This is a genomic window from Embleya sp. NPDC020630, assembly GCF_044334985.1.
Lineage (GTDB): Bacteria > Actinomycetota > Actinomycetes > Streptomycetales > Streptomycetaceae > Embleya.
In genome coordinates, this window is the sequence record NZ_JBIRUB010000004.1 from 56,229 (window position 1) to 273,002 (window position 216,774).

250 protein-coding genes and 2 pseudogenes (2 of these 252 running past the window's edge) are annotated in these 216,774 nt (G+C 72.1%); 89 read left to right on the top strand and 163 right to left on the bottom strand.

Features of this window, described 5'->3' with window-relative positions; translation table 11 throughout:
• On the bottom strand, positions 1-478 hold the 5' portion of the coding sequence (locus tag ACH4XV_RS15895) for a PaaX family transcriptional regulator C-terminal domain-containing protein (protein ID WP_395790101.1). Its footprint begins 437 nt before the window's first position; only the first 478 of its 915 coding nucleotides appear in the window; it begins with the start codon at positions 476-478; its stop codon lies off the left edge, out of view.
• Positions 479-543: 65 nt separating this feature from the next.
• Between ACH4XV_RS15895 and ACH4XV_RS15900 the strand changes: the two genes are divergently transcribed.
• The 4 genes from ACH4XV_RS15900 to ACH4XV_RS15915 all read left to right on the top strand — a co-directional run bounded on the left by ACH4XV_RS15900 (position 544) and on the right by ACH4XV_RS15915 (position 4,645).
• Positions 544-1,710: an LLM class flavin-dependent oxidoreductase gene (locus ACH4XV_RS15900; protein ID WP_395790103.1), complete on the top strand. Its 1,167-nt coding sequence runs from the start codon at positions 544-546 to the stop codon at positions 1,708-1,710.
• 49 nt (positions 1,711-1,759) lie between these two features.
• Entirely contained in the window at positions 1,760-2,824 is a 1,065-nt protein-coding gene (locus ACH4XV_RS15905) for a zinc-binding dehydrogenase (RefSeq protein ID WP_395790105.1), read from the top strand.
• A 396-nt stretch (positions 2,825-3,220) separates the two neighbouring features.
• Positions 3,221-3,649 carry an ATP-binding protein gene (locus tag ACH4XV_RS15910; protein WP_395790107.1) on the top strand — a complete coding sequence of 143 codons (429 nt, stop codon included), beginning with the start codon at positions 3,221-3,223 and terminating at the stop codon, positions 3,647-3,649.
• 120 nt (positions 3,650-3,769) lie between these two features.
• Positions 3,770-4,645 carry a sigma-70 family RNA polymerase sigma factor gene (locus tag ACH4XV_RS15915; protein ID WP_395790109.1) on the top strand — a complete coding sequence of 292 codons (876 nt, stop codon included), beginning with the start codon at positions 3,770-3,772 and terminating at the stop codon, positions 4,643-4,645.
• A 15-nt stretch (positions 4,646-4,660) separates the two neighbouring features.
• On the opposite strand, the gene ACH4XV_RS15920 is transcribed toward ACH4XV_RS15915, so the two are convergent.
• The 6 genes and pseudogenes from ACH4XV_RS15920 to ACH4XV_RS15945 all read right to left on the bottom strand — a co-directional run bounded on the left by ACH4XV_RS15920 (position 4,661) and on the right by ACH4XV_RS15945 (position 8,384).
• Positions 4,661-5,011: a GNAT family N-acetyltransferase gene (locus ACH4XV_RS15920; RefSeq protein ID WP_395791087.1), complete on the bottom strand. Its 351-nt coding sequence runs from the start codon at positions 5,009-5,011 to the stop codon at positions 4,661-4,663.
• A 48-nt stretch (positions 5,012-5,059) separates the two neighbouring features.
• Positions 5,060-5,310: pseudogene (locus tag ACH4XV_RS15925) on the bottom strand (NUDIX domain-containing protein); the annotation flags it as partial.
• 148 nt (positions 5,311-5,458) lie between these two features.
• Entirely contained in the window at positions 5,459-5,752 is a 294-nt protein-coding gene (locus tag ACH4XV_RS15930) for a hypothetical protein (RefSeq protein WP_395791125.1), read from the bottom strand.
• A 175-nt stretch (positions 5,753-5,927) separates the two neighbouring features.
• Positions 5,928-6,911 carry an NAD-dependent epimerase/dehydratase family protein gene (locus ACH4XV_RS15935; protein WP_395790111.1) on the bottom strand — a complete coding sequence of 328 codons (984 nt, stop codon included), beginning with the start codon at positions 6,909-6,911 and terminating at the stop codon, positions 5,928-5,930.
• 57 nt (positions 6,912-6,968) lie between these two features.
• Positions 6,969-7,472 (bottom strand): MarR family winged helix-turn-helix transcriptional regulator, encoded by a 504-nt coding sequence (locus tag ACH4XV_RS15940; protein ID WP_395790113.1) that lies wholly within the window; start codon positions 7,470-7,472, stop codon positions 6,969-6,971.
• Positions 7,473-7,580: 108 nt separating this feature from the next.
• On the bottom strand, positions 7,581-8,384 hold the full coding sequence (locus ACH4XV_RS15945; protein ID WP_395790115.1) for an ATP-grasp domain-containing protein: 804 nt from the start codon (positions 8,382-8,384) through the stop codon (positions 7,581-7,583).
• Between the two features lie 74 nt (positions 8,385-8,458).
• Here ACH4XV_RS15945 and ACH4XV_RS15950 point away from each other — a divergent pair, with 74 nt between their 5' ends.
• The 3 genes from ACH4XV_RS15950 to ACH4XV_RS15960 all read left to right on the top strand — a co-directional run bounded on the left by ACH4XV_RS15950 (position 8,459) and on the right by ACH4XV_RS15960 (position 10,016).
• Positions 8,459-9,292 (top strand): HipA family kinase, encoded by an 834-nt coding sequence (locus ACH4XV_RS15950; protein ID WP_395790117.1) that lies wholly within the window; start codon positions 8,459-8,461, stop codon positions 9,290-9,292.
• The gene (locus tag ACH4XV_RS15955; RefSeq protein ID WP_078974045.1) at positions 9,292-9,684 is read left to right on the top strand and encodes a DUF3037 domain-containing protein; all 393 of its coding nucleotides are present in this window, start codon (positions 9,292-9,294) and stop codon (positions 9,682-9,684) included. The genes ACH4XV_RS15950 and ACH4XV_RS15955 overlap by 1 nt, the downstream gene beginning before the upstream one ends.
• A 158-nt stretch (positions 9,685-9,842) precedes the next feature.
• Positions 9,843-10,016: a hypothetical protein gene (locus ACH4XV_RS15960; protein ID WP_160161587.1), complete on the top strand. Its 174-nt coding sequence runs from the start codon at positions 9,843-9,845 to the stop codon at positions 10,014-10,016.
• 78 nt (positions 10,017-10,094) lie between these two features.
• Here the strand turns inward: ACH4XV_RS15960 and ACH4XV_RS15965 are convergent, their stop codons facing one another.
• Positions 10,095-10,934 carry an N-acetylmuramoyl-L-alanine amidase gene (locus ACH4XV_RS15965; protein ID WP_395790119.1) on the bottom strand — a complete coding sequence of 280 codons (840 nt, stop codon included), beginning with the start codon at positions 10,932-10,934 and terminating at the stop codon, positions 10,095-10,097.
• A gap of 419 nt (positions 10,935-11,353) precedes the next feature.
• On the opposite strand from ACH4XV_RS15965, the gene ACH4XV_RS15970 reads away from it, so the two are divergent.
• Positions 11,354-12,577 (top strand): beta-ketoacyl-[acyl-carrier-protein] synthase family protein, encoded by a 1,224-nt coding sequence (locus ACH4XV_RS15970; protein WP_395790121.1) that lies wholly within the window; start codon positions 11,354-11,356, stop codon positions 12,575-12,577.
• A gap of 239 nt (positions 12,578-12,816) precedes the next feature.
• On the top strand, positions 12,817-13,329 hold the full coding sequence (locus ACH4XV_RS15975) for a GtrA family protein (protein WP_395790123.1): 513 nt from the start codon (positions 12,817-12,819) through the stop codon (positions 13,327-13,329).
• Between the two features lie 58 nt (positions 13,330-13,387).
• Here ACH4XV_RS15975 and ACH4XV_RS15980 read toward each other — a convergent pair whose 3' ends face one another.
• Entirely contained in the window at positions 13,388-13,837 is a 450-nt protein-coding gene (locus ACH4XV_RS15980) for an RICIN domain-containing protein (RefSeq protein ID WP_395790125.1), read from the bottom strand.
• Positions 13,838-14,082: 245 nt separating this feature from the next.
• Between ACH4XV_RS15980 and ACH4XV_RS15985 the strand changes: the two genes are divergently transcribed.
• The 4 genes and pseudogenes from ACH4XV_RS15985 to ACH4XV_RS16000 all read left to right on the top strand — a co-directional run bounded on the left by ACH4XV_RS15985 (position 14,083) and on the right by ACH4XV_RS16000 (position 15,881).
• Complete coding sequence (locus tag ACH4XV_RS15985) at positions 14,083-14,361, top strand: hypothetical protein (RefSeq protein WP_395790127.1); 279 nt, start codon at positions 14,083-14,085, stop codon at positions 14,359-14,361.
• Positions 14,358-14,600: a hypothetical protein gene (locus tag ACH4XV_RS15990; RefSeq protein WP_395790129.1), complete on the top strand. Its 243-nt coding sequence runs from the start codon at positions 14,358-14,360 to the stop codon at positions 14,598-14,600. The genes ACH4XV_RS15985 and ACH4XV_RS15990 overlap by 4 nt, the downstream gene beginning before the upstream one ends.
• Positions 14,601-15,266: 666 nt before the next feature.
• Positions 15,267-15,449 (top strand): annotated as a pseudogene (locus ACH4XV_RS15995) (GntR family transcriptional regulator); the annotation flags it as partial.
• A gap of 36 nt (positions 15,450-15,485) precedes the next feature.
• The gene (locus ACH4XV_RS16000) at positions 15,486-15,881 is read left to right on the top strand and encodes a UTRA domain-containing protein (RefSeq protein ID WP_395791089.1); all 396 of its coding nucleotides are present in this window, start codon (positions 15,486-15,488) and stop codon (positions 15,879-15,881) included.
• A 105-nt stretch (positions 15,882-15,986) separates the two neighbouring features.
• Here ACH4XV_RS16000 and ACH4XV_RS16005 read toward each other — a convergent pair whose 3' ends face one another.
• The 3 genes from ACH4XV_RS16005 to ACH4XV_RS16015 form a co-directional block, all read right to left on the bottom strand.
• Positions 15,987-16,202: a hypothetical protein gene (locus tag ACH4XV_RS16005; protein WP_395790131.1), complete on the bottom strand. Its 216-nt coding sequence runs from the start codon at positions 16,200-16,202 to the stop codon at positions 15,987-15,989.
• Between the two features lie 703 nt (positions 16,203-16,905).
• Positions 16,906-18,081, bottom strand: coding sequence for a helix-turn-helix domain-containing protein (locus ACH4XV_RS16010; protein WP_395790133.1), 1,176 nt, complete (start codon positions 18,079-18,081; stop codon positions 16,906-16,908).
• A 48-nt stretch (positions 18,082-18,129) separates the two neighbouring features.
• Positions 18,130-18,768: an HAD family hydrolase gene (locus ACH4XV_RS16015; protein ID WP_395790135.1), complete on the bottom strand. Its 639-nt coding sequence runs from the start codon at positions 18,766-18,768 to the stop codon at positions 18,130-18,132.
• A gap of 126 nt (positions 18,769-18,894) precedes the next feature.
• On the opposite strand from ACH4XV_RS16015, the gene ACH4XV_RS16020 reads away from it, so the two are divergent.
• From ACH4XV_RS16020 to ACH4XV_RS16045, 6 genes are all read left to right on the top strand, one after another.
• Positions 18,895-19,170: a hypothetical protein gene (locus ACH4XV_RS16020; RefSeq protein WP_395790137.1), complete on the top strand. Its 276-nt coding sequence runs from the start codon at positions 18,895-18,897 to the stop codon at positions 19,168-19,170.
• Complete coding sequence (locus ACH4XV_RS16025) at positions 19,167-19,415, top strand: hypothetical protein (RefSeq protein ID WP_395790139.1); 249 nt, start codon at positions 19,167-19,169, stop codon at positions 19,413-19,415. The genes ACH4XV_RS16020 and ACH4XV_RS16025 overlap by 4 nt, the downstream gene beginning before the upstream one ends.
• A gap of 66 nt (positions 19,416-19,481) precedes the next feature.
• Positions 19,482-19,724, top strand: a complete 243-nt coding sequence (locus ACH4XV_RS16030; RefSeq protein ID WP_395790141.1) for a hypothetical protein — start codon at positions 19,482-19,484, stop codon at positions 19,722-19,724.
• A 572-nt stretch (positions 19,725-20,296) separates the two neighbouring features.
• Entirely contained in the window at positions 20,297-20,860 is a 564-nt protein-coding gene (locus ACH4XV_RS16035) for a hypothetical protein (RefSeq protein WP_395790143.1), read from the top strand.
• A 75-nt stretch (positions 20,861-20,935) separates the two neighbouring features.
• On the top strand, positions 20,936-21,181 hold the full coding sequence (locus tag ACH4XV_RS16040; protein WP_395790145.1) for a hypothetical protein: 246 nt from the start codon (positions 20,936-20,938) through the stop codon (positions 21,179-21,181).
• Entirely contained in the window at positions 21,178-21,672 is a 495-nt protein-coding gene (locus ACH4XV_RS16045) for a hypothetical protein (protein ID WP_395790147.1), read from the top strand. Before ACH4XV_RS16040 ends, ACH4XV_RS16045 begins: the two co-directional genes overlap by 4 nt.
• A 62-nt stretch (positions 21,673-21,734) precedes the next feature.
• Here ACH4XV_RS16045 and ACH4XV_RS16050 read toward each other — a convergent pair whose 3' ends face one another.
• From ACH4XV_RS16050 to ACH4XV_RS16255, 42 genes are all read right to left on the bottom strand, one after another.
• Positions 21,735-22,094, bottom strand: coding sequence for a hypothetical protein (locus tag ACH4XV_RS16050; RefSeq protein WP_395790149.1), 360 nt, complete (start codon positions 22,092-22,094; stop codon positions 21,735-21,737).
• Positions 22,081-22,515 (bottom strand): hypothetical protein, encoded by a 435-nt coding sequence (locus tag ACH4XV_RS16055; RefSeq protein ID WP_395790151.1) that lies wholly within the window; start codon positions 22,513-22,515, stop codon positions 22,081-22,083. Before ACH4XV_RS16055 ends, ACH4XV_RS16050 begins: the two co-directional genes overlap by 14 nt.
• Entirely contained in the window at positions 22,512-22,754 is a 243-nt protein-coding gene (locus ACH4XV_RS16060; protein ID WP_395790153.1) for a holin, read from the bottom strand. The genes ACH4XV_RS16055 and ACH4XV_RS16060 overlap by 4 nt, the downstream gene beginning before the upstream one ends.
• Positions 22,754-24,235: a DUF1906 domain-containing protein gene (locus ACH4XV_RS16065; RefSeq protein ID WP_395790155.1), complete on the bottom strand. Its 1,482-nt coding sequence runs from the start codon at positions 24,233-24,235 to the stop codon at positions 22,754-22,756. The genes ACH4XV_RS16060 and ACH4XV_RS16065 overlap by 1 nt, the downstream gene beginning before the upstream one ends.
• Positions 24,232-24,918 carry a hypothetical protein gene (locus ACH4XV_RS16070; RefSeq protein WP_395790157.1) on the bottom strand — a complete coding sequence of 229 codons (687 nt, stop codon included), beginning with the start codon at positions 24,916-24,918 and terminating at the stop codon, positions 24,232-24,234. Before ACH4XV_RS16070 ends, ACH4XV_RS16065 begins: the two co-directional genes overlap by 4 nt.
• A 9-nt stretch (positions 24,919-24,927) precedes the next feature.
• Entirely contained in the window at positions 24,928-25,158 is a 231-nt protein-coding gene (locus ACH4XV_RS16075) for a hypothetical protein (protein ID WP_395790159.1), read from the bottom strand.
• Positions 25,155-26,258, bottom strand: coding sequence for a DUF5047 domain-containing protein (locus tag ACH4XV_RS16080; RefSeq protein ID WP_395790161.1), 1,104 nt, complete (start codon positions 26,256-26,258; stop codon positions 25,155-25,157). The genes ACH4XV_RS16075 and ACH4XV_RS16080 overlap by 4 nt, the downstream gene beginning before the upstream one ends.
• A complete protein-coding gene (locus tag ACH4XV_RS16085) occupies positions 26,258-28,471 on the bottom strand; it encodes a hypothetical protein (RefSeq protein ID WP_395790163.1) in 2,214 nt (737 codons plus the stop codon). Before ACH4XV_RS16085 ends, ACH4XV_RS16080 begins: the two co-directional genes overlap by 1 nt.
• Position 28,472: 1 nt before the next feature.
• Positions 28,473-33,374: a transglycosylase SLT domain-containing protein gene (locus tag ACH4XV_RS16090; RefSeq protein ID WP_395790165.1), complete on the bottom strand. Its 4,902-nt coding sequence runs from the start codon at positions 33,372-33,374 to the stop codon at positions 28,473-28,475.
• A gap of 22 nt (positions 33,375-33,396) precedes the next feature.
• A complete protein-coding gene (locus ACH4XV_RS16095; RefSeq protein ID WP_395790167.1) occupies positions 33,397-33,870 on the bottom strand; it encodes a hypothetical protein in 474 nt (157 codons plus the stop codon).
• Positions 33,813-34,145, bottom strand: a complete 333-nt coding sequence (locus tag ACH4XV_RS16100; RefSeq protein ID WP_395790169.1) for a hypothetical protein — start codon at positions 34,143-34,145, stop codon at positions 33,813-33,815. Before ACH4XV_RS16100 ends, ACH4XV_RS16095 begins: the two co-directional genes overlap by 58 nt.
• A gap of 76 nt (positions 34,146-34,221) precedes the next feature.
• Entirely contained in the window at positions 34,222-34,773 is a 552-nt protein-coding gene (locus tag ACH4XV_RS16105; RefSeq protein ID WP_395790171.1) for a hypothetical protein, read from the bottom strand.
• A gap of 63 nt (positions 34,774-34,836) precedes the next feature.
• Complete coding sequence (locus tag ACH4XV_RS16110) at positions 34,837-35,232, bottom strand: hypothetical protein (protein WP_395790173.1); 396 nt, start codon at positions 35,230-35,232, stop codon at positions 34,837-34,839.
• Positions 35,229-35,471, bottom strand: coding sequence for a hypothetical protein (locus ACH4XV_RS16115; RefSeq protein ID WP_395790175.1), 243 nt, complete (start codon positions 35,469-35,471; stop codon positions 35,229-35,231). Before ACH4XV_RS16115 ends, ACH4XV_RS16110 begins: the two co-directional genes overlap by 4 nt.
• Complete coding sequence (locus ACH4XV_RS16120) at positions 35,468-36,016, bottom strand: hypothetical protein (protein ID WP_395790177.1); 549 nt, start codon at positions 36,014-36,016, stop codon at positions 35,468-35,470. Before ACH4XV_RS16120 ends, ACH4XV_RS16115 begins: the two co-directional genes overlap by 4 nt.
• Positions 36,016-36,366: a hypothetical protein gene (locus ACH4XV_RS16125; protein WP_395790179.1), complete on the bottom strand. Its 351-nt coding sequence runs from the start codon at positions 36,364-36,366 to the stop codon at positions 36,016-36,018. The genes ACH4XV_RS16120 and ACH4XV_RS16125 overlap by 1 nt, the downstream gene beginning before the upstream one ends.
• Positions 36,363-36,986: a hypothetical protein gene (locus tag ACH4XV_RS16130; RefSeq protein ID WP_395790181.1), complete on the bottom strand. Its 624-nt coding sequence runs from the start codon at positions 36,984-36,986 to the stop codon at positions 36,363-36,365. Before ACH4XV_RS16130 ends, ACH4XV_RS16125 begins: the two co-directional genes overlap by 4 nt.
• A 13-nt stretch (positions 36,987-36,999) precedes the next feature.
• Positions 37,000-37,383 carry a hypothetical protein gene (locus ACH4XV_RS16135; protein WP_395790183.1) on the bottom strand — a complete coding sequence of 128 codons (384 nt, stop codon included), beginning with the start codon at positions 37,381-37,383 and terminating at the stop codon, positions 37,000-37,002.
• An 11-nt stretch (positions 37,384-37,394) separates the two neighbouring features.
• On the bottom strand, positions 37,395-38,366 hold the full coding sequence (locus ACH4XV_RS16140) for a DUF4082 domain-containing protein (RefSeq protein ID WP_395790185.1): 972 nt from the start codon (positions 38,364-38,366) through the stop codon (positions 37,395-37,397).
• A gap of 3 nt (positions 38,367-38,369) precedes the next feature.
• Complete coding sequence (locus ACH4XV_RS16145) at positions 38,370-38,735, bottom strand: hypothetical protein (protein WP_395790187.1); 366 nt, start codon at positions 38,733-38,735, stop codon at positions 38,370-38,372.
• A 57-nt stretch (positions 38,736-38,792) separates the two neighbouring features.
• The gene (locus tag ACH4XV_RS16150; protein WP_395790189.1) at positions 38,793-40,088 is read right to left on the bottom strand and encodes a hypothetical protein; all 1,296 of its coding nucleotides are present in this window, start codon (positions 40,086-40,088) and stop codon (positions 38,793-38,795) included.
• 3 nt (positions 40,089-40,091) lie between these two features.
• On the bottom strand, positions 40,092-40,280 hold the full coding sequence (locus ACH4XV_RS16155; RefSeq protein ID WP_395790191.1) for a ribosomal-processing cysteine protease Prp: 189 nt from the start codon (positions 40,278-40,280) through the stop codon (positions 40,092-40,094).
• A complete protein-coding gene (locus ACH4XV_RS16160; RefSeq protein WP_395790193.1) occupies positions 40,277-40,936 on the bottom strand; it encodes a hypothetical protein in 660 nt (219 codons plus the stop codon). The genes ACH4XV_RS16155 and ACH4XV_RS16160 overlap by 4 nt, the downstream gene beginning before the upstream one ends.
• 61 nt (positions 40,937-40,997) lie before the next feature.
• Complete coding sequence (locus ACH4XV_RS16165) at positions 40,998-41,984, bottom strand: hypothetical protein (protein ID WP_395790195.1); 987 nt, start codon at positions 41,982-41,984, stop codon at positions 40,998-41,000.
• Positions 41,968-43,365, bottom strand: a complete 1,398-nt coding sequence (locus tag ACH4XV_RS16170) for a phage portal protein (protein ID WP_395790197.1) — start codon at positions 43,363-43,365, stop codon at positions 41,968-41,970. Before ACH4XV_RS16170 ends, ACH4XV_RS16165 begins: the two co-directional genes overlap by 17 nt.
• Positions 43,366-43,383: 18 nt before the next feature.
• Complete coding sequence (locus ACH4XV_RS16175) at positions 43,384-45,012, bottom strand: terminase (RefSeq protein ID WP_395790199.1); 1,629 nt, start codon at positions 45,010-45,012, stop codon at positions 43,384-43,386.
• A gap of 3 nt (positions 45,013-45,015) precedes the next feature.
• On the bottom strand, positions 45,016-45,459 hold the full coding sequence (locus ACH4XV_RS16180; RefSeq protein ID WP_395790201.1) for a hypothetical protein: 444 nt from the start codon (positions 45,457-45,459) through the stop codon (positions 45,016-45,018).
• Between the two features lie 951 nt (positions 45,460-46,410).
• On the bottom strand, positions 46,411-46,737 hold the full coding sequence (locus ACH4XV_RS16185) for a hypothetical protein (protein ID WP_395790203.1): 327 nt from the start codon (positions 46,735-46,737) through the stop codon (positions 46,411-46,413).
• 317 nt (positions 46,738-47,054) lie between these two features.
• Complete coding sequence (locus tag ACH4XV_RS16190; protein ID WP_395790205.1) at positions 47,055-47,645, bottom strand: DUF4352 domain-containing protein; 591 nt, start codon at positions 47,643-47,645, stop codon at positions 47,055-47,057.
• Positions 47,646-47,716: 71 nt separating this feature from the next.
• Positions 47,717-47,932, bottom strand: coding sequence for a hypothetical protein (locus tag ACH4XV_RS16195; RefSeq protein WP_395790207.1), 216 nt, complete (start codon positions 47,930-47,932; stop codon positions 47,717-47,719).
• The gene (locus ACH4XV_RS16200) at positions 47,929-48,219 is read right to left on the bottom strand and encodes a hypothetical protein (RefSeq protein ID WP_395790209.1); all 291 of its coding nucleotides are present in this window, start codon (positions 48,217-48,219) and stop codon (positions 47,929-47,931) included. The genes ACH4XV_RS16195 and ACH4XV_RS16200 overlap by 4 nt, the downstream gene beginning before the upstream one ends.
• Positions 48,220-48,349: 130 nt before the next feature.
• The gene (locus ACH4XV_RS16205; protein WP_395790211.1) at positions 48,350-48,757 is read right to left on the bottom strand and encodes a DUF6221 family protein; all 408 of its coding nucleotides are present in this window, start codon (positions 48,755-48,757) and stop codon (positions 48,350-48,352) included.
• Positions 48,754-49,002 (bottom strand): hypothetical protein, encoded by a 249-nt coding sequence (locus ACH4XV_RS16210; RefSeq protein ID WP_395790213.1) that lies wholly within the window; start codon positions 49,000-49,002, stop codon positions 48,754-48,756. The genes ACH4XV_RS16205 and ACH4XV_RS16210 overlap by 4 nt, the downstream gene beginning before the upstream one ends.
• A complete protein-coding gene (locus ACH4XV_RS16215; RefSeq protein WP_395790215.1) occupies positions 48,999-49,301 on the bottom strand; it encodes a hypothetical protein in 303 nt (100 codons plus the stop codon). Before ACH4XV_RS16215 ends, ACH4XV_RS16210 begins: the two co-directional genes overlap by 4 nt.
• Before the next feature lie 66 nt (positions 49,302-49,367).
• The gene (locus tag ACH4XV_RS16220) at positions 49,368-49,574 is read right to left on the bottom strand and encodes a hypothetical protein (RefSeq protein WP_395790217.1); all 207 of its coding nucleotides are present in this window, start codon (positions 49,572-49,574) and stop codon (positions 49,368-49,370) included.
• A gap of 17 nt (positions 49,575-49,591) precedes the next feature.
• The gene (locus tag ACH4XV_RS16225; RefSeq protein WP_395790219.1) at positions 49,592-50,284 is read right to left on the bottom strand and encodes a hypothetical protein; all 693 of its coding nucleotides are present in this window, start codon (positions 50,282-50,284) and stop codon (positions 49,592-49,594) included.
• Complete coding sequence (locus tag ACH4XV_RS16230) at positions 50,284-50,580, bottom strand: hypothetical protein (protein ID WP_395790221.1); 297 nt, start codon at positions 50,578-50,580, stop codon at positions 50,284-50,286. The genes ACH4XV_RS16225 and ACH4XV_RS16230 overlap by 1 nt, the downstream gene beginning before the upstream one ends.
• A 9-nt stretch (positions 50,581-50,589) precedes the next feature.
• Positions 50,590-50,745, bottom strand: a complete 156-nt coding sequence (locus ACH4XV_RS16235) for a hypothetical protein (RefSeq protein ID WP_395790223.1) — start codon at positions 50,743-50,745, stop codon at positions 50,590-50,592.
• A gap of 31 nt (positions 50,746-50,776) precedes the next feature.
• A complete protein-coding gene (locus ACH4XV_RS16240; protein ID WP_395790225.1) occupies positions 50,777-51,649 on the bottom strand; it encodes a DUF2637 domain-containing protein in 873 nt (290 codons plus the stop codon).
• A 122-nt stretch (positions 51,650-51,771) separates the two neighbouring features.
• Complete coding sequence (locus tag ACH4XV_RS16245; protein ID WP_395790227.1) at positions 51,772-52,080, bottom strand: hypothetical protein; 309 nt, start codon at positions 52,078-52,080, stop codon at positions 51,772-51,774.
• A gap of 41 nt (positions 52,081-52,121) precedes the next feature.
• A complete protein-coding gene (locus ACH4XV_RS16250) occupies positions 52,122-52,514 on the bottom strand; it encodes a hypothetical protein (protein ID WP_395790229.1) in 393 nt (130 codons plus the stop codon).
• Positions 52,515-52,645: 131 nt separating this feature from the next.
• Positions 52,646-52,843 (bottom strand): hypothetical protein, encoded by a 198-nt coding sequence (locus ACH4XV_RS16255; RefSeq protein ID WP_395790231.1) that lies wholly within the window; start codon positions 52,841-52,843, stop codon positions 52,646-52,648.
• Between the two features lie 91 nt (positions 52,844-52,934).
• On the opposite strand from ACH4XV_RS16255, the gene ACH4XV_RS16260 reads away from it, so the two are divergent.
• Positions 52,935-53,213, top strand: coding sequence for a hypothetical protein (locus tag ACH4XV_RS16260; protein WP_395790233.1), 279 nt, complete (start codon positions 52,935-52,937; stop codon positions 53,211-53,213).
• Between the two features lie 3 nt (positions 53,214-53,216).
• On the opposite strand, the gene ACH4XV_RS16265 is transcribed toward ACH4XV_RS16260, so the two are convergent.
• From ACH4XV_RS16265 to ACH4XV_RS16345, 17 genes are all read right to left on the bottom strand, one after another.
• Complete coding sequence (locus ACH4XV_RS16265; protein WP_395790235.1) at positions 53,217-53,837, bottom strand: hypothetical protein; 621 nt, start codon at positions 53,835-53,837, stop codon at positions 53,217-53,219.
• Positions 53,838-53,922: 85 nt separating this feature from the next.
• Entirely contained in the window at positions 53,923-54,237 is a 315-nt protein-coding gene (locus tag ACH4XV_RS16270) for a hypothetical protein (protein WP_395790237.1), read from the bottom strand.
• Between the two features lie 158 nt (positions 54,238-54,395).
• Entirely contained in the window at positions 54,396-54,617 is a 222-nt protein-coding gene (locus tag ACH4XV_RS16275; RefSeq protein WP_395790239.1) for a hypothetical protein, read from the bottom strand.
• Complete coding sequence (locus tag ACH4XV_RS16280) at positions 54,614-55,276, bottom strand: hypothetical protein (protein WP_395790241.1); 663 nt, start codon at positions 55,274-55,276, stop codon at positions 54,614-54,616. The genes ACH4XV_RS16275 and ACH4XV_RS16280 overlap by 4 nt, the downstream gene beginning before the upstream one ends.
• Positions 55,273-55,545, bottom strand: coding sequence for a hypothetical protein (locus ACH4XV_RS16285; protein WP_395790243.1), 273 nt, complete (start codon positions 55,543-55,545; stop codon positions 55,273-55,275). Before ACH4XV_RS16285 ends, ACH4XV_RS16280 begins: the two co-directional genes overlap by 4 nt.
• The gene (locus ACH4XV_RS16290) at positions 55,542-55,820 is read right to left on the bottom strand and encodes a hypothetical protein (protein ID WP_395790245.1); all 279 of its coding nucleotides are present in this window, start codon (positions 55,818-55,820) and stop codon (positions 55,542-55,544) included. Before ACH4XV_RS16290 ends, ACH4XV_RS16285 begins: the two co-directional genes overlap by 4 nt.
• Positions 55,817-56,143 (bottom strand): helix-turn-helix domain-containing protein, encoded by a 327-nt coding sequence (locus ACH4XV_RS16295; protein WP_395790247.1) that lies wholly within the window; start codon positions 56,141-56,143, stop codon positions 55,817-55,819. Before ACH4XV_RS16295 ends, ACH4XV_RS16290 begins: the two co-directional genes overlap by 4 nt.
• A complete protein-coding gene (locus ACH4XV_RS16300; RefSeq protein WP_395790249.1) occupies positions 56,140-56,343 on the bottom strand; it encodes a hypothetical protein in 204 nt (67 codons plus the stop codon). The genes ACH4XV_RS16295 and ACH4XV_RS16300 overlap by 4 nt, the downstream gene beginning before the upstream one ends.
• Before the next feature lie 51 nt (positions 56,344-56,394).
• Positions 56,395-57,144, bottom strand: a complete 750-nt coding sequence (locus ACH4XV_RS16305; protein ID WP_395790251.1) for a DNA-methyltransferase — start codon at positions 57,142-57,144, stop codon at positions 56,395-56,397.
• A 79-nt stretch (positions 57,145-57,223) separates the two neighbouring features.
• Positions 57,224-57,439: a hypothetical protein gene (locus tag ACH4XV_RS16310; protein ID WP_395790253.1), complete on the bottom strand. Its 216-nt coding sequence runs from the start codon at positions 57,437-57,439 to the stop codon at positions 57,224-57,226.
• A gap of 112 nt (positions 57,440-57,551) precedes the next feature.
• Positions 57,552-57,929: a DUF4031 domain-containing protein gene (locus tag ACH4XV_RS16315; RefSeq protein WP_395790255.1), complete on the bottom strand. Its 378-nt coding sequence runs from the start codon at positions 57,927-57,929 to the stop codon at positions 57,552-57,554.
• A 71-nt stretch (positions 57,930-58,000) separates the two neighbouring features.
• Positions 58,001-58,798: a hypothetical protein gene (locus ACH4XV_RS16320; protein ID WP_395790257.1), complete on the bottom strand. Its 798-nt coding sequence runs from the start codon at positions 58,796-58,798 to the stop codon at positions 58,001-58,003.
• The gene (locus tag ACH4XV_RS16325) at positions 58,795-59,139 is read right to left on the bottom strand and encodes a hypothetical protein (protein WP_395790259.1); all 345 of its coding nucleotides are present in this window, start codon (positions 59,137-59,139) and stop codon (positions 58,795-58,797) included. The genes ACH4XV_RS16320 and ACH4XV_RS16325 overlap by 4 nt, the downstream gene beginning before the upstream one ends.
• Positions 59,136-59,468, bottom strand: coding sequence for a hypothetical protein (locus ACH4XV_RS16330; protein ID WP_395790261.1), 333 nt, complete (start codon positions 59,466-59,468; stop codon positions 59,136-59,138). Before ACH4XV_RS16330 ends, ACH4XV_RS16325 begins: the two co-directional genes overlap by 4 nt.
• The gene (locus tag ACH4XV_RS16335; RefSeq protein WP_395790263.1) at positions 59,465-59,773 is read right to left on the bottom strand and encodes a hypothetical protein; all 309 of its coding nucleotides are present in this window, start codon (positions 59,771-59,773) and stop codon (positions 59,465-59,467) included. Before ACH4XV_RS16335 ends, ACH4XV_RS16330 begins: the two co-directional genes overlap by 4 nt.
• Entirely contained in the window at positions 59,770-61,140 is a 1,371-nt protein-coding gene (locus ACH4XV_RS16340) for a replicative DNA helicase (RefSeq protein WP_395790265.1), read from the bottom strand. Before ACH4XV_RS16340 ends, ACH4XV_RS16335 begins: the two co-directional genes overlap by 4 nt.
• Positions 61,137-62,036 carry a helix-turn-helix domain-containing protein gene (locus ACH4XV_RS16345; RefSeq protein WP_395790267.1) on the bottom strand — a complete coding sequence of 300 codons (900 nt, stop codon included), beginning with the start codon at positions 62,034-62,036 and terminating at the stop codon, positions 61,137-61,139. The genes ACH4XV_RS16340 and ACH4XV_RS16345 overlap by 4 nt, the downstream gene beginning before the upstream one ends.
• 180 nt (positions 62,037-62,216) lie before the next feature.
• Here ACH4XV_RS16345 and ACH4XV_RS16350 point away from each other — a divergent pair, with 180 nt between their 5' ends.
• Positions 62,217-62,411, top strand: a complete 195-nt coding sequence (locus ACH4XV_RS16350; RefSeq protein ID WP_395790269.1) for a hypothetical protein — start codon at positions 62,217-62,219, stop codon at positions 62,409-62,411.
• Between the two features lie 100 nt (positions 62,412-62,511).
• On the opposite strand, the gene ACH4XV_RS16355 is transcribed toward ACH4XV_RS16350, so the two are convergent.
• From ACH4XV_RS16355 to ACH4XV_RS16460, 22 genes are all read right to left on the bottom strand, one after another.
• Complete coding sequence (locus ACH4XV_RS16355; protein ID WP_395790271.1) at positions 62,512-63,012, bottom strand: hypothetical protein; 501 nt, start codon at positions 63,010-63,012, stop codon at positions 62,512-62,514.
• 64 nt (positions 63,013-63,076) lie between these two features.
• The gene (locus ACH4XV_RS16360; RefSeq protein WP_395790273.1) at positions 63,077-63,556 is read right to left on the bottom strand and encodes a WhiB family transcriptional regulator; all 480 of its coding nucleotides are present in this window, start codon (positions 63,554-63,556) and stop codon (positions 63,077-63,079) included.
• Positions 63,553-63,867 carry a hypothetical protein gene (locus tag ACH4XV_RS16365; protein WP_395790275.1) on the bottom strand — a complete coding sequence of 105 codons (315 nt, stop codon included), beginning with the start codon at positions 63,865-63,867 and terminating at the stop codon, positions 63,553-63,555. The genes ACH4XV_RS16360 and ACH4XV_RS16365 overlap by 4 nt, the downstream gene beginning before the upstream one ends.
• Positions 63,864-64,778 (bottom strand): hypothetical protein, encoded by a 915-nt coding sequence (locus ACH4XV_RS16370; protein ID WP_395790277.1) that lies wholly within the window; start codon positions 64,776-64,778, stop codon positions 63,864-63,866. Before ACH4XV_RS16370 ends, ACH4XV_RS16365 begins: the two co-directional genes overlap by 4 nt.
• Positions 64,775-65,059 carry a hypothetical protein gene (locus ACH4XV_RS16375; RefSeq protein ID WP_395790279.1) on the bottom strand — a complete coding sequence of 95 codons (285 nt, stop codon included), beginning with the start codon at positions 65,057-65,059 and terminating at the stop codon, positions 64,775-64,777. Before ACH4XV_RS16375 ends, ACH4XV_RS16370 begins: the two co-directional genes overlap by 4 nt.
• Positions 65,056-65,607, bottom strand: coding sequence for a hypothetical protein (locus tag ACH4XV_RS16380; RefSeq protein ID WP_395790281.1), 552 nt, complete (start codon positions 65,605-65,607; stop codon positions 65,056-65,058). The genes ACH4XV_RS16375 and ACH4XV_RS16380 overlap by 4 nt, the downstream gene beginning before the upstream one ends.
• Positions 65,604-65,918 (bottom strand): hypothetical protein, encoded by a 315-nt coding sequence (locus ACH4XV_RS16385; RefSeq protein ID WP_395790283.1) that lies wholly within the window; start codon positions 65,916-65,918, stop codon positions 65,604-65,606. The genes ACH4XV_RS16380 and ACH4XV_RS16385 overlap by 4 nt, the downstream gene beginning before the upstream one ends.
• Complete coding sequence (locus tag ACH4XV_RS16390) at positions 65,915-66,058, bottom strand: hypothetical protein (protein WP_395790285.1); 144 nt, start codon at positions 66,056-66,058, stop codon at positions 65,915-65,917. The genes ACH4XV_RS16385 and ACH4XV_RS16390 overlap by 4 nt, the downstream gene beginning before the upstream one ends.
• Positions 66,055-66,282 (bottom strand): hypothetical protein, encoded by a 228-nt coding sequence (locus tag ACH4XV_RS16395; RefSeq protein ID WP_395790287.1) that lies wholly within the window; start codon positions 66,280-66,282, stop codon positions 66,055-66,057. The genes ACH4XV_RS16390 and ACH4XV_RS16395 overlap by 4 nt, the downstream gene beginning before the upstream one ends.
• Positions 66,279-67,034, bottom strand: coding sequence for an ERF family protein (locus ACH4XV_RS16400; protein WP_395790289.1), 756 nt, complete (start codon positions 67,032-67,034; stop codon positions 66,279-66,281). The genes ACH4XV_RS16395 and ACH4XV_RS16400 overlap by 4 nt, the downstream gene beginning before the upstream one ends.
• Positions 67,031-68,050, bottom strand: coding sequence for a YqaJ viral recombinase family protein (locus tag ACH4XV_RS16405; RefSeq protein ID WP_395790291.1), 1,020 nt, complete (start codon positions 68,048-68,050; stop codon positions 67,031-67,033). The genes ACH4XV_RS16400 and ACH4XV_RS16405 overlap by 4 nt, the downstream gene beginning before the upstream one ends.
• Complete coding sequence (locus ACH4XV_RS16410) at positions 68,047-68,214, bottom strand: hypothetical protein (protein WP_395790293.1); 168 nt, start codon at positions 68,212-68,214, stop codon at positions 68,047-68,049. The genes ACH4XV_RS16405 and ACH4XV_RS16410 overlap by 4 nt, the downstream gene beginning before the upstream one ends.
• Positions 68,211-68,579: a hypothetical protein gene (locus ACH4XV_RS16415; RefSeq protein ID WP_395790295.1), complete on the bottom strand. Its 369-nt coding sequence runs from the start codon at positions 68,577-68,579 to the stop codon at positions 68,211-68,213. The genes ACH4XV_RS16410 and ACH4XV_RS16415 overlap by 4 nt, the downstream gene beginning before the upstream one ends.
• Entirely contained in the window at positions 68,576-69,169 is a 594-nt protein-coding gene (locus ACH4XV_RS16420) for a hypothetical protein (RefSeq protein WP_395790297.1), read from the bottom strand. Before ACH4XV_RS16420 ends, ACH4XV_RS16415 begins: the two co-directional genes overlap by 4 nt.
• Complete coding sequence (locus tag ACH4XV_RS16425) at positions 69,166-69,936, bottom strand: hypothetical protein (RefSeq protein ID WP_395790299.1); 771 nt, start codon at positions 69,934-69,936, stop codon at positions 69,166-69,168. The genes ACH4XV_RS16420 and ACH4XV_RS16425 overlap by 4 nt, the downstream gene beginning before the upstream one ends.
• On the bottom strand, positions 69,933-70,175 hold the full coding sequence (locus ACH4XV_RS16430) for a hypothetical protein (protein ID WP_395790301.1): 243 nt from the start codon (positions 70,173-70,175) through the stop codon (positions 69,933-69,935). The genes ACH4XV_RS16425 and ACH4XV_RS16430 overlap by 4 nt, the downstream gene beginning before the upstream one ends.
• Positions 70,172-70,741 carry a hypothetical protein gene (locus tag ACH4XV_RS16435; RefSeq protein WP_395790303.1) on the bottom strand — a complete coding sequence of 190 codons (570 nt, stop codon included), beginning with the start codon at positions 70,739-70,741 and terminating at the stop codon, positions 70,172-70,174. The genes ACH4XV_RS16430 and ACH4XV_RS16435 overlap by 4 nt, the downstream gene beginning before the upstream one ends.
• Positions 70,738-71,283 (bottom strand): hypothetical protein, encoded by a 546-nt coding sequence (locus ACH4XV_RS16440; protein ID WP_395790305.1) that lies wholly within the window; start codon positions 71,281-71,283, stop codon positions 70,738-70,740. Before ACH4XV_RS16440 ends, ACH4XV_RS16435 begins: the two co-directional genes overlap by 4 nt.
• A gap of 87 nt (positions 71,284-71,370) precedes the next feature.
• The gene (locus tag ACH4XV_RS16445) at positions 71,371-71,625 is read right to left on the bottom strand and encodes a hypothetical protein (protein WP_395790307.1); all 255 of its coding nucleotides are present in this window, start codon (positions 71,623-71,625) and stop codon (positions 71,371-71,373) included.
• Between the two features lie 20 nt (positions 71,626-71,645).
• Entirely contained in the window at positions 71,646-72,506 is an 861-nt protein-coding gene (locus ACH4XV_RS16450) for a DNA replication protein DnaD (protein ID WP_395790309.1), read from the bottom strand.
• Positions 72,507-72,565: 59 nt separating this feature from the next.
• Positions 72,566-72,874 carry a hypothetical protein gene (locus ACH4XV_RS16455; protein ID WP_395790311.1) on the bottom strand — a complete coding sequence of 103 codons (309 nt, stop codon included), beginning with the start codon at positions 72,872-72,874 and terminating at the stop codon, positions 72,566-72,568.
• On the bottom strand, positions 72,825-73,142 hold the full coding sequence (locus ACH4XV_RS16460) for a helix-turn-helix domain-containing protein (RefSeq protein WP_395791091.1): 318 nt from the start codon (positions 73,140-73,142) through the stop codon (positions 72,825-72,827). The genes ACH4XV_RS16455 and ACH4XV_RS16460 overlap by 50 nt, the downstream gene beginning before the upstream one ends.
• A gap of 175 nt (positions 73,143-73,317) precedes the next feature.
• Between ACH4XV_RS16460 and ACH4XV_RS16465 the strand changes: the two genes are divergently transcribed.
• Together ACH4XV_RS16465 and ACH4XV_RS16470 are read left to right on the top strand one after the other, a co-directional pair.
• A complete protein-coding gene (locus ACH4XV_RS16465; RefSeq protein ID WP_395790313.1) occupies positions 73,318-73,794 on the top strand; it encodes a hypothetical protein in 477 nt (158 codons plus the stop codon).
• A gap of 555 nt (positions 73,795-74,349) precedes the next feature.
• On the top strand, positions 74,350-75,543 hold the full coding sequence (locus ACH4XV_RS16470) for a tyrosine-type recombinase/integrase (RefSeq protein ID WP_395790315.1): 1,194 nt from the start codon (positions 74,350-74,352) through the stop codon (positions 75,541-75,543).
• A 143-nt stretch (positions 75,544-75,686) separates the two neighbouring features.
• On the opposite strand, the gene ACH4XV_RS16475 is transcribed toward ACH4XV_RS16470, so the two are convergent.
• Positions 75,687-76,925: a cytochrome P450 gene (locus ACH4XV_RS16475; RefSeq protein WP_395790317.1), complete on the bottom strand. Its 1,239-nt coding sequence runs from the start codon at positions 76,923-76,925 to the stop codon at positions 75,687-75,689.
• Positions 76,926-77,063: 138 nt separating this feature from the next.
• A complete protein-coding gene (locus ACH4XV_RS16480) occupies positions 77,064-77,642 on the bottom strand; it encodes a TetR/AcrR family transcriptional regulator (RefSeq protein WP_380028738.1) in 579 nt (192 codons plus the stop codon).
• A gap of 265 nt (positions 77,643-77,907) precedes the next feature.
• Between ACH4XV_RS16480 and ACH4XV_RS16485 the strand changes: the two genes are divergently transcribed.
• The gene (locus tag ACH4XV_RS16485) at positions 77,908-78,513 is read left to right on the top strand and encodes a hypothetical protein (RefSeq protein ID WP_395790319.1); all 606 of its coding nucleotides are present in this window, start codon (positions 77,908-77,910) and stop codon (positions 78,511-78,513) included.
• 16 nt (positions 78,514-78,529) lie between these two features.
• Here the strand turns inward: ACH4XV_RS16485 and ACH4XV_RS16490 are convergent, their stop codons facing one another.
• Together ACH4XV_RS16490 and ACH4XV_RS16495 are read right to left on the bottom strand one after the other, a co-directional pair.
• Positions 78,530-79,012: an NUDIX domain-containing protein gene (locus ACH4XV_RS16490; protein WP_395790321.1), complete on the bottom strand. Its 483-nt coding sequence runs from the start codon at positions 79,010-79,012 to the stop codon at positions 78,530-78,532.
• 94 nt (positions 79,013-79,106) lie between these two features.
• Entirely contained in the window at positions 79,107-79,673 is a 567-nt protein-coding gene (locus ACH4XV_RS16495; RefSeq protein ID WP_395790323.1) for a TetR/AcrR family transcriptional regulator, read from the bottom strand.
• Between the two features lie 226 nt (positions 79,674-79,899).
• Here ACH4XV_RS16495 and ACH4XV_RS16500 point away from each other — a divergent pair, with 226 nt between their 5' ends.
• Entirely contained in the window at positions 79,900-80,814 is a 915-nt protein-coding gene (locus ACH4XV_RS16500; protein WP_395790325.1) for a TIGR03620 family F420-dependent LLM class oxidoreductase, read from the top strand.
• A 25-nt stretch (positions 80,815-80,839) separates the two neighbouring features.
• Here the strand turns inward: ACH4XV_RS16500 and ACH4XV_RS16505 are convergent, their stop codons facing one another.
• Genes ACH4XV_RS16505 through ACH4XV_RS16515 form a run of 3 tightly spaced genes read right to left on the bottom strand, consistent with a single transcriptional unit; the run spans position 80,840 to position 83,231 of the window.
• Positions 80,840-82,015, bottom strand: a complete 1,176-nt coding sequence (locus tag ACH4XV_RS16505) for an Ada metal-binding domain-containing protein (RefSeq protein ID WP_395790327.1) — start codon at positions 82,013-82,015, stop codon at positions 80,840-80,842.
• Positions 82,012-82,728 (bottom strand): 2OG-Fe(II) oxygenase, encoded by a 717-nt coding sequence (locus ACH4XV_RS16510; RefSeq protein WP_395790329.1) that lies wholly within the window; start codon positions 82,726-82,728, stop codon positions 82,012-82,014. Before ACH4XV_RS16510 ends, ACH4XV_RS16505 begins: the two co-directional genes overlap by 4 nt.
• Complete coding sequence (locus ACH4XV_RS16515; protein ID WP_395790331.1) at positions 82,725-83,231, bottom strand: methylated-DNA--[protein]-cysteine S-methyltransferase; 507 nt, start codon at positions 83,229-83,231, stop codon at positions 82,725-82,727. The genes ACH4XV_RS16510 and ACH4XV_RS16515 overlap by 4 nt, the downstream gene beginning before the upstream one ends.
• A 249-nt stretch (positions 83,232-83,480) precedes the next feature.
• Here ACH4XV_RS16515 and ACH4XV_RS16520 point away from each other — a divergent pair, with 249 nt between their 5' ends.
• Both ACH4XV_RS16520 and ACH4XV_RS16525 read left to right on the top strand, forming a co-directional pair.
• Positions 83,481-84,032 (top strand): GNAT family N-acetyltransferase, encoded by a 552-nt coding sequence (locus ACH4XV_RS16520; protein WP_395790333.1) that lies wholly within the window; start codon positions 83,481-83,483, stop codon positions 84,030-84,032.
• Positions 84,033-84,161: 129 nt separating this feature from the next.
• Positions 84,162-85,373, top strand: a complete 1,212-nt coding sequence (locus ACH4XV_RS16525; protein WP_395790335.1) for a serine hydrolase domain-containing protein — start codon at positions 84,162-84,164, stop codon at positions 85,371-85,373.
• Positions 85,374-85,401: 28 nt separating this feature from the next.
• On the opposite strand, the gene ACH4XV_RS16530 is transcribed toward ACH4XV_RS16525, so the two are convergent.
• Entirely contained in the window at positions 85,402-85,737 is a 336-nt protein-coding gene (locus ACH4XV_RS16530) for a VOC family protein (RefSeq protein ID WP_380001652.1), read from the bottom strand.
• A gap of 75 nt (positions 85,738-85,812) precedes the next feature.
• Entirely contained in the window at positions 85,813-86,499 is a 687-nt protein-coding gene (locus tag ACH4XV_RS16535; RefSeq protein WP_395790337.1) for a TetR/AcrR family transcriptional regulator, read from the bottom strand.
• Positions 86,500-86,611: 112 nt separating this feature from the next.
• Here ACH4XV_RS16535 and ACH4XV_RS16540 point away from each other — a divergent pair, with 112 nt between their 5' ends.
• Both ACH4XV_RS16540 and ACH4XV_RS16545 read left to right on the top strand, forming a co-directional pair.
• Complete coding sequence (locus ACH4XV_RS16540) at positions 86,612-87,247, top strand: NAD(P)-dependent oxidoreductase (protein WP_395790339.1); 636 nt, start codon at positions 86,612-86,614, stop codon at positions 87,245-87,247.
• Positions 87,248-87,358: 111 nt separating this feature from the next.
• Positions 87,359-87,742 carry a DUF488 domain-containing protein gene (locus tag ACH4XV_RS16545; protein WP_395790341.1) on the top strand — a complete coding sequence of 128 codons (384 nt, stop codon included), beginning with the start codon at positions 87,359-87,361 and terminating at the stop codon, positions 87,740-87,742.
• Positions 87,743-87,774: 32 nt separating this feature from the next.
• Here the strand turns inward: ACH4XV_RS16545 and ACH4XV_RS16550 are convergent, their stop codons facing one another.
• Together ACH4XV_RS16550 and ACH4XV_RS16555 are read right to left on the bottom strand one after the other, a co-directional pair.
• Complete coding sequence (locus ACH4XV_RS16550) at positions 87,775-88,965, bottom strand: amidohydrolase family protein (RefSeq protein ID WP_395791093.1); 1,191 nt, start codon at positions 88,963-88,965, stop codon at positions 87,775-87,777.
• A 108-nt stretch (positions 88,966-89,073) separates the two neighbouring features.
• Positions 89,074-89,703: an NADPH-dependent F420 reductase gene (locus ACH4XV_RS16555; protein WP_395790343.1), complete on the bottom strand. Its 630-nt coding sequence runs from the start codon at positions 89,701-89,703 to the stop codon at positions 89,074-89,076.
• 107 nt (positions 89,704-89,810) lie between these two features.
• Here ACH4XV_RS16555 and ACH4XV_RS16560 point away from each other — a divergent pair, with 107 nt between their 5' ends.
• A complete protein-coding gene (locus tag ACH4XV_RS16560; protein ID WP_395790345.1) occupies positions 89,811-90,182 on the top strand; it encodes a winged helix-turn-helix transcriptional regulator in 372 nt (123 codons plus the stop codon).
• Between the two features lie 63 nt (positions 90,183-90,245).
• Here ACH4XV_RS16560 and ACH4XV_RS16565 read toward each other — a convergent pair whose 3' ends face one another.
• The gene (locus ACH4XV_RS16565; protein ID WP_395790347.1) at positions 90,246-91,622 is read right to left on the bottom strand and encodes an MFS transporter; all 1,377 of its coding nucleotides are present in this window, start codon (positions 91,620-91,622) and stop codon (positions 90,246-90,248) included.
• Between the two features lie 101 nt (positions 91,623-91,723).
• On the opposite strand from ACH4XV_RS16565, the gene ACH4XV_RS16570 reads away from it, so the two are divergent.
• Entirely contained in the window at positions 91,724-92,677 is a 954-nt protein-coding gene (locus ACH4XV_RS16570) for a helix-turn-helix transcriptional regulator (RefSeq protein WP_395790349.1), read from the top strand.
• Between the two features lie 36 nt (positions 92,678-92,713).
• On the opposite strand, the gene ACH4XV_RS16575 is transcribed toward ACH4XV_RS16570, so the two are convergent.
• Both ACH4XV_RS16575 and ACH4XV_RS16580 read right to left on the bottom strand, forming a co-directional pair.
• Positions 92,714-93,511, bottom strand: a complete 798-nt coding sequence (locus tag ACH4XV_RS16575) for an exodeoxyribonuclease III (protein WP_380028773.1) — start codon at positions 93,509-93,511, stop codon at positions 92,714-92,716.
• Between the two features lie 79 nt (positions 93,512-93,590).
• Entirely contained in the window at positions 93,591-94,106 is a 516-nt protein-coding gene (locus ACH4XV_RS16580; RefSeq protein ID WP_395790351.1) for an NUDIX hydrolase, read from the bottom strand.
• A gap of 114 nt (positions 94,107-94,220) precedes the next feature.
• Here ACH4XV_RS16580 and ACH4XV_RS16585 point away from each other — a divergent pair, with 114 nt between their 5' ends.
• The 3 genes from ACH4XV_RS16585 to ACH4XV_RS16595 all read left to right on the top strand — a co-directional run bounded on the left by ACH4XV_RS16585 (position 94,221) and on the right by ACH4XV_RS16595 (position 97,249).
• Positions 94,221-95,615, top strand: a complete 1,395-nt coding sequence (locus ACH4XV_RS16585) for a VWA domain-containing protein (RefSeq protein WP_395790353.1) — start codon at positions 94,221-94,223, stop codon at positions 95,613-95,615.
• 175 nt (positions 95,616-95,790) lie between these two features.
• Entirely contained in the window at positions 95,791-95,997 is a 207-nt protein-coding gene (locus ACH4XV_RS16590; protein ID WP_395790355.1) for a hypothetical protein, read from the top strand.
• 259 nt (positions 95,998-96,256) lie between these two features.
• Entirely contained in the window at positions 96,257-97,249 is a 993-nt protein-coding gene (locus ACH4XV_RS16595; protein WP_395790357.1) for an asparaginase, read from the top strand.
• A 50-nt stretch (positions 97,250-97,299) separates the two neighbouring features.
• Here ACH4XV_RS16595 and ACH4XV_RS16600 read toward each other — a convergent pair whose 3' ends face one another.
• The 3 genes from ACH4XV_RS16600 to ACH4XV_RS16610 all read right to left on the bottom strand — a co-directional run bounded on the left by ACH4XV_RS16600 (position 97,300) and on the right by ACH4XV_RS16610 (position 100,337).
• Positions 97,300-97,815, bottom strand: coding sequence for a DUF6228 family protein (locus ACH4XV_RS16600; RefSeq protein ID WP_395790359.1), 516 nt, complete (start codon positions 97,813-97,815; stop codon positions 97,300-97,302).
• A gap of 132 nt (positions 97,816-97,947) precedes the next feature.
• Positions 97,948-98,526 carry a S1 RNA-binding domain-containing protein gene (locus tag ACH4XV_RS16605; RefSeq protein WP_395790361.1) on the bottom strand — a complete coding sequence of 193 codons (579 nt, stop codon included), beginning with the start codon at positions 98,524-98,526 and terminating at the stop codon, positions 97,948-97,950.
• A gap of 125 nt (positions 98,527-98,651) precedes the next feature.
• Entirely contained in the window at positions 98,652-100,337 is a 1,686-nt protein-coding gene (locus ACH4XV_RS16610) for an ABC-F family ATP-binding cassette domain-containing protein (protein ID WP_395790363.1), read from the bottom strand.
• A 319-nt stretch (positions 100,338-100,656) separates the two neighbouring features.
• On the opposite strand from ACH4XV_RS16610, the gene ACH4XV_RS16615 reads away from it, so the two are divergent.
• Positions 100,657-101,868, top strand: coding sequence for an LLM class flavin-dependent oxidoreductase (locus tag ACH4XV_RS16615; protein WP_395790365.1), 1,212 nt, complete (start codon positions 100,657-100,659; stop codon positions 101,866-101,868).
• A complete protein-coding gene (locus ACH4XV_RS16620) occupies positions 101,865-102,698 on the top strand; it encodes an SDR family NAD(P)-dependent oxidoreductase (RefSeq protein WP_395790367.1) in 834 nt (277 codons plus the stop codon). Before ACH4XV_RS16615 ends, ACH4XV_RS16620 begins: the two co-directional genes overlap by 4 nt.
• Positions 102,699-103,193: 495 nt before the next feature.
• Here ACH4XV_RS16620 and ACH4XV_RS16625 read toward each other — a convergent pair whose 3' ends face one another.
• Both ACH4XV_RS16625 and ACH4XV_RS16630 read right to left on the bottom strand, forming a co-directional pair.
• Complete coding sequence (locus tag ACH4XV_RS16625; protein WP_395790369.1) at positions 103,194-104,699, bottom strand: MFS transporter; 1,506 nt, start codon at positions 104,697-104,699, stop codon at positions 103,194-103,196.
• 213 nt (positions 104,700-104,912) lie between these two features.
• Positions 104,913-105,728 (bottom strand): histidine phosphatase family protein, encoded by an 816-nt coding sequence (locus ACH4XV_RS16630; protein ID WP_395790371.1) that lies wholly within the window; start codon positions 105,726-105,728, stop codon positions 104,913-104,915.
• A gap of 211 nt (positions 105,729-105,939) precedes the next feature.
• Here ACH4XV_RS16630 and ACH4XV_RS16635 point away from each other — a divergent pair, with 211 nt between their 5' ends.
• The 3 genes from ACH4XV_RS16635 to ACH4XV_RS16645 all read left to right on the top strand — a co-directional run bounded on the left by ACH4XV_RS16635 (position 105,940) and on the right by ACH4XV_RS16645 (position 108,309).
• Positions 105,940-106,818: a RimK family alpha-L-glutamate ligase gene (locus ACH4XV_RS16635; protein WP_395790373.1), complete on the top strand. Its 879-nt coding sequence runs from the start codon at positions 105,940-105,942 to the stop codon at positions 106,816-106,818.
• Positions 106,819-106,986: 168 nt separating this feature from the next.
• Positions 106,987-107,370: a hypothetical protein gene (locus ACH4XV_RS16640; protein ID WP_395790375.1), complete on the top strand. Its 384-nt coding sequence runs from the start codon at positions 106,987-106,989 to the stop codon at positions 107,368-107,370.
• A gap of 84 nt (positions 107,371-107,454) precedes the next feature.
• Positions 107,455-108,309, top strand: a complete 855-nt coding sequence (locus tag ACH4XV_RS16645; RefSeq protein ID WP_395790377.1) for a hypothetical protein — start codon at positions 107,455-107,457, stop codon at positions 108,307-108,309.
• Positions 108,310-108,351: 42 nt separating this feature from the next.
• Here ACH4XV_RS16645 and ACH4XV_RS16650 read toward each other — a convergent pair whose 3' ends face one another.
• The 3 genes from ACH4XV_RS16650 to ACH4XV_RS16660 form a co-directional block, all read right to left on the bottom strand.
• Positions 108,352-108,930 (bottom strand): dihydrofolate reductase family protein, encoded by a 579-nt coding sequence (locus ACH4XV_RS16650; RefSeq protein ID WP_395790379.1) that lies wholly within the window; start codon positions 108,928-108,930, stop codon positions 108,352-108,354.
• A gap of 108 nt (positions 108,931-109,038) precedes the next feature.
• Positions 109,039-110,082: a phosphotransferase gene (locus ACH4XV_RS16655; protein WP_395790381.1), complete on the bottom strand. Its 1,044-nt coding sequence runs from the start codon at positions 110,080-110,082 to the stop codon at positions 109,039-109,041.
• A 64-nt stretch (positions 110,083-110,146) separates the two neighbouring features.
• On the bottom strand, positions 110,147-110,641 hold the full coding sequence (locus ACH4XV_RS16660; protein WP_395790383.1) for a hypothetical protein: 495 nt from the start codon (positions 110,639-110,641) through the stop codon (positions 110,147-110,149).
• Positions 110,642-110,903: 262 nt separating this feature from the next.
• Between ACH4XV_RS16660 and ACH4XV_RS16665 the strand changes: the two genes are divergently transcribed.
• Positions 110,904-112,214 (top strand): MFS transporter, encoded by a 1,311-nt coding sequence (locus ACH4XV_RS16665; RefSeq protein ID WP_395790385.1) that lies wholly within the window; start codon positions 110,904-110,906, stop codon positions 112,212-112,214.
• Between the two features lie 172 nt (positions 112,215-112,386).
• Positions 112,387-113,742, top strand: a complete 1,356-nt coding sequence (locus tag ACH4XV_RS16670; protein ID WP_395790387.1) for an NAD(P)/FAD-dependent oxidoreductase — start codon at positions 112,387-112,389, stop codon at positions 113,740-113,742.
• 31 nt (positions 113,743-113,773) lie between these two features.
• Here ACH4XV_RS16670 and ACH4XV_RS16675 read toward each other — a convergent pair whose 3' ends face one another.
• Positions 113,774-114,193: an SRPBCC family protein gene (locus tag ACH4XV_RS16675; protein ID WP_395790389.1), complete on the bottom strand. Its 420-nt coding sequence runs from the start codon at positions 114,191-114,193 to the stop codon at positions 113,774-113,776.
• Positions 114,194-114,353: 160 nt separating this feature from the next.
• Between ACH4XV_RS16675 and ACH4XV_RS16680 the strand changes: the two genes are divergently transcribed.
• Positions 114,354-115,490 carry a methyltransferase domain-containing protein gene (locus tag ACH4XV_RS16680; RefSeq protein WP_395790391.1) on the top strand — a complete coding sequence of 379 codons (1,137 nt, stop codon included), beginning with the start codon at positions 114,354-114,356 and terminating at the stop codon, positions 115,488-115,490.
• Positions 115,491-115,524: 34 nt separating this feature from the next.
• On the opposite strand, the gene ACH4XV_RS16685 is transcribed toward ACH4XV_RS16680, so the two are convergent.
• Together ACH4XV_RS16685 and ACH4XV_RS16690 are read right to left on the bottom strand one after the other, a co-directional pair.
• Positions 115,525-116,223, bottom strand: a complete 699-nt coding sequence (locus ACH4XV_RS16685) for a hypothetical protein (RefSeq protein ID WP_395790393.1) — start codon at positions 116,221-116,223, stop codon at positions 115,525-115,527.
• A gap of 362 nt (positions 116,224-116,585) precedes the next feature.
• Positions 116,586-117,362 (bottom strand): SDR family oxidoreductase, encoded by a 777-nt coding sequence (locus ACH4XV_RS16690; protein ID WP_395790395.1) that lies wholly within the window; start codon positions 117,360-117,362, stop codon positions 116,586-116,588.
• A gap of 161 nt (positions 117,363-117,523) precedes the next feature.
• Between ACH4XV_RS16690 and ACH4XV_RS16695 the strand changes: the two genes are divergently transcribed.
• Complete coding sequence (locus tag ACH4XV_RS16695) at positions 117,524-118,381, top strand: helix-turn-helix transcriptional regulator (protein WP_395790396.1); 858 nt, start codon at positions 117,524-117,526, stop codon at positions 118,379-118,381.
• Between the two features lie 39 nt (positions 118,382-118,420).
• Here ACH4XV_RS16695 and ACH4XV_RS16700 read toward each other — a convergent pair whose 3' ends face one another.
• Complete coding sequence (locus ACH4XV_RS16700; RefSeq protein ID WP_395790398.1) at positions 118,421-119,590, bottom strand: winged helix DNA-binding domain-containing protein; 1,170 nt, start codon at positions 119,588-119,590, stop codon at positions 118,421-118,423.
• Positions 119,591-119,845: 255 nt separating this feature from the next.
• Between ACH4XV_RS16700 and ACH4XV_RS16705 the strand changes: the two genes are divergently transcribed.
• Complete coding sequence (locus tag ACH4XV_RS16705) at positions 119,846-120,283, top strand: hypothetical protein (protein WP_395790400.1); 438 nt, start codon at positions 119,846-119,848, stop codon at positions 120,281-120,283.
• On the opposite strand, the gene ACH4XV_RS16710 is transcribed toward ACH4XV_RS16705, so the two are convergent.
• From ACH4XV_RS16710 to ACH4XV_RS16725, 4 genes are all read right to left on the bottom strand, one after another.
• Positions 120,220-121,599, bottom strand: coding sequence for an acyltransferase (locus ACH4XV_RS16710; RefSeq protein WP_395790402.1), 1,380 nt, complete (start codon positions 121,597-121,599; stop codon positions 120,220-120,222). The two genes, ACH4XV_RS16705 and ACH4XV_RS16710, sit on opposite strands and share 64 nt — an antisense overlap.
• A 322-nt stretch (positions 121,600-121,921) precedes the next feature.
• Positions 121,922-122,971, bottom strand: a complete 1,050-nt coding sequence (locus tag ACH4XV_RS16715) for a hypothetical protein (protein ID WP_395790404.1) — start codon at positions 122,969-122,971, stop codon at positions 121,922-121,924.
• Positions 122,968-124,620: a prenyltransferase/squalene oxidase repeat-containing protein gene (locus tag ACH4XV_RS16720; protein WP_395790406.1), complete on the bottom strand. Its 1,653-nt coding sequence runs from the start codon at positions 124,618-124,620 to the stop codon at positions 122,968-122,970. The genes ACH4XV_RS16715 and ACH4XV_RS16720 overlap by 4 nt, the downstream gene beginning before the upstream one ends.
• Before the next feature lie 307 nt (positions 124,621-124,927).
• Entirely contained in the window at positions 124,928-125,221 is a 294-nt protein-coding gene (locus ACH4XV_RS16725) for a YciI family protein (protein WP_395790408.1), read from the bottom strand.
• A gap of 464 nt (positions 125,222-125,685) precedes the next feature.
• On the opposite strand from ACH4XV_RS16725, the gene ACH4XV_RS16730 reads away from it, so the two are divergent.
• Positions 125,686-125,958, top strand: a complete 273-nt coding sequence (locus ACH4XV_RS16730) for a hypothetical protein (protein ID WP_395790410.1) — start codon at positions 125,686-125,688, stop codon at positions 125,956-125,958.
• 130 nt (positions 125,959-126,088) lie between these two features.
• Positions 126,089-126,622: a DinB family protein gene (locus ACH4XV_RS16735; protein WP_395790412.1), complete on the top strand. Its 534-nt coding sequence runs from the start codon at positions 126,089-126,091 to the stop codon at positions 126,620-126,622.
• Here the strand turns inward: ACH4XV_RS16735 and lipB are convergent.
• Together lipB and ACH4XV_RS16745 are read right to left on the bottom strand one after the other, a co-directional pair.
• Positions 126,600-127,382, bottom strand: a complete 783-nt coding sequence (gene lipB, locus ACH4XV_RS16740) for a lipoyl(octanoyl) transferase LipB (RefSeq protein WP_395790414.1) — start codon at positions 127,380-127,382, stop codon at positions 126,600-126,602. The two genes, ACH4XV_RS16735 and lipB, sit on opposite strands and share 23 nt — an antisense overlap.
• Complete coding sequence (locus ACH4XV_RS16745; RefSeq protein WP_395790416.1) at positions 127,363-128,112, bottom strand: class I SAM-dependent methyltransferase; 750 nt, start codon at positions 128,110-128,112, stop codon at positions 127,363-127,365. The genes lipB and ACH4XV_RS16745 overlap by 20 nt, the downstream gene beginning before the upstream one ends.
• 282 nt (positions 128,113-128,394) lie before the next feature.
• Here ACH4XV_RS16745 and ACH4XV_RS16750 point away from each other — a divergent pair, with 282 nt between their 5' ends.
• From ACH4XV_RS16750 to ACH4XV_RS16770, 5 genes are all read left to right on the top strand, one after another.
• Positions 128,395-129,198 carry an enoyl-CoA hydratase gene (locus tag ACH4XV_RS16750; RefSeq protein WP_395790418.1) on the top strand — a complete coding sequence of 268 codons (804 nt, stop codon included), beginning with the start codon at positions 128,395-128,397 and terminating at the stop codon, positions 129,196-129,198.
• A 280-nt stretch (positions 129,199-129,478) separates the two neighbouring features.
• Complete coding sequence (locus ACH4XV_RS16755) at positions 129,479-132,493, top strand: AAA family ATPase (RefSeq protein ID WP_395790420.1); 3,015 nt, start codon at positions 129,479-129,481, stop codon at positions 132,491-132,493.
• Positions 132,494-132,999: 506 nt separating this feature from the next.
• Complete coding sequence (locus ACH4XV_RS16760; protein WP_395790422.1) at positions 133,000-133,884, top strand: hypothetical protein; 885 nt, start codon at positions 133,000-133,002, stop codon at positions 133,882-133,884.
• 263 nt (positions 133,885-134,147) lie between these two features.
• Positions 134,148-134,897 carry a response regulator transcription factor gene (locus ACH4XV_RS16765; RefSeq protein WP_395790424.1) on the top strand — a complete coding sequence of 250 codons (750 nt, stop codon included), beginning with the start codon at positions 134,148-134,150 and terminating at the stop codon, positions 134,895-134,897.
• On the top strand, positions 134,894-136,501 hold the full coding sequence (locus tag ACH4XV_RS16770) for a sensor histidine kinase (RefSeq protein WP_395790426.1): 1,608 nt from the start codon (positions 134,894-134,896) through the stop codon (positions 136,499-136,501). Before ACH4XV_RS16765 ends, ACH4XV_RS16770 begins: the two co-directional genes overlap by 4 nt.
• Before the next feature lie 621 nt (positions 136,502-137,122).
• Here ACH4XV_RS16770 and ACH4XV_RS16775 read toward each other — a convergent pair.
• The 3 genes from ACH4XV_RS16775 to ACH4XV_RS16785 form a co-directional block, all read right to left on the bottom strand.
• Positions 137,123-137,767, bottom strand: a complete 645-nt coding sequence (locus ACH4XV_RS16775; protein WP_380001553.1) for a response regulator transcription factor — start codon at positions 137,765-137,767, stop codon at positions 137,123-137,125.
• 56 nt (positions 137,768-137,823) lie between these two features.
• Positions 137,824-139,116, bottom strand: a complete 1,293-nt coding sequence (locus tag ACH4XV_RS16780) for a sensor histidine kinase (RefSeq protein ID WP_395790428.1) — start codon at positions 139,114-139,116, stop codon at positions 137,824-137,826.
• A gap of 223 nt (positions 139,117-139,339) precedes the next feature.
• Positions 139,340-140,647 (bottom strand): aminotransferase class I/II-fold pyridoxal phosphate-dependent enzyme, encoded by a 1,308-nt coding sequence (locus ACH4XV_RS16785; protein ID WP_395790430.1) that lies wholly within the window; start codon positions 140,645-140,647, stop codon positions 139,340-139,342.
• A 119-nt stretch (positions 140,648-140,766) separates the two neighbouring features.
• Here ACH4XV_RS16785 and ACH4XV_RS16790 point away from each other — a divergent pair, with 119 nt between their 5' ends.
• Entirely contained in the window at positions 140,767-141,426 is a 660-nt protein-coding gene (locus ACH4XV_RS16790) for a pyridoxamine 5'-phosphate oxidase family protein (protein ID WP_395790432.1), read from the top strand.
• Positions 141,427-141,465: 39 nt separating this feature from the next.
• On the opposite strand, the gene ACH4XV_RS16795 is transcribed toward ACH4XV_RS16790, so the two are convergent.
• The 5 genes from ACH4XV_RS16795 to ACH4XV_RS16815 all read right to left on the bottom strand — a co-directional run bounded on the left by ACH4XV_RS16795 (position 141,466) and on the right by ACH4XV_RS16815 (position 147,016).
• Positions 141,466-142,143 (bottom strand): ABC transporter, encoded by a 678-nt coding sequence (locus tag ACH4XV_RS16795; RefSeq protein WP_395790434.1) that lies wholly within the window; start codon positions 142,141-142,143, stop codon positions 141,466-141,468.
• Positions 142,140-142,967, bottom strand: coding sequence for an ATP-binding cassette domain-containing protein (locus tag ACH4XV_RS16800; RefSeq protein WP_395790436.1), 828 nt, complete (start codon positions 142,965-142,967; stop codon positions 142,140-142,142). Before ACH4XV_RS16800 ends, ACH4XV_RS16795 begins: the two co-directional genes overlap by 4 nt.
• A gap of 175 nt (positions 142,968-143,142) precedes the next feature.
• Positions 143,143-144,537: an alpha/beta hydrolase gene (locus tag ACH4XV_RS16805; protein WP_395791095.1), complete on the bottom strand. Its 1,395-nt coding sequence runs from the start codon at positions 144,535-144,537 to the stop codon at positions 143,143-143,145.
• 522 nt (positions 144,538-145,059) lie between these two features.
• The gene (locus tag ACH4XV_RS16810; protein WP_395790438.1) at positions 145,060-145,821 is read right to left on the bottom strand and encodes a group II truncated hemoglobin; all 762 of its coding nucleotides are present in this window, start codon (positions 145,819-145,821) and stop codon (positions 145,060-145,062) included.
• A gap of 424 nt (positions 145,822-146,245) precedes the next feature.
• Positions 146,246-147,016 carry a dienelactone hydrolase family protein gene (locus tag ACH4XV_RS16815; protein WP_395790440.1) on the bottom strand — a complete coding sequence of 257 codons (771 nt, stop codon included), beginning with the start codon at positions 147,014-147,016 and terminating at the stop codon, positions 146,246-146,248.
• Between the two features lie 207 nt (positions 147,017-147,223).
• Between ACH4XV_RS16815 and ACH4XV_RS16820 the strand changes: the two genes are divergently transcribed.
• Positions 147,224-148,096, top strand: a complete 873-nt coding sequence (locus ACH4XV_RS16820) for a helix-turn-helix transcriptional regulator (protein ID WP_395790442.1) — start codon at positions 147,224-147,226, stop codon at positions 148,094-148,096.
• A 24-nt stretch (positions 148,097-148,120) separates the two neighbouring features.
• On the opposite strand, the gene ACH4XV_RS16825 is transcribed toward ACH4XV_RS16820, so the two are convergent.
• Positions 148,121-149,791, bottom strand: a complete 1,671-nt coding sequence (locus tag ACH4XV_RS16825; protein WP_395790444.1) for an amidohydrolase — start codon at positions 149,789-149,791, stop codon at positions 148,121-148,123.
• Positions 149,788-151,329, bottom strand: a complete 1,542-nt coding sequence (locus tag ACH4XV_RS16830; protein WP_395790446.1) for an APC family permease — start codon at positions 151,327-151,329, stop codon at positions 149,788-149,790. The genes ACH4XV_RS16825 and ACH4XV_RS16830 overlap by 4 nt, the downstream gene beginning before the upstream one ends.
• 253 nt (positions 151,330-151,582) lie before the next feature.
• On the opposite strand from ACH4XV_RS16830, the gene ACH4XV_RS16835 reads away from it, so the two are divergent.
• Both ACH4XV_RS16835 and ACH4XV_RS16840 read left to right on the top strand, forming a co-directional pair.
• A complete protein-coding gene (locus ACH4XV_RS16835; protein WP_380001533.1) occupies positions 151,583-152,215 on the top strand; it encodes a TetR/AcrR family transcriptional regulator in 633 nt (210 codons plus the stop codon).
• A gap of 209 nt (positions 152,216-152,424) precedes the next feature.
• The gene (locus ACH4XV_RS16840; protein WP_380033985.1) at positions 152,425-153,099 is read left to right on the top strand and encodes a lysophospholipid acyltransferase family protein; all 675 of its coding nucleotides are present in this window, start codon (positions 152,425-152,427) and stop codon (positions 153,097-153,099) included.
• A 264-nt stretch (positions 153,100-153,363) separates the two neighbouring features.
• On the opposite strand, the gene ACH4XV_RS16845 is transcribed toward ACH4XV_RS16840, so the two are convergent.
• Positions 153,364-154,236 (bottom strand): spermidine synthase, encoded by an 873-nt coding sequence (locus ACH4XV_RS16845; protein ID WP_395790448.1) that lies wholly within the window; start codon positions 154,234-154,236, stop codon positions 153,364-153,366.
• A 155-nt stretch (positions 154,237-154,391) separates the two neighbouring features.
• On the opposite strand from ACH4XV_RS16845, the gene ACH4XV_RS16850 reads away from it, so the two are divergent.
• From ACH4XV_RS16850 to ACH4XV_RS16860, 3 genes are all read left to right on the top strand, one after another.
• Positions 154,392-155,048: an MBL fold metallo-hydrolase gene (locus tag ACH4XV_RS16850; protein ID WP_395790450.1), complete on the top strand. Its 657-nt coding sequence runs from the start codon at positions 154,392-154,394 to the stop codon at positions 155,046-155,048.
• Positions 155,049-155,131: 83 nt separating this feature from the next.
• Positions 155,132-155,521, top strand: a complete 390-nt coding sequence (locus tag ACH4XV_RS16855; RefSeq protein ID WP_395790452.1) for a hypothetical protein — start codon at positions 155,132-155,134, stop codon at positions 155,519-155,521.
• Between the two features lie 74 nt (positions 155,522-155,595).
• Entirely contained in the window at positions 155,596-156,585 is a 990-nt protein-coding gene (locus ACH4XV_RS16860; protein ID WP_395790454.1) for a hypothetical protein, read from the top strand.
• Here ACH4XV_RS16860 and ACH4XV_RS16865 read toward each other — a convergent pair.
• Positions 156,551-157,693 (bottom strand): winged helix DNA-binding domain-containing protein, encoded by a 1,143-nt coding sequence (locus ACH4XV_RS16865; protein ID WP_395790456.1) that lies wholly within the window; start codon positions 157,691-157,693, stop codon positions 156,551-156,553. The two genes, ACH4XV_RS16860 and ACH4XV_RS16865, sit on opposite strands and share 35 nt — an antisense overlap.
• Positions 157,694-157,808: 115 nt before the next feature.
• Here ACH4XV_RS16865 and ACH4XV_RS16870 point away from each other — a divergent pair, with 115 nt between their 5' ends.
• The 3 genes from ACH4XV_RS16870 (at position 157,809) to ACH4XV_RS16880 (ending at position 160,903) form a co-directional block, all read left to right on the top strand.
• Entirely contained in the window at positions 157,809-158,393 is a 585-nt protein-coding gene (locus ACH4XV_RS16870; RefSeq protein WP_395790458.1) for a TetR/AcrR family transcriptional regulator, read from the top strand.
• A 165-nt stretch (positions 158,394-158,558) separates the two neighbouring features.
• Positions 158,559-160,064, top strand: a complete 1,506-nt coding sequence (locus ACH4XV_RS16875) for an MFS transporter (RefSeq protein WP_395790460.1) — start codon at positions 158,559-158,561, stop codon at positions 160,062-160,064.
• A gap of 77 nt (positions 160,065-160,141) precedes the next feature.
• Positions 160,142-160,903: an SDR family NAD(P)-dependent oxidoreductase gene (locus ACH4XV_RS16880; RefSeq protein WP_395790462.1), complete on the top strand. Its 762-nt coding sequence runs from the start codon at positions 160,142-160,144 to the stop codon at positions 160,901-160,903.
• Between the two features lie 94 nt (positions 160,904-160,997).
• Here ACH4XV_RS16880 and ACH4XV_RS16885 read toward each other — a convergent pair whose 3' ends face one another.
• Entirely contained in the window at positions 160,998-161,618 is a 621-nt protein-coding gene (locus tag ACH4XV_RS16885; RefSeq protein WP_395790464.1) for a TetR family transcriptional regulator, read from the bottom strand.
• Positions 161,619-161,752: 134 nt separating this feature from the next.
• Between ACH4XV_RS16885 and ACH4XV_RS16890 the strand changes: the two genes are divergently transcribed.
• A complete protein-coding gene (locus ACH4XV_RS16890) occupies positions 161,753-162,703 on the top strand; it encodes a zinc-binding dehydrogenase (protein ID WP_395790466.1) in 951 nt (316 codons plus the stop codon).
• Between the two features lie 20 nt (positions 162,704-162,723).
• On the opposite strand, the gene ACH4XV_RS16895 is transcribed toward ACH4XV_RS16890, so the two are convergent.
• Entirely contained in the window at positions 162,724-163,587 is an 864-nt protein-coding gene (locus ACH4XV_RS16895; RefSeq protein WP_395790468.1) for a helix-turn-helix transcriptional regulator, read from the bottom strand.
• Positions 163,588-163,732: 145 nt separating this feature from the next.
• Here ACH4XV_RS16895 and ACH4XV_RS16900 point away from each other — a divergent pair, with 145 nt between their 5' ends.
• Positions 163,733-164,209: a VOC family protein gene (locus ACH4XV_RS16900; RefSeq protein WP_395790470.1), complete on the top strand. Its 477-nt coding sequence runs from the start codon at positions 163,733-163,735 to the stop codon at positions 164,207-164,209.
• Between the two features lie 8 nt (positions 164,210-164,217).
• On the opposite strand, the gene ACH4XV_RS16905 is transcribed toward ACH4XV_RS16900, so the two are convergent.
• Positions 164,218-164,751 carry a DUF6817 domain-containing protein gene (locus ACH4XV_RS16905; protein WP_395790472.1) on the bottom strand — a complete coding sequence of 178 codons (534 nt, stop codon included), beginning with the start codon at positions 164,749-164,751 and terminating at the stop codon, positions 164,218-164,220.
• Positions 164,752-164,999: 248 nt separating this feature from the next.
• Between ACH4XV_RS16905 and ACH4XV_RS16910 the strand changes: the two genes are divergently transcribed.
• A complete protein-coding gene (locus tag ACH4XV_RS16910; RefSeq protein WP_395790474.1) occupies positions 165,000-165,545 on the top strand; it encodes a hypothetical protein in 546 nt (181 codons plus the stop codon).
• A gap of 48 nt (positions 165,546-165,593) precedes the next feature.
• On the opposite strand, the gene ACH4XV_RS16915 is transcribed toward ACH4XV_RS16910, so the two are convergent.
• The 3 genes from ACH4XV_RS16915 to ACH4XV_RS16925 form a co-directional block, all read right to left on the bottom strand.
• Positions 165,594-166,016 (bottom strand): hypothetical protein, encoded by a 423-nt coding sequence (locus tag ACH4XV_RS16915; RefSeq protein ID WP_395790476.1) that lies wholly within the window; start codon positions 166,014-166,016, stop codon positions 165,594-165,596.
• Positions 166,017-166,187: 171 nt separating this feature from the next.
• Entirely contained in the window at positions 166,188-166,859 is a 672-nt protein-coding gene (locus tag ACH4XV_RS16920) for a response regulator (RefSeq protein ID WP_380001489.1), read from the bottom strand.
• Positions 166,856-168,121 carry a sensor histidine kinase gene (locus tag ACH4XV_RS16925; RefSeq protein WP_395790478.1) on the bottom strand — a complete coding sequence of 422 codons (1,266 nt, stop codon included), beginning with the start codon at positions 168,119-168,121 and terminating at the stop codon, positions 166,856-166,858. Before ACH4XV_RS16925 ends, ACH4XV_RS16920 begins: the two co-directional genes overlap by 4 nt.
• 345 nt (positions 168,122-168,466) lie before the next feature.
• Here ACH4XV_RS16925 and ACH4XV_RS16930 point away from each other — a divergent pair, with 345 nt between their 5' ends.
• Positions 168,467-168,760: a type II toxin-antitoxin system PemK/MazF family toxin gene (locus ACH4XV_RS16930; RefSeq protein ID WP_126640024.1), complete on the top strand. Its 294-nt coding sequence runs from the start codon at positions 168,467-168,469 to the stop codon at positions 168,758-168,760.
• 37 nt (positions 168,761-168,797) lie between these two features.
• On the opposite strand, the gene ACH4XV_RS16935 is transcribed toward ACH4XV_RS16930, so the two are convergent.
• Entirely contained in the window at positions 168,798-169,685 is an 888-nt protein-coding gene (locus ACH4XV_RS16935; protein ID WP_395790480.1) for a TIGR03854 family LLM class F420-dependent oxidoreductase, read from the bottom strand.
• Positions 169,686-169,716: 31 nt separating this feature from the next.
• Positions 169,717-170,580 (bottom strand): helix-turn-helix domain-containing protein, encoded by an 864-nt coding sequence (locus ACH4XV_RS16940; protein ID WP_395790482.1) that lies wholly within the window; start codon positions 170,578-170,580, stop codon positions 169,717-169,719.
• Between the two features lie 131 nt (positions 170,581-170,711).
• On the opposite strand from ACH4XV_RS16940, the gene ACH4XV_RS16945 reads away from it, so the two are divergent.
• The gene (locus ACH4XV_RS16945) at positions 170,712-171,923 is read left to right on the top strand and encodes a cytochrome P450 (protein WP_395790484.1); all 1,212 of its coding nucleotides are present in this window, start codon (positions 170,712-170,714) and stop codon (positions 171,921-171,923) included.
• Between the two features lie 60 nt (positions 171,924-171,983).
• Here ACH4XV_RS16945 and ACH4XV_RS16950 read toward each other — a convergent pair whose 3' ends face one another.
• Entirely contained in the window at positions 171,984-173,402 is a 1,419-nt protein-coding gene (locus ACH4XV_RS16950) for an ATP-binding protein (protein WP_395790486.1), read from the bottom strand.
• Positions 173,399-175,147: an FAD-dependent oxidoreductase gene (locus ACH4XV_RS16955; protein ID WP_395790487.1), complete on the bottom strand. Its 1,749-nt coding sequence runs from the start codon at positions 175,145-175,147 to the stop codon at positions 173,399-173,401. The genes ACH4XV_RS16950 and ACH4XV_RS16955 overlap by 4 nt, the downstream gene beginning before the upstream one ends.
• A gap of 209 nt (positions 175,148-175,356) precedes the next feature.
• On the opposite strand from ACH4XV_RS16955, the gene ACH4XV_RS16960 reads away from it, so the two are divergent.
• The 3 genes from ACH4XV_RS16960 to ACH4XV_RS16970 are packed head-to-tail and all read left to right on the top strand — an operon-like array spanning position 175,357 to position 177,608.
• Positions 175,357-175,674: a hypothetical protein gene (locus ACH4XV_RS16960; RefSeq protein WP_395790489.1), complete on the top strand. Its 318-nt coding sequence runs from the start codon at positions 175,357-175,359 to the stop codon at positions 175,672-175,674.
• Between the two features lie 12 nt (positions 175,675-175,686).
• Positions 175,687-176,337 (top strand): ArsR/SmtB family transcription factor, encoded by a 651-nt coding sequence (locus tag ACH4XV_RS16965; protein ID WP_395790491.1) that lies wholly within the window; start codon positions 175,687-175,689, stop codon positions 176,335-176,337.
• Positions 176,334-177,608, top strand: a complete 1,275-nt coding sequence (locus ACH4XV_RS16970; RefSeq protein ID WP_395790493.1) for an MFS transporter — start codon at positions 176,334-176,336, stop codon at positions 177,606-177,608. Before ACH4XV_RS16965 ends, ACH4XV_RS16970 begins: the two co-directional genes overlap by 4 nt.
• A 464-nt stretch (positions 177,609-178,072) precedes the next feature.
• Here the strand turns inward: ACH4XV_RS16970 and ACH4XV_RS16975 are convergent, their stop codons facing one another.
• The gene (locus ACH4XV_RS16975; RefSeq protein ID WP_395790495.1) at positions 178,073-178,774 is read right to left on the bottom strand and encodes an FAD-dependent oxidoreductase; all 702 of its coding nucleotides are present in this window, start codon (positions 178,772-178,774) and stop codon (positions 178,073-178,075) included.
• Between the two features lie 236 nt (positions 178,775-179,010).
• On the opposite strand from ACH4XV_RS16975, the gene ACH4XV_RS16980 reads away from it, so the two are divergent.
• Positions 179,011-180,138: a uroporphyrinogen-III synthase gene (locus tag ACH4XV_RS16980; protein ID WP_395790497.1), complete on the top strand. Its 1,128-nt coding sequence runs from the start codon at positions 179,011-179,013 to the stop codon at positions 180,136-180,138.
• A 277-nt stretch (positions 180,139-180,415) separates the two neighbouring features.
• Positions 180,416-182,584 carry a helix-turn-helix domain-containing protein gene (locus tag ACH4XV_RS16985; RefSeq protein ID WP_395790499.1) on the top strand — a complete coding sequence of 723 codons (2,169 nt, stop codon included), beginning with the start codon at positions 180,416-180,418 and terminating at the stop codon, positions 182,582-182,584.
• 32 nt (positions 182,585-182,616) lie between these two features.
• Here ACH4XV_RS16985 and ACH4XV_RS16990 read toward each other — a convergent pair whose 3' ends face one another.
• The 3 genes from ACH4XV_RS16990 to ACH4XV_RS17000 form a co-directional block, all read right to left on the bottom strand.
• The gene (locus ACH4XV_RS16990; protein ID WP_078974137.1) at positions 182,617-182,841 is read right to left on the bottom strand and encodes a hypothetical protein; all 225 of its coding nucleotides are present in this window, start codon (positions 182,839-182,841) and stop codon (positions 182,617-182,619) included.
• Positions 182,842-183,253: 412 nt separating this feature from the next.
• Entirely contained in the window at positions 183,254-184,099 is an 846-nt protein-coding gene (locus ACH4XV_RS16995) for a DUF4097 family beta strand repeat-containing protein (RefSeq protein WP_395790501.1), read from the bottom strand.
• Positions 184,100-184,274: 175 nt separating this feature from the next.
• Positions 184,275-184,817 carry a hypothetical protein gene (locus ACH4XV_RS17000; RefSeq protein WP_395790503.1) on the bottom strand — a complete coding sequence of 181 codons (543 nt, stop codon included), beginning with the start codon at positions 184,815-184,817 and terminating at the stop codon, positions 184,275-184,277.
• Positions 184,818-186,043: 1,226 nt separating this feature from the next.
• Here ACH4XV_RS17000 and ACH4XV_RS17005 point away from each other — a divergent pair.
• On the top strand, positions 186,044-186,892 hold the full coding sequence (locus tag ACH4XV_RS17005) for a helix-turn-helix domain-containing protein (RefSeq protein WP_395790505.1): 849 nt from the start codon (positions 186,044-186,046) through the stop codon (positions 186,890-186,892).
• A 52-nt stretch (positions 186,893-186,944) separates the two neighbouring features.
• Here ACH4XV_RS17005 and ACH4XV_RS17010 read toward each other — a convergent pair whose 3' ends face one another.
• From ACH4XV_RS17010 to ACH4XV_RS17020, 3 genes are all read right to left on the bottom strand, one after another.
• The gene (locus tag ACH4XV_RS17010; RefSeq protein ID WP_395790507.1) at positions 186,945-187,628 is read right to left on the bottom strand and encodes a L,D-transpeptidase family protein; all 684 of its coding nucleotides are present in this window, start codon (positions 187,626-187,628) and stop codon (positions 186,945-186,947) included.
• A gap of 203 nt (positions 187,629-187,831) precedes the next feature.
• Positions 187,832-189,295, bottom strand: coding sequence for an MFS transporter (locus ACH4XV_RS17015; protein WP_395790509.1), 1,464 nt, complete (start codon positions 189,293-189,295; stop codon positions 187,832-187,834).
• Positions 189,292-189,693 (bottom strand): cupin domain-containing protein, encoded by a 402-nt coding sequence (locus tag ACH4XV_RS17020; RefSeq protein WP_395790511.1) that lies wholly within the window; start codon positions 189,691-189,693, stop codon positions 189,292-189,294. The genes ACH4XV_RS17015 and ACH4XV_RS17020 overlap by 4 nt, the downstream gene beginning before the upstream one ends.
• Positions 189,694-189,814: 121 nt before the next feature.
• On the opposite strand from ACH4XV_RS17020, the gene ACH4XV_RS17025 reads away from it, so the two are divergent.
• The 3 genes from ACH4XV_RS17025 to ACH4XV_RS17035 all read left to right on the top strand — a co-directional run bounded on the left by ACH4XV_RS17025 (position 189,815) and on the right by ACH4XV_RS17035 (position 193,686).
• Positions 189,815-190,501, top strand: a complete 687-nt coding sequence (locus tag ACH4XV_RS17025) for a TetR/AcrR family transcriptional regulator (protein WP_395790513.1) — start codon at positions 189,815-189,817, stop codon at positions 190,499-190,501.
• 526 nt (positions 190,502-191,027) lie between these two features.
• Entirely contained in the window at positions 191,028-192,737 is a 1,710-nt protein-coding gene (locus ACH4XV_RS17030; protein ID WP_395790514.1) for an LCP family protein, read from the top strand.
• A gap of 505 nt (positions 192,738-193,242) precedes the next feature.
• The gene (locus ACH4XV_RS17035; protein ID WP_395790516.1) at positions 193,243-193,686 is read left to right on the top strand and encodes a CBS domain-containing protein; all 444 of its coding nucleotides are present in this window, start codon (positions 193,243-193,245) and stop codon (positions 193,684-193,686) included.
• A gap of 149 nt (positions 193,687-193,835) precedes the next feature.
• Here the strand turns inward: ACH4XV_RS17035 and ACH4XV_RS17040 are convergent, their stop codons facing one another.
• Both ACH4XV_RS17040 and ACH4XV_RS17045 read right to left on the bottom strand, forming a co-directional pair.
• Positions 193,836-194,951, bottom strand: coding sequence for an alkene reductase (locus ACH4XV_RS17040; protein WP_395790518.1), 1,116 nt, complete (start codon positions 194,949-194,951; stop codon positions 193,836-193,838).
• A 49-nt stretch (positions 194,952-195,000) separates the two neighbouring features.
• Entirely contained in the window at positions 195,001-195,465 is a 465-nt protein-coding gene (locus ACH4XV_RS17045; RefSeq protein ID WP_395790520.1) for a RidA family protein, read from the bottom strand.
• Positions 195,466-195,595: 130 nt separating this feature from the next.
• Between ACH4XV_RS17045 and ACH4XV_RS17050 the strand changes: the two genes are divergently transcribed.
• Positions 195,596-196,021, top strand: coding sequence for a MarR family winged helix-turn-helix transcriptional regulator (locus ACH4XV_RS17050; protein ID WP_395790522.1), 426 nt, complete (start codon positions 195,596-195,598; stop codon positions 196,019-196,021).
• 70 nt (positions 196,022-196,091) lie between these two features.
• On the opposite strand, the gene ACH4XV_RS17055 is transcribed toward ACH4XV_RS17050, so the two are convergent.
• Positions 196,092-197,144, bottom strand: coding sequence for an alpha/beta hydrolase family protein (locus ACH4XV_RS17055; protein ID WP_395790524.1), 1,053 nt, complete (start codon positions 197,142-197,144; stop codon positions 196,092-196,094).
• Positions 197,145-197,305: 161 nt separating this feature from the next.
• Here ACH4XV_RS17055 and ACH4XV_RS17060 point away from each other — a divergent pair, with 161 nt between their 5' ends.
• The 8 genes from ACH4XV_RS17060 (at position 197,306) to ACH4XV_RS17095 (ending at position 206,533) form a co-directional block, all read left to right on the top strand.
• Positions 197,306-197,959: a GNAT family N-acetyltransferase gene (locus ACH4XV_RS17060; protein WP_395790526.1), complete on the top strand. Its 654-nt coding sequence runs from the start codon at positions 197,306-197,308 to the stop codon at positions 197,957-197,959.
• 38 nt (positions 197,960-197,997) lie between these two features.
• Entirely contained in the window at positions 197,998-198,867 is an 870-nt protein-coding gene (locus ACH4XV_RS17065; protein WP_395790528.1) for a PaaX family transcriptional regulator C-terminal domain-containing protein, read from the top strand.
• A 100-nt stretch (positions 198,868-198,967) separates the two neighbouring features.
• Positions 198,968-199,540, top strand: a complete 573-nt coding sequence (locus ACH4XV_RS17070; RefSeq protein ID WP_395790530.1) for a GNAT family N-acetyltransferase — start codon at positions 198,968-198,970, stop codon at positions 199,538-199,540.
• A 27-nt stretch (positions 199,541-199,567) separates the two neighbouring features.
• On the top strand, positions 199,568-200,950 hold the full coding sequence (locus ACH4XV_RS17075; protein WP_395790532.1) for a PLP-dependent aminotransferase family protein: 1,383 nt from the start codon (positions 199,568-199,570) through the stop codon (positions 200,948-200,950).
• 214 nt (positions 200,951-201,164) lie between these two features.
• The gene (locus ACH4XV_RS17080; RefSeq protein ID WP_395790534.1) at positions 201,165-202,082 is read left to right on the top strand and encodes a branched-chain amino acid transaminase; all 918 of its coding nucleotides are present in this window, start codon (positions 201,165-201,167) and stop codon (positions 202,080-202,082) included.
• A gap of 123 nt (positions 202,083-202,205) precedes the next feature.
• Complete coding sequence (locus tag ACH4XV_RS17085) at positions 202,206-202,406, top strand: hypothetical protein (protein WP_395790536.1); 201 nt, start codon at positions 202,206-202,208, stop codon at positions 202,404-202,406.
• Between the two features lie 477 nt (positions 202,407-202,883).
• Positions 202,884-204,617 (top strand): ABC transporter ATP-binding protein, encoded by a 1,734-nt coding sequence (locus tag ACH4XV_RS17090; RefSeq protein WP_395790538.1) that lies wholly within the window; start codon positions 202,884-202,886, stop codon positions 204,615-204,617.
• Positions 204,614-206,533, top strand: a complete 1,920-nt coding sequence (locus ACH4XV_RS17095; RefSeq protein ID WP_395790540.1) for an ABC transporter ATP-binding protein — start codon at positions 204,614-204,616, stop codon at positions 206,531-206,533. Before ACH4XV_RS17090 ends, ACH4XV_RS17095 begins: the two co-directional genes overlap by 4 nt.
• Positions 206,534-206,568: 35 nt before the next feature.
• Here ACH4XV_RS17095 and ACH4XV_RS17100 read toward each other — a convergent pair whose 3' ends face one another.
• Positions 206,569-207,828 carry an MFS transporter gene (locus ACH4XV_RS17100; RefSeq protein ID WP_395790542.1) on the bottom strand — a complete coding sequence of 420 codons (1,260 nt, stop codon included), beginning with the start codon at positions 207,826-207,828 and terminating at the stop codon, positions 206,569-206,571.
• A 177-nt stretch (positions 207,829-208,005) separates the two neighbouring features.
• On the opposite strand from ACH4XV_RS17100, the gene ACH4XV_RS17105 reads away from it, so the two are divergent.
• Both ACH4XV_RS17105 and ACH4XV_RS17110 read left to right on the top strand, forming a co-directional pair.
• The gene (locus ACH4XV_RS17105; RefSeq protein ID WP_395790544.1) at positions 208,006-208,746 is read left to right on the top strand and encodes a FadR/GntR family transcriptional regulator; all 741 of its coding nucleotides are present in this window, start codon (positions 208,006-208,008) and stop codon (positions 208,744-208,746) included.
• An 11-nt stretch (positions 208,747-208,757) separates the two neighbouring features.
• On the top strand, positions 208,758-209,999 hold the full coding sequence (locus ACH4XV_RS17110) for a pyridoxal-phosphate dependent enzyme (protein ID WP_395790546.1): 1,242 nt from the start codon (positions 208,758-208,760) through the stop codon (positions 209,997-209,999).
• A 22-nt stretch (positions 210,000-210,021) separates the two neighbouring features.
• On the opposite strand, the gene ACH4XV_RS17115 is transcribed toward ACH4XV_RS17110, so the two are convergent.
• The 3 genes from ACH4XV_RS17115 to ACH4XV_RS17125 form a co-directional block, all read right to left on the bottom strand.
• On the bottom strand, positions 210,022-210,636 hold the full coding sequence (locus ACH4XV_RS17115) for a DJ-1/PfpI family protein (RefSeq protein WP_395790548.1): 615 nt from the start codon (positions 210,634-210,636) through the stop codon (positions 210,022-210,024).
• 100 nt (positions 210,637-210,736) lie between these two features.
• Positions 210,737-211,147 carry a pyridoxamine 5'-phosphate oxidase family protein gene (locus ACH4XV_RS17120; protein ID WP_395790550.1) on the bottom strand — a complete coding sequence of 137 codons (411 nt, stop codon included), beginning with the start codon at positions 211,145-211,147 and terminating at the stop codon, positions 210,737-210,739.
• A gap of 134 nt (positions 211,148-211,281) precedes the next feature.
• Positions 211,282-212,109: an isocitrate lyase/phosphoenolpyruvate mutase family protein gene (locus ACH4XV_RS17125; protein WP_395790552.1), complete on the bottom strand. Its 828-nt coding sequence runs from the start codon at positions 212,107-212,109 to the stop codon at positions 211,282-211,284.
• Positions 212,110-212,265: 156 nt separating this feature from the next.
• On the opposite strand from ACH4XV_RS17125, the gene ACH4XV_RS17130 reads away from it, so the two are divergent.
• On the top strand, positions 212,266-213,858 hold the full coding sequence (locus ACH4XV_RS17130; protein WP_395790554.1) for a class I adenylate-forming enzyme family protein: 1,593 nt from the start codon (positions 212,266-212,268) through the stop codon (positions 213,856-213,858).
• Position 213,859: 1 nt separating this feature from the next.
• Here ACH4XV_RS17130 and ACH4XV_RS17135 read toward each other — a convergent pair whose 3' ends face one another.
• Both ACH4XV_RS17135 and ACH4XV_RS17140 read right to left on the bottom strand, forming a co-directional pair.
• A complete protein-coding gene (locus ACH4XV_RS17135) occupies positions 213,860-214,561 on the bottom strand; it encodes a helix-turn-helix transcriptional regulator (protein WP_395790556.1) in 702 nt (233 codons plus the stop codon).
• Between the two features lie 106 nt (positions 214,562-214,667).
• Positions 214,668-215,276, bottom strand: coding sequence for a superoxide dismutase (locus ACH4XV_RS17140; RefSeq protein WP_078974164.1), 609 nt, complete (start codon positions 215,274-215,276; stop codon positions 214,668-214,670).
• A 138-nt stretch (positions 215,277-215,414) separates the two neighbouring features.
• Here ACH4XV_RS17140 and ACH4XV_RS17145 point away from each other — a divergent pair, with 138 nt between their 5' ends.
• Complete coding sequence (locus tag ACH4XV_RS17145; RefSeq protein ID WP_395790558.1) at positions 215,415-216,464, top strand: questin oxidase family protein; 1,050 nt, start codon at positions 215,415-215,417, stop codon at positions 216,462-216,464.
• Positions 216,465-216,595: 131 nt separating this feature from the next.
• A protein-coding gene (locus ACH4XV_RS17150) for a hypothetical protein (protein WP_395790560.1) crosses the window boundary here: on the top strand, positions 216,596-216,774 show its 5' portion. Its footprint extends 100 nt past the window's final position; only the first 179 of its 279 coding nucleotides appear in the window; the start codon lies at positions 216,596-216,598; the stop codon falls past the right edge of the window.

Below are 216,774 nucleotides of genomic sequence, written 5' to 3' on the forward strand. Positions count from 1 at the left end.
AGCCCTCGAAGGCGAGTTGCTCCTCGACCACCGCCCGCGCCTCGCGCAGCGCCGCCGGTGGGCGCAACAGGAGTTGTTGCCACTGCCCCGACCAGGGCGTCTCCCGGGTCGCCCGGGCCAGCCGCTCGGTCCAGCCGGTCAGCAGGCGGTACAACGACGGCGCGAGGGTCAGCCGGGTGTAGCGCCCCTCGGATCGGCCAAGCAGCCACCCCTCCCCGCTCAGCCGGGTGATCGCCCGCCGGGTCGCCGCCTCCGGCACCCCGAGCGTGTCGAGCGCGGCCACCACCGTGGGCGACCACACCCCGTCGTGCCCCGGCCAGCGCACGTACTCCCCCAGCACGGTCAGCAGCAGCGTGCGCGCACTCGGCCCGCCGTCGGCGGTGCGCCGGGTGCGTGGGCCGGTCGAGGTGCCCGCAGTCGACCCGGCCGACGTCCCGCTCGCGCCCCTTGTTTCCTCGCCATCCTCCATGTAGGACATAACTCATCCAAGCACGTTCTTGTGTCCTATGAAAGTGCGCCACGCGTCCGACGAAAGGCCCGCCCGTGTCAGAGGCCGCCCCACCGACCCGCTTCGGCGCGTTCATCGCGCCCTACCACGGCATCGACGGCAACCCCGCGCTGCAACTGCGCCGAGATCTCGACCTGGTCGGGCACCTGGACGCCCTCGGCTTCGAGGAGGCGTGGATCGGCGAGCACCACTCGGCCGGCTACGAAACCATCGCCTCCCCCGAGGTGTTCATCGCCGCCGCCGCCGAACGCACCACCCGGATCCGGCTCGGCACCGGCGTCAACTCGCTGCCGTACCACCACCCGCTGATCCTGGCCGACCGCATCGTGCAACTCGACCAACAGTCGCGCGGGCGGGTGATGTTCGGCTCCGGGCCCGGCCAACTGGCCTCGGACGCCTTCATGATCGGCATCGACCCGATGCGCCAGCGGAGCATGATGGCCGAGGCGCTGGCCGCGATCGTCCCGCTCCTGCGCGGCGAGACGGTGACCATGAGGACCGACTGGTTCACCCTGGACCAGGCCCGACTGCACCTGGGCCCGTACACCCGCGCGGGCATCGAGACCGTGTGCGCTTCCACCGTCTCCCCGTCCGGATCGGTCCAGGCCGGCACCCACGGCATGGGCCTGCTCTCGCTCGCCGCCGCCGACCCGTCCGGCTTCGCCGCACTGGCGACCAACTGGGACGTCTACGCCAAGACCTGCGCCGAGCACGGCCATGTCGCCGACCGCGAACGCTGGCGCCTGGTCGTGCCGATGCATCTGGCCGAGACCGTCGAGGCGGCGCGCGAGCAGGCCGAGTACGGGGTGCACCACCTCGTCGACTACATCCAGGGCCTGTCCGGGATGACCATGCCGTGGGGGGCGACGCCCGAGGCGGCGATCGCGCAGTGGACCGGCGAGGGTTTCCCCACTTTCGGCGTCGCGATGATCGGCACTCCCGCGCAGGCGATCGAGCGGATCACCGCGATGGCGGAGCGCTCCGGCGGCTTCGGCAGGCTGCTGCTGCTCGACCTGCCGATCGCCCGGCCCGCCGACAAGTGGCGCAGCTACGAGTTGTTCGCCGAGTACGTGGTGCCGCACTTCACCGGTGCCAACCGCCCCCGGCAGGCCTCGATGGCCTGGGCGAACGAGAACAGCGAACGTTTCATCGGCGCGCTGCGCCAGGCGGTCGTGGCGGCGATGACCCCGCCGGCGTCCTGACCGAACCCGCCCGAACCCCATCCACCCGAAGTCCAGGGAGACGCCCATCATGCGAGCAGCGGTACTGCGCGGCGGCACGTTCACCGTCGAGGACGTCGCGGCCCCCGAACCCGGCGAGGGTCAGGTCCTCGTGGAGACGGTGGCCTGCGGGATCTGCGGCTCGGACCTGTCCGCGTACAAGCACACCGCGCAATTCCTCCGGGCCTCGATCGACTCGGACACCCCCTCGTTCGTGTTCGACCCGGACGCCGACCTGGTCATGGGCCACGAACTGGCCGCGCGGGTGGTGCGCCCGGGCCCGGGGGTGACCGGGTTCGAGCCGGGCGAGGTGGTGGTCGGGCTGCCGTGGGCGCTCGACGGCGGCGGTGTACTGCGCACCATCGGCTTCTCCAACACCTTCCCGGGCGGCTTCGGCGAACGCATGGTGATGCAGGCCGCGGCGCTGGTCAAGGTGCCCGGACACGTGCCGCCGCACGTCGCGGCGCTGACCGAGCCGCTGGCCGTCGGCTTCGGCAACGTGGCCCGCTCCGGCGCCGAACGCGGCGGCGCGGCGATCGTGATCGGCGCCGGCCCGATCGGCCTGGGCGCGATCGCCGGGCTGATCGAACGCGGCGTCGCGCCCGTCGTGGTCTCCGAACCCTCGCCGCGCCGGCGCGCCCTCGCCCGCGCGTTCGGCGCGCACGTGGTGGTCGACCCGGCCGAGCGCGATCCGTTCGACGCGTGGCGCGAGGGCGCCGAGCCGGGGCAACCGCTGACCATCTTCGAGTGCTCCGGCAAGGCCGGCATGTTCGACCGGATCACCTACGCCGCGCCCCGCGGCGCCACGGTGCTGCTGATCGGGGTGTGCATGACCGAGGACTCCTTCCGGCCGGTGGTGGGGATCTACAAGGACCTCACGGTGAAGATGTGCCTGACCTATCCGCCCGAGGAGTATCCGAAGACCCTCGCCCGGATCGCCGCCGGCAGCGTGGACGCGGCATCGCTGATCACCGGTCAGGTCGGTTTCGAGGGGGTGGCCGCGGCGATCGAGACCCTCGGCCGGCCCGACGAACACGTCAAGGTCCTGGTGCGCCCGCACCTGGCCGGCACGGGGGTACATCCGCCCGAGGCGTGACGAACGCCGGCCGGCGGGCGCCGGGCTCGTCGGCGCCCGTCCGTGCTCGTCCGCGAAGCGGTGAGTACCCCCTCCCGCTCGCCCGCGGAGCGGTGGGCGCGCGGAACACGCATCACGCGTAAGGGTGGACCCGGGACGGCCGCCCCTGGCGCGCGCTGTGCGTGGGCGGCTCGCTCGCCAGGGCGTTTCGCCGACGCGCGCCCCCGAACGCCCCGCCGACGCAGATGTGGAAGTGTCGCAAACTGGACGCGGCGGGCGTCGGAATCGGTACGCTCCGAGGGAATTCCCTCGGAAGTTCCGTACACCCGCCATCGGGGACATCATGAGCCACAGCAGGCGCCGCAACGGCGCCGTGTCCGTCCGTCACGTGACCGCCACCGGCTGGGGAGGCGCGGCATGACCGTGCTCAACGATGCCCACCCGGTGTGTCGATTCGACCTGCCGCCGCACGAGGCGGAGGTGTCCGCGGCCCGTCGCAAGGTGGTCGCGATCGCCGTCGAGTGGGGCATGCCCGCCCACGGCGATCTGGTGGACACCCTGCGTCTGGTGGTCTCCGAACTGGTGACCAACGCGATCCGACACGCGGGCGTACTGACCCCCGCCATCGCGGTGACCGTGCGCGGCACGGCCGAGGGGGCGCTCCAGGTCGGCGTGCACGACCGGCATCCGTTCTGCCCCAAGGCCCTGGTGGAGACGGTCGACGACGACAGCGGCCGCGGCCTGCTGATCGTGAAGACCCTGGTCGCGGAGGCCGGCGGATACGCGGGGATCCAGCCGGACGCGGCCGGCGGCAAGACCGTGTGGGTGTGCCTGCCACTGCGCTGAGCCCCCGCGCGGGGCCGGCCGGGTCGGGGCCTCGCCGACCGACTCGGTCGTCGGCTCCGTCACATCGCCTCGCTCCCATCGGTCATGTCGGTGACATGACACCACGGAAATGTGAGACCGATGGACGAGAACGACTTCCTTGCCGGCCGCTTCGAGGAACACCGGGCCCACCTGCGCGCGGTGGCATACCGCATGCTCGGTTCGTTCAGCGAGGCCGACGACGCGGTCCAGGACACGTGGATCCGGCTCAGCGGTACGGACGTGCGCGAGATCGACAACCTGGGCGGCTGGCTGACCACGGTGGTCGCCCGGGTGTCGCTGAACATGCTGCGTTCGCGCCGGACCCGCCGCGAGGATCCGCTGGAGGCGTTCGTCGCGGACCCGACGGTCTGCACGGCCGAGGGAAACGACCCCGAGCACCAGGCGATGCTGGCCGACTCGGTCGGCATGGCGCTGCTGGTCGTCCTGGAGACGCTCGCCCCGGCCGAACGGCTCGCCTTCGTGCTGCACGACATGTTCGCGCTGCCGTTCGACGAGATCGCGCCCATCGTGGACCGCACACCCACCGCGACCCGACAGTTGGCCAGTCGGGCCCGCCGCCGGGTCCAGGGCTCGCCCGGCGACCTCGAGGTGGACCCCACCCGGCAGCGCGAGGTGGTCGGCGCCTTCCTGGCCGCGTCGCGCGGCGGCGACTTCCAGGCCCTGCTCGCCCTGCTCGACCCCGACGTGGTGCTGCGCGCGGACTCGGCGGCGATCGCGGTCGGCGCCATGGCCGAGGTACGCGGCGCGGCGGCGGTGGCGGAGACCTTCTCCGGCCGGGCCCAGGCCGCACGGCCCGCCCTGCTCGACGGCATCGCCGGCCTGGCGTGGGCGCCGGGCGGCGAACCCAGGGTCGTCTTCGGATTCATGATCGCGAGCGGCCGCATCGTCGGCATCGACCTGCTGTCCGACCCGGCCTACCTGCGCGACACGGATGTGCGGCTGCTGGACGGGTGAAGCCGCCCTCTGTGTTCACCACTTCAGATCGAACCGCTGTTCCACGACGTCGATCCCCCACGTGCGCGCGGGACGCTCCTCGGTCCGGGTGAAGCCCGCCTGCTCGTACAGGTGCCGGGACGCGCCCAGGCCCGCGATGGTCCACAGGTACACCCCGGCCGCGTCGCGCCGGCGGCCCTCGGCCAGCGCGACGTCGAGCAGCGCGCGGCCCACGCCGTGCCCCCTGGCGACCGGGTCCAGGATCACCCAGCGCAGCCGCATCAGGCCGTGCTCTTCGCGGGTCAACCCCACCGCGCCCAGGACCCGTTCGCCGTCGTCGGCCACCCACATCCGCCCGGGCCCGTCGTCCCGGGGCCGGCGGGACACCGGGTCACCGATTCCGCCGGTCGATCGAACACGAATCCGTTCTCGACCCGCGCGCATTCGAGCGGAACGAATCTCCCCGCGCGCAATCAGGTCCGGCACTTCTTTCGGTGGCACCCACTCGACCCGATCCGACTCGAACGCGTCCTCGGGTTCACCGACATGCTCGCCGCTGTCCGACCAGTAGACGTGGTGAACGGCATCCGAGAGGCCGTTCGAAGGTTCGACGCTGAGCAGGTGGCGAAGGGGGCCCGGCCGCCAACGGTTTCCGCCGGCTTCTCCCGGGCGGCGGCTTCGCTGAGGGCGGCACACGACGGCTCGACTCGACCGAAATGCCGTGTGGCCGGCGGGCCATGCCGGCTGCCGCGCGATCGAAGTCGCGGCGGGTCGAGGCGGAGAGGGCGGCGTATTCGCTGCGGGCCCGGTCGGAGTACTGCACGTAGTGGCTGCTCATGGCTCCACCGGGTTCCCGTCGATGTCGACGACGCCGGTGAGGTCGCCGGAGCGAATGCGCTCGGCGTCGGCGTCGATGCGGGCGTGCTCCTCCGGGGGGATGGCCCAGTGGACGGCGATGGCGGCCAAGTCCTTGAGGGGGGCGTCGCCGATCTCCTTGTCGAAGGCGTCGCGCCGGTCTTCGGGAAGGGCGGCACGGATGTCGACGAGGGTGCCGGGGAGTTCGGTGGGGACGCCATCGATGGTGGTGGTGATGGTCGGCCGGTCGGGGTCGCGGAGGTCGTGGTCCATGCCTTCAGGGTGACATCGCGATCCGGGCAACCGGTAGCCGGCGCACAAGGGCTGCGGGCATACCGCACAGTGCGCCGGGGCGTGTGCCAACCGCTTCGGCTCGGGGTGCGGGGCGGGGTTGCGTACCCCCGGCGGGCGCCGTCGGGGGCCGGGTTGCCGACGGCGCCTTGGCCTGTCAGGGCTTGAGGAGTTCGGCTTCCTTTTCCGGGGGCAGGCCGACCACCGGGCGGTCGGGGCGTTGGGGGGCCACTCCGCCCAGGGCGCGGAGCCAGGTCCAGGTGTCGGCCACGGTTTCCGCCGTCGGGCGGATGCGGAGGCCGGCGGCCAGGGCCTTGCTCACGTCGCGGCGGTGGATGCTGTTGTAGTCCTCGCCCGCCGGGACCCACACCGGCAGTTCGATCCACGGCTGGACGCCGGCGGCCAGGATCGTCTCCGGGTCGATCCAGCGCAGCTCGGCGGTGGAGCCGGTGACCCGCACGCACAGGTCGAGCAGTTCGCCCATCGTGGTGTGGCCCGTCGGCGAGATCAGGTTGTAGGGGCCGCTCAGGCCCGCCTGGGCGGCGTGCACCGACCACTCGGCCAGGTCGCGCGCGTCGATGAACTGCAGCGGGGACTCGCGCGGGCCGGGCGCGACCACCGGGCCGCCCCGGGCGATCCGGTTGAGCCACCACGGGAGGCGGCCGATGTTCTCGCGCGGGCCCAGGATCAGGCCGGCGCGCGCATGCACGTACCGGTCGCCGAAGGCCCGCTCGATGGCGATCTCGGCGCCGCGCTTGGCGATCGGATACGCTACGTCGCCGTCGTCGGGCGAACCCTCGACCAACGGCGCCTCCTCGCCCACCCCGGGGGCCGTCGGCTCCGCGTACACCGAGCACGTGGAGATGTACACATAGCGCCCGACCCGGTCGGCCAGCAGGTCGGCCGTGTCCCGCACCGCCCTGGGCGCGGCACTCCAGGTGTCCAGGACCACGTCCCACTCACCGTCGGCCAGCGCCGCCAGACCGCCCTCGACGGTGCGATCGCCAACCAACGGGCGTACCTGGGGCGGGAGTTCGTACCGACCGCGGTTGAACACGGTGACGTCCCAGCCCCTGGCGAGCGCGGCGTCGGTCAGGGCCCGGCCCACGAATTCGGAACCACCCAGGATCAAAGTTCTCATGATCAGACTCTGCCCGCGTACGGCCGCCGCGGGAAGGACCCTCTGCTCTCGGCGGAATCACCCGAGCCCCCGCGCCGACCCGCGCGCGCACGGATGCCCCGCCCCGTCCCGGTCCGCCGACTCCTGCTCGGCCAGTTCCCGATCCAGCAGGCGCAACAGCCGCAGCAGCTCGGCCCGGTCCGCCTCGCCGAGCCGGTCGAACACGGCCGCCCCCGCGCCCTGACGGATCGCCCGGATCCGACGCACCTCGGCGCGCCCCCGCTCCGTCGGCTCCACCAACGTCGCCCGCCGATCCACCGCCGAGGCGCTGCGCCGGACCAATCCGCGCGCCGCCAGGTCGTCCACCACCGTCGTCGCCGAGCGCGGCACGATCTCCAGGCGGGCGGCGAGGTCCGCCATCCGCAGCGGCTCACCGGCGTGCACGAGCACCTTCATCGCGTGCGCCTGGGCGGGGGTCAGGCCCAAGGGGGCGAGTTCGCGGCCGGCGCGGATCCGGATGCGCTTGGCCAGGCGCATGAACAGGTCGCCGATCGGCGCCGAGCTGGATTCCGGCGAACTCACGCGTGTCACGTCCCGAGGAGCGGGGATCCTGATGGACCCGGGTACACCCATTGTCTCCGGACCCGTCGCCCGGCCCTCATCCCCGTGTCGCCCGCCGGCCCCGAACCGTCACCCCCGGTCCCGAACGACGGGGGCGTGCCGAACAAACGCCGCGTCCCGTGCCGCGAGTTCCCGGCGCGGCCCACCGGCGCGCAGCACCACGTCCAGCACCCGGTCGATCTCGCACGCGTAGCCCCCCGAGGCCCAGGCCGCGTTGGCCTCGACGACCGCCCAGCCCGCGTCGGTGTTGCCCACGTCCACCACGATCGCCGAGGGCAGGTCCGCCCCGGCCGCCGCCAGCACGTCGGCGCCGAACGCGAGCGCGTCCGGACCGCGCCGGCACGCCGCGATCGGCGCGATGTCCAGGTCGCCGTCGACGGCGTACCGCGACGCCGCGTGCACCGCCCCGTCCAGGCAGAACAGCCGGTATTCCGCCCGGAACACGACGGTCTCGCTGAGCAGCACGGCGGTGTCCGGATCCGCCGCGTCGCTGCCCGGCAGTTGGGTACCGTCCCGGTACACCCTGGCGGGGAACGACTTGTCGTTCGGCGGCTTGGCGAACATCGGCCGACGCAGCGTCCACGCATACGCCAACGTGGTCGCGGTGACCTCCCGCCGGGTCAACTCGACCGGCAGCCGCGCCAACCAGTCCTCCGGCGCCTCCAGCAGGCCCAGGTCCAGATCACGCGCGGTCGCGTCGGCGAACAGCGGCCCCGCGTACAGGTGCGCCCGCGTGCCCATCAGGTCGGCCGGCGCCTGCCAGGTGTGCAGGCGGCGTACCGGCAGGTCGCGGCGGTGGGCGGCGCTCGCCAGGGCTCGGTCGGTGTCGGTGCTGCGCGGGGACAGGACCAGGACGCGGTCGGTGTGGGTCATCGGCCCAGGGTGTCGGGGACGGGCGCGGCGGGGCGAGTGTTTTTCGGCGTCGAGGGCGTGGCATTGTTTCGGGCATGCTTCCCCTGGTCCATGCCATTCGTTACGTCACGCCCATGCGTGAGGGCGGCTCGTTGCCCGGGCTCGTCGAGGCCGACGACCTCGGTACGTACGTCGTCAAGTTCCGCAGTGCCGGGCAGGGGCCCAAGGTGCTGGTCGCCGAGGTCGTGGTGGGCGAACTGGCGCGTCGGCTCGGGCTGGCGGTGCCGGCGCTGGTCCGGGTCGAGGTGGATCCGGTGATCGCGCGCGGCGAACCGGACCAGGAGGTACAGGAACTGGTGCAGGCCAGCGCCGGGCTGAACCTCGGGATGGACTTCCTGCCGGGCTCGGCCGACTTCACCCCCGCCACCTGGGAGCCGGATCCCGAACTGGCCGCGCGCGTGTTGTGGCTGGACGCGTTCACCTCGAACGTGGACCGTTCCTGGCGCAACCCGAACCTGCTGGTCTGGCACGGCCGGTTGTGGCTGATCGACCACGGTGCCTCGTTGTGGTTCCACCACGCGTGGCAGGCCGCCGCGTCCGCCGCCACACGCCCGTTCGACGCGAGCGACCACGTGTTGGCCGCGCTCGGCGGACCGGGCCTGCTCAAGGCCGACGCCGAGCTGGCCCCCAGGATCACCCGCGAGCTGCTGACCGAGGTGCTGGCGCTGGTCCCGGACGAGTGGCTGGAACCGGGCGACGCGGAGCGGGCGCTCGGCCTGGACCGTCCCGGCGCGCTGCGCGAGGCGTACATCGCACACCTTCTGGCCCGCGCCGCCGCCCCGCGCGCGTGGTTGCCGGAGGTCGCGCCCGAGGTGTCCGCGCGCCAGGGCGCCGCGCAGCCGTCGAACCGTCCGGATTGGCTCAAGTGATGACGATGGCCGTGCAGCGGGAGTTCTTCGAGTACTCGATCATCCGGCTGGTGCCGCGCGTGGAGCGCGGGGAGTGTCTGAATGTCGGGGTGGCCCTGTACAGCCAGGCCTTCGACTTCCTGGGCGCGCGTACGCACGTCGAGCAGTCCCGGCTGTGCGCGCTCGACCCGGAGGCCGACCCGACCCAGGCCAGGGCGGTACTGGCCGCGTGGGAGCTGGTGTGCGCGGGCAGCGAGTCGGCCGGCGCGCCGGGCGCGGAGCCGCTCGGCCGGCGCTTTCGCTGGCTGACCGCGCCGCGCAGCACGATCGTGCAACCGGGCCCGGTACACGGCGGGTTGACCGCGAATCCGGCGGCGGACCTGGATCGGCTGTTCGACCTCCTGGTGTTGTGACGGGCGCGGCCATTCGGGTTGTGACGGGTGCGGCCACCCCCGGGTGCCGACCCGCACGCTGCGCGTTTGTGACCGGTCGTGATCTGTCGGTGGTCGAACGCGCTGCGCTACCGTGGCTCGCACGGGTGCGTTCCCGGACTCCGACGGAGGAGGCGACGATGATCCGTACCTACGGTCCGCAGAGTCGCGGCATGGTGGTCTGCACGCTCGTACTGCTGACCATTCTCGGCCTGTACAGCGCGGTCTACGAAGCGGTCGCGTGGACGTGGCTGGTGTGGTCGCTCCTGGCGATAGTCACCGGCCTGCTCGTGGCCACCGATCGGGGCGTATAGCGACGCCGATCGGGGCGTACGGCGCCGCGCTCCGAGCCCGGCGGACTCCTGGAGCGCGGCTCGCGGATCGCGGATCGCTCACGCCACCGTGAACCCGTGCCGATCGCCCAGCCGGGACAGCGAGCGGCGGCCCGGGATGCCGTCGGCGTCGGCGCCGCTGTAGCCGAGCCTGCGCTGCCACTCCGCGTACGCCCGCACGGTCGCGGTGCCGTAGTGCCCGTCGGCCAGGCCCTCGGCCAGCAACCCCTCCGCGACCAGCGCGTTCTCGACCATGCGTGTCCCCATGTAGGTGACGGGCGTCCCGGCCCGCTCCGGGTCCGAACGCGCCGCCGCGACCAGTTCGGCCAGGTCCACGGCGGGCCGCTGGGCCGGGATGTCGACGGCCGGGCCGCCCGTGGCGGCGGCCACGATCCCGGGGAAGACCAGCTCGGTGAACTGTCGCACCCGCGCATCGCCGGGGCAGGCGGTGCCGCCCAGCGACCACTGGGCGAACATGCGGTGGTAGCCGTAGCCCGGGTCGTCCCAGGTGCGGCACACCCGCAGCGGCAGGCCGTGCCGTTCGTGCAGCCAGACGCCCAGCCGGATCAGGCTCGCGATCTGGGCGTCGGTCCACGGATCGGTGTGCTCCAGGTTGCTCGCGCTCTCGCAGCTGACCGCTCCGGTGCCGTCGGCCCGCCGGTTCGCCGACGCGTTGGCGTCGGCGCGGGTCTCGGTGCCGATGAACTGGAACAGACCCCCGTCGTAGGCGCAGCCGAAGTGCGACTCCAGGTTGGTCGAGTCGCGCCAGTACTCGTACATCCGTTCCCCGGACCACGGCGCGGCGATCGAGTGAAGGATCAGCTGGGTGGGGCGGATGCCGGGTTGGGAGTCGGATTCGGGTTGTAGTTCACGTTTGGTGGCTCCGGAGTACCAGGCCATGGCGGTCCCCCTGGGATCGACTGCGGGAAAGTCGCGAATGACCATGGTCGCGACGCTTCGCCCGGTTTTAGTCGATCTTCCGGAAATTCGGGTCAACCGTCCCTGATTCGTTGATAATGCCCCCGGCGGGAGCCGCTCCGGGGCCGGCTCGATTCGAGTCCCGCGCCGGCCGAAGATGCCGATCGCGGCCGTTTGACTTCGGCTGATATCAGGGTGTTTCGCAGGATTTGCGGCGCGGGGTCGGTTACCGGTCGGTTGTCGAGTCTCCACAAGTATTAGGACGTCCTCTTTATCGGTGTCGATACCCCGGCGCCGACGTATCCCTGACAGCGTTGCGAGACAAGTGACCGGGTCGCGATCGTGCGCCGGTCGTCTGTGTCGCGTTTTGACAAGGCTTCGACTGAGCTGGGGTGCGTTGTATGTCGCTCGGCAGGACCGATGTGGTGGTGACGGGGATGGGTGCGACCACGCCGTTGGGCGGGGATGTGCCCTCGACGTGGGCGGCCCTGCTGGCGGGCGAGTCGGGAATCGGCGCGCTGACGGATTCCTGGGCAGCCGACCTGCCGGTGCGGATCGCCGGGCGGATGAAGGTCTGCCCCGAGACGGTGCTCGACCGGGTCAAGGCCCGGCGGCTCGACCGCTGTCAGCAGGCCGCGCTGGTGGCGGCGCGTGAGGCGTGGCAGGACGCGGGCGCGCCGGCGGTCGAGCCGGAACGGTTCGCCGTCGTGGTCGGCACCGGCATGGGCGGCGCCATGACGATGCTCGCGCAGCACGACCTGCTGGCCGAGTCCGGGGTGCGCCGGGTGTCCCCGCACACCGTGCCGATGCTGATGCCCAATGGGCCGGCCGCGCAGGTGAGCATGGAACTGGGCGCCCGGGCCGGCGCGTACACGCCCGTGAGCGCGTGCGCGTCGGGCTCCGAGGCGATCGCCTACGGCCTGGACCTGATCCGCCTCGGCCGCGCCGACGTGGTGGTCGCGGGCGGTGCGGAGGCGACGATAGGCGCGCTGCCCATCGCCGGCTTCGCGCAGGCCCGGGCGTTGTCCACGCACGGCGGCGACCCCGCGACCGCGTCGCGTCCGTTCGATGTCACGCGCAACGGCTTCGTGATGAGCGAGGGGGCCGCGCTCGTGGTCCTGGAGCGGGCCGAATTCGCGGCGGCGCGCGGTGCGTTCGTACACGCGTACCTGGCCGGCGCCGGGGTCACCTCGGACGCGAACCACATCACCGCCGGGTACGGCCCCGGCCAGGTCCGGGCGCTGCGGCTGGCGATGGCCGAGGCGGGCGTCACCGGCGCCGACGTGGACCACATCCAGGCGCACGCGACCTCGACCCCGGCCGGCGACGTGCTGGAGGCCGCGTCGATCACCGAGGCGATCGGTACGCACGCGGCGGTCACCGCGATCAAGTCGATGCTCGGCCACCTGTGCGGCGGCGCCGGCGCGATCGCCGCGGTCGCGGCGGTGTCGGCACTGCGCGACGGGGTCGTCCCGGCCACGATCAACCTGGACTCGCAGGACCCGGACATCGACCTGGACGTGGTCGCCAAGGAACCCAGGGTCGGCCCGCTCAACGTCGCGGTGGCCAACGCGTTCGGCTTCGGCGGACACAACGCGACGCTGGTCTTCACCTCGGCCAACTAGCACTGGGCGACGCCCGGGGAGCGAGCGCTCCGATCGGCTTCGGTCGGGGCGCACTCGGGTGGCGGGGCGCCGGCGGTGGGCGTGGCGCCCTCCGGTGGGCGTGGCGTCGGCGGTGGAAAACCCGGTGCGTCGGGGCTGTGTCTTCCGCCAGGCTTGGCTCTGTGTTTTTATCGAGAATCCCGCGTGCATCGAGCGAATCAGGAAGCTCGTTTGCCTCATTCGTTTCTAGGCTGAAGCCTATGAAGACCACGGGGAAGAGCAGCGCGGAGACCAGCGGCGAGGCGGCGGGCGGCGAGAGCGGGAAGTCCGGTCCGATCGCCGCGTTCGCGCGCTTCGTGGTCTTCGGCGGCGGTACCGGGATCGCCTCCTCCGGCGCGCTGGTCGTCCTCTCCGGCACGATGCCGATCGCGGTCGCCAACGCGTTCGTGACCGTGGTCTCCACGGTGGCCGCCACCGAGCTGCACAGCCGGTTCACCTTCGGCGGCGGCCGGGCGGGGCTGCGCGCGCACGGGCAGTCCGCGCTCAGCGCGCTGGCCGCGTACCTGGTCACCACGGCCGCGATGCTGGGCCTGCACGCGGCGGCCCCGGGCACGGGTGTCCTGGTCGAACAGGGCGTCTACCTGGGCGCGTCCGGCCTGGCCGGGATCGGCCGCTTCGTGGTGCTGCGACTGTTCGTCTTCACCCGCCCCGACGCCCGGCCCCGCCCGGCCGCGCCCGCGCTGGCACGCACCCAGGTGGTGGCGGCGGCGTAGGGGCAGGCGCCTCGGGCGCGGCCGGTGCGGTTCGGAACGCTGCGGCGGCGGGCGCGGCTCAGCGTGGTTCGAGCGTCCACCACTGCGACGGGTGGTCGGTGTCCTCCCACTGCCGTACGGCCCCGCCGACCTCCGTACTGCCGTCGGCGACCTCCAGGAGCAGCCCGCTGACGTAGTTGATCAACGTGACCCGCCCCGCCTGCTCCGCGTGCTCCTCCAGGATCCACTCCTGCGCGCCGAAGTTGTTGGCCCGCCAGAGCTGTACGTAGGCCCCGTTCTCCACGGAGGCCCCGATCACGTCCAGCCGCTTCCCGGCGACCACGTGCTCCAGGTGGTACACGGCCCCACCGGGATGGACCGCCGAGACCCGCCAATGGTGCGCGGTCGTACCGTCGTCGGCCCCCTGTACCACCCGGGCCCCGCCCCCGGTCCGGCCCCCTTCGACCTCGAGCACGAGCCCACTGTGCACATTGCGCACCACGTACACACCCTCGCCGATTCCACCCACGCCGCGCTCCCGGACACCGTACAAACGATCTTGAACCAACCACCCTCCCACGCCCCACCGACACCCGCCCCGCCGACCCGAGTCCCGGACCACCCGCGAGTCGCCATGCGCAACGGATCACGAACACGACTGGTCCACGGTGATCAGCCGCCTGCCCGCCCCCGACCCGGGCGCATAACCGGCGCGCGCTCCACCCGGGCGCGCCGGCTACCGGGCGCAATCGCGGCGATGCCACTCTGGAGCGCATGAGCGACCGACCCGTCATCCACGCCCATCACAACGGCCGGACCATCGAGCTGCCCGGAACCCTTCACGACATTCGCAGCGCCCTCCCCGAACACGAACGCGCCCAGTTCGACCACGACATCGCCCACGCCCACATCGACAACCTCCCCGCTGTCGCCTCCGCCTGGGCCAAAACACCCGAGATGCGCGCCCACGACGACGCCATCGCGGCCCGAGTCGCCGCAGGCGACAACACCGGCCTGTTCAACGCCGACGGCACGCCGGCAGGTGAGACGTGACCAAATACCGGGTCCAGTACACCGACGCCGCGCTGACCGGCTACAAGGCCCTGTCCGCCGGAACCCGGCAAGCATTCGACCGGGCCGTCGACGCCATGTCCTACTCCCCGCGCACGCACGGCGACGCCATACGCAACAACCCGGACCGGCGCACCGCCGTACTGGCCGGGGTGATCACCGAGTACGAGGTCAGCTCCGGCGTCCTCGTCGTCACCATGCTCCACGTCCGCGGATACTGACCCGCACCGCCGGACACCGACCGCGCCCACCGGTTCGGTGGTTCGGGCCCGGCGGGCGGCTTTGCGCGGATGACGACGGGGCGCGTGGGCGCGGGAAGGCGCCGCCCGCTGCTCCCGGGAGCGGGCGGCGCCTGCATTGGGGTGAGTCGGGTGCCGGCCCGGCTACTTGCCCGTGTAGTGGACCTGGAGTTCCTTGATGCCGTTGATCTACGGACCGCCGTGGGGACACCCGTATGACCTGCATGTATGGTGCATGGTGGCCATAAAGCCATAAAGATCATGGACTCTGATGGACTTTAGTGGAATATCGCCGCAGATGGCAGACCCTGCTCCGGTACTTCGTGCCCCACTCGTGCCCCACCGGTACCGGAGCGAGCCGACGCCGAGCCCCCTGCACCTGGGGGAGCAGAGACTCGGCGTCGGTGATCAACATGCAATCCGGTCATCGCAGCAATTGGAAGGCATCGCTTCCGTTTTCCCTCACATGGGGGAATGATGCGGCGGCCGGCAAGGCGAGGCCGGTGGTGCTCAACTGACAGGGATCCCGGCCCTGTCCTCCACCGACCTCGCCGCTCAAGAGCGACTGCAACCAGGCAGTCGAATGATCTTGTCTACAGCAAACATCTTGAAGCTTCCAGCTTGGGCTCCGCCGTTTAGCTTCAGGCCGTGCCGGAAGCTGCGTACCTTCGTGTAGCGGCTGACCTGCGGCGCCGCATCACGTCAGGTGAATTCCGACCCGGTGATCAAATCCCCTCACGCAGACTGCTCGCCCGCGACTACGGCGTCGGACCCGGGGTTGCACAAGCGGCGATTGGCGTCCTCCAAGCCGGTGGACTTGTCGAGGGAACCCAACGGCACCGCTTGACCGTGGCGCATCCTCTGCCCGTGAGAGTGCTGACGGATGCTGCCGCACCCTGGCCGCACGGCATTGGCGACCGCAGCCTGGAACGCGTCGCCGTGCAGGGGGACATCGCGCTGCTGCTCGGCGTCGCGGACGGCTCCCGAGTGCAGTGCGAACGCACTGAATGCCTCGACCCGGATGACCGCACCAGCCACGTGATCGTCCGGTATTCCCGCCGCTCGCAACCGACGGTGGATCGAAGTGTGGCCGGGGACACCTCCGCTCGGCCTGCCGCCCCCGGTGAGGCGGGGATGCTCGGTGTGGCCATCGGGTCCATCCTCCTGGTCGTGCGGGTGGTCAGGTATGCGCGGGACGGACGCCCGGCGGCGGTCGACGAATTACTACTGCCGGCGGACCGGTGGCGGGTGCGGCTCGGGTAGGTTCGCTCCATCCGGAATGTCGCACTCCACATTCCTAGCCTGTGGACACGTGGGTGCGGAAGATGGATCGGCCAACCAACCACGTACCGTCACTGCGGGGGTGATCTACCAGTTCGGTACATGCGGCGGGCGGTGGACGACCCGCAGGTCCTTCGCGTACCCCCGCCACCTCCCCAACTCGCGGTCGTGAGGCTGGACCCACACCACACCGCCCCGGCCGAATCCGGCGACTTCGCCGGGCGGGGTCGCCTCGTGCGGCGGGACATGCTCGACGTGGTCGCCCATCTGGGGCGGGCCCTCGTAGGCCATCGCGATCTCCATCGTGACTGAGTGGTGGGTGCGGGGCCGCGGCGGCCCCTTGCTCGCCGCGGCCCCGCGTGGTGTCCCGCCCAGCCGCCGTCGGGGGAACGTTCACGGCAAGGCGGGGAAGGTGGGGCCCGGCGGCGTGGATGCACCGCCGGGCGCGGGCGCGTCCGGTGAAACGGCGGACGGCCCGCAGGTGCCCGGCCGCCGATGCCAGCGACGACCGGGCGTGGACCCGGCGGCGCATGCGAAACACTCGCCGGGCCAGGGGCCGCCCGTCGAACGGTGCGGTCGGCCCGCTGGGGCCGGCCCGGCGGCGCGGTGGGGGTCGCGGGCCGGGCCGGAGGCCGCGAGCGATGCCCGTACACCGCGGCGGCGGAAGGGCGGCTCGTCAGCCGCCCGAGTTCGAGAACCGGTCGCGCGACGAGGCGACCCGGTACAGCAGGTGATTCCTGACCTCGCTCTGGAGAACTACGAGTTCGTCAGCCGTCACGTCGATCGACCTCTTGTCTGAGAGCGAGACGCGAATCGGACGATGCGGGTCGCCGGACGGGCCGACGTGAACTGCCACGGGTTCGGGCTCGGACATGGTGCCCCCAGCGCATGATCAGCAATGGATGACGACACCCGCCGAACCGACCGGCCCAGCAGGTCTGCACACCATCAATGCTGACCTGCGAAAACCCCCGTAAGTGACACAGGATGTGTCACCGTGTGGCACTCAGATCGCGTGCGCCCACTCCGCATACCCCAGCAGCGTCTCCGTGGAAGACCGCTGGAGACGCACAAGAGTCGCCAGAGTGTCCCGGACCTGGGGATGCTCGCGCACGTGCTGAGGCGCGATCCTGCGAGCCAACTGCAACGACTCGAAGCATGCCTCGCGTTGCCCCCGCCACAGTTGCGCCTGGGCCAGGTCGATATAGAAGTGCGAGCGCCGCTCGGCCGGGAGATCATCGCCCGGCTGCCACTCACTCGCCAGTTCCAGCACCGACGCGCTGTCGCCGAGTTCGATCGCCGCCGACGTCTGGTGCACCCGCAGCGACGACGGACCCACAGACGTACCGCAGTAGATCCCCTCCGGCACGGACGCCACCAACTCCTTCGCCTCGCGCATGTGGGCGCGCGCCGCGTCCGCGTCCCTCATACGGGCGGCGACCACCGACGCGCGCATATGCAGCGCCACCCTGGCAGCACGCACCGGCAGACTCAGCGGCGCGGGCGCCGCGTCGATCGCCCGCTCCAGCGCCCGCAAACCCAAGGCCAGGTTGCCGGACACGAAGAACAACTCGGTCCGAACGTAGGCCGCCGCCGCCGTCTGCACCTCGTCGTCCGCCCGCGCGGAGGCCCACCTCACCAACTCGACCAAGCGGCCGGACAGGTCGAAGTGGCCGTGCTTGTACGCCACCGCGTCCGCCGCCCGATACGCCGACGCGAGCAGGCCCGCTGCCTCGCTTCGCCCTGGCTCCGGCAGGATGCACACCGCCCGCGCCAGTTCCGTCAGCAAGTCGGGCAGGGTCTGCGCAAGCACGAGATATTGCGAGGCCAGGCGCCGATCCACGGCCGTGCCCACCGCCTGCCGCAGCTCGGGCAGCGTGCGGACCGGGCCGTCGGCCGGTATGTCGTAGGCGTCGATCGCCGCGCGCATCGCCGGGAGTTCCGCCGTGATGCGGCTGTCCGTCATGCCGCCGATGCCGAGCAGGCGGTTGATGTCGATCCCGAGGGCGTCAGCGATCGAGGCCAGGGCGCTATCCGACGGATTGCGCGCGCCCTGCTCGATCTTGCGAAGCATGCTCAGCGACACGCCCGCAGCGTTGGCGAGTTCGAGCTGCGTCATACGGCTCGCGCCACGAGCGGATGCGACCCGGGCGCCCAGGCCCGTGCGCAATGGGGAGGCCATGAGCGCACGGTACCCGGGGACACAGCGGCGTGGAGCCGGTTCGCTCGGCTACCCCTCGATCAGACGCACGAGGTCACTCAGACTGTCGACCGTCCACTCGGCGCGGTTCACCTCGGCATTGTTCGCCCACAGGTAGCCCCAGGGGCCACGGCGCACGAGCGCAGTCCTCAGGCCGGCCGCACGGGCGGGGGCATGGTCGTTCGCGGGATGGTCGCCCACGTACAGGATCTCGTCGGGCTCGCCCTGCGCCCACTCGATCACGCGCTCGAAGAAGGCCGGGTTGGGCTTGGCGACCCTCCACTCCTCCGAGACCACCAAGTCGTCTACCGGAAGCGCCAGGCCGCGCAGCAGCTCGCCGGCGCGCCGAGTCTGGTTGCCGGCCACGCCCACCCACACCCCGGCGGCGCGCAGAGCGGACAGAGCGGGTCGGACGTCCGAGTAAAGGTCCGACTCGTCGAGCATCTCGCCGACGCCGGCCGCCTCACTCGCGGCGCGCTCCGCCTCCAGGTCCAGCCCCGGGCGAATGAGGCGAAGCGCCTCCGCGTTGTCCATGCCCAGCGCAGTGACCGCGCCGACGAGGGCGGACATGGTGTGCGGCGGGACGTCGAGCCACCGCGCCCACCGGCCCCAGAACCGGACGTCGCTGGTCAGGGTCTCGCCGACGTCGAAGACGACACTCTTGATCATGGCGGCCAGGGTAGGAGACGCCTGGGTCGGCCGATAGCCCGGCCGCGCAGGGCGCACCGCCCGGCGCGTGCTCCACCCGAGTGCGCCGGCTACCGATCACGCGGGCAGCGGTGCCACCCTGGGCGCATGCCCATCACACACGTCCGCGGCAAGGCCGTCGTCCTCCCCGACACCCTCGACGAGATCCGCGCCGGCCTCCCCGAAGAACGCCGCGCCGAATTCGACCGCGTCATCGGATCCACACCCCTCCGGCAAATCGCCCAGGTCGCCCTGATCGAGTTCGCGCTGCCCGAAGAAGCCCACGAAGAAAGCATGGAGCAGATCGCCAAGCTCAGGGCAGGCGACTTCTCCGGCCTCCACAACGCCGACGGCACCCCCTTCGAGCCACCGGAGCCACAGTGAGCCGGTACTACGTCGCCTACACCGACCGCGCCGAACAAGACCTCTCCGGCCTGTCCAGCCAGAGCCGCAGTGTCGTCAAGGCGGCGATCGAGCGGAGCATCGGCAACGACCCCTACGGATGCGGCTCCTCCGCGATCCGCGGCGACAAGGACAGGCGGTCGGCGGCGGTCTCCACGGTGATCATCGAGTACGAGGTGTCCGCGAGCGTGCTTACCGTCACGGTGATCCACGCCCAGAGCTGGTAACCGACCACCCGGACGCCGGCCGCGCCCACCACCCCCGTGTCGGACCCGGCGGGTAGCGTCGCACGGATGCACGACAGCACACCCAGCCTCGCCGACGCCCAGGCCCGATGGGACGCCGCGCACGCCGCGGTCGTCGCCCACGCCGCGAAGGGGCGCCGCAACGACGCCGTACCGCCCGAGGACCCGGACGCCCTTGCCGCCTGGGACGCCGAGCATGCCGCCTGGGTCGAGGCGTGGGACCGTGTCCAGGCCGAGTCCCGGGCCGCCGCCGTCGCGCTCGCACAGGTACGGCACGCCCAGGCCGAGTAGCCACCCAGGCCGCTGCCACCGAGCCCGCCGCGCCGACCAGCGCGGACAGCACATCCCACATCACGCCTCCCTCGTGGGCCGGGCGACCCATGGGGAGAGCGTGGCGGGAGGCAGGGGCCGGGCGGGTCGACGGCGGCCGGCCTGTGGACAACCGGGCCGGGTGTGGACAGCACGAAAGCCCCGCCGCCCGAAGGCAGCGGGGCTTCGCGTCCCCCGCCGGAGCGGGGCCGAGGCCGGTGCCAGACAAGGACACGAGCCATCCCCGTAGATACGGGGCCGAGATCGTAAGCAGACCCCTTCACGGGCCATCCCCGCATGCGCGGGGAGCAGTGTTGCGCGCCCCTGTAATCAGGGCCATCCCCGCAGAGGCGGGGAGCAGTTCACCGAGTCCGCCGAGGCGGTGCCGGTACGTAGACCGTAGCGGGCCGCGCCGACACCTGTGCAGCGAACGTCCGGACTCACTCGATCGGGTGAATCGGAGAGAACCCCTTGAACCTTGTCCCATGATGGGACATAGTTAGGGATGTGAGGCCGACGGACCACCCGAAGCCCACACGGAGAAGGAGCCTCCAATGACCACCGAAATCGCCAGCCACATCCCCGGCCGCGCCGTCCCCACCTACGACCTCCTCAACGACATGCGCCACTACGTCGGCAGCGACCGCGAAGCCCACGACGCCATCCACGCCTACCTCGGACAGATCGTCGACATCGACGGCGAAGACACCACCATCCTCTCCCGCCGCGCCATGCGCCCCGAACTGCTGGAGATGAACGCGAACGACGTCGACGTGTACTGGTGGCTCACCATCAGCGACGACGCCGAGCAGACCATCCGCGACGCCTTCGCCGCCGCCTACCCCCAGGACGACAACACCACCGTCGAGGTGTACTACGAGGTCGAGGTCTCCGACGACGGCCAGACCTGGGCGCCCGAAAAGGACGAGGCTCGCGGCACCGAAGCCGTCGAGGACGCGACCCCCGACGAGATCGCCCGGGACATCCTCGTCAACCGGATCAACGAACTCACCGCCGAGGACACCGAGACCGGCCACCTCCGCGTCCGCGTGTGGCGCACCGAGGACGAGGCCGCCGGCGCCACCGCGCCCCTCGCGGTCGCCACCCACACCCCCTGACCCGCGCAACGCGGACGGCCCGCCCCCGGGTGCATCCGGAAGGCGGGCCGTCCCGGCGCGGAAGGAGCCCGCACCATGATCGACAGTACCGACCCCGCCGAACAGTGGACCATCACCGAGGCCGCCGAACACCTTCGCGCCAGGTCGACCAACACCGCCCGCCGCTTCCTCGCCCGCGCAGGGGTCCATGCCATCGCCCGACAGCCCGGACGCGGCGGCCAGAACCTCTACGACGCCCAAGCCGTCCGCGACGCACACGCCAACCGGCCCGGACAAGGCGCACGCACCGACCTCGACACATCCGAAGGGGACCAGCAATGACCAGGCTCTACAACCTCGCAACCCAGGCCATCACCGCAAACAGCACCGGCTACTCCGCCCACGCGGCCACCGGCGGACGCGTCGACGTCCTCACCGTCGACGGCGGCACCGCCGAGGTCAGCGCCACCGTGATCATCGCCCTCGCCGGGCACCTCGCCCTCTCCGACTACCACGCCAACCCCAGCGTCATGATCGAGCCCGACGGCGAAACGTTCACCACCGGCGGCGCCGGACGGTACATCGTCGAGGGCACCATCGTCGCTGAACTGTGCTGGGTCCCCCGATGCGACCACGAAGCCGAACCCGGCATCCGCGTCTGCCGCAACCACCTCGACGCCGAAGTGCACCCGCTTGAACCCAACGACGACCCCGCCCGCCTCCGCCGGCAGCGCATCGATGCGTGGCGCGAGCGAGTCGACAACGACCTCCGGAGGGCCGAGGCCACCGCCCACGACGTCGAACGCTTTGCTCCGCGCGAGCAGAGCGTCTGACCCCGGACAGCACGAACCGCCCCGCCGCAGCCCGAAGGCGCGGCGGGGGCGGTCGTTCGTTGCTATGGCAGGCCATGCCCGGCCAGTTCGCGCTCATCCGTCGGATCGGGCGGCGGAGGCGTCAACCCCTGCTCCCGCACGAACCCCAACAGCTTGCGGATATACCGGACCAGAGCGTGAATCGTTCGTGAATCCTGGCGACGCCCCTCACGCTGGACCGCCGCCTCGTTCTTTTGCTCGACCAACTCGGCCTTCACCTCGGTGAGCTGGGCCTGCAAGCTGGCCGTGATCGCCGTGAAATCGTCCCGGCGCTCCTGCCCCGGCGTCCGGCGCCCCGCCCGGGCCACCGCCACCGTCCCGCTGATCCCACCCAGACCCACAACCAGACCCGATATCGCGGTCACCATCTCAGCGCTCGGCATGGCCGCCGCCTCTCTCACCTCGCGGAGGCTCCGGCCATCCGACCACCACCCAAATCGCGCCCCCCAGCGCACCCCAAATCGCCGCCCCGATCCAACCGCGCGGGTTGTCGTCGAGCGGCCACCACGACATCAGCGACGACAGACCCCACGGAATCGCCGTCGCATACAGAGCGGCGAACCCCGGCCAATCCCACGGCGGCCGGGTCCACGCACACAGCAGAGCCGCCGACCCGGCCACGACCCACGCCACCGCCCACGCGTCCATCGGCATCACATGCAGCAGCAGCCGGTAGCTGGCCGTGGACGCGATCGGCTCCACCAGGAGGCCGTAGCCGTACAGCAGCCACAGAGTGCCCATCCCGCCCAGGAACGCGCCGCGGCGGCCCAGACGCTGCCGCAACCGGGCCGCCGCCACCCTCACCGCGTCGGCTCCGACCCCGTCGGCAACACCGACGCCGTACCAGGCGTACCCACCATCGACGCCAAGCCAGCCTTCACCACCGCCAGCCCGGCCGGAATCGCCGCCACCGCCGCGACCTTCGCCGTCGTCAGGTCCAGCACGTCCGTGCCGGTCGCGATCAACAGGCCGAGCAGCGTCTCCAGGTAGGTGAACGTTGCGCGCTCGAACAGGTCGAGGAAGAACTTGCCCTTGGTGGTCATCACGCCTCCATCCGCTTGCCGAGCTTCGCCACGACCATGTCCGCGAGCTTGTCGAGCTTCGCGTCGAGCGCGGCCTCCAGCTCCGGCCCGCTGACCGTGACCTCGACCGGCGCCGGAGTCTCGACCTTCGCCGCGAGCTCGGCCACCTCCGCCTTCAGGTCGGCCACCGCCGGCTCCAGGAACGCCGAGCCCGAGCGCAGCAACTCCCACACCCGCGGCACGTATCCGTTGGGCAGGGCCGCACGCGGCACCTCGGTCATCAGTAGTTCGTCGGGCGTCACGTCGTCCTCCTGGGGTGAAGCGGAACCCGCCGGGAAGCGGGCGAAGATGTCCGGGAACGGGCCCGGATCCACGTGGTCGTTGTCCGGGATCTGGTTGTGGCCGAAGTGACCGGAGCGAGCCCACTGCGCGGCCGAAGCCGTCTGCCGGGCGAACGCCGCCGGGCGGCCCACCGGCCATACGTCCGGGATGCCGAGCTGCCGCAGCCACGCCAGCAGGACCCCGAAGTTCTTCCAGGTCAGACGTGGATCGAGCAGCGACCGGTAGTCGGTCTTCTCGGTCGTGAACACGATCTCGACCTGGATGACGTAGGTGCCCTCCCGGTTGTGGGCCACCACCGACTTCGACCGCGAGTCAGCCGGATACATCTGGGCCGTCTCGCCCGTGATCGGCGAGTACAGCACGTGCGGCGCCGCCCCCGACCCGCCGCTCGTGAACCAGCCCAACTCGTTCGCGAGCTTGAGGTTGCCGCCCGGGTTGCTGGTGATGTGCCAGACAACCTTCTTCCCGCCGCCGTTCATCGGCGCCGTGTCGCCGAGGGGCCTGCGGGTCGCGCCCGGTATCCACATGTCCGGCATGACCGTGCCTCCTTGGAACCAGCCGCCGTAGTCGGCCTGCATGGCGTCGTCGATGTCGATCTCGTAGCCACCGAGTCGGGCACTCGGGATGCGCTGGTAGAGGTGGATGCCAGGCACTCGGTAGTCGTCCGACCAGGCGCCCGTCTGCCAGAACCACCTGGCGGCGCCGGCCCGTTGGGCCCACTCGATCGTCGCCCGGCCGCCATACACGCCGATATTGGGTGGGTCGAAGACGCTCGCGATGCCCCGGAAGTACTCGCCCAGGACGGCGAAGTCCTCGGACCGCCGAACGTCGTAGTCGACCGCGAAGTACACCGGACGCCCGCCGCTGCCCTCCGGCCGGCCCAGCGCGCCCGCCTGCTGAGCGGCCAGGCGGGCATCCCGGCGGCCTCGGTCGTACCCGCCGCGCCACGCGGTCGTGCGGTCCGAACCGCCGCCCTGCCACACCGCCACCACACCCAGACCCGCAGCGCGGTAGGCGGCCACCTCCGAGGCGGTCCACGCCTTGGCTCGGTGGCTCGTGTCCAGGTCGGTGAGGTAGCTCGCCGCGAAGGAGTAGCCGGCGGCCTTGGCGGACGACGCCGCCACGCGCGAGAAGCTGAAGTCGATCCCGACGCCGGTCATATGGCCGCGCCGATGTCGTGCAGCGACAAGGTTGCCGGCGCCGCGTAGACGTAGACGTTGTTCGCGCCGGCGCGCTGGATGTACAGCCCGAACGTGACCGATCCGGTGGCCGGCCCGTTGAACTCGTGCTGCATGGCGATGGTCTGCGCGGCCGAGCCGACCGCCGACGCGCCCAGGGCCCAGGTCAGTTCGGTGGTCCCGCTGCCGTCGGAGTTGATCGAGCCGCCGACTGCGTACCGAATCGAGGACCTGTTGGCGGAGTCATTGAACTCTCCGGCCCACACATAGCGCCCGTCGATCCGGTATCGCCTGGTGGCCGATACGGCCACGGTGAACTTCGCCGGGTCGACTAGGCCGAGCCCGCTGTGCGCGGTCGACCCGCCGTCGTAGCGGACCCAGCCGACCACCCCCCGCGGCAGGCCCGGCAGAGCGCGGTCGAGACCGACCCACGCGCTGCCGTTCCAGTAGTCGAACCTGTCCTCGGCAACGAGGTAGGTGATCATCCCGGCGGTAGGCGCCGAACCGCCTGTCATCACCGCGCCCCGGTTGCTCGCCGAGAGGAACACCTTCGCGCCGAGCCGGCCGATCGCGTCCGCCAGGGGCTTGCCCAGGACCTGCACGTCCGGGCTTTCGGAGAGCAGCGAGTAGGGGACGCCCTGCCCGTAGATGTCTGTGCCGGCCATGGTGCCTCCTCAGGGACGTTTGCCGGGGATGTAGCGGTCGCCGCCGGCCATGCGCACCATGACGACCATGTGTCCGATCGCCGGACTGGCGTACAGGCAGGTCACCGACGGGATCGTGCCGCCCGGCGCGGTGACGTCGACCGTGCCGTCGCCATTGACGGCCGAAACGGTCACCCACTCGGAGCGGTCGCCGACCGGGCCTGACGCCACCGCCCTGGCCACCGCCTTCGCGAACCTCACGACGTGTCCTTCCGCGAGTACGTGGTCAGGGTGAAATCGCCGCTCGCCGTGAGCGGCATCGTGATCGACTGCACAATGTGCAGCTCCGCGTAGCCGTCGGCGTACCGGACCCGGATGCAATCCCCCGGCTCCAGGGCGGCGTTCGGTACGGATTTGAGCGAGATGGCCGACGTCACGCCCAGGCTGTCGCGCAGTCGCGACTCGGCGAGCACTGCGCACTGGGCGATCGTCGTCAGCAGCGACGACTGCACCCGTCCCTGTGCGTGCCCCATTGGGCCGCCCCACCGCGTCGGGCTCAGCGGGTCGTCGTCCACCACCAGGCTGGAGACCGGCGGTGCGTTGTCGGCCCCGTTCCCGCCCGTGACCAGCCACCCGTTCTTGAACTTCGTGCGGTCCATGCCGGTGGTCGACGACACCAGGGCGCCGCCGTCCCCGGCGAGGACCTCCCACACGGGGGTTGCCGTCGCCAGGTCCGGCAGGTCCCGGATGTAGAAGGTGCCGTCCGGACCGCACGCGCACTCCGCGCCCATGGCGGCGGCGAGCGACTCGACGGCATCCCACCGGTCGTCCTGGTCGTCCCACGTCACCGTGGCAGGCGGCGGGTCCGCCGTCGCCTCGTTCGTGACGATCGCGTCGGGCAGGGCTCCGACGATCAGGGCCTCGATCGCAAGCGAGCACGACCCGTACAGGGACGTGGTGAACGGCGTGAGGAACGGCTCGTCGGACACCGCGCATTCGAGGCTCTTGCCCGTGAGGGTGATCGGCCCGAGATCGCGGTCCCCCTGCGGGTCCTCGATCCGATACACGCCGACCGGGACGACCTCCTCCGTGCCGTCGGTGAACCTGACACCGCGGTAGGCCCGGATGGTGTTGCCGTACACCGCCAGGGCGTCGCCCGAAGCCCGCGGCATCAGCGCGATGTCGGAGATCGTGAGGCTGAGCGACCGCGAGATCTTGTTCCCTCGGTCCGCAGTCACGCTCCCCGCCGAGTAGGGCAAGTTGCCCAGCAGGAGCGTGGCGCCGAGATGGGCGTCGACCCGCGCCGCCAGCCGGTAGTTGCTCACCAGGGAGGCGAGGAAGTTCGGCGAGACCAACTGCATCAGGTGCCCTCCACTCCGGTGAGGACACCCAGCCAGGTGTCGTAGTGGTCCAGCACCGACTGCCACGTGGCGTATCCGCTGAGCACCGTCTGCCAACTGCGGCCCGCCGTGCCGGCCATGCCGCCGACCGGGCGGTCCACCTCGGTGATAGGCAGCGTCCACAACCGCCACGGGTCCGAACCGTCCGCGTCCACCGGGGCGTTGTCGGTATCGCCGATGCTCACGTACACGCTGCCGAGGTTCAGGCCTTGGAGCAGGAGGACCACGCCCGTGTCGAACAGCCAGTCTGCCGCGGCCTCTTCGGATGCGCTCCGCGTGTACACCTGCACGGATCCCTCGCGGGAGGTCCGCACATCCGAGACGACCACCGGCATCCGCGCGCCCCGCACCGGATACGTGCCGCGGTCGACCTTGCGGGACCAGGCGCTCGTCGACCGCGCCATCAGGCAGAGGTTGCGCGCCGGCTGCCCCGGGTCCTTGAGCCACAGCATGTACGGCTCGTCGGGCGGCGGCACGGTCACGTCGTAGGTGCCGGTCGTCGACGACCCGGACGCGTACACGTAGTGGATCGTCACGCCGAGCGGGGCCTCGTAGTCCTCGAAGATCATCGTCGTGCCCGTAGTCGCCAGGCTGACTGCGTCGCCGCCGATCGCCCGCACCGGGTGACGAGACCCGTCCGGATGGACCCGGGTGAGCGTCACCGTCCCGGGGAACGCCAGGTTGTTGAGCTGGATCGTCACGCTCGCCGTGTCCTGATGCGGTGTCAGGATGTACGGGGCCGTGGACTGCACCAGGCTGAGCTGGTCGAGGAAGAAGACCTGGCCCGGCGTGGCGGCCTGCGGCAGCGACACCACCCGGGCGAAGGCGGCCCCCGGCGGCGCCAGGCGGCCGATCGCGTTGAACCGCCACTGCCCGGCCGTGCTGGCCGCGTCCTGGTCGGGGAACCCGTGGCCGAGGTAGGTCGTGCCGTCGCTGGCGTACCAGTCGATGTCCGTCCACACCTGGTGGGCGGCGGCGCCGTAATGCCACTGCTTCGCCACGTAGTACAGCCCGGCCGTCACGGGCACCAGGGCGGCGGCCTGCACACGGGCCTGGCCCGCAGCGGTGCCGGTGACCTTGAGGGATCGCCCGCCGTCGAGAACCGGATCGGCCGGAACCGACTGAGCCAGCGTGCAGTTCGTCACCGCCGACCAGCCGGTCACGTCCACCTCGGCCGACTGCACCGAGTACGGCAGCAGGTTCCCGGCGACCAGCGCCGCCGACGTCGGCCTGACCACCATCTGGTCGAAGTACCAGTTTTCGGACGCCCCGGTCGCGGTCGGCCGCAGCCGCATCTCGACATGCGTGGCCGTCGCCGGAGCGGTCGCGATCGTCGTCCACCGCTCCCACGACGCCGGGTCCTGCGTCGTCACTGTCCGGCTCGTCGTCGACAGCAACGTCCCGCCGGTGATCGCCGTGTACCAGCGCGCCTCGATTACCAGCGTCCGCCCGGCCGCCGGACACACCACCCTGGTCGCGATCTCGTACTCGACGCCCGCCGTCACCGGCCACCGGGCGGCGGTCGTCGCCGTGGTCGAGCCCGACGCCGTGGACGTCAGCCCCAGGCAGTAGGCACCCTCGGCGGCGCCGCCCGCACGGGCAACCGTGCAGTTCGTAGTTGCCGACCAGCCGGACGAATCCATCTCGACCGACTCGGTGAGGTACGGCAGGACGTTGCCGGGCATTGCCGAAGGCAAGCCCAAGCCCATCGCGTCGAACACGACCTGCTGACCGCCGGCCGTAATGCCCGCTGTGACCATGACGGTCAGTGCCGCCTTCGCGGCGGTACCTGGCGAAGTAGCAATCGACAGAACCGTGTTCGACCAACTGGTGTTATTGCCCAGCGTCCATGTGCTCGTCGTCGTGCTGGACGAGATGAACACGTCGCCGCTGGTGTACCAGTCGATGCGCACCGACAGGATCCGGCCGCTCGCCGACGCCACGTTCGCGCCGTAGCAGAACCCCATGTAGGTGGTGTTCGGTGCGACCGCGACCTTGCCGGTCGACGCCGACATGGCCCCGGCGGCCGTCGACGTCAGCCGCAGCGAGGCCGTGCCGACCAGCGCCTGGGTGGTGACACGGGCAACGGTGGTGTTGCTGCCTGCCGTCCACGACCCGATCGACCCCTCCAGGCCCGCGTCATCCGCGGGGAGGAGGTTGCTGATGATGCCCATGTCACCAGCCCTTCGGTCCGAGGTCGAGGTGACGCGCCTCGCGGGCGACGCCCGCGTCGACCCGGCTGTCCACGTAGGCGCGGACGGTCACGCCGTCCTCGATCACCAGGGACAGCGCGTCACCCGGCTGGAGACCGCCCGTCGTACCGGCGGCTGCGGCGCGCTGCATCGTGGCCCACTGACCCGACGTCAGCACCGGCTCCGGGGCGCCCGTCCGGTTCATCGCCAAGGTGTCGCCGGGCTGGAGCCAACCGCCGCTGTCGTAGCCCGTGGGAGGCAGATTCGGGTTGGCCTGCTGGACGCCGCTGATGTTCCCGTACTGCGACTTGATGTAGTTGATGCTCGCGGCGATGTTCGCCACCGGGTCGAGGATGTTGTTCGCCAGCGATGCCACGCGGTAGGCAGCGAACGTAGGCGGGATGACCTGCGCCAACCCTTGCGACGGGATGCCCGCCCTGGCGTTGGAGTCGGTCGTGTTGATCGCCCTGGGGTTGCCGCCGGACTCACGCCCGATGAGCGTGGCCATGCCCGACCGCCACTGGTCGAGCGTCCCCGGCGGCGGCGTACCTGTCGCCGACAGCGCGGCGTCGATCCACGCCAGGAGTTGCCCGGTCGGGACCGGGCCGCCCGCGCTCTGGATCGACGGCATGAAGCCGTAGTGGGCCTGGAATAGCGAGTCGTTCCAGCCGCGCGCCCGGGTACCGACGATGATGCCGTCGCCGCCCCGGCTCTCGACGTTGACGCCCGCCAGGGTGCCGGCCGTGTGGCCGACGCCGTTGTTGGTGATGCCGATCTTGAACGGGGCGTCCAGATCCTTCTTCCAGCCGGCCGGCGCCTGCGAACCCTGGAAGTCGAACGTCGTCCACTTTCGGTGCGGCGCCTGCCCCAGGATCACCGACTCGATTGCCGCCATGAAGCCCGAGCAGTCCCAACTCGGATCGCCGCTACCGCCCCACTGGTAGGGCTTGCCGTCCTGGGTCCGGGCCCAGTCGAGCGCCTTCGCGACCTGCGCGCCGCCCATGTCGGCGGCGTCCTGGCCCTTGAGCTTGTCGATCAGGGCGTCGATCCCGGCGAGCGGGAGTTTCTTGATCGCGTTCGCCCAATCGCTGCTGCCCGGCATGGAGTTGATCAGCGCGCGGATCGGTGCCATTCCGATCTCGGCCGCCTTCGCCAGGCCGCCGCGGACGACTTCGCCGATCTTGTCGATGACGCTGCCCACGCCAGGGATGCTCTTGATCCCGCCCTTGACCTTGTCGACGACCGACCCGACGATGCCGCCGAACCCGAACGCTGGCAGGTTGCCGGTCCGGGCCCGGTAGTTGATCTCGTCCACGCCGTCGCGACCCAGCCACCGGGCCGCCTCAGGTCGCAGCCACGCCTCACCCGGCGACACCGCCGCGAGCATCGTGTCCCGGCCCGGCGCGTATCCGGGCAGGACGCCGTAGGCGCCCGCCGGTACGACACCGCCGCGGGCGAAACCGAGCTGGACTGCGTCGAGCGTCGGGAGGCCGACCTTGCCAGCGACGAAGTTCCACACGCTGCGGATGCCGCTGTTGTAGACCTTGTCGACCACGAACCGCACCGGCGCGGCGGCCACTTCCTGGAGGCCGACCCAGATTCGACCGACCGCGTCGACGGTGGACTGGAACCCGGACTCGATCCCGTGCAGCGTGTCGGCGACCTTGTTGCCGATCCAGCTGAAGACGGGCCAGATCTTCTCGTCCCACAGGGCCCGCACTCCGTTGCCGAACGACGCGAGCCCGCCCATGATCGAGCTGATCGCGGGCTGGATCCGGTCGGACCACAGGGACGACGCAGCCGCGCCGATCCACTGGAACACCTGCGAGATCGTCCACCACAGGTCGCTGGCCGTGGTGCCTAGGGTCGCGAACCAGTTGATCGTCTCCGCGACCGCCGAGATGGCCACGCCGAGCGACCACGCCAGCCCCTCGACCAGCCACCCGGCCAGGGTGACCAGCGGCGGCAGGAGCGTCGCCAGCGTGGTGACCGCGAGCGTCACGGCCAAGCCGATGATCGTCGCCAGCGGCGGGATCAACGGCAGCAACGCGACGACCAGGGTCACCGCCGCGTCGATCAGCTGCACCAGCGACGGCATCAACTGGCCGAGGACGTCGCCGCCGAGCTGCACCAGCATCCCGGCGAGTTGGCCCACCACCGGCAGGATCGGGATCGCCGCCGTGACCAGCTGGACGAATGCCTGCGCCAGGGTCGGCAGGATCTTCCCCAGCCCTGACGCGATCACGCGCGCGACCTCGGTCAGTGTCGGTGTCAGGTCCTTGATGATTGGCACCAGGTCGCCGGCGAGCCGACCGACGATGTCGACCACCGGCGGCAGCAGCGCGATCAATGCCTGCGCGAGGATGCCCACGGTCTTGGCGATCGTCGGGAGGATCGGCACCAGGGCGCCGAGCACCGACGTCACCAGCTGCACGCCGACCGGGATCAGCGGCACGATCGCCGTGACGATTCCGGCCGCCGCCTGTGCGACCGCCACGAGCAGCGGGGCGATCGCGGGCAGCAGGGTGAGGAACGCCTGCAGGACCGTGACTTCCAGCTGGATGAGCTGAGGGATCAGCGGCAGCACTGCCTGCAGCACCGACATGAACGCGTCGGCGACGATCTGAATGAGCGGGAACAGCGTCGGGAGCAGGTTGACGAGGGCGCCGACCACCGTGGTGGCCAGCGTCACGAGCACCGGGATCAGCGGCGTGACCGCTGCCATGACCTGCTGGAGCGCGCCGACGAGGAAGACGCCGATGATGCTGGCGATCTGGCCGAACGCCAGGATCAGCGGCTGGAGCGTGGGGATCAGCGCGCCGAGGACCTGCGAGAACGCTGAGCCCAGCAGGCTGATCACCGGCACGAGGGCCTGGATCATGGTGGTCAGCGGCCCGGCCAGTTGCTGGACGAGCTGCACCACAACGCCGAGCACCGGGCCCAGGACGCTCGTGCCGATCGAGACCAGCAGCCCCAATACCTGGCCGATCGGGCCGAACAGCGGCGTCACTGCGGTGAGCGCCTGGACGAGTGCGCCGGCGATCACCTGGAGCAACGGGCCGGCTGCCTGGACGATCGGCATCAGGGCTTGGCCCAGAGCGGCCGCCATCTGCGAGAGCGCCGGTCCCACGACGGTGGCGATCTGGCCGATCACCGGGGCGATTGCGGCGAACAGCGGTAGGACGGCCTGGATGATCGAGCCGACGACCTGGACCGTTGCCGTGGCGACCTGACCCATGGCGGTGAAGATCTTGCTCAGTGCCGCCTGGACCTGCGGCAGTTCCGTGATCCGCACGAGCTCGGCGATGCCCTTGCCGAGCAGGCCCAGGACCTGCGTGCCCGAGGCGTTGGCGGCCGAGAAGACGTTGGCGATGATTCGGCCGATGCCGCCGAGCACTTCCCCGAAGGAGTGCAGGACCTTGATGCCGGACTCGATGCCGCGCTCCATCGCGCCGTTCGCGAACGCCTCATCCATCCGCTTCGACAGGCGCGTGCTCGCTGCCCCGGCGGCGGCTGTCATCCGCTCGAACGCGGGCGTGGCCGCGACGCTGAGCTGGATGAACCCGCGCGTCGCCTCGGCCGGCCACTTGGCCAGGTTCGCCAGCGCCACGTTGGTGCCGTCGAACATGGCCCGCAGAGTGCCGAGGCGGGACATCTCGGTGATGGCGGCCATCCACCCACGCGCCATGGCGCCGAGCTGTGTCGCCGCTCCTGCGAGGCCGTCGCGGACGTCCGGGATGATCTGCGTGGACATCTCACGCCACGACGCGGCCAGGCCGGTGAACAAGTTCTCCTGGGTTGCCTTGCGAACCTCGCCCCAGGCGGGGCCCAGTTCCTTGACGGCCAGGACGAACTCGCGCGCCGACGGCGTGAGTTTGGCCATGGCCGTAGCGACCGCGCTCGTCTGGGACGCTGCGGCAGTCTGGGCGTCGGCGAGCGCGCGAGCAGCGTCCGCGACCGCCTCTTGGGCGTCGCGGATCTGCTTGTTGCCGTCGATCTGGGCGTCTGTCAGGCCCTGCTGGGCAGAGGCGACACGGCGGTCGGCGGCGGCCACCTTGTCCTTGGCCGCGAGAACGCCCTCGTTGCCCTCGATGCCGGCCTTGTTGGCTGCTGCGGCGTCGGCTTGGAGCCGCTTGTACGCGGTGCTCTGCTCGGCGGCCGACTGCTTGGCCTTGTCGGCGGCGAGCTGGGCCTTCTCGATGGCGAGTTGATCACCCGAGGCCCGGGCGGCGTTGAGTTCGTCCTGGGTCTCGCGTACCCGGATCGCCGCTTCGCGCTGGTCCAGCGCCCCATCGGCGAGACGGGCGTTCATGTCTTCGAGTTGCCGGGACGCATCCCGGCGTGCGGTCGTGAGGTCTTTCTGTGCTTCGAGTTCGTCTCGCTGGGCGTCCCGCAGGGACTGCTCGGCGTCCCGTACGCGGCGGGCGGCGCTCGCGCGCGCATCGGCGACGCCGGCCTGGGCCTTGGCGAGCGCGCGCTGGGCGGACTCGACCGCGCGTGTCGCCGCGGCTGCTTTGGCCGCGTCCTGGGCGCCGCTGTCGAATGCCTTGAACGCCGCGCCTACGCCCTTGAGGCCGACGCCGAGCGCCGCCCCGGCGGTGCCGATCGTGGCCAGGGCCGGGGCGGCGACGGCGGACGCCGTGGCGAGGGCAACGGTGAGTTGCTGCAGGCCCGTGCCCGCCGCCGCGATGCCCGCGCCGGCCAGGGAGGTCTTGACGATCGTGCCGAGACCGCTGAGCCCCTTGCCGAACGCCTTGCTGAACGAGTTGCTCGCGTTGGTGCCGGATCGGGCGGTCTGGTTGTTGAGACGGCGGTCCCAGTCGCCCACGAACTCCGGGCGGATCTCGATGTATCCGCGCCCCACGAGCACGCCTGCACCCGGCACGAGGAGTCACCCCCGCCCTGGTTCAGCTTGCTTGAGGCCGACCGAATACCCCGGCCAGCTGCTTGGCTCCGGAGCCGTGCCGGCCGCCGAATCGGATGACGCCCTTGCCCGGCTTGTCGTCCTCGACGTCGGGTCCGATCGGTTTCGGCGGCTTGAGTTTCTTGACCTTCCGCGGATCGCCGTTCATGACGATCGTGGCGAAGGTCGTCTCGCGCGCCGCGTTGATCAACCAGGCGCCCATGCGCCGGTCCATCGGCGCCGACCAGAACTCGTCCGCGGCGTCGCGCGGTTGCAGCACCCGGGCGGTCGCGGATTCGGGCGGCAGGTAGCGGATCAGCACCCGCAGCCGGCGCCAGGACATCTCGCCCCGGTACAGGTCGAGAAGGTCCACCCGGTAGTAGCGCAGGAGATCGGCCTCGATGGCCTCGCCGTGCTCCCTCAGGAGGTAGGCGAGGCCTGCGATTCCCCCGGCTCCAGGCCGTTGCGCTTTTGCCACTCCTCGCCGATGAGTTCGGCCTCGGAGACGGTGAAGCCGGCGGCGATCATCTCCTTGAGCTTCTCCTCGCCGACGGTCAGGCGCATGATGCCCATGATGTCCTCGGGGCCGGCCACGCGCTCCTGCACGTCGAACGGCAAGGACTTGAACGGCGGCAGCGTGAAGGTGACGCCGAACAGCTCGAACGTCACCGGGTCCGGCAGGGCGTCGCGCTTCTGCTTGGCGAGCGCGTCGAGCGAGACGACTTCGACTGTCGGGGTCGACTTGGTGGCCATGGTGATCTCCCAGCGGGTAGCGGGTTGTGGTCCACCCGGCCCGGACCCGCGGCCGGACCGGGCGGACATCAGGGGGTCACGCCCAGGACGGGTCGTTGCTCAGCCAGGTGGCGATCTCCGGCGCGGAGGTGGCGTAGGCCGAGGCGGTCATGTTGAGCGAGGATGCGCCGGACTTGCTGAAGGTGATCGAGCCGCGCTCGGTGACCTCGGAGCGTGCCACGACCAAGCGATTCGTGATGGCCCCGTCGACCCACTCGAAGCCGATCGCCCGCTCGTCCGGAGCCGGTGCCGAAGGGATCGCCAGGGTGGACACGCCGCCCGTGGTGTTGATCGACGAGGACGGGAAGTACAGCGTCACGGCGGCCTTCTTCAGCTCCATGGCCGTGAACGCGAGCGTCAGGTCCACGCCCGTGAGGATCTTGCGGACCGGCGACAGGCTCTGCCACACGGGGATGTCGGTCGTCTCGGTGGAGTAGTTCATCTCGACGCCGTCCTCGGACAGGTACCCGAGGTCCACCCACCCCGGACCCCAGGCGCTGACGAGGTCGACCGGGGCGACCGTGCCCTTGGGGGCGATGTAGATGTTGCCGTTGATCGCGGCCCGGACGTTTTCTTCCTCGAACGCCATTGCTGCCTCCTGGGGCATGCCGAAATGCCCGCTCGACAACCGCCGGCGGGAGTGACTGGGGGGTTATGCGGGGCGGACGCGCAAGGTCATCGTGAGGACGTAGCGCGGGAGTTCGGTCACCGGGTCCGGGCCCCAGACGAGGGCGTCGTCGGTAACGCTGTAAATGCGGGCGCCCGGCGGCGGATGAGACGGTGCGGTCATCAGCAGCGCGCGCACCGACTGGGCGAGATCCTGGGCACTGGCCTTGGTCGCCGCCAGGACGTCGAAGTCCAGGACGACATCCTCGAAGACGAACCTCAACTCGGTGGAGCCGCCGACCCGGGACACCGCCACCACCGGGAGATGCTCGGCCAGGTCCTCCGGCCACTCCGACACGACCGTCACACCGGGCAGTCGCGGCGTGAGGAACGCGACCGCCAGGGCCTCACCGTCGGGAAACATGACGACGGGATCGGTCACTCGCTGGACTCCGCCTTCCGGCCGCGCTTGGACGCGGTGATCACGGGCTCCGGTTCGCGACTCTCGTTGACGGCTTCGACCGGCGTGGGCGGCGGTTGCCCTCCCTCGTCGTGGGGCGTCGCCAGCACCTCGGCCACCCGGCCGTCCCGCCGAAGCGCGCGGGCCCGTTCGGGGTCGACGTCGATCTCGTCGCCCGGTGCATGGCCGTCGTACCAGTGCGCCAGCCGAATACGGGTCATCGGACTCTCACCTTCAAACTCAGCAGGGACCGATACATGACCCTGGTGCGGAGGTTGTAGCCGCCCTGCGGACGTGTCCGCCGCGACGTCGTGATGTACGTGGTGATCGTGCGAGTACCGCCTCGGCCACCACCGCCGCCGCCGGAACCCCTGCGGCGGCCCTTGGTCAGGCTCACGCCCTTCGTCAGATCCACCGGGGAGCCGAGCCGCTTGGTCAGGTCGACCACCGGTACCCGCTTGGTTACCTTGCGCCTGGTGCGTTTGCGCTTGCCGGTGCCCAGTTCGACCTGCATGGTCCAGGGGGCGTCGGACCCGTACCGGGCCCGCCATCCGGTCGTCGCCATCACCGAGTGGGAGAACGACATCGCCGCGTACTCGCCGGACCGGGTGCGCGAGGGCGACCACGTGGGCCCGGAGTACGACGGTGCGGTGGCGAGCAGCCTCGCGTGGCCCGCGTCGGCGCGGGCCTTGAGGACGTCGCGCACACCGTCGGAGCGGGCCAACTCGGAGAACAGCGCCGGGTTCCGGATGAACTGGGATGGCATCAGTCCACCTCCATCAGCTCGGCCTCGACGTGATGCACCCCGCCGCCCGGCCTGGGCCAACGGCCCACCTTGCCGTCGACCTCCAGCGTCATCCCGGCGTATTCGACCCGATCCGTCTCCTGGAGGTCCAGATCCATCCCGCGCGGCGTGTACAGCCGGTAGCCGGTGGCGGTCGTCTGCCGGTCGGTGATGTACTCCGTCGACTGCGCGGGGGCGGACGCCGGCTGGACGTTCACCCCGGACACCTCGGTGCGTGTCGCCGCATCCCAGTCGCGCTGCTCGGATCCGTACCTGTCCGCTACCAGCGGGGCCCTGACGATGACGACGGTCTGCGCATACATGCCGCTCACGACTGCCTGGCCGATCCGACCTGGCGCCGGAGGAACGACAGCGTCTCCCGGTGCGACGCGGTGAGCGAACCCGTGCCGAACGTCTCCACGGTGTAGGTGACCGACTCGCCGCCGACCGTCTCCGACCGCAGGCGATCCGGGTTGTTGAGCGTCGCCGCGGCCAAGTCGAGGACCACCCCGATCACGTCGTCCGGGACGTCCACGTAGCCGTGCGAGTACGTAACCCGCACCCGCGGCGTCCACACACCTAGGGTTCGCCGGTACGGCCAGCCTGCAATCCGGGTGTTCAGGTAGTTCGGCTGGCCCCGGGTGAGCTCGTTGCCGACCCGGGTGAAGTCACGATCCTCGACGGCGGGCTGTTCGGTGGTGCCATCGAGGAGTTCGACGACCCTCAGCGGGTGGTCGTCGTCCACCACGAGTGGCCGCTGTGGCATTGCCAGGATCTTGTCCCCGCCGACGAGCGTGATGGTGTCGTCGGAGACGAAGGTGATCGTCTGCTTGGTCCAGCGGCGGACCGTCGCGGACGCCGACCGGAGCGCCAGCTCGGCGGCGGCCAGGTCGATGTCGCGCTGCATGTACGTCGCCAGGTCCACGCCGGCAGCGAGGGGAGGCAGGCTCATGCGGGACCGCCTCTCAGTCGAGCGAGACGGTAACCGCGCCGGCGGCGAGGCTGAAGGTATCGCCGGCCTGCAAGGTCTTCGACGACGACAGCGGCAGGTACCACAGCCGCTTGGGCGTGCCGCTGCTGTCCCAGATCTCGACGCCCACCACCGTGCAGGCGGGCATCGACGTGTACGACAGGGCACCGGAGTTGCTGGTCGCCCCGCTCGACGCCGCGCTGAACGCGATTGTCTGCGCGGCATAGGACCCGCCCGCCACCTCGGTACCAGCCACACTGTCGCTTCCCGCCGCCGTCATGAGCCGGCACTTCAGCGGCCCCGCAATCGTCAGCGTCGCCACACCGTGCAGGTGGTCGAGTAGCCCGGCCTCGATCGTGTCGGGCAGATTCCCAGCCATGTGAACTCCCTTCAGGGCCGATGGATGACGCCCCGTCGGGGCCTCCTGATCAGCGGGTGAATGGTGGCCAGGCCAGCCGCAATGCCGCTGCCGACTGCGGTACGCCCATCGCCGTCGACCAGCCCCGCCCCGGCCGCCCCGCCAGTAGCCGTGCTGACGGCCGTCCTAGAGCCCACTGCCGCGGCGGAGGATTCTGCGGTACCGACGGCCAGGGCTACGGCAACGCGGCCCCCGTCGGCCGATCCCTCCGACGAGCCGGATCCGCTTGCGGCGGCGATGGCGGCGCGGAGCCCGTCCGCCGATCCGCCGCTGGACGCCGCACCGACCGCCGCGGCAACCGCCGTTCGAGCGCCTGCCACCGAACCGCTGCCCACAGCCGTCGCGGAGCCGGCGGCGACCACAGCGCGCACCCCGCTCGCCAACCCGCCGAACGTGGCCGACCCGACGGCCGTGGAACCCGCCGGATCCTCGTCCGTGGTGATCGGCGTGATCCAGTAACACGCGCCCTGATAGGTCTCGGTCGGCTCGGCGATCGAACTGCCCAGCACGTACCGACCCTGGCCGATCGGCGACGCAACAACCTCGGCGTCCGACGGGGCGCGCAGGTTCCCGACGGTGAACCCCGAGCCACCGGGCTGGCCACTGAGCCAGTAACCGCCTGTGCCTGAGTAGCGCAAGGGGTGGTGGGCGGTGGCGATGTGGCGAACGCCGGGCGTCAGCGGGAGAGCCGACCCGAGTGTGACCGTCTGCCACCCCGTCCCGCCGTCCGGCACGCTGACCGAACTGCCCGGCATCGGCGACCCGGCGCCCACCGCGAAGGCAGCGCACGTGATACCCGAATCGCCGGTGACGGCCCGCCAAACCCGGAAGCCGGTCAGCCATGCCGGACTGGTGACGGAGAACTCGGTGCCCAGGCTGATCGGAACCGAGTCTTCGACGGTGGCCGGACCATCGGTCGCGGCCCACAGCATGTTGACCGCCATGGATCACTCCTGGGGGTCGGTCTCCTGCTCGGCGAGGATCTCGTCGAGGCGCTGCGTCAGCGTGGTCCGGGGCCTGTCTCGCGATGCCTTTTCGGCGGCCAGGGCCTGCTCTGCGCGGGCGCGGTCGTCGCCGACCCACGCCAGGATCTCGGGCACCGAAGCGGTGATGTCGAGATCGTCCGGCGCCGGCGCTCCGGGTTCCTCGGCGGCGGCGAGCACGTCTCGCGCGGCGTCGTCCAGCGGTTCGACAGGCGACCCGGTCTGGAGCAGGTACAGGGCGAGGCCGCCGCTGACCTCCTCACCCTCCGCAAGGTCGACCAGGGCGTAGTTGTAGTAGGGCCTGAGCGGCTCGGTCGTCTTCACGCGCATGGGTCCTCCTCTGTTCGGCCCGGGGCACGGTGCGCGGCCGTGCCCCGATCGGCCGGATCAGGCGTGTTCGAGGACCACGGCGCGCTTGTACAGCGCCGCGTCGCCGGTCGTGGAGTCGGACGGGACGCCGTAGTCCCCGACCCAGGACCACGAGGTCGACAGGACCTGCTGCAGGCGGTCGGACGGCGGGCGCACGATCCGCGCGACCGAGACGCCGGGGGCGACCTCGATCATGGAGATGTCCGGGACATCCTCGACGCCGGTGCCCGCAAGCAGGTTCCCGGTGTCGTCGAACGGCGCCGCGACCATCGCGCCCGCGCCCAGAACGATCGGCCGGTGCACGGTGACCGTGCCGGTCGACCCGCCGAGCAGAGTCGGCGCCTCCAGGTTGCGGACCCAGTCGATCCCGCCGAAGCGGCCGATCGACAGGTCCGTGTAGATCGGGGAGTCCACCCGGCCCTGCAGGGCCTGCTTGAAGTCGGAGTCGGAGAAAAGTTGGGCCTCGGTGTCGGGGTCGATGTGTGCGACGTAGTAGCCGCCGATCGTCGGCACGTTCATCTTCCGCAGCCGCGTGACCGCCGCCCGGAACATGGCGAACGTGGCGACGTTCGAGGTGCCCAGGTCGTAGGCGGTGTCGCCGGTGGGACGCACCGTGGTCGGAGCGTTCGCCGCCACCACGTAGTCGCCCACGACGTCCACCCGCGTGGTGCCCAGCGTCAGTGTCTTGGTGCCGACGTTGACGCCCGTCACGGTGTTCGCAACGCCCTCGATCGACACCGTCAGCGGATTCGACGCGGACACCGGCGTCAGGACGCCGTTGACCATGACGTGCGTGAACCCTGCCACCGACTCGACGACGAGGGAGGTGTCCGTGGTCGCCGCGGCGGTTGCCCAGGTCCGGCCGCCGGCGTAGGCCGCGTACAGCTTGTTCCGGCAGATCTGGTTGATCGACTGCCCGGCGTTCACGCCCAGGGTCTGCACGTCCGCCAGGTACTTGCTGGCCAGGGCCATGGCGGACGTGAGCATGTTCGTGTCGACGCTGTTGCCGTACTGGTCCATCGTGACGGACCACTGCTCCAGCGCGTAGGTCGCCGCCGACGGGTCCGACCCGGTGATCGCGGACGTTGCAGGCGCCAGCAGGCCCTTGCGGGTGAACGTCTTCGTGTCGCCCAGGCCGCCCTGCCACGGCTCGGCGTCCGCGATCGCCGGGAAGATGAACTCGGGCCGCAGGGCCTCCATGAACACCCGGTCGAGCATGCCGTTCTGCATCATCGCGCGGATCGCGGCGGGAACGGTGGAGCGGACGTCGTGCCGGTCGAGCCGGAACCACGGCCGCATGGCGGTCAGGGTCATCGATTACTCCTGTGTGATCTCGACGGACACGAGGTCCGGGTGCTGCGCGGCCACGGCCTCCAGGCCGAGCAGCGCGGTTTGGGTGATGGCCGACACCGCGGCACACACGCGTCCGTCCTCGACGTGACCCTCGTGGCCGGACACCTCGATGCGGGTGCTGCCGTCGCCCAGCCGGGCGCGGATCCGGATCAACGCAGTCGGAAGCCGGGCGCGACCTTCGCCAACTCGGCGGCCAGGTCGTCGCGGGTGGCGGTGCGGTAGTCGGCCGGCGGCACAGGCTCGCGCGAGCCCTGTCCGGGGTCCGGCCGCGGGGTCTTCTTCTCGGGTTCGATAGCCGCCGTTGCCTTGCGCAGGTGCGGCTTGCGCTGCAGGAGCGCGTCGAGGTCGGTGCGGATCGCCTCGGTGTCGATGTCGCCGGCATCGTCGGTGTACCGGGTCAGATCCAGGAAGGCCGCGGCATCCTCGGCGTCGGCGAAGTCGGCGGCGGCCGCCTTCACTTCGGCGAGGACTGCCCGCTGGGTGGCCTTGTCCGCGCGGGCCGCCGAGGCTTCCGCCTTCGCGGTCGCCTTCTCCAACTCGCTCTTGTCCCGATCCTCGAAGTCGGCGACCTTGCGCGCCAAGGCCGCGGCCTCGCGCTTGGCGTCCGCCGCCTCCTTCTTCGCGGCGGCGCGCTCGGCCTTCATGCGATCGAGTGCCTGCTTGCCCTTGTCGCCGAGTTGATCGGCGCCTTCGGGCTCGTCGTCCTCGGTGGTCTCGGTCGCCGCGGCGCCGGGGTCGGGCTCGACCTCGGGCGCGGGATCGTCGTCGTGTCGGCCCAGGTCGAACCAGTGCCGTCGGATGCTGGTCATGGTGATGTCTCCCGTTGCGGGATCGGATGCCGGCCCCTTGCGGGCACGGCCTGGTGATGCGTCAGGTCGGCTGCTGGAGGATGTAGCCGTACCGGTGGAGCAGTCGCAGGGCCTCCTCGCGGTCGTCCGCGATCCGGTAGATCTCCTCGGGCATCAACCGTGGAGTCGTCGACACCGTGTACCGGCGCCCCTGCTCGACGGCGAAGTTCCCAAGCCGCTGGCCCGCAAAGCCGCGGGGCGTGATGCCCTCGTCGGTAACCTGCAGGCGGCGGCCGTGGACCGTCGCCGTCGAGATGCCGCGGCGGGCGTTGACCACCGCGTTCATGTTCGCGCCGTCGAGGATCGCCTGCCTGCCCGCGATGCCGAAGGCCCGCACCTGGGCGGCCTTGTCCATCGAATCGAACAGGGCGCGGGGGCCGTCCATCTGCGCCCACTGCTCGTCGGTGACCGGCATGATGGTGCAGTCGCAGCCCGGATGGCGTTCGAAGCCCTCGGTCGTCGAGTACGACTGCCCGGCCAGGATGATGCACCGGGCGCACGCGGGCAGGTGCACCACCCGGGCGTAGTGCAGGCCCTGCCGTTCGACGCCCATGGCTACCTGGGTCGAGGATCGGTCGACGTCCGCGATCTGCGTCTCCACGATCCGGGCCATCTGGATCAACCCGGCCGCCATGGCCTCCTCGTCGGACGCCCCGGCCGCGCGCCGCTGGGCCACGGTGATCGCCGGGATGAACAGCAGCGACCCCAGGGGGCGGCCGTCGCTGGCGATCCCGGCGAAACCCGCAGGATTCAACGTTGCGACCGGCACGGACGGCACCCCGCCCCCGGCCATGCACGCGGCGACGTACTGCTGGGCGGTCCTGGCCATGGCCACCTGGGCCGCGATGACGGCCCCGAGGATCTGCCGCCCGGATTCGCCGGCCATGTCGGTCAGGATCCGTGCGGGCAGCATCTGCGCGTAGGCGTCGCGTGCCTGCTGCATTGCCGAGGTGGTCACCGCCGCCGCCTCCCGGTAGCGGGCCTCGGCCGGTTCAGGCGGCGACGTCATCGGGCACCGGCGGTGGGGGCTTCGGGCCGGTCATCGCGGTGATGTCGCCGCCCAGGATCCGCCCGAGTGCCGATTCGGCCTCGCGCTCGTCCTCCTCCTCCATGCGTGCGATCTGTACCTGCGTGTACCCCAGGTCCTCGCGGGACTGCCGCTTGGGAACGATGCCGACCTGGAACTTCTTGACCACGGCGTCGGCAACCTCGGCCACCGTCGGCGTCGATGCGTCGCGCCAGATCGTCTCCAGGGACTGCATCTCCTCGGACCACACGCCGTCGCGAAAGCGCGCCGCGAGCCGCATGACCCGCTCCCACGATCCACCGGCAGAGCGCTGGCGGCGTTCGGCGCGCTTGACGAGCCTGGTCTCCGACGAGTCGATCGCGGCGGCGGAGGCCGGGTTGGCGGTCGCCTTGCCCAGGAAGTGGGGAGGCAGGCCGGCCAGGGACGCGACCAACTCGGCGAGCTGGTTGAGCGTCGCGTGAAAGTTGCGCAGGTCGGCCTCGGGGAACTGGCCGAGTTCCACGCCCTCCGACTTGGATCGGGCGATCGCCCAGATACGGCCCGCGATGCGCTTCAGCGCGGACACGGGCCGGCCGTTCTCGTCCTCGAAGTCCTCCGGGCCGACGCCGATTGCGTAGCGCCGGGGGATCGCGTGGAACTCGCCGGAGATCATCATGTCCGTGGCGATCTTGCAGGCGGCGTCCGAGAGCGAGATGACGTCCTTCAGCTCGGACACCCCGCAGGACCGGTGCGTGCGGCGGCGGTTCACCAGGGGCACGATGGCGCACTCGCCCAACTCGTGGTCGTCACGCTTGTGCTCGACGTCCTCGACCCACGTGCCCTTGACCTTGACCCACCACACCGTTGCCATCGGCAGGTACAGCGTGGCGTGCTCGACGTCGCCCTCCCCGTCGTCCTGCGTCCACCGCTTGATCCCTGCGGCGACCCTCCGCGTCCGCGGGTCGTCGACCGTGAACGCCTGCAGCGGCGACTCGACCGTGATCAGCGGCGTCCGCGGGTCGGCTTCGTTCGCACCGACGATCACGTAGGACCGCTTCATCACCAGCGAGTCCAGGTGCGCCATCTGCGACTGCTCGTCCAGGTTGTTCGCCTGCCAGATCCGCCACAGATCCGCGTCCGCCTCCGCCTGCTGCGACGCCCGGAACCCCTCGACGTCGAGCCGCTCCTCCAGGCTGTCCACCACCAGCCGCGGCCAGTTGATGACGACCTGGCGGACGCGCTCGTCCAACTCCTGGATCAGCTCCGGCGCCATGTACGACAGCGGCTGCTCGCCCTCGTAGTAGGCGTCCAGGGCCTCAAGTTCCTTGATCTCCTTGTCGTGGCGGCGGATCAGGTGGGTCAGCCACTCCAACTCGTTGCGCACGGCATCACCACCTTCACGTCAACGCATCACGATCACCCGCGACTTGGGCTTGGGCTTCGCGCCGGCGGCAATCGCGTCGCAGCGCGCCTCCCAGGACAGGCAACCCGCCATGGCGCCGTCGATCTTCAGCGGCGAGTCGTGCCGCTCCTTCTCGATCGACCACATCGGTTGGGCGTCCTCGTCCAACAGCCGCAGCCGTCGGCGGCGCGCGTTGCCGATGTGCCGGGCGAAGTCCTCGTCGCCGCTGTGCGTGACGTCCCCGGCCTGCATGGCCCTGGCGTAGGCGCGCACCGAGTAGGCCATCGCCTTGTTCCGGTTGGTCCACCACTCCTGCACCCGGTCCGGCCAACGGCCGACCCAGCGGGTGATCATGCCGTCCCAGTACGGCGGGTCCGCATACACCCGCCACACCTGCCAGCGGTCGAACGCACCCACCAGGGCCTCGTCGACCTCGGCCTCGGGGCACTCCCAGTCGTCGGCGTTCGGCGGGCACTCCCAGATGCCGATGGGCCACTGGAACCCGGAGGCAACACCCGTTGCCACCAGGGCTGTGGCGTCCCGGAACTGTGCACCGTCGAAGCCGATCACGATCAACTCGCCGTCCGGAACCACGTGCCCCGGTCGCGCCAGGTCCTTCCACCGTTGACGGTCAAACGCCTGGCGACCGGCCTGCACGCGCCGGTTCAGCCACACGCGCTCGAAGTAGCTCTTGTCCGTGTCCGGCTGGTTGTACAGCGACGCCACATAGTCGACCTGGCCCTCGAAGTCCGGCCAGGCGGCGATGCTCGGCCCGGACGCCTCGCGGATCGCGGCGCGCAATTGCGCGTCGTCGGCCAGGTCTTCGTCCGCCCGGGGCGATGCCTCGCGGTGGAAGAAGAACAGCGCCTTGTCCTTCGTCTTGCCCGCCGCGACCAACTCGGCGTACTCGTGCGTGCCCTCCGCCACCGAGCCCTCGCCCGGCGTGTAGGTTGTTGTCGACTCCAGCGACCAGGGATCGGCGAGCATCCGCTTTGGAATGTTCGCCAGCATCGTCTGATGCGACTCGCGCAGCCGCGGCAGCGTGAACCGGTGCGTCTCGTCGAAGTGCTGGAATGTCGTTCGCGCACCGTCACGCGAGTCCGGCGAGGACGCGAGCGCCTGGGCCTTGCCGTCGCCGCCGATGCGCATGATGCGCTCCTGCCCCGGGTCGAACAGGTCGGCGTCCTCGCCCTCGGTCACCATCACGTACAGGGCGCCGTAGGCCAGGTCCGAGGTCTGCTCCTCGGTGTACGCCACCATTGGAATGTAGGGGTCCCGGACCGGCACCCCCACCGGCAGGCCCCGGGCGTCGAACCCGTCGCACCGCACCGGGCCCTCCGGGTGCAGCTCGGCAAATGCAACGGCCGCGGCCAACTCGGTTTTCGCCGTGCCTTTGCGAACCGACAGACCCACCCGCTTGAACCGGCGGCGACCCGCCCTCGGGTGACCCTGGGGATACACCTCGTACCACCGGTAGATCAGCGCCCGCTTCTCGTCGTCCAAACGGTACGCGTCGCCCCGCAGGTCCCCGGGCCCGTGCACGCACCGCTCCTCCAGGAGCGCACACACCTGGGGGCCCAGCGTCGGCCACGGCTCCGCGTCCGGCGCCGGGACCATCAGGATGCCCACGGCTCAGACCGCGTGCAGCGCGGACCGCGGGTCGGTCGGGGCGGCGGCAGGCGCAGGCTGGGCACGGCGGCGGCGGGTCCGCTCCTGGGCGTCCTCTCCGCGCTCGATCTCCCACTGCAACCGGCGGCGGTCGATCGGCGTCAACCCGAAGCACTGCCGCTGCAGCCGGATCTCCGCGGCCAGGCCGGTCGAGGGGTCCTGCCAGAACTCGTCCACCAGGACCGCCAACACGTACAGGCCGTGAATGTCGGCGCGGCCGTCGACAAACTCGCCGGCCATAGGCGACGCCCATACGTCCGCCCACCAGGCTCGGGTCTGCTCGGTCCACTCGCGCATCGGCGGCAGCTCGGGCACGACCGTCCCGTCGGGCAGGCCCGCCAGGGTGCGGGCGGTCGACGCGCGGTTGCGGCGCTGCCTGGTGGCAGCGGGCTTGGGCAGCGGGGGCATGGTGTCTCCTCGGCGCCGTTGCGGCGCGGTGCGACCGGCCCGTTGCGGGTCCGGCCTGGGTCGCTCGGGGTGTCCGGGCCCGGCCCGGGGGCCTGGGACCCGTACAGCGACGAATCCCCCTCCCCGGCGGTCAACGTGCCCGCGGGCGCGGGGGCGGGCCCCCGGGTGGGCGCGTGGGCGCGAGCTGGCCGGGGTCGCCGGGCCTGGTCAGTCGGCCGCCCAGCCGCCGGGTTGGTGGGCTGCGGTGGCTCGGCTGTGGCATGGTCCGCAGAGCCCGCGGCCTCTGACCGGGTCGTTGGGGTCGAGGCCTTGGGCGACCAGGTCGCGCCGGTCGACCGGGTGATGGTCGGCGTGCCGACTGGGCTGTTGGTGGCAGAGGACGCAGACGGGGTCGCGGGCCAGGACTGCGGCGCGGAACCTGGTGCGATGGTCTCGGTCGTAGCCGCGGTCGGTCGGGCTGCCTCGGTCTCGCTCGGCCTGGGCGCGGCAGTTGCTGCATCGTCCGGCCTGGGTGAGGTTGGGGCAGCCGGGCCTGGAGCAGACCCTGGTCGCCCGGCGACTCGGCATCCGATCCCCCATCCGGTTGGTTCACGCTGTCCCGGCTGTGCGTGGGTTGTCTCGGCCTGGTTGCGGGTTGATCACGTGCCCGCGGTGCCCGCCGATCGGCCGGCACGCTGGCCTCCCGCCGCCAGGGTGGCCGCGGGGCTGGGGGTGCGTGGTGGCCGGGTGTCGTGACTGCAAGACGTGTACGAAGTCGTTGGTTGGCAAGCTGGTGATCAAGTCCGTGTACTTGATCTCATTCGCCTGGGTGGTGAAGCCGACCTTCATGCGGAACTGTCCGCAGTGCCACCACCTGATGGGCCGTCATCAGCGCCGGGCGGACGGCTCGTTCAGGGACTGACCTGCGGCCCGGCCCGCGCGACTCGGGTGGTCTGGCTGCCGCGGGCCGGGTCAGAGGCGGATGGCCTGGATGGTGATCTCGGCGTGGTTGACGTCGACCCGCAGGGTGGTGCCGTAGTCCGCGGTGTCGAAGCCCGAGAACAGCTGGGTCTCGCCTGCCGCCAGGGTCTCGACGCGGCCCGCGGTGGACTGCCCGTCTACCAACCGGCTGGGCAGGAAGGTGATGGTGTGCGACGTCGCCCCGGTGTTCTTGGCGAGGATGCCGACCCGGGAGTCGTAGGCGACCTGGTGGCCGTTGGTGGCGTCGCCGGTAGTGGCGGCGATCATCGTGGTGCCTGCTCGGCTGCCCTGGGTGGGGGTGATGGTGCCGCGCGCCATGGCGTCTCCCTGCTGGTTGGTCGGGTCTGTGTGGTGCCGCGGGCCGGATTCGAACCGGCGTCCTCCGACTGATGGTGTGCGTCGGCGAGCTGTCCTGGCTGCTCTACCGCGGGTTGCTGGTGGGGCCGGAGCGTGGCTCGACGGCCCCACCTGCGGCCCGACGCCGCCCGAGCGTCGGGGTATGACCGAGGCCCCGAACTGGGGGTGCCGGGGCCTCGGGGTTTCAGGGCGCGCCGCGGTTCCGGAGTCGCACCGGTGCCGGCCCGCGTCGGGCGACAGCTCTCGCCTGCCCGCGGCGTCCCCGTCTGTGGGGTGTGTCAGGTGGTCCAGGTGCCGGTGTCGGCGGCGAGGCCGAGGCCCGGCGAGTACTGGATCTTGGTGATCTTGGCCGCGGCGGGCACGGCGTAGACGACCCACCCGGTGCGGCTGTCGCCCGCGGCGATGCTGACGCTGAGCGGCATGGCCGGGCCGGCGGTGATGTCCCGGGTGAGGACCGGGTATTGCTGGCCTTGGTCGTCGATGACGGTGGAGCCCATGGCGGGTGAGCTGCTGATGGCCTGGGTGCCGGATGCCTGGATGCGCCATTGGACGGCGTAGAGCCGGCTGCCTGCCGGGGCGGCGCCGGAGGGTTCTGTGCCGGTGGCGACGTCCAGGGTCTGGGTGGCGGTCATGGTGATGCCGCTGCCGCCGTCGCGGAGGAGGGTGACGGGTTGGCCGATGGGGACGGGTGCGGGCGGGCCTGCGGGGGTGGCGGTTGCGCCTCCCTTGGTGGCCTGGGGTGCGCTCGCCGCGGGGGCGGTGGCGCCGGGCGGCTGGGCGGCGGGCTTGCTGCTGTTGCTGTCGTTGCAGCTGGCGAGTGCGAGCAGCGTGGCGCCGACGGCCAGGGCTGCGGTGGTGCGGTGTTTCATGGTCCCCCCACGGGTCGAATGCGGAGGACGCTACGCCCGACCGGGCGCCCGGCGTGGGTGAGTTCACAGATTCAGCCCGGATCGTGTCCGGGTTCGTCGGTGCTGTCGCAGGTGGTGCAGCCTCGCGCCGTGCCGATGGTGCAGCCGCCGACGCCGTCGGGTGAGGCGAGGACGTGGAGGGTTGCCGACCAGGCGGTGTCGCCGCCGCAGGTGGTGCAGCGCTCGCGGGTGAAGGCGCCGGGGACGATCGGGTGGCCGAGGAAGGTGGCGGGCTGGTCGCCGCTCATGCCGCCCGCCGCGCGGCCCGCTTCATTCGCTGCCAGCCGGCGATGGCGGGGTTGCCGCGCTCGGGCGCGTTCAGCCTGGTGGCAACCTCCGCCATGTCGAGGTCGTCAGCCCGGTAGATCTTGCGGTTGTCAGGGAACGGGTATCGGCCGACCGCCTTGATGCCTCGGCGTTCGATCCACTTGCGTACCGCCGCCTCGGTGACGCCGACTTGGTCGGCGATGTCGCGGACGGTGGTGTAGTCGTCGGCCCGGAAGGTGACCGGGTCGTAGTCCATGTCGTAGTCCATGGCGACCTCCTCGGGCATGCAGAGAGCCCCGCGCCAGGTGTCTGGTTGCGGGGCTCTCGGGTGTATGTGGGCGCACTGCGCTCAAGAGGAGTGTGACGCCGGTGTGATCACCACGCAAGTCGGCGCGCGGTTAGGGCTTCCACGCCTCCTGGTAGTCGGGGTGGTCGGCGTACACGGTGGCGAGGATCTTGATGGTCGTCGCGAGCGCCCCTTCGGCGAGGACGTACGCCTCGTCCCGTGGGGTGTAGCCGCCGCGGCCGTAGCCGCAGACCTTGGTGTAGTTCTCGACGATCCGCCGCCGGGCTGCCACGTCGCGGAGGACGCGCGCGGGGTCGTGGCGGGCGATGTGTGCACCACGCTCCGGCCCCAACTGATCCTGCGCGCCCGTGGCAACCATGTCGTGCTCGCGGCGCGACGCCACGGAGCCGGACTCGGCGTCGTAGTACCAGTCGGGGCCGATCTCGCTGGCTGCCGCGTTGGCGTCGTGCGCGGCCTCGTCGAGCCGGGCGCGGAGGAACGCCACCAGATCATCGGTCACGTCGCTTCCTCACATGCCGCCGCGTCCGGTACGTGCCGGTAGGCGCACCAGCCGTCGCTGTGCTGCCCGTCCTCCAGGCGGTAGGTGCAGGTCGGCCGCGCGGGCATGGTGTGAGTGCCGGGTGCGACTGCCTCGATGGGCGCCGTCGGATCGACGCACGTAAGGACGTGGACGACGGGGCCTCGGTAGTCCCGGCCGTGGAGCGGGCCGCCGACGAACCGCGCATGGATCTGCGGGGGGTTCATGGCCGCCAGCTCTCCTGCTCGGCCACCGCAAGCGCCCGACGCAACCGCCGCACTTCGGTGACCCACTCCATGGCCGTGTGCGTCTCGGCATGCGCCTCGACGATGGCTTCTCGCCGCTGGGCTCGTTCGGCCACGTCCCGGTTGATCGCCCCGCCGATGTCGAGCGTGCCGTCCGGTCGGCGGTCGACCGCGAACCGACGCGGGCCGCCACCCGTGGGTTCGTCGTGATGCCAGGGGCACACGTCGATCGGGCAGTGGTGGCGGAACACGTCGAGACCCCGGACGTACTCGACGGTCACGGCGCCTCCCGGGTGGTGGTGTCCATGGACGGATCCTCTCGTATCGGACCGACTAGCTGGAGTGGGTCAGCGAATCCCGGCTCGCCAGGTATAGGGCCCAGGCGGGAATTCGTGGCCGCGTTCGGTCGTGATCACCCGGAGCGCCTCGTCGACGAGCTGCTCGCGGGTGACGTCCACGGCGTGGGTCAAGTTGAGGCCGTAGTCGCCGGTTTCACCGGTCGCCCATTCGAACCAGACGGTGACGCGGTGGCTGCCTGCGGGGTACGTGGTCATGTCGTTGTCTCCTGGCGTCAGGTGGCTGCGGATCCAGGCCATTCGGGCTCTTCGTCCAGGGTGTAGCACTGCTGTCGGGTCGGGTGTAGCTCGGCGTGTAGCGGCGGGTGTAGCGCGTCGTGACCTGCGGCTACACCGGCCGGAGAGGGGTCGGGGTCGGGTTGGGGAGCGGGGTTGAGGGCGGCCTCCAGGTCGTCGACGTGGACCCCGGCGTTGACTCGGCCGGCCTTGCCGCCGACCCGGAGTTTAGGGCGGATGGGGACGCCGTGGCCGGTGATCCAGGCGCGGACGTCGGCCGTGTCCCAGGGGACGCCGGCGGCCTGGAGGCGGGTGGTGATCTCGGCGAGGTGGATGCCGCGCCGGTCGCCGATGGCTCGGCGGATGGCAGTGAGGTCGCGGTGGCGGGCGGCGGCCGGGTCGAGCGGCGGCGCCTCCGGCTTGGGTTCGTCGGTCGCTTCGGTCGCTGCCGGGCCGTGCCACCAGGCGGCGGCGAGCCAGGCCGGGGTGGCGACGGCGAGCCCGCCGGGGCCGAGCTGCCAGCCGAGGAGTGCGCCGCCGGCGAGGATGCCGCTGCGGGTGGCGATGGCCCGCCGCCGCTCGACCGCGCCCGCCGCCTCGGCGGCGACCCAGGTGGTGATGCGGTCGACCAGGGTGTGGTGGCCGTCGACCGCCCGGTGGACGTGTGCCGCGGCGCGGTCGACGGGGTGCATCAGACGGAGCCGACGACGTTGGTGAGGGCGGTGACGCCGGAGTTGATGATCTGCCGGCAGGAGTTGCCGATGGCGGTGCCGGAGCCGAGGGCGACGCCGAGGAGGATGGCGACGATGAGGTGGGCCCAACTGGCCTTCTTGTGCTTGGCGTTGTACCAGGTGAGGGCGGAGAGGGCGAGGACGGCGACGACGTTGGCGGTGAGGATGGCGCCGCCGCTGGCGGTGGGTGTGGTCGGGGCGGTGGGTACCTGGGCGGCGAGCATGTCGCCGGCGAGTGCGTACAGGTTCTGCTGCATGGCGGGTCCTCAGTGGGTGTAGAGCGCGGCGGCGGCAGCAACGGCCGCCCAGATGCACGCGAGTTCGAAGGCGAGGCGGTGGACGGTGCGCGGGGGCAGGCTCGGCGCCACGGCCAGGAGGCCGATGAGGGCGAGGCTGGGCAGCAGCACCAGGGCGAGCGGCATGACGCTCCCGTCGGGGTTAGTGACGGTGGGGTCAGACGGCGGTGAGCTGCTGCTGGCGCTGCGGGTACCGGGCGAGGCTCGGGTCGCCTTCGCGGGCGCGGAGCCTGGCGGTGCGGGCGGTGCCGTCCCCGTGCTTGAGCCCGTGGGAGGCAAGGGCGGCGATCATCTCGCTGGTGACGGGTTCACGCCGGAGGGCCCGGTAGAGCGTGGCGATGACGCGCGCCGACGGGTCGAGGCCGTCGGGGATGGGCTCCTGCCAGGGCTCGGCCGACGGGGCGCTGACGGGCGGCGTCGGAGCGGCTGTCGGGTGTCCGATGGTCCGCATGCGGGGCCCGGTGGGGGCGGGCGCCGGGGGGAGCGTCGGCCTGGGCGGCGCGACCTCTGCGGGCCGGGTGACGGCGATGCTCGTCGGGCCTGTCGGCGGGGTGACGGCGGGGGCGGTGGCGCCCGTCATGCGGGAGCCGATCCAGCCGTGGAGCTGCCACATGAGCGCGCCGAACGCGAGGAGGGAGGCGATGGGCGGGACGGCGGCGACGGTGTAGTCCATGGGTGAGGCGTGGCCGCCGACGCCTGCAACGTTGAGGGCGATGGACCCGAGGGCGCCGCCGACGGTGAGGGCGACGGCCAGGGGTGTGCCGCGTCGGGCGAGTGACGCTCTGAGGATCAGCACTTCGCCGAGCACGATGAACAGGTCGACGGTCGCGGGCCAGGCCCAGGAGCGGGCGACGGAGTGGCCGAGGCCGTGGGCGGCGGCGACGTCGTGGAGGTGTTCGTAGCTGAGCCACATGGTGGTGGCGGTGAGGACGACGGTGACCAGGGCTGCGGCGACGGCGAGCGTCACGAGTGGGTCGCGGGTGTCGGTGATCGTGACGGCGGGCGTCACGGTACGGTTCGGTCGGGCCATGGGAGGTAGTGACTCCTGTGGTCAAGGGCCCGGGCTGGGGCTGGTATCCCTTCGCCTGGGCCCGTCTTGAGTTGTGGGGTGTCGGCCGCTGGTATCGGCCTGACGGGTGTCAGCGTAGCGCGTCAGTGACGGCCTGGATGCTGCGTCGGCCTGACGGTGCCGCTTCGTGGGACGCGCTTGACGTTGCGGTAGTCCTGGCCGGGGATGGGGCGGTAGTCGCCGGGCGGGACCGGCATGTGTTCCTCCCAGGGGGCGATTCTGCTGCCGCCTGTGTCGCCGGGGCGGGTGAGGTCGACGTACCTGGGGAGGCCGACGACGGCGGCCCAGCGGCCGTCGGCGCGTTGCTCGAGTTGGACGAGCGGGACGGTGAGGGTTCCGGCGTCGTCGGGCATGCGGACCTCGACACGGGGGCGGTCGTCGGCGGGCGGCATGGGGCCAGTGTCCTGGATGGGCGGCGGGTCGTGGAACGACGTCAGAGCTGCGCGAGGGCGCCCCTCAGCGGCGCGACGTCGCCGTATGCGATCTCGAAGCAGTCGCGGACGAGGGTGTCGGCGTCACCCCGCAACTCGTTCGGGGCCCAGGCCCCGCCGAACCCGGCGAACAGCACGTCGTCGCCGTCCCTCAGTGCCGCAGGGGGTGCCAGGGCGAAAGGCTCCGGCTCCCAGTCGCCGCCGGTGTACATCGGGTGCGTCAGGACCTGGTCGAGGGCCGCGACGAGCGAGGGCGCCAGGTCGGCGGCGATGCGGAGGTGGTCGCCGTCGAGCGTCATGGCGGTGGGGGCGGCGGTGGTGATGTAGCAGGAGGCGGTGCGGAGTTCCGTGTGCCAGTCCTGCATGGCGGGGGTCGGTGCCTGGATGGCGCCCATGAGGGTCTCCCGTGGTGTGTAGTCGTGCCCAGTGTCTCGGATCGGTGGTCGCGCAGCGCGGTGATCACTAAAGCCGATCCGGCGGGCTCCCCGGTCCCGGCTCGTGTCCGGGGCCGGGGAGCCCGCCGGCGTCAGGCCGGGATGATCCAGGCTTCGGTGACGAGGGCGGCGGCGCGGTAGGCGCGGTTCTCGATGCGGGCCTTCTTCTCGGCCCAGCCCTTGACCCAGGCGGCGGTCTTGGCGGCGGGGACGGTGACGGCGACGGTCTGGATGGTGACCGGCTGGCCGTCGATCTCGGTGGTGACGATGGTCTGGTAGGTGGTGGCCATGGTGTGCTCCCCGGTGTTGGTGTTTCCTGCTGACGTCTACGACTGTACATGGCACATGTACGAGACGCAACCCCCCATGTACAGTGGATCCATGACCATCCCCGCCGACGCCGTAGCCGCCGCCCTCGCCCAGGTAGAGCAGGTCGCCGACCCGACCGCCCGAGCCATCGCCGCCGGCGAGCTCTTGACCGCCCTCGCCGACGGCCAGGCCCGAGCCCGGGCCCTCCGCCAGGCCGCCGTCCTCGACCTCCGAGCCCGGGGCTACAGCCACGGCGACGTCGCCGCCGCCATCGGCACCAGCCGCTCCCGGGCCCAGCAGATCGCCGAGGGCAAGACCCGCACGCCCGCCGCCAGGCCCGCCGCCGACTGACCCTCACGCCGCCCGGCGCTGCCCGATCAGCCAGACCAGCCAGCCCTGGTACTCGGTCCACGTCATGGTCCGCGGGCAGCCCCGGCAGGTGACCCGGTCGGTGCCGTCCTCGCGCCGGAGGCGGCCGCCGCAGCTACCGCATGGGGTGCCGAGCGGGATGTGCTCGACGTCGCCGCTGCCTCCGAGGAGCCGACGTGCTCGGCCGGCGAGGATGCGGACGGCCCGCCCGAGGTCGGCCGCCTCGTGCCAGGCCCAGGCGTCGCGCCCGCCGCGGGTGTCGCCGAGGACTCGGGCGGCCCACCCGGTGGTGCGGCCTCGGACCTCGGTGCTGCCGAGGTGGTCGAGCCAGGCCGCCGCCCACTCGGCGAGGGTGGTGTCCATCTCGTCGGCCTGGTCGAACTCGGGGCTGGGGCTGGCCGGGTCGATGCGGGTGCCGCCGCGGGTGAGGGTGGTTCGGGTGGCCTGTCCGTCGGCCGCCGCGAGGAGGCGGTCGTGGAGTGCGGGCAGCCGCCAGAGGGTGTCGGCGAGGTCGTTGCGGCAGTCGTTGCACCAGATCGGCTCGCCGGGCCGGGTCGGGTGGCTGGGGCAGGTGTTGGCCGGGGTGGTGGTGGTGTCGTGCTGCATGTCGGGCTCCCTGGGCGGTACGGTCCGGGGTGAGTGGTGGACCGTGCGGCCTCCGGGTGACCGGGGGCCGCCGCCGCGTCGGGGTTCAGCCAGCCGAGCGGCCGAAGGGGAAGCCCCGCTCGTACTCGGCTCGTGCCTCCGCCCACTCGGCCTGTGTCATCGGTTGCGCCTGGGGCGTGGGAGTGCGCCCGCTGTTGAGCCGTGCGCGGATCCATTCGGCGTCCGATTCGGTGACGTGCGCGCCGGCGGATCGAGCGACGTGGATGGTTGTGGGTTGTCCGTCGCCGTCGCGTTCGGGGCCGACCCAGGCGCCCCAGGGTTGGCCGTGGTCGGGCGGGGTGTGTCCGTCGGGGCAGTGGGTGCAGCCCGGGAGGGGGGTGTAGCGGGGGTCGTGGGTCATGTCGCTCCCTGGTGTCGCTCTGGTCTCGAATGGATCAAGGTGTGGCGGTTTGTGCAGGTCGGGCGTAGCGTCCCTGGTCCGGCGCGTCCCCCCTCGCCGGTGTGGGGCCCGTGCTCCCCGGCTCCCGAGGTCGGGTCGAGCGCGGGCCCTCGGCCGTGTCAGGCGGGGTCGAGCGTGCGGCGGAGCCACGCGGTGATGGGGTCGAGCACGTCGGCCAGGCTCGCTCTCGGGCCGGTCTGGTCCGGCCTCAGGTCGGCCGGGGGTCCGGGTGGTGTGGTCCCGGCCCACTCGTGCCGGCCGGGGATGGCGGCGTATCGGGTGCCGTGGCCGGTGCGGGGGTGGCCGCAGTGGACGCACGGGTCGATCGGGGTCTCGGTCATGTCGCCTCTCGCAGCTGCGTGATGTAGGTGGGCAGGTCGTCCGGCCGGAACTGCATGGGCACCGCGTCGAGTCCGCGCATGTCGAGCACGATCAGCAGGGCCTGCCACTCGGGCTCGCGGAGGAGCACCTGCCGGACGCCGTGGCGGGCTGCTTCGGCCTCGGGAACGACGTGGGGGTGGGCGGGCTCATCGGGCTCGTGGTGGATCCGGGCGTTGACCGGTCCGTCGGGCGAGAGGATCGCCTGCTCGACGAACGCCTGTTTTGCGTCTCGGGCTGCCTTGGCGTCTGGGGAGAGCGCCGGGTCCCCGCCAGCCAGGTCCGCGACGGACAGACGCCCGCCGGTGGTCTCGGTGTCCGCCGCCGGCTTGGGCTGGGCGTCGAGTGCGGCGAGGATGCGGTCGGCGCATCCGGCTGCGGTCAGGCCGTGGTCGATGCTCCAGTCCTTGAGGCCGGTGGCGTAGTCCCGCACGCGCTGGTCGGCTTCCTCGGCTCGCTCGGCGCGCTGGTAGTGGTGGTCGTATCCGCGCCGCCAGCGGTCCCGTTCGGCGGCCAGGCTGGCGATCCCCTTGCGGATGCGGTCGACTTCGGCCGGTCCGAGGCGGCGTTTGTGGGCGTGGTCGAGGAGGTTGTCGAGCTGCTCGACGGTGGGCTCGGTCATGCCTGCACGCCTCCTTCGGCGCGGTGGTAGAAAACCTGGAGAGCGTGCGTTCGGACGTCGTCTGGGACGGCGTTGAGGGGGTCTTGCAGGCAGCCCCAGCCGTCCTCGGGCATGCCGTGCTCGTGTTCGTAGCGAATGACGCCGATGAGGAGTTCGAGGGCCCAGGGCGGGGCGGGCTGCTCGGTCGCGACGCGGGCTTTGTCGAGAAGCTGGTCGAGGTGGGCGCGGATCTCGGCGAGGGTGAGCGCGGGCGCGGTGGGCTCGGTCATGTCGGGTCGATCTCCTCGTGCTGTTCGCGCATGTCGGGTTCGCGGACGATGCGGTGGGTGTGTCCCCAGGCGGCGGGTTCGCGGACGATCCAGTCGCCGACATGGGCGGCGCCTTCGTCGAGCAGCACCTTCGGTTGCCGGTAGGTGCCGGAGAGGGAGCCGCGGCACCAGGCGGCGATGGCGCGGGCGAGGTCGCCGGTGTCGTCGCCCTGGACCTGGACGGCCTGGACCTCGATGGGGCGGCGGCGGAAGCGGCGGACGGTGGGCTCGGTCATCGCTGCGGCTCCGGTGTGCGGCTGCCGCAGGTGTTGCACGTCATTCCGGCAGGCGGCGCGCCGGTGCACGTGGGGCATTCGGGGGCGGCGAGGAGGCTGTCGGCGGTGACGCCGAAGACCTTCGCGAGGACGGCGAGTTGGTCGGCGCTGACATGGACGGGGGCACCGTCGCTGATGCCGCGTTCGATCTTGCTGACGGTGGCGCGGTGGAGTGCGAAGCCGTGTTCGGTGCAGCGGTCGGCAAGTTCCTGCATGGTCCAGCCGACTTGCTTGCGGAGGGCGCGGGTGTTGAGGCCGACGGCGCGGGAGGCGGTCGCGGTCATCGCTGCGGCTCCTCGACGCGGTAGCCGATGACGAGGAGTTCGTCGGCGGCGGTGACGGTGATGTCGGTGGCGCGGGGGTGTTCGCGCTGGCGTGTGGTCTCGGCGACGTCGAGGGTCATGGCGACGTCGGAAATGTGGGCGGGGTGCGGGAGCGTCCACTCGTGGTGGACGACGGTGCGGGTGCGGCGGTCGGCGAGCATGTGGTCTCCGGTGGTGGGGCCGGGGCGTGTGGCCCCGGCCGGGCGGGTGGGTCAGGCGGGCAGGGTGAGCGCGGACAGCCGGCGGGCGGCGGCCTCGCAGTAGCGTTCGTCGGCCTCGATGCCGATGGCGCGCCGGCCGGCCTGCCGGGACGCGTCGAGGGTGGAGCCGGACCCGGCGAACGGATCGAGGACCAGACCGCCGGTCGGGCATCCGTAGCGGATGAGCGGGTCGAGGATGCCGACAGGCTTCTCGGTGGGGTGGATGCCGCCGTTGCGGTGCATGGACCGGGCGCGGATGACGGACGCGGCGAGGCGGGTGCCGTTGTCGGTCCAGCCGTTGGAGCTGTAGGTACCGCGTTGTCCGATGGCCTTGGCGCCGTTGTTGATGATCCGGCCGCGTTCGATGACCCCGGTGGTGATGCGTTGCGGGTCGTGGTGGGTGTCGCGCCAGGGTCCGCGGTACCAGTGGAGGGCGTGTTCGTGGATGCGCCGGAAGCGGTCGGCGTCGGGGCCCGAGGCGTTGTGCTTTTCCCAGATGACGTCCTGGCTGAGCTTCCAGGCGCCGAACTCCCGGGCGCGGTCGAGGTACATGCGCATCGATCCGAAGCACCACATCGACGAGGTGGCCTGCGCGGCGATGGTGGGCCAATGGTCGGGCCACCGGTCCCAGGTGTGGCTGGTGTCGCCGTAGGGCGGGTCGGTGACGATGAGGTCGGCCTGTAGGGCGAGTTCCGGCAGGATCTCGCGCATGTCGCCGTGGTAGAGGCTGACTTGCTCGTCGGCGTAGTACGGGTCGGGCACGGCCGGCTCCTGGTGGTGGTTACGGTCGGGGTGGCCCGCCCGGCTGAGTCCCGGGCGGGCCGCTCGCGTTCAGGCCGGGTCAGAAGCAGTAGTCGCAGGTGCAGTGCACGCGGAACAGCCGCTCGACGCCGTTGTCGTCGCGGCGGTAGCTGCTGGTGCAGGCGACCGGCGAGGGCCAGTGGTCCACGGGGGTGCCGCCAGCGCACTGCCCGCACTCCGTCGGGCGCCGCTGCTGGTCTCGGGCGGCGGGGACTTCGTCTCGGGTGAGGGCCGGGATCTTGTAGCTGGTGCTCATCGGTGTCTCCTGTCGGTGGGTCTGGTGTGGCCCGTGGGGGCCTCTGTGCGCCCGCCTGCGCGCCTATCGGGCGTCGGGCGTCTCCATGGACGCGGCGGGGGCTGCGGGGCTCTCAGGGCCGGTCGTCGAGCGCGAGCTGCTCGTCCGGCCGCCTATTCGCCGGGTGGCGTGCGGCGATCCACGCGTCGTAGGTGCCGCCACTCGGGCCGTACAGCTCGACCCGGCGGGCGTTGACGACGGCGGCGAGGCCGTAGCGGTCGATCTCGACGGCGCCGAGGCGGAGGGCGGCGGACCGGACGTTGGGGGTGACGTCGTAGTGCCAGCGGTACTCGTGGGCCTGGTACCAGGCCCGCTTGAGGCCCAACCGGGCGGCGAACTCGTGGAGTTCTTCCTGCGTGTCGGCGGTGAGGTGGCTCCAGTGGGTGTGTCGCAGGCCTTTGATGCGGGCGGCGTTGGGGTAGTGGGTGATCTCGTCGACGTAGACGGCCATTTCGCCGGGTCTCCTGTTGCTGGTGTCTGGTCGGTGGCCCGCCGTGGCGTCACGGCGGGCCGTGGCGGGGGCTAGGAGCGATCGGGGGCGAGCGCCGGTCCATGACTGAGGCCCCGGGTGTCCTGCGGGCCCTCAGGGGCACGTGAGGCGTCGTCGCCCTCCATGGCGGCGACGGTGCGCGTCTCCCGCTCCCGAACCACCCGCATTGGCGGCATCTCCGGGTAGCGCATCCGCCGGGCCTGCATCCGCTCCACGGCCTCGGCGAGCGACGGCCGCAGCGAGGTGACCGGCGACCAGCCCCCGTCAGGCACGTCGACGTCGAGCGCCTCGTGGACCTCGACGCGGAACCGGTCGCGGGCTGGGTACGCCTCGGGCTCGCCGGCCGCCCGCAGCCGCTCGATCTCGGCCCGCGCTTCGTTCCGCTCGACGAAGAGCCGCTCGGCCTCGGCGTCCAGCCGGTCTGAGCCTCGACGGAGCGCGTCGACCGTCTCGACCAAGCCGGCGGCGTGCTCCAGTGCCCGCGCCAGGTGCGGCCGGACGATCTCGACAACCCGGTCGACCAGCCACTGCGGCGGCCGGTCGTCGCCGTCCCAGTCGGCCGCCCCGCACAGGCCGTCGCCGACCAGGCCCTCCAGGTCGATGTCGAGGTCGTGGTCGTCGCGGCGGGCAAGGCGCTGGGCGAGGGCGACGCGGCGCTCGGCGTCGGCGAGTTTGGCCTCCAGCCGCTCGGTCAGGTCCAGCAGCGCGGGCGCGTGGACGTCGGTGAGGCGTCGCTCGACCGGCAGGAGGCTGCGGCGTTCGGCATGGCATGCGAGCAACTTGGCCTGGTCGGCCCGGATCGCGTCGAGGTCGAGCGGCTGGCCGGTCACGGCGCCTCGCCCAGGATGCGGTGGGCGAGGCCGACCACCAGCACGTCGCCGGCGTCGGCCTGCGCATCGAGCAGGTCCGCGAGAGCGAGCCCGACGGCCGGGTCCAGGGCGGTGACGTACCGGGCGTCCGCGCCGATCAGGAACGGCGGCCTGCCGCGGGTGCCGGTGTTGCCGTGGACGAGGGGGCCACCGTCGCCGGAGGTCACTGTGGCCGATCCGTCGGGGTCGTCGGCCCAGCGCGGTCGCACGGTCCAGGGCGGTGTGGAGGCGGCGGCGGCGAGGGCGCGCAGGTGTGCGGCGGCGCGGCGAATGGTGTCGGCGGGCTGCTCGGTGGTGGTCATCGCGGGGTCTCCGTCTGGTGTCGGCCCTGGTCGGGGCGGCGTGTGGTGGGGTCGGCGGGTCGTCCGGTCGTGGCGGGTCGTCCGCCGCCGTTGCAGGGCCGGCGCATCGCATTGCGGTGTCGGCGGAGGCGGCCGGCGATGGTGACGGCCCAGTCGCGTCCGCATTCGGGGCAGGTGGCGCGGGGGCCGGGGCCGGGTCGGGCGGCGGGTTTGATGTCGTAGTCGGCGAGTGCGGCGGCGATTGCGGCGGACAGGGGGCCTTCGTCGGGGTGGGCGAGCCAGGTGTCGCCTGCGGTGTCGATGGCGGAGAGGGCCGCGGGCGGGATCATGCGGCGCCCTGCTCGCGGAGTCGGGTCTCCAGGGCGACGACGCCTTCGATGCGGCGGCGGATTTGGCCGACGACGAGGTGGATGTGTCGGGCGGGGGCCTGGATGTTGATGCTGGCGGCGTCCCACAGGACGGCGCCGATGCGGTCGATGAGGCCGGTGTCGCAGCAGGCGCGGTCGTCGAGGACGACGATGACGTGAGCGCCGACGGGGATGCGGTTGTCGAGGGTGTCGAGGTGGGCGCCGTGGGTGAGGTCGAGGACGTAGGTGGTGGTGATGACGGGCATGGGCACGGTCATTGCGGTCACTTCCCGAGGTTGGCGAGGCGGGCGTAGTGGCCCTGCCACGACAGGGGCACGGTGATCTGGTTGGGGCCCTGGCGGTTCTTCGCGACGATCAGGTCGACCTCGCCGAGCCAGTCGCGGTCGCCGGGCTCCTTCGGCTGGTCGGGGTGCGGGACTTCGCGGTGGAGGAGCATCACGATGTCGGCGTCGTTCTCGATCGAGCCGGACTCGCGCAGGTCGGATAGCTGCGGGATCTTGACGGTGCGCAGTTCCGAGGCCCGGTTGAGCTGGGTCAGGGCAACGACGGGGATGCCGAACTCGATCGCGAGGAGCTTCAATCCGCGGGAGAGCGCGCCGAGTTGCTGGACGCGGCTTTCGCCGGCGCGGCTGTCGACCTTCATGAGCTGGAGGTAGTCGATGACGACGACTTCGGCGGGGTGGCCCTGGCCGTGCATCCACCGCAGGCGGGTGCGGATGTGCGGTAGGGACAGGTTCGCGGTGTCGTCGATCAGGAGCGGGGCGTTGCGCAGCGCGGGGCTGTGCTTGGCGAGTTTGGGCCAGTCCCAGTCGCCGAACTCGCGGGCCTCGAACGCGTTGAGGCTGACTCCGGCCAGGCCGGCGAGGGCGCGGTCCATGACCTGGCGGCGGGGCATCTCCATGGAGAACAGGGCGGCGGGCCGGCCGCGTTTGACGGCGGTGTGGACGGCGAGGTTGAGGCCGACGATGGACTTCCCGCCGCCGGGGCGGGCTCCGACGATGACGAGCTGGCCGCCGCGGAGTTTGACGACGCGGTCGACGTCGGGCCACGGGGTGGGGATGACGGGGTTGAGGTCGGGCTGTTCGAGGGTGTCGAGGTAGGCGTCGAAGTCGTCGGCGACCATCAGGGCCTGGCCGGCGGTGTTGCCGGTGGCGACGGCCTGGACGTCGGCGATGACCTTCTCGATGTCGGTGTCGGGGTCGAACCCGGGGGAGCCGGCGGTCTGTACGCCGCGGGCGCATGCCTGGTGGAGGCGGCGGCGTCGGGCGTCGTCGGCGACGGTCTGGGCGTGGTAGCGGACGCTGGCGGGGCTGAGGGCGCCCATCTGGCCGAGTTCGAAGAGTTTGGTGACGTCGCCGCGGAAGGCGGCCATGTCGCCGGTCTGTTCGAGGCGGCGGGCGACGGAGGTGATGTCGACCCAGGCTCCGGCGCCGGCGAGGTGGACGGCGGCGGCGAAGGCGAGGCCGCGGGAGGGCTGGTGGAAGTCGGCTTCGGTGAGGGTTTCGGCGGCGGCTTCGGCGAGGTGGCGGCCGTGGATGGCGGCGCCGGCGACGGCGTCTTCGGCGACGAGGACCGAGTCGTCGGGGGTGTAGCCGGGGGCGCCGAGGATGGGTGTGTCGAGGGTGTCGGTCATGTGGGGGCTCCGGGGTTGCAGTCGGGGCAGCGGTACCAGCGGCCGTCGGTCTCGACGAAGCGGTAGCCGGGGTTGTCGCAGGCGCCGCACCAGTCGGGTTCGGGGTCCGACCGGTGGGTGGGTGCGGTGGCCGCGGGGGCGCTGGGGAGTCCGGACCATCCGCGCATGAGGGCGGTGATGTAGGTCGGGGGGTTGTCCTTGCGCCAGGAGCGGCGGGCGTGTTCGACGAGGGCGGGGACGCCGACGCGGTTGATCAGGTCGACGAGTTCGCCGACTTGTTCGGCGCGCATGGTCCAGGAGGCGGTCATGCCTTCGGCGGTCATGCGGTCCTGGAGGGGGCCGAGGGCGGCGAAGGCGTCGCGGCTCGGCCGCTCGGCCGCTTGCTTGCTTGCATTACCTGCTTGTTTGTTAGGGCGGGACGAGATTCCCGCCTTTGGCCCGGCATTTGTGGTCGATTCGGACTCAAAGGTGGGACTGTCGTCCCGGCTTTGGGCCTCAAAGGTGGGAACCTCGTCCCGCCTTTGAGCGCTAAGGCGGGAATCTGGTCCCGCCTTTGGGCCTTCAAAGGTGGGAATCTCGTCCCGCCTTTGTTCCGGGGCGAACCGGGGCAATCGATACAGCGTCTTGCGGCCCTTGTGAGCGAACACCGGGCGGCCGTTGCGGTCTTTGTCGATCACGACCCGGACCTCGAGGTTGCGCGCGGCCAGCCGCTGGAACGTCTTGCGCAGGCTGTCCGCCTTGAGGCCGGACTGCCGGGCGATCAGGTCCGGTGGCGGCCAGCACTCGCGGGTCTTGAGGTCGGCGTACCGGGCGAGGACGACCAACACCATCCGCTCGGCCGGGGTGAGGTCGGCCGGAGCGTGGTCGAGAACTTCCTCAACCAGGCGCTTATCCACAGGTGCGGGCCTTTCGATGGTGCGGTCGGAGGGATGAGGCGCGGCGAATCCGCAGGTCTAGGGCGGTAGTTCGACCTCGCCTCTGGCCTCACGAGTGAGAATACACTTCGCATAGTGACTTCGCGAGGATGATTCACTTCGCGTAGACGGTTCGCGAATCGACATGGCACTATGTGACCCATGGACGACCTGACCGCCCGCCTCCAGAAGGCCGCCCGCGACCACGACCGGGCGAAGACGGCCTACGAGAAGGCCCGCGTCGAGCTGCGCGACCTGCTGCGGGAAGCCCGCGCCGAGGGCAAGGGCCCGTCCGAGCTGGCGCGCATCACGGGGTACACCCGCGAATGGGTCGCGCTTCTCGCTCCCAAGTCCTGACACTTCGCACCTCCTCTCGCCCGGCTTCGGTCGGGCCTTCGTCATGTCCGCGGTGCTCCCGGGGCGGGGTGTGGACGCCCCGCCCCGGGGGTGTGATGGGTCAGTCGGATTCGGCGAGCGCGGTCCCGTCGAGGTGGATGCGCGGCGGGATGTCGCAGAACGTCAGGACTCCGGCGTCGATCTCCGGCCGCGGCCCGGCGGTGCCGAGCAGCCAGGTGCAGACCTCGCGGCGAAGCAGGTTCAGGACGTGGAAGAAGCGGTTGGCTTCCCGCTGGAGGATGTGCCGGGCGGCCTCGCTGTGCGTCTGGCCGGGGCCGGTTGCCAGGTCCGTGTACAGGGAGTCGAGTTCCTGGTACCAGGCGTCGAGCGTGGCGAAGTGGCCTCGGGCGTGCTCCCGGGCGATCTCGGTGCCGTGCTCGGCCTCGACCTCGCGGAAGTAGCCGGCCTCGATGACGTCGAAGACGCTGGCGTAGTCGTCGACCGCGGCGGTGTAGATCGCCAGGACGGTGCGCTCGTGGGGTTCGAGGAGGGTGACGCCGTCGGCTTCGATGTTGTCGATCAGGTGGGTGAGCTGCATGTGGGTTCCGTCCCAGGTGCGCATGTCGGCCTCGTGTCGGTGGTTGGTGCGGGGTCCGGCGGGCTGGTGCCGCCGCCGGACCCCGCGGTCAGGCGGCGGTGCTCTTCGCGGCGTCCCGCTCGGCCTTCGCTGCGGCCTTGCGCTTGCGGATGATCCGGCCGCGCTCCACGGCCGTGGTCCCACCGCGGTAGCCGATCTGCTCGCTGGAGCAGGTCGGATTGAGCCGCAGCTCTTCCTCGAGGCACATCTCGCGGATGGGACACCGCGCACAGGCAGCGACGACCCGGGGGTCCGGGAGGCCGGTGGCGCAGAACAGGTCGGGGTCCATGTCTCGGCAGGCCGCGGCGAGGACCCACTCGTGGGTGGGGGCGATCTCGAACCGCACCTCGCGCCCGCCCGCACCCTTCTTGGGCGGCTTCGGCGCGGGCTTGGGCTTTGCCGGGCCGAGGCCGTCGGTGGGCTGGCAGACCCGGCAGGAGCTGCGAAGGCCATCACGCCGGCTGGAGTTGCGGTTGAAGTGGTCGGGGGGCAGGGCCCGCTTGCACTTGGTGCAGGTCTTGGTGGTCACCCTTCATCACCGCTCGTTGTCAGATCGGTCTGGCCGGGGATTTGGTCGATGTCGGTGCGGACGTGCCAGGTGTGGGGCGCGAACCGTCGGAGCCGTCGGCGGTGCGGATCGTGGTCCCAGTCGGGCTCGACCCGGTCGGGGTCGACTCCGGCGTGGGCGGCGATGTCGCGGCGGAGCGGCCAGGTGTCGTGGAGGGCGCGAGCGCTGCCCGAGACGACCGTCGTGAGCGCGATCCTGTGGCCGCGGCGCACGGCGTAGGTGACCGTGCCGGCGGTGAGATCGCTGACCTCGGTGATGCTGTAGCGGATCACGAGGCCACCGCCGTTCCGCTGCGGCAGCCCCAGGGGGAGCAGCCGTCGGGGTCGCCGTCTTCGACGAGCTGGTCGGCGACGGCGTCGAACACGTCGACCTGGCGGCCGGACCACTCGTGCCTGGTGACCCGGTCGATGGGTGCCTCGTCGAGCGGGACGCACGAGCGGTGCAGGTACTCGCGGATCCCGGACGGCCGCGGTGTCGCCCGTAGCGCGTGGTCGAACGCGACGGCGTCGGCCCATTCGTCGGGGCGTTCGTCCCGCATCTGCCGCCAGGTCCGGTTGCCGTGCAGGGGGCAACCGATGCAGGCCGACCGCGGGGTGGATGCCCAGCCGTGGGCGCGGAGGTAGCGGGAGCAGTCGGAACGGGTCCAGCCGGTGCGTCCGTCGGCCGAGCCGGGCAGGTCGAGGAGGGGGAACTTGCTGACGAGGTAGCGGAGTCCGCTGTCTTTGGCGCGGCCGATTTCGTCGCGGCTGATCCCGATGTCCTGGGTGGCGTGGACGTCGGCGGGGATGGCCGCGCGGCCCGGGTAGCCGAGGAGCCCGCGGGCGGTGCGCTTGATGATCCGCAACTTGTACTGGTTGGTGCACTGGCGCTGGCCCATGCCGCGGGTGCCGTCGGGGTAGAGGATGTAGACGGGCATGGCGGCGAAGCGACGGCCGGGGTCCGGGTCGAGGGCGTCGGCGCGCAGGTTGCCGGAGGTGACGCGCAGGATCGGGATGCGGGCGGGTTCGGCGACGTACCGCTCCAGGGCGTCGAGGTGGTCGTAGACGGCGCGGGGCTCCCAGCCGGTGTCGGCGAAAATCGCGTAGTCGTAGGTGGGGATGGCTCCGTCGGCGGCGAGGAGCAGCAGCGTGGTGGACTGCACGCCGGCGCCGAGGGAGAGCAGCCGCAGGGTCGGTGTGGTCACGCCGCGGCCCTCCGTCCCGCGTCGCGCTGTTCGGCGGCGTGCCGCCACTCGCCCGCGATGATCGCGGCGTCGATGTAGGCGCGTGCGATGTCCAGGTCGGCGAGGGTCGATCGGCCGTGCTTGCGTGCTTTGCGGCGCCTGGCCGCGGCCTTGACCACGTCGAGGGCTTCGGCTGTGTCCTGGTCGGCGGCCTGGGTTTCGTACTGGAGTGCGGCCCGGGACATGCCTGCGGCGCGGATGGCGATGTCGGACCGGATCTGGCCGACGGTTCGGGTGGTCACAGTGCCTCCGGTCGTGCTGCCCAGTCGGCCATCGCCTCACCGGCGCGGCATGCGGCTTCGGGGTCGGACTCGGCGAGGGCGCGCAGGTCCGCCGCGACCTTCTTCCGCGCGGCGATGTCGGCGAGCACCGCGCGGACGGCGGCCCGGCAGTCGTCGGGGTCGAGGCCGGCCACGACCGGGATGTCGGCCGCTTCGGCGGCGGCCTGCATGGTGTCGGCGAGGGCGGCCATGCGGTCGCGCTGGTCCCGGACCTCCCGAATCATGGCGGCCATGTAGTCCTCGCCGGCGAGGCTGGCTTGCGCTTCGGCGAGCTCCTGCTCCAGGTCGACGGCGATCGCCCGGGCCTGGTCGCGCTCGGCGATGGTCTGCTCGTACAGTCCGGCCCACTTGGCGGCGTCGCATCCGCGCTGCCGGCTCTCGGCCGCGTGGGCGTCGCGCTCCTTGGTGACCTCCTCCAAGTCCGCGAGGAGGTCGTTGTTGAGGGTGGCTTCGCGGTCGAGGTCGCCGGTCAGGTCGGCGAGGCGGCCGGTGGTGATCAGGCGGATCATCGGGTCGCCTCCGTGATCCACTGCTGCGGGTCGTGGCCCAGCCCGGTGGCGCGGTTTGCGGCGTACACGGGCAGGGCGCCTGCGTCCAGCTCGGCGGCGATGTCGGTGCACACGGCGGCGGCGACGTCCGGGGCGGCGATCATGAGCGCGTCCAGCAGGCGGGCGGCCATGTAGGCGTTGCACAGTGCGGCGGTCCGGCCGAAGTACTCGGGGCCGGTGGGCATGTCGGCGGTCAGCGCGCCGGTCGCGACGACTTGGCGGAGGAGCTGCTCGCGCATGCCCTCGGGGGTGTTGATGTCGGGCTGGGTCATCGGGTCCTCCGTCGGGCGATGTGGGCCCGGTAGTCGGCGAGGGATTCGCGGCGGGCGTACCAGAGGGCGTAGGCGATGCCCGCGTACAGGAGCAGGACCAGGGCGCCGACGCCGGCGGCGATCCACCAGGGCCAGGTCACGGCGTCCTCCGGTGGCGTCCGGTCGGCACGGGCTCCCACAGGGACCCAGGCGCGACGTACCAGTCCTCGTCGTCGAGGGCATGGCCCGGCGCGCGGTGGGGTCGGGGCGGGATGCGGGTGACGACGTGGGCGCCGTGCTCGACGCGGGCCGGGGTGCGGGGGCCCCGCCCGGCCGGGATGACCCGGCCGAGCAGGGAACGCAGGGAGGCGGCGGAGGTGATCACTTGCCACCGCGCTCGTAGTAGAGGCGGTTGCCGATGTCGACCAGGAGTTCCTTGTCGCCGGTCTCGTTCACGACCAGCACCCGCAGAATCCTGAGCCGCTCCATCTCCCCGTACATCGTCTGTAGCCGGGCGGGAGTGGTCTTCGGGTCGAGCATCTCGTCGCGGTAGGACTCGGCGGTGCGTGCCGGTGCTTCGCCGCGCTCGAAGTCGTCGGCGTCCGCGTCCCGGTCCTCGGTGGGGACCATCCCGCCGTTGAGCATCAGCGTCCGCAGCGCGACGGACTGGGCCTTAGGAGTGGACCGGCTGCCGCTGTCGGTCGCCTCGCCCATGGTCTGGGCATCGAAGTGGTCGCCGGCCGGCCCGTAAATGCGGAAGGTCACCGTCGCGGTGCACTCGCGCATCTTGCCGCCACTGCTGGTCGGGATGTCCCGGTACTCGGCGGTGGTGCAGATCGGCATGATCACGACACCGTGGGCCCGGCAGATCGGGCCATAGGCGTTCAGCACCGCGTCGACGCCGCGGAACATGAACTTCGTGTTGCCGCCCTTGAACTGCTGGTTCTTCTTGATGACCCGGACGTCGCCCATCAGCCGCAGCCAGGCGGTGATCACGTCGATCTTCTCGGGATCGGCGGCCAGGTCCAGGTGGTCGAGGTCGGGTTCGGTGTAGTCGTGCGTGTGGTCGACGTCCTCGACCGGGTCGGGTGCGCGGCCCGCGAGGGCGGCGGCGTTCTCGGCGAGACCCACGGTCACGCCCCCTTCCTGGGCTTGAGGCGGTATGCCTCGTCGATGTCGATGCGCTCGCCGGGCTTGTCGGTGACGCACGCCGCGTAGGCGTCGGGCCACTCCTCGGCGAGGCGGGCGAGGTCGGTGTTCGCGCGCTTGGTCGGCTCCATCGACCAGGCCCGATCGCCGCCGAGGGCGGCGGTGCGGTGCGGCCCGAGGAGCCGCAGCAGTTCGGCCTGCGCGGCGGCCTTGCGCTTGGCGGCGGCCTTCTCCTCCAGCCGCGCGGTCTCGTAGTCGTGCAGCGCGCCCAACGCGTCCGGGTCGCGGTCGAGGTTGATCACCCCGGAGCGGCTCGGGTGCAGGCGGCGGTACAGGTCGACGGTGCGGTCCGGGTCGCCCGAGTGCGGCGGCGGGACTCGGGCCTCGACGTGCCGCGTCCAGAACAGGTCGACCGCGGTGACGATGTCGGCGGTCACCTGCCGGTGGTCGTCCGCGCGGATCACGCCCTGCCGGTAGTCGTTGCCGCCGATCAGGACCGCGTAGTGCATGTGGTCGTAGCCGGTGACGTGCATCTGCCACAGCACCTGCGCGAGAACGTCGTCCGGGGCGCCGTCGTGCCAGCGCGCCGCCTTGAACGCGCTGCGGGTCTTGACCTCCAGGGCGCATACCTGGCGGCGGGTCTCCGGCAGGGGGCACTCGGTGATGCGTCGGTCGAGCGTGGCCCGGTGGTGCGGGTGTTCGTGGTGCTCGACGATGCCGATCGGTTCGACGACGGACCGGCTCCGGCGGGCCCACTCGCGGGCGATCGGGTCCTCCAGCACGGTGCCCCAGAACGCCGGGTCGCCCGCGTCGTCGGCGAGCTGGTCGACCTTGTCCAGGTAGACCCGCAAGGGGCTGCCGAAGTCGCCGACGCCGAGGACGTCCGGCACGTCGGACGACCCGATGCCGAGCCGGCGCTCGGCGAGCCAGGTGTCGCGGTCGGAGTCGGGAGGCAGGATCAGGCGCCCGGTCGGGGTGACCAAGCGGTCGGCTACGAGGCTCACTCGTCGTCTCCCTCGTCGTCGGGGTAGCGGGGTCCGGGGCATGCCGGGCAGTCCCAGGCCGGGTCGGCGAGGTACACGCCGGTGCCGCGGCACGTGCGGCAGGTGGGCTCGGGGGCCGCCGCCGCCCTGGGGGGCAGGGCAGCGGCGGCAGTCGAGGCGGTCACGCGGTGGCCCCGGTGTGCTCGGGCAGTACGGTCAGCACCCGGTGGCCCGTGTACGGCTCACGCGGCAGCAGCACGCCCTGGCCGGGCGGGTCCGGGACCGGCCGCGGCGTCGGGTCCGGGCCGTCGTCCTCCGTCCGGCGCTCGACACACACCCAGCGGTCAGCCGGGGTGCGGTCGGGGCCGGCGAGGAACTCCAGCGGGGTGAACGCCGCGTAGACCAGGACCAGCAGGCCGCAGCCGTTGGTGTAGTCACCCCGCCGGGCGGGCTCGTCGTGGACGCACGCCCGGCAGTTCGCGTTGATCCACCAGGCGAGTTCCTCGCCGTTGGAGAACGCGGGCTCGTCGAGGGGTTCGAGGTCGCTCACGCGCCCACCTCGTTCGGCGTCGGGCACGGCCCGGCGAGCCCGGTCGTGTTGCCCACGCACAGGCGGATACCGGCCGCGTCGCGGACCTCGCCGACCCGGCCGCAGCAATCGCACGCGAGATAGGTGTGCGTCCGGATCACGGCGTCGGCACCCACCGTCGGAACCGCGTCGGAGGCCACGAGGAACCGGCCTTCGGCGTACGACCCGGGCCCGTACAGGTACCAGCCGGCCCCGGGGTCGTCCGGGCCGATCTCGGTGTCGTCGAGGTCGTCGAGCGCCCACGTCACGCCGTCGACGACGCGCTCGTACCGCTCGGCGTGGACCCGCCGCCACCCGCACAGGCCGACGGTGCAGTAGCCACCGTGGGAGGCCCGCTGCTCGGTGGCGACCCGGGCGATCTCGTCCCACACGAGCGGCAGGACGATCGCGAACGCGCCGGTGTCCCACTCGCCGGGCCGGTAGCGCCCGAGCTTCGAGAGGCATGCCGCGGGCCACGCGTCACATGCGCACTGGTCGTCGTGGTAGTGGTTGTTCAGCGCCGCGTTCATTGCGTCGGCGAGTGCGTCGAACTGCTCGGGCGTCGGCGTCACGCGGCGCCGCCCGACTCGGCCGCGACCGCAGCAGGCGCCGGGATCGCGCGGTGCAGGTCGTACATCTGGATGCCGCGCACGATCGCGTGGCACGCCCAGATGAACGACGGGTCGTAGTCGCGGAACGACCACTCCCACACATCCGAGAACCGGAAGCCCTCCACGCGCTCGACCGACGAAACGTGTGTACGCGTCGCGTTGCCCGCGCGAATGTGCCGGTGACGCCACAGATGCGCGTCCGATCCCTTGGCGAACTCGGACGACTCACCGCACAGACACGTGGCCTTGAACATCGCCCCGAACTCGAACTCCTCCAACAGCGCGCGGGCTTCGTCCTCGTTGCTCAAGTCCTGGTCCAAGACCTCGGCGCGAAGCGCTTTGCCCAACCCCCGCGGGGCGTCGCCGTAGCGAACCGCGTCGACGAAGTGCTCGGTCACGACCTGCCGGAACACGGCCTCGTCGTACACCTCGCACGCCGAGCGGCCGAGTTCGGTCTTCTGCGACCAGTACCAGGGGTTGATCTCGCCGCCGTCGGAGCGGAAGAAGCGGAACATGTCCGGCAGTCGGGTGAAGATCCACTCCCCGCCCATGTCGCCCCGCACTGCGAGGCAACCCGGCCAGGTCACCAACTCCCACCAGAACATGGAGCCCTCGGGCGCCGGCTTCGCGAACCGCAAGTGGCGGTACAGGCCCTCGTCGTGCAGGACGGTCATCTCGTGCTCGGCCGTCTCGCGCTTGAAGCGCTCGGCGATGTCCTCGGTCGTCATCGGGTCCCCCCGGTCGTGTCGGTGGCCGCGCGGTACGCGGCGATGTGCTCGTCGGCCTTGAGGCGCGCGCACAGCGGCCACTCCTCCAGCCACTCGCCCGCCGGGCAGTCCGGCCCGGCCAGGTACCAGCCCGGCCGGCCGTCGTCCACGCGGTGCGTCAGCGACCACAGGCCGTCGCGCGAGGTCAGGTGCTCGGAGTCCGGCTGCGTCCACGCCGACAGGTCGTAGAGATCGGTCACGACGCACCACCCGCAGGCGGGCACGCCGGAGCGCACGCGAACACCTGGCCGAACCCGGACACCCGCCCAGCCGGCATCGACACCACAGGCGCCCCGCCGCAGCGGACACACGCCGTGCCGCCGAGCTGAGCCGCCGACAGATCCCCCGCCGGCCACACCGTCTCCGGGACGTCCGCCGGTGCCTTGGCCGCGATCTCCGCGACCGCCCGTTCGCCGCCCTCGCGGATCATCCGCGCGACCTCCGGCGGCATCGGCGTGGCGGGCGACACCAGCAGCCGATCCATCGCCGCCGACATCCACCGCACCGCCAGCCGCATCCCGGCCTGCTGCCGGCCGTCGGTCGTCTCGTCCGCGACCTTGCCGAGCGCCACCAGCTCCTGCCGCAGCAGCTCCACGGTGGCGATCCGCTCCATGTCCGCCAGCGACGCCGCCCGCTCCGGCGAGATCAGCATCTGCCGGTCCGCCAAGAGCACCGCGGCCTCGCGGTACGGGTCCTGGCCAGCGTTCGAAAGGAAGGCGCCGGCGATGACGTTCGCGGCGGTGTCGATCATCGAGGTGAACGTCATCGCGTCACCTGCGATCCGACGCCCAGCGCCAGCAGCTCGGCCGCGGCCTCGTCCACGTAGGCGGACACGTCCGAGTAGTCCTCGTCCCGAACCGCTACTGCCTGCTCGACGACGTGCGCCACGACCGCCCGGACCCGCTCCTCCAAGGTGGGCGCCAGCCGCGGCGCCCGCAGCTCGCGCTCGAACCGCTCCGCCAGCAGCAGCGCGCGCCACCGGCAGTCCGTCGTGTCGTACCGGAACAGGCGCACATCCCGAGGCGGAACCTCGTCGGCCGCGCCGAACCCGAACAGCGCCGCCTCGGCGACGACATACCGCTCGTCCGCGGGCATCTCCAGGCACTCGATCACGACGACCTGCCGGATCTCGTCGACCGGGCGCCGGCTCACGACCGACACGAACCGGCCCACGCGGGGCTGCTGCGCGCGCAACGCCGCCACGATCGCGGCCCGCGCCCGGGAATCCCGCAGCGCGACCGCCCGCTCGATGTCCGCGCACGTGGCGCGCTTGGCCAGGGACACGGCCCCGGCGATAACCTTGCTCACGTCCTGCCACCTCTCTCTGTGCTTCAGGGATCTCGGTGTGGTGGGGCAGCGGGTCACGTCGTGAAGGGGCGTGGCCCGCACCCGCGCTCAGGGGGTTTCGGGGAGGTTTCGAATCTCGTCCAGCGCGGCGAGGATCGCCAGCGCCTCGCTCAGAACGGTGGTGCCGGTCGAGATCAGGCGCGCGCGTCCGCTCGCCACCCATGCAGGCGGCACCACGAATTCGAAGCTCACGCCGTCCTCGATCTCGCCGTGCTGGCGGGCGTACTCGGCCTGGAAGTCGTCGGCGGACACGCCGAACAGCACGCACATCTGCCGCGTCGACAACATCCCGATCGCGTTCATCTCCGACTCGCCGCGGGGCCTCACGCAGCACCCGCCTCGTCGAGGCTCAGCGCAGTCTGCGTGGGACCCTCGATCGCCAGCGGCCCGCACTCGTTGTTGTTCGCGGGCAGGCCCTGCGCAATCAGCAGCGCCTTCAGCTCCAGCTCGACCTGGCCCGGCCGCACGCGCGCCGTCTCCCGGCGCTTCCCGCCGAAGACCTTGCCGCCGTGCAGGTAGAAGAAGTGCTTCCCCTTGTACGAGGGGTGCCGGTGCTGCGAGCCGTCACGGCACGTGCCGTCCTCGCGCTCGGAGCCCTTGCCGCGCTGGTCCAGCAGCAGGTGATGCGAGTACAGGTGCCCGAAGAAGACACGCTCGGACACGTCGGAGAAGTACTTCTTGTGGAACGAGCGGATCGTCAAACCGTCGCCGCCCTCCAGGGCCGACACGGTCTGCTCGGCGCGGTCCGCGCGGGCCTCGGCCGCACGCTTCTCCCGGATGAGTTGCACCTGGCGCTCGGCCAGCTCCAACTCGTCCATCGGGCGAATGTCGGCGAGTTCGGCGGCGCGGGTCTGGATGGCGAAGTACGTCTGGGCGGCGGCAACCTCGGCCTTCTTCGGGTCGCCGTTCATTGCGATGAGGTACGCCGCCATGCGGCACAGCCGGTAGTCCGTGCCGGGCCGGCCACCCGAGGACTTCTTGAGGCTGGCCTCAAAAAGTGCGCTGACACCGGTGTTCGCCGCGGCGGCCATCGCTCGCTCGATCACGGCCTCGAACTGGCGCCAGTTCGTGTACGCCATGAGCGGCTGGAGCCGGCGCGCGGCCCAGTGCTCACCGCGCTCGTCCTCCTGGCGGATGGCGTCGAACGGCGAAGTGCCGGTCGACTGGGGGATGATGGTGCTCAAGACCGCTCCTAGGTAGAGGGGTTGGTCTCGGCCGGTCCTTCGGGGCCGGCCGTTGTGCGTCAGGCGGCGGCCGGTCGGCGAGTGCGGCGCGGGGTGGACCGGCGGGCACGCGGCGCGGGGGCGGCCGGCTCTGCCGCCGGGCGGCTCTGCATCTGCCGGATCATGCGGACCTGGTCGCGGTCAAAGCGGAACTCGCGGCCGTACTTCGTGTAGGGCCAGCCGCTGTGCTTCAGGTGCTTGTAGACGAGCTTCGGGCTGATGCGTTCGAGGCGAGCCAACTCGACCACGGTGAGCGTCGGACCGAGTTCGTCGAACCAATCAGTGCGGGCCAGTTCGAGATCCGGGTCGATCGTGAGCTTGGCGGGCATGTGCGTCTCCCTTCGTTGCGCCCTCCCTGCCGTCGGCGGCGAGGAGGAGGTCGGCCGGGTTGTCGGGCTTCAGGACCCCGCACAGCGCAAGGAACGTGCGCGCCGTCATGCGAAGCGAGTGGCACTCCACGCGGCTGAGGTAGGCCCGGTCGATGCCGACTCGGGCGGCGACATCGACCATTTCCAGCCCTCTGGCCATGCGGAGTTGCCGTACTGCGGGCCCGTCCACCGTGAAGCGGGGGTGCATGGAATGACCATAGCCACTCATGGCCACTTATGGAAGCTACTGATGGACTCTCATGGACTTTAATGGCCTCTAGCCACCTAAGGGCCATGGTCAGTGGAGGAATCGTTGCGTCACTCGTGGTAAAGATTCGGCCGACTTGCAGCAGAAATGACCCCGGACCTAGGTGGACCTACTCGGACCTGAGACACTGCGAGTCATGGCTGCCACGGCTGACGAAACCGCGCGCGCGCGCCTGGGTGAATTGATGACCCAGCGCCGCTTGGACCTGCGCCTATCCGCCAATGAGGCCGCGCGTCTATCGAGCGTGGGGATCAAGACGTGGAATCGTGCGGCCGCAGGACGTCCGGTCCGGGACGTGAGCTACGTCGGCATCGATGCGGGCCTTCGGTGGGAGCCCGGCTCATGCAGGACGGTGCTCGCTGGCGGCGAACCCAAGCCCTTGCCCGACGATGCGCCCTCCCCGCCGGCCGGCGAGGAGCCGGAGCTTGTCTACGCCGACGACAGTGCCGAGGATTGGCTCCCCGTTATCGGCGATGACCTACGCGAGTCCGTGCGTGAGGCGACCATGACGACCGCTCCGGGGTTGACGGGTGCAGAGGTCCAGGAGATCGAAAGGCGTGTCGAGGAAGGGCTGAGGAGGCGTCTCGCGGAGCGCCATCGCCACGTTTCGTAACCGCCCCTACCTGCACGTACGGTTGCCCAGAGCGCACAGTTGATCACCGATTGCTTGCTGTGCGGAATCGTTACAAAGCGGCTCGCGTGGATCATTCGAACAGCGCTCGGTCATCCCATGATCACGTGGCACCATCAACGAACCTGGGGATTCAACCCTGTGTGGGGAGGGTTCCATATGGCCGCACGTGCCGTGCACGACCTAGTGGATTACGGACCAAACTTCAGCAGTTGGTTCGGCGTCGTAAAGGGGGAGCCCACCTGTGTCATGACGGTGCTCGTGCTCACCGAGCCCACCGTCCTTGACGTCGTCACCGCCTCGGCAGAGCGACAAGGCATCAAGTGCGACAGTTGCATCGACTCGGACTGCCCGCTGTCTCGCCTTCGCCCCGTCGACTGAGCGCACCACAGTGGTAACGCGGGGCACCTCGCTGGCATCCCGGGCCGCGAGCGTTCCCCGCCCGACCGTGACGGCCCACGCGGGTCTCGACGAGCGCCGGCACCCCCCGGCCGCCGTCACCCGCGGCCCAGGTGAGCGAGTGAAGGGCGAATCCCCATGCCCAGTACGGAGAAGCGCGGCGACGGCCCCAGGCCGTGGCGCGTGCGATTCATCAACAACGACGGCGAGCGCGACTCGGCAAGCGGCTTCGAGACCGAAGACGAAGCCTACGACTACGGCCTCGACCAAGAGACCGACATCCGCCGCGGTGTGTACCACAACCCTCGCCGCGGTGAGATCCCGTTCCGCGACTACGCGAAGGAATGGATCGACGCGCACGACGTCGCAAGCACGTCGGAGGTCTCCTATCGGAGCCGGCTAAACGCCGTCATCCTCCCTCGCTGGGGCGGCGTCGCCATCGGCACCATCACGACCCTCGAGGTGCGCTCTTGGGTGAAGTCCCTGCGCCGAAAGGGCTATTCGACGAACTACATCGCGAACGTGGTCATGCAGTTGCGCATGATGCTGGACGACGCGGTGGTCGACAAGTACATCACCTACAACCCGGTCGAGAAGAAGTCCCGCCGCGGCAAGGTCAAGCCGAAAGAGAAGGCCAAGACGATCTTCGCGACGCCGAACCAGGTCGCCGAACTCGCACAACGGGGGCAGGTGCTGCGGGGAGAGATGGGCGAGATGATCATCCTCACCCTCGCCTACACCGGCATGCGCCTCGGCGAGCTGTACGGACTCCTGCGAACGGACTGCAACCTCCTGGGCAAGGAGTACGAGCGCTCTCTCACCGTGGCGCGTCAATTTCAGTATCAAGGCGGCGAGCGGGCGCTCCCGATCCCCAAGTACGACTCGGGCCGGCGCATCGTGCTGCCGCCATTCCTCGCTGATCGCCTCTCCGCGCTGCTGGCCACGCACAAGTCCCGGTTCGTCTTCACCGCACCCGAGGGCGGGCAACTCTTGACCGGCGGCAGCTTCTACGACAGCTTCTGGCATCCCGCCACGCGGGGGCGTCCGGCACGGCCGGCATCACGCGGGCACCGTGCGCTGCCCGCCCTGCCTGGCGTCACGGGCCTGGAGGGCATGGTCCCCCACGGCCTGCGTCACGGCCATGCGGTCTGGCTGGACGAAGCTGGGCATCCGGATGTCGCGATCGAGGAGCGTCTGGGGCACGAGACGCGGACGGTCAAAGGGACGTACCGACACGCGACCCCGTCGATGGAGCGGGCGATCGCCGAAGCCCTCCAAGGCTGGTACGAGGGGGCGACCTCGGCGCGCGAGGCATCACGCAGCGTGGGCTGACCGGGCCGTGCCCCAACCGTGCCCCAGCCGCCTGCACCGGACATGCAAAGGCGCCGCCCGCTGCTCCCGGGAGCGGGCGGCGCCTGTCACGTTCGGCCAGGTCAGAGGGTGTATCCCACGGACCTGAGCCGAGACCTCCCCGGCTACTTGGTCGTGTAGTGGACCTGGAGTTCCTTGATGCCGTTGATCCAGGCGTGGCGGAGGCGCCGCGCGTCGGCGGCCTTGGTGATGTCGGGCATCGCGTCGGCGATGGCGTTGAACATCAGGTTGATCTCCATGCGCGCGAGCGAGGCGCCGAGGCAGAAGTGCGGGCCGCCGCCGCCGAAGCCCAGGTGCGGGTTGGGGCTGCGGGTGATGTCGAACTTCGTCGGGTTCTCGAACACGTCCGCGTCGAAGTTGGCCGAGCTGTAGAAGATGCCGACCCGCTGGCCCGCCTTGATCTCCTGGCCGCCGAGCACGGTGTCCTGGGTGGCGGTGCGCTGGAAGGACATCACCGGCGAGGAGTAGCGCACGATCTCGTCCGCCGTGGTCTCCGGGCGCTCCGCCTTGTACAGCTCCCACTGGTCGGGGTTGTCGAAGAACGCCAGCATCCCGTGCGTGATCGCGTTGCGCGTGGTCTCGTTGCCGGCCACGGCCAACAGCAGGACGAAGAAGCCGAATTCGTCGGAGGACAGGCTGCCGTCGGACTCGGCGGTGATGAGCCGGGTGACAATGTCCTGCGCCGGGCACGCCTTGCGCTCCTCGGCCATGCCCATCGAGTACAGCATCAGCTCGGCGGCGGCCTGCGCGCCCGCCTCCTGCGACTCCGCGTACTCGGGGTCGTCGTAGCCGAGCATCTTGTTCGACCACTCGAAGATCTTCCGGCGGTCCTCCTGCGGTACGCCGATCAGTTCCGCGATCGCCTGTAGGGGCAGTTCGCAGGCGACCTCGGTGACGAAGTCGCCCGAGCCCTTGGCCTTGGCGTCCGCCACGATCTGCGCGGCGCGTTCGGTCAGTGCGGCCTGGAGGGCGTTGATCGCCCGGGGCGTGAAGCCGCGCTGGACGATGCTGCGCAGCCGGGTGTGCTCCGGCGGGTCTATGTTGATCATGATGAGCTTCTGCGCGTCGATGTTGGACATGTCCATGCCCTCGGCGAAGCGGATGATCGCGGTGTTCTTGTTCGTCGAGTAGATCTCCGGCTTGGTGGAGACCTCCTTGACGTCCGCGTGCCGGGTGACCAGCCAGTAGCCGTCGTCGCCGAAGTTGGACACCTCGGGCGTCTGCGGGACCCACACCACCGGGGACGTCTTGCGCAGCATCGCGAACTCGTCGAGCGGGATGCGCGTGGTGTACAGGTCGGGGTCGGTGGGGTCGAAGCCGTGGTCGAGGACCGGACACGTCATGGTGGAACTCCCGTTGCCGGAGGGTGTGCGAGGTCGCCGCGGGATCCGGCCGGGGACGGGTGCCGAACGTCGCGGTGGAGCGGTGGAGCGGTGATGCCGTGCAGCGGTGGCGCGGTCGTGCGGTGAGCGCGTGCTCGGTCAGACCCCGGCGACCGGGCCCGGCGCCCTGCGGCGCGGGCCCAGGAGCTTGCGGACCACACCGCGCAGGATGCGGCCCAGCTCGTCGTCGGGCAGTTCGGGGAAGGCGGCGACGGCGGAGTAGATGCCACCCATCGCCACCGCCGTCGACACGCGGTATTCGATCGAATCGTCGACGTCGTCGAGGACTTCGCGCACCCGCGCGGTGATCGAGGCGAGCCGGGGCTGAATGGCGGGATGGCGGCCTATCGCGACGTCCCGGTCGAGGATGACGGCGAGAGTGCGATACCGGATGAGGAAGTCGACGTAGCCCTCGAACAGCAGGCGTTGGCGAGCGGTGGTGCCGCGCCTGCTCTCGGCGACCTCCAACACCCGGTCCAGATCGTTCAGGGCCGGGCGCAGCAGGGCGTCGAGCAGTTCGTCCTTGGTCCGGAAGTGGTAGTACAGGGCCGCCTTGGTCACCCCGACACGGTCGGCGATGGCCTGCAACGAGGTACCGGCGAAGCCGTGTTCGCCGAACAGCTCCTCTGCCGCCAGGAGCACCCGGTCGTAGGTGTCCTCCGGTGCCGGAATCGCCACGGGTCCCCCTTCCTGTTGGCCATGAACATACGTCGACCTTTGCCAATCGACAAGGCTGATGGACCGTCAATTTTGATTTCGGAGCGGTTGTTCGCAAGGAAACCGGCTTGCCGCTCGGCCAGGAGGGAAACCCGGAAGGGCTGACGATCGGGCCGGTGTGGTGATCACGCGTCGACCGCGTCCCGAGCACCCGCCGATCACGCCTCGACCGCACTCGCCCACCCGAACCGCCCCGCCGCACACGACGCGCCGGTAGGTTGCCGCCATGAACGACTTCGAGGCCCGCATCGGGGCCGAGCGGCGGCGGTCGGCAGGTCCGGTATCCGGCGCCGGCCCGACCTCGGCCGCACGTCGACCCGCCGACTGGGCCGCGATCGCCGAGCGCGTCGAGGCGCTGCTGGCCGCGACGGCCGCCGAGTTCGACCGCCGCGGCATCGCGGCACTACCCGTACTCGGCTACCCGCCGCCCGGAATACGCTCGCGACTCACCGGCCGCCGACCGACCGTCGTGGCGCACCGCCGACCGGTCCGGGACCTGTTCTCGCTCGACCACGCGGGTCGCCCGTTCCTGGAGCGCGACCCGTTCCCGGCCCGGCAGATCTGGCTGCGCACGTCGCATCCGGGCCGGGCCAGGACTCTGGAGGCGGCCGTACTGCGCGCCGGCCTGACCCCGGACACCCTCATCCTCGACGAGGGCCCACCCATCCCCCTCGACCCGGAGGAGGCCGCCCGCGAGGGCCGGTTGGGCGGCCGCTTCGCCATCGCGGCCGACGGCACCCTGCTGGTGTACCCGACGGCGGCGGACGCCCCACCGATCCCGCTCGTCGAAGCGCTGACGGCGGCCGTGACCGGCGGTGACACGCACCGCTAGGTCCTGTCCGCCCGATTCACTCCACGCCCTCGACGTACATCCCCCCACCACTCGCCCGCGCCCGCAGCGCCGCCCGCAGTCGCGCGGCCCGCCCGGCCGGCATCGCCGCCGCGCCCTGATCCGGCGTCAGCAGGTGCCACGCCCGCAACTCGTCGGCCTGGAGCCGGATTTCCCCGATCCGCTCGGCCGTCAACACACCCCCGTCGAACAGCCAGCGCATACCGCCGCGATGCCCGCCCGCCGGCGCCACCCATTGCGCCACGAGCAGGTTCGGCGCACCGTCGAGCACGAGCCCCAACTCCTCGCGCACCTCCCGGACGCAGCCCTCCCACGGCGACTCCCCCGGTTCCAGGATCCCGCCGGGAAACTCCAACCCCGGCTTGTAGTCCGGCTCGACGAGCAGCACCCGCCCCTCGGCGTCGAAGAACAACGCCCCCGCGGCGCCGGTGATCCGCACGTCCGCCGCGTCTTTCGCACGCCCATTCGCCTGACTGTCCATGCCCCGCAGTCTGGCCGAGCCGACCACGCGCGCTCCGAGCGGGTCGCCGCGCATCCCATCCGCGTGTTCACCCCGCCACCGGGGCGGCGCGTACTCAGCCGCGCGTCGCCAGCCCGAAGACCACCACGTCGAGCAGCCGTGGCAACCGCTCCGGATCGTCCACCTCACGCTGCTCGTGCGCCCACGCGATCCCGTGCGCGAGGGTGAACAACCCGTCCGTGTCGATGTCGGCGCGCACCTCCCCCGCCGCCTGCGCGCGGGCGAGCAGAGCGGCGCCGGCCTCGCGCATCGCATGGCAGGAGGCGTACAACTCCGACGTCTCGTCCGCGAGTGTGGCCATCAGCGTCGCGCTCATCCCCCGGAACGTACCGGCCCCCTCGATCAGCAGCCGCAACCACGTGGCCAGCGCGTCCCGCGCGCCGTCGGCGTCGCGCAACGCCTCGGCCCGCGCGGTGAGGCCGTCGTACCGGTCCCGCACCACCGCCTCGACGAGCGCGTCGCGCGTCGGGAAGTGCCGGTACAGCGTCCCGATCCCGACCCCGGCCCGCCGGGCCAACTCCTCCAGCGACGCGTCGACGCCCTGCTCACGGAACACCACCCGGGCCTCGGCGAGCAGCCGCTCGTAGTTGCGCCGCGCATCGGCGCGCATCGGCCGGCTCATCGGCACTCCCTCTCGAACGACACCACGATTGTCAAACGGAGCCTGCCTCCATATGGTGGAAGAGGCAAACCGGAGGGACCCTCCGGAATACCGGGCGGAGCCGTGCCCCCAGGCGGAGCCCTGCCTGAAGGCGGAGCCCTGTCCACCGGGCGGAGCCACGCCACGAGGCACCGTCGGCGCCGCCCGCACCCCACCCGCACACCCCGACGAACCGAAACGGAACCCGATGACGCACGACAAGACCGCCCTCGGCCGACTCGGCCTGTGGACCTTCGCGTTCGACGGGCGGCCCGCCGGCGCGGTACGCGACGCCGCCGCCGAGATCGAGGCCCTCGGCTACGGCGGCCTGTGGGTCGGCGAGGGCATCGGTCGCGAGGCCATGACGCATGCCCAACTCCTGCTGTCGGCCACGCGTACGCTCCCGGTCGCCACCGGCATCGCGATCATGTCCGAGCGCACCCCGCGCCTGATGGCCGCCGCCGAGGCCACGCTCAACGAGGCGTATCCGGGCCGCTTCGTGCTGGGCCTGGGCGGCCACCGCGCCGCCGGGCAGGCGGACATCCCCGGCATGCCCAAGGCGAACACCGCCCCCGCCGTCGCGGGCGTCGGCGCGTACCTCGACGAGATGGACGCCGCCGTACTCGTCGGCGACCCGCCCGAGCGCCCCGCCCGTCGCGTGCTCGCCGCCCTCGGCCCCGGGATGCTCGCCCTCGCCGGCCGCCGGACCTGGGGCGCGCACACCTACCTGGTCACGGTGGACCACACCGCGCTCGCCCGGGAGACGATGGGCCCGGACCCGTACCTGTCCGTGGCGCTGACCGTGGTCCCCTCCCCGACCGCCGACCACACCCGGGCCATGGAGGCGGCGCGCGGCTTCGTTGCCGGCTACCAGGCCGCCCGGCACCAGGTGAACAACCTCCGCCGACTCGGCTTCAGCCAGGCCGAACTCGACGGCGAGGGCACACGCCTGGTCGACTCCCTGTTCGCGATCGGCGACACCGAGACCATCGCCAAGCGCATCCGCGAACACCTCGACGCGGGCGCCGACCACGTCTGCCTCCAGGTCCTCACCCCGGACCAGGGCCGCATCCCGCTCGATGAATGGCGCCAACTTGCGCCTTTGATACCGGAGTTCGCCTGAGCAAGCCGGGCGCGTGCCGGTGTCCCTACCGAGGGGCGTAGACCACGTGCTCGAAGGGCCACCGGTCGGCGAGCCACGCGGAGACCTCGTGGTGGAGCGGCGCATCGAGGTCGGCCCGGTCGGCCCGCACCCACGAGCGCACGTTGGTGATCGACGGATCGTCCCGGTCGGGATAGATGTACACACACCCGATGACGTCCTCGACGCCCTCCGCGCTCCCGGCGCCGTCCGCGCCCTCGACGGCGAGCACCGTATAGGTGAATCCCACCCGCCGCGCGAAGTCGTCCGCGTGCTTGACCAGGTCGCGCAGGTTGTCCGCCGGGGCCATGCCCTCCGGCGGCGGCCAGTGGCGGCCGGCGAAACCCGGCGTGGCGCGGATGTGGTCGATGCTCGAGGTCCACGCGGCGAGGTCGGCCTCGTTGTGCCGGGCCGCCAAGGGCTCCAGCCGGAAGGACGGCGCGCTCGGCGGCGGGGGGATCACGAAGTCGTCGGGGACGAAAGTGCGTTCGGCCATGATCGGAGCGTACGACAGGAAGCCGGGGGGCACGCTCCATGCCTCTCCCGGGTCCCTGATCGCATCCGCCAACGACGCGAACCCATAGGTGCGTTCCGGGTCCCAATCGGTACTCCGCAACAACCGCTCCCGCATCCCCGCCCACCCCCGCGCCGCGCCCGTCACCACCCAGGCGTCCGGCGCCTGGGCGGTCAACCGCAGTGCCGGGCGCAGCCACGAGGCGGCCTGCTCGGGCCAGGAGACGACGCTCACCACCTCGCCCGGCCAGGCCGCCGCGAGCGCGTGTGCGGCGGCGGTGGACGCGCGGTCCCGGCCGTGTCCGATCGCCAGCGTGCGTCGACCGGCCAACTTCCGGAGCAGGTCGGCCAGTTCCGCCTCGGTGTGCGGAGCGGGCGGGCAGCCCTTCCAGCGGGCGTACTCGGCCGGCAGGCACACCGCGCAGGGCCGGAATCCCGCCGCCACCGCGTCCGCCTCGGTCGCGAAGAAGACCCGGTTCGCCACATAGCCGCCGCGCGCGATCGCCCGCAACGCGCTGCGGCAGTCCAGCCGCCCGTACAGCCGGCCGTTCGTGGTTCCGCCCAGGGTGCCTGGGGTCGCCCTGCGGTAGGGCCGCCCGTCCGGCCCGATCAGCGTGTACCCGCCACCCGCGCCGGCGGCACCGCCGTTCACGGCACGCACGTCGCTCACGCCGCGTCGTGGAAGACGAGGCCGAGGGTGCGGCGCCGGCCGGAGTGGACCGTGCTGACCCCGTGCCGGATCGGGGCGGCCGACCAGCCCCGGGCCGAGCGGATCGGCCGGTCCCGGGTGGTGAAGACCAGCCCGTGCCCCTGCGGCAGGCTGATCGCGGTCCCGCGCGACTGCGCCCGGAAACGCTGTTCGGCCAACAGGAATTCGCCGCCCGTGTAGTCGACGCCGGGCTCGTCGAGGCCGATCACCACTTGCAGCGGGAAGACCAGATCGCCGTACAGGTCGCGGTGCAACGCGTTCCAGTCCCCCGGCCCGTAGCGCAGCAGGATCGGCGTCGGCCGGGTCTGGCCCGCCGCATGACACATCGTCAGCCACTCGTCCAGGGTGTCCGGCCAGGGTGCCGGCCGGCCCAGCCGTTCCGCCCACGCGCGCGCGATCGGCAGCAGGTGCGGGTAACAGGACACGCGCAGCGCCGCGATCGGCTCCGGGACGGGTGCGGCGAAGTAGCGGTACTGCCCGGCGCCGAACCGGTGTCTGGCCATGTCGATCGTGGCCCGGAACAGTTCGGGTCGGTCGTACAGATCCGCGATCTCCCGGCAGGTGTCCGGGTCCAGGATCCGGTGGGTCAGCGCGTGGCCGTGCTCGTCGAGGCGCGCGGCGAGGTCGGTGCCGGTCGTCGGTTCGGCGGCGAAGAGGGTGTCCACGGCGCTCACCCCAGCCGCGCCGGCAGCGCGCCCTCGTGGTCGAGCAGGTACTCCTTGCGGTCGAGCCCGCCGGCGTAGCCGCGCAGCGCGCCGTCCGCGCCGATCACCCGGTGGCACGGGCGGATCAGGAGCAGCGGGTTGGCGCCGATCGCGGTGCCCACCGCGCGAACGCCCGCCCGCGAGGTGCCCACACGTTCGGCGATCGCGCCGTACGTGGTCGTGGTGCCGTACGGGATCTCGTCGACCGCGGCCCAGATCCGCTCCTGGAAGGCAGAGCCGCGCGGGGCCAACGGCAGGTCGAAGTCGCGCAGTTCGCCCGCGAAGTAGGCGCCGAGTTGACGCACCGGCTCGGCGAACACGCTCGCGTCGACCCGCGAGTGGGCGGGCACCCGGGCACCGCCCTTCTGGCCGGGTACGGACAGCGAGGTCAGCACGACCGTGCCGTCGGCTCGCTCCTCGCCGATCAGCAGCAGCTCGCCGAGCGGGCTGTCGAGGGTGGTGTGGACGGTCATCATGGCACCTTTCGCCAAGACCGCGGCCGCGGGCCGCGAGTACCGATCCCGGTGCGACACCGGGGCTTCCACCACCCACTGTGCGCGATCCGCGGCGCACCGTCCGGCGGGAATCGGACATGGCGTTGAGGCCCGAAGGCACGTCGCGTCGAGGGCCGCAGGAACGTCGCGTCGCGGTTCGATCCGGCGGCCTGCGGAAGCCCGAAAATGCGTTCCCCGAACCGCCGTCGGATCATGCACGATGGTTCCATGATCGAAACCGACCGCCTCCTGCTCCGCCGCTGGCACGACGACGACCTGCCCGCGCTCACCGCGATGCACGCAGACCCCGAGGTGATGCGCTATGTCGGCAGCGGGCTGCCGCTTACCCCCGAAGAGAGCGCAGCGGCCCTGGCCCGCTACGAACGCGACTGGGAGGCACGCGGGTTCGGCCTGTTCGCGATCGAGCTGCGTACGCCCGACCCGGGTCCGGTCGGCGCGGTCGTCGGCTGGGCGGGCCTGGCCGTACCGGAGTTCCTGCCGGAGATCCTGCCCGCCGTGGAGATCGGCTGGCGACTGGCCCGGCCGTACTGGGGTCACGGCATCGCCACCGAGGCCGCCGTCGAGGTGCTGCGCTTCGCGTTCGAGTACGCCCGCGTCCCGCGCCTGGTGAGCGTGTGCCACGTCGACAACGCCGCCTCGGCCAACGTGATGACGAAGCTCGGCATGACCGAAGAGCGCCGCACCGTCGTCCCTGGCCGCGAAAATCCGGTCCTGGTCACCGAACTCTCCCGGGGTCGCTACCTGCGCGGCCGGGTCTGACCGCCCGCCGCGTGCCGCTCGCGTCGTCCCGTGCGTCGATGCTCTACTGATGCGCGGCCGGCTCCGGCCACCGCCCGGTGCGATCCGGTGCGATCCGATCCGAGTGCGCACAACAGGGAGAGTGGCGTCGTGGGTTCTGCTTCGGGTATGCCGCGCTGGGGTCGGACCGTGCCGGCCCTGGCCGGGGCCGCGGCCGGGGCGGTGTGGCTCTGGCGGCATCAGGGCGATCTGATGATGCGGCGTCCGGTGAACGAGTGGACCTTCACCCACATGCACGCGCTGATGCCCAAGACCGTCGTCCCGCGCGCCGCGACGCCGTCCCCGTGGCCGGAGCGGCCCGAGTCGATCGAGGCGACCTACGTCCTCGACCGGGTCGAGCGCACGCTCGCGGACCTGCACGCGCGCACCTTCACCACGTCGTTCCTGGTGCTGCATCGCGGGGCGATCGTGCACGAGAGCTACCCGGGCCGCTGCGCCGGGCCGGGTGTGCGCTTCCAGGCGTTCTCCCTGACCAAGTCGGTGACCTCGATCCTGGTCGGCATCGCGCTGGCCGAGGGCGCGATCACGAGTCTGCGCGACCCGGTCGTGACGTACTGCCCGGACCTGGCCGGGACCGCGTTCGAGGGGCCCACCGTCGAGCAGGTGTCGGACATGTGCAGCGGCGTGGGCGCGGTCGAGGACTGGACCGTCCCGGACAGCGCGATCAACCGCTTCGAACGCGCGGTCACCGGCGGCGGATCGATCCTGGACGTGATCCGCTCGCTGCCCCGGATGAGCCCGCCGGGCACCGCGTTCAACTACTCGACGATCGACACGCAGGTGCTGGGGTGGGTCCTGGAGGGCGCGACGGGGATGCCGATCGCGGACTACGCCGCAAGCCGGCTGTGGTCCCGGATCGGCACCGAGGACGACGCGTACTACTTCCTCACCCGGGCCCGCCCGCGCACCGCGCTCGGCGGCGGCTCGCTCAACGCGAGCACCCGCGACCTGGCCCGGATCGGCCTGCTGATGGCCCGCGACGGCGAGTGGGCGGGCGAGCGGATCGTGCCGAAGGAGTGGGTGGCGCGCAGCCGCGGCCGCGACGTCCCCCACATCGCGGTCGGCGCGCTCGGCCCGAGCGGCCGACCGCACTACGGCTATTCGAGCCAGTGGTGGACCCTCGGCGGCGCGCGGCGCGCCTTCACCGGCATCGGCGTCTTCGGCCAATACCTCTACGTGGACCCCGAAGCCGACGTCGTCATCGTCAAGACCAGCGCCTGGCCCACCGCCGACGACGAGTCCCTGGACCGGGAAACCATCACCGGGTTGCGGGCGGTGGCGGACCACCTGCACCGGGGCTGAGTCCGGGCGCCGCCGGCGGCGCGTCGGGCTATCCCGAGACGCAGAACTCGTTGCCGTCCGGGTCCTGCATGGTGGTCCAGTTCAGCCCGGGCGCGCTGCGATCCCCCACCACCGTGGCACCGAGCCCGACCAGCCGGTCGACCGCCGCGACGCGGTCGGGGGCGGAGAAGTCGATGTGCAGCCGGTTCTTGCCGACCCGCGGCTCCGGCACCTGCTGGAAGCCGAGGACCAGCGGCTCGGCCGCGACCATGACGAACTCGCCGAAGTCCTGGGCGATCTCCACGCCCAGCGCGTCCGCCCACCAGGCGGCGAGCCGGCCGGCGTCGGCGCAGTCGATCGTGATCATGTGAGGTGTCAGTTCCATGCGCGCACGATATGAGCCCGGGCCGACATCGCGGGCGCACCTCCGCTGCCCGGAGTGTCGCAGCCCGCGCCGACATCAGGTGCGGGCGATGCCGCGCATCAGCGTGCGGGCGGTGCTCGCGGCGAATTCGGCCACGGGCGGGCCGTCCTCGACGCCCATGAAGTGCCGCAGGAACGCCCGCTGGTAGCACGCGCCCAGGAGCAGCGCGGCGGCCGCGTCGGGGTCGGCATCGGGCGCGATCCGGCCCCGATCGCGCTCCACCGCGAGGTAGTCGGCGAGCATGCGCAGCGGTACCTGCGGACCGGCGCCGATGCCGCGCAGTGCCTCGCGGTGCCGGTGCAGCAGCGCGGGTTCGGCGAACAGGGACGAGGCGATCGGCATGCTCTCCTCGTAGAACTCCACGGCGCGGCGCACGATCGCCGCCAACCGCCGCTCCACATCGCCGCCGGCCACGTCCGCGCCCGCCCCGGACTCGCCCGTACCGCCCGCCTCGCCCGACTCGACCGCCTCGCCGGAGAGTTGCGCGAGCAGCGGCCCCAGTGGCGGCAGCCGCTCTTGGAGGACTGCGACGAACAGCTCCTCCTTGCCGGTGAAGTGCTTGTACAGCGCGGCCTCCGAGCACCCGGCGGCGCGCGCGATCTCCTTCGTGGTGGTCCGTGCCAAGCCGAGCGTACGCATCAGATGCTCGGCGGCGTCGACGATGCGTTGTCGGGTGGGCGCCGGCGCCTGCCGGTCCGCGCCCGAGTGGGGCGAGTGGTGCATCGGGGCGGTCGTCCGTTCGTCGTGGGCGGTCCGGGCCGGGCTTGACGTAGTGGTGAGCAAGTATTCACCATGGAGGGGTGAGTGAACACTCACCCACCTCGGGAGGCAACACATGAGGCTCACCGTTCTCGGCGCGACGGGCGCCACCGGCGGACACGTCCTGCGACAGGCCGCAGCGGCCGGACACAAGATCACGGCCGTGGTGCGGGCGCCGTCCCGGCCCGACTTCGAACACCCGAACATCGACGTCGTCCGGGCCGACGTGACGAATCCGGCCGAGCTGCGCGAGGCGATCGACGGGCACGACGCGGTGCTCTCCGGCATCGGCCCGCGCAACCGCAAGGCCACCGGGATCGCCGCCGCCGCGACCGCCGCGATCATCACCGCGATGGCCGACACGGGCGTGCGACGCCTGGTGACGATCAGCGCCGCGCCGGTGGGCCCGACACCGTCCGAGGACTCGATCCTCGTCCGCAAGGGCCTGATCCCGATCCTGCGCTCGATGCTCAAGGACGTATACGCGGACCTGGCGGCGATGGAGGCCGAACTCGCCCGCAGCGACACCGACTGGACCGCGATGCGACCGCCGAAGCTGACCAAGGCGGCCGTCACCGGCGTGTACCGCACGCAGATCGGCGGCAGCGTGCCGCGCGGCGCCACGATCGCCCGAGCCGACGTGGCACACGCGATGCTCGCGGTCGTCGACGACCCGGCGACCTACCGCCAACCGGTCGGCATCGCGTACTGAACCCGCGCCGAACACGCACACGCGAGCGCACGCGCACGCCGATGGTGGGACCACCCGACGGCGGGGTACACGCGGGCATCCGGCACCGACCCCCACCCGGAGGCAGCCACCATGGCCCAGCCCACCCCGGCCGGCGGACCCACCATCAGCGTCCGCCGCGTCTACGACCCCGTCGACCCGGACGACGGCCTGCGGGTCCTGGTCGACCGCCTGTGGCCGCGCGGAATCACCAAGGCCGACGCCCAGCTCGACGACTGGGCCAAGGAGTTGACCCCGTCCACCGAGCTGCGCCGCGCGCTGCACGGCGGCAGTCTCACCGAGGCCGAGTTCGGCGCCCGCTACCGCGCCGAACTCGACTCCCCGGCAGCCGAATCCGCCCGCACCGCGCTACTGACCCGAGCCGGCACCGGGCGGGTAACCCTGCTCACCGCCGTCCGCGATCCATCCCACAGCCACGTCCCGGTCCTGATCGCATACCTGACCGAAAAGACCTGAAAGATCTGAAAAATCTGAAAGGTCTGCAAGTCCTAGGCCAGGTCCGCCCAGGTCCCGCCCACCATGACCGCCGTGACGGCGGTGAGCGCCCCGATGTGGCTGACGGGGTCGCCCTCGCACAGCAGCAGGTCGGCGTCGTGGCCCGCGCAAAGGCGGCCCTTGCGGGTGCCGAGACCCACCGCGTCGGCGGCGAGGGAGGTGGCGGACGCGAGGGCGTCGGTCGCCGTGACGCCGCCGGAGACCAGGTCGGCGACGGCCACCGGCAGGCTTCCGTGCGGCTTGGCGGCGCTGATTCCCGAGTCCGCTCCGGAGACGATGCGGACCCCGGCGCGGTGTGTGCGGGCCACGTGGGCGAGCCGGACCTCCCGGGTCGCTCCGATGCGCTCCAGCAACTCCCGTGCCGCCGGTGGCGGGAGCGCGTCGGGGTCGGTTCCGAGCGTGGGGCACACGGGGATGCCCCGGGCCGCGAGTCGGTCCAGCAGGTCGTCGGAGATCCGCACGCCCCGCTCGGTCAGGCAGGTCAGGTGCTCGATCCCGTCGGCGTGCGCGGCGAGGGCCTGTTCGACGGCGGGCAGGTTGTGGGCGTGCACCGTCACCGGCAAGCCGGCGGCGTGTGCCTCCTCCACGATCAGGCGCAGCTCCGCTTCGGTGAACTGGCAGTGCATCAGATCGGTGCCCGGCGTCATCGTGCCGCCGCTGCCCATCACCTTGACCACGTCCGCCCCGCGCTCGGCTCGCTCGCGCACCGCCGCACGCAGTTGCTCCGGCCCGCCGGCCTGGGTACCGAATCGCCAACAGTGGCCCCCGGCACTGGTAATCGGCGGCCCCGCGGCCAGGATCGTCGGCGCGGCCCGCCCGTCCGGCGCCCGATCGCGCCGGCGCAGCGCCGACCAGTCGCGGTCGCCGAGATCACGCACCACGGTCACCCCGACGGCCAGTTCACGCCGGAGCGAGTCCTCGATCACGGCGTCGAGTTCGGTGGCGGAGTACTCGGGCAACCGGTCGAGCGCGCCGTCACGACCGTCGCCGCCGAGGTGGCTGTGCAGGTCGAACAGGCCGGGAAGGATGGTCGCCGTGGGGTGGTCGACCACCTCCCAGCCGTCCGGCACGTGGGCCTCGCCCGGCTCCAGACCGACGATCCGGCCGTCCGCTACGAAGACCGATACCGGCCCGGGCATTGCGTGTTCGCCGTCGAAGGCGCGTGCGGCTCGGATCACCAGCATGTCGTTCACGTCCCTTCGGGCCGATCCCTGACACGGCAAACCCTAGCCGGGACACGGCCGAAGAGACCGGAACACCGACCGAGAGGCACGGGACCGGCCTAGCACGCCCTACCCGTGGGCGTTCTCCAACAGCGGCAACATCGTCCTCGGGTCCTGGTCCGCAAACCACATGCCGATCACGATCGCCGCGGTCGCCTCCAGGTAGCCCGCCCGGTCCAGGCCGCCCACCGGCAGCGGTACCGATCCGATGTCGGCTACCAGGGTGTGTGCCACGGCCAGTGCCGTCGGGTCGTCGCCGCACAGCGGTACACCGAGGCCGGTGGCGTGCGGGCCCGCCCACACCTCGGCCGCGCCCAGGTGGAACGCCTTGACCACGTGCGCCCGGGGGGCCGCCGCCGCGAGAGCCTCGGCCGCCGCCGGGCCGCGGTCCGTGGTCAACATCAGGCCGCCCGGTCCGGGCACGATCGGGTTGGAGCAGTCGAGGAGGGCCTTGCCGGCCAGGCTCGGCGCCAGCGGCGGGACCACCTCCCCGACCGCCGTGTGCCCGACCGCCACCAGCACCGCCTCCCCGTGCCCGGCGGCCTCGGCGAACGTGCCCGCCCGCGCCCCGATCCGCTCGGCGAGCGCCACGGCCCGCTCCGCCGACCGGGCCCCGATCAGTACGTCGTGTCCGGCCCCGACCCACTTGGCCCCCAGCGCCGCCGCCATGTTGCCCGCGCCCAATATTCCGATTCGCATCGCGCTTCTCCCCCTACGACCTACGACGTGTGTCTTTCCGACTCCACGACGCTAGGCGCGCCGATGCACACCGTTCGGTAAGTGACGGCCGGGTGAGAATGGGTGCCATGACCGAGCATGAAGGCGAGTACGTCGCCGACTGCCGCGCCCGCGTCGCCTTCGACCTGCTCACCAACCGCTGGAACAGCGTGGTCGTCTACGCGCTGGCAGACGGTCCGATGCGGCCGGGCGCGCTGGCCGCGCGGATCGGCGGAATCAGCGCGAAGGTGCTCACCGAGACGTTGCGCAGGCTCGAATACCACGGCCTGGTCGAGCGCCGCACCTACGCCGAGGCGCCACCGCGCGTCGAGTACGCGCTGACCGACCTCGGCGAATCCCTCCTGGTCCCGTTCCGGGCGCTGGGCGCGTGGTCCCTCGAATACGGCCACCGCGTCCTGGCCGCCCAGGACGCGGCGGAGGCCGCGGCGAACACCGGATAGCACCCGCCGCGGCCCCGACCTCGTCGACGAACACCGGGGGGCACCCCCGCGGCCCCCCGAACCTCACCGACGCAGGCGCGCCGCCGGCACGGTGGTGAGCAACACCGTCGCCGCGATCCACAGCGCCGTCACCTCGCCCGCGTGGTGGAAGTCGCCGCCGACCGACAGGTACAGCGTGCCGAACACGGCCACCCCGAGCACCTGGCCGAGCTGGATCATCGTCACCATCAGGCCGGACGCGTCCGACGCCTGCGGCAGCGGCACCCGACGCAGCGCCAGCGTCATCACCGGGGCGTACGCCACGCCAAGACCGAAGCTGCCCGCCGCCATCGTGGCCAGCAGCACCGGCAGCGGTTGCCCGGTGCGAAACGTCCACGCGTTGGCCGCGAAGCCGAGCGCGCCGATCGGCATCCCGATCATCGGCAACCGCGGATGCCACGCGGCGGGCAACACCTGCCAGCGCAGCGACACCGTCGCGAACACCAGCGAGGCCGGGATGAAGGTCAACCCCGCCTCCAGCGCCGAGTACCCCAGGCCGCCCTGGACGTACAGCGCGGTGGAGAACATCAGCCCGCCGAACGCCGTCATCGCGAGCAGCAGCGTCACCGCCCCCGGCAGCACCCCGGGCACCCGCAACAACGACGCCGGGATCAGCGGATGCGACGCGCGCCGTTCGACGAACCCGAACAGCACGAACAACACGACGCAGCCGACCAGGCTCACCCACCCCCAGGTCGGCCAGTCCAACTCGTGCCCCATCACCAGCGGGACGACCAGGGCCAGCAGGGCGGGGGCGAGCAGGGCCAGTCCGGGCAGGTCCAGTCCGCGCGCCGACGGGATCCCGCCGTCGGGCAGCACCCGCCGCGCGAGCACGTACAGCACGATCCCGACCGGGATGTTGATCAGGAACACCGGCCGCCAGGACAGCCCGAACAGGTCGGCGCTGACCAGGAGTCCGCCGAGCACCTGCCCGGCGACCATGCCGCCGGCGATGGTCGCGGCATAGCGCCCCATCGCCCGGGCCCGGTCGGCCCCGGCGTAGGTCGCCTGGATCAGATTGAGCACCTGGGGCACCATCAGCGCGGCGCCGCCGCCCTGGACGGCGCGGGCCGCGATCAGCGACGTGTCGTCCCAGGCGAGTCCGCACGCCAGCGACGCGGCGGTGAAGACGACCAGGCCGACGCCGAAGACCCGGCGGAAACCGAGTCGTCCGCCGAGCCGGGAGCCGGTGACGATGAGCATCGCGTAGACGATGGTGTAGCCGGAGACGACCAGTTGCAGACCCGCGCCGCTGGTGTCCAGATCGGTACGGATGGTGGGGCCGGCGACGTTGACGACCGACGTGTCGAGCAGGGCCATGAACTGTGCGGTGAGCAACGCCGTCAGCAGGAGCGGATGGGCGCGCCGTGCCGTGGCCGGCGCGGCTGTTGTCGTGGTCATGCAAGGAGCGTGCGGGGGCGGCGATCCTGTTGCCGAGAGCCTGTCGATCCTGGTACCGAGAGCACCTGGCAGCCCGGCGGGAGAGCGGCGAGGATGGCCGCATGAGCTCCAACACCGCCAGCCGGCGAACCGAGTTGGGCGCGTTCCTGCGCAGTCGGCGCGAGCGCCGCACCCCGGAGGAGGTCGGCCTGCCCCCGGGCCTGCGCCGGCGCACGCCGGGGCTGCGCCGCGAGGAGGTGGCGCTGCTCGCCGGGGTGGGGGTGACCTGGTACACCTGGCTCGAACAGGGTCGGCCGATCAACGCGAGCATCCAGGTGCTGGACGCGGTCGCGCGCACCCTGGGTCTGGACCCGGCCGAGCGCACCCACCTGTACCGCCTCGCGCAGGTGCCCTGGGAGGTCGCGCCGCCGCCGGGGGCGACGCTGCCGGCGGAGATCCAGGAGATTCTGGACACGCTGATCCCGCATCCGGCGGCGGTGTACAACGCCCGCTACGACGTGTTGGCCTGGAACGGCGCGTACTCCAGGCTGTTTCCGAGCCTGGCCGACATGCCGATCGGGGAGCGCAACGCGATCTGGGCCACGTTCACGTCGCGGGAGACGTGCAATCCGTTCATCGACCGGGCCTTCGAGGAACCGCGCATGGTCGCCGAGTTGCAGACCGCGTTCGCCCGGCACGTCGGTGAGCCGGAGTGGGAGTCGTTCGTCAGCCGACTGACCGACGCCAGCCCGGAGTTCGCCCGACTGTGGGCTCGCCGCGAGGTCAATTCGGGCAGTCGGCACATCAAGCGGCTCCTGCATGTCGCGGTGGGCCGGCTGGATCTCTCGGCCACCCGGTTGCAGCTGAACGTCCCGGAGACCCGGATGATGGTCTACACCCCGGCCGACGACACGACCCGCGCCCGGCTGGCCGAGTTGATGGCGATGCCGGTCACTCCGTGGTGCTGCGACGAATGCCATACGAAGGCCGTGCGGCGCCGCGAAACGCGCCACGGCACGCCGAACGCACCCGGCACGGGTCCCGACCCGATCCCGGAGCCGGCGCGGATGTCGTAGGGGCAGGCCCGCGCGGGTGCCGTGGGGCCCGCCCGCTCAGATGTCGTACGCCACCGTCACCGGCGCGTGATCGGACCAGCGCGCGTCGTAGCTGTCCGCCCGCTCGGTCACCGCCGTGAGCGCCACGTCGGCCAGTTCCGGGGTCGCGACGTGGTAGTCGATCCGCCAGCCGGCGTCGGTGTCGAACGCCTTGCCCCGGTAGGACCACCACGAGTACGGCCCCGGGCCCTCGGGGTGGATCCGGCGGACCACGTCGTGCCAGTCGGCCGCGCCGAACAGGTCGGTGAGCCAGGCCCGCTCCTCCGGCAGGAACCCGGACTTCTTGACGTTGCCCTTCCAGTTCTTGATGTCGTGCTCGGTGTGCGCGATGTTCCAGTCCCCGCACACCAGCGACTCGCGCCCGCCGATCGCGGCCGTCGCGCGCATCACCTTCAGGTGCGCGAGCAGGTCGGCCATGAACCGGTTCTTCTCCTCCTGCTTGGGCGTCTCCGCCTCGCCGGTGGGCAGGTACAGGCTGGCCACGGTCACCTTGGGCAGGTCGACCTCGATCCATCGCCCGGACGCGTCGAACTCGGCCGACCCGAAGCCGATCCGGACCGCGCTCGGCCGGATCCGGCTGTACACCGCGACGCCGGCCCGGCCCTTGGCGGTGGCGGGCGCGTAGTAGGCGTACCAGCCCTCGGGGTCGCGGACCTCGTCGCTGAGCTGGTCGGGCGTGGCCCGTACCTCCTGGAGGCACACCACATCGGCCTCGGTGGCGCCCAGCCACTCGGTGAAGCCCTTGCCGGCCGCGGCCCGCAGCCCGTTCACGTTGGCGGTGGAGACGGTGATCATCGGTGCAGATTAGCCCGTTTCGGCCCGGGGGTGCGGCGGGGGGTGGGCCGGGCCGGCCGTCGGGCGCGGCGGCCCCCGGTCAGCCGAACAACGTCGCGTGCAGCGGCAGCCAGGCGGCGCCCGGACAGCGGGCGGCGACCTCGACCCGCCCGACCCACTCGGCCGCCCCGCACTCCGAGCCCGGCTCCGGGCGGGTGGGCGCGCCCGGGTCCGGCAGCCGCACCGCGTGGAATGCCTGGAACGCCTGTGCCGGATACCGGTAGCCGGCCGGCGGCGGGTCCGACAGGGTGATCCGCTGGCCGCCGAGCAACGTCAAACGGTCCGCGTCCAGGCGCAGCCCCGTCTCCTCGGCCAGCTCCCGCGCCGCTGCCAGGGCCGGCGTCTCGCCCGGATCCAGGTGCCCACCCGGCACCTCCCAGCCGCGCCCCGGCCGGTCGACGCGGGTGAGCAACGTACGTCCCAGCGCGTCCACGGCGAACACGAAGCCGGTGGTCACGGTGTAGCCGGCGGGCACCTCGTCGCAGCGCAGCAGTTCCATGCGATGCGCGACGGGGATCCAGCCCACGGTGAGCGATGCCAACACGATCGACGCCATGGGCCCATCCTGGCGGACCGCTTCCCGGCGAGTGCCGGCGGCGTCGTCCAGGTCCGCCTGTACCGAACTCGCCCGAGCCGCACCGCAGCTCGGGCGCTGTGGCACGGTGAGGGCATGACGAAGCTCGCCAAGGGCGCGAACGCCCCTCTGTCGACCGGGAATCTGCACGCCACCCTCAGCTGGCGACCGGGTCCGGGCGTGCCGGACGTCGACGTGTCGGCGCTGCTCCTGAACGGCGAACGCCGGGTGGGCGGCGACGCGGACATGGTCTTCTACAACCAGCCGGGGCACCCCTCGGGCGCGGTCGGCCATCGGGGCAAACGGCCCGGCTCCGACACCGTGGCCCTCGACCTGGACCGGGCGCCCGACGACCTGGCGGCGGTGATCCTGGCGGCCTCGGCGGACGGCGGCGCGTTCGGCCGGGTGCCGGGCTTGCGACTGGAGCTGACCGACGCGGCCACCGGCGCCTCGGTGGTCTCGTTCGACCTCGACGACGCCACGACGGAGACGGCGTTCGTGTTCGGCGAGGTGTACCGGCGGGCCGGCGGGTGGCGGTTTCGCGCGGTCGGGCAGGGCTACGACTCCGGACTGGCGGGCCTGGCCACGGACTTCGGGATCAGCGTGACCGCGGAGGAACCTTCGGCGCCCGTGGTCTACCTCAAGAAGCAGCGCCTGATCTCGATGGAGAAGCGGCTCGCCCGCGACGGCCACGACACGCTGCTCTCGCTGACCAAGAAGGCCGCGATCGGTCTGGAGAAGCACGGCCTGGCCGAGCACACCGCGCGTGTCGCGCTGGTTTTGGACATGTCCATCTCGATGGACGAGATGTACGAGAGCGGCCGGGTACAGGCGCTGGCCGAGCGGGTGTTGTCGCTGGCGCTGCGCTTCGACGACGACGGCGAGGTGGACGTGTTCCCGTTCGCGGCCTTCGCCCGGCGGTTCGGCGGCATGGACCTCGACAACTATCGGGGGCGGGTGGCGACCGTGTACGCCGAGGCCGACGTGGGCCCGTGGACCGACTACGGCGAGGCGATGCGCGCGGTGCGGGAGTACTACTTCGGCTCCGGGGAACCACGGTCGACGCCGCTGCCCGCGGCCGCGCCGCCCGAGCCGCCGGTGTTCGTGATGTTCGTGACGGACGGCGCGACGAGCGAAGAAGACGCGGCCCGCGAGCACATCCGCTCCTCCGGTTACGAGCCGGTGTTCTGGCAGTTCATGGCGATCGGCGAGCCGGACGAGTTCGAGTTCCTGGCCGAATTGGACGACCTGTCCGGCCGCTTCCTCGACAACACGGCCTATTTCACGGTCGCCGACCTGAACAGCCTGAGCGACGACGAACTCTTCGAGCGACTGGTGGGCCAGTACCCGCAATGGCTCGCCGCGGCCCGGAGCCGGGGCCTTATCCGCCGACCGCGGCCGAGGGTGTTGTCCGCATCGCGTTTGCCCAGGTCAGGGCATTGTCGTGAGCGTCCCGGCGGACCTCCCTCAGGAGACCTGAGGAAACCTTAGGAGACCTTAGGCCGTCTTACGTCGGCTTAGGCCGGCTCGGATCGGCTTAGGCATCCGGGGGGCGACGGATCCCCGGATAGATGCGGCATCCGCCTCATGCCCCGACCCCCACTGGGGCGCGAAGCTGTTACCACGAGCCGGGGAGACCGGGTCGAAACAGCAGAAGGTGGACACAGTGATCGAGTACGAGCTTTACAAGAACCGTCAGCAGGAGCTTCTCACCATCGCCGGTCGGGACCGGATGGTCGTGGCGGCCCTGCGCAGCCGGCGCGCCGCCGCCAAGGCCCGTCGGGCCGAGCGGGTGCAGCAGGAGACGGTACAGAGCGCCGCGGCGATCGAATCGCTGCGCATGCGTCGGAACCTGCAGCTGCTCACCCGGTGACGGCGGCGATGACCCCCGACCCGCAGGCCGGCCCGACCGCACGATGTCGAATCCGGCCCGAGGAGCGACACCGTCACACGACGGCACCGAGAAGCACCTGGCGACCCCGAGTGGACATACGTCCCTCGGGGTCGTTTCACGTGTGCCCCCGATCGCCGAGACCTTCGCCGACGGGCGATCCGGCGAGTCGGGCCGCGCCTCGGAGCAGGCGGATACCGTGTCCGGGTCCATCGCAGTGATCCACGGGAAGGTCCGACCGATGCACGTCGCGCTGTTCACACTCGGGGGCACGATCGCCATGGCGGGCACCGACGGGTCCGCCGCCGGCCCGGTGGTGAACCGGCTCACCGGCGCCGACCTGACCGCCGCCGTCCCCGGCCTGACCGAGACGGGCGTGAGGTTGCGCGTAGAGGACGTGCGGGCCATACCCAGCGCCGACCTGACCTTCGCCCGGATCCTCGACGTGGTCGCCGCCGGATCGCGCGCGGTCGCCGAGGGCGCGGCGGGTGTCGTGGTCACCCAGGGCACCGACACCCTGGAGGAGACCGCCTACCTGGTCGACCTCGTGTGGCCTCACCCGGAGCCGTTCGTCCTCACCGGGGCGATGCGCAACCCGACCCTGGCGGGCCCCGACGGGCCGGCCAACCTGCTCGCCGCCGTGCGGGTCGCGGCGGCCGAACCGGCGCGCGGGCTCGGCGCGTTGGTGGTCCTGGGCGACGAGATCCACGCCGCGCGCCGGGTCCGCAAGACGCACAGCAGCAGCACGAGCGCGTTCGCCTCGCCCGACACCGGGCCGCTGGGCCGGGTGGTCGAGGAGCGGGTCCGGATCCTGACCGCTCCCCCGCGACACAGCCCGCTGCCGACACCCTCGGCCGATGCGCTGGCCGAGGCCCGCGTGGCGCTGTACCCGGCCACGTTCGACGACGACGGCGCGCTTCTCGCGGGCCTCCCGGGCGGCCATCGGGGGCTGGTGGTGGCCGGATTCGGCGTCGGCCACGTCTCGTCGGCGCTCGCCCCGACGCTGGGTGCGCTCGCCGAACACATCCCGGTCGTGCTGACCTCGCGCACGGGGGCCGGCCCCGTGCTGCGCCACACCTACGGCGCGATCGGTTCGGAGACCGACCTGCAACGCCGCGGCCTGCTCAACGGCGGCCTGCTCGACCCGTACAAGGCCCGCGTACTGCTGCGCCTGCTCCTCGCGTCGGGCGCGGACCACGCGAGGATCACGGCGGCCTTCGCCGAGCACGGCTGAGCGGGCGGGCACGAGGGACGGACGGCCCGTATCGGCCGAGTGTGGCGCCGTCACCCTCCCGCGCCGGCAAGGAAGTGCCTGACGTCGGCCGCCAGCACCGACAACTGCTCCCCCGCCGCCAACACCGTCGTCGCCGAGGCCGTCCACCGGCCGTCGGCGCTACGCCACGGCCGCAGTTCCCAGGTGAGTTCCACCCGGCCCCCCGACCGGAACACCGCCTTGACGGTCAGATCCCGATCGTCCGTACGCCAGGTCCGCTCACCGTCCCACCCCCCGAAGTCCCGGGCGAGGTCGGTCAGAAAGCCGTCGATCTCGGTCGCCTCACCACTCCAACCCACCACCCGCTCCAGGCGGGCGGCCAGCCCCGGCCCACACAACTCGACGGTGTAGTTCACCAGTCGCGACGCCGGGGAGTGCGCGACGGCGACCTCGTCGTCCGGACTGAACGCGTCCCGAAGACATATCCGGGTATCCCGGTCGTCGGCACACCGAACAACCACGTCGCGCGCGGCGCTCGACTCGTCCGGCTCGTTCGTTTCATTCGCCGCGTCGAAGTGGGGATGCATCCGCCGAACCGTAGGGCAGAGCACCCACCCCCGTCATTCCGGTTACCCCGAAGCCCGACCCGGACGGGGACCTTGCCCCCGCGCCGCGTGGGCGCGGCGGTCCCGACCTGCGGACCGCCGCGCCCACGGGGGTCACCGGGGTTGTGCGTCACCTGCCGACGGTGGGCCGGAGGCCGCGGGCAGCGTCAGCGCGACGCGGCGGCGGACCAGGTCCATGTCCAGGATTTCCACCCGCAACACGTCGCCTTCGCGGCGGATGGACTCCGGCGAATCGGCCGCGTTTTTCGGGAGTTCCGCGTTGTGCAGCAGACCCTCGATGCCGTCGGCGATACGTACGAACGCGCCGAACGGGACCACCTTGGTGACCGTCCCCGACAGGGTCCGGCCTCTGGTGTGGGTTGCCGCGAACTCTTGCCACGGGTCGGGCAGGAGTGCCTTCAGCGACAGGGAGACGCGTTGTCGGTCGAGGTCGACGTCCAGGACTTCGACGCTGAGTTCGTCGCCGACCGAGGCGATCTCCGAGGGATGGGAAATGTGTTTCCAGGTGAGTTCGGCGACGCTGATCAAGCCGTCCACTCCGCCGATGTCGACGAAGACGCCGAAGTTCACGATCGCGGAAACGATGCCGGTCCTGATCTCGCCCCGACGCAGACCGCGCAGGACGTGGAGCCGGGCTGCTTCACTGATTTCTTCTCGGTTGTGGCCCGTCATCTACCGGGCTCGCAGGGAATCATCACGTCCGGGACCGTACCCCCAGCAGGCACGATTCGTCCACCGTCGACCGGGGCGGGCCGTGAACTCCCTTGCCCGCCCCGGGACTTGGTTTACTATTCGGCTCAGGTCCGGGCCCGTTCCACGCGGCCCTCGTCCCATACCGGGCCGTCGGTTTCGCGGACTCGGCCGTCTTGGCCGAAGACCATGAAGCGGTCGAACGACGAGGCGAACCAGCGGTCGTGGGTGACGGCCAGGACCGTACCGTCGAAGGCCTCCAGGGCGTCCTGAAGGGCCTCGGCCGAGACCAGGTCCAGGTTGTCCGTCGGCTCGTCGAGCAGCAGCAGGTTGGCGCCGGAGAGTTCGAGCAACAGCACCTGGAATCGGGCCTGTTGGCCGCCGGACAGGGTGTCGAACGGCTGCTCCGCGCCATAGGCCAGCTCGTACCGGTCGAGCACCCTGGCCGCGCCCTCCCGGCCCAGGCCGCCGCGGTGTTCGTCGCCCCGGCCGAGGATGTCGACCAGGGTCTTGCCCGCGAACTCCGGATGGTCGTGCGTCTGCGCGAACCACCCGGGTCGCACCCGCGCCCCGAGCCGGGCCCGACCCTTGTGCGCGACCGGCGCGATCACCGTGTCGCCGACCGGTTCGTGCTCGGCCTCCGGGTCCGTGCCGCCGGCCGCGAGGAGTCGCAGGAAGTGCGACTTGCCCGAGCCGTTCGAGCCGAGCACCGCCACCCGGTCGCCGTACCAGATCTCCGTGTCGAACGGCTTCATCAGGCCGGTCAGTTCCAGCGCTTCCGCGACCACCGCACGCTTGCCGGTGCGCGATCCGCGCAACCGCATCTTCACGTCCTGCTCGCGCGGGATGTTCTGCGGCGGCCCGATCTCCTCGAACTTGCGCAGTCGGGTCCGGGCCGCCTGCAACCGCGAGGCCAGGCCGTCGTTGTACGCCGCCTTGGTCTTGTACATCAAAACCAACGCCTTGAGCTTGGCGTGCTCTTCGTCCCACCGGCGGCCCAACTCCTCGAAGCGCTCGAACCGCGCGCGCCGGGCCTCGTGGTAGGTGGCGAACGAACCCCCGTGGATCCAGACCGTGTTGCCCGCCGCACCGAGTTCGATCGTGACGATGCGGTCGGCCGCGCGGGCGAGCAGTTCACGGTCGTGCGAGACCAGCAGGACCGACTTCTGGCTCTCCCGCAGCGACTGCTCCAGCCAGCGCTTGCCGGGTACGTCGAGGTAGTTGTCCGGCTCGTCGAGGATCAGCACCTGGTCCGGCCCGCGCAGCAGCGCCTCCAGGGCCAGCCGCTTCTGCTCGCCGCCGGACAGCGTGCGCACCTCGCGCCACTTGGCGATGTCGTAGGTCGTGCCGAGCGCCGCCTGGCAACACTGGTCCCACGCCGGCTCGATGTCGTAGCCGCCGGCGTCCCCGAACTCGGCCAGCGCGCCGGCGTAGCGCATCTGGTGCTTCTCGTCGTCGTGCTCCATCAGCGCGAGTTCGGCGTCGTCGACGGCGCGCATCGCGTCGCGGATCCGCGGCGGGGCCAGCGAGACCAGCAGGTCGCGCACGGTGGACGCGTCCCGGATCCGCCCGACGAACTGCGGCATGATGCCGAGCCCGCCCGTGCGGGCCACCGCGCCGCCGTCCGGTTTCAGCTCGCCCGTGATGATCCGCAGCAGCGTGGTCTTGCCCGCGCCGTTCGCGCCGATCAGCGCCACGGTGCTGCCGTCGCCGACCCGGAAGCTCACGTCATCGAGCAGCACACGTCCATCCGGCAAGGTGAATGAGATGGCGTTGACATCGATGTAGCCCATGGCGTGCGCGCGTCCTTCGTCCTGCGGTCGGGGTGAGCGGTCGGGGTGAGCGGTCGGAGTGGATCCGGGGTGACATCCCTTACTACCGGCTCGGCGCCGGACGGGCCAATACATTTCGGGCTCCGTCACCACCGTGGCGCCTCGGGGCCGCGCACCGTACCCGATCGAGCGACCGACCCACCCGCCGACCGGCGCCCGACTCGGGACACCCTTTTCGCATAGTGCGTCTCTTGCTTCGCGCATCGCGTCATGGAACGTTGACGGCCGATCGGTTTCCGGCCGGTCGTCCGCTCCCACCCCGTCCAGTCAAGGAGTCGCAGTGGCGCACACAAAAGCGCAGCAGATCGCCCGGCAGGTGGCCCTCGGCGAGCGCGGTCCGCTGAAGTTCGGGGTGTTCCTGGCCCCGTTCCATCAGGCGGGACGCAATCCGACCCTGCTGCTCGAACAGGATCTGGCCCTGGTCGAACATCTGGACCGGCTCGGCTACGCCGAGGCGTGGATCGGCGAGCACCACTCGGGCGGCTGGGAGATCGTCGCCTCCCCCGAACTGTTCATCGCGAGCGCCGCGGCCCGAACCCGACACATCCGCCTCGGCACCGGCGTGGTCTCGCTGCCGTACCACCACCCGCTGCACGTCGCGGACCGCATGGTCCTGCTCGACCACCTCACCCGCGGCCGGGTCATGCTCGGCGTCGGTCCAGGCCAACTCGCCTCCGACGCGCACATGCTCGGCATCGACACCGCGCGCCAGCGGGCCATGATGGAGGAATCCCTCGAAGCGATCGTTGCCCTGCTCGCGGGCCGCGAGCCGGTGACCCGGGAGAGCGACTGGTTCACCCTGCGCGACGCCCGGCTGCAACTGCGGCCGTACACCCACCCGTCGTTCGAGATCGCCGTCGCCGCGACCTTCTCGCCCGCCGGACCGCGCACCGCCGGCCGGTTCGGCGCGGGCATGCTGTCGATCGCCGCGAGCCAGGAGGGCGGGTTCGACGCGCTCGGCTCGCACTGGGGCATCGCGAACGAGGTGGCCGCACGCCACGGACGGACCATGGACCGGTCCGCGTGGCGGCTGATGGGCATGATGCACATCGCCGAGACCGAGGAGCAGGCGCGCCGCGAGGTCGCGTACGGCCTCGAAGGCATCCAGAACTACCAGGCCAAGGTGCTGCCGGTCCCGCTCGACGCGGACACCCCGCTCGCGCAGCGCATCGATCGGGGCAACGCGACCGGTTCGTTCATCTGCGGCACGCCGGAGATGGCGATTCGGCAGATCGAGCGGTTGTGGCAGAAGTCCGGCGGTTTCGGCACCTACCTGTTCATGGGCGCCGACTTCGCCGACCCGGCGGCGACCAGGCGGTCGTACGAGTTGATCGCGCGCGAGGTGATCCCGTACTTCACCGGCGCGGCACACGGCCCGATCGCGTCGCAGGACTGGCAGGTGGGCCTGTCCGAGACCTGGCGGGACCAGACGGCACAGGCGGTCGGCGGGGCCGTGAAGGACTACGAGAGCTCGAAGGGGGCCTCGACGTGAGCGGGCGGACGAACGGGGTGGGGCCGGCCGGCGGGGGTCGGATCGAGGGCAGGGTCGCGCTGGTGACCGGCGCCGCGGCGGGTATCGGGCGGGCCGTCGCGCGCCGGTTCGTCGCCGAGGGGGCCGTGGTGGTGGCCGGCGACGTGGACGCGGGCGGACTGGCCGCGCTCGCCGAGGAGTTGGGCCCGGAGCGCTGCCGCACCCGGTTGTGCGACGTGACGGTCGAGGACGACGTGGCCGCGCTGGTACGGGCCGCCGTGGACGACTTCGGCGGCCTGGACATCGCGGTGGCCAACGCGGGCGGCGGCACCGCGGCCGAACTGGTCGACCACGACTACGCGGCTTGGCGCCGGGTCGTCGACCTGTGCCTGAACGGCGCGTTCCTGACCGTCAAACACGCCGGCCGCGCGATGCGGGCCCGGCCCGGCGGGGGCGGCTCGATCGTCACCATGGCCTCGCTCAACGCGGTCCAGCCGGGCCGGGGCATGGCCGCGTACTGCGCGGCCAAGGCCGGCGTGGTCGCGCTGACCGAGGTCGCGGCGCTGGAGTTGGGGTCGGCGGGCATCCGGGTGAACGCGGTGGCGCCGGGCCTGATCCGCACGCAGGCCACCGCCGGCATGTGGCATGTCCCGGGCGTGGTCGAGGAGTACGTGGCCAACGCCCCGCTGGGCCGCTTCGCCGAACCGGAGGAGGTGGCCGCCGTGGTGCTGTTCCTGGCCTCCGACGAGGCGGGCTTCGTCTCGGGCAGCACGTACGGGGTGGACGGCGGCGCCCGGACCCGCCGCTACCCGGACCTGATCGCGGCACTGGAGCGACTGCCGGGGACGTGAGCCGGGGTGGGGGCGAACCGGGGCCGGCGAAGGCCGAGCGAGCGCCGACCGGGAGCCGATCGGGCGCCGATCGAGGACGGGCCGCGAGCCGATCGAGGACCGGCCGGGGCTGCTCCGACCGGCGCGCACCCTCCCCACCACATCCGTGATCAAGCGGCTGATCAGGGATGAAACGGATCCCGGGGGTTCCCGTTCCGGTTGCTGACGCAGCGTCAAGTTTCTGTTCGGTAATGGCGCTATCGCCTCCGAACGGTCGTCCGCGCGATCGGTTGGCAGCCTGGTCCGGCCGGGTTCGACCTCTTCGATCCGAGGCGGTTTTCCGGCCTCGAACCCGGGCAACCAAAGGGCACCGAACGGGAGTGGGAGGGGACCTGACACCCCCGATGCGCGACGGCGCACCCCCCACCCGTGGGTATGAAGGGCGCCGGCGGCCGGGTCCACTCCCCCGTGCCCGGCCGTCGGCCGCCGGCTCTCTACGAAACGCCCCACGCGGCGTCAGGGCCCCGGCGATTCGGCCCGCGTGGCGGTCGGCACGCGGCCGGTCACCGGCACCGTCCGAGAGCACGCCGCACCGCGCCGACGATGCACGGCGGCGAGCGCGGCGACCGCCAAGGCGAACAGCACCAGGACCCCCACACTCCCGTGGAAGGCGACCTCCCAGTGGGGGTCCACCCGTTCGTCGCCGAGCAGGGCGAAGAACACCGAGGTCGCGAGCACACCGCCGAGCACGCCGCCCATCTCCTGCGCCGTACCGATCACCCCGGACGCGGTGGCCACCCGCCCCGGACCGACCCCCGCGAGCACCGCCGAGGTCAACGGCGCCGGCACCAGGCCCATCCCGGCGCCGGCGACCAGCAGGCCCATCGGCAACACCGCGACCGTCCCCGTCGCCGACGCGCACCCGGCAACCCCGATCCCCGCCGCGAGCAACAGCGCCCCGGCGGTCGGCAGTCGATCACCGAACCGGCCGTACCACCGCCCGGTTCCGGCCGCCGCGCCCAGAAAGCCGAGGTTGATCGACGCGGCCACCGCACCGGACGCCAACGGCCCGTATCCACACCCGAGTTGCAGGTAAAGCGGCAGGATCGTGGACAACCCCGCCGAGGTCCCGAACAACAACCCGAGCGCGGCCACCCCCACCGGAAAACCCCGCTCCCGAAACACCGTCGGGTCCACCAACGGCCGCCGCCCGACCCGCACCCGCCCACGCTGCTGCCGCACCAAAACCGCCGTCGCCCCGATCGCCGCCACGATCCACGGCAGTTGCCGCGACACCGACCCCCCGTCGGCGCCGCCCCGCAACAACGCCCAGGCCGCGCAGCCCAGTCCCACCGCGATCAGCAACGCCCCCACGGGATCGAGCGCCCCTCGACTCCGGACGGTCGGTGCCGGCGCCGGCACCGAACGCGGCGTCAGCACCAGCGCCGCCACTCCGAGTGGCAGATTGACCAGGAAGCAGGCCCGCCACCCGAGTCCGACCGGATCGGCGGCGATCAGCAGCCCGCCCACCACCTGACCGCTCACCCCCGCCAGCCCGACCGTCGCCCCATATCGCCCGAAGGCCCGCGCCCGTTCGGCGCCCGTCGGATACAACGCCCCGATCAGCACCAGCACCTGAGGCGCCATCAGCGCCGCCGCCCCGCCCTGCGCGATCCGGCAGCCGACCAGGCCCGCCGCGTCCGCGGCCAGCCCGCAACCCGCAGAGGCGGCCGTGAACAGGGCCACGCCGACCAGGAACACCGGCCGCTGACCGTAGAGTTCGCCCAGTCGCGCGGCGGTGATCAGCCCGGCGGCATAGGCCAGCCCGTACCCGGCGACGATCATCCGCAGTGCGCCGGCCCCCGCGTCGAGGTCACGTTCGATCGCGGGCAGCGCCGCGTTGACGACGAAGAAGTCGAGCGTGGTGACGAATACCGCGCTCAGCAGCACCGGCAGCGCCCACCGCGAACGCCCCGGCGCAGGCGGATGAGGGTTCCCCGGGGCGGGGACAACGGTCGACACGAGAGAGCTCCACTTTCGACGTGCACACACGGCACGGGTGATACCGGCTGCACGGGCGGTAGGACGACGGCGGTTCCCCGACGGAACCGCGCACCTCGATGCAACCGCTCGGCGCAACCCCGCGCCGGCGCATATCGGCCATCACGTTGCCCGCCCGAGCCGGCCCGACCACCCGGCCGGTCCTCCCGGCCCGACCTCGCCGCCCGACCGCTCTCAGTGCACGTCGATCCCCCGGAGATGCCGCATGTCGTTGTAGCGGATCCCCCGCAGCCGACCGTCCCGGGCCCGCCAGCGGGAAATGGACGCGTTGCCCACCGGGTCGGTGCGTACCAACCGGTCGACGTCGGTCTCGGTCAGCCCCTCCAGGACATAACGCAGCATCAGGACGGTCGAGTCGTGCCCCACGATCAGCACATGCGCGCCCGGCGCCTCGTGCCGGAGGTCGGTCAGCAGCGTACGCAGCCGCAGCGCGACATCGGCCAACGATTCGCCGCCGGGCGGACGGTAGTACAGGTCGCCGACCCGCCGCCGCCGCTCGGCCTCGTCCGGGTAGAGCCGTTCGATGGCGGCGGCCGTACGCAGCTCCAGCACGCCCATCTCCCGGTCGCGCAACCGCTCGTCGCGTCGGGGCGGGGGCAACAGCAGGCCCACTCGGGCGGCTTCGCGAGCGATGATCCGCATCGTCGAACGTGCCCGGCGATACGGCGAGACCAGGACCACGTCCGGGGTCTCCCCCCTGAGCGCGAGCCGCCGCCCGACCGCGCCGGCCTGGTCCTCGCCGCGCGCGCTGAGCGCGATGTCGGCGTCGCGCCCGACCACCGACGGGTCGCACTCGCCGTCCCCGTCCGGCTCCTCCGCCTCCCACCCGCCCGCCGTCGGATCCGCCGCGACGCCGGCGGACCGGGCGGCGGACCGGGCGGCGGAGCGGGCCGCCGCCGCGGCGAAGGCGGCGTTCGCCGTGCTTTCGCCGTGACGTACGGCGACGATCTCGGCCGGCCCGAAGGGTGCGGTGTCCGATGAGCCGACCACGGTGCCCCCAAAGCCTTGTCCCTCTCATCGTTCTCACCCCCGGAGCGGCCCCGAAACGCGCCGACCCGTCAAACGACCACACCACCGCGCCGATCACCGCCCACGACTCCCACGCCCCGTCCGGCCCGAGCAGACACCCGGCCGAGTCATCCCACGAGACACCGCCCGACTTATGTGATCATCAATCCGGGTGTCCGGATAACCTGACGCCATGATCGAACCCCGTGTCGCCCTCGTCACCTGCGCCGAGCTGCCCGATCTCGACCCGGACGACCGTCTGCTCATCGCCCCGCTGGCCGCGCACGGCATCCGCGCGGAGGGCGCCGTGTGGAGCGACCCGACGGTGGACTGGGACGCGTACGACCTCGTGGTGCTGCGCTCGGTGTGGGACTACCCGCCGCACCACAAGGCGTTCGTCGAGTGGGCCGCGAGCGTGCCGCGCCTGGCCAACCCGGCGGCGGTCGTGACCTGGAACACCGACAAGACCTACCTGCGCGACCTCACCCGGGCCGGCCTGCCGGTGGTGGAGACGATGTGGCTGGAGCCCGACTCGACCGTCACGCTGCCCACCGCCGGGGTGCACGTGGTCAAGCCGGCGATAAGCGCCGGGTCGCGCGACACCGAGCGGTACGACCTGGCCTCCCCCGAAGAGCGCGCGCTCGCCGCCGGGCACGCCACCGCCCTGCTCGCCGACGGCCGCACCGTCATGGTCCAGCCGTATCTGGCGGCCGTCGACACCGTCGGTGAGACCGCCCTCGTCTACTTCGACGGCGTCTTCAGCCACGCCGTCCGCAAGGGCCCCATCCTCGACGGCACCGGCGGCGAGTTGGTCGACGGCCTGTACAAGGCCGAGACGATCGAGCCGCGCGAGCCCTCCGCCGCCGAACTCGCGGTCGGGGCCCGGGTCCTGACCGAGATCCCGATCTCCCCGCTGCTCTACGCGCGCGTCGACCTGATCCCGGCCGCCGACGGCACGCCGACCCTGCTCGAACTGGAGCTGACCGAGCCGTCCCTGTTCCTGTCCCACGCCGAAGGCGCCCCCGACCGCCTGGCCGCCGCGATCGTGGCCGCCCTGCACACATACGCATAACCGCGCACCGGCCGCACGTACCGCGGTCGGCGCGTGCCGCGGGCCCGGCCACGCCGGTCGGGCCCGCCGAAAATCCGTCGCCGCCCGCCCCCGACCCGCGTAGCGTCGGGACCGGCGGTCGAGGTCACCGCCCGACATCGACGCACGCGGCGACGGAAAGGCGACGTGATGGATCGGCGGACGCCGCAGGAGCGCAAACGCCTGAGCTACCTGAAGGATCGGCGCAACAGTTACGGCGAGAACGACAAGAGCAGTCGGCGCAACATCCGCCGCAACAAGGCGGCGGTCCGCAGTGCCAACCGCCGCCACGAACACCTGGTGCTCGCCGCCCTGGCCGGCGCGCGCGACGCCGGCGGAGCCGAGGCCGTCGCGGATCGCCTGTACGTCAAGCGCGCCAAGCGGTGGCGCAAGTGGCCGGACCAACCGCTCGCCGAGGCCGTCGAGTACGTCCTCGAACGCCGCGTCCGGCTCGGCATCGACGACGACGGCCGGGCCCGTCGCCGGATCCACCGCGTCCACCGCCGCCTCCACCGCCTCCACCGCCCGAGCTGACCGGCCCCGACCGCAAACCCGCGCCGGCCGTCCCCCGGCCTGTCGCAACCGGTACGCCCGCGTCGATCGAGGGACGATGGGGCCATGAAGCGCGACATTTCCCTCGAATGGGACAGTGACCCGGGTGCCGACCTCCGGGCCGCGACCGAGGTGTACGCCGCCGCCGGGCTCCCGGCGCCGACAGCACCCGCCGACGCCACCGCCCCCGCCGATGCCGGCGATCCCGGCGACCGCATCGGCACGGTCCGCGCGCGCCGTGGCGGGCGGCTGCTCGGCTGGGTGAGCCTGTACGGGAACGGCGAGGCGGGTGTCACCGCCCAGGGTGAGCGCGCCGACCGGCTCGCCCGGCGGCTGGTCCACGGCTCCTACCGCGCGGATCCCGGCGCCACCGCCGAGGAGCGAGCCGCATTCGTGTCGATGTACCGCCGCGCCGCCCGGCGGGCCCGGGCCGGCGGCGCGTCGATGCTGCACTGGAGCGGTACCGACACCGGCCCGGAAGGCGACGCCGCCCGCGCCCTCGGCGCCCGTGCCACCGGTGAGATCGCCCGGATCTGGACCGTGGACCCGCGCGGCTGGTGGGCCCCGGGCGGCCTGCCCGCGATCCGCGCCCGTACCCTCCCGCCGCCGCTCGTGGGGCTGATCGGCGAGGGCGCGGAACTCACCGTCGACGTCGCCGACGACCTGGCGTACCTCAACGCCGGCGAGGCGATCACCGCCCCCGGCGTCGCCCCCGACATCCTCGGCGCGCTGGTGGCCGCGCTCGTGGACCTGCTGCGCCGGGAGCGGCCCGACGTCCGCGAGTTGGCCGTGTTCGAATTCGACGGCGACACCGAGGGCGCCGTCCGCCTGGCCCTACCCCTCGCCGGCCTGCGCATCGCACACCGCGTGGTGGACTTCGAACTCCCGCTCACCCAGCCGCCCGACGACCCGACGTCCTGACCACCCGGCGATCGCACCGCGCCCCCGCCGACGCCTTCGCCGTCACGTGCGACTGTACGTCGCCACCGACGTCCCCCCGGCAAGCACCGTCCCACCCGTGTGGGTGAACGCGTGTGCCCCGAACACGCCCGACATCATGGGTATCCCGCTGCCGATCAGAACCGGATAGGTCTTGATCACCAGCTCGTCGATCTCGTCGATCAGACTGCCCGCGAGACGCCCCCCACCGGCCAGCCAGATGCCCTTGCCGGTCGGTTCGGCCTTCAACTCGCGCACCTTGGCGGCCGGGTCGCCGGCAATCAGGGTCACCGCGGGGTCGAGGGTCTCGGTGATCGTCTCGGTGACGACATAGGTCCGGAGATGGGCGTACGGGTTGGAAAGGCCCTCCCGAATACCGGGCTCGTAGGTGCCCCGACCCATCACGACCGTGTCGAAGTGCCGGAACTCCGTGTCCGGAGCGACCCCCACGTGCGGGGCGAGGTGCGTCGGCAACGTCTCCGGATACTCGGCGACCAGGTGTGCCACCACATCCTCGCCGACCGGGAAGAAGTCGTAGCCGCCGTCCTTGTCGGCGATGAAGCCGTCGATGGTGGTGGCGATGAAGTAGGTGAGCTTTCGCATGCGGTCTCTTTCCGTGGTGCGTTCCGAGCCGGACGACGGCGCGGCAAGATGACTACAGTTATAGTACTTCAGCTGTAGTGGTGCAAGCGTCGATCCGGGAAGGTTTCCTCACCAGGGGCGCGAGTCCGGACCCGGCAGCGGGCGCAGTCCCGGCCAGGAGGCCAGCAGACGACCGCGCAACTCCCGTGCCAGCAGCCCCAGTTCGTGCAACGGCTCGGTCGCGGTGTCGGCCACCACGCCGAGCCGGTGCACCAGTCGCTCGCGGGCCGAGATGTAGCCCCATTCGAAGTCCTGCACCGGCACCCGGTCCAGGTGGTCCACGCTGTCCCGGTGCGCCCGCTCGACCAGCGCGTCGCCCCGGATCAGCCAGCCCGCGCAGGCGTCGGCGACGGACGCCTCCGGGTCGAGGTCGCGGCCGGTGTGCGCCCGCCAGGTCGCCGCGTAGACCGCCTCCACCTCGGCCGCCTGCGGTCCGGGCAGCGACATCGCGCACCAGCACGTGGGGAACCCGATGCGCAGATAGGCCAATTCGACCAGCCCGTCGCCCAGCGCGGCCTGCTCGAAGTCGACGAACCGCACGCCGTCGACGGTCCGCAGGTCGTTGCCCGGGCACGGATCGCCGTGCAACAGCGCATACCGCCCGGTCGGGTCGAGCCGGGTCAGCAGGGCGGCCAACTCGGCGGCCACGCCCGCCGGGATCGGTACCTCCAGCGTCGCGGCCAACCGCAGGAACGACTCGGCGTCGGCGGCGGTCGGCGCCCGCCAGGCCGGCAGCGCGTCCGCGTCCGCCGGCCCGGTGAGCGCATGCAGCCGGGCCAACGCCTCGGCGTAGCCGGGCAGCCAGTCGTCGGTCCGCCCGAGGTCGTCCAGATACTCCAGCACCATGACGCACGCGTCGGGATCGGTGGCCAGCACCCGAGGCCCGACCGGCCCCCGCGCGGCCAGCCGCAACCCGGCCACCTCGCGGGCGAAGCGCGCCGACGCGCCGTCCCGGTTGTCGCCTCCGTCGGTGATCCGCTTGACGATCGCCCGCTCGCCGCCGAACTCCACCCGCCACACCCGCGAACGCGGGCTGCTGTCCAGCAACTTCACCCGCTTCGGCGCACCCAGGCTCGTCCGCAATTCGTCACCGATCGGCACCCTGAATCTCATGGGTCACACACCTACCCAGGCAACACCCCTCACGCAACCCGACCCGACGACCGCCGGGCCGGCCTCAGGGATAGTCGAAGAACCGGATCCACCAGGTCGGCGCGTCCTCGACCGTGTAGTGGTCGGCGAGCCGGCTCGCCCCGTCGTACGGGGTCCGCAACAGGTCCTCCGGCACGACGGTGTAGCCGAGGTCGTCGAGCGCGGCGGCGACCCGTTCCGTCTCCTCCGGCGCCACGTACGCCGGTGCCGCGCCGACGGGGTGGTCGTTGGGCGCGTCGACCCCGATCACCGCCAGGTCGCCGAAGTTGCTCACCACCACGGTGATCCGCCCGATCCCGGACAGCGCGCTCGCGGGCACCACGATCGCCCCGTGCCGACTCGCCGCCCCCGCCTCGCCCTCGACCGGGCACCGACAGTCGAAGTCCGCGTCCAGGCGCGCCACGAGCCGGTCGAACCGCTCGCGCGCGGCGTCGGGATCGTAGTCCGCCGGGGCGGTCAGGTGGTCCGGGTCGTCCAGGGCACGCAACAGCGCCCAGGCGTGCTCGTCGTCCAGTGTCATCCTCAGCCGATCCGTATCCGATGCACGGCGCCTGCCCGTACCCGACTCCCGGGCCACGCACACCCGCGCCCCCGGGCCCACCCGACCGCTCGGCCGCCGCCCATACCCACCCGGAGCCGCCGGTGCGATGATCTTCCTTCGCAGCGGTATACACCCCGCCCGAACCGGTTCGCGAGCGCCCCGCCCAGGGCGGGGCGGGCTCGTGCGGCACGCTGTGGATCCGTGCACCTCGTCCGATCCCCGATCTGGTGGTGAATCCGGCATGACCGCCCTGGACCCGGCCATACCCGAGTCGGCCCGCCCCGAGTCGGCCGATCCCGTGTCCGCCGACCCCGAGCGGGTCGACCGCTCGGACCTGCAGCGGCGGACCGTCCGTACCCTGATCGCCGCGCAGGTCGTCGGCGGCGTGGGCATGGGTTCGGCGCTGACCGTCGGCGGACTGCTGGCCGAGGACCTGTCCGGGTCCAAGAGCTGGTCCGGCGTGGCCACCACCGCGATCACTTTGGGCGCGGCGTTGTTCGCGCTGCCGATGTCACGCGCCGCGACCCGGTATGGACGTCGCGTCGCGCTCACCGCCGGCTGGGCGGTCGCGGCGGTCGCGGCCGGCGGGGTGATCCTGGCGGCGGTGCTCGGGTGGTTCCCGCTGCTGATCGTCGCGCTGCTCGTGTTCGGCGCGGGGACCGCCGCCAACCTCCAGTCGCGCTACGCGGCGACCGACCTCGCCGACGACGCCGGCCGGGCCCGGGCGTTGTCGGTCGTGGTCTGGTCGACCACCGTCGGCGCGGTCCTGGGTCCCAACCTGAACGAGCCGGGCGCGGTGGTCGGCCGGGCCTTGGACCTGCCGGAGCTGGCCGGTCCGTTCCTGTTCTCGATCGTCTCGTTCGCCGGCGCCGGGATCATCCTGTGGGTGGCGCTGCGCCCGGACCCGCTGCTCGTCGCGCGCGCCGACCTGGGCGACCGGGTGCCGCCCCGGGCCGGTCTGCGCGGGGCGTTCGCGGTGATCCGCCGGGCGCCACGCGCGCTGCTCGGCCTGGCGACGGTGGCGTTCGGGCACGTGGTGATGGTGTCGGTGATGGCGATGACACCCGTACACATGAAGGACCACGGCACCGCGTTGACCCTGGTCGGGCTGACGATCAGCCTGCATATCGCCGGAATGTACGCATTGTCCCCCGCGGTCGGCTGGGCGGCGGACCGGTTCGGCCGGATCCCGGTGATCCTGGGCGGCCAGTTCGTGCTGCTGCTCGCGGTGTTCACGGCCGGTACCTCGGGCCATTCCACGTGGCGCACCATGGTCGGCCTGGTCCTGCTCGGCCTCGGCTGGTCGTGCTGCCTGGTGGCGGGCTCGGCACTGCTGGCCGAGTCGGTGCCGGCGGGTGAGCGGCCGGGCGTACAGGGCGTGTCGGACCTGCTGATGAACCTGGCCGGCGCGGCGGGCGGCGCGGTCTCCGGATCGGTCCTGGGCATGGCAGGCTACGGCGGCCTCAACCTGGTCGCGGGCCTGCTCACCGCGCCGGTGCTGTGCGTGGCGGCCGGCTTCGCGCTCGGTCGCGGTCGCCGCCGAACCGCCTGAGGCCGCCCCGCCGCCGCCCACCGGCGCTCTTCCCAGCCGATCGCCGCCCGCCGTCGTTCCGCCCCCGGATGGCCCGTCCCGCTCGTGGCCTCGCCCGCTCGGCCATATGTTTGGACAAAATGTGCCAAATGGTCGCGGGTTTCCTGCCCGGGCCTTCCCGGAAGGGGCAGCCATGGTGCAGCGGGTGGTGGTCGTCGGAGCAGGGTTCGCGGGGTTCGAGGCGGTGCGCAGGTTGGAGCGGTCCCTCGGTCCCCGCGAGGCCGAGATCGTGCTGATCAGTCCGATGGACTACATGGTGTACCGCCCGCTGCTGCCGCAGGTCGCGGCCGGGGTGTTGTCCTCGCGTACCACGGCGGTGCCGCTGCACCGGATGTTCGACCGCACGCACGTGCTCCCCGGCGGCGTGATCGGCGTGGACCTGGCCGCGAAGGTCTGCGTGGTGCGCAAGATCTCCGGCGACGTCGGCAACGAGCACTACGACAAGCTGGTCCTGGCCCCGGGCAGCGTCACCCGTACCTTCGACATCCCCGGCCTGACCACCTACGGCCACGGCATGAAGAACCTGGCCGAGGCGGTGTATCTGCGCGACCACGTGATCGCCCAGCTGGAGATCGCCAACTCCAGCACCGATCCGGCCGAGCGCGCCTCGCGCTGCCAGTTCATCGTGGTCGGCGGCGGCTACGCGGGTGTGGAGACCGCCGCGTGCCTGGAGATGTTGACCACCAAGGCGCTGCGGCACTTCCCGCGCCTGGACCCCGCGCAGGTGCGCTGGATGATCGTCGACATCGCGCCGCGCCTGCTGCCCGAACTCGGCGAGAACCTGGGCAAGGCCACCCTGCAGATGCTGGCCAAGCGCGGCGTGGACGTGCGGCTCGGGGTCAGCGTGCAGGAGATCACCGAGGACTCGGTCACCCTGACGACGGGTGAGAAGTTGCCGTGCCGCACGCTGGTCTGGACGGCGGGCGTCACCGCGAGCCCGCTGGTCGGCACGCTGGGCACCGAGTTGGTGCGCGGCCGGCTGGCGGTCGCCGCCGATCTGGCCGTACCCGGGTATCCGGACGTGTTCGCGCTCGGCGACGCCGCGGCCGTTCCGGACCTGGCCAAGGGGGACGGCGCGATCTGCCCGCCCACCGCGCAGTACGCGCACCGCCAGGCCAAGATCGCCGCGGCCAATGTGGTCGCCGCGCTGCGCGGCCAACCGCTGAGCGCGTTCCGGCACAAGGACCTGGGTCTGGTCGTCGACCTCGGCGGCACCCAGGCGGTGGCCCGGCCGCTCGGCTACGAGATGCGCGGCCTGCCCGCGCAGGCGATCACGCGCGGCTACCACCTGCTGACGGTGCCGTCGATCCGGGCCCGCACCCGGGTGTTGTCCAACTGGATCCAGCACGCCTTCGCCGGCGACGACCTGGTCCGGCTCGGCTTCATGTCCGACCAGGACGGCCGGATGGGCAACCTGGAGAAGACCGACGCGTACCTGTCCGGCGACGAGATCACCGCGCGCACCGGTTCGCGCGCCGCGCACCCGTAGGCGGGGCCGGGGCGCCCGCCGTGCGCCCCGATCAGGCGTCGCGTTCGGCGCGCTCCTTCAGGCCCTCCGCCTCCATCCGCAGATAGCGCCGGGTCAGCTTGCCCGCGACCAGGCCGATCAGCGGGGTGAGCAGGCCGCTCTGGCGCAGGATCAGCTCCACCGTGACACCCTCGTCGACCCCGATGCGGTGGTCGGCGAGGGTGGTCACCCCGCCGCTGCGCGACGTCCAGGCGAACGATCGCCCCGGTTCACGTTCGGTGACCACCCATTGCGTGGCGGGCAGTCGGGGCTGCTTGACCCGGACCCGGCTGCCGACGCCGAACGGCTCCCGGTCCAAACGGCGCACCTCGCTCATGGACGCGGTCCAGGTGGGCCAACGCTCGACGTCCATCAGGATCTCCCAGACCCGCTCGGCCGTCGCCTCGATGCGAATGCTCTCGTGGTAGGTCACCGTGTCCCCATTCCGCCGGCGCGCCGGTCATCGTCGGCCCATGGTCCACACGAGGGGGTGGTGGGACAAGAGGGATGCGTGGGGATCCGGGGGGCGCGCGTGGAGCGGGCCGGGCGCCGTGCGGGGTGCCGACGGGCGCCGAGGTGGGTACACGGGGGCCATGAACGACGAGCGCACGGCGGCCCGGCTGCGGAACGCGCTGGTGGAGCGATTGCGGCTGGGCGGGAGTATCCGCACCGAGGCGGTCGCGAGCGCGATGGCCGAGGTGCCGCGCGAGGTGTTCATGCCCGGCGGCACCTCGCCGGCGCGTGCGTACGAGGACCGCGTGGTGGTGTTGTCGATCGACGCGCGCGGGTTGCCGGACAGTACGGTCAGCCGGCCGGCGATGATCGCGCTGATGCTCGAACAGCTGGCCGTGCGGCCCGGGACGCGGGTGCTGGAGATCGGCACGGGCAGCGGCTACAACGCGGCGCTGCTGGCGCATCTGGTGGGGGCGACGGGCGAGGTGGTCAGCGTCGAGGTGTCCGCCGAGTTGGCGGGCGCGGCGGCGCGGCGGTTGGCCGGGCTCGGGATACATGTGGACGTGCGGGCCGGGGACGGCTGGGCCGGCGTCGCGGACCGGGCGCCGTTCGACCGGATCGAGGCCACGGTGGGTGTGCCGGATCTGCCGCCGGCGTGGGTGGAGCAGTTGGCCCCGGACGGGGTGCTGGTCGCGCCGATGTGGTTGCGGCCCGGGTTGGAGTTGGCGATCGCCTGGGAGCGGACCCAGGGCGCGGCGCTGACCAGCGTGTCGGTCGAGCGCTGCGGATTCCTCCAGTTGCGCGGGCCGCACGCCGGACCGGGGCGCACCCACGCGCTGACCGGCGATCTCGCGGTGATCGGCGAGGATCTGCCGCCGGCCGCGTTGGACGTGCTGCGCGACCTGATCGATCACGGCGCGGTGGACGCGGGTCCGGTGCTCGGCCCGGTGGACGCGCGACTGACCGGGTTCGCGCTGGCCGAGCCGCGTTCGGTGTTGTTCCTGGGGCATCCGGGCGACGGCACGACGTGGGGGTTGTTCGACCCGGAGCGGCCCGCGCTGGCGGTGTTGATGCGGGATCGCATCCTGGTCTACGGCGATCGGGACGCGGCGGTCGATTTGTACTACGGGGTGGCGGGCGCGCCGGTGGTGGATGCCGAGCGGCTGCGGGTCGAGGCGATTCCGGCGGGTACCGCCTTCCCGCCCGCACCGCGCCCGGACGGGCGGTCGTGGACGGTGGAGCGGGAGCGGTACCACTATCGGCTGACCGAGATGTAGGCCCCGCGCGCCGGTGGGCGAGGTGTTGTCGCGGCTACTGCTGCGGGAGCGCGCGAACGACCTGGCCGAAGCGGGCGGATCCGGTCAGGCTCGCGTGTTCGGGACCCTTCCACTCGACCTCCAGCTCTTCCAGGATGCCCTCGTGCCACCAGAACATCCCGGTGGACAGGGGCTGTTGGTCCCGGGTCAGGCCCTGTGCGGTCTTCAGTACGAATCCGGCCATGCCCACCGTGCGCTGCGAGTTGAGCGGCAGCGCGAGCAGACCGTTGTCCACCGGCGCGCACACCAGGGCGCCGGCGCGCAGCGGGTCGCCGATCGCCTCGCCGAGGCGGAACAGTTGCGCCGAGCCGGGCCAGCTCTGGCCGAGCAGCGAGTGCAGCGTGGCGCCGGGGGAGATCTCCATCGGCGTGCCGCCGTAGCCCTCCATGCGCAGGTTGGTCGCGCCTTGGAGCCACACGTCCTCGACGGCCATCCCCCAGTGCTGCACCATCGGCGTCTCGATCGTGACCGCGGTGCCGTCCGGTCCCTTCACACACGCCACGGCGACGATCTCGCCGCGCACGCCCAGCGGCCACACCATGCCCTGCGCACCGAGGTGCGGGCCGGGGCGGCTGATCATCAGCCGCAGATCCTGCCTGATCCGCTCCGGCGGCGCGCTCATCAGGACACCGCGCACGTCCTGTCCCCAGGCGGTGTTCTGCTGATTGCGCGACTGGCGACGAAACAACGCCACGAAAAACTCCTAGCAAGGGGGTGCCGACCGGCCCTGACAAGTCATAGTCAACACCGCCCCTCAACGCAACATCCCCCGCACACCCCCACCTGCGGCTGAATCGGTGACCGGCCGCGCGGCGAACCGTGGCCGGTGGCGCGGCGACGGGCGGCGGGCGAGCCGTGGGGAGCGGGCGCACCGGGCGGTCGGGGCCGCGGTCCCCACCCGCCGCCCGTGGGCCACGGCGGGCGGAAAGCGAGCCGCAGGCGGTGTGGGCGGCGCGGCGGCAGCCGTCGGCGCGGTGGGCAACCCCGGTGAACGCCTGGCGGTGGGTCCCGCCGCTCGTCCGCCGTGGGCGGGGGGCGGTCGGCGGTGGGGTGGGGTCAGGCCTGGTGGGTGGGCAGGATGATCAGGTGGCGGAGGTTGATGTGGCGGGGGCGGGTTGTGGTGTACACGATCAGGTCGGCCACGTCGGCCGGGGACAGGGCGCCGATCGTGTCGAACATGGCGCCGAGCTGGCCGGCCTCGCCGAGCGCGGCGTTGTCGATGTGCGAGCCGAGTTCGGTGTCGGTCAGGCCGGGCTCGATGTTGGTGACCCGGACGTCGCGCGGGCCCAGTTCGCTGCGCAGGGATGCCGACAGGTGGGTGAGCGCGGCCTTGGTCGCGCCGTAGACGGCGTAGTTCGGGAAGGTCACGTGCGCGCCGATCGAGGAGACGTCGACCAGGTCCGCGGTACCGCCGTCGGCCGCCGCGGCGACCAGGTCGGCGGTGAACGCCCGGATGATCCGCAGCGCGCCGGTGACGTTGGTGTCGATCATCCGGGTCCACTCGTCGATCCGGCCGTCGTCGAGCGGGTTGGGCAACATCACCCCGGCCGCGTTGACGACCAGGTCGACGCGGCCCAGTTCGGCCCGGATCCGGGCCGCGCCCGCGTCCACCGAGTCCTGGTCGGTGACGTCGACCGCGACGGCGAGCGCCGTACCGCCGCCGGCCTCGATCTCGGCGGCGAGGTCCTTGAGTCGGTCCTCCCGGCGGGCCAGCAGGGCAACCCGCGCGCCGCTCGCGGCGAGCTGCCGTGCGGTCTCGGCGCCGATGCCGCTGGCGGCCCCGGTGACGACGGCGGTGCGACCGGTGAGCGCGGTGGGTGCGGTGTGGTTCATGGGGGTCTCCCGGGTTGATCCGTACTGCGTGATCTGCTGACTCGGATCACTGTGCCGCCGGGCCGCGCGGACACCCAGAGCACACGTTTACCTGGGTCCGGCGGTACCACCTTCGCGCCCGGTCGCCGCGTCGGGCGCGGGGCCGGCAGTAGAGTCCGATCATGACCACCTCGTCCGCCGACACGTCCTTCGAGCAACTGGGCGGGTTTTTGCGCGCCTGCCGCGCCCGGGTCGGGCCCGAGGAGGTCGGCCTGCCCGTTTTCGGCCGCAAGCGGCGGGTGGCGGGGTTGCGGCGCGAGGAGGTGGCGCAGCTCGCCGGCGTGAGCGTCGACTACTACGTACGCCTGGAGCAGGGCCGCGGACAGCACGTCTCGGACGCCGTGCTGGACGCGATCGGGCGGGCGCTGCGGCTGGATCCGACCGAGTACGCGCACATGTGGGATCTGGCCCGGCCGACCCGGGTGAGTGTGCGTCGGCCGGCGCCCTCGACCGCGCGGCCGGGTGTACAGGTGCTCTTGGACCGGATCGACGCGCCGGCGTTCGTGCTGGGCCGCTGCATGGACGTGGTGGCGTGGAACACCCTTGCCGACGCGCTGATGGGGTTGAGCGCGATGGCGCCGCACGCGCGCAACATGGCGCGGCACGCGTTCCTGGCCCCCGACGCGCACACCTTCTATCCCGAGTGGGAGCAGGTCGCCGCCGACACGGTCGGGTATCTGCGCCTGGACGCCGCGCGGCACCCCGGGGACACCCGAATGGCCGCCCTCGTCGAGGAGTTGTCCGCCGGCAACCCGCGCTTCCGCCCGCTGTGGGACGCCCACCAGGTGGCCGAGAAGACGCACGGCACCAAACGCCTGCGCCCCGCCGGCGGCGACCCCGTGGACATCACCTACGAGACGTTGTCCCTGCCCGGGGATCCGGATCTGCTGCTCGTCGTCTACACCACCGGCCCGCGTGCCGAGCCGGTCCACGCCGAACCGGTCCGCGCGGAGGCGGGCGCGGCGCTCGGCCGGCCCTGAGCACCGGCCCCGGCCCGGTCCCGTCCGCCCCTGCGCGACCTACGCGCTCAGTTCGCGGTCCAGGGGGACGCGGAATCGCGGGGTGATGTGGGTGCCCTCCAACCACGAGGTGTGCCGGGCCACTTCCGCCTCGATCGCCTTGGTCGCCTCGGGGTCGAGGTCGACCAGGGCGCGCCAGACGAGGCCGCCGTCGGGGCGGGTGGACCAGCCGCCGACCACGCGGCCGTTCCACCAGACGGTCGGGCCGATATTGCCCATACGGTCGAACAGGTGCTCGCGCAGCGCGGGCGTGATGTACCAGTCGCGGGCCTTCCAGCCCATCGGGGTGGCGTCGAGTGCGGGCAGCAGGGCCGCCCACGGCTCGGGGGCCGGCTCGGGCTCCTCGTCGCCGGGCAGCACCCAACCGGTCGTGCCGTCGTCCAGCCCCACCTCGACGGCCCGGACCGCGGCCAGGGCGTGCCGCACGTCGGCCGTCGTCCAGCCCGTCCACCACTTGACGTCGTCGGCCGTGCCGGGCCCGAACGCGGCCAGCCAGCCGCGCACCAACTCGGCCTTCGCCTCGGTTTTTCCGATCTCGGGCAGCGGCGGCATGATCGTGTAGCGGAAGCGGCTGGAAAGCCACGACCCCTGCGGCTCGGCCCGGACGATCCGGCCCTCGCAGGAGAGGGTGAACAACAACCGCGTGGACACCCCCTGATTCGCCTCGTACGGCTTGCCCACCGCAACCCGGATCTGGGTACGCAACAGCGGTACCCGCGCGCCCAGTTCGATCGCGGTGGCCTCGCCCATCCCGGCCAGCGCGGCCACCGTGTCCGCCTCGACCCGCTCCAGCCACGCCTCGTCGTAGCCGCCGGACGCGAGGAACTGCAGCAGCACCCGGCGCTGCGTGACCGCGACCGCGTCGGTGCTGGAACGCTGGACCACGTGAACGAGTTCGCGCGGGACCACGTAGACGGTGCGCCGCATGCCGGGCATGCGCACCAGGCTGCGGTCGGCGTACAACGCCCGCCGGACCTCGGCGACGGACGGTTCGGCCAGGCGCGCGCAGGTGGACACGTACACCGTCGCCGGGTCGGTGGCGTGCAGCAGGAGCACAGACCGGACCGCGTCCTCCGCGTGCGCGGCGCGCGCGCCGGCCGCCAGTCGATGCCGAGTGCCCAAACGCGCTCGTCGCTGGTCGTCGGTGATCCGTGGCAACGCAGAGGTCATGCGCCGACCATAGGGGTCCGATGTGACATGTGGCCGGGAATCGTACGGCGCGGCGATTCCGGATCGCCTTACCGTGACGGGGTCGGGACACGAAAGAATCAAGCGTCGAGTTTTTCCGGTATCACCGCACGTCCGTGTGAAGGAGTCACCATGCCGTCTGCGGGGTCGTCCCGATTCGATTGGCGTCGCCTGACGCCCGCCCGTCGGGCGCCGAGCGCGGGAGGTCCGCCCCCACCGAAATCCGGGAACAGTCTGGTGATCGGGGCGGTGATCGTCGGGGTGATCGTGATCCTGGTGTGGTGGGTGCTCTCCGGCGACGACGACAAGAACGACAAGAAGAAGAACGCGTCGAGCACCGTGTCGCCCGGCGCGTCCGGGTCGGCGAACCCGTCGGCGAGCGGGACGGCCGTGCCCTCGCCCACCTCGACGGTGAAGATGGCGGTGATCGCGCGCCAGGCGATCGGCCTGGAAATACGCGAGAAGCCGGGCAAGGGCAAGACCATCACCGAGGTGACCGCGGGCACCCAACTGACCGCGACCTGCCGGGCCAAGGGCGCTGCCGCCGTCTACGGCTGGCGCGGTGGCAAGAGCGACCAGTGGGTGCTGGTGACCACGAGTGCGGGCGCGGGTTACGCGCCCGAGGCGTGGTTGGAGACCACGGGGTCGGTGAAGGACCTGCTGCCCCTGTGCTGACCGTGCGCACGCCGGGGTGGGCCGGCCGGTGTCGAGCGCCGTACGGTCACCGACGCCGGTCGACCGCCGCGCATTCGCTCGCGGCCGATCACCCAGGGGGCGACCGGGGTTCGCGCGACCAGCCAGGCGAACCCGGCCGACCCGGTGGCGACCACGGCCACGAGCACGATGGTGTCCACCGCCGGCGACCACGGCAACGCGGCGGCGAATCCGCTCAGTTCCAGCAGCCGCAGGATCATCGGGTGCACGAGGTAGACACCGAAGGCCAGTTGCGCCCCCAGCGCGGCGGCCCGCCGACCGGGCACGGGTCGGCGGGCCCGTTCCCAGCGGCAGGCCAGGGCGTACAGCGCGATCACCGCGACCGGGCCCCAAAGCAGGCTCACCGGCTGGGTGGCCATCGACGCGGTCGCGGTGTCCCGGCCGCCGGCGACGGTGTGCCGGTACCACAGCCAGGTCAGCGCGAGCATACCGAGCGTGCCGGCGCACACGGTCCGCGTGTGCCCGACGATCCAGGCGTGGAAGGCGTCCAGGTGCACCGCGGCCAGCGCGCCGGACAGGACGAAGAACCCGTAGGTCGGCAACAGCATCCCGCCGTGCGTGCGGTACCACTCCAGCGGGCCGCTCAGTGGGGTGGGGTGGAACAGCACCACCAGCGCGGCGAGTTGCACCGCGGCGGTGACCGCGAGCAGCGGCAGATGCCGGCCGGTGGTGACCCGGACCAGCTTGAGCAGGAGCGGGAACAGCACCGCGATCTGGAGCGAGACGAGCAGGAAGTACAGGTGGTACCAGGACCCGCCCCAGACGATGCCGCCGCGCAGGTCGCCCAGCGCGCCGGGCAGGTCGTCGCGGATCCGGGCGTGGTCGCCCAGTGTCCAGTAGGCGGTGGACCACAGCAGATACGGCGCGCCGAGCAGCTTGAACCGCCTGCCGAGGAAGGAGCCCACGCGCAGCGGCCGGTGGTACGCGCTGTGGAAGAGCACGAAGGTGCTGACGAAGAAGAACACCGCGCGGGTCGCGTGCAGGACCAGTTGGGTGAAGGCGGGGCCCTCGCCGGGGAACGGGTAGGTCACGCCGATGACATGCACCACGATCACGCACAGGAACGCGATGTCGCGGATCAGGTCGACCCGGTGCAGGTGGGGTCGGCGGCCGGTCGCGGGCGGATCGGTCCGGGCCGTCGGGCCGGCCGGCTCGGCGGGCGGGCGTGGGCCGGCAGAGTCGGCCGGCGGGCGCGCGGCGGCGGCCGTACGGTCCGAGGCGCTCGCCGGGCGGGCGGGTCGGGTGCGCTTGTCGAAGGTGCCGAAGGAGACTGACATCACCGGACGCCTGCCCCGACCACGCCGATCCGCTCACCGCCCGCCCGATGTTTTCCCCGGGGCGCGATCGGCGGTCGCGCCCTCCCCACCGGGTGCGAGCCGGATCGAACCGCAGGACGCGGGGTGCCACAACGCGGAAAGTCCATGTAGACAGCATGGACGTGCTTCATGAGTGAATGATTAAAGCCGTCCGAGGACGGCCTTGACGTTGCGTCAGGTTCGGGCAAAGCCCGCCGGCGCGCCGCGAGGACCGGGCGCGCCGGGGGTGACCATCGGTGGGCTGCGGGTGGAGCGGTCGGCGCCGTGTTCGGGCCGTCGCCGGTCAGCCGCCCGGGGTCGGATCCGGGACGAACACGGCCCGGTCCCGGTGGAAGGTCATGGTGCCGGCGGTGGAGCCGTCCCAGCCCAGGCCGCCGGGTTCGTAGCGCTTGCTGACGGTGGCCCACCACAGATTGGACGTCATCACGTGGCCGACCTCGTCGAGGTAGGCGCGCATCCCCGGCTCCCCGCCGTGCGGGCCGGCCATGATCCGGTCGCGCAGGTCGAGGAACTTGCGCTCGGTGGCGTCGATCAGGCCGCAGATCTTGTTCATCGCCCCTTCGAGGTCGAGCCCTTCGGCCTCGCCGAGGTAGTAGACCAGGTTCACCCGGTCGTCCATGACCAGTTCCTTGCGATAGGAGACCAGGTCGTTGATCAGCGTGTAGCCGTCGATCGCGGTGTCGTGGATGGCCACCATGTCGGCGGCGCGGAACGCCTCCTGGGACAGCGCCACGCCGGGCACGCCCTCCTCGGCGAACCCGAACAACCAGCGCACCCCCAGGCTGTGCCGGCGGTCGTCCATGTACGTGTCGTAGTCGGATATCCCGGCGTCGCGCCAGCTCTCCAGCTCCGTGGTGAACCCGTGTGCGAAGTCCTCCATGTAGGAGACGAATCGGATCCAGCGCGCCGGCGGCATGCGCTCGCGCAACCAGGAGAAGTCCTCGCGCAGGGGGGTCGAGCCGTCCCCCCAGCCGAGCAGGTCGGCCATGAAGCGACCGAAGACGTTGCGGGTGGCGAACGAACTGCCGCCCAGACCGGCCTTGTCCACGAGACTGTTCTCGATGCCGATCAGATAGTTCATCACCTTTGCCGTGGTCAGCGCGAGTTCGTAGTCGGCGTGCGGAACGGACAACGACACCAGCAGCGTTCCGTCCACGTTCTTGTCTATCCGGGCGGCGTCGCCCGCGTACGCGAAGCCGAGGTGGCGGTGGGCCCACCAGCGGGACTCGCGCATCAGCCGGTCCGTTTCCGGATGGAACGTCATCGGCAACAGGTTCGCGAGCTTCGGCAGGTGGAAGCTGATCGGGAGGTCGACGACGGTCGGTGTGCTCACGCCGGGCTCCTTTCGCCGGTCTGCGTCGGGGTATTCCTGCCCCCACCGCGCGATCCGGCGGAACCGGGCGCGGGGGCACGCAGGGCTGAGGGGTACGCCGACTGCGCGTCGGGGCCCCGCGGGGCGCTCGGGCGGCGCGTCCGGGCGGCCAACCGACTGCCCAGGTGGCCGAGGGCCAGCAGGGTGAAGTGGTCGGCCAGACTGGGGATCACGTACAGGAACGGCCGGGTGCCCAGCATGTCCGGCACCGAGTCGATCCCGCCGTCGGCGCGTTGTGCGCTCAACAGGTACTCGACGCCGCGCGCCGCGGGGCGGGCGTCGGCCTGGCGGCACAGCGCGATCAGCGCGTACGCGGTGCTGATCGCGTCACTGGGGTCGCCGGGTTGCTGGCCCCAGCCGCCGTCGCGGTTCTGCCCCTCGCGCACCGCGGTCAGCGCCCGCTTGACGGTGGCCCGGTAGGCGTCGGGTCCGCACGCGTCGGTGGCGAGCAGGGCGCGGAAGATCGCGTGATAGCGGCTGCGGCTCCAGTCCGGGTCGAAGGTGCCGTCGGCGTGCTGCGCAAAGGCCAGGAACCGGCGTGCGGCGGTGATGCGTTGCACGTGCCGGGGCGCGCGTACGCTCAGCGCGTTGACCGCGGCCGCGGTCATGCACGCCTCCGAGGGCGCGCCCGCGATGTACGTGGGGAAACCGCCGTCGGGACCCTGGTAGGACCACAGGGCGCGTAAGCCGCGGTCGATCGTGCGCCGGTAGCGCAGCGGGTCGGTGGCGTGCAGGAACTCGATCGCCACCGAGGTGTCGTCGACGTCGGCGAGCGCCGCGGCGTCGGTGTACGACCAGCCGCCGTCCACCCGTTGGCGCGCCGCGAGGTGGTCGCCGATCCGGCGGCGGACCTCCATCGGGGCACCCGACGCGTCCAGCGCGACACCCGCGGTGACCGCGCACCAGGTGTCCGTGTCGGTCACGAACGGCACCCCGCCGTCCGCCCGTTGGTGGACCAGCGCCTTGGCCACGCCGTTGACCAGCACACCGTCCAGGTGCGGCCGCCCGACCAGCGCGTGCAGCACCAGGAGGTGCACGAGCAGATTGCCCTCCCAGACCCCCGACGCCTGCTGGGTGTCCACGAGCAGGCGCACCTCGGACTCGGCGACCTCGTCGGCATGACCGGTCAGATCGGCCGACGCGACCTTGAGCGCGATGGTCTGCACGTGCGCCCACGGGTGCAGGTTCCCGGTGTCGAACGCGCTCGGGTCGAACGCACGCCGGAGCGCGCTCCGGGGTGGGCCGAGCAGGGCCAGCACCGTTTCGAGCAGGACCCGCTTGCGCGCGTTCAGAAACGCCGGCGCCCGCTGTAGGAAGCGGTCGAGCAAGGCGTCCGTGCCGTGTTCGGCAAGGTCATCGGGGTGGCGTAAAGCGATCGTCGCGAGCAGCCGATCCAGCGGTTCGGCGTCGTCGGGGAGATCGGCGAGGAACCGGGCGACCCGACGGTGGTGGTCGGATTCGATCCCGGTGCGCTCCAGCAGGCGCAGCAGCAGCGCCGATTCGAGCACGCGGCTGCGGCACGGGCTGCGCACCGCCCCGTCGGGTTGCACCGAATCCGCGACCCGGCGACGCAGCCGCGCGGTGGCCACGGGGAGCTCCGGCACGAACATGTCCGCAGGCCACCCCGGCATCCGGGTTTCTCGCACGCGCATCGGTCAGCGCCTCCCCCATACGTCCTGTCGCAAGCTGTGCCGTTGTGTCGGTAGGGCGCCGAGCGGGGGTTGGGGTGACGCGATCGGGGTACTCGGCGCGGAATGCACGCCCCGGCGGATGAGCGTCCCCGTCGCCCGGTCCGGGTGTGTTCCCAACACGAAATCACCCGAAGGTGTGAATGCGGAAGCCTGTACTCGTTTGTTGTCTGAATTGGTGAGTAATCGCCATCAAATGTGCTGGAAATGAACGCCTATTGACTGCACTTCAGGTGGCCGCGAGCAGTCCTTCGAGCCCGGGGGCGGTCCTGGAGGGCGCGAATTCGACAACGTCGTAGGTGGCCGCACCCGCCTTCCGGAAAGGGTCCTCCGCGAGCACGGCGTCGAGCGCGGCCCGGTCGTCGGCGCGGGCCAGGATCACCCCGCCGGTGCGCGGGATACGACGCCCGGAGGCGAGCAGGGTGCCGTCCGCGTAGTACCGGTCGAGCCATTCGAGGTGGCCGGGCATGAGCGCGTCGATGTCCTCGACGGGGACGACGTAGGTCAGCGTGATCACGAACATGACTCGATCGTAGGGCGTGGCGGGAGGCCGGGTGCGGGCTACCGCGTAAGAGAGCGGGGCGGGATTCGGGCGGACCGCGGGAGGGGAGTCGAGGTGGGACGGGGTATATTGCGTACCATTTCGGGGCGTTTCGACACGGTGGCGGCGATTCCGGAACGCGAGGTGGAAGTTCCGCGTGGGGACGGGAATGTCGGGCGGGGAGTGCGGGTTGTAGGGGGCGGTCGGTGAGATCGGTGCCCCCGGGCCCACTCACAGCCACTGCGGACCACCGTTCGGCTGGAGCCGCAGTGGGCCTTTCGCCGCAAGGCGGCCCGTCTCACCGACCGTCCACGCGAGCGACCCCCGTCGGGTCCGGTCGGCGCGACGAAGGTCGCGGTACCGGGCGCGCGGGGCTCGACTCCGGTCCATCGGGATTGGCCGCTCGGCCGTTTCGAAGATCAAGAGGCGTCGATAACGTGACGCTCATGCGCAAGTTCCTGGACATTTTCGGGTTGTTCCTGGTCCTCCAGGGTGTCGGTGGGATCGTTCACCACTTCGTCGGTTGGTTCCGGGCCTGGGGACTGCTCGCCCGACAAGCCTTTGTGCACGGCTATCAGCTGCCGGCGGGCTTCGCCCTGATCGTGCTCGGGTTCGTGGTGTGGGTGCTCGGTGAAACGCTTTTGCCCACCGAGAAGGAGAAGCAGAAAAAGGCGTCCTCGAAATCCGCCGTCGAGGATGTACGGCGGAAGGAGCGCTGATAAAGGGGCCGACTCGCGTGGCGGGTGTGATCCGGTGGGCCGGGGGTGGCGGCGCACCGCCGGCGCGGGCGCTGGGGCTTCGCGGGGAAACGTCTTGTTGGAGCGGGGGTGCGTGGGCCATCCTCGGCGCATGATCATTCCCGAGACCAAGAGTTGGACGTGGGTTCTCGACACGCCCTGTCCCGACTGCGGCCTGGATACCCCGGCCGTTCCGCTCGCCCGGATCCCCGCCCTGACCCGCGCGAACGCCGCCGCGTGGCACGAATTGCTCGTCTCCGGCGGCGACGAGCTGCGGAACCGGCCGAATCCGGACACATGGTCCCCGCTCGAATACGCGTGTCATGTCCGCGACGTCTTCGTACTGTTCGACGAGCGGCTACGGCTGATGTTGACCCGCGACGCCCCGGATTTCGCGAACTGGGACCAGGACGCGACGGCGATCGAGTCGCGCTACACCGAGCAGGACCCCGCACGCGTCGCGGCCGACCTCGCGGCGGCGGGCGGCGCCTTGGCCGACGCGTTCGCGGCGGTGGCCGACGACCAGTGGTCGCGTACCGGCAACCGCAGCGACGGCACGGTCTTCACGGTCGAGTCCTTCGCCCGCTACTTCATCCACGACCCGGTCCACCACCTGTGGGACGTCACGGGCGTGCGGGCGGATTGAGCGGCCGAAACCCGTGCGGGATGTCCGCCTCCATGCGCGGGGCGGGCGTGCTCGTCGGGGGACGGCGGGTGAGTTCGCGGAGCAGGGCGTCGGCCACCGCGTCGCGGACCGCCGCCTCGGTCGGGACGGAGCGGCCGGCCTCGGCTGCGAGTTCGGCCAGCGAGGTCATCGTCGTGTCCGGGAGCGCACACGCGGTGAACGTGGTGAACGCGCTCAGGTCGGGGTCGATGTTGAGCGCGAAGCCGTGGCTGCTGACGCCCCGTCGGATCCGCATCCCGATCGACGCGAGCTTGCGGTGGTCCGGGGTCCAGATCCCGACCAGGCTCGGCGCACCCGCCGGGGTCTCGCGCCGTACCGCCGGGAAGCCCAGCGCGTCGAGCGCGGCGAGCAGGCCGTTCTCCACCCTGCGCACCAGGTCGCCCGGACCCAGGGCGCGGACGTTCACCACCAGGTAGCCGATCAGCTGCCCCGGTCCGTGGTAGGTGGCGTGTCCGCCCCGGTCCACCTCGACCAGCGGGATCGGCGAGGCCGGGTCCGGCAGGTCCGCGGCGGGGGTACGCGCGCTGTAGGTGATCACCGGGGGGTGGGTGAGCAGGAACAGCCGGTCCGGCGCGGTGCCCCGCTGCCGCTCGGCGACCCAGCGCGCCATCTCGGTCTGCGCGAACGGGTAGGCGAGCCGACCCAGGTCGACCCGGACCGGCACGCCGTCCTCGCGTACCTGCGGCGACGCCGGTATGCCGTCAGCCGTGTCGATCGACATCCGTGCTCTCCGATCGTTGCCGGTGGTGAGCCGGCCGGTTCTCGGGCCGACGGCGCCAGCGCATCGCGGTCGCGTCGGCCAGGTCGATGAAGTCGGCGTCCGGGAAGACCTCGGCGTAGCGCTCGCGGTACTGCGCGCGGGTGAGGTAGTGGTGGGACATCAGGTGGTCCAGCCAGGCCGTGCCGGTGCGGAAGCGGTACAGCCACCAGGCGTCCCGGACGCGCAGCCGGCGCAGGTCCCGGGCCAGTTCGCGGACGGCGAGGAGCACGTGTTGCCGGCGCGTCACGGCGGGCTCGGTGGCCACGTCGTCGACCAGGACGAGTTCGCCGCCGGGGCGGACCAGCGACCCGAGATGGGTGAGCGCGGCGGTCAGGTCCGGGAGATGGTGCAGCGTGCCGATGCTCAGGACCAGGTCGAAGCCCTCGGCGTGGTGTACGTCCAGCAGCGAGGCGACTTCGTAGCGGACCCGCTCGTGCGACCGGCGAACCCTCGCGACCTCGATCAGCGGCGCGCTCACGTCGGCGGCCACCACCTCGGTATAGGAGCCGGCCAGCGCGAGCGCGTGCCGGCCGGAGCCGCACCCGGCGTCCAGGGCACGGTCCCCGGCGAGTTCGAGATCGGCCAGCCAGTCGCCGAGAGGGTCACACAATCCGGCATATCGGTCGTAGTCGCCCGCGAACGCGTCGAATGATCGAGGATCGGCCTTGAGCGGTTTCATTGACTTGGTCAAGAATGGCTTGCGTGTCCCGAACCACGTACGGGTTCCGAACCATCCATGGGCCCCGATCCGGGCACGCACCGCCGACCGGATCCGCGCCCCGAACCACCGACGCGCCACCGGACGTTCGCCCTCGACCGGCGTGCGGACGCTCGCCCGATCGGCGACCGGACGCGCCACGCCGATCGTCGGCGCCGGGATCGCATCCGCGCTCTTCGGTAGCCCGGTCGCCCGGTCGGACGCCGTGCGACTCGCAGTCCTTCGCCCCTCCATCATGCCGAGGATGACGCCCCCATGTCTTTCGTACTCGTCGACAAGCCCCGCCCCCACGTCACGCTCATCACCCTCAATCGACCGGACCGCATGAACGCCATGGCCTTCGACGTCATGGTCCCCTTCCGTGAGGCTCTGGAAGCAGTGAGTTCCGACAACGATACGCGTGTCGTCATATTGACCGGTGCGGGGAGGGGGTTCTGTTCCGGTGCGGATCTGGAGAATTCCGGACGCATCCCGGGGGTCGAGGGCCTGACTCGGACGAGCATCGCGCGCCGCTCGATGGAGATCCTGGACGACGTGATCCTCGGGCTGCGCCGGCTCCACCAACCGGTGATCGGCGCGATCAACGGCCCCGCGATCGGGGGCGGTTTCTGCCTCGCCACCGCCACCGACATCCGAATCGCCTCCGACACGGCCTACTTCCGGGCCGCGGGCATCAACAACGGACTGACCGCGAGCGAGCTCGGAATCAGCTATTTGCTCCCCCGGGCGATCGGGTCGTCTCGGGCATTCGAGATCATGTTGTCCGGACGGGACGTGGACGCGACCGAGGCCGAGCGGATCGGACTGGTCTCGCGCGTGGTGCCGGGCGAGAAATTGCTCGACGACGCGTACCGACTCGCCGAGCGCATCATCGGGTTCAGCCGAGTGGGGGTTGAGGTGACGAAACGGTTGCTGTGGTCGGGCCTGGAGGCCGGCAGCATGCACTCGCACATGGATCACGAGGGGCACGCCCAGTTGTACGTCCGGCTGACCACCGAGAACTTCGAGGAGGCCATTCGGGCGCGCCGGGACGGGCGGCGACCGGAGTACCGGGATTGAGGCGGGGATTGAAGCCGGATCGAGGCAGCGGTCGAGGCGCCGAAGGGCGATCGCACCGAGGAGTCGGTGGACGTACGGCCGGGCGCGGGCGTGGGATCGACGCCATGTCGGTGTCACATGTCGGTAATTGGTTGGTGCGGACTTCACACGTTGAGTGAATGTTGAACATGTGTTGACCGGGAACGGGCAAGCTCAGGCTCATAGTGCGGCGGCCCGGTCGGATCCGACGGGGCCGCCGGGCACACCACGGGGGTGTGAGCGAGAAGCGAGGAGATTTTCCGTGCCACACGGAAGGAACGACGAACTGGCCGCCGTCACGGCACTGCTGCAACGGACGCGCGCCGGTGACGGCGGAGCCGTCGTGCTGCGCGGGGCCGCGGGGACGGGCAAGACGACGCTCCTGGCCGAGGCGGTGTGGGCGGCCAAGGGCATGACCGTCCTGCGGACGAGCGGACCGCGCGGCGGCGGCGCCCTCCCCTACACGGGCCTGCGCCAACTCCTCGCCACGCTGCACCCGCGCATCGGCCGGCTGCCGCACACCAGGGCCCAGGCGCTGCGCACCGCCCTCGGCCTGGCCCCCGGCGCCGCCGACCGCACCGTGGTCGCCGCCGCCGCGTGCTCCCTGATCGCCATCGCGGCCCGCGAACAACCGATCCTGGTCCTGGTCGACGACGCGCACTGGCTCGACGCGGCGTCGGCCGCGGTGGTGGCGTACATCGCGGCCCGCGCGGAGGGGCTGCCGATCGCGGTGCTGCGCGCCACGCGGGAGGGGGCGGGCGCCGCGGCGGAGGGTGCCGAGTCGGATACCGGAGTCGCCGGGGCGGGCGACGCCGCGGGGGCCGGGCTCGTCGAAGCGGATGGGCGGCGGTCGGAGCGGGCCGAAGCGGGGGCGTCCGCTGGGGCGTTCCGAATGGGTGCAGCCGAGTGGGTGAGCGACTCGGGGACGCGCGGCGCGGCGAAGGGCGCCGGGGACGACCCGGCCGGCACGCGAGAGGCCGAGCACATGGCCGCCGCGGAGTCCGCGGCCGGTTCGGCCGGTTCGCGGGATGCGGACGCGGACGCGGCCACTCGTACGGCCGAACAGGCGACCGACGCCGAAGCCGCGACCACCCACGACGGGGCCGCCCCGGCCACGTGTGACGCGGGTAGCTCGTCCCGAGTGGCGGCGGAGGCCACCCGGGACGAACTGCCCGAGGACGCCTGGCAGACGGGCGGGGCGGGGCGGGGCGACGGCGTCGAGGCGCGGACCTGCCACCGGGCGGGTGACGCCGAGGCGGGCGCGCGGGTGGATGACGTGGCCCGGAGCGACGGCGACTTGCCGGTGGGTGCGGACGACGGGGCGGCGGCAACGGATGGCCGGCGGGGCCAAGCGGCCGACGGTGACGTGCGGATGGGGCGTCCCGCGAGGGGCGGGGCCGGCGGTGCGCACGGCGTGTTCGCGGCGTCGGCGGCGCGGCGTACGACGGACGGGGCCCGTTCGGGTGTCGGGTTCGAGGCTGTCGGGCTGGAGGCTTCGGGCTCGGGCTCGGGTTCCGGCGGCGGTGGGCGGTCGGGGCGGGCCACCGGTACCGACGTCTTCTGGGGTGGCGGCCTCGAGGCCGGCACGGACGCGGACGCCCGGGGCTCGGGCGGCGGCACCGGTACCGGCGTCGGGAACGACCGCCGGTCCGAGTCCGCGCGGGCCACACGGTCGGGCATCGACCGTGACCACGATCGGGTGGCGGCGGGTACCTCGTCCGGGGCGACTGTCCGCGGCGGCGAGCGATCGGGTGCCGGCCGCGTCGCGAACGGCGGCGGGCCGGCGGCCGGCCTGCCCGAGGAGGCGCGCCGACTGCTCGCGTTGGCCGCGCTCGAACCGGCCGCCGACCTCGACCAGTTGGCCGTCGCCGGACGGCGCATCGGCATCGGGCGCGGCGCACGACTCGCCCTCCTGCGAGCCGACCTCGTCGACACCACCGAGCACCGGGTGCGCTTCCGCAACGCGTCGGCGCGCGAGGAGGTGCGCCGTTCGCTCAGCGCGGCGGAGCGCCGCTCCCTGCACGGAGCACTGGTCTACGCCGCGAGCGGCGCCCTCGCGTACCGGCGTCCCTGGCATCTGGCCGCGCTCGCCACCGGCCCCGACGCCGATCTCGCCGCGGCCCTGGAGGCCGGCGCGGGCCGTACCCGCCGCGAACTCGGCGCCGGCGCCGCCGCGGCGACGTGGGAGCAGGCCGCCCGGCTCACCGCCGACCGCCCGACCGCCCGCCGCCGCTTCGTCGCCGCCGCGTACGCCGCGTGGGAGGCCGGCTTCCCGGTCCGCGCCCGCACCCTGCTCGACACCGCCGACGCCACCGATGTCGAGGGTGTCGCCGACGAGGGCTCGTCGGCGCACTCCTCCGGTACCGCGATCCGGCTCCGCGCCGCCCTCCGGCACGCGGAAGGACATCGCTCCGAAGCGGGCGCGCTGCTCCTGGACGCGGCCCATGGTCGCGCCGCCCTCCTGCTCGCCGCCACTGGCGCCGCGTGGGAGGCGGGCGACCGCGCCCGCACCAGCCAGGCCCGGACCGCCCTGGCCGCACTCCCCCTCGCCTCCGACGACCCGCTGCGCACCGTGGTCGCCGCGCTCGGCGCCGACGGCGTCTCCCCCGCGATGGTCGCCCCGGCCACCCGGGCCCGGCTGTACGGCCTGGGCATCGCGCTCTGGGAGGTGACCCCGCTCGCGGTCCACGCGGCCGCGACCGACCAGGCGGCGTACGAGGTCCTGCTCGACGAGGCCGCCGTGCTGCGCACCCACGGCGCCCGGGGCGCACTCGCCGCGGCGCTGATGCCCCTCGCCGTCGCGGGCGCGCTGTCCGGCCGGGCCGTCGAGGCCGAGACCCACGCCGCCGAGGGCCTGCGCCTGGCCCGCTCCACCGGCCAGGGCACGCTGGCCGCCTGGTTCCTGGCCGCGCTGTCCATGGCCGCGACCACCCAGGGCCGCATCGCCGAGGCCCGCGACGGCGCCTGGCAGGCCCTGCGGCTGACCGGCACACAGGGCCTGACCCCGGTCGGCGCCTACGCCCTGTACGCCCTCGCCGTCGTCGAACGCGCCGAGGGTCGCACCGAGGCCGCCTGCGAACTCCTGGCCACCGCCCTGGCCGCCCCCGCCGGTGCCCTGATGGAGGTCCGCATCCGCGCCGAGTTGGCCACCGCCGGTCCCAACCGCACCGGCCTCGCCGCCCTGCCCCCACGCCCCACCCACCCCCAGCTCCCGGCCCTGACCCTGACCGGCCGCATCCCCCGAACCCCCCAACTGGCCGCCGGCAACGGCGCCTGACCCCACCCCGCTCGGCGGTCCGGCCGGCTCTCGGCCCGGTGGCCGCGGATCGTCACCGCCACCTACCGGGCGGCGTTCGACCGGGTCGAGGGCGGGCCGCCCGACGGCCGAGATCACCTTCGCCCTCGAAGGCGCTCGGGCCGGCACCCGGCACGGCCGCATCGATCCGGCCGGGGAACGGCTGATGCGGATCGTCGAGAAGATCGTGGCTCGGCACCGCGCCACCCCGGCGTGGCCACGGGCCGACCGTCGCGCGGTCGTGTGCCCGAGGGGCGAGCCCGCGCCTCGACGACCCGCCGCGCCGGCCTCCCACCACGCGGACGATCCGCTCGTAGGGTGGGTGGCGCAGCGATTTCGCGCGACCTTGATTGCGCCTGATCCCGAGGAGAGCGAGAGCCAGGCATGCGCGACGCGACAGCGACGTCTCGCCGGACTTCGCGGCGAGTTCCGTGCGCCGGGTGCGGCGGGGCGGACTTGTTCACCGGCCACGTGGGTAGATCGTCGGCGTGACCGAACGAGGCGCGATCGAGGACTGGGACACCCGGCTGGGTTGGATGCGCGCCCTCGTTTCGGATGACGAGGTCGCCCATCGCCGCGCGCTGGACCGGTATCTGCTGGTGACGCGCGACATGCGCCAGGCGCGCGAGGCCTACGACACCATCGTGTTGCGGGTGCCGCGCTCGGTCTCCGCCGAGGAAGGTGCATGGCGGCGATTTCGCGATGCGTGGCTGCTCACCCCCGATGCCGCGCTGCTCGCCGATTCGCCCCCGCCCGCCGAGGTCCCGGACTGGGGCGGGTTGCCGTACGCGCTGACCTATCTCGAATGGGAGGCCCGATTCCCCGCCGAGTGGACCCGGCACGCCAAGGTCTGGAGCAGCAAGCAGCGCCTGATCCGGCTGCTCGCCGTCCCCGGCCACCACGGCCCGGCCCGGGCCCGGCTGCTCGATCTGGTCGAACTCGTCGTCTACCGGCGACACCGCTGCAAGGACCGCGACTACTCGCGGATCGCCCGCGTGATCGACGGCGACGACCTGCGCGCCCGGCTGGAGAAGGCCCGGGCCTCGGGTGAGTCGTGGACCCGTGACCAGGCGGGCCACGTGTTGTGGCTGCTGCGCAACCCGCAGGTCCCGATCAACCGGACGAACTGGTTCCGGTGGTTGTCCGCGAAGGCCGACGCCGACGACCCGCTCGACATCGGGACGGAAGGCTTCATCGGACACCCGGAGCAATCGCGCCACCGCGAACGCCCGGAAGACCCGGAACGCCACGAGCGCCCCGGCCCCTCGGAAGACTCCGAACACCCGAACACCCCACCCCCGAAAGCGCCTTCGGACCCGCCCCCGAACCCGCCCGACACCCCGCCCGCCACCCCTCCCCCCACGCACAGCTGACGCGCCGTCATTCCCGGTACACGGAGCGGCTTCCCGCCATAGGTTGTGCTGCAACATCGGCAACAACCATTCGGGGGCGACATGGGTCGAGCCGACCCGCGCGCGACGCGCCGCGTCGTGATCCGCGACGAAGGTGCGTCCACCGAGACCACCCCGCGACCACCGACTCCGGGCAACCACCCCTATCCGCACCCGAATTCGTCCCCCCATCCGTACCCGGAGCCCCACGAATCGGGGACTCCCGAAACGGAGGCCGCGATCCGGTGACCGAGGCTCCCGCAACCCCCACCCCGACCACACATCCCACCCCGCCCCACGTCCTGGTCGTCGACGACGACCCCTCCATCCGCCGGGCCCTGGAACGCGGCCTGCGCCTGGCCGGCTATCACGTCACCCTCGCCGCCGACGGCACCCGCGCGCTGGACCTGATCGAGCCGGCCGTGCCCGCCGCCGCCCCGCAGGTCGTGGTCCTGGACGTGGCCATGCCGGGGATCAGCGGCATCGAGGTGTGCGCCCGACTGCGCGCCCGAGGCGCCGCGACCCCCGTGCTGATGTTGTCCGCCCGCGACGAGACCGCCGATCGCATCGCGGGCCTGGAGAGCGGCGCGGACGACTACCTGGTGAAACCCTTCGATCTGCGCGAACTCGACCTGCGGTTACGGGCGTTGCTGCGGCGCAGGCCGCCCGGGCCGGTGGGCGACGCGCCGCTGCGGGTCGGCCCGGTCACGGTGGACGTGTCCGCGCACATCGCCTCCTGCGACGGCGTCCGGCTCGACCTGACCCGTCGCGAGTTCGCCCTCCTGGAGGTCTTCACCCGCAACCCCGGCCTGGTGCTGACCCGCGATCAACTCCTGGACCGGGTCTGGGGTTACGACTTCGACGTACGCACCGACGTGGTCGACACGTTCGTCAGCTATCTGCGCCGCAAGCTGGAGGCGGACGGTCGGCCGCGCGTGCTGCACACCGTTCGCGGCGTGGGCTTCGTACTTCGGGCCGGCGGCGGTCCCGGATGAAGCTCTCCACCCGCGTAGCACTGTCGGTCGCCGTCCTGGTGCCCCTGCTCGTGCTGGGCGCCGGCACCCTCGTGGTGCACTGGGTCCGGGCCGATCTGTTGGCCCGTCAGGACCAGCAACTCCAGCAGCGCGCCGAGCGGTTGACACCACCCGCCCGCGCACTGTTGCGGGCCGACCTGGACGTGCGCCAACAGGCCCTCCGTACCCGCCAGTACCGCGTGCTCAGCATGGCGCTCGACGTCGGCGTGCGGGTGGATACCCCGGACGGGCCGCTGATGGTCGGTCCGCAACCACCGCAGACCACGACGCTGCCCGCCCGTGCGCCGAACCCGGTGACCGTACACGCCGGTCGGCTCTCGTGGCGGATGGTCACCCGGCCGCTGCCGACGGGGCCGATGTACGTGTTCCTGCCTTCGGGCGAACCCGAGGCGCAGGCCGCGCTGTTGCGTCGGCGGGTCTACGTGGTGACCGCGTTCGCCGTACCGCTGTCCGCACTCGCCGGGCTGGCCGCCGGGACCGCGGCCACCCGGTCGCTGCGCGCGCTGCGCCGGCGCGCGGCCCGGCTGGATCCGGACGACGGCACGCATGAGGCGGTACACGTGTCGTCGGGCGTGGTCGAGGTGGACGAACTCGGCCGCACCCTCGACGACGTGCTCGGCCGATACGCCGAGCAGACCGCGCGCACCCGCGAAGCCCTGGAGACCGCGCGCTCGTTCGCGGCGACCGTCGACCACGAACTGCGTGGCCCGCTGACCGGGATGCGCACCGACCTGGAGGTGCTGACCACCTATCCGAACCTGGCCGCGGCCGAGCGTGCGGACGTGCTCGCCGACCTGTGGGTGGGCCACGAGCGGGTATTGTCCGTCCTGGCCGCGCTGCGCGCCCTCGCCCAGGGCGACCTGGTGGACGCGACGGCGTTCGAGGCGGTGGAACTGGGCGAGGTGGCGCACGCGTCGGCCCGGAGCGCGCCCGCCCATCGGCCCGGCGTCGAACTCCCGGTCGAGATAAGGGTGGAGGCGCCGCACGAGGTGGTGGTGTACGGACTCGCCGCGGGGCTGCGCCTGTTGGTGGACAACCTGGTGGGCAACGCACTCGTGCACGGCGCGAGTCGGGTCCTGGTGAAGGTGCTTCCCGGGCTGGACTGCGGCGTGGTGTGCGTGGACGACGACGGGCCCGGGATCGCACCGGAGTTGCGCGACGTGGTGTTCGAGCGTTTCCATCGCGGTCCCGGCAGCGGCGGCGCCGGGCTGGGTCTGACCCTGGTCGCCCAGCAGGTGGCGCTGCACGGCGGCCGGGTCACGGTGGGCGTCCCGCCGAGCGGCCGAGGCACCCGGATCGAAGTGGTGCTCCCCCTGCGCGCCGACCCGACCGCCGCCCGCGAACGCGCCTGGCTCGGCGTCCTGGGCCGCGTGCGGGACGAAGGCCGAACGGCGGACCGGGAGAAACCCGAACCCGCGCCCCCGCCCCGCGCCGCTCCCACCGCCCCCAGCGTGCCGAAATCCCGATCCGGATCCGGATCCGCGGCTCGATCCGGAACGGGATCCGCCGTGAATTCCCGCTCACCGATGGCCCATTCACAGGAAACCCACAAGGAACACCCCTAGCCTCCTGCTACGCCGTGCCCGCCCGGGGTGGGGCGGGCCCGGCGTTTCGGGGAGGCCGCGGATGCCTGAACCCCACCGCAGGCGAGGAGCATTCCTCGCCGCCTCGACAACCTCGGGGGCGTTGTGCACCTCGCCCCCCGCGTATGCGGCAACGCCCGGTGGCGGCGGCCACCGGACGACCGCGCAGCCCTCGTGGCACCCGCGCGAGACCGACCTCGGGGCGGTCTCGCGCGGTATGCCGAACGAGCGGTGAGTCCGGCCGGGTGAGTCGCGGCCTGGCGCTGCCCGGGACGGCGGCGTGCATGCTCGCGGCGGTGATCTCGACCGTCATCGGACTGACCGCGTGCGGCGACGCGACCCAAGGTGGTCCGGGCACGCTCGAGTTGGGGACCACGGGGCCCGCGGCCGCCCCCCGATCCGCCCCGCCGTCCACGTTCGCCTCGCTCGTGTCCGGCCCACGGTACGTCGTTCGCCCCGCACCCGCGGCGGCAAAGATGCCGACGCCCTGAACCTACGGACGGTCCCGTGGGCCGGTGTGGGAAGCGCGGATCCCGGAGGGGGAGATCCGCCCGTCCCACACCGGCCCCGCCCAAGGCACGCACCGGGCCCGCCCGGCGACGGTCACAGCTGCAGGTAGCGCAACACCGCCATCACCCGTCGGTGATCGGTGTCCGAGGGCGGCAGGTCCAGTTTGGTGAAGATGTTGCCGACGTGCTTCTCCACCGCCCGCTCGGTCACCACCATCTTCTTCGCGATCGCCGCGTTGGTGCGCCCCTCGGCCATCAGGCCCAGGACCTCGTGCTCGCGCGGGGTCAGCGTGTTCAGCCCGCCGCTGCGCAGGCCCGCGCCGAACAACTGGGTGACCACCTCCGGGTCCAGCGCGGTGCCACCGGCCGCGACCCGCTCCAGCGCGTCGGTGAAGTCGCGGGTGTCCACCACCCGTTCCTTGAGCAGGTAGCCCACCCCCGCCGCGTTGCCGCCGAGCAGTTGGGCGGCGTAGCGGGTCTCGATGTACTGCGAGAAGACCAGCACGCCGATGCCGGGATGCTCGCGCCGGATGTCGATCGCGGCGCGCAGTCCCTCGTCTGTGTGCGTGGGCGGCATCCGGATGTCGACCACGCACACATCGGGTTTGTGCTCGGCCACCGCCGCCCGCAGCGCGTCGGCGTCGGGGACGGCCGCGGCCACCTCGTGGTCGCGGTCGAGAAGCAGTTGAACGAGGCCGTCCCGCAGGATGGCGGCGTCCTCGGCGATGACGATGCGCATGGGCTCGATCGTCCCATGGCCGGGCCGGCCCCCCGGCCGGCGGCCCGGCGACCGGCTCAGCCGCGGATCGGCAGGTCCACCGTCACCTGGGTCGGCCCGCCGACGGGGCTGTCGATGCGCAGTACGCCGTCCACCGTGCGGGCCCGCTCGACCAGTCCGGTGAGGCCGCTGCCCTTGCCCCCGTGCGCGCCGCCGCGCCCGTTGTCGGTGACCGACAACCGCAGCAGGCCCTCGCACACGCTCACGTCGACGATCGCGGCGGTCGCGCCCGAATGGTGCGCGACGTTGGTGAGCAGCTCGGCGGCGCAGAAGTACGCGATGGTCTCGATCGTGGCGGGCGGCCGGACCGGGATGTCGGTGCGCACCTCCACCGGCACCGCGCTGCACGCCGCCAGGGTGGCCAGCGCGGCGTCCAGGCCCTGGTCGAGCACCGGCGGGTGGATCCCCCGGGCGAGGTCGCGCAGTTCCACGATCGCCTCCCGGGCGTTGCCGAGCGCGCTGTCCACGAGGGTGCGGGCGCGGTCCACGTCCATCGGGCGCTCGGTGTCCTCGGCGTCGAGCTTCTCCCGGGCCAGGCTCAGGTTCATCGCGAGCGCCACGAGTCGTGCCTGTGCGCCGTCGTGCAGGTCCCGCTCGATCCGGCGCAGCGTGGCGGCCGAGTCGTCGACGGCGATCGCGCGGGTCTCCTCCAGGTCGGCCATGCGCTGGGCGGACTTGCTGGGTCCGAGCAGGGCGGGGATGAGCAGGCGGTCGAGGGTTACGACGCCTCGGACCGCCCACGGCGCGAGCAGCAGGATCAGCGCGCCCACCACGGACACGACCAGTTGCAGCGGCAGGGTGTCGAAGTACAGGTCGTTGATCTGGATCCCCGAGTGGTGCACGACGCCGTCGGAGTCGGTGACGTGCGGGTCGAAGGCGGCCATGAGCACCGGGTAGACCAGCAGGACCAGGCCGTTGCCCCAGAACATGCCGGTGACCATCACGATGAGCAGGCCCAGTGGGAGCTTGAGCATGGTGTACGCGACCGCCCGCCACCCCTCGGCGTTGCCGAGCGCGGATCCGAGCAGCCCGAGCGGTCCCGGCCGGCGTCGGAAGGGTCTCAGCGGCGGTACCTGGACCCCGAGCATGGCCCGGGCCAGGCCGCGGTGCACGCCGCCCCACGCGCGGGCGCCCATCACGAGCAGGGCGAGGAGGGGCAGGCCGATCAGGGTGACGGTCAGGGCGATCCCGAACGCGGCGAGCACGAAGGCGACGCCGAATCCGAACACCGCGAGCGGGAAGGTGAGGATGGCGTAGCCGAACTCGGCCCATGTTCGTCGGGTGAACGGGGCCTTCAGGAAGGTGGGCATCGGCATCCTCGAAGTGCTGCGGACGTGACGGTGGAGTGTGCCCATGCTCTCCGGCACGGGGACGCGGATGCGAGGGTGACAGCCCCCGACGTCACGGTTCGGTTTGCCCCACCTCCCATCACGGACATTGTGCCGCGTAGCCCCGCGGCGACCGGCCGCCGCACCCCCGGCGCCTCGCCGCGCCGGCTCCCCGTCCGCCGGCCCGGGTCGGCCGCTCCCCCGTTCACCGCCCCGGGCGGGCCGCCCCCGTGTGTACCGCCTCGGCGACCGCGTCGGCCAGCGGGCCGGTCTCCTCGGCGGTGAGCGTGGCCACGGTGATCCGCAGGCCGGGCGGCGAGGTGATCCGGTAGCGCGCGCCGGGGGCCACGACCCACCCCCGGGCGAGCAGGCCGGCGACGGCGGCGGTCTCGTCCCGGACCTCGATCCACACGTTGAAACCGGTGTCGCCCACCGCCCGCACGCCCCGCTCACGCAGCGCCTCGATCAGCCCGGTCCGGCGCACCCGGTACGCCTCCCGGGCCACGCGGATGTGTGCGGCGACCTCGGCGGAGGTCCACGCGTGGGCGACCGCGTGCTGGAGCGCGTGGCTGATCCAGCCGGGGCCGAGCCGCTGCCGGCCGAGGACCCGGTCGATGGTGATCGCGTCGCCGGCCACCATGGCGCAGCGCAGGTCGGGCCCGTACGCCTTGGAGGCCGAGCGGATGTGCGCCCAGTGGGTGGTGATGCCGGCGAGGGTGTGCAGGTCGCGGCCGGAGATGTCGTTGCCGTGGTCGTCCTCCAGGAGCACGACCCGCGGGTGCGCGGCCAGGATCGGGCGCAGCGCGGCGGCGCGTTCGGCGGACACCGAGGCGCCTGTGGGGTTGTGCGCGCGGGCGGTCACGACGAATGCGCGGGCGCCGGCGCGCAGCGCGTCCTCGGTCGCGGCGGGGTCGGGCCCCTGGTCGTCGACGGGGATCGGACGGGGGGTGAGGTTGAGCGCGCCGAGCAGGTCGAGCAGGTTGCCCCAGCTCGGGTCCTCGACCGCGACCAGGTCGCCGGGGCGCAGGTGTGCGGTGAGCAAGCGCTCCATGCCGTCGAGCGCTCCGGAGGTGGCGGCCAGGTGGTCGGTCGGCACGCCCACCGCGTCGAGCACGGTGCGGGCGGCGTCCTCGAACGGCCGGTACAGCGCGCCGTGCACGTACAGGGGTCGCCAGTGGCTCGGCTCGGGGAAGGCCGGCGAGGGCAGCAGCGCGGGGTCGGGCTCGCCGGTGGACAGGTCGCGTGCGCCGGGCGGCACGTTCGGGCCCAGGGTGTTGCGCTGGGTGGTGGCCGGGCGGGCCCGGATGCGGGTGCCGGCTCGGCCGTGGGTCTCCACGATGCCGCGTTCGCGCAGGGTGCGGTAGGCGGCGGCGACGGTGTTGGCGTTCACGCCGAGTTCGGCCGCGAGCGTGCGCACGGGCGGCAGCGCGTCGCCGGGGGCGATCTCGCGCGCGTGCAGGTCGCGCTCGACGGATGCGGCGATGTCGGCGGCGGTTCGACCGGTGGTGGCCATGCTTCTCCTGCGTCCTGGGCACATTCCGGGAGGAGGTTATGCCGTTGACAGCCTCCCCAGGTCCGGCTTTATCGTACTACTCCAAAGAGCATTTTGAACTAGTACAAAGGATCTTCGTGATGGCCGAGTACCCCGTCACCGCCGCCACCGCCCCGAAGCGTCACCGCGACCGCATGCGCTACGACGTCGACGTGGTGCACGCGATCCTGGACGCCGGCTTCATGGCACACGTCTCGTTCACCGTCGGCGGCCGGCCTCAACTGATCCCGCTCGCGTTCGGACGCGACGGGGAGCGCCTGTACCTGCACACCTCCAGCGGCGGGCAACTCGCCCTCGCGGCGCGGGCGAGCGGCGCCGAGGGTGTGCCGGTGGCGATCTCGGTCACCCACGTCGACTCGGTGGTGCTCTCCCGTTCGGCGATGCACCACTCGGTGGACTACCGCTGCGTGATCGCGCACGGCCCGCTCGTGCACGTCACCGACACCGACGAACAGCTGCACGCCTACCGGGTGATCATCGACCACCTGGTGCCGGGCCGCGCCGACGACGTACGCGCGCCGAGCCCGAAGGAGAACGCGCAGACCACGGTGTTGCGCCTGGACCTGGAGCAGGTGGCCGCGAAGGTCCGCGACCACGGCCTGGCCGAGGACCCCGACGACCTCGACCTCCCCTACTACGCGGGCGTGGTCCCCCTCACCACCACCCGGGGGCCCATCCGCCCCGACCGCGCCGACCAGGACATCCCGCCCTACCTGGCCACGTGGCTGGGAGCCTCCTGAGCGGGGACGACGCGGGTAAACGCCGCCGCTGACGCCCCGTCAGTCGTGTTCCACCCGGGCGGCGATGCGGCAGGTCAGGGCGATGGCGACGACGAATACGCCTGCGGTGACGGCCAGTTGGGTGGTGGGGAGGGTGATTTCGTCGTTCGTGGCGGCGTCGGTGAGCACCTTCAGCACTCGGGCCGCCGGGCTGCCGGGGGTGACCAGGGCGGCGAGGGTGAGCAGCGCCGCGAGGGGGACGGCGTACGCGGCTCGGCGCAACACCGGTCGGTTCGTCAGCGCGCCGATCGCGACGCCGGCGAGGATGGTGACGAACTGGGCCATCGCGCCGGCGGCGAGCGCCTCGCCGCGACCGACGCCGTGCGTGGCGTGATGGGCGACGTGGTCCGTGCCGGCGGCGAGCGCGCCGGTGCAGATCGCGGCGAGCAGGCAGGTCAGGGTCAACGCGACGAGCAGCCCGGCCAGGTGTGCGCGCCCGGGCCCGACCGCCGCCGAGGCGGTGTGCCGGGCCGCCGCGGGCTCGACCGTGACGGCCACACGCGTCAGCCACACCGCGGCCGGCATGATCGCGGCCGCCGCCCATGCGAACGAGGACAGCAGCGGATCGCCGCCCGCCACCCCGATACCCATCACCGCGGCGTAGAGCAGGACCGGCGGCACCCATCGATACGAGAGCAGCAGCAGCGCCGCCTGATAGCGCACCACGGCGGAGGTCACGCGCCGTCTCCTTCCCGATGGACCGCCCGGACGCTGATCCCGGGCACGGCGGTGAGCAGATGCCGCAGCAGCGCGTCGGAGTGCGCGGTGCTGCTGTGCAGGCGCACCACGCCGGGCCTGCTCTGCTCGCGGACGGGATCGCCCGGGAGTCGGTCCAGTTCGGGGCTCGGCCCGGTGTCGATGTCGATCAGCACCCGGATCGCCCGGGCCTCGGGGATCGCCGCGACGACCGCGCCCGCCTCGACCCGATAGGTCTCGTACACCTGGTCGGCGAGCCGCCGGGGGTCGTGGTCGACGAAGACCACGGTGGCGCCCGCCTCGATGCGTTCGACCACGCAGCCGTCCAGGACGTCGCGCGAGGGCTGGTCGAGCCCGGTCCACGCCTCGTCCAGGACCAGCAGGTCAGGTTCGGCCAGGAACGCCTGGGCCACCGCCACCTTTTGGCAGGTGCCCTTGGACAACCCGCGCAGCGGCGCGCGTATCTTGTCGGCGAAGCCGAGGCGTTCGGCCCACTCGTCCGCGCGGCGCCGGCTCTCCCGGCCGGTGAGGCCGTGCAGTCGGCCCAGGTGGGTCAGGTATCGCCGGGCGGTGAGCGGCAGTTCGGGCGGGAATCGCTCGGGGACGTAGGCGGCCGAGCCGCGTTCGGTGACGCTGCCGGTGGTCGGCTCGCACACCCCGGCCAGCACTCGCAGGAGCGTGGACTTGCCGCCGCCGTTGCCGCCCTCGACCCGGATCAGCGCGCCGCGCGGCAGATGCAGGTCCACCGCGCGCAACACCCACGGGCCGCGCAGGCCGTACCGCTTGCCGACACCCGTCAGGTGCACCGCCGTCCCCCTTCGCCGAACCTCGGCAGCAGACCTTACGGCAGCACGGGGGCCGGCACATCCCGCGGCCGGCCCGGCACAGGAGCCAACTGCCCTGACCCGCAGGGCGGAACGGGCGGACGGGCCCGTCGCCGAGGCGACGGGCCCGTCCTGCTGAACTTTGGTGCGCGGTGCCCTACAGGGCGGTCTTGGAGCCCTTCCGGGCGTCCGCCTTCAGCTTGGCCTCGGCCGCGTTGGGGACCGGGTCGGGCTGCTTCTGGCAGACCGCGTCGGCCGGCCCGTGGCCGTTGCCCTTCGGGGTCTTCCCGGTGATCAGGTACTCGTTCAGGTAGTCGTCCAGGCAGGTGCTGCCGCTGAGCGAGATGCCGTGGTTGCGCCCGCCCTGCTCGACCACGAGGGCCGAGTCGCGCAGCAGGCGGTGCATGGTGACGCCACCCTCGTACGGGGTCGCGGCGTCGTTGGTCGCCTGGAACAGCAGCGTCTTGGGCAACTTGTCGTTGGCGACGTTCACCGGCTTGAGGCTGCTGGTGGGCCAGAACGCGCACGCCGCGTTGAACCAGACGTTGTTCCAGGTCAGGAACGGCGCCTTGGCGTAGGTCTTGACCGCGTCCCGGTGCCAGGTGGCCCAGTCCTTCGGCCACGCCGCGTCCCGGCACTGGGTGGCCAGGTAGCCGCTGTTGATGTTGTCGTTGCCGGGACTGGCCGCCGCCAGGTCCTCGTAGGCGGTACGCAGCGGACCGGTGACGTGGTCGACCGCGTAGCCCGAGAAGCCCTCGGCCAACTCGGCCCAGTAGGCGTCGTTGTAGCCGCCCTGCGCGAACGCGTCCTCGAGTTCGGAGGCGCCGACGACACCCTCCGCCGGGGTCTTGGCCAGCGCCGCGCGCATCGAGTACCAGGCCTTCTCGACCTGGGCCGGGTCGGTGCCCAGGCGGTAGTTCGCGTCGTACTTGGCGACCCAGGCGAAGAACGCCTTCATGTTGGCGTCGAACGCCACGTCCTGGGTGAGCTGGCCGCCGTACCAGACGCTGTCCCTGCTCGGGTCGACGATGCTGTCCAGCACCAGGCGCTTGACCCGGCTCGGGAACAGCTTGGCGTAGACCGAGCCGAGGTAGGTGCCGTACGAGTAGCCGAAGTAGCTGATCTGCTTGGCCCCCAGCGCGGCGCGGATCGAGTCCATGTCCGCTGCCTGGGCCGGCGTGTTCATGTACTTCAGGAAGTCGCCGTACTTGTCACCGCACGCCTTGGCGAAGGTGTACACCCGCTTGATGTTGGCGAATTCGTCACCGAAGTCGTCGGGGACGGTGTTCGGACGCACCGGGTTGTTGAAGCCCGGGACGCAGTCCAGGTGCGGCTCGCTCGCACCGGCGCCGCGGGGGTCGAAGCCGATCACGTCGAACTGCGCGGCCACCTCGGGGCGCAGGTTCTTCGCGACGTAGCCGGCCAGACCGCGGCCGGGCGCGCCGGGACCGCCGGGGTTGACCAGGAGCGGGCCGAGCGACTTGGCGGCGGTGTGCGGAATCCGCGACACCGCGATCGTGATCTTCTGCCCGTCGGGACGGCTGTGGTCCATCGGGACCTGCAACGAACCGCATTCCAGCTTCGGATAATTCGAGCTGCCGCAGTTCTTCCAGGCGATGGGGGTGGACGCGGACTCGGCCGAGGGTGCCGGGGAGTCGTCCGCCAAAGCCGGTGGGGCGAGGGTCAGGAGCCCGCCCACCAGTGTCGTGGCGGCTGCGAACGCGACGAGAGTGTGTCTCTTCACGTGGGTGTTCCTCCATGTGACGGAGCTGTCACGAGTGACATCGACGCCGCAGATGCTGCCGTGCGGAGGACCGATGCGACGAGGGGACGGTCGGTACGGAACGGAAATCCTTGCCAAGGGGAGTGGTTACCGTTACCCAAATTTTGGGTTTGAACCTTGATACGTCCGTTTGGCCGCTTATATCGGCAATCTGATGGGCAGTCAGCCGCCTGCGGACCGTATCCGACGCGCGTAGCGGCGGAGTTGGGTCGGCTCCCGTCCGGGTTCGGGTCGGGCCCTCGGCGGGCCCGACCCGCGATCCCGTCGGCCATACGCCGGCCGGGCTCGTGCTCAGCCCCGATACGGCGGCGTCTGACCCCAGTCCCAGCGCGGCATGGGTGTTTCGGGCAGCGGCGGCGGGTTGGGGCCCGAGTAGATGATCGCCATCCGGGTGCCCCACTCCAGGTAGTAGGCCAGCACGGCCCGGAACTCCGGGTCGGCGGGCAGTTCCACGTCGTCGGCCGTCTCCAGGAGCAGTGCCACCCAGCGCCGCCGCTGCGTCTCGCCGATCCCCCGGCCCAGGTGCTTCGAGGCCATGTGCCGGTGCCCGCCCAACTCGGTGCTGTAGCGCGCCGGGCCGCCGAACACCTCGGCCAGCCACGACGCGACGTGCTCCGCGTGGTGCGCGTCCATGCCGGCGAACACCGGGGCCAGGATCTCGTCCTTCGTCACTCGCTCGTAGAACGTGGTGAACAGCTTCTCGAACGCGGGCGCGCCACCCGCCCACTCGTACAGCGTCGGTGTCGACCCGCCCCGGCCGACGACCTCGGTCACCGCGTAGTGCCGCATCTCCTCGATCGCGGCCACGTACGGTCGGATCGCGGCGAAGAAGGCGGCGAAGTGCGGACCCTTGCGGAAGCCGTTCAGGTGCTCGTCGGCCGAGGTCCAGCGAATCCGCAGGATGTACGCGGACGGCTCCTCCGCGCATCGGCTCAACTCGTAGTCCACACACTCCGGCGCGGCGGCCAGCGACTCGGCCGCGCGGGCGTAGGCGGCCTCGAATTCACCGGACCGCGCCTCGGCGATCGTGTAGCGGATGTATTCGACGATCATGAACGGTCCCCCATGCAGGCGCTGGTTCGATCGCGTCAACCATAGGTTGGAACACCGGCGCGGTGATCATCGACGCGACCCGATTTCGCCGACCGCGTAAGGGCGTAGCGCACGCGCCGGACACCGTGAAGCGCCGAAACCCGTCCCCCGATCCCGCCGGGCGCGACGCGGCGGGATCGGGACGGACGGGTCCCGGGCCGGCCCGGGTTGGCGGGCCGACTGCGGGGTGCGGCGGATCGGACGATGCGCCCCGCAGAGTTCGGCGACGATCTTTTCATACTTACTCGACGCTGCGCCGGTTGCTCCCGCACCGGGTTTGCGGCACCGGCTTTCGGGTGCCGTGGCGCGGTCGATATCGGCACAGCCACGGCAAAGAATGCACTATCCGAAACTCCCCATCCAACCGGTGTGATCGGGAGGGTGGTCATCCGCGCCTCGACGTCTCCCGCAGCAGTGCCACCGTCCGCGACCACGCGTCGGCCGCCGCCTCCGGTCGGTACGTGTCGCGCTCGTCGCAGAAGAACCCGTGCGGGGTGTCCGGGTACAGCACCACCTCGTGCCGCGTACTCGACTGCGCCGACTCGCGGACGATCCGGGCGCGGTCCTCGGCCGTGTACAGGTGGTCGCCCTCGCCGATCAGCACCAACACCGGCGTCCCGTGCCCCGCGATGCGCGGCGTCAGGTCGATCGTCGGCTCCGGCCGGCCCAGCGCGATCTCGCCCGTGGTCAGCCATCCCGGATAAAACGCCACGAGCGCCGCCAACGGCACCTCCGTCGCCGCGTAGTACGCGATGTGCCCGCCCGCGCTCAACCCCACCATCGCCGTGGGCACATCCCCCTCCGCGCCGAACCGTCGGCCCAGATCCGCGATCGCCGCCTCGACGTCGGCCCGCACCCCGTCCCGGGTGAGCCCCCCGACCAGCGCGAGCCCCCGGGCCCGCCCCTCGGCATCGGCCGGCAGCTCGATCCGGCGGCCCGCCCGGTGGTGGAAGTCCGGTACCAGCGCCCGGAATCCGAGTCGGGCCAGCCGTTCGGCGACGCCCCGCACGTAGCCGGTGACGCCGAACATCTCGAACCCCACGAGCACGTTCGCATGCGCCCCGGGCTGCGCCGGCCGGGCCAGGTAACCCGACATCGGCTCCGCCGCGCCCGGTACCTCGATCTCGACCCACTCCGTCACGATCTCCACGCCCATCCCCACGCCCCCTCGCCCATCGTCGCGCCGGCCGTGCGCACCATCTTGATCTTGGCCATGGTCCCGACCCTAGATCGGCCCCACACTGGTATCCAGAGACCGCTCTTACCGGTAAAGCGGGTACCAGGCTCGCGTCGACGGACCCGGCACCGCCCCACGAGGCGCCCCACCCACGGGGCACCCCCCACCCACGAGGAACCCGACCGCATGCCCCACGCCCCCGACCGACCCGCCCGTGAACTGGCCGACTTCCTGCGCTCGCGCCGCGACCGGCTCCAACCGGCGGACGTCGGCCTGCCCCCCGGCACCCGCCGCCGCACCCGGGGGCTGCGTCGCGAGGAGGTCGCCGGCCTCGCCGCGATCTCGACCACCTACTACACGTTCCTGGAGCAGGGTCGCGACCTCCGCCCGTCCCGCCAGGTCCTGGACGCGCTCGGCGCCGCGCTGCGCCTGGACCCGGCCGAACGGGCGCACCTGATCCGCCTCGCCCACGGCGATCCGTCCCACCGCACACCCGCCGACGGCACGGCCGAGGTGCTCGCCCCCGCCGTCGCCGCGCTGGTCGACCGCCTCGACCCGTACCCGACCTACCTCACCGGGCTCCGCTTCGACGTGCTCGCCGCCAACCGCGCGGCGCGCCTGTTGTGGACCGACTGGCCGCGACTGACGCCCGAACGGCGCAACATCGTGTGGTGGACGCTGGCCGAGCCCGAGGCCCGCACCCGGCTCGTCGACTGGGCCGCCGAGGCGGCCGGCGCGCTCGCCCGCTTCCGGATGGCCGCCGACCGGCATCCCGACGATCCGGCCTTCGCCGCGCTGACCGCCCGGCTGCGCGCGGCCAGTCCCGAGGCGGACCGGTGGTGGCCCCGGCACGACGTCAACGCGCTGTCCTCGGGCCGCAAACGGCTCGACCACCCGCTCCTTGGCCGGATCGACCTGGAACACGTGGTCCTCCAGGTGGCCGACCACCCGGACCACAAGCTGGTCACCTTCACCGCCGACCCGCCGGCCCTGGCCCGGATCGCCGCGCTCTTGGACGACGACCCGACGGCAGGGGCCGCCCCTCACCCACGTGAGTGACAAACCCCCGTCCAGGCCCGCGCCCTACCCCCCGAACACCCGCTCTCCACCCACAAACGTCTCCACCACCCGCGTCGACCCGATCTCCCCCGCAGCCCCCGCGAACGGATCCCGATCCAACACCACCAGGTCCGCGTGGTTGCCCACCACGATGCTCCCGGTGTCGTCCAGGTGGTTCACATACGCGCTGCCCGCCGTATATGCCGCCAGCGCCGCGTGCAGATCCAACCGCTGCTCCGGGAAGAACACCGGGGAGTCCGACCCGAGCACGCGCCGGTTCACCGCCACATGGATCCCGTGCAGCGGATCGGGGCTGGACACCGGCCAGTCGCTGCCCGCGGCCAAGGTCGCGCCGCTGCGCGCCAGTTCACCGAACGGGTACTGCCACGCGGCCCGCTCCGGGCCCAGGAACGGGATGGTCAGCGTGTCCATCTGCGGCTCGTGCGCGGCCCACAGCGGCTGCATGTTGGCGCTCGCCCCGAGTGCGCGAAAGCGCGGGATGTCGTCCGGGTGCACCACCTGGAGGTGGGCGAGGTGCGGCCGGGTGTCCTTCCAGCCGTTCGCCGCCCGCATCGCCGCGACCGCGTCCAGCGCCTCCCGCACCGCGCGGTCGCCCAGCGCGTGGAAGTGCACCTGGAAGTCGTGCGCGTCCAGGGCCGTGACGTAGCCGCGCAGCGCCTCCGGTTCGATGAAGCTGATCCCGCTGTTGTCCGAGGCGCAGCCGCACGAGGTGAGGTACGGGCTGAGCATCGCGGCGGTGAAGTTCTCCGCGACCCCGTCCTGCATGATCTTCACCGTCCGGCAGGACAGCCGGCCCCGGGTGCCCCTCTCGCGCCGCGCGAGCAGGTCCTCGATCTGCTCCGCCCCACGATCGCGTTCCCACCACAACGAACCGACCACCCGGGCGGTGAGTTGCCCACGATCCACCGCCGTCAGGTACGCGGAGGTGGCGTCGGTGATGTTGGCGTGCGCGCCCAGGAGCGCGTCCTGCCACGCGGTGACGCCGAGCGAGTGCAGCACCGCCTGTGCCCGCAGCAGCCCGGCGACCTGGTCCTCGGCGGTCGATGGCGGCAGCAGCCGGCCGACCAGGTTGGCCGCGCCCTCCTGGAGCACGCCGGTCGGCTCGCCGTCCGCGTCGCGCTCGATCCGCCCGTCGGCCGGGTCGGCGGTGTCGCGGGTGATGCCCGCGAGGCGCAGCGCGAGGCTGTTCGCCCAGGCGCCGTGGTGGTCGCGGTTGGGCAGGTACACCGGCCGGTCGGGGACGATGTCGTCGAGCATCGACCGGTGCGGCAATCCGCCGGGGAAGGCCTCCATGGACCAGCCGCCGCCGGTGATCCACTCGACGTCGGGATTGGCCTCGGCGTACTCCCGGATCACCCGCCGGTAGTCGGCGGCCGTCTCGTACTCGGACAGATCGCACTGCCCCATCTCCATGCCGGCGCCCACGGGGTGCACGTGGGCGTCCTGGAACCCGGGGATCAGCAGTCGGCCCTCGAGGTCCACCACCTCGGTGCGGGTCCCGATCAGTTCGCGCACCTCGTCGTGCCCGACCGCGACGACGCGCCCGTCCCGCACGGCGACCGAACTCGCCCGTCCGCGCGCACCGTCGACGACGTACACCGGCCCACCGGTGAAGACCAGGTCGGCGGCCACCGAGGCCGACGCCGGGCGAGTGATCATCGTGGTGGTGCTCATGCGTGTCCCCTGGCCTTGAATGCGTCGAAGTCGGCGGCGTCGTTGTAGCGGTCCATCGGCAGTTCGATCGCGTCACCGTCGGTGCCGCGACCGGTCTCGAAGTAGGGCGATTTGCGTACGTACTTGGCGTAGGCCGCGAAGCACAGACCGATGAGGATCACCGCCATCGGTACCGAGAACATGAACCAGCCGTTGTCGGGGCTGAGTTCGAAACTGTCGCTCATGGTCAGGTAGTCGTAGGAGAGGTACGCCCCGACCCCGAGCAGCGCGAGGCCGCTGAGCGCGGGGATGACCACCGCCCGCACCCCCTCGCGCGGATCGGTGCGCAGCGTCGGCCCGAAGCGCACGGCGCACGCGATCGCGGTGAGGCCGTAGTAGAAGGCGACGATCAGGCCGATCGAGTTGACCGCCGCCAGGATCATGTCGTTGAGCTTGGGGATGCCGATCGCCAGGACGGCGGTGCCGGCGGCGATCGCCATGATCAGCACCGTGCCGATCGCGGGCGAACCGAACGTCGGGTGGATCCGGGTCCACACCTTGCCGAGCGTCTGGTCCCGGCCCATCGCCAGCATGCCGCGCGCGGTCGGGATGACCCCGGACTGGAGCGAGGCGACCGCGGAGAAGATCAGCGCCAGCAGGGGCAGGCTCGCCCACGGATCGGCGGCGAGGTGGGCGCCGAGGAAGGTCAGGCCCTGCGGCCCGTTCTCGGTCATCTCGGGCACGGTCATCACCCGCTGGAAGGCGATCGCGCCGAGCAGGAACATGCCGAGCATCACGAACAGCGCGATCAGCCCGCCCCGGGCCGAGTCCTCGGGGTTCTTGGTCTCCTCGGTGACGCTGAAGGCCGCGTCCCACCCCCAGAAGAAGAAGACCGCGAGCACCAGGCCCTGCGCGAAGTGCGGCGCGGAGTCGATCTCGAACGGGTTGAACCAGGAGAACGAGAACGGCTGCTCGCCGACCGCGATGGCCCAACAGCAGAAGATCAGCAGCACGCTGTACTCGAAGACGAGCAGGAAGGTCTGGAGCCGGGTGGCCTGGTGCACACCGGTGACCGCGAGCACGGTGACCACCACGAGTACGACCAGCCCCAGCACCGTGCTGAGTTTGGTCGAGTTCGGGTCCAGGGCCAGCCCGACGAACTCGTGCCACCCGGCCTTGTTGGCGAACTGGAGCAGCACCGAGCCGGTGATCGCGCTGGTGTAGGCGAGGAAGATGACCGACCCGGCCAGGGCGACCCAGCCGGTGAGGAAGCCGGACCACGGGCCGATCGACTTGCCGACCCAGACATAGCCGCTGCCGCAGTTGGGCTCGACCCGGTTGAGGCGGGCGTACGCGCCGGCGATACCGAGCATGGGCAGGAACGCGATCAGGATGATCACCGGGGTGCTCGACCCGACGGTGGCGGCCAGGCTGCCCATGCCGACGCCGATGCTGGTGGTGGCGGCCGTGCTGGACGCGGCGACCGCGACACCGTCGACGACGCCGAGCGACTTGCGCAGCGCGGGTGGGCCGTCGTCCCGAGGCAGGTTCGTTGACATCGGCGCTCCAAGGAGGGCAAAAGCTGATGGGGGGTGGACGCCGATGAAACAGCTTGCGTCGGAATTACGTCAATGGTGTTGACATAAGGTGGATCCCCATGGCGGGCACGTCCCTGGAGGAGCAATGGACCCGACAGACGAGACGAATACATCGAACAGGGCAAAGCAAACACAATCGAACAGTGCGGAGCAATCATCTCGGGCAAATCGCGTCATAGGCGAGCGTCGGCGCCGCAGGCCCACCAAGTCCGGGGTGGTTTTGTCCGAGGATGTCATCATCGAGTGTGCCGTACGGCTGATCGGCCACCACGGCGCGGAGGCCCTGACCGTCCGCAGACTCGGCGCCGCGCTGGGGTGCGACCCGACCGCCGTCTACCGTTACTTCCGCAGCACCGACGACCTGCTCCTGGGCATCGCCGACTTCCTGATCGGCGAGACGTTGACCGGCTACCGGCCCGGCCCGGACTGGGTGGCGTCACTGCGCGAACTGGGCCTGCGGGTCCGGGACGGCCAGCTGCGGCATCCGCGCGTGGCCACCATCGCCGCCGCGCGGGTCACCCGGCGGCACAACGAGTTCCGGGCGGTGGAGCTGGGCGTCTCCCTGTTGCTCTCGGCCGGCTTCTCCCCCGCCGACGCGGCCCGCTACTACCACGTGTTCATCGACACCGTGCTGGCCCACGCGGCTCTGGAGGCGTCCTATGCCACGCTCGCCCCCGAGGTGCGCGAGGCCGACGACCGGTCGTGGGAGGAGACGTACCGGATGTTGCCCACCGCCGACTACCCGGCCATCGGCGCGGTACGTCCACACCTGGCGGCGGGGATGTCGGGCAGTCCGTTCGAGGACGTCCTGGACCTGCTGCTCGAATCGCTCGCCCGTCGGGTGTGAATCGGCCCGCACCGGCCCGGCCGCGTGCGTCGCCGGCTGCGCCGCCTTCGCCGCCGGGCAAAAACGGCGGCGGGAAGTGCCACCACCCGCACCGTGACCACCAGCCGACCCTGTGTCAACACCACAGGTGGGTACACGCGTCGTGAGGGTGCCGCAGACTCGATAGGGTGGCGCGTGTTTTCAGACCTCACCACTCCCACGGGGGATCCGTGCTGATCGACAAGTTCATGCATGGCGTCGTGGCGCCCACCGCGAAGGCGATCTACCGCCCGCGCACCGAGGGCCGCGAGAATGTACCGATGACCGGCCCGGTCATCATCGCCAGCAACCACCTGTCGTTCGTTGACAGCGTCGCGATCCCCGTGGTGATGCCACGCAAGGTGTCGTTCCTCGCCAAGGCCGAATACTTCGACGGCCCCGGGCTCAAGGGCCGGGTCAGCAAGGCCTTCTTCACCGGCATCGGCGCCGTCCCCGTGCCCCGGGGTGCACACAGCGCGGCGAAGGCCGCGCTGGAGACGGCCCTTTCGGTACTGGAGCGCGGCGACGCGTTCGGCATCTACCCCGAGGGCACCCGCTCGCGCGACGGCCGGCTGTACCGGGGCCGGACGGGCGTCGCGTGGCTGGCCCTGGCCGCGCGGTGCCCGGTCGTCCCGGTCGGGATCATCGGCACCGACCGAATCCAGCCGATCGGCTCGAACATCCCCAAGCTGTCCCCGCGCGCGCTCGCCCGCTTCGGCGAACCGCTCGACTTCTCGCGCCACTACGGACGGACCGACGTGGCCCGGGCCCGGCGGGAGATCACCGACGAGATCATGGAAGCGATCCAGAAGTTGTCGGGACAGGACTACGCGGGCGTCTACAACGAGACGCCCGCCGAGGTCTGAGCCGACGGGCACCCCGCGCCCACCCGATCCGGGAGGGCGCGGGGCGTCGCGGGCGGACGGGAGCGCCGACCGCGCACGGATCCGCGTGCGGCTCGGCGCACGCGGCCGTCCCAGCTCCAGGCGCCGGCCGACACCCGCGGCCTGCCCGGCAGTTCGCCCCGGCCCGTACACCACAGCAGGGTCGCCGCCGCGTGGAGGCGGCGGACGCCTTCTGGGCCTGAGCGCCTCCCGCGCCGACCCGCGAACCGGACCCCTCACGGCCCCTCACCCGATCCGGAACGTCCCCCCGGGCGGCGCCGGCGACGCCGTGGCCGTCTCGTCGGTGACCGGCGCCCCGTCCCGCGAGAACACCCGCGCCTCGATGCCGGACAACACCCGGGCCGGCATCTCGTCGCCCGCGGTCCGCCGGGCCAGCGAGGACACCGGCAGCGGCGCCGTGGACGCGACCACGACGAGGTTGCCGAAGCGCCTGCCGCGCAGCACACCCGGCTCGGCCATCAGCGCCACCTCGGGGAACACCGAGCGCAGGGTGGCCACTTGCGCCCGGGAGAAGTCGAGGTCGCCGCCGTCGGCGATGTTGGCCGCGTACACCCCGCCTTGCCGCAGCACCCGGGCCACCTCGACGGCGAACTCGCGCGAGGTCAGGTGCGCGGGTACCTGTGCGCCGCCGAAGACGTCGGCGATGACCAGATCGGCCGAGTCGTCGGGGCGTGCGGTCAACTCCTCGCGGGCGTCGCCCGTCCGTACGTCCACCGCCGCCCCGGCCGGCAGCGGCAGGTGTTCCAGGACCAGGGCGACCAGTTCGCCGTCGAGTTCGGCGACCGTCTGCAACGAGCCGGGCCGGGTGGCCGCGATGTAGCGGGGCAGGGTCAGTCCGCCGCCGCCCAGGTGCAGCGCGGCGAGCGGTTCGCCCGGCGCGGCGGCGAGGTCGACGACATGCCCGAGCCGTCGGGTGTACTCGAATTCCAGGTGCTCGGGTTTGTCGAGATCCACGTACGACTGCGGCGAATCGTTCAACGTGAGCAACCACGCGCGGGGCCGGTCGATGTCGGGCATCAGCAACGCCGCGCCGAGATCGGTCGCCCGCCCCACCGGAATCGACTCCGGGGCTTCCTGCTGATCCTGATCGTCGTACATGGATCGATTCTCTCGCAGCCGGGGCACCCTTCCCGCCGCATGCCGGCCCCGCACTTGGCATGATCGACCAGGGCCGCGGCAAGAAGCGCCGGGGACGTATCGCGGCACCGACCGCACGACCCACAGCAGACCCACCGACCCGGGAGAGCAGAGCCATGCGATTCACCAAGCTCGGTCACGCGTGTGTACGTCTGACCACGCCGCACGGCACCGTCGTGATCGACCCGGGGTCGCTCAGCGACCCCGACGCGATGGTCGGCGCGGATGTCGTCCTGATCACCCACGAGCACTTCGACCACGTGGTCCCCGAAACGCTACGGGCCGCCGCTGCGGCGAACCCGGATCTGGAGGTGTGGACCAACCCGGCCGTGGCCGCGCAGTTCCCCGACCTGGCCGGTCGGATCCACGCGGTCACCCATGGCGACACGTTCGAGATCGGCGGCGCGCAGGGCGTGTCGGTGCACGTGTACGGCGAAAAGCACGCGGTGATCCACCGCGACATCGACATCATCGACAACGTCGGCTTCCTGATCGCGGGCGAGGTCTTCCACCCGGGCGACGCGCTCACCGTTCCGGAGGAGACCACGCCCACTCTCCTGGTCCCGGCCGGCGGGCCCTGGCTCGCGCTTCGCGACGCGGCCGACTTCATCCGGGAAGTGGATCCGGCCCGGGCGCTGCTGATCCACGACGGCGTGTTCAACGACACCGGGCTGGCCATGACCGAGCGCCTGCTGGGCCAACTCGCGGGCAGCGACAGCCGCTCCGTACGACGCCCGGTCGACGGCGAGGGCATCGAGCTCGCGACGGGCTGATCGACGCACGATCGGCGTACCCGCTTCGTCGCGGCGCCGTCACACTCTGGTACGCGCCCGGGCCCGCGACTACCGTGACGGATATGACCGCCGACGACGGCAGACCCGAGAACCAATGGCCGGTACCCCCGCCGTGGATGTGGGGTTGCCCGGAGTGTGTGCGCCTGTACCGCCGGATGAAACGGGTCCAGGAGGAGACCGACGAGCGACGCCGGAGCGGCGATCGCGGCGTCGATCACGACCCGCTGGACAGCATGATCGGATCCCGGATCCGCCTGGCCCGGCACCTGGTCACGGGCCACCGTGAGCATCTGCCGGACTGGACTCCGGGCTGCGAACGTTGCGCCTGGCACCATCGCATCCTGGACGCCGGCCCCGAACCCCACCATCCGGGCGGCGCCGCGGCGATGGTGGCCGCGGAGCATCGGGCCTTCCACCTGTTCGTCCCGCCCCGAGTGGTCGGGCTGATGTAGGCACCCGTCGCCGCGCCGTCCACCGTAGGGTCGTGGGGTCACGGTGGGCGGGTCGCGGGTGGAGAGAGAGGCGCGTGGATCAGGGACGGGCCGCCGGGGGCCCGGCCGGGGTGGAACCGGGCCTGTCCGGTGGGCACTTCGGGCCGGTGGGCCGGCGTCGGCGGGACGCCGCCGAGGCGTGGCGGTTGCGGGGGCACACCGCGCGGCTGGTGGCCCTGGACACCCGGTTCGGCGCCGGCGAGTTGCTCGGGCCGGCAGTCCGCGCGGCCGACGCGGCGGGGCGGGCCGTCCTGGGCGTGGCCGCGTCCCGGGAGCGGCTCGCCGCCGTGGCGGAGGCGGACCAGCTCGCCGGGTGGCTGGCGTATGACGCCGACCGGCATGCGCTCGCCCGGCGGCTCACCGCGCGGGCGGTGCGGACCGCGCGTGTGGCGGGCGACCGCTCCGCCGAGCACTTCGCACTGTCCCAGCTCGCCATGCAGGCCATCCACCTGCGCCGGCCCGACGTGGCCTTGCGCATCTGCGACGACGTGTTGCGGGACGAACTGCCGCCCGGCGTCCGCACGTTGTTCGTGATGCGCCGGGCCCGCGCGGTCAACCAGTACGGCGAACACGCCGCGGCTCGCCGACTGATCGCCGAGACGTACGGCCGGCATCTCCAGGGTCCCGGCACCCGCGATCCGGCCTGGGCGTGGTGGCTGGACGCCGCCGAGATCACCTGGCACCACGCGATGACGCACGCCGACAACGGGGACTGGACGCGCGCGATCCCCCTGTTCGAGCAGGCCGCCGCAGGGCGGATCCCGGGCAGCCGCACCGCGCACAACGATCACGCGTACCTGCTGCACGCCTTCGCCCACACCCGCGCCTGGTCCGACGCCGCCGACCTGCTGACCACGCGCGTATTGCCGGCGCAGCGGGGCGTCTCGTCGGCCCGGATCACCCACCTCCTGGCCGACACCGCCCGGCTGTTGCACGTCCCGGGCCGCCGACCGGCCGGCCGCGATCTGGCCCACGAACTGCGGGCCGGGCTCAGCCGAAGCGCACCTCGGTCGGGTGGGGCGTGACGAACGCGAGCAGTCGGGCCGCCTCCGCCTCCAATTCCTCGCGCGAGGCGGTGTCGATCGGCCGGAACGGTTGCAGTTCGAGGACCAGCGGCGTCCCCGAGGCGGCGCCGGCGGCGACCGAACCGGCCGTCACCGGCTTGCCGCCCCGGGTGAGCCGCCAGATGCCCGCGACGAAACCGTCCACCAGGAACGTGGCGCGGACGATGCCGTTGACCGTGAACAGCCGCTTGCGGTCCGGTTCGGAGATGATCCGCGCACGTTCCGCGTGGGACAGCAGCGCGTTGTCGAACTCCGGCAGGAAGCGCGGCGGCGCGGGCGTGTCCTCGGCCGGCAGCGGCGCGTCGGGGACGTCGTACAACACCCGGCCCGCCTCGTCGCGATGGACCACCAGGTTCGGCCGCAGCCGCTCGACCACCTCGCGCAGCCGGCCGAGGCCGGACCATGCCTGCACGTCGGCGACGGTGGCCGGGCCGAAGGCCGCCAGGTAGCGCAACACCATCGCGTCGGGCGCGGTGTCCGTACCGAGCGGGCGGCCGAGCCAGTGCTCGGCGGTGGTGCACGCGGACTGCCCGCCGCGCCCCCACAACGCACGCGGCGGCACCTGGACCAGCGCCGCCTGACTGCGCAGCGCGTGCGCCAGCGCCGCCGGGTTCTCGTCGGGGAACCGTTCGCCGAGCGCGAGCCCGAGTTCCTTGGCGGTGAGCGCCCGCTCGGCCAGCAACTCGCGACCGGCGGCGACGAGTTTCCCGACGTCGATGGTGGACTCGCCCAGTCCGTGCTGGGAGTTGCGGTACAGGTCCGCGTCGTAGATCGGCTGGACCACCGGCCGCAGCACGAGGCAGTCGGCGGCCGTCACGAGGTGCACCGTGCCGCGCATCAGCCCGACCCGGACCACCCGACGATCGGTCAGCGCGTCGGCCAGGTCGGCGGGAGCGAACTCGGCGAGCCGGGTCCACAACCCGACGTAGGGCGGATGCGGGGCCTGCGCCTGCATGCCGACCAGGTGGGTGATCGCCGCCTCGGCCGAGATCGACTGCCGCCGCACCAACAACTGACGTTCGAGCAGGGCGCGGTTGAGCCGACGGACGCTGAGCGTGGTGATCTCCATGCCCGCAGACTAGAAGCGAATGCGGTCGAAAGCTTGCCGCAATGTCCTCGGCATCCGGCTCGTCGAGCGAATCCTTTCTTGACTGGTCATTCTCGAATGGCCTAGAGTCACATCCGTGGCCAGGACCAAGGAATTCGATCCCGACGCCGCCTTGCAGTCCGCGCTCGAACTGTTTTGGGAGCGCGGGTACGAGGCGACCTCCATGGCGGACCTCGTGGCGCGCCTCGGCATCGCCCGGGCGAGCATCTACGCGACGTTCGGCAACAAACACGACCTCTACCTCGCGGCGCTCGACCGCTACCGGGAGGCGCGCAATCCCGAGCTGTTCGAGGAGTTGTCCCAGCCCGGTCCGGTACTGCCGGCCGTACGGGCGCTGGTCGAGCGGTTCGCCCGTCAGGCGTCCGAGGAGCCGACCCGGTTGCGCGGTTGTTTCCTGACCAACACCGCCGCCGAACTGGCCGCGCACGACGCGCGCGCGGCGCGGATCGTCGAGTGCGGCTGGAATCAGATGGAGACCAATCTGACCCTCGCGCTCACCCGGGCCAGGGCCCAGGGCGAGCTGGGTCCGGACCGGGATCCACAGGCCCTGGCCCGCTTCCTGCTGGTGGTCCTCCAGGGGATTCGCGTGGTCGGCAAGGCCGGCCCCGACGCACACCGCCTGCGCGACGCGACGCGGCAGGCGCTGAGCCTGCTCGACTGATCGCTGGACTGATCCGGGCGGGGCGCGCGGGGAGCCTCTTTCGGCAGCCGGGCGAGACCTGCCCGCCGCAATGCGCTCCGCCACTCGATACGGCATGCCCTGCACCATGCCCTCAATCAAGAACGATCGATCCGAAAAGATTGTCGGCGGCAAGGGGGAATCGACATGACGACCATCGGGATCGGCAACAAACCCGACCGCGCGCTCGGCCGCTCGACCGACCGAGCGCCCGGCGCCCGGGGCGGCGGGGTCTCGGCCGCCGGCGCGTTCGCACTGCTCGGCACCGTGCAGGCCACGCTGATCTTCACCATCACCGTCATCGGCGTGCCGCTGCCCGACATCGGCCGCGAGTTCGGCCTCGGTTCGGCCGATCTGGTGTTGCTCAGCGCCGCCTACGGGCTGCCGTTCAGCGGGCTGTTGCTGTTCGGCGGGCGGCTCGCGGACCGGTACGGCGGGCGCCCGATGTTCACCGCGGGCCTGGTCGTCTTCGGCCTGACCTCGGCGGTCGCCGCGTTCGCGCCGAACTTCGCCGTTCTGGTCGCGGTGCGCTTCGGGCAGGGGCTCGGGGCGGCGCTCACCGCGCCCGCCGCGATGGCCGTGCTGCGCGCGGTACATCCCGAACCGGACGCGTACCGGCGGGCGATGGCGACTTGGGGCGGCCTGTCCGTCCTGGGCGCCGCCACCGGCAACCTGGCCTCGGGCGTGCTCACCACGTGGGTGTCCTGGCGCTGGATGTTCGCCGTACCGGTCGCCGTCGCCGCGCTCGGTCTGCTGCTCGCGCCCTCACGGCTGCCCCGCGCGTCCGTGCCGGCGTCGCGACGCCGTCCCGGCCTCGATCCGCTCGGCGCGGTCCTGGTCACGATCGGCATCACGCTCGCGGGCTACGGACTGACCGTCACCGGCGACCACGCCTGGACGTCGACCGTCGTCCTCCTCCCGCTCGGCGCCGGCGTGGTCCTGCTCGCCGCGTTCCTGGCGGTCGAGCGCCGGGTGGCCGATCCGCTGCTGCCCCCGGGCTTCGTCCGTGATCGGCGCCGGATCCTCGGCCTGACCGGGGTGTTGCTCGCGGCCACCAGTACGGGTTTGATCAGCTTCCTGATCTCGCTCTACCTCCAGCAGGAACACGGCTGGTCGCCGCTCGCGACGGCCGGCGCGTTCGTCCCGTTCACCGTCGCCCTGATCGGGGCGGGCCGGGCGGCCGGACCGCTGATCGGGCGGTACGGTCCCGTCGGCGCCACCGTGGCCGGGCTGGTCGTGGGTGCCGCCGGGTTGTTCCTGCTCGCCCGGATCGACCACCCGAGCCGCTACCCCGTCGACCTGCTGCCCGGCCTGGTGGTGCTCCCGATCGGCGCCGCGCTCGTCTTCGCGGGCACCGCCGTGCTGACCACCAGGGACGTACCCGCCCACCGGGCGGGCCTGGCCGGCGGCGTCCTCAACACCGCGATGGAACTCGGCCCCACCGTCGGCCTGGCCGCGCTGATGTCGGTGGCCGCCACGCGGACCGACCCGATCAGCGGCTACGCCTGGGCCTTCGGCACCGCCGGAGCCGTCTTCCTGCTGACCGCGGTGGCGGCGGCGGTCCTGGTCCGGGACGGGGGTCCGGACCAGGACGGCGGTCGGGACCGCGAGCGGGGCGGCGAGCAGGCCCGAAACCCCGACCGCGCCCCGTAGTTCACCACCGACCCCGACCATCCCCCGCCCACCAACCCGCTATCACCGCACCACCACACACCTCGGGAGACACCACCATGTCCGCACGTTTCACCGCCAAGACCGTCCTCGTCACCGGCGCCGGCTCCGGTGCCGGCCGGGCGATCGCGCTCGCCTTCGCCCGTGAGGGTGCCGCGGTCGTGGTCGCGGGGCGCAGCGCCGCGCCGCTGGAGGAGACCGTCCGGCTGATCGAGGCCGACGGCGGGCGCGGCGCGGCCGTCACCGCCGACGTGACCGACTCTGCGAGCGTGGCCGCGCTCGTCGCCCGCACCGTCGAACTCTTCGGCGGCCTCGACGTCGCGGTCAACAACGCCGGCGCGATCGTCGGCGTGGGTCCGCTCGCCGACCTCGACGAGGCCGACTTCCGGGCCACCCTGGACGTCAACGTGACCGGCACGTGGCTGTCCATGAAGCACGAGATCGGCCACATGCGAGCCAACGGCGGCGGCGCGATCGTCAACATCTCGTCCAACCTCGGTGCGCACGGCCGACTGGCCAACCTCGGCGCCTACGTCACCTCCAAGGCCGCGGTCAGCGCGCTCACCCGCAACGCCGCGCTCGACCACATCGGCGACGGTGTCCGGATCAACGCGGTCAGCCCCGGCCCGCTGGACACCTCGATGTCGCTGCGCAGCGGCGAGACCGAGGCCGAGCGGTCGGACCGGATGAAGGCGCAGAACCCGTCCGGCCGGGTCGGCGACCTCGCCGAACTCGCCGCCGCCGTGCTGTACCTGGCCTCGGACGAGGCGGGCTTCGCGGTGGGCACCGATCTGGTCCTCGACGGCGGCGCCACCGCCTGATCGGCGGGTTCAGCCCCCAACACCCCCGGCCCGGCCGCCGTCCTGCGACGCGCGCCCGGGCCGGCTCGGCGTTTCGATCGCGATCGTGTCGAGTTCAGGCCGAGGTCGTCGGGATCGCCAGTTCCAGACTCGCCGGAATCGCCGCGAAGGCCCGCTCCAGGTGCCCGGCCAACCCCGGCCCGGCGCCCCTCGCGGTCCACTCCCGCTGCGCCCAGTGCCAGGCCGCGAGCATCGTGTCGAGCGGCAGATGCAACAGGATCCGCTCCGGCGCGTCCGGGCCGAGCCGGTCGGCGAGCGTATCCACCACCGCGTCCGTGGTGTCCGCGCAGAACCGCAGGCTGAGCGCGTTCAGCGCGGGGGTGGCGTCGGCGATCCGCCGGCTGGCGGCGAAGCGGTCCGCCCAGTCCACCGGCATGGCGCCGAGGGTCTCCGTGAGGGCGTCCTGATAGATCGTCAGGACGGGTCCCGCCAATGGGCGTTGGGCCAGGTCGACGAGATAGGCGGTCCACAGCTCGCGCTCGGGGGCGAGGGCCACGTCCTCCTTGGACGCGAAGGTGCGAAAGAACGTGCGCTTGGAGACCTCCACCGCGCCGACGATCTCGTCGAGCGTCGTCGCGTCGAAGCCCTTGGTGGTGAACAACTCCAGGGCGGCCGCGGCCAACGCCTGCCGCGTGCGCAGCTTCTTGCGTTCCCGCAGCGGCAGTTCGGTGGTCATGATCCCACTCTACCCACACATGCCCATCGGTTGCCAAAGCCCCTTGTAAGCAAATGCCACTCAGTGGCACAGTGGGTCGCGGCGAGCCCCCACCCGGGCTCGGCAGTCCAGCCCGCACCAGCCTCGGAGTCACCATGCGCGCCCTCGTCATCGACCACGCCGTCGCGTCACATCTCACCCTCGCCGAGGTGCCCGACCCCGAGCCCGCGCCGGACGAGGCGCTGATTCGGGTCCGGGCGATCTCGATCAACGCGGGTGAGGTGCTCTTCGCGGTGCCGTCCGGGGCGAACGGCACGATCCCCGGCTGGGACGCGGCCGGCGTCGTGGAGCGCGCCGCCGCGGACGGGTCGGGCCCTGCGGTGGGCACCCCCGTGGCCACGCTCGGCGGGGACGGCGCCTGGGCCGAGTTGCGTGCCGTGCCGACGCGACAGTTGGGCGTGGTGCCCGCCGACCTGCCCATGGCGTCGGCCGCGGCACTGCCCGTGGCGGCCCTGTCCGCCCTGCGCACCCTGCGCCGGATGGGCCCGATCCTGGGTCGGCGCGTGCTGATCACCGGCGCGGGCGGCGGAGTGGGCCGGTTCGCCGTACAACTGGCCGCGCGCGGCGGCGCCGAGGTGGTCGCGGCCACCGGGGATCCGGCCCGGGTCGACGAACTGCGCGCGCTGGGCGCGGCCGAGGTGCTGACGGGCGGCCTGCCGTACGAGACGGCCCCCGTGTACGGCGTCCTGGACAACGTCGGCGGGCCGCATCTGACCGCCGCCCACGACCTGTTGGCCTCCGGCGGCACGCTCGTCGCGCTCGGCCATTCCACGGGCGAGGGCGAACAGTTCGCGTTCGGCGCGCTGTTCGGCGACGCGGGCCGGCACAACCGCTCGATCGTCACCTATTTCCTGCTCGACGACCTCGCGGGCGTCGACGCCGACCTCACCTGGCTCGCCACCCGAACCGCACACGGCGACCTCGACCCACAGATCGCGTGGCGCGGCTCCTGGACCGACATCGCCGAGGCGGCGACCCTGCTGAGCGACCGCAAACTCGGCGGCAAGGCGGTGTTGACCGTGACCGACGACCCCACGGCGGCGTGAACGGCCGAAGACCGAGCGGGCTACCCCTCCAAGCCACGGACCCCCAGGACGGCGTGTCCGTCGAATCCGGCCTCCGTTTCCGCCCGGCCGGCCATGTGCGCGATCGTCTCGGCGTCGACGGGCGTGCCCACCAGCACCGTCGCATCCGGCGCCTCGGCCGGCGTCAGCAGGGACATCGCGAACCGCGGCGACACGCCGCGGTTCGGCCGGGTCGCCACCGTCCTGGGCGCGAACACCCCGACCGCCCGGCAGTCCCACCATGGTGCCAAGTCCGGGCGCGCCGAGCGCAGTTCGGCGACGATCTCGGCGCCGCGCGGCTGTTCGGCGCGGGTGCGCAGGTGGCGCACGAGGTCGAGGGCGATCGCCTCGTGCGCGGGGAAGTGCGCACGGTACGCGGGGTCGGTCAGCAACATCGACAGCAGGTTGCGGTGCTGGGCCGGCACCTCGGCCGGGTCGGGCGCGATCACCCGCCAGGCGTGGTTCCAGGCCACCAGGTCCAACGCGGGATCCAATACCAGCGCCGGACTGATCGGCCAGCCCCCGACCATCGCCCGCAGTGCGTCGACCGGCATCGGGCCCGGCCCGGCCGGCACGTGGAAGCCGGCCAGTTCCAGGACGTGCCGGTGGGCGTCGGCGTCCAGGCGCAGCGTGCGCGCCACCGCTTCGAGCACCTGCCTCGAGGTGTCCACCCGACCCTGCTCCAGCCACGTGTACCAGGCCACGCCCACCCCGGACAGCGCGGCGACCTCCTCGCGGCGCAGCCCGGGGGTGCGGCGGCGCGGCGAGCGGGGCAGCCCGATGTCCTCGGGGGCGAGCAGTTCGCGGTGCGCGCGCAGGAACGCGCCCAACTCGTGCCGGTGATCGTGCTCGTCCCGAATGCCCATCGGCCCAGCCTATGACCGCCGCTCACCGTATAAGCCGGAGCCTGGCTCGACGCCGGCGGCGGCGCGAGGGTGGCGGACGTACCGACGCACACCGCCGGGCGGCACCGCCGAGGGCCGCCGGCCACCCGTAAAGGAACCGTTCCCGATGACCGACACACCCGTCACCACCCCCGCATGGACCGAGGGCGCGCCCACCGACCCCACCGCGGACATCATGTGGCGCCGCAGCAACGACTCGTCCACGCTGACCACGCCGCGCGCGTTCATCCGCGTCTTCGTCGAGCCCGGCGGCCTGGAGGCGGCCGCCGGGTTCTACGAGGAACTCCAGGGCGTGGAGCGCGACATGTGGTTCACCTTCCGCGAGTTCGGCATCGCCCTCGCCGCGGTCGGCGGCTTCCTGCTGATCGAGGGCGAGCCGGCCACGGTGGAGCGGTTCCGATCCACCACCGGCACCCTCCTGGTGCCCGAGCTGGCGCCCTACCTGGACCGCCTGGCCGCGGCCGGAGCCGAGATCACCGAGGCGCCGCGCCGTGTCCCGACCGGATCCGGGTTCACCGCGCGGCACGCCGACGGCACCGTGGTGGAGTACGTCGAGCACCGTCCGACGGCGGACGGCCGCTGACCCGTCCGCTACCCGGTGTGTGCGGCGCGGTCGCCGAGCACCCGTTCGCACTCGTCCCGGGCGGCGGTGCTGAGCAGGGGGCGAAAGCCCGCCAGCAGGTCCCGGAGGCCCGCGCCATAGCGGTCGCGGGCCTTTGGGCTGACCCTGACGATGTCGAGTTCGTTGGCCGCGGTCAGTTCGGCGAAGTCGCGGCGCTCGGCCTCGGCGGGCAGGTAGGTCCGGCCGGTGAAGCGGTCCCGGAACGGGCCGTCGACCAGGGTGGGGTGGCTGGTGGCCCGGTCGCAGCTCGCGTAGAAGTAGACGATGCGCTCGGCGTCCACGCCGATCCGGCCGGCCAGTTCAGCGCGGCGGTCCAGCGGGAGCAGGTGGGGGGCGAAGCCGTCCGTGCCGTAGAACGCGTGACACAGGCCGGCCGTACGCAGTGCCGGTCGCGCGCCCCAGGAGTCGAGCAGCGCCTCGACCCGGGTCAGGTGGGCCAGCAGCGTTCCGCCGGGATGTTCGATGCGGTCCGCGCCGAGCATCCGGATGTAGTCGACGATCATGTGCACCCCTTGCCATGTAATGGGTCGGCGCCGGTTGTCCGGTGGCCGCCCGATGACGTCGGGGCAAACGATAGCGCTGACGGACCGTCAGATCACAGCACCTCGGTCATACACCTTGCGAACAGGCGCTCGGGCCGCGTCCCACGACGCCACGGGTGATCGACCTGCCGGGAATGCCTGCGCGGGCGTCCGCTTTGTGGATAGGGATGGATCGGAAGCGGTAACGAACGAGTACGGAGATCTGCATCGTGGGACCCGATCAGTTCTGTCTGGTGTTGTTGCGACGCATGGGCGATTACCAGCCTGATCTGGTCGCCGATGCCGTCCGCGAGTTGGAGTTCACCCGGTCCCGGATGCGCGAGGTGAACGCGCAGTGGCAGCGCATGGTGCGCAGCCGGGCGGTCGGCGGCCCCGGGCGCGCCTATCGGGCCGCACTGGGCGAACCGCACGGATGCACCCAACGCGCGATCGGGGATCTCACCGCCGAGGCGCAGTGGTGGACGTTGCCGCTGTGGCCGCAGTTGCGTTTCGAGATCCTGACCGGCCCCGACGGTCGGGTCTGGCAGGAGTGGCTGGTTCGCGCCGACCCCACCACGACCCCGCCCGCCGAAACGGTGGCGGACCTGCGCCCCTGGGACTTCGTGATCGCCGACGTCGCGGCGGCCTTTCCCACTCTGCGCCACACCGAGGGCTCCGCGCCCGGTCGCTGGGCGAGCGTGATCACCGAGAACGGCGTCGAGCACCGCGTCGACTTCACCTGGGGCCTGCTCCAGAACGTCACCCGCCTCGACTGAGCGGGTGCCCCGGCTCACCGGCGTGGCGTGCCGCCGCGCCCCCGCGCGCTACAGGCGCGGGAGGCGCATCCGGGTGAGGCGACCGCCCTCCACGGGCGCGGCGTCCGTGGTGCGCACGGCCAGGGAGCGGTAGGTGCCGGGAACCGTGGCCACCCAGAAGCGGTCGGCGAAGATCGTCGCGGGCGCCTGGAGCACGAAGCGGCCTCGGCGGAACTCGATCCGCGGCGGCGCGCCGTCCTCGGGCAGCACGCCCCACGCCAGCGCCCAGGCCGGCTCGCGGCGGGCCGAGCGCAGCGCGCCGCGCAGCAGCGTCGGCGCCAGGGTGGAACCGGCCACCGCCACGTCGATCAGGCGGTAGCCCGCGTATACCTCCAGCGCGGGGCGGCCCCGCGAGCCCCGGCCCACCCGCATCGTGCAGTCGCTGAGCCGCAGATACAGTTCGGCGGTCGTGTGCTGCATAACGTCGGTCATGGCGCCCCCGTTCGAAGCCCCCGACGGGTCAGTCCCCTCGGGCCACACCAGGATTGGCCTTCGGGGTACTTCGCCGCATCGGCTGTACGAACCGTTTCCGCATCACCGTCTACTCCCCCTGTAGGACGGAGTTTCCGCTCGTCACTCCCCCGAGCGAGCGAGGCGCGCGATTCAGGCGGCGCCGGGCACGGCCAGCCCGGTCTCGTAGGCACAGATCACCGCGTGCACCCGGTCGCGCAGGCCGAGCTTGCCCAGGATGCTGCTGACGTGCGTCTTCACCGTATGTTCGCTGACCACGAGGGCCTCTGCGATCTCCGCGTTGGACATCCCGAGGGCCAGACAGCGCATCGTCTCGCGCTCGCGCGTGGTCAACACGGCCAACCGCTCGGAGGGTTGGGGCTGCTGCTCCGTACGGGGTAGTCGGCGCGTGTAGTCGGCGATCAGTCGCCGGGTCACCGACGGCGCGAGCAGTGCCTCGCCGCTCGCCACCATGCGCACCGCGTGCACCAGGTCGTCGCGCCGTACGTCCTTGAGCAGGAACCCGGCCGCGCCCGCGTAGAGCGCGTCGTAGACGTACTCGTCGACGTCGAACGTGGTCAGCATGACGATCCGACACGCCGGCGCCTCGGCGGACACCACCCGGGCCGCCTCGATGCCGTCCATCCGCGGCATCCGGATGTCCAGGAGCAGTACGTCGGGCCGGTGCGCGCGCACCGCCTCGATCGCCGCCACCCCGTCGCCCGCCTCGGCCACCACCGAGATGTCGGACTGTGCGTCCAGGATCATCGCGAAGCCGCTGCGCACCAGTCCCTGGTCGTCGGCGACCACCACCTTGATCGTCATCGCACCACCCGCGTCGCGTCGAGCGGGATGCGCAGCGCGACCTCGAACCCGGGCCCGGTCACCCGCGGTCCGGCCACCACACTGCCCCCGCACGCGCTGGCCCGCTCGCGGATGCCGATCAACCCGTGGCCCCCGCCCGGACGCGGCCGACCGCCCAGCCCGTCGTCGGTGATGGTGATCCCCATCATGTCCTCGCCCCATTCGAGTCGTACGGTCACCGTCGTGGCCTGCGCGTGCCGGACCGCGTTGGTCAGCGCCTCCTGGACCACACGGTACGCGGCGATCTCCGCGTCGGAGCGCAGCGGTCGACGCTCGCCGACGCTCTCGTACACCACCTTCAGATCGGTCCGCCCGACCTCGGCGACCAGGTCGGCGATATTGGCCACGGTGGGCTGCGGCGCCCGGGCCCCGGCCTCCGCGTCGTCCTTGAGCGTGCCCAGGATGCGCCGGAGTTGGACCATCGCGTCGCGCCCGGCGTCGGCGATCGCGTCGAACGCCGCCTCCGCGCGGGCCGGATCGCTGCGCACCACCACCGGCCCGGCCTCGGCCTGCACGGTCATCAGGCTCACCGCGTGCGCGAGGATGTCGTGCATGTCCCGGGCGATCCTGGCCCGTTCGCGGGCGGCGGCCCGGGCCACCTCGGCGTCGGCGCGCCGGATCTCCAGGTCGCGCTCGTGCTCCAGTCGCCGGGTGCGCTCCTCGATCTCGGCGATATAGGCGGTGCGGTGCCGGGTGGCCAGCCCGAAGGCGGCGGCCGCGGTCAGCGTCAGGATGTCCAAGGTGGCCTGTTGCGGCGGCTGGTCCTTGGCGAACTCCACCATCAGCGTGATCGGCAGGGCCAGCACCGCGACGGCGATCCGCTCCCAGTGCCGACCGAGCGAGAAGACGGTGTAGATGGCGATCGTCATGCCGAACTGGAAGGACTGGCCGGGCCGATGGTGCAGCGAGGCCGGTACCGCGAACAGCGCGACCACACACGCGACCACGAACGGCTGCCGGCGCCGCCAGATCAGCGGGATCGCGGTGCCGCTGAGCAGGAGGAACCCGAGCCGGTACGGCGAACGCAGGTAGATCAGGAACGGCAGCGACACCAGGAACTGCACCAGCAGCGCGATCATAACGTCGAGCAGTTGCGGATCGATCCGCCGCATCAGGTCGCGGGTGTGCCGGGCGCGGTCGCGGACGTGCCGGTCGGCGTCGCGCGCGGCGTGGTGATCGAGGCAGGGATGATCGGCGTCGTGCGCGGCGAGGTGGTCGGACATACGGCGTACTCCTGGGTGGGCGTCCCCGACAGTGTCGCGGTTGCGCGTTCGGCGGCGCTTCGCTCTCGCGAGGGATCTGCCCACCCGGGGAGAAGCGGCGCGGCGGGGCCGCTCGGGTGACGATCGAATCCGTGCGCCGGCGGCGAACGCGCGCCCCGTTGGCGATTCGCGTGCCGTCGCGTCTGGTACGACTGGGGGCATGGCTACCGGCAACCGCTTCGTCCCCGACCGCGACCGTTCGACGCCGGCGGCCCGGTGCGGCCGGCCGGCGGGTGCGGTCGCGCGCACATTCGGCCGCCGCAAAAGAGCGGGGGCGCTGCCGTGCGGCCACTGAGGCGGGGCCAGGTGTGGACGATTCCCACCGTCGGCCGCGAACGCACCTTCATGATCGTGCAGAACGACCACGTCGCCGCGCTGCATCCGGGCGCGGCGTTGTGCGCGCTGGTGGACACCATCGGCGACCGCCGCGAGTCGCTGGTCACGGTGCGGATCACCAGCCCGGTCGAGGGTGTGGTGCTCGCTCCGGACCTGTACACATCGCGGCATCACCGCTTCGAGCAGGGCACGTATCTGGGTGACGTCGGGCCGGAGGAAATGGAGCAGGTGGACGTGGCGTTGCGGGCCGTTCTGGGGTTGTGAGCAGCGGGGTGCCGATGTCCGGACGCGGCGGGCTCGTTCAGGTCTCCAGCGGCTTCAACTCGGCGGCGAACGCGGCCAGGAACGTGGCCCACGAGCGCGGTGTCGTGGCGGGGCGGATCACGAACTTGCTCACCCCGGCCGCCGCGTAGCGCCCGATCAACGTGCGCGTGGCGGCCCATCCGGTGGGCACCAGCTCGGCGATGTCCACGTCGGGTCGCCGCCGGCGCAACGCGCCGAAGTCGCGGCCCGGTTCGTCCTCGAACGCGACGATCAGGCTCATCCCGTAGTGGTCGTCGTCGACGGTACGCCCGGCCTGTGCCGCGGCGGCCTCGATCGTGCGTCGCGCCTCGGCGGCCTCGTCGGGGGTCAGCGCCGCGCCGAGCCACCCGTCGCCGAGCCGGCCCACCCGGCGCAACGACCGCGGCCCGCCACCGCCCAGCCACAGGTCCAGGGGGCGGGCCGGGCGCGGGCCGATGGTGACGTGGTCGAGCGTGTGGTACTTGCCCTCGTACGAGACGTCCTCCCCTTCGAGCAGCAGCCGCACGACGGTCAGCGCCTCGTCCATCACCTCGCCGCGCGGCCCCGGGATCGGGAACAGCGGCCGCTCGCGCGCGGTCGCGTGTTGCACGCCGAACACCGGCAGGATCCGGCCCGGCGCGAGCGCGGCCAGGGTCGCCAACTCCTTGGCCACCGCGACCGGGTTGCGCCCCGGCAGTACGGTCACCCCACTGCCGAGCTTCAGGCGCGAGGTACGGCCGGCCGCGTAGCCGATGCCGACGAGGGGGTCGGGCAGGTCGCCGCCGAGCAGGTCGGGCAACCACAGCGAATCCACCCCGAGTTGCTCCATGTGCACGACCAGGTCGCCGAACGTGACGGGGTCGGCGGGGTCGCGCGGCCCGAGGCCGACGCCGATGCGCAGTTTCATGGGCCAAGCCAAGCCCGGATGCCGGACCCGGTCAAGGAAGGCTCGGCCCGGCGACCGACAGGCGCTCCGCCGCTGTGCGCAACTCGGTGATGTAGTCGCGGCGTTCGGTCGGGCCGACGGCGGCCCGCAGCGGGCCGATCTGGAGTTCGTGGGTGGGCCGACCGTGCGCGTCCCGTACCGGCGCGGCCAGATAGCTCAGCGGCAGCGTGCGATCCGAGGTCAACTCGGCGTCGGTGTAGGCGTGTGCGCTGATCGCGGCGAGTTGGTCGAGCACCCGGGCGCGCAGTTCGGCCCGTCCGGGGTGTTCGTCCAACAGGCCCACCACGTCCCGCAGTACCGGCAACAGCTCGGTCGCGTCGCGGCGCGGTCGCCACGCGGCCACGCCATGCGCGCGGATCGTGTCCAGCACCGGGGCCGACTCGGGTGCGTGTGCGAGCCAGGCGGTACGTTCGGCGGCCGGCCGCCAGGGCATCACCGCGGCGCCGGCGGGCGGGCGCAGCGGCAGCCGGGTGCCCACCTCGATCCCGGCCGGCACCCGACCCGGTCCCGGCTCGACCGCGACGAACACCACCTGATCGACGCCGACCAGCGACAGGGCCACCCCGCACCCGACCCGCGTCGCGAGTTCGGCCAACACCTCCGCCGCGGCGGCCGGCAGCCGTACCCGGGCCCGGACCGCGTCGGCGACGGCGAGCAGTCCGGCGCCGAGCGTGTACAGCCGATCCGGCCCGCGCAGCACCCAGCCGGGCGCCTCCAGGGCGGCGAGCACCGCGGTCGCGGTGGACCGGTTCAGGTCGAGCCGGGCCGCCACCTCGGACACGCTCAACCCGCGGGGCGCGGCGGCCAGCAACTCGACGACGGCCACGACCCGTTCGGTGGGCGGTGACGCGACCATGGGCACCCCTTGCTCCGGTCGGACGGCATCCCTAGAGTCAACGAATATACGTCACTTCGACGACGAATATTCGTCGCCCGGTCACACCGACGGGCTGCCGTCGTCGCCGGAGCTTCGGCCGAGGAGGCTGGATGCCCATCGACCCGTTCGACCCCCGCGCGCCCTTCGACATCGAAGGCCACGACTTCGCCTTCGACGACATCCCCGACCTGCACGGCGTGCTCGCCGCCGCGCGGGCGCGGGGGCCGTACGCCGTCGTGCCGTTCCTGGGGACCAGGGCGCTGCTGTTGCTGACCCACGACCTGGTGACCGCCGCGTTCAAGGACGAGGATGCCTTTCCCGCGTCCGCGATCTACGCCGCCACCACCGAACCCGTGCTCGGCCACACCATCCAGTGCATGCGCGGCGCGGAGCACCGGATCAACCGCAAGCTCGTGGTGCCGGCCTTTCGACGTCGGGTGGTCACCGAGCAGGTCGAGGCGATCCTGGAACCGCTCGCCCACGAGCTGGTCGACGGCTTCGCGGCGCGCGGCGAGGCCGACCTGGTCGCCGAGTTCACCCACGCCTACCCGGTCCGGGTGATCACCCGGCTGCTCGGGCTCCCCATGGACGACGAGGAGCGCTTCCGGCGCTGGGCGGTCGACCTGTTCCACTTCCCGATGGCGCCGGAGGCGGCCGAACGCGCGTCGCGCGAGTTCACCGAGTACGTGACGCCGATCGTCGCGCGTCGGCGGCGGGATCCCGGCGGCGACCTGCTCTCCACCCTCGCGCACACCGAGGCGGAGGGGCGTCGGCTCACCGACGAGGAGATCCTGTCCTTCCTGCGGCTGCTCTTCCCGGCGGGCGCCGACACCACCTATCTGGGCCTGGGCAACGCCCTGTTCGCCCTGCTCACCCACCCCGAGCAGTTGTCCCGGACACTCGCGGACCCGGATACCGAACTCGAGTGGGTGGTCGAGGAGGCGCTGCGCTGGGAGCCGCCGGTGGGCCTGCTGCCGAGGATGTGCCCCGCTCCGGTGTCCGACTGGCAGGGCCTCGGCCTCGACATCCCGGCGGAGACCCCGCTGATCTTCGCGATCACCGCCGCGAATCGGGACCCGGTCCGGTATCCCGATCCCGACGCGTTCGACATCGGCCGCCGCATGCGCGCCACGCTCGCCTTCGGCGACGGACCGCACGTGTGCCTGGGCACGTGGTTGGCACTCGCCGAAATCCGAGCCGCCCTGAAGGTTCTCCTCGAACGCCTACCGAAACTGCAACTCACCGCGCCCACCCGGGTACGCGGCCTGCTCGGCACGGCACTACGCGGCCCGGAGTCGCTACCGGTCCGCTTCGGGCACTGAACCGGCGCGCACCCGTCCCCTGTCGGCCGGCAACCGGCGACGTGGTGCGGCCGGCGTGCGCTATCGCGGCAGGGTGATGCGGAAGGTGGTGCGGCCCGGTTCGGAGTCGACGGTGAGCGTGCCGTCGTGGCGTTGCACGATGATCCGGTACGAGATGTCGAGGCCCAGGCCGGTGCCCTCGCCCAGGGCCTTGGTGGTGAAGAACGGTTCGAAGATCCGGTCCTGGATGTCGGGCGCTATGCCGGGGCCGCTGTCCTCGATCTCGACCACCACTGACGCGGTGTCGGCGCGGGCGCGCAGGGTCAGCGTGCCCTTGCCGCCCATCGCGTCGGCGGCGTTGTCGATCAGGTTGGTCCACACCTGGTTCAGCTCGGCCGGATACGCCTGGATCCTGGGCAGGTCCTCGGCGTACTCGCGCTCGACCCGGATGTCGCGCAGCGGGCCGGCCAGCATGGCCACCGTGCTGTCCAGGCCCTTGCGCAGGTCGGTCTCCTGGTAGGGGGCCCGGTCCATCTGGGTGTACTGTCCGGCGGCGGCGAGCAGATCGGTGATCCGGCCCAGCGCGTCGGCGACCTCGTCGAGCAGCGCCTCACCCTCCAGGTTGGCCGCGAGCCAGGTCAGTCCGGGGCGCGCCGCCGCACCGAGCGCCGCGCCCGCGTCCCGGGCCCAGTCCTCGTACAGGCCGACGTTGACGAACGACGGCGCCGTCTCGTACGCGTCCGGCAGGTCCAAGTCCTCGAAGATCTCGGCCACTTCGTCGGTCCGGTCGGCGAACTCCAGCGGCCGCAGCCTGGGCGGCTCCACCTCCCGTCGGGCCAACACCTCGGCCTGGAGCCGGTCCAGCGCCTCCAGCGCGTCGGCGGCGGCGCCGCAGCGGGCCAGTTCGGCCCGGGCCCGGCGCAACTCCCCCAGCCGGGTACGCAGGTTCGCCGCAGCCCGCTCGGCCGCCGCGGCCGGGTTGCCCAGTTCGTGGGTGAGCCCGGCGGTGAGCGTGCCGAGCGCGACCATACGCTCGCGCTGCCCGACCGCCGATCCGGTCCGGCGCCCGCCCAGGAACATGCCCGCGACAAGGTGCGCGGCCATCGGGAACCACTCGGTGAAGGCCTGCGCCAACTGGGCGGCCGGCAGCACGAAGAAGGTCGAATCGACGTGTGTGCGCGCGGTGTTGCCGTACGCGTGCACCGCCGGGGTAGCGCCCTCGCCGTCCAGGGCCAGTGCCGCGCCGACGTAGGCGCCGCGCATCGACGAGCGGTGCACCTCCAACTCGCCGCCGCGCACCGTGCGGTTCATCGTGACCTCGCCGGTGAGCAGCACGAAGAAGCACTCGCCGGGATCGCCCTCGTGGTAAAGCGTGGTGTTCGCCGGGAACGCCTTGACCTTGCCGTGCGCGCACAGCCAGTTCAGGTGTTCGTCGGGCAACTTCTCGAACAGGAACAGGGTGCGCAGCTCCTCCGGCGGCAACACGTCGCACACGCTCATCGTGATCCCTCCGTCGCCGGGGTGCGGGTCTCGGCCGGGGTCGCCGCGGCGCCCGGCCCGCCCGGATCCTCGCCCGGCTTCCGGGCGTCCAGGGTGTCCAGATAGCGGTGCACGAGCATCACCGTCATCGCGCCCTCCCCGACCGCCGAGGCGACCCGCTTGACCGAGGCCGCGCGCGAGTCGCCCGCGGCGAACACCCCGGGCACCGCCGTCTCCTGGACGAACGGCGGGCGACTCCAGCCGTCCAGCTCGCCGTCGCAGTCGTCGAGCAGTTCGCCGCCGGTGAGGATGTAGCCGTCCCGGTCGCGCCGCACGCCGCTGCCGTCCAGCCACCCGGTGCGCGGGCTGGCGCCGATGAAGACGAACAACCACGACGCGGGCACGGTCTCCTCCGCGCCCGAGTCCCGGTCGCGCAGGGTGAGTTCGCGCAGTCGCCCGGTACCGTGCGCCCGGGAGACCTCGGTGCGGACCCGGACCTCGACGTTGGGGATCTGCTCCAACTGCTCGATCAGGTAGTGCGACATGGACGCCTCCAAGCCCGCGCCGCGCACCAGGATGATCACCCTGCGGGCGTAGCGGGAGAAGAACACCGCCGCCTGCCCGGCCGAGTTGGCCGCGCCGACGATGTACACGTCCTGGTCGCGGGTGTCGGGCCCCGTGGTCAGCGCGGCGCCGTAGTACACGCCGCGGTCGGTCAATTCGGCCAGGCCCGGCGCGTCCAGGGTGCGGTAGGACACCCCGGTGGCGAGCACGACCGCGTGTCCGCGGGCGACGACGTCGCCGTCGCAGGAGATGGTGCGCACGTCGCCGTCCACGTGCAGACCGGTCACGTCGCGCGTACTGACTATCTCCGCGCCGAACTTGAGCGCCTGGCGGCGGGCGCGGCCGATGAACTGCGAGCCGGAGATGCCGTCGGGGAAGCCGAGGTAGTTCTCGATCCGCGAACTCTGCCCGGCCTGGCCGCCGGTGGCCTGGCGCTCCACGAGCAGCGTGCGCAGCCCCTCGCTGGCCGCGTACACCGCGGCCCCCAGGCCGGCCGGGCCGCCGCCGACGATCACCACGTCGTACAGGTCGTCGGACGCGGTCACCGACAGGCCGACGTACTCGGCCAGTTCGCCCTTGGACGGGCCGCGCAGCACGGTCGAGTCGGGGGCGATCACCACCGGCACGTCGGCCTCGGTGGTGCCGGTCTCGCGCAGCAGCCGGCGCGCCTCGGCCTGGCCGACGTCGTACCAGCGATACGGCACGCCGTTGTTGGCGAGGAAGTCGCGCAGCTCGAACGACGGCGCGGAAAAGCGAGCGCCGATCACCGTGGCCCAGCTCTCGTCCGGCACCGGCGCGGTCTCCCACGCGGTGATCAGCGAGTCGAGCACGGGGTAGAGCCGTTCCTCCGGTGGATCCCACGGCTTGAGCAGGTAGTGGTCGATGTCGACGTCGTTGATCGCCCGGATCGCGGCCCCGGTGTCCGCGTAGGCGGTGAGCAGCACCCGTTTCGCGCGTGGGTACCGGTGTGCGGCCTGTTCCAGGAAGGCCACGCCGTCCATCTGCGGCATGCGCTGGTCGGCGATCAGCACCGCGACCTGCTCGCCGCGCTCGTGCAGCTCGGCCAGCGCCTCCAGGGCCTGTGCACCGGATTCGGCGCGGACGATCCGGTGCCGGTCGCCGTACTGTCGCCGCAGGTCGCGGGCCACCGCACGGGAAACGGCCGGGTCGTCGTCGACGGTCAGCAGGACGGGCTTGTCCACGGTTTTCCTCACGGGCCTGGAGTCGTTGCACAAATGGGGACCACTGCCCGGTACCGGCCTCGGCCATGCGCCGGGCAGCGCGTGCGCCACGTTATCCGGTATCCGAAATCCGCAGCCGGGGAGTTCGGGGCCGGCCCCGGTGGCGACACCTTCGGCGAAGTCGGGCGCTTTGCCTGTCGGTCCACCACGAACATGCCTAACGTGGCGCTATGTCCGAGAAACGACGCCGCCCGCAGCGCGAGACCGTACAGGCCCTCGTCGGGGTGACGGTGATCGTGATCGGCCTGCTGGTGACCCTCGTCCTGCACCTGACCCACGACTCGCACGACCCGCAGCCGAGCCCGAGCCCGCTCCCGACCGCCACCGCGCCGCCGGCATCCCCGTCGGTGGCGGCGGCCGGACACCAGGCCCTGTCCGGCGGATCTTGGCGGGCCGCGGCGCCGAGGAGGCAGATGCGGGAGCCAAGGTTCGCAGAGGGCTCTCTGCAAAAGATGCAGAGAACCCTTTGCAGAGAACTCTCTGCGTAATACCGTGGGCGTGTGAACCACTCCCGCCGGCGGATCGACGCCCGCAGCCTGCGCGCCCTCGCCCACCCCCTACGCATGCGCCTGCTCGAAATGTTGCGCCTCGACGGTCCCGCGACGGGGACCCACCTGGCCGCCCGCGTCGGCGAGAGCACCGGGACGGTCAGCTGGCACCTGCGCCATCTCGCCGAACACGGCTTCATCGAGGACGCCCCGGACCGGGGCACCCGCCGCGAGCGCTGGTGGCGCGCCGTGGTCGACCCGAGCGACCTGCGCACCACGGATTTCCGCACGGACCCGGAGACCCGGGGCGCACTCGACGTCTACATGCGCGAGTCCTTCCGACAGCAGGGTGAGCGTCTGATCGAATCCTTCGGCGACGCCGAGGAAATGGGCCCCGAGTGGGTGAACGCCCGCACCGCCTCGGACTGGAGCGGTGTACGACTGACCGCCGACCAGCTGGCCGAACTCAACCGTCGGGTCGTCGATCTGATCCACCAGGCCACCCGCGGCCCCGAACAACCGGGCGCCGCGACGGTCGTGCTCCAGTTCCATTCCTTCCCGCGTCGACCCAAGGACGCGACGACGTCGACGGAGTCGGCCGAGTCGCTCCGAACCACCACCGAACCGGATCCCCCCACCGAACCCGACGAGGACTCCTCATGAGCGGCCTGCTGCACCGCCATCACGATTTCCGCCTCCTGTGGTTCGGCGAGACCACCGGCAAGTTCGGCGCATCGGTGACCGGCGTGGCGATGCCGCTGATCGCGATCTCGACCCTGGACGCGAGCACCTTCGAGATCGGCCTGCTCAGCGCCGCGGCCTGGCTGCCGTGGTTGCTGATCGGTCTGCCGGTCGGCGTCTGGGTGGACCGGATGGCCCGCCGCCCGATCATGCTCGCGGCCGCGGCGTCCTCCTTCGCCCTGTTCCTGGCGGTACCGGCGGCGCACCGGGCGGGCCTGCTCGGCATCGGTCTGCTGCTGAGTGTCACGCTGGCGACGGGGGTGTCGGCGGTGTTCTTCCAAACCGCGTACACCGCCTACCTGCCCGGCATCCTCACCCCGGCCGACCAGGCCGAGGGCAACAGCAAACTGCACGGAAGCGCGTCCGCGGCGCAGATCGCCGGGGTCGGCGCGGGCGGCCTGATCGCCCAGGCCGCGGGCGCCGTGAACGGCATGTTCGTCAACGCCGGCACGTTCCTGACCTCATTCGTCTGCCTGTTCCGCATCCGCCACCGGGAGCCGGCACAGGTCGTCCCCACACACGCGGAGCGTTCGCTGCTCCGGGAAATCGGCGAGGGACTGCGACTGGTCGCGCACGACCCGTGGCTGCGTACGTTCGCCCTCTTCGGCGGCACGTCCAATCTCGGCCTGGTCGGCCTCCAGTCGATGCAACTGGTCTTCCTGATCCGCACGGTCGGCGTCGGCGAGGGCACGGCCGGCGCCCTGGTCGCGGCGGGCGCGCTCGGCGGCGTCGCGGGCGCGTTCGTCTCCCGCCGCATATCGTCGCGGATCGGCACGGCCCGCGCGTTCCTGCTCTTCGAAATCGGCGTGTCGAGCCTGGTTCTACTGATCCCGCTGACCACCACCGGGGTAGGCCTGAGCGTGTTCGTCTGCGGCTCGTTCGCGATGTCCGGCGGAGTCGTGGCCGGCAATGTGATCAAGTCGAGCTTCCAACAGCAGTACTGCCCGCCGCGGTTGCTCGGCCGCATCACCGCGAGCATGCAATTCGTCAACTACGGCACCATCCCGCTCGGCGCGGTGCTGGCCGGTGCGCTGGGCTCGGCGGTCGGGGTCCGTACCACCATGTGGGTCATGGCGGCGGCCATCCCGGCCGCCGGCTCGGTCCTCCTGGCGTCCCCGGTGCGCCGCTGCCGCGATCTGCCGGCGAGCGTCCGAGCCGTCGCCGGCTCCAAGGAGCCACGCACCGTGGCCTGACCAGGGGGCGGTCACCCCGACGGGGCGTCCGGCACCGGAAGTTCCGGCGGCCGGTCGCCCCGGGCCCGGCGGGTCCGGGACCCGGTCGGATCCGGGCGGACCGACGCCCCGCCGACCGCAGGTACACCGCCCACGTGAGCACCAGGCAAAACGCGTAGTACCCCAGGAACGCCAGATAGGCGGCGTCCCCGCGCCCGGAATTCAGAAACGACTCGCGAAACGCGATGTTCACCAGAACCCCGCCCAGCGCGCCGACCGCCCCCGCGATACCCATCAACGCCCCCGAAGCGCGCCGCGCGGCCGGTCCCGGGCCGAGTCCGACCGCGAATATCGCGGGGATCATCTTGTACGCCGCCACACAACGCGCCCGCCGCCTCAACACCCCGATCCCGGGCTGTGAGAATCCGTCGAGCGAGCGTCGCGGATCGGCCGGCGCCCACGGCCCGCGCCCGCCTACCTGACACTCACCCGACTACTCGACGGCCACTCGGCCGGTTTCGGGAGAGAGTGGGACGCGCATCGGCCGCCCGAGATCGGGAGTCGCCCGTGACCGCGACCAACGCCCCCTCCCCCGCCCCCGAGCACGACCCGGAGTTCGCCGTCGCGGTCAAGGCTCTGAACACGCAGCTGTCCGGCACCGCGCTCACCCCCGAGTACTCGTCCACCACGATCCCGCCGCGTTCGCCGACCGCCGGCCCGGCCGCGCGGGCGAGCCGGTCGCGGGGGCGTACCCCGGCGGAGAAGACCACCAGGTCGGTGGCCAGTTCGGTGCCGTCGGAGAGCACCATGCCGGCGACCCGACCCGCCCGGTCCACGATCGCCCGGGTGCCGGCGCCGATGTGTACCGTCACGCCCAGGTCCTGGATCTTGCGGCGCAACACCCGGTCGCCGCCGCCGTCGATCGTCTCGACCGGGTCGCCGAGCCGGATGTCGATCCCGTGCTCGGCGGCGAACCCGTCGCCGCACAGGGACAACTCCTCGGCCGTGGTGCCGGAGAACCACGACGTCAGGTGCACCCGGTCGTAGGCGCGCCGGGGCTCCTCGGCCAACGCCGTGATGCGCAGCCCCGGCGGTCGCGGCTCGGCCTCGGTCAGCGCTTCGAGGAAGCGCTGACCGACCATGCCGTGGCCGACCGGAACCATGTGCGTCTGTTGGGCGTCGGTCACGGATGGACTCCTTCGAGGCGGGGGGACGGGGCGGGCGCCTGCTGCTCACCGAAGCGTCCCGAGCCGCTGTCACGGGTCCTGGTCCCCGATGTTGCGCGAGCGGTACGGCCGGCTCACCCGGGGCGCCGGCGACGGTGGGAAGCCCGACACGATCGGGTGCCATTCGGGCACGCGGCCTTACCCCGAGGTGATCGCCCGGCAATACGTCCGTAACACCGGTCCGTCAATCTCACGACATGGTTACTCGTACAGGTGCGGCCGAACCCCTCGTCGGGCTCACGGTCGGGATCACGACGGCCCGGCGGCGCGACGAACTCGTCGCGCTCCTGGAGCGCCGGGGCGCGAAGGTCGTGGGCACGCCGACGATGAGCATCGTGCCGCTGCGGGAGAACCGGGAGTTGCGCCGGGCGACCGAGCGCTGCCTGGTCGAGCCGCTGGACTACGTGGTGGCCACCACCGGGGTCGGTTGGCGCGGGTGGATGAACGCGGCGGAGGGGTGGGGGCGTTCCGGCGAGGTGCAGCGGGTCTGCGCGGCGGCGACGGTGATCAGCCGTGGGCCCAAGGCCACCGGCGCGGTGCGTGCGTCGGGGCTGCGCGAGATGTATTCGCCGGGTTCGGAGGCCAACGACGAGTTGCTGCACTGGTTGTTGGCGCGCGATCTGCGCGGGCGGCGGATCGCGGTGCAGGAACACGGCGCGCCGCTGGAGGGTTTCGCGGCGGCGCTGCGTGAGCGCGGCGCCGAGGTGATCGAGTTGCCGGTGTATCGGTGGGGGCCGCCGGAGGATCCGGCGGCCGTGCGGCGCCTGGTCGAGCAGGTGGTCCGGGGCGAGGTGCACGCGATGACGTTCACCAGCGCGCCGGCGATCGACGCGTTTTTGGCCGCGGCGGCCGAGTCGGGTCGGCGCGAGCAGGTGCTGACCGCGCTGCGCGCCGACGTGCTGCCGGTGTGCATCGGCGCGATCTGCGCGAAGCCGCTGTCGGAGGAGGGTGTGCCGGCGTTGTGGCCGGAGCGCGGGCGACTGGGGTCGATGGTGCGCACGGTCACCGAGACGCTGCCGGCGCGGGTGCGGCGCGAACTGGACACCGGGACGGACCGGCTGGTGCTCCAGGGCAACGCGGTGCTGGTCCGGGGCGGGGTGATCGCACTGTCGCCGGTGCCGGCCGCGGTGTTGCGCGCGCTGGCGGAAAAGCCGGGTTGGGTGCTCAGCCGCGCGGAACTGCTGCGCCGCGTCTGGCAGGGCGCGAGTGCGGACGAACACGCGGTCGAGGCCGCGGTGGCCCGGCTGCGGAGCGCTCTGGGGCCGCACAAGGGGCTGGTCAAGACGGTGACGAAGAGGGGATATCGGTTGGCCGTGCCGGTGTGATGGGCGGCGGGGCCGGCGCGTCGCGGGGGCGCTTTTCGGCCATCGCCGGGAGTGGGCACAGTCGTCGACGCCACGCCGTCTTCCCTCGGACGGCCCGGCGACGATCGGCCCGAGAGCCGCCTGCCGTGGCGGCCGAGGCAGCCGTCGGCATCGGCCGGATCCGGCCGAAGGGTGGAAGGCCCCTATCCGGAGCGCCGCGTGTTCATACGATCATTCGAACGATATGGACGGCGACGGGCTTGGGGGCACGGCGGTGCGGGTCGAGGATTTGTTGGGCATGCCCGAGCTGCGACTGGCCCTGCTGGCGGGTACGGGGCGGCTCGGCCGCGAGGTGCGGCGCGTGTCGGCGTACGATCCCACCACCCCGGGCCGGGGTCTGGCCGGTGGCGAACTCGTGGTGGCCGGCGAAGTGCCCGCGTCCCCCGCCGAGACCGCACACCTCGTCCGCGCCCTCGCCACGAACGGCGCGGCGGCCCTGGTGCTCTCGCCCCGGCCGCCGGTGGCGGAGCCCGGTCCCGACGATGTGCCGTATCCCCTGGTCGAGGCCTGTGTTCGGGCCGGCCTGCCGCTGTTCCTGGCGCCGCACTCGATCCCGGCGGTCCGCATCGCCGAGGTGGTCGCCCACCGCATGGCCCGAGAGTCCGACCCCGCCACCGAACACTCCCCCAGCCGCCAAACCCGCCTGCTCACGGCCCTGACCAACGGCGCCGACACCCAGGCCTTGCTCACAATACTGTCCACCGAACTCGCCGCCCCCTGCCACGTGATCACCCCATCAGGCCGCCTCTCGGCCACCGCAACCCCAACGCCGGAGGGAACGACGGCGACGGGGTGGAACGGGTCGGCCGACGCCGGCGGGGCGGGGTCGAGCAGGGACGGCGGGGCAAATGGGGCGGTCCGGCCGAGCGAAGAGCCGAGGGCGGATGGGTCGGCCGAGGTGACGCCGTTGGCGCGACCGCCGCGAGGGCCGTCGGGCGAGGCGGGCGGGACTGCGGGACAGCCCACAGGCGCGGGGGCACGCGCCTCGGCCGGGCCGCGTGAAACGACTGACTCGCGCGACGTCGTGGTGCCGAACGGGGTCGGCGCGGCGGGAGGGGCCTCTCGGTCGAGTGAGGGACCGGGGCTGGATGGGTCGGCCGAGGTGACGCCGTTGGCGCGACCGCCGCGAGGGGCATCGGGCGAGGCGGGCGAAATCGCGGGACCGCCCGGTGGCGCGGGGGCACGCGCCTCGGCCGGGCCGCGTTGGAGGCCGGGTTCGCGCGACGTCGTGGGGGCGGGCGGGGTCGGTGCGGTGGTGGGGGTGCGCGTGGTGGGTCGCTCGGGTGCGGGTGCTCGGGCGGAGGGGGCGGCGCTCGGGGAGAGTCGGCCGGCGGGCGGTTCTCTCGGCGAGCCTGGTGGCGGAGAGGTGGCTCCGGCGGAGGTCGCGGCGCTTGGGGAGGGCTCGCCGGGCGGGCGTTCCCTTGGCAGGTCCGGTTGTGGGGAGGTGGCTCGGGTCATGGCTCGGGGTGGTGGTGGGGTGCCGGTTCTGGTGGGTGGGGACACCGTGTTTGCCGTGGGGCGCGGGGCCGGGCTGGTCGGGTATCTGGTTTGCGGTGGGGATCGCCGTACCGACGAGGCCCTGGCGCGTGTGGCCGACCTTTTTGTGCTCGGCGATGCGCGGCGCGCCGAGCGGGCGGCCGTGGAAGCGGCCCACGCGTGGGAGTTGGTCGACCTCGTCGAGTCGGACGCGGCCCCGGACACGATTCGGGCCCGCCTGAGTGCGGCGGGCCTCCCGCCCGACGCGGCGCCGATCGTCTGCTCGGCCGCAGGCCACGGCGCCGACGCCGCGACCGCACGCCTGGTCATCGACCTGATCGAGCACGCGCTGGACGAGGAGCCGACCGCACGGTGGGTGGTGGCCGTCGGCAAGGCCGAGGTGGTCGTGTTCGCCTCGGCCGGAACCGGCCCCGGCGGCGCGACGCGCGTCGCTCGCGCGCTGGAGAGGGCGGCCGACTGGTGGGAGCCCCTCCTCGGGGCCGAGCGCCTGGCGATCGGCGTTGCCGGGACGTCACCCACGTGGGGGACGGCATTGGCCGAGGCCAGGGGCGCGCGGGACCTCGCATGGACGCGCCCCGGCCGGCTCACCGTGGCCGAAGGCCCCGAGATCGACGCCTACCCGGCACTGCTCACCGCGGTCCCCCCGCCCGTGCGCGCCGCGTTCGCGGAGCGGGTGCTGGGCGGGCTGCGGGCGTACGACGCGGAACACGGCACCGACCTGATCGACACCCTGGCCGCGTTCCTGGCCGCCAACGGCGCCTGGCAGCGCTGCGCCGGGGCGCTCGGCGTACACGTCAGCGCACTGCACCAACGCATGGGCCGGGTACGGGATCTGACGGGCCGTGACCTGTTCTCTGCCCGGGACCGGGTGGACCTGCTCCTGGCCCTGGAAACCGACCCGGCCGGCTGACCCCGGGCAGAGCAACGGCGCCGACGGCCCGGCTACTTGGCGCCGCTGTCCTGGAGGTCGGCGAGCGACGCGGCCCACCGGAAGTACTTGTTGCGGCCCAGGTCGCCGATGGTGGTGATCTTCAACGACGCCAGGTGCTCGGCGTGCGCGTCGGTGATCCCGGCAAGTCCCGCGACCGGCGCGGCCAGGACCTCGCTGAGCGTCTTGTTCTCGTAGGCCTTGTCGAGCAGCTTGTCGAGGTCGGCGGTCACGGGCATGAGTACTCCCTGCGGGTTCGTAGCGGCCGTACGCCGCGATTCGCCCCCATGTTCCGTCGTAATTGTCCTTGATTCCGACATTTGCCCGATCACGCGTGTCGCAGATCGAGCACCGGACCGAGCACCGGACCGAGTTGGGGATCGAGCGCCCGATCGCGCATCCGACCGCATGGCGCCACATGGCACGGCGGATCGGGCGCCCACCGGCGCGACCTCCCGACCGGCGAGTCGATCGGCGCGACGCTGCGCGATCTCCCGCTGCCGACGCCACCGCTCCAACGGCGCCAGGGCCGCGAGGATCAGTACCGCGCACAGCAACGGAATCGGCACCGGATGCGGCAACGGCCAGACGCTGCCGGACACTTCGGGTTCGGCCCACATGAGCTGTCCTCTCCGCTGCGTGCCTCGGACGTCAGGACCGACGAATCACGATGTCACCCGAAAGCGTGCGGGCACGCACCTCGACCGTGTCGTCGGTCGGCGCCGGGCCGTCGACCGAGTCCAACGAGGTGCGCACCTTGCCGGCCATGGAGTTCAGGTCGAGCCAGGCGGCGGTGCCCTCGCGGATCCCCACCTCCAGCTCGCCGGACGCGGTCTCCAGCCGGATCGCGCCCTGCACCACCTCGCCGATCCGGACGCTGCCGGACACGGTCTTGGCGCCGACGGTGGTCAGCGCCCGGTCCACGGTGATGTCGCCGAGTGTGCTGTTCAGGCGCAGGTCGCCGCTGACCGCTCCGAGCGAGATGCCGCCGGCGGTGTTGCGGACCACCGCCGTGCCGTCGATCTTGCCGACCCGGATCTCGCCCGCCGCCGCGCTGATGTCGGTGTGGCCCACCGAATGCGCCACCGAGACGTCACCGGAGGTGGAGTTCAGGCGCAGGGCGCCGGTGCGATCCAGTCGGATGTCACCCGAGGCGACCGAGAGCCGGGTCTCACCGACCCGCCCCTCGACGTGGATGTCCGCGGCGGCCGCCTGGCCCTCGATCCGGGAGCCGGTGGGCAACTCGATCGTCACGTCCACCGAGGCACTGCGCCCGAAGAACGAACGGCTCTTGTTCCTGGGCACGCGCACCGACAGTCGCCCCGAGGAGCAGGTGACCGAGGTCTGCTCGGCGGCCTGCACGGACGCGGTGTGCGACGGGTCGGTGGGGCGTACCTCGACGACCGTGTCGACGCGGTCGCTCGCGCTTACCCGAAGGCTGCCGACGACCAGGTCGACGGTGGCGAAGATCGGCTTGGGAGTATCGAAAGTAGGCATGGCATCCCGTCCTGGGGAGTTGAAGGTCGTACTCCGTAGGGGCGTACTTGGTTGCGCGCACACACGCCGCCCGCGAGGCACGCATGCGGCGCGGGCCGATCGGGCGCGCGTCTCGCGGCAGCCGCCGTCGGGCGCCACCTTCCGGCGCGTCCCGGGGCGCCGGCCGCGCATCGGGTCAGCGCACCCAGCCCGTGTACCGCTGCCTGCTGCGCGACGTACCGCGCCGTTCGCGCCCGCGCTCCTCGGCGGGGTCGAGCGCGGCGGTCACCGTACGGGCCAGCCAGGCGTTGACGGACAGGCCCGCCCGACCGGCGGCCTGTTCGATCCGAGGCTTGATGTGCTCGGCGAGCCGCAGTGTGATCCGCGCCGTACCGCCCTCCTCGGGCTCCGGCGCGGACGCGACCGGCGGCGGCTCGGGGCGCTCGTCCGGCTCGTCGTCGAAGGCACCTCCGCCTGCCTCCTCGAACGAGCGGGCGACCGCCTGCGACACCACGAAGTCCGGGTCGAGCCCCCGCAATCGCATGTCGACCGACCCCGGCGCCAGGTCGCGGCTGATCTCGTCGGCGGCGGCGGACAGCGCACTCAGCAGCGCGAGCCTGGTCGCCGATTCGAGCGGCCCGATCAACCGCTCGGCAAGCGCCCGCGCCTCCGCACCGTTCGCCTCGGCGGCAACCGCCAGTTCACGGCAGAGCTTGTCGACATACGGCGTGAGGTCCATGACGTCATCATGACGCCACAATGACGTCATGGCAAGCAGGTCGCACCACAACTTGACGTCACGTGACATCAAAGCGGCCCAGACGCCACCCCAACGGGTCGGCGGTATCGCCGCCCGCACCCCCCTTCGCTCCGCCACAGCCGACGCCACGACCCCGACGCCCCACCCCGGCCCCTGTCCCGCTCACCCGCCACCTCGGCACCCTGACCACGCCGCCGAACACCGGGCGAACGCCACCGAGCCGAGTCGACACGCCCGAGAGCCGAACCGACGGGCAACGCACCGCAGAACAGGCCCGACACCCTGAACGCCCATCCCGCATCGACCCACGCCGCCGCCGGCACCTCGCACACACACATCGGCACGTCGGCACGTCGGCACGTCGGCCACGAAATCGCCCGCCGCCGGGGACCGGACAAGCCGCAACACCGCCAACTCCCACCGGGCCGCCGACGACGACACCACGGCGGCGATCCAGCCCTGACAGAACCGCACCCACGCAGCGCCTCCATAACTCTGGCGCGCGGACCACCCCCCGACCTCACACCCTCGGCACCCCACTCGCCCACTCGCCCACCCACGCCCCGACGCCCCGACGCCCCGCCCGGCTCAGCAGGCAGCCCCGCCAGAAACCGCCACCACCGACCGGCCAACCGCGCCGAGGCGCCCCGTCACCCACCACCACCGCCCCGACCCCGCCCACGACTTCGTGCGAACCCGTCGTTTCACGCGGCCCCGTCCGAGGCACGCAGCCCCGCGCCACCGGGCCGCCCCACGACCGCGCCCGCCTTGCCCGACGCCCCTCGCGGCGTCCCGCCGGGCGGCGTCACCTCGGCCGACCCACTCGCCCTCGGCCCCCACACGGCCGGACCGCCCCATCCGCCCCGCCCCTACCCTCCCGCCCAGCCCCGGCACCTCGCCCGACCCGACCCGGCCACCCCCGCAGCTCCCGCGTGCGCCCTCCGACCTCACGCCCCCGGCACCCCACTCACCCCCCCACGCCCCCGACGCCCCCGACCGACTCACCGCAGCTCCGGCCCGTCACGGTCGCCGGCAACTCCCGCTTGCAGCACCCCACTCGACCTCACGCCCCCGCGCCCCGCCCCGCTCACCCCGTGCCTCTCCCCCGCCCCACACAACCCACCGCGCGCGCCGGCCCCACCCCCGCGCGCCACCGGCAACAAGCGGCAACCGCCCCGGTGTCGGCGCGCCTTAGACTTCGGGCCGTGAGTGAGAACGAGCTTGGTGGCTTCCTCCGTGACCGTCGCGCGGCGGTCACGCCTGCCGAAGTCGGGCTGCCCGACGGGCCCCGGCGCCGTGGCCCGGGTTTGCGGCGGTCCGAGTTGGCGGGCCTGGCGGGGGTCAGCGTGGAATACCTGACGCGGTTGGAGCAGGGGCGCGACCGACGCCCCTCCGGCCAGGTACTGGCCGCGCTCGCCGACGCGCTCCGGTTGACCTCGGAGGAGCGGGTCCATGTGCGCCTGCTCGCCCGGGCCGCCGGCGGCAACGCGTTCTCGTACGCGGCGGTCGAGCCGCCCACACGCACGATCCGGCCCACCGTTCGCGCCCTGCTCGATCGGCTCGAACCGGCTCCAGCGCTGCTGGTCGACCGGCTCGGCGACGTCCTGGCGTTCACCAACGGCTACGAGCGGCTGGCCCGCCCCCTCGGCATCCTCGACCCGGACCAACCCAACCTGGTGCGCTACGTGTTCACCGATCCCCGGGCCCGCGCGACCTACCCCGACTGGGAGCGGATAGCCGACGAACACGCCGCGATCCTGCGCACGGCCGCCTCGTTCGCCGATCCCTACGTCCAGGACTTCCTGGACGGCCTCGCGATCACCGCCGGCACCGTGTTCAGCCGCCGACTGGCCGCGCCGGCCGCCCCGCCGCGCCGGGTCGGCGTGGAGCGGCTGGCCCACCCGGAGGCGGGCGAACTGCGCCTGGAGCGCGAGATCCTGGACCTCGCCGACGTCGACCAGACGCTGGTCGTCTACCTCCCCTGCGACGAACCCACCTCCGCCGCGCTCGACCACGTCACCGGCCGCCACCCGGGCGCGCTGCGCGCGGTCTGACCACCGCCACCGCCTTCCCCGCCGGCCACTCGGGGAAGGCACGACTCGGCGATCAGGTACCCGACTTGCGGCCGTACACGTACACCTCGTCGCCGGTGTGCAGCAGGTCCCAGTAGGCCTTCGCGTCCGCCGGCCGCATGTTGACGCAGCCGTGCGAACCGGGCGGCGAGGTGACCGAGCCGTCGATCGCGTGGAAGGCGATGCCGCCGTCGAAGAACTGGCTGTACGGCATCGCCACGTCGTAGAGCGTCGACCAGTGGTTCAGCGCCCGGTAGTAGACCTTGTGCAGCCCGGTGCGGGTGGCGAAGTCGGCCCGCCCCGAACGGATCTGCACCGGCCCGTACACCCGCTTCGCGCCGTCCTGGATCCAGCTGACCTGCCGGCCGAGGTCCACACACGCGATCCGCCCGACATCGGTCGGACACCCGCCCTCCCCGCCGGCGGACCGCCGCTTGAGCGCCGTGTAGGTGACCGGACCGGCGTAACCGGCCGCCGGGCGAATGCCGTTGTCGGCCTGGTACGTCCGGATGGCCCGGCAGTCGGCCGCGGACTCCCACCCGTCCACGGGCAGTCCGAGCGCCGCCTCCACCTGCCGCTGATACGGCCCGGTCCGCGAGGTACACGCGGTAGGCGCCGCACTCGTCGGCGCCGCGACCACCACCCCCAGCGGCATCACGACCCCGGCCGCGACCACCACCGTCCCCACCCGCCGACACACCCGCCCGAGCACACCCATCGCCGCCCCCTTCGCAGTCGACTCCGCGCGCCCGCACCGCCGTTCGACCCGCGGACGTCCCGGTCACCGGCAGGTACGCGACCTGCCACACTCCGTCAATCCTGCCCGCGCCCGCCGGTGCCGCACACCCACCAACAGGTCTTTTCACCACGACCCGGCAGGATCACGCACCTCGACGACCCCGACGCCGTGCCCGAACTCTCCTACGTCACCGTGGACTTCGTCGGCACCAGCAGCACCGCGACCACCGCGGCGACCAGCAGCAATCCACCCGCCGCACCGAGCGATACCGCGTAGCCGTGGGCGAGTTCCCGCTTCGACGCGCCCTCGTCGGGTCCGGTCACCGAAGCGGCCAGGGTGACCAGCGCGGCCAGCCCGATCGAACCACCGATCTGGCGCGAGCTGTTGATCAACCCGCCCGCCATGCCCGCCTCGTGCGCGGCCACGCCGGAGGTGGCGGCGGTACCCAGCGGTACGAAGCACAGGCCCGCGCCGATGCTCGCCACCAGCGACGGCCCCAGGATCGAGCGCAGGAACGTACCGTCCGCGTCGAAGGCCAGACCGAACCACCCGAAGCCGACCCCTACCAGCACCCCGCCCAGCGCGAGCAACCGCCCGAGGCCGACTCGGGCCACCACCTTGGTGGCCAGGACCGAACCGATCAACACCCCGAGCGAGAAGGGCAGGAACGCCACCCCGGCGGCGGCCGGACCGTAGCCGAGCACCTGCTGGAGATACAGCGAGGTGAAGTAGAACGCGGCGAACTGCCCGGAGAACAACAACATCATGAACAGGTTCGCGCCCAGCACCGGCCGACGCCTCAACAGTCCCATCCGCAACAGCGGTGTGGCGACGCGCAGTTCGACCAGGACGAAGGCAACAAGCAACACCACCGCGGCCGTGAGCGTACCGATCGTGACCGCCGAGCCCCAGCCCTGCCGTTCGGCCCGCACCACACCCAGGACCAGTGTGGTCGCCCCGGCCGTGACCAGCAGCGCCCCCACCGGATCGAGCCCGCCGCCGGCGCCCCGCGCGGGCCGGTCGCCGGGCAGCCGCCGGGCGGCGAGCAGCGCGAAGGCCACGATCGGCACGTTGATCAACATCACCGCCTGCCACCCCGCCGACTCGGTCAGAAGTCCGCCGATCAGCACCCCGCACGCACCCCCGGCCGCCGCCGTCGCACCCCACAGGCCGAGCGCCCGGGAGCGGGCCGGCCCGGCCGGGAAGGTCACCGTGATCAGCGCGAACGCCACCGGCGCCAGCGCCGCGGCGCCGACCCCCTGTACCGCACGGGCCGCGATCAGCGCCGCGGGCGAGGAGGCGAAGCCGCCCGCCAGCCCGGCCAGGCCGAACACGGTCAGGCCGCCGATCAGCGTGCGCCGCCGACCCACCAGGTCGCCGACGCGCCCTCCGAGCATCAACAACCCGCCGAAGCTCAGCGCATACGCGTTGACCACCCACGGCAGCCCGTCGACACCGAAGCCCAAGTCGTCACGGATGTCCGGCAGCGCCACATTGACCACCGACATGTCCAACGCGACGGTGAACTGCACGGTCAACACGACCAGCAGCAACAACCGGGTACTCGGCCGCCCCCGCCCCGCCCCACCCGAAGCCACGATCGTCCCGGTCGCCCCGGTCGTCGTCCCACCCCTCACCCCGGTCATCCCCGCACCCCGACCCCGTCGGCGCGCGGCTCCAGGAGCGTGCCGGCACGCACCCCGACGGACATCACCTCGGCGGGCCCGTCCGCCTCCAGCCGGTGCCGGCGCCCCCGCGGCACCACGAATGCCCCGCCGGGCCCGAGCGCCACCGGCGACTCCTCGCCGTCATGGACCACGCCGCGCAGCACGATCCGCAGCCCGCCCGACCACACGCACACCACCTCATCCGAGGACGGGTGCATCTCCCACAGATCAGCATGCGGGTCGGCGTCGGTCTCCACACGAAAGACGGCCACCTGCCGGCCGGCCGCGTCCCCGGTCATCCGGCGCTCCCCGACCTCGATCCGACCACCGACTTCGGCCAATCGCACCGCGGATTCGAACAGGTCGACATACGTCATCGAAACTCCTTGCCCCAGGGAAAAGCACGCCGGGGAACACGCCGGCAGCGCATTGACGTACTCTGTACGTGAACAGTCTCAGTCGAACACGTACGATGTACGTGCGTCAAGGAGGAGCAGCATGCCCGCGCCCCGAAAGTTCAGCCGCGAACAACTGCGCACCGCGGCCCTGGCCCTGGTCGACACGCACGGCCTGGCCGCGCTGACCATGCGCAGCCTCGCGGCGGCACTCGGCACCGGGGCGATGACCATCTACAACTACGTGGACGGGCGGGAGGGCCTGGAGGGACTGCTCGTCGAGGCCGTCCTGGCGGACGCGCTCCCCGCGACCGAACCCGGCGCCGAGGCGGACGAGTGGCAGGCCGAGGTCCGCCGGCTGGCCGAGGCGAACTGGCGCGCCGTCCGCGCCCACCCGGACGTGATCCCGCTCATCCTCACCCGCCGGATCACCGACGAGGCGACCCTCGTACACGGCGAGGCCCTGCTGCGCGCCCTGGCCCGCAGCGGTCGCCGAGGCGCCGAACTTCTGTACGCCTTCCGCACCGTGACCGGCTTCGTCACCGGCTTCGCCCAGGCCGAACTCGCCGGTCCGCTCTCGATCGCCCCCGACGAGGACGTGCGGGCCATCACCGACCGGGCCCGAGCGCTGCCCGCCGACCGTTTCCCGTACCTGATCGAGATCGCCGGCGCGGCGGCCGAGAGCTCACCGTCCGACGAGTTCCGGGCGGGCCTGGACCTGCTGCTCGCCGGTCTGGAGCAGCGCCCGGCCGGATCGAACGCCCGCCGACTCGACCCCGGCGCCGCATAGGGCGTGTCTTCCAACCCCGCCGAATACGCGCCGAAATCGCCGGGAATGACCCCGGCGGCTCGCTCGTTGTACCGAGCAGTCGGTGAGCGGGTGTCCCCGGGCCCAATCATTGCCGCCGCGAGTTACCGTTCGGCTGGAATCGCGGTGTGCCACCCGCCGAGAGGTGATCCCGTTCACCGACCCGAAGACGACGGCGTCGCCCCCTCCCCCCGAGGGCGGCGCCGTCCCTCGTCTTTCCGGCCCCGCGCAACCGGCGCCGGGCCACCCTTCCCCGGCATCCGGGACAATCCGCGCTGCAACCGTCCCGCGCCCGGGATCGTCCGTCTTCCCGAAGGCCACCGGCGCACAATGATCCGCGACCGGTACATGTACGGTCCGTTCCGGCCGCCCGATACGGTGTCGAGCCAGTCTGCGGCAACGCGGCGTCGGTCCGACGACAGCACTCTCGGGGGTTGGTTTGAATTCCGTTCCGGAGCACGGCGGGCACCGCCGGCGTACTCCCGAGTCCGCGTCCCCCGACCCGGTCGTGCCCACCGATTCCGCGGTCGAGGGCGACCCCGAGACGGCCGGAGCCGACGACACCGGTGCGGGCGTACCGCGCCCCCGGCGCGCCGACGGCCGGGGCCGCGCCCGCACCCGCTCCGGACGCAAGGCCAAGCCCACCGGCCACGGCAAGCCGCGCCGCTTCCGCAAGCTCAAGATCACCGCGATCGTCTTGTCGTTGGCGCTGGTCGCGATCGGGATCACCGGCTTCGTGATCTATCAGAAGCTGAACGGCAACATAAAACACAGCAAGCTCAACATCAGCGATGTGGACGTGCCCAAGGAGGCCCCGGACGCGTTCGGGCGCACCCCGATGAACATCCTGATGATCGGCTCGGACGGCCGGGACAACCCGAACGACTGCAAACTCGGCGGCGCGTGCGACGGCGGACCGCCGCGCGCCGACGTACAGATGTTGCTGCACGTGTCCGCGGACCGGAGCAACGCGTCGGTGATCAGCATCCCGCGCGACACCCGGGTGCAGGTCCCGACCTGCACCGACCCGAAGACCAAGCAGCGGTTCAACCCGATCAACACCACGATCAACGAGTCACTGGGCCGCGGCGGACCCGGCTGCGTGGTCGGGACCTGGCAGTCGCTCACCAAGATCCACATCGACCACTTCATGATGGTCACCTTCTCGGGCGTGGTCTCGATGGCCGACGCGGTCGGCGGGGTCGAGGTCTGCGTGCAGTCCAACATCCAGGACGAGCAGATCGAGTACGTCAACGGCGTGCGGCACGAGTACGGCTCGCACCTGAAGTTGACCGCCGGCAAGCACAACATCCAGGGCGAGGACGCGCTGAAGTGGCTGCGCACCCGGCACGCCTTCGAGGACGGCGGCGACGTCGGCCGCACCCACGCGCAGCACATGTACCTCAACTCGATGGTGCGCACGCTCAAGTCCAACAGCACGATCACCAACCCGATCAAGCTGTTCAAGGTCGCCGACGCGGCCTCCAAGGCACTGACCGTGGACGACGGCCTCAACGGGATCCCCAAGCTGACCTCGCTCGCGAACACGCTGAACAAGGTGAACACCAACCGGATCACCATGACGACGATGCCGCACGCGCCGGACCCGCAGGCGCCGAACGAGCACCTTGTCCCGGCCGCATCGGCGGAAACCCTGTTCAAGATGGTGCGTTCCGATGTGGCCTTCGACAAGAACGGCCCGCCGCCCGGTAGCGAGACCAACCCGCCGACCACGCCCGATGCGCCGCCCGCCCCGACCCTGGACAAGGCCGCGGTCCGGGTCACGGTGGTCAACGGCACGACCAGGACGAGCCTGCCGGGCCTGGTCACCGACCGGCTGATCGCCCAGGGCTTCACCAAGGCCGTCCGGGACTCGACCCCGCTCAAGCGGCAGACCAGTACGGTGATCCACCCGGCCGACGCCAAGGACCAGGCCCAGGCCGTCGCGGACTCGCTCGGCCTGCCGGCGAGCGCCCTGTCCGCGCAGCCGAACGCGACGCACATCACGGTCCAGATCGGCACCGACTGGGGCTCGGAGGCGACCTTCAAGGGCGGCAAGAGCAGCACGACCTCCGCACCTCCGTCCGCCCCGCCGCCTCCGCCGGCGGGCGAACTCCCCAAGGATTCGGCCGCGTTGAACGGTGCCGACGAGGGCGCGTGCATGAAGGTCTACACCGAGGCCAAGGACCGCAACGGAAAGCCGATCTACACCTGGTGATCCGGCAACCCCGGTGACCCGACGGGCCGGTGGCGAATCGCCGCCGGCCCGTTCGTCGTATGGTCACGCCCGGCCCCGACGCACCGGCCCGATCGCGCCGCTTCTTCGTTCACCATCCCGAACACGGCCGCACATAAAGCCGGTTCGGGATGCTTTGTACCGACGCCATGTCGGCCTCCCGTCGAAATGACGGTAAGGTGGTTCCACCGAAGACATTCAGTACGTCGGCTTCCTTGTCGACGCCGTCCTCGGTGGGCGACGACGCCGGCCGTGCCGGCGGGTCCGAAGGCGAGTGCACCGGCTGTCCGTGCAGCCCGCCTTGCGTCCGCCGACCAGCGCACAGCGCCATCACCCGGCGCGGGCCCGGCCGCCCGCATCGAGTCCCGTGACCTCGCCGCCTCTTCGGCCCCGCGCGCCTTCGCGCGGCCGTGCGACGACACGGGCCCGGGTGCCCCGCCGCCCGACTCCGGTCCCACCGGACGACTCGAAACCAGGTGCAGCCCCGATGATCAACCGCCCCCACCATCCCCACACCGCCCCCGGCACGCCCACCGTCGCCCACGCCATGCGACCCGCCGTGGTGCGGATCGACGCGAACACGATGGTCGACAAGGCGATCGACCTCGTACACGCCGCCGACGCCGACCACGCGATCCTGCACGCCGAGGACGGCCGCTGCCTGGGCATCGTGGGCCGCGCCCAACTCGCGCCGTACCAGACCCGTTCCTGGTACACCGCACGTACGCCGATCCGGAACATCACGCACGAACGCGGCCCCTTCGCCCGGCTCACGACACCCGCCGCCGAGGCGCTGGCCACGATGCGCGCCCGCGGTCTGCGGGTATGGGCGGTGACGGACCCGGAGGGCCGAGCCGTCGGCGTACTGACTCCCGGGTCCCTGCGCGCCGTGCTCGCCGACACCGACCGCTCGATGGGCGCGGCGGCGTAACCCCAGGCATCCGACGGCGGTTCGTTCGGTACGGCTCCCGTACCGGCCGAACACCCTCCCGCCGCACCGCGATCCGCCATCGATGCGCGCAACACCCCCGGACCGTGCGCTTTTGCGAACCCCGAGCCCGACCCCGAGCCGACCCGTCCCTAGGCCCGCTCCGGGAGGGTGATCGCCGGATAGTCCACGTAGCCGCGCGCACCGCCGCCGTACACATCCGCCACCGGCGGCGGGGCCGGCGCCAATCCCCGGGCGATCCGCTCCGGGAGGTCGGGGTTGGTGATGAACAACCGGCCGAACGCCACCACGTCGGCGAGGCCGTCGGCGATCAGTCGCTCGCCGATGGCCGGATCGACCGGGGTGGGGCCGTTGTGGTTCGCGATCAACATGCCGGACCAGCGCGGCCGCAGGTCGGCGAGCGCCGCGTACGCACCACGTTCGAGGATGTGCAGGTAGGCCAGGCCGATCGGGTCGAGCGTGTCGACCAGCGCCCGGTAGGTGCCGCGCGCGTCCGGCTCCACGAGTTGGTTCTCCGGGTTGTCCGGCGAGATCCGCAGCCCCACCCGGTCCGCGCCGATCTCCGCCGCCACCGCCTCGACCACCTCGAACACGAAACGCAGCCGGTTCTCCCGCGAGCCGCCGTAGCGGTCGGTGCGCAGGTTGCTGTTCTCGGCCAGGAACTGCTGGAAGAGGTATCCGTTGGCGCCGTGGATCTCGACGCCGTCGAACCCGGCCTCGATCGCCCGGCGTGCGGCGTGCGCGAACGCGGCCACCACCTCGGCGATTTCGGCGATGGTCAGCGCGCGCGGAACGACATGCGGGAGCAGGCCCTCGCGGGTGTAAATGGGCGCCTCGGTGATCCGCACCGCCGACGGCGCGGTGGGCGTCTCGCCGTCCAGGGTCACCGGATGGGTCATCCGGCCGACATGCCAAAGCTGCGCGAAGATCCGCCCACCCGCCTCGTGCACGGCGGCGGTGACCTCGCGCCACCGTGCCACCTGTTCGTCGGTACGCAGCGCCGGAATGCCCGGTCCGGCCTTGCCGAGCGGGTGCACCGAGATGCCCTCGGTGATCAACAGCCCGGCGCCGGCGCGCTGTCGGTAGTAGGTGGCGGCGAAATCGCTCGGCACGCCGGTGGCGTCGTCGGCGCGGCCTCGGGTCATCGGGGCCATCGCGATCCGGTTGGGCAGATCCAGGCGGCCGTGGCGATAGGGGGCGAGCAGCGGGTTGGCGGTGCGGGTCGGAGAGGTCAACGCGGTATCCATTCCTGTGATGGGCGTGGTCGGGTGGGCCGGTGGCGGCGGTTTCGCGGACTCAGCGGTCCAGCGCGGTGACCTCGACCTCGATCAGCCAGTCGGGCCGAGCCAGCGAGGAGACCTCGACGAGGGTGTCCGCCGGGTACGGCACGGACAGGAACTCCTCGCGCAGCCGGATCACCTCGTCCAGGTTCTCGGCCATGTTCCGAACGTAGATGCCGACCTTGACCACGTCGGCGAAGGTCACCCCCGCCTCGGCGAGCACCCGCTCCACGTTGCGGAAGGCCTGCCGGCCCTGGGCGAGGAAGCCGCCGTCGACGGTGCGTCCGCTCTCGTCGAACCCGGCCTGCCCGGATACGAAGACCAGGCCGCCGGCGCGGATGGCCTGGGAGATCCGGTACGGCTCGTACCAGTCGGGGGTGGTCGCGATGCGCTCGATCCGGGCGCGGGTGGTGTCGCCGGCGGCGTCGTCGTGGGTGGTGGTGACGGTCATCGCATACTCCAGGGTGAAAAGAATCTGCATGCACATGCATGATTTGCTTGCGCATGCATAATCTGGCACTGCATGTAATCTGTTGTCAACAGCGGATCGATCCGCGCTCGGCCCACAACGGCCGGACACGGGTTCGACCGACCGGAGAAAGGACGGGGTCATGGACGCGAAGCTCTGGGAGCAGGTCGTCGTGCTGCACGCGCGCGTCGAGCACGACCTCGGCCGGACACTTCAGCGGCGACACGGCATCGGCCTGTCCGAGTACCGAGCGCTGTCCAGACTCGCGGTGGCGCCCGACGGCGAGCTGCGCATGCAGGAGCTGGCCGACTCGATCGGCCTCAACCAGAGTTCGGTCAGCCGCCTCGCGGTCCGCCTGGAAACCGACGGCCTCACCCGACGCGACCTGTGTCCCAAGGACCGCCGAGGGGTGTACACGGTAATCACCGACGACGGCCGCACCCGCCTGACCGAAGCCGCCCAAACCTACGCCCAGGCCCTGACCACAGCCCTGGAAAAGGCCGCCGGCGACCCCCAACTGACAGAAATCGCCACAGCCCTGGGAGCCATCCCGACCCCGGTGGGCTGAGCACCCGGCGCCCGCCGGGCCGGGAGGCACCTTCTCGGCGCCCGGCTCCGGGCCCACCCCCGCACCGGGCTCAGCGGCCCACTGGGCGTCCGGCCAAAAATCGCCGCTGGTCGGCGAGATAGCCGTCGACGAACAGGTCGCGCGGTGCGAAGACCGCGGTGAGGAAGGTCTTCGTCTCCGAACCCTCGATGTCCGCGTCGACCATCGAGTGCGCCGCGTCCGGGTAGTGACGTACCGTCAATTCGGCCCGCCCGGCGAGCAGCTTGCGATACTCCGCCTCGGTCTCGACCACGTCCACGTTCACGTCGCGCCCCCCGAGCATCAGCAGCACCGGCACCCGCACCCCGGCCAGGTCCGCACTCGCGTCGGCTCCGGCGTTCTTGCTGACGAAGCTCCACCGGTCCGCCGACATGGTCGCCGCCGAGCCCAGCGCGGCGCGGTACCGCTCGTACCCGGCGCCCTGCACGATCAGCCGCCGAATCTCGTCGCTGCGCCGGACCTCGGTGTCGATCCGAGCCTGCGACGCATGCTCCGCGCGCAACTCGGCGAGCAGGTTGAACCGGCCCTGCCGCAGCCAGTTGATCGCGGGCGACACGGCGATCACGAATTTCACGTCGGGCGTGCGCGCGGCCACCTTCGGCAGCACCCAGCCCGCCTGACTGGCACCCCACAGGCCGACCCGCGCATGATCCACCTCCGGCCGCGACCGGCTCCAGGCGATCGCCGCCTCGGTCTCCCGGGCCCGATCCTCCATGCTCTGGTCGAGCCAGTTGCCCGGCGACCCGGACACGCCCGGCTTGTTCCACGAAAGCGTCGCGTAGCCGGCCCGCGCGTACGCCTCCATCTGCGGCCGATAGAAGCCGTCGTTGGTGGCGTTCCGCGCACCGTCGCCGTGCACGAGGACCACCAGGCCGTACGGTCCCCGCCCGTTCGTGGGCTTGGCCAGCACGCCGTCCAGCCGCTGCCCGCCGTCATGGAAGGCGATCCGCTCCTCTTTCAGGTCATAGGTGTTGGCCTGGTCCGCGTACACCACCGCGCCCAGTCCCACCGTGAGCAGCAGAGCGAGGATCGCCGCGCACGTGCTCAGCACCCGATGGCGTCGAACGAACCCGCGGATCCCCATGTCGTCATCTCCCTTCGAACACCGTCTGCGGTATCGTAGCTATCAAATCACAAACGCTCGTTACAGCAACGAACGTTATCGCTTACATACACTGATCTCGGACGACCCGGCCGCAGCCCCGCTCCCCCGCCGGGCGTCACCCACCGGCCTCGGAGGCGGCAATGGACCACGAACAGGCAGCACCCGCGCACGGCAGTCCCAAGCCCCCGGCCCCGGTCATCGGTCGCGGGCTGCCGGAGGGGGCGCGGCGGCGGGCGGCCGAGCTGTACTGGGAGGCGTTCGGTCGCAAGTTGGGCGCCGGGCTGGGTCCCGCCGAGGCCGGGATCGGGTTCCTGGCCGAACACCTGCACCCGGACCGCGCCGTGGTCGCGACCCGGGACGGCGAGCTGGTCGGCCTGGCCGGCTACGCCCACGGTGGCCGCGGCCTGACCGGCGGAACCGCGGGCGACGTGCTGCGCGCCTACGGCGGCATCCGCGCGCTGCCCCGACTCGCCGTCCTGGCCCTGTTCGAACGTCGCCCGGGGCATGGGGAGTTGGTGATGGACGGCATCTGCGTCGATGCCGCGCAGCGCGGCACGGGCATCGGCGGCCTGCTCCTCGACGAGGTCGCCGCCGTGGCCCGCGAGCTCGGCTGTCGGCGGATCCGGCTCGATGTGATCGACGTCAACCCACGAGCCCGGGCGCTCTACGAGCGACACGGCTTCGTGGCGACCTCGACCCAGCGAACTCCCTTTCTGCGCGGGCTGATGGGCTTCGGCGCGGTGACCACGATGATCCGCCGGGTCGAGCCCGCGCATCCGGGCGGGCGCGGGTGAGCACGAGGGCGCGGGTGCCGCGCTCGTATGCTCGGGACATGCCAGGAACGCCGGACACGGGCCGCGTCGAAATCCCCACCCGCACCCTCGTACACGCGCTCGTACGCGGCGACGGCAGCGTCGACACCGGGGAGCTGTACACCGTCGCGGGCGCGCTCGGTATGTCCGACCAGCAGGTGCGGCTGTGCGTCAAGCGCCTGGTCGCCGAGGGCCGCTTCACCCACGAGGGGCGCGGACGCAAGGCGGTGCTCAGGGCGACCGAGGATGCCCGACGCACTCTCGAACCCAACGTCGAGTTCATACGGCACGCGTTCCGCCAGGACCGGGGCGAGGTGCCGTGGGACGGCGCATGGCGGCTGGTCGCGTTCGCGATCCCGGAGTCCGCACGATCGGCACGCGACGCGCTGCGCGACACCATCGTGTGGCTGGGCGGCGCGGCAGTGCACGGCGGACTGTACGCGTGCGCCAACGACTGGACGGAGCTGATCTCGGCCGAGGCACACCGCCTGGGCGTCTCCGCCGCGGTCACCCAGCTCACCAGCCGAGACCTGCGCATCGGCACCATCGACCAACCACGCGCCCTGGCCGCGAAGTTGTGGCCCCTGGACGAAATCGCCGGACGCTACACCCGGTTGCTCGAAATCGTCCGCCCCCGCCTGACCCGCCTGGAGTCCGGCGCCGACTTCACCGACGTCGAACTGCTCACCATCGGCGTCGAGTTGGGCGTCGAGTTCACCCGCGCCATCGAACCGGACCCCCTCCTGCCCCCGGAACTCCTACCCACCCCATGGCCCGGCCGGCAGGCCCGCACCCTGCTCACCCAAACCTGGTCAACGCTGTCCGAGCAGGACCAAACAAACACAACAAACCGGCTGTACCGCCTCTACGAGAACCTGTCCCACCCCTGACGCACCACGCGCTTCGTGGTCGTCGAGTCCGTATCCGGCACCGGCAGCGGGGTCGGATATTCGGTGTCTGTGCGCGTCATGAGGACACAAGATGGGGCGCATGACTTTGACCACCCCCGTACTGCATACCGCTCGCCTGCGGCTGCGGCCGTTCACCGATGGCGACGTGGACTCGCTCTTCGCGCTGCACAGCGGCACCTACGTGATGCGCTACTGGGACTCCCCACCGTGGACCGAACGGGCCCGTGCCGAGCGGTTCGTCACGATGTGCCGGACGATGGCGGACGACGGCACCGGGGCCCGGGTGGCCATCGACCGTGTTTCCGATGGGGCCTTCGTCGGCTGGTGCGGTCTGACCGCGTGGAACGAGGACTGTCGCAGCGCGTCGTTGGGCTACTGCCTCGGCGACGCGATGTGGGGCCACGGCTTCGCGACGGAGGCCGCGCACGCCATGCTGCGGTGGGCGTTCGACACGCTGGACCTGAATCGGGTTCAGGCCGAGACCGATACGCGCAACGTGGCATCCGCCCGGGTCCTGGAGAAGATGGGATTCGTGCGGGAAGGGACGCTGCGGGAGGACTGCGTCGTGAACGGCGAGGTGTCCGACTCGTGGATATTCGGGTTGCTCAGGCGAGAGTGGCAGCCGTCGGCCGTGCAACCATCGAGGCCGTGAGGCCCCGGTGCAAAGGGAGTAGTGGTCGTGGACGTCGAGCAGTTCGCCGTGGTGCTCGGGGAGCGTATGGGGCGTCCACGACGCAACGAGCGCCGCTCCCGTGGTGAACGGCTGTCCGACGCGCTGCGCGACCTGGTCGAGGGCGGCGAGTTGCTGGCCGAGACCCGCTTGCCGTCCGAGCGGGCGCTCGCCGACGCCCTCGGGTTCAGCCGCGGCACCGTCGCGACCGCCTACCTCTCGCTGCACCGGATCGGCCTGGTCGAGCGCCGCCACGGCAGCGGGTCCTACGTGCGCGCCGGCGGCCGGCCGACCTTCGCCCGCTGGCTGCGCGAGGGCACCATCGTCGTCGACCTGGCCAAGGCCGCCGTACCCGACACCACGCTCCTGCCGCACACCGCGCTGCGCGTCGAGGACCTGCTCGACTCCCGTCCCCCGGACGGCTACGGCCCGACCGGCGACCCGCGGCTGCGCGAGCTGATCGCGGCGCTCGAGTTGCCCGCCGGCTTCACCGCCGACGACGTCGTGGTGACCTCGGGGGCGCAGCAGGCGATCCACCTGATCGCCGACGCGCTGCTCGTGCCCGGCGACCGGGTCCTGGTCGAGCCGACCACGTATCCCGGGATGCTCGCGGCGGTGTACCGCTTCGGCGCCGAGGCGATCCCGGTCCCGGGCGATCGCCACGGCTTCGACCCGGAGGCGCTGCGCGCCGCGATCCGCCGGCACCGGCCCGCCTTCGTGTTCTCGCTGCCGGTGCACAACCCGACCGGTGCGGTGGTCTCGGCCCGACGGGCGAAGGCGATCGCCCGGGTCGCCGCCGAGGAGGGCGGGCTCCTGGTCGAGGACCGCACGCTCGCGAGCCTGGCCGAGGGGCCGGTGGCCTCGGCGATCGAGCACGTGGCGGACCGTACGGTCTGCCTGGGCTCGTTGTCCAAGACCACGTGGGGCGGCCTGCGCCTGGGCTGGATCGCCGCGCCCCCGGGCGTGCGCTCGCTCCTCGTCGAGGCCAAACAACGCACCGACCTGGCCACCTCGACCCTGGACCAGCAACTGGCGATCCACCTGCTGCGCGACCCGGGCCGCCCGGCCCGGGTCGGCGAGTGGTTCGCCGATCTGACCCGGCGCCGCGACCACTTCACCGCCGAACTCGCCGAGCGCCTGCCCGAATGGGAGTGGACGACGCCCCTCGGCGGCCTGTCCCTGTGGGCCCGACTGCCCGGCGTGGACGGCGAGGACTTCGTCGCCACCGCGCTGCGCCACGGCGTCGCGGTCTCCCCCGGCGCGGTCTTCGCCCCCGCGCCGCACACCGCCGGCGACCGCATCCGGCTCAGTTATGCCTGGCCCGAACCGGTCCTGTCCCAGGCGGTGGACCTCCTCGAAGCCGCCTGGCGCGAAACCCCCAAGAAGGCCTGACCCGCCCGCCCCGACGCGGACCACCAACGCCCGTGCCCCCGGCGCTCCTTCGGGCTGCCCGAACCGAATCGGCGCCGCCCGTCCGATCCGTGAACATCCCCTAGTGGACCACTATCGATACGGCTAATGTGCCACTTGGTAAGTGGCACATCGACATGCTTGCCAACGATCCACTTTCTCGACATCGAGTCGAGCGACCCCGGTGGGAGCAGCCATGGCACTGATCGAAGCGGACCGGATCTGGATGAACGGCACGCTCGTGCCGTGGGCCGACGCCAAGGTGCACGTACTCAGCAACGGTCTGCACTACGGCACGGGCGTGCTCGAAGGCACCCGCGCGCACGCCACCCCGCGCGGCCCCGCCGTCTTCCGCTTGGACGACCACCTGCGGCGGTTCCGGGAAAGCGCGCACATCCTGGGCTTCGAACTGCCCTACGACCCGGCCGCGCTGCACACCGCGACGCTGGAGTTGATCGCGGCCAACGGACACGACGAGTGCTACCTGCGCCACCTCGCGCACCTGGGCTACGGCGAGATGGGTCCGGGCTTTCGCCCCGGGCTGCCGGTCGAGATGAGCATCGCGGGCTGGGAGTGGCACGCCTACCTCGGCGACAGCGCCGAGCGCGGCATCCGGCTCGCCACCAGTTCGTGGCGGCGCAACGACCCCAACGCGATGCCGCCGGCGGCCAAGGCCACGGCCGGCTACCTCAACTCGGCGCTGGCCAGGACCGCCGCGCTGCGCGCCGGTTACGACGAGGCGCTGCTGTTGAACGCGGACGGGTACGTCAGCGAGTGCAGCGCGGCGAACGTGTTCGCGGTGCGCGAGGGCGTGCTCTGCACTCCGCCGCCGAGCGCCGGCGCGCTGCGCGGGATCACCCAGGACACCGTGCTCACCCTGGCCCGCGACCTGGGCCTGGAGGTGCGGGTGCAGAACCTGCTGCGGAGCGATCTGTACACCGCCGAGGAGGTGTTGGTCACCGGCACGGCCGCCGGGGTGATCCCGGTGGCGTCGCTGGACGACCGCGAGGTGGGCAGCGGTCCGATCACCCGCAAGATCCAGGCCGCGTACACCGCGGCGGTCACCGGCAGGGACGAGCGGTACGCGCACTGGCTCACCCTCGTGGACCAGTGACGGCGACCGAACGGGTCGCACCCGGCGGTCGACACACCCCCAAATAGGGGAAATCTCCCATGATGTGCAGTTTTTCGGATATTCCTACCTCGCCCCGCTCGCGCACACTCCATGGGAGATGACATGCGTATCCGTACCACCCTGGTAGCCGTCGCCGGCGCCGCCCTCTTCGCGTTCGCCGGTGCCGGTACCGCCCAGGCCCACGAAAGCGGCGTCGAGGTCGACCACACCACCGTCTCCGGAGTGCTCATCGGACACGGCTGTGGCCACGGCGGCAAGGTCGCCGCGTTCCACGCCTCGCACACGCACGTCTCGATCCGCTGACATACGCCCGCAGCGAACGCGGAAAGCGGCCCGTCCACCCCCGAGGTGGGCGGGCCGCTCTGCTGTGTACGGTGCACAAGGGCCGGCGACGAGCCCAGGGCATCGACGCATCCCGATCGCCCGCACGTTGACTTCAAGTCGACTTGAAGTTCTACGGTTCGAACCGAAGTCTCCACGGTTTCGACGTGTCGCCCGGGCACCGGCGCCGGCCCGCGTCCGGCATCCTGGACCACCCACGGGGAGATCCGCCATGCAGAGCCCGCCGTCCACCGACGTCCGCCCGCGCCGCCACCCGACCGTCGTGCACAATCCGATCGACCGTTCCGGCCACGGGCACTACCGTCGGGAGCAGGACCCGCCCCGACGACGCGCGCCCGACCCATGCCCCGGACCGGCGCCCCGCACGAGCCCCGGCCCGAGGTCGCTCCCGGCCGCCGCCTCCTGTCGGCCGCGCTCCTTTGACCCGAAGAGGACATCGTGCTGATCCGACTGCTGCGCGCACATCTGCGCCCCTACGCCAAGCCGATCGGCCTGGTGGTGCTGCTGCAACTGGTCCAGACCCTCGCCACCCTCTACCTGCCGACCCTCAACGCCGACCTGATCAACCACGGCGTGGTCGAGGGCGACACCGGCTACATCCTGCGCGTCGGCGGCGCGATGATCGGCGTCACCCTGGTCCAGATCGTCTGCGCCGCGGTGGCCGTGTACTTCGGTGCCCGCATCGCCATGGGCGTGGGCCGCGACATCCGCTCCGCCGTGTTCGACCGGGTGCAGACCTTCTCCGCGCGCGAGGTCGGCCGGTTCGGCGCCCCGTCGTTGATCACCCGCACCACCAACGACGTGCAACAGGTCCAGATGCTGGCGCTGTTGTCGCTGACCCTGATGGTGTCCGCGCCGATCATGTGCTTCGGCGGCATCCTGATGGCGGTCAACCAGGACGTCCCGATGTCCCTGCTGTTCCTGCTGATCGTGCCCGCGCTGATCCTCGCAGTGGGGTGGATCGTACGGGCGATGCCGCCGCTGTTTCGCACGCTGCAGGGCCGGATCGACAACGTGAACCGGATCATGCGCGAGCAGATCACCGGGATCCGGGTGATCCGCGCGTTCGGCCGCGACGGCCACGAACAGGCTCGCTACGCGGACGCCAACGCGGACATCCGCGACGTGTCGCTCTCCGTCGGCCGGCTGATGGCGTTCATGTATCCCTCGGTCCTGCTCGTGTGGGAGACCTCGGCGATCGTCATCGTGTGGATCGGCGGACACCGGATCGGCGACGGGTCGATGGACATCGGCGCACTGGTCGCCTTCCTCAGCTACCTGATGCAGATCCTGACCTCGGTCATGATGGCCACCTTCATGACCATGATGATCCCGCGCGCGGCGGTGTGCGCCGACCGGATCACCGAGGTCCTGGACACCGAGACCAGCCTGACCGTGTCGAAGGCACCGGTGACCGCGCTGCACGCGCACGGCCGGCTCGAACTGCGCGACGTGAGCTTTTGCTACCCCGGCGCGGAGGAGCCGGTACTGCGCGGCATCGACCTGATCGCCCGGCCCGGCGAGACCACCGCGGTGATCGGCAGCACCGGCGCGGGCAAGACCACGCTGCTCGGCCTGATTCCGCGCCTGCTGGACGTGACCGGCGGCTCGGTGCTGATCGGCGGTGTGGACACCCGCGAACTCGAGGCCGGGCTGCTGTCGCGCACGGTGGGCCTGGTCCCGCAAAAGCCCTACCTGTTCTCCGGCACCGTCGCCTCCAACCTGCGCTACGGCAATCCGGACGCCACCGACGAGGAGTTGTGGCGGGCCCTGGAGATCGCCCAGGCCCGCGACTTCGTCGAGGCCCTGCCCGAGAAGCTGGACGCGCCGATCGCCCAGGGCGGCGGCAACGTCTCCGGGGGCCAGCGGCAACGCCTGGCGATCGCCCGACTGTTGGTGGTCAAACCGGAGATCTACCTGTTCGACGACTCGTTCTCCGCGCTCGACTACGCCACCGACGCGGCGCTGCGCGCGGCGCTGCTCGCGGAAACCGCCGAGGCAACCGTGGTGATCGTGGCCCAGCGGGTGGCCACCATCCGGCACGCGGACCGGATCGTGGTGCTGGACGAGGGCCGCGTGGTCGGCACCGGCACCCACGCCGAGTTGATGGCCGACAACGACACCTACCGCGAGATCGTGCTGTCCCAGCTCACCGAGGAGGAGGCGGCGTGACCACCACCGACGAGGGCGCCGGCCCGCGCGAGACCGAGACCGAGAGCGACACCGGGACCGAGGCCGCCGTCCCCGCCCGCCGCCCGGGACCGCAGGCCGGCGGTGGGCCGATGACGCGGATGATCGGCGGCCCGCCCGTCGAGAAGTCGATGCACTTCAAGGCCAGCAGTCGGCGACTGCTGCGCATGATGGCCCCCGAGCGCGCCCGGCTGTACGCACTGCTGTTCTGCGGCATCGCGGGCGTCGGCCTGTCGGTGCTCACCCCCCGGCTGCTCGGCAAGGCCACCGACACGATCTTCACCGGCGCGGGCCGCGGCGGAGGCATCGACTACGACCACGTCCGCGACATCCTGCTCGTCACCTTCGCCGTGGTGGCCGGCTCGGTGCTGTTCGCCTTCCTCCAGGGCCGACTGACCGCGACCATCGTGCAGCGCACCACCTACCGGCTGCGCGAGCAGGCCGAGACCAAGCTGTCCCGGCTGCCGCTGAACTACTTCGACAAGCAGCCCCGGGGCGAGGTGCTCTCGCGCACCACCAACGACATCGACAACATCGCCCAGACCCTCCAGCAGGCGATGGGCCAGATCGTGCGCTCGCTGCTGACCATCGTCGGCGTGCTGGTGATGATGTTCTGGATCTCCCCGCTGCTCGCACTGGTCGCGCTGATCAGCGTACCCACCTCGATCCTGGTCACCATGGTGATCGGCAAGCGCGCCCAGCCGCAGTTCGTCAAGCAGTGGTCGAGCACCGGCAAGCTCAACGCGCACATCGAGGAGATGTACACCGGCCACGCGCTGGTCAAGGTGTTCGGCCGGCAGAAGGAGTCCGCCGAGGTCTTCGACAAGCACAACGAGGCGCTGTACACGGCCGGGTTCAAGGCCCAGTTCATCTCCGGCCTGATCCAGCCCGCGATGTCCTTCGTGGGGAACCTCAACTACGTGCTGGTCGCGGTGATCGGCGGGCTGCGGGTGTCCTCGGGCGCGATGACGCTCGGCGACATCCAGGCGTTCATCCAGTACTCGTACGAGTTCAACGGACCCGTCACCCAGGTCGCCGCGATGTCCAACCTGCTCCAGTCCGGGGTGGCCTCGGCGGAGCGGGTGTTCGCGCTGCTCGACGCCAAGGAGCAGTCCCCCGACCCGGAGCCGGCCGTACGCCTGGAGAAGGTGACGGGGCACGTCGCCTTCGAGGGGGTCTCCTTCCGCTACGAGCCGACCAAGCCGCTGATCGAGAACCTGGACCTGGAGGTGCACCCGGGCCAGACGGTGGCCATCGTCGGGCCGACCGGCGCGGGCAAGACCACGCTGGTGAACCTGCTGATGCGGTTCTACGAGGTCACCGAGGGACGGATCACCGTCGACGGTGTGGACATCGCCACGATGACCCGCGAGGACCTGCGCGCGCCGATCGGGATGGTGCTCCAGGACACGTGGCTGATCGGCGGCACGATCGCGGACAACATCGCGTACGGCGTCGGCGACGTCTCGCGCGAGCGCATCGTCGAGGCGGCCCGGGCCACCCACGCCGACCGCTTCGTTCGCACCCTGCCCGACGGATACGACACCGTGCTCGACGACGAGGCCGGCAACCTCAGCGCCGGCGAGAAGCAACTGCTCACCATAGCCCGGGCGTTCCTGACCGAGCCGCAGATCCTGGTGCTCGACGAGGCGACCAGCTCGGTGGACACCCGCACCGAGGTGCTGATCCAGAAGGCGATGAACTCGCTGCGCCGGGGCCGGACCAGCTTCGTGATCGCGCACCGGTTGTCCACGATCCGCGACGCGGACGTGATCCTGGTGATGGAGTCGGGCTCGATCGTCGAACAGGGCACGCACGAGGCGCTGTTGGCCTCGGACGGCGCCTATGCCCGGCTGTACGCGTCGCAGTTCGCCCAACCGGCGGCGGAAGTCCTGTAGTCCTGTGGCCCGGTGGGCGGTCCGGTGCCGGTGGGTCAGGCGCCGGGCCGCCGGGCGGGTTCGGGGGCGCCCGCGCCGCGACCGCCGGACAGCACCAGGCCGACCAGGAGTTGGCCGACGGCGGTGACCACGAGGGCCGCCATCGGCACCGTCCAGCCGCCGGTGGCGCCGTGCATCAGGCCCAGCGCGAACGGGCCGGTCGCGGCGACCCCGTAGCCGAGCGATTGGGCCAGCGTGGACAGCGCGGTCGTCTCGGCGGCGCCGGCGCCACTGCCGCCGATCACCGAGAGCACCAGCGGGAACGAGCAGAAGCCCACCCCGACCGCCACCGCCCACACCACCGGCGCCGCGACCGGCGCGATCAGCAGGCCGGTGAAGCCGATCAGCATGCTCACCGAGACCAGGACGAACGCCGGCCGCAGCCGCCCGGTGGCCCGCACGAACGCGAGCAGCGCGAACGTGGCCGGGATACCCGCACCCTGCGTGATCGCCAACATCGCACCCGCGCCGCCGTGGCTCATCCCCCGGTCCGACAGCAGCGTGGGCAACCACCCCACCAGCGCGTAGCAGTTCAACGCCTGCAACGCGAAGTAGGCGGTGACCAGGCGGCCCAGGCGGGTGCGCGCCATCACCCACGGCGACACGTGCCCCGCGGCGCCGGTGCCGCCGGCCGCCGCGTGCGGGGCGCGGACCAGCGACCACACGAGCAACGCCGCCACCGCCGGGATCGCCCACACGGCCAGGCCCAGCGAGGGCGAGTCGAGCCCATCGGCCACCGGCACGGCCACCGCCGCGGCCAAGGTCGCGCCCAGCGCCATCACCGTGGTGTACACCCCGGTCAGCACCGACACGCGGTGCGAGAAGTGTCCGCGCAGCAGGGCGGGCAGCAGCACATTGCCCACGGCCAGCCCCGACATGCCCACGACGGTGCCGGTCAACAGCGCCCAGGTGGCCGGCACCATCCGCAGACCCAGCCCGGCGGCGAGCGCGACCAGCGCCACCAGGACCGCCCGCTCGGTGCCGAACCGGCGGGCCAGCGGCGAGGCGGTCAGCCCGGCGGCGGCGAAGCACAGGGTCGGCAGGGTGGGCAGCAGCGATGCGGTCACCGAGCCGAAGCCCAGCGTGTCGCGCAGCGCCTCCAAAAGCGCCGACGCGCTGCTGATGCCGAGCCGCAGGTTGAACGCGATCAGCACGATGCCCACACCGGCCAGCCACGCGGCCCGCCGACGGGCGGCCGGATCGGCGGCGGCGGTCGGCGGCGCGAGCGAGGTGGGGGCGGGGGCGGCGGAAGTCATGGGTCAAAGGTAAGACGTCTGATGAATCCTGTCCAGGTGACGTCCGATCATCCGACGTGTGCGGAGGTATCCTGAGGTCCGGCGACGGTATCGGGGCCGGACGTCGGATTCCCGTCGTCGCCCGAGGGGCGGCCGTCCCGCCGGCCGCCGAAGTCCCAGGTCAGGAGCCCGCGCACGATGAGCAGTCTCGAATCCGTGCGCCGGCCGGCGTTGTCCGCCGAGGTGATCGCCCGGCTGCGTGAGCGGATCACCTCCGGCGACTGGCCGGTCGGCGGCCGCATCCCGCCCGAGCCCGAACTGATGACCCAGCTCCAGGTGGCCCGGGGCACGCTGCGCGAGGCGGTGCGCGCGCTCGCCCACGCCGGCCTGCTCGACGTGCGCCAGGGCGACGGCACGTACGTCCGCGCGGTCAGCGAACTCTCCGGCGCGGTCGAACGCCTCTACGGCGGCAGCGACATCGGCCAGGTCCTGGAGGTCCGTCAGGCGCTCGACCTCCAGGCCGCCCGGCTCGCCGCGATCCGCGCCGAGGAGGGTGACCTGGCCGCGCTCGACGACGCGCTGCGCCGGCGCCGGGCGGCGTGGGACGCGCGCGACTTCGACGCGTGGATCGCCGCCGACTGGGAGTTCCACCTGGGCGTCGCCGACGCCGCGCACAATCCGCTGCTGGCCGAGCTGTACCGCAACCTGTCCGGCCCGGTGCGGGCCTCGGTGGCCGACTCCTGGACCGACCCGGGCTACCAGGGCGCGGCCCCGGCCGGCCACGAGGACCTGCTCCGCGCGCTGCGCGACCGCGACCCGGCCGAGGCGGCGCGCCAGGCCGATGCCAACCTGACCGACACCCACGACTGGCACGCGGTGCGCTCGACGAACCACCCGGCGCCGCAGGCGAGTCGCCCGGAGGCGGAGCTGCGGCGTTAGGCTCGACGGTCATGATCTCCGAAGACTCCTCGCCCCGGTCGAGCCCGTCCGACCGGGGGGAATCGCTGGCCACGGTGCAACGTTCGCTGGGCGATCCGAGTGTCGAGTTTCCGCTGTGGCCGCCGCTGGTGTCCGGGTGTCCGGTGACGAGCACCGACGAGGTCGCCTATCCGGTCGAGGTGGACTACGCCTACGACCGGATCGATCCGGAGCTGTTCGCGCCGAGCCGACCACGCGCGGGACTGGCCCGCTGGGCACCGCTGTTGCCACCGCTGCTCGGGTCCGGTCTCGGCGAGGGCGACACGCCGCTGATCGAGCTCGGCGACGGGGTGTACGTCAAGGACGAGTCGCGCAACCCCACCTGGAGCCACAAGGACCGGATCAACCGCTGTACGGTCTCCGCCGCGCTCGCCGTGGGCGCGCCCGGCGTCGTGGTGTCCTCCTCCGGCAACCACGGCGCGTCCGCGGCGGCCTTCGCCGCCCGGGCCGGGCTGCCGGCGGTGGTGTTGGCGTCCTCGGACGCGCCGCCGGCGGTGCACTCGTTCCTGGAGGCGTACGGCGCGACCGTGCTGCCCGTACCGGCCGAGGCGCGGTGGGGGCTGATGCGCGAGATCGTCGACCGGCTCGGCTTCCATCCGCTGAGCAACCTCACCACCACGCACACCGGCCACGCCTTCGGCCCCGAGGGCTACAAGACCATCGCGTACGAGATCCACGCCGAACTCGGCGTCCCGGCGGCGGTGTTCGTCCCGACCGGCTACGGCGAGCTGCTGTTCGGGGTGTGGAAGGGCTTCGCCGAACTGCGCCGCCTCGGCCTGACCGACCGCGCACCCCGGCTCTTCTCGTGTGAGCCGGCCGCCGGCGGACCCCTGGCCGCGGCGGTGCGGGCGGGCCTGCCGGCCGCACACGTCCCGGTCGGCCGGACCACCGCGTACGCGATCGACTGCCCCGTCGGCGGCTACCGGGGCGTCCTGGCCCTGGAACACGACGAACGGCGGGCCCTGCTCCTCACCGACGGCCAACTGGCGGCGGCCCGCGCGGAGTTGAGCCGCCGGGGCATCTGGGTGGAAACCTCGGCCGCGGCGGGCCTGGCGGGCCTGCGGGCACACGGGCCGATCGACGGCCCGGTGGTCTGCGTGACCACGTCCAGCGGCTTCAAGGACCTCGACGTCGGCACCCACCGACCGGACCCCGTGGAGCCGACGTGGGCGGGGGTCGAGGCCCGCCTGCGGGCGGCGGGAATCGCGGCATAGCGGCGGCGTCGCCGAGGCTCGGTCAGCCCGCCGTCACGCGCTCGCCCGCGCGCAGGACCCGGAACACGTGCTCCACGGTGGACTGCTTCTCGCCGACCGGGGCCACGTAGTCGATCGCCGCCCGGGCCGCCGCCTCGCCCAGTGTGCGGGAGATCGTCCAGGCGGCCAGATACTGCGAGGCCATGCAGCCGCCGGCGGTGGCGATCGGGCCGGACGCGTGGAACGGGGCGTCCAGAACCTCGACACCGGCCGCCTCGACCCACGGCCGGGAGGTGGCGTCGGTACAGGCGGGCAGGTCGGCCAGCAGGCCGAGTCGGGCCAGGACCAGGGCGCCGGAGCACTGGGAGCCGACGAGTTGCCGGCCGGGGTCGAGCGGCAGACTCGCGAGCACCGTGTCGTCGGCGACCACGTCGCGGGTCCTGATGCCGCTGCCGATCAACACCACGTCGGCCTCGGGGATGAAGTCGAACGCGCGTTGCCCGGTGATCTCCACGCCGTTCATCGAGGTGACCGTCGGCGTGGGCGTGGTGATGTACGCCGTCAGACCGTCGTGCCGACAGCGGTTGACGATGGCCGCCGCCACGAAGCTGTCCAGTTCGTTGAAGCCGTCGAAGGTGACCACGGCAACCTGTGTCATCGACCCATCCCCGTTCGAATCGGTGTACCCACACTCTCCCGGCAGGCTACGCCTCGACGGCCGGTACACCCCCCGACCCCACGGCGGTCGAGCGCGCCCCCTACACCGTCCCCATCCGCCGAGTCACCGCGATCTCGATCACCACCCGCTCCGGATTCACCCTCGGCTCGCGGTAGCGCTCGGTGTACCGCCGCACCGCCTCGGCGACGGCCTCCGGATCACGGTTGACCGTCGCGATCCCCTCCAGCGTGGACCAGCGCCGCCCGGCGACCTGGGAGAGCGAGACGCGGGCGCCCGGAGCCGCCGCGAGCACGTTGCGGACCTTCTTGCTCGCGCCGTGCGAGATGACCCGGGCGATCCCGGACACGTCGTCGTACGTGGCGCCGACGGGCACCTGGTGCGGCGTGCCGTCGGGGCGGTGGGTGACCAGCAGGCACAGGTGTCGTTCCTGCCAGAAGTCCCGGAAATCCGCGGTGATGGTCGGCGGAACGTGCAACGTCATCGAAATCATGTCTTTCACGATCGAACCGGCCGAATCCGGCGAAGCCGTCCCGGCTCCCCCGCCCAGCAGTATGCCGCCCACCGCGTGGGCCCGCGCCCGAGGATGGGCCCGCACGGCCACCCGCGCCGCCACGCGACGCGGCCTCAGTCCGTTCGGTAGACCTCCGACATCGCCTGGGCCTGTGCGTACGTCGGCGCGTCGCCCGCCGTCGCCTCCCCGTCGTGGGCGACCGACCACGCCAGGTCCACCGCGCTCTGCACCGCGACCCGGAACAGCAGCGAGCCCGTGCTGATCCGCCGCACGCCGAGCTGTGCGAGGCGGGCCCGGGACAGGCCGGTGGGGCTGTACAGGATGTTCAGCGGCGCGTCGGTGGCGCCCACCAGCTTCTCGATCACGGCCTCGTCCTGGACGCCCGGTACGAACACGCCGTCGGCTCCCGCCGCCCGGTAGGCCCGGATCCGCCGCACCGTCTCGTCGAGCGAGGCGCCCGGGCCGCCCGCCCAGTACGTATCCGTGCGCGCGTTGACGAACAGCGTCGGCGCGGCCTGCTTGATCGCGGCGATCACCGCGACCTGGTGGTCCGCGTCGGTCAGCGCCCCGTCGGCCCGCCCGTCCTCGATGTTGATCCCCGCCACCCCGGCCCGCACCAGCTCGGCGCCCAACGCCGCGACGTCCTCCGGGCGCTCGGCGAAGCCGCCCTCGACGTCGACGCTGACCGGCACCGGCAGCCGCGCGATCCCGACCCCCAGGCGCACCGTCTCCGCACGCGTGCCGCCGACCCCGTCGGGCTTGCCCGCCGCGATCGCCACGCCCAGACTCGTCGTCCCGATCGCCGGGAACCCGCGCTCGACCAGTGCCGCCGCCGAGGCGTGGTCCCACGCGTTCGGCAACACCAGTGGCGTGCCGGCCCGATGCAGGGCCAGGAATTCCGCGTAACGATCGGCGTTGGCGGCCTGGTTCACAGTACTCATCGAGCATGCCCTCCGGATCGACGACGACCGCCCGATCGCGGCCGGCCCCGACGATCCTCCCCCACCGCCCCGGGTCCCGGTAGCCGAAATCCCGGCCCGCCCCCCGAACCCGCCGCCCACCTGCGGTAGCGTCCCGGCGAGAAGGTCGGAGGCCCCATGCTGCTGCACGAGATCCTGGTCGCCGCGGCTCGGGAGGTACCCGATCGCACCGCGCTGATCGTCCCCGGACACCCGTTCCGCACCACCGCGGCCGCGGCAGTCGCCGACCCGCCCACGACGTCCTGGACGTTCGCCGAGCTGGCCGCCCGCTCCCGAGCCCTGGCCACGACCGTGGCCGAGCGCACGTCGCCCGGTGCCCGGGTCGGGATCCTCGCGCACAATCGGGCCGAGTACGTCGCCGCCTACTACGGCGTCCCGTGGGCCGGGCGCGTCCTGGTCCCGCTCAACCCCCGGCTGCACCCGCGCGAATGGGCCGACCAACTCGCCCGCGCCGGCGCGGAACTGCTCCTCGGCGACGCCGACCTGCTCGGCACACTCGCGTGGCCGGGCGGCCCGAGCCTGGAACTGGACGCGGCCGTCACCGCCGAGCACACCGGTGCCGAGTGGAGCGCCGACGACCCGCCGACCGACGCCGCCTTCGTCCCCGCCGCCGACGAATCCGCCCTGACCTGGCTGCTGTTCACCTCCGGCACCACCGGCCGGCCCAAGGGTGTCCGGCTCACCCACCGCAGCCTGACCGCGGCCATGCGCGCCTCGCTGGCCTGCCGCCCCGTCGACCCGGACACTGTCGTACTGACCCCCTTTCCGCTCGCGCACGTGGCCGGCTACCAGGTGTTGGCACACCATCTGGCCCGTCGCCCGGTGGTCGTGCTGCGCCGCTATCTCCCGGCCGAACTGCCGGCCGTGGCCCGCGAGTTCGAGGTGACCAGCCTGTCCCTGGCGCCGACCATGATCGACGCGCTCCTCGACCACGTGCGAGAGGGCGACGGATTGCGCGAGCGCATCCGCTCGATCAGCTACGGCGCCTCGCCGATCACCCCCGAGCTGATCCGCCGGGTCGACGGGCTGCTCGGCTGCGGCCTGGGGCAGGGGTACGGGATGACCGAGTTGTCGGGAAACGCGGTGTTCCTGAACGCCGCCGACCACCGCAACGCCGCGCGCGATCGCCCGCACCTGTACAGCGCCGCCGGGCGCCCCGGCCCGGGGGTGGAGATCCGGATCGTCGACGACGCGGGCCGCCCGCTGCCCGCCGGCGCCGTCGGCGAGATCTCGGTCCGCTCCGAGCAGGTCGCGGACGGCTACTGGCAGGTGGACACCGGCGAGTTCGCGGCGGGCTGGTTCCGCACGGGCGACCTGGGCCGCCTCGACGCCGAGGGTTATCTGTACGTCCTGGACCGCAAGAAGGACGTGATCATCACCGGCGGCGAGAACGTCAGCGCCCGCGAGGTGGAGGCGGTCCTGCGCGAACACCCCGGCGTACGCGAGGTCGCGGTGGTCGGCGAACCCGACAGCCGGTGGGGCGAACGGGTGGTCGCCGTGGTGGTCCGGGCCGCCGGACACACCGTCGACCCGGACGAGTTGGTCACGCTGTGCCGCGCGCACCTGGCCGGCTTCAAGGTCCCGCGCCGGGTGGTGTTCACCGACGCGCTGCCGGTCACCGGCACCGGCAAGATCAGCAAGCCCGCCCTGCGCGAACGCGTCCTGGAATGGAGCCGCGCCGACTCCCCGGTCGGGCCCACGGGCTCCTGAACTACTCCGTGCCCGACGACCCCGCGTCGGCCCGCGTCGACCCCGCCTCGGGCCAGGTCCCCCGCGGCCGGATCTCGTACGCGCAGTGCGGCGCGCCGGCCACCATGTGGCTCACCCGCCGCACCTCGGTGTCCGGCAAAGCCTCGCGCAGGAACGCCAGTTCCGACGAGCACGCGGTGCCGCAGCGGATCGCCACGTCGAAGATCGCGCAGTTCTGCTCGACGATCAGCCAACCGCCGCCGTCCGCCAGCGGTCGCGCGGCGGCCAGGTAGCCGTCCTCGTCGAGGATGGCGGCGATCGCGGCCACCCGATCGGCGAGGTCGGGCGCGGTGGTCCGGGTCCGGGCGCGCTCCAGGCGCCGCTCCCGGCGCCGGTCGAACAAGCGTTCCACAAAGCCGGGTTCCTCGGCCTGCGCGGTCTCCAGGAGGTCCCCGACCAGGTCGCCGTAGCGCCGGGGGAACAGGTTCTCGCCGGCCGTGGTCAACCGGTACACGTGCTTCGGCCGGCCCGGCCCCAATCGGGCCTGCCGGTGGGTCACATACCCCTCGGCGACCAGCCCTGACAACTGCTGGCGCATGCCACTGGCGGTCATCCCGACCGCCTCGGCCAACTCCTCCGCGCGCAGCTCGCCGGCGCCCTTGAGGCGCCGCAATATCTCCCGCCGGGTCTCGGGCAACAGTGCGAACGCGTCCTGCTCGCTCACCCCGCTCGCCTCCCTCGTTCGTCCCGAGTACCCCGAGTGCGTGTCACCCCCACCGGACGGGGCCGCACGGGAAACCCCCGCGCGGCCCCGGACCGGACGTCGTTCCTCAGGCGCCCTTGGCGGCCGAGAGGCGCGCGGCGACGTCGTCCCAGTTGAAGACGTTCCACACGGCCTTGAAGAAGTCCGCCTTGACGTTCTTGTACTGGAGGTAGAACGCGTGCTCCCACGCGTCGATCGCCAGCAGCGGCACGGTGCCCTGCGGGATGTTGCCCTGGTGGTCGTAGACCTGGGTGACCACGATGCGCTGCGACAGCGGCTCCCACGCGGCGACGGACCAGCCCGACCCCTGCACGGTCATCGCGGTCTGCGTCATGTGCGCGCGGAACTGCTCGAAGCCGCCGAAGTCGACGCCGATCTGCTCGGCCAGGTCGCCGGTGGGCTCGCCGTTGCCGGTCGGGCCCAGGTTGGTCCAGAACAGGCTGTGCAGCACGTGGCCCGAGACGTGGAAGGCCAGGTCCTTCTCCAGCTTGGAGATGGTGCCGTACGCCTCCTTGTCGCGGGCGTCGGCGAGCTGCTCGAGGGCGGTGTTGGCACCGGCCACGTACGCCGCGTGGTGCTTGTCGTGGTGCAGCTCCATGATGGCGCCGCTGATGTGCGGCTCCAGGGCGGCGTAGTCGTAGGTCAGGTCGGGGAGCGTGTAGACCTTGTCGGCCACGGGAGTTCCTCCTGCGCAGTGGTTGCGGTGACAGAGCCGACCCTATGCTTCTCCCGGGAATACCGGCAAGTTAGGCAAGACTTAACTGTCCTAACCGGAAGTCCCCGGTCCACACTCGGCACACGAAGGAAACGAACGATGCGACAACAAGCCGCCGACGCCTTGGACGAAGCATTCGCACGTCTGCACCGCACCGGCTCCGAATTCGACGACAAGCTGTCCAATCACGGGCCGATGGCCGTCGAAGCCCTCGTGCACGCGGGCCAGTGGGAAGCCGTGCCCGCTTGGCTCGACTCCTACACCCGCCGGCTCGAACCGGTTTCGCGACCCACCGAGCGCATCGCCCGCGACGCGTGGCGCGAGGCGCTGGGCGACCGCGCCCGGGACGGCGACTGGATCGCCCTGTTCACCGACGAGATCGCCGAACGGCCGTGGCGCGAGGTGCTCGCGCTGTGGTGGCCCAGGCTGCTCCCGGGACTGCCCGGCGGCGCCACCCACGGGGTGATCCGGGTCGGACACGCGGTCCGCGCCCTGCTGGACCTCGGCGAGAGCCCGGTCCGCCTCGCCGAGTTCGCCCACGCGATGGCCTACTTCGCGTCCAGCAACCAGGCCCTGCCCGAACTGCCGCGGCTCGCGGGGGGCCGCACGCCGTTCGAGGCCCTGGACGCCGTCCCGCCCCTGCCGATCGAGGAGAAGGACCACATCAGCCGCCGGCTCGACTTCCTCGCGGGGTGGGACGCGTGGCTGACCCCGACCCTGTCGGTGCAGGAGGCCACGACCCCCGAGCAGGCGCAGGCGCTGCTCGCCGACACCGTGCACGCGGCCACCCTGCGCTACCTGCGCCGCGGACACGGCAGCGGGGTGATGAACGTGCACGCGGTGACCGCCCCGAGCGCGGTGTTGCGGGTGCTGCCGGCACTGCCGCGCGAGCAGTGGATCCCCTCGTACACCACGGCCTGGGCCACCAGCAGTGCGGTCTTCGCGGTCTACTCGGGCCGCGAGGACGCGACCGGTACGCCCGCTCCCGCGCCCGATCCCGTCGAGGCCGGACAGCGTGCCCTCGCGCACGGCGACGAGCACGTGATCAAGCTCGTGGACACCGCGGTGGACGTGTTCGCCCGCTCCGGCGACACCCGCGCGCTGGCTGCGGGCACGCTCGCGGCGGAGTTGATCACGCCGGAGCACTGACCGGTCGCGCCGGGCAAGGCGACACGCCCTCGAACGGGTGAGATTCCCCCACTCGGCGCAGCCGATTGCGTTCGCTGGTGCCGCGCACACGCCGTGCGGCACCAGCGAACCATCCAGTGAACGGAGCCCCCATGCGCATCACACCGCTGCTCACCGCCGCGACGGTCGGCATCCTGCTCGCCCTGACCCCGGCCGCCCCCGCGCTCGCCGACGGCAACGCGGACACCGTCACGAGCGAGACCAGCCGAATCGGCCCGGGCGGCCCGGGCGGCATGATCGGCGAGGACGACGTGCTGCACGACCTGCGTCC

Bases quoted from the DNA above. Each gene is read 5' to 3' on its own strand.
- ACH4XV_RS15905 (WP_395790105.1), top strand. From the start codon at position 1,760: ATGCGAGCAGCGGTACTGCGCGGCGGCACGTTCACCGTCGAGGACGTC.
- ACH4XV_RS15910 (WP_395790107.1), top strand. From the start codon at position 3,221: ATGACCGTGCTCAACGATGCCCACCCGGTGTGTCGATTCGACCTGCCG.
- ACH4XV_RS15915 (WP_395790109.1), top strand. From the start codon at position 3,770: ATGGACGAGAACGACTTCCTTGCCGGCCGCTTCGAGGAACACCGGGCC.
- ACH4XV_RS15930 (WP_395791125.1), bottom strand. From the start codon at position 5,752: ATGGACCACGACCTCCGCGACCCCGACCGGCCGACCATCACCACCACC.
- ACH4XV_RS15935 (WP_395790111.1), bottom strand. From the start codon at position 6,911: ATGAGAACTTTGATCCTGGGTGGTTCCGAATTCGTGGGCCGGGCCCTG.
- ACH4XV_RS15945 (WP_395790115.1), bottom strand. From the start codon at position 8,384: ATGACCCACACCGACCGCGTCCTGGTCCTGTCCCCGCGCAGCACCGAC.
- ACH4XV_RS15950 (WP_395790117.1), top strand. From the start codon at position 8,459: ATGCTTCCCCTGGTCCATGCCATTCGTTACGTCACGCCCATGCGTGAG.
- ACH4XV_RS15955 (WP_078974045.1), top strand. From the start codon at position 9,292: ATGACGATGGCCGTGCAGCGGGAGTTCTTCGAGTACTCGATCATCCGG.
- ACH4XV_RS15960 (WP_160161587.1), top strand. From the start codon at position 9,843: ATGATCCGTACCTACGGTCCGCAGAGTCGCGGCATGGTGGTCTGCACG.
- ACH4XV_RS15965 (WP_395790119.1), bottom strand. From the start codon at position 10,934: ATGGCCTGGTACTCCGGAGCCACCAAACGTGAACTACAACCCGAATCC.
- ACH4XV_RS15970 (WP_395790121.1), top strand. From the start codon at position 11,354: ATGTCGCTCGGCAGGACCGATGTGGTGGTGACGGGGATGGGTGCGACC.
- ACH4XV_RS15975 (WP_395790123.1), top strand. From the start codon at position 12,817: ATGAAGACCACGGGGAAGAGCAGCGCGGAGACCAGCGGCGAGGCGGCG.
- ACH4XV_RS15985 (WP_395790127.1), top strand. From the start codon at position 14,083: ATGAGCGACCGACCCGTCATCCACGCCCATCACAACGGCCGGACCATC.
- ACH4XV_RS16005 (WP_395790131.1), bottom strand. From the start codon at position 16,202: ATGGAGATCGCGATGGCCTACGAGGGCCCGCCCCAGATGGGCGACCAC.
- ACH4XV_RS16010 (WP_395790133.1), bottom strand. From the start codon at position 18,081: ATGGCCTCCCCATTGCGCACGGGCCTGGGCGCCCGGGTCGCATCCGCT.
- ACH4XV_RS16015 (WP_395790135.1), bottom strand. From the start codon at position 18,768: ATGATCAAGAGTGTCGTCTTCGACGTCGGCGAGACCCTGACCAGCGAC.
- ACH4XV_RS16020 (WP_395790137.1), top strand. From the start codon at position 18,895: ATGCCCATCACACACGTCCGCGGCAAGGCCGTCGTCCTCCCCGACACC.
- ACH4XV_RS16030 (WP_395790141.1), top strand. From the start codon at position 19,482: ATGCACGACAGCACACCCAGCCTCGCCGACGCCCAGGCCCGATGGGAC.
- ACH4XV_RS16035 (WP_395790143.1), top strand. From the start codon at position 20,297: ATGACCACCGAAATCGCCAGCCACATCCCCGGCCGCGCCGTCCCCACC.
- ACH4XV_RS16040 (WP_395790145.1), top strand. From the start codon at position 20,936: ATGATCGACAGTACCGACCCCGCCGAACAGTGGACCATCACCGAGGCC.
- ACH4XV_RS16045 (WP_395790147.1), top strand. From the start codon at position 21,178: ATGACCAGGCTCTACAACCTCGCAACCCAGGCCATCACCGCAAACAGC.
- ACH4XV_RS16050 (WP_395790149.1), bottom strand. From the start codon at position 22,094: ATGCCGAGCGCTGAGATGGTGACCGCGATATCGGGTCTGGTTGTGGGT.
- ACH4XV_RS16060 (WP_395790153.1), bottom strand. From the start codon at position 22,754: ATGACCACCAAGGGCAAGTTCTTCCTCGACCTGTTCGAGCGCGCAACG.
- ACH4XV_RS16065 (WP_395790155.1), bottom strand. From the start codon at position 24,235: ATGACCGGCGTCGGGATCGACTTCAGCTTCTCGCGCGTGGCGGCGTCG.
- ACH4XV_RS16070 (WP_395790157.1), bottom strand. From the start codon at position 24,918: ATGGCCGGCACAGACATCTACGGGCAGGGCGTCCCCTACTCGCTGCTC.
- ACH4XV_RS16080 (WP_395790161.1), bottom strand. From the start codon at position 26,258: ATGCAGTTGGTCTCGCCGAACTTCCTCGCCTCCCTGGTGAGCAACTAC.
- ACH4XV_RS16085 (WP_395790163.1), bottom strand. From the start codon at position 28,471: ATGGGCATCATCAGCAACCTCCTCCCCGCGGATGACGCGGGCCTGGAG.
- ACH4XV_RS16100 (WP_395790169.1), bottom strand. From the start codon at position 34,145: ATGGCCACCAAGTCGACCCCGACAGTCGAAGTCGTCTCGCTCGACGCG.
- ACH4XV_RS16105 (WP_395790171.1), bottom strand. From the start codon at position 34,773: ATGGCGTTCGAGGAAGAAAACGTCCGGGCCGCGATCAACGGCAACATC.
- ACH4XV_RS16115 (WP_395790175.1), bottom strand. From the start codon at position 35,471: ATGACCCGTATTCGGCTGGCGCACTGGTACGACGGCCATGCACCGGGC.
- ACH4XV_RS16120 (WP_395790177.1), bottom strand. From the start codon at position 36,016: ATGCCATCCCAGTTCATCCGGAACCCGGCGCTGTTCTCCGAGTTGGCC.
- ACH4XV_RS16130 (WP_395790181.1), bottom strand. From the start codon at position 36,986: ATGAGCCTGCCTCCCCTCGCTGCCGGCGTGGACCTGGCGACGTACATG.
- ACH4XV_RS16135 (WP_395790183.1), bottom strand. From the start codon at position 37,383: ATGGCTGGGAATCTGCCCGACACGATCGAGGCCGGGCTACTCGACCAC.
- ACH4XV_RS16140 (WP_395790185.1), bottom strand. From the start codon at position 38,366: ATGGCGGTCAACATGCTGTGGGCCGCGACCGATGGTCCGGCCACCGTC.
- ACH4XV_RS16145 (WP_395790187.1), bottom strand. From the start codon at position 38,735: ATGCGCGTGAAGACGACCGAGCCGCTCAGGCCCTACTACAACTACGCC.
- ACH4XV_RS16150 (WP_395790189.1), bottom strand. From the start codon at position 40,088: ATGACCCTGACCGCCATGCGGCCGTGGTTCCGGCTCGACCGGCACGAC.
- ACH4XV_RS16160 (WP_395790193.1), bottom strand. From the start codon at position 40,936: ATGACCAGCATCCGACGGCACTGGTTCGACCTGGGCCGACACGACGAC.
- ACH4XV_RS16165 (WP_395790195.1), bottom strand. From the start codon at position 41,984: ATGACGTCGCCGCCTGAACCGGCCGAGGCCCGCTACCGGGAGGCGGCG.
- ACH4XV_RS16180 (WP_395790201.1), bottom strand. From the start codon at position 45,459: ATGCCCCCGCTGCCCAAGCCCGCTGCCACCAGGCAGCGCCGCAACCGC.
- ACH4XV_RS16185 (WP_395790203.1), bottom strand. From the start codon at position 46,737: ATGGCGCGCGGCACCATCACCCCCACCCAGGGCAGCCGAGCAGGCACC.
- ACH4XV_RS16190 (WP_395790205.1), bottom strand. From the start codon at position 47,645: ATGAAACACCGCACCACCGCAGCCCTGGCCGTCGGCGCCACGCTGCTC.
- ACH4XV_RS16195 (WP_395790207.1), bottom strand. From the start codon at position 47,932: ATGAGCGGCGACCAGCCCGCCACCTTCCTCGGCCACCCGATCGTCCCC.
- ACH4XV_RS16200 (WP_395790209.1), bottom strand. From the start codon at position 48,219: ATGGACTACGACATGGACTACGACCCGGTCACCTTCCGGGCCGACGAC.
- ACH4XV_RS16210 (WP_395790213.1), bottom strand. From the start codon at position 49,002: ATGAACCCCCCGCAGATCCATGCGCGGTTCGTCGGCGGCCCGCTCCAC.
- ACH4XV_RS16220 (WP_395790217.1), bottom strand. From the start codon at position 49,574: ATGACCACGTACCCCGCAGGCAGCCACCGCGTCACCGTCTGGTTCGAA.
- ACH4XV_RS16225 (WP_395790219.1), bottom strand. From the start codon at position 50,284: ATGCACCCCGTCGACCGCGCCGCGGCACACGTCCACCGGGCGGTCGAC.
- ACH4XV_RS16230 (WP_395790221.1), bottom strand. From the start codon at position 50,580: ATGCAGCAGAACCTGTACGCACTCGCCGGCGACATGCTCGCCGCCCAG.
- ACH4XV_RS16235 (WP_395790223.1), bottom strand. From the start codon at position 50,745: ATGCCGCTCGCCCTGGTGCTGCTGCCCAGCCTCGCCCTCATCGGCCTC.
- ACH4XV_RS16240 (WP_395790225.1), bottom strand. From the start codon at position 51,649: ATGGCCCGACCGAACCGTACCGTGACGCCCGCCGTCACGATCACCGAC.
- ACH4XV_RS16245 (WP_395790227.1), bottom strand. From the start codon at position 52,080: ATGCCGCCCGCCGACGACCGCCCCCGTGTCGAGGTCCGCATGCCCGAC.
- ACH4XV_RS16250 (WP_395790229.1), bottom strand. From the start codon at position 52,514: ATGGGCGCCATCCAGGCACCGACCCCCGCCATGCAGGACTGGCACACG.
- ACH4XV_RS16255 (WP_395790231.1), bottom strand. From the start codon at position 52,843: ATGGCCACCACCTACCAGACCATCGTCACCACCGAGATCGACGGCCAG.
- ACH4XV_RS16260 (WP_395790233.1), top strand. From the start codon at position 52,935: ATGACCATCCCCGCCGACGCCGTAGCCGCCGCCCTCGCCCAGGTAGAG.
- ACH4XV_RS16265 (WP_395790235.1), bottom strand. From the start codon at position 53,837: ATGCAGCACGACACCACCACCACCCCGGCCAACACCTGCCCCAGCCAC.
- ACH4XV_RS16270 (WP_395790237.1), bottom strand. From the start codon at position 54,237: ATGACCCACGACCCCCGCTACACCCCCCTCCCGGGCTGCACCCACTGC.
- ACH4XV_RS16275 (WP_395790239.1), bottom strand. From the start codon at position 54,617: ATGACCGAGACCCCGATCGACCCGTGCGTCCACTGCGGCCACCCCCGC.
- ACH4XV_RS16280 (WP_395790241.1), bottom strand. From the start codon at position 55,276: ATGACCGAGCCCACCGTCGAGCAGCTCGACAACCTCCTCGACCACGCC.
- ACH4XV_RS16285 (WP_395790243.1), bottom strand. From the start codon at position 55,545: ATGACCGAGCCCACCGCGCCCGCGCTCACCCTCGCCGAGATCCGCGCC.
- ACH4XV_RS16290 (WP_395790245.1), bottom strand. From the start codon at position 55,820: ATGACCGAGCCCACCGTCCGCCGCTTCCGCCGCCGCCCCATCGAGGTC.
- ACH4XV_RS16295 (WP_395790247.1), bottom strand. From the start codon at position 56,143: ATGACCGCGACCGCCTCCCGCGCCGTCGGCCTCAACACCCGCGCCCTC.
- ACH4XV_RS16300 (WP_395790249.1), bottom strand. From the start codon at position 56,343: ATGCTCGCCGACCGCCGCACCCGCACCGTCGTCCACCACGAGTGGACG.
- ACH4XV_RS16310 (WP_395790253.1), bottom strand. From the start codon at position 57,439: ATGAGCACCAGCTACAAGATCCCGGCCCTCACCCGAGACGAAGTCCCC.
- ACH4XV_RS16315 (WP_395790255.1), bottom strand. From the start codon at position 57,929: ATGGCCGTCTACGTCGACGAGATCACCCACTACCCCAACGCCGCCCGC.
- ACH4XV_RS16325 (WP_395790259.1), bottom strand. From the start codon at position 59,139: ATGACCACCACCGAGCAGCCCGCCGACACCATTCGCCGCGCCGCCGCA.
- ACH4XV_RS16330 (WP_395790261.1), bottom strand. From the start codon at position 59,468: ATGATCCCGCCCGCGGCCCTCTCCGCCATCGACACCGCAGGCGACACC.
- ACH4XV_RS16340 (WP_395790265.1), bottom strand. From the start codon at position 61,140: ATGACCGACACCCTCGACACACCCATCCTCGGCGCCCCCGGCTACACC.
- ACH4XV_RS16350 (WP_395790269.1), top strand. From the start codon at position 62,217: ATGGACGACCTGACCGCCCGCCTCCAGAAGGCCGCCCGCGACCACGAC.
- ACH4XV_RS16355 (WP_395790271.1), bottom strand. From the start codon at position 63,012: ATGCGCACCTGGGACGGAACCCACATGCAGCTCACCCACCTGATCGAC.
- ACH4XV_RS16380 (WP_395790281.1), bottom strand. From the start codon at position 65,607: ATGATCCGCCTGATCACCACCGGCCGCCTCGCCGACCTGACCGGCGAC.
- ACH4XV_RS16385 (WP_395790283.1), bottom strand. From the start codon at position 65,918: ATGACCCAGCCCGACATCAACACCCCCGAGGGCATGCGCGAGCAGCTC.
- ACH4XV_RS16425 (WP_395790299.1), bottom strand. From the start codon at position 69,936: ATGACGACCGAGGACATCGCCGAGCGCTTCAAGCGCGAGACGGCCGAG.
- ACH4XV_RS16435 (WP_395790303.1), bottom strand. From the start codon at position 70,741: ATGACGTTCACCTCGATGATCGACACCGCCGCGAACGTCATCGCCGGC.
- ACH4XV_RS16445 (WP_395790307.1), bottom strand. From the start codon at position 71,625: ATGAACGCGATCGGGATGTTGTCGACGCGGCAGATGTGCGTGCTGTTC.
- ACH4XV_RS16455 (WP_395790311.1), bottom strand. From the start codon at position 72,874: ATGCCCGCCAAGCTCACGATCGACCCGGATCTCGAACTGGCCCGCACT.
- ACH4XV_RS16460 (WP_395791091.1), bottom strand. From the start codon at position 73,142: ATGAGTGGCTATGGTCATTCCATGCACCCCCGCTTCACGGTGGACGGG.
- ACH4XV_RS16465 (WP_395790313.1), top strand. From the start codon at position 73,318: ATGGCTGCCACGGCTGACGAAACCGCGCGCGCGCGCCTGGGTGAATTG.
- ACH4XV_RS16470 (WP_395790315.1), top strand. From the start codon at position 74,350: ATGCCCAGTACGGAGAAGCGCGGCGACGGCCCCAGGCCGTGGCGCGTG.
- ACH4XV_RS16475 (WP_395790317.1), bottom strand. From the start codon at position 76,925: ATGACGTGTCCGGTCCTCGACCACGGCTTCGACCCCACCGACCCCGAC.
- ACH4XV_RS16485 (WP_395790319.1), top strand. From the start codon at position 77,908: ATGAACGACTTCGAGGCCCGCATCGGGGCCGAGCGGCGGCGGTCGGCA.
- ACH4XV_RS16490 (WP_395790321.1), bottom strand. From the start codon at position 79,012: ATGGACAGTCAGGCGAATGGGCGTGCGAAAGACGCGGCGGACGTGCGG.
- ACH4XV_RS16495 (WP_395790323.1), bottom strand. From the start codon at position 79,673: ATGAGCCGGCCGATGCGCGCCGATGCGCGGCGCAACTACGAGCGGCTG.
- ACH4XV_RS16500 (WP_395790325.1), top strand. From the start codon at position 79,900: ATGACGCACGACAAGACCGCCCTCGGCCGACTCGGCCTGTGGACCTTC.
- ACH4XV_RS16515 (WP_395790331.1), bottom strand. From the start codon at position 83,231: ATGACCGTCCACACCACCCTCGACAGCCCGCTCGGCGAGCTGCTGCTG.
- ACH4XV_RS16520 (WP_395790333.1), top strand. From the start codon at position 83,481: ATGATCGAAACCGACCGCCTCCTGCTCCGCCGCTGGCACGACGACGAC.
- ACH4XV_RS16530 (WP_380001652.1), bottom strand. From the start codon at position 85,737: ATGGAACTGACACCTCACATGATCACGATCGACTGCGCCGACGCCGGC.
- ACH4XV_RS16535 (WP_395790337.1), bottom strand. From the start codon at position 86,499: ATGCACCACTCGCCCCACTCGGGCGCGGACCGGCAGGCGCCGGCGCCC.
- ACH4XV_RS16540 (WP_395790339.1), top strand. From the start codon at position 86,612: ATGAGGCTCACCGTTCTCGGCGCGACGGGCGCCACCGGCGGACACGTC.
- ACH4XV_RS16545 (WP_395790341.1), top strand. From the start codon at position 87,359: ATGGCCCAGCCCACCCCGGCCGGCGGACCCACCATCAGCGTCCGCCGC.
- ACH4XV_RS16550 (WP_395791093.1), bottom strand. From the start codon at position 88,965: ATGCTGGTGATCCGAGCCGCACGCGCCTTCGACGGCGAACACGCAATG.
- ACH4XV_RS16555 (WP_395790343.1), bottom strand. From the start codon at position 89,703: ATGCGAATCGGAATATTGGGCGCGGGCAACATGGCGGCGGCGCTGGGG.
- ACH4XV_RS16560 (WP_395790345.1), top strand. From the start codon at position 89,811: ATGACCGAGCATGAAGGCGAGTACGTCGCCGACTGCCGCGCCCGCGTC.
- ACH4XV_RS16565 (WP_395790347.1), bottom strand. From the start codon at position 91,622: ATGACCACGACAACAGCCGCGCCGGCCACGGCACGGCGCGCCCATCCG.
- ACH4XV_RS16570 (WP_395790349.1), top strand. From the start codon at position 91,724: ATGAGCTCCAACACCGCCAGCCGGCGAACCGAGTTGGGCGCGTTCCTG.
- ACH4XV_RS16575 (WP_380028773.1), bottom strand. From the start codon at position 93,511: ATGATCACCGTCTCCACCGCCAACGTGAACGGGCTGCGGGCCGCGGCC.
- ACH4XV_RS16580 (WP_395790351.1), bottom strand. From the start codon at position 94,106: ATGGCGTCGATCGTGTTGGCATCGCTCACCGTGGGCTGGATCCCCGTC.
- ACH4XV_RS16585 (WP_395790353.1), top strand. From the start codon at position 94,221: ATGACGAAGCTCGCCAAGGGCGCGAACGCCCCTCTGTCGACCGGGAAT.
- ACH4XV_RS16595 (WP_395790357.1), top strand. From the start codon at position 96,257: ATGCACGTCGCGCTGTTCACACTCGGGGGCACGATCGCCATGGCGGGC.
- ACH4XV_RS16600 (WP_395790359.1), bottom strand. From the start codon at position 97,815: ATGCATCCCCACTTCGACGCGGCGAATGAAACGAACGAGCCGGACGAG.
- ACH4XV_RS16605 (WP_395790361.1), bottom strand. From the start codon at position 98,526: ATGACGGGCCACAACCGAGAAGAAATCAGTGAAGCAGCCCGGCTCCAC.
- ACH4XV_RS16610 (WP_395790363.1), bottom strand. From the start codon at position 100,337: ATGGGCTACATCGATGTCAACGCCATCTCATTCACCTTGCCGGATGGA.
- ACH4XV_RS16635 (WP_395790373.1), top strand. From the start codon at position 105,940: ATGATCGAACCCCGTGTCGCCCTCGTCACCTGCGCCGAGCTGCCCGAT.
- ACH4XV_RS16640 (WP_395790375.1), top strand. From the start codon at position 106,987: ATGGATCGGCGGACGCCGCAGGAGCGCAAACGCCTGAGCTACCTGAAG.
- ACH4XV_RS16645 (WP_395790377.1), top strand. From the start codon at position 107,455: ATGAAGCGCGACATTTCCCTCGAATGGGACAGTGACCCGGGTGCCGAC.
- ACH4XV_RS16650 (WP_395790379.1), bottom strand. From the start codon at position 108,930: ATGCGAAAGCTCACCTACTTCATCGCCACCACCATCGACGGCTTCATC.
- ACH4XV_RS16655 (WP_395790381.1), bottom strand. From the start codon at position 110,082: ATGAGATTCAGGGTGCCGATCGGTGACGAATTGCGGACGAGCCTGGGT.
- ACH4XV_RS16660 (WP_395790383.1), bottom strand. From the start codon at position 110,641: ATGACACTGGACGACGAGCACGCCTGGGCGCTGTTGCGTGCCCTGGAC.
- ACH4XV_RS16665 (WP_395790385.1), top strand. From the start codon at position 110,904: ATGACCGCCCTGGACCCGGCCATACCCGAGTCGGCCCGCCCCGAGTCG.
- ACH4XV_RS16670 (WP_395790387.1), top strand. From the start codon at position 112,387: ATGGTGCAGCGGGTGGTGGTCGTCGGAGCAGGGTTCGCGGGGTTCGAG.
- ACH4XV_RS16680 (WP_395790391.1), top strand. From the start codon at position 114,354: ATGAACGACGAGCGCACGGCGGCCCGGCTGCGGAACGCGCTGGTGGAG.
- ACH4XV_RS16690 (WP_395790395.1), bottom strand. From the start codon at position 117,362: ATGAACCACACCGCACCCACCGCGCTCACCGGTCGCACCGCCGTCGTC.
- ACH4XV_RS16695 (WP_395790396.1), top strand. From the start codon at position 117,524: ATGACCACCTCGTCCGCCGACACGTCCTTCGAGCAACTGGGCGGGTTT.
- ACH4XV_RS16700 (WP_395790398.1), bottom strand. From the start codon at position 119,590: ATGACCTCTGCGTTGCCACGGATCACCGACGACCAGCGACGAGCGCGT.
- ACH4XV_RS16710 (WP_395790402.1), bottom strand. From the start codon at position 121,599: ATGTCAGTCTCCTTCGGCACCTTCGACAAGCGCACCCGACCCGCCCGC.
- ACH4XV_RS16720 (WP_395790406.1), bottom strand. From the start codon at position 124,620: ATGTTCGTGCCGGAGCTCCCCGTGGCCACCGCGCGGCTGCGTCGCCGG.
- ACH4XV_RS16725 (WP_395790408.1), bottom strand. From the start codon at position 125,221: ATGTTCGTGATCACGCTGACCTACGTCGTCCCCGTCGAGGACATCGAC.
- ACH4XV_RS16730 (WP_395790410.1), top strand. From the start codon at position 125,686: ATGCGCAAGTTCCTGGACATTTTCGGGTTGTTCCTGGTCCTCCAGGGT.
- ACH4XV_RS16735 (WP_395790412.1), top strand. From the start codon at position 126,089: ATGATCATTCCCGAGACCAAGAGTTGGACGTGGGTTCTCGACACGCCC.
- lipB (WP_395790414.1), bottom strand. From the start codon at position 127,382: ATGTCGATCGACACGGCTGACGGCATACCGGCGTCGCCGCAGGTACGC.
- ACH4XV_RS16750 (WP_395790418.1), top strand. From the start codon at position 128,395: ATGTCTTTCGTACTCGTCGACAAGCCCCGCCCCCACGTCACGCTCATC.
- ACH4XV_RS16770 (WP_395790426.1), top strand. From the start codon at position 134,894: ATGAAGCTCTCCACCCGCGTAGCACTGTCGGTCGCCGTCCTGGTGCCC.
- ACH4XV_RS16775 (WP_380001553.1), bottom strand. From the start codon at position 137,767: ATGCGCATCGTCATCGCCGAGGACGCCGCCATCCTGCGGGACGGCCTC.
- ACH4XV_RS16780 (WP_395790428.1), bottom strand. From the start codon at position 139,116: ATGCCCACCTTCCTGAAGGCCCCGTTCACCCGACGAACATGGGCCGAG.
- ACH4XV_RS16785 (WP_395790430.1), bottom strand. From the start codon at position 140,647: ATGGCCACCACCGGTCGAACCGCCGCCGACATCGCCGCATCCGTCGAG.
- ACH4XV_RS16790 (WP_395790432.1), top strand. From the start codon at position 140,767: ATGGCCGAGTACCCCGTCACCGCCGCCACCGCCCCGAAGCGTCACCGC.
- ACH4XV_RS16805 (WP_395791095.1), bottom strand. From the start codon at position 144,537: ATGGACCACAGCCGTCCCGACGGGCAGAAGATCACGATCGCGGTGTCG.
- ACH4XV_RS16810 (WP_395790438.1), bottom strand. From the start codon at position 145,821: ATGATCGTCGAATACATCCGCTACACGATCGCCGAGGCGCGGTCCGGT.
- ACH4XV_RS16815 (WP_395790440.1), bottom strand. From the start codon at position 147,016: ATGGGCGTGGAGATCGTGACGGAGTGGGTCGAGATCGAGGTACCGGGC.
- ACH4XV_RS16820 (WP_395790442.1), top strand. From the start codon at position 147,224: ATGCCCCACGCCCCCGACCGACCCGCCCGTGAACTGGCCGACTTCCTG.
- ACH4XV_RS16825 (WP_395790444.1), bottom strand. From the start codon at position 149,791: ATGAGCACCACCACGATGATCACTCGCCCGGCGTCGGCCTCGGTGGCC.
- ACH4XV_RS16830 (WP_395790446.1), bottom strand. From the start codon at position 151,329: ATGTCAACGAACCTGCCTCGGGACGACGGCCCACCCGCGCTGCGCAAG.
- ACH4XV_RS16845 (WP_395790448.1), bottom strand. From the start codon at position 154,236: ATGTACGACGATCAGGATCAGCAGGAAGCCCCGGAGTCGATTCCGGTG.
- ACH4XV_RS16850 (WP_395790450.1), top strand. From the start codon at position 154,392: ATGCGATTCACCAAGCTCGGTCACGCGTGTGTACGTCTGACCACGCCG.
- ACH4XV_RS16855 (WP_395790452.1), top strand. From the start codon at position 155,132: ATGACCGCCGACGACGGCAGACCCGAGAACCAATGGCCGGTACCCCCG.
- ACH4XV_RS16865 (WP_395790456.1), bottom strand. From the start codon at position 157,693: ATGGAGATCACCACGCTCAGCGTCCGTCGGCTCAACCGCGCCCTGCTC.
- ACH4XV_RS16875 (WP_395790460.1), top strand. From the start codon at position 158,559: ATGACGACCATCGGGATCGGCAACAAACCCGACCGCGCGCTCGGCCGC.
- ACH4XV_RS16880 (WP_395790462.1), top strand. From the start codon at position 160,142: ATGTCCGCACGTTTCACCGCCAAGACCGTCCTCGTCACCGGCGCCGGC.
- ACH4XV_RS16885 (WP_395790464.1), bottom strand. From the start codon at position 161,618: ATGACCACCGAACTGCCGCTGCGGGAACGCAAGAAGCTGCGCACGCGG.
- ACH4XV_RS16890 (WP_395790466.1), top strand. From the start codon at position 161,753: ATGCGCGCCCTCGTCATCGACCACGCCGTCGCGTCACATCTCACCCTC.
- ACH4XV_RS16895 (WP_395790468.1), bottom strand. From the start codon at position 163,587: ATGGGCATTCGGGACGAGCACGATCACCGGCACGAGTTGGGCGCGTTC.
- ACH4XV_RS16900 (WP_395790470.1), top strand. From the start codon at position 163,733: ATGACCGACACACCCGTCACCACCCCCGCATGGACCGAGGGCGCGCCC.
- ACH4XV_RS16905 (WP_395790472.1), bottom strand. From the start codon at position 164,751: ATGATCGTCGACTACATCCGGATGCTCGGCGCGGACCGCATCGAACAT.
- ACH4XV_RS16915 (WP_395790476.1), bottom strand. From the start codon at position 166,016: ATGACCGACGTTATGCAGCACACGACCGCCGAACTGTATCTGCGGCTC.
- ACH4XV_RS16920 (WP_380001489.1), bottom strand. From the start codon at position 166,859: ATGACGATCAAGGTGGTGGTCGCCGACGACCAGGGACTGGTGCGCAGC.
- ACH4XV_RS16925 (WP_395790478.1), bottom strand. From the start codon at position 168,121: ATGTCCGACCACCTCGCCGCGCACGACGCCGATCATCCCTGCCTCGAT.
- ACH4XV_RS16935 (WP_395790480.1), bottom strand. From the start codon at position 169,685: ATGAAACTGCGCATCGGCGTCGGCCTCGGGCCGCGCGACCCCGCCGAC.
- ACH4XV_RS16940 (WP_395790482.1), bottom strand. From the start codon at position 170,580: ATGGTCGCGTCACCGCCCACCGAACGGGTCGTGGCCGTCGTCGAGTTG.
- ACH4XV_RS16945 (WP_395790484.1), top strand. From the start codon at position 170,712: ATGCCCATCGACCCGTTCGACCCCCGCGCGCCCTTCGACATCGAAGGC.
- ACH4XV_RS16950 (WP_395790486.1), bottom strand. From the start codon at position 173,402: ATGAGCGTGTGCGACGTGTTGCCGCCGGAGGAGCTGCGCACCCTGTTC.
- ACH4XV_RS16960 (WP_395790489.1), top strand. From the start codon at position 175,357: ATGTCCGAGAAACGACGCCGCCCGCAGCGCGAGACCGTACAGGCCCTC.
- ACH4XV_RS16970 (WP_395790493.1), top strand. From the start codon at position 176,334: ATGAGCGGCCTGCTGCACCGCCATCACGATTTCCGCCTCCTGTGGTTC.
- ACH4XV_RS16980 (WP_395790497.1), top strand. From the start codon at position 179,011: ATGGTTACTCGTACAGGTGCGGCCGAACCCCTCGTCGGGCTCACGGTC.
- ACH4XV_RS16985 (WP_395790499.1), top strand. From the start codon at position 180,416: ATGCCCGAGCTGCGACTGGCCCTGCTGGCGGGTACGGGGCGGCTCGGC.
- ACH4XV_RS16990 (WP_078974137.1), bottom strand. From the start codon at position 182,841: ATGCCCGTGACCGCCGACCTCGACAAGCTGCTCGACAAGGCCTACGAG.
- ACH4XV_RS16995 (WP_395790501.1), bottom strand. From the start codon at position 184,099: ATGCCTACTTTCGATACTCCCAAGCCGATCTTCGCCACCGTCGACCTG.
- ACH4XV_RS17000 (WP_395790503.1), bottom strand. From the start codon at position 184,817: ATGGACCTCACGCCGTATGTCGACAAGCTCTGCCGTGAACTGGCGGTT.
- ACH4XV_RS17010 (WP_395790507.1), bottom strand. From the start codon at position 187,628: ATGGGTGTGCTCGGGCGGGTGTGTCGGCGGGTGGGGACGGTGGTGGTC.
- ACH4XV_RS17015 (WP_395790509.1), bottom strand. From the start codon at position 189,295: ATGACCGGGGTGAGGGGTGGGACGACGACCGGGGCGACCGGGACGATC.
- ACH4XV_RS17020 (WP_395790511.1), bottom strand. From the start codon at position 189,693: ATGACGTATGTCGACCTGTTCGAATCCGCGGTGCGATTGGCCGAAGTC.
- ACH4XV_RS17025 (WP_395790513.1), top strand. From the start codon at position 189,815: ATGCCCGCGCCCCGAAAGTTCAGCCGCGAACAACTGCGCACCGCGGCC.
- ACH4XV_RS17035 (WP_395790516.1), top strand. From the start codon at position 193,243: ATGATCAACCGCCCCCACCATCCCCACACCGCCCCCGGCACGCCCACC.
- ACH4XV_RS17040 (WP_395790518.1), bottom strand. From the start codon at position 194,951: ATGGATACCGCGTTGACCTCTCCGACCCGCACCGCCAACCCGCTGCTC.
- ACH4XV_RS17045 (WP_395790520.1), bottom strand. From the start codon at position 195,465: ATGCAGATTCTTTTCACCCTGGAGTATGCGATGACCGTCACCACCACC.
- ACH4XV_RS17050 (WP_395790522.1), top strand. From the start codon at position 195,596: ATGGACGCGAAGCTCTGGGAGCAGGTCGTCGTGCTGCACGCGCGCGTC.
- ACH4XV_RS17055 (WP_395790524.1), bottom strand. From the start codon at position 197,144: ATGGGGATCCGCGGGTTCGTTCGACGCCATCGGGTGCTGAGCACGTGC.
- ACH4XV_RS17060 (WP_395790526.1), top strand. From the start codon at position 197,306: ATGGACCACGAACAGGCAGCACCCGCGCACGGCAGTCCCAAGCCCCCG.
- ACH4XV_RS17065 (WP_395790528.1), top strand. From the start codon at position 197,998: ATGCCAGGAACGCCGGACACGGGCCGCGTCGAAATCCCCACCCGCACC.
- ACH4XV_RS17070 (WP_395790530.1), top strand. From the start codon at position 198,968: ATGACTTTGACCACCCCCGTACTGCATACCGCTCGCCTGCGGCTGCGG.
- ACH4XV_RS17080 (WP_395790534.1), top strand. From the start codon at position 201,165: ATGGCACTGATCGAAGCGGACCGGATCTGGATGAACGGCACGCTCGTG.
- ACH4XV_RS17085 (WP_395790536.1), top strand. From the start codon at position 202,206: ATGCGTATCCGTACCACCCTGGTAGCCGTCGCCGGCGCCGCCCTCTTC.
- ACH4XV_RS17100 (WP_395790542.1), bottom strand. From the start codon at position 207,828: ATGACTTCCGCCGCCCCCGCCCCCACCTCGCTCGCGCCGCCGACCGCC.
- ACH4XV_RS17105 (WP_395790544.1), top strand. From the start codon at position 208,006: ATGAGCAGTCTCGAATCCGTGCGCCGGCCGGCGTTGTCCGCCGAGGTG.
- ACH4XV_RS17110 (WP_395790546.1), top strand. From the start codon at position 208,758: ATGATCTCCGAAGACTCCTCGCCCCGGTCGAGCCCGTCCGACCGGGGG.
- ACH4XV_RS17115 (WP_395790548.1), bottom strand. From the start codon at position 210,636: ATGACACAGGTTGCCGTGGTCACCTTCGACGGCTTCAACGAACTGGAC.
- ACH4XV_RS17120 (WP_395790550.1), bottom strand. From the start codon at position 211,147: ATGATTTCGATGACGTTGCACGTTCCGCCGACCATCACCGCGGATTTC.
- ACH4XV_RS17125 (WP_395790552.1), bottom strand. From the start codon at position 212,109: ATGAGTACTGTGAACCAGGCCGCCAACGCCGATCGTTACGCGGAATTC.
- ACH4XV_RS17130 (WP_395790554.1), top strand. From the start codon at position 212,266: ATGCTGCTGCACGAGATCCTGGTCGCCGCGGCTCGGGAGGTACCCGAT.
- ACH4XV_RS17145 (WP_395790558.1), top strand. From the start codon at position 215,415: ATGCGACAACAAGCCGCCGACGCCTTGGACGAAGCATTCGCACGTCTG.